Here is a 230,686-nt window from a genome sequence, read left to right as displayed (position 1 = left end):
TTCTGGCTTTGATTTAGTGGATGCAATGTGCTCCGTTTCTATGACAATAAATGGACCTGCGCCGATGCTTCTATCTTTTTTTATGAATGCGGCTATTGATCAAAATTGTGAAAAATATATTTCTGAAAACGGTTTAGAAAAACTAGTTGAAGCAAGATTAAAAGAAAAATACGACGATAAAAATTTAAAAAGACCCGTTTATACAGGTGAATTACCACCAAATAATAATGGTTTAGGTTTAAAACTTTTAGGTTTAACTGGTGATGAAATTTTATCGCCAGAAATTTATGCAGAAATTAAAAATAAAACAATCGCAACTGTTCGTGGAACCGTGCAAGCAGATATTTTAAAAGAAGATCAAGCGCAAAACACCTGTATTTTTTCCACAGAATTTGCATTGAGATTAATGGGCGATGTGCAGCAGTATTTTATTGATGAAAAAGTAAGAAACTTTTATTCCGTTTCCATTTCAGGTTATCACATTGCGGAAGCTGGCGCAAATCCAATTTCACAATTGGCTTTTACGCTTTCAAATGGTTTTACTTATGTAGAATATTATTTAAGTCGCGGAATGAATATTAACGATTTTGCGCCAAATTTATCTTTCTTTTTCAGCAACGGAATTGATCCAGAATATGCTGTAATTGGAAGGGTTGCAAGAAGAATTTGGGCAAAAGCGATGAAAATAAAATATGGTGCAGATGAAAGAAGTCAAATGTTAAAATATCATATTCAAACTTCTGGACGTTCTTTGCACGCGCAAGAAATTGATTTTAATGATATCAGAACAACGCTTCAAGCGCTTTATGCAATTTACGATAATTGTAATTCTCTCCATACAAACGCATATGATGAAGCGATTACAACTCCAACTGAGGCATCTGTTCGTAGAGCAATGGCGATTCAATTAATTATAAACAAAGAATTAGGTTTGGCTAAAAATGAAAATCCGTTGCAAGGTTCGTTTATTATTGAAGAATTAACGGATTTAGTGGAAGAAGCAGTTTATGCAGAATTTGATAAAATTACAGAACGCGGTGGCGTTTTGGGAGCGATGGAAACGATGTATCAACGTTCAAAAATTCAAGAAGAATCAATGCATTATGAGTGGATGAAACATACGGGAGAATTTCCGATTATTGGCGTGAATACATTTTTAGGAAAAGATGGTTCGCCAACAGTTTTACCGAAAGAAGTCATTCGTTCCACAGACGAAGAGAAAAAAATCCAGATTGCTAATGTGAAAAATTATCAAAAAGCACACGCTGAAAAATCCAGAGAAATTTTAAAAGAACTCCAACTGGCGGCAGTCAACCAAGAAAATTTATTTGAAATAATGATGGAAGCCGGAAAATATTGTTCTTTGGGTGAAATTACCAATGCGCTATTTGAAGTGGGCGGAAGATATAGACGGAATATGTAGGATAGAACTCCTACATCAGATTCAAGATTCATGTAATATAAAAAATCTCTCAAAAGTTTGAGAGATTTTTTATATTTGTGCATGAAATCTTTTAAAATATTACTACTGGCTATTTTCTCTTTGACTACAGCCACGGCGTTTGCACAGCAATCAGCGAAAAAGATCGGCATCATATTCAATATCGACGGGCCCTATAAAATTTACAAACAAGCTATGTATGGTACTGGCGGAACTGATAGAGATGTAAGTAAGGATGATAAATTCTACGATTTAATACAATTTTTAGGGACAGAAAAAGCTAATCCGTTGCCAAGACTGGAGGAATTCTATATTAACACGTTAAAAGAAAAAGGATACGAGGTGGTTGTACTTCATGATACGATAGATGCGAAAAATTTTTCTGTATTTACGGCGACAAAAAAGAAAATAGATTTCCGCCAGTTTAAAGAAAAGTATGATGTGGATGAACTAATGGTTGTAAAAGGACAGTACGGATTGGAGCTGGAAAAAGTTGGTGCTTTTAATGGTGACAAGAGAACAAATATCACTTTCACTAATTTTTGGATGGATACAAATACCAATGTTTTGAAAAAAGAATTCTATGTTTCTAAATACCAAAATATAACAAAGAAAGATATGCTGAATCCCCCGGATTATCCGAATGTAACGGAAAGTATGGATATTTTGCTCAACAAAAAAGTTTTTCGAAGTCTGAAATCGCAACTTGAAGATTATTAGTACAATTTTAAAAATTTGAGGAAAGTTCGACTGAAATTCGATTTTATTTTTATCGAGGATGATCAATCTTGACTTCGGAAGAAAAAACAAACCTCAACATAGCCCCGATAGAAATGGAAAGCCCGGAAGGTGCCGTAGGCGACTGAGGACTTGAAATGGATAGCGGGTAAAGTGGTGAACAAAGCGAAAATTGTGTTGCTCCTAATTTCAAAAAAAAATCCGCAGACAAACATGCCTGCGGATTTGCTTTGTAGCGAAGACGGGAATTGAACCCGTGACCTCAGGGTTATGAATCCTGCGCTCTAACCGACTGAGCTACCTCGCCTTTTTTAAGGTGGTGCAAATATAAAAAATTATTGCGAGTTACAAAAAGGTTTATTTTAGTTTTAGGAAATTAATTACATCGCCCACGTGATCGGGTTTTGCGATGATCTTATTGTTACTATCTAAAATAAAATAAGTCGGCGTGGCGTGCACATTATACTTTTCTGCGTAAGAACTATTCCAACCTCTAATTTCTGCATCATTAATCCAAGGTAAATCTTTCACTCGATTTTCATATGCTTCTTTGTCATTATCTAATGAGAGACCAATAATTTGAATATTCTGAGCTTTTAAGGTTGCATATTTTTCAATTAATTTTGGTAATTCTGCTTCACAGTGAGAACAAGTAGATGACCAAAACATAATGATTTTCTTTGATGCTTTTACATCATAAATTGATTTTGCAGAAGTATTTTTAGGATTTGTAAAAGTATAATTTTGGAATGTGGCTCCTAATTCAACGTTTTTATTTGTGGCAATTGTTCCGGCAAGTCGATCATTAATTGTACATTTTAAACTAGTCGCTTCGGCAAGATATTTCTTTTTGAGATCTTCCATTTCGTAAGTATCAAAGATTTCAATAAGTTCTGATAATACGGTTTGACCGCGTGGAGATTCAACATTTACGGCTTTTAAAAGTTTATCTATTGAAGTTGTAACTGATGCTTTTGGAGCATTATTTAAATATGAAAGTAAAATTGGCTTTAAAAGAGAAGAGCTTTCTAACATTTCATTAGAGTTTGTAATAAAATCTATAATGTTTTGTTCAGAGATTATTGGTGAAGTTGCATCTGGAGCTAAAAATTTTTTATAATTATCGTTATAAAAAGCAATAAAAGGATGAGAAGATTTATCATAAACAACATTTTGAGATAATCTTTCAATTTCTTGATTAAGAGCGCTTTTAAAAGGTGAATCTACTCTATAATAGCTAATCATTTGATAAAGAGCGGGAAGAATTATTTCCTTTTTCTGCATTATATCTTGAACTTCATTCATTATACGATTAGAATTATCAATGTATTTTATGGTTGAAATTTTGTCACCAGATAAATTGAAACTGATATTCACATTTTTATTCTCAGAAATGAGATTGATTGCATTATTTCCTTTTGGTAGATAAATTTTCATCATTCCTTCATAAGAATTTGGAACAGAAAATGACCATCCTTTATTGTCTTTTATAGACTTTGAAGATAATACATCTTTGGATCCATTTAAAGTATAAAGATAGGCTTCATCACCTAGCTTTGCATCTGGAGAATCTATGCTAACTGTAAATTGCGCATTCAAAAAAGATCCACAAAAAACAATAATAAATATTACAAACTTTTTCATGATGTAAATATAAAAAAATCTCACAGAAAACTCTGCGAGACAATAGGTTAAATATACATTAAAATTATATTTTACTCAACTTATTTTTTTTATAAAAATAGAAAATTAAAACAATTGCGATTACGAAAAGAATTATCTCATACATATCTATTGGACTTGTAGGTGGCGCTCCTGGACCGATAACTCCACCGCCACCCGGTCTTGGTGGACCTGCGTAAAGACAGTTTATACCAATAGTAAAAAATAATACAAGAGTTCCTAATATTTTAATAATAAATTTACTTTTCATTTCATTTTGTGGATTCGCAAGCCTAATTATCTGATAATTTTTACTGAGGACTTTTCTCCTTTTTCAGAAATTGTATTTACAATATAAGCTCGGGTTTCTTTTTCTAGTTCTAAAACAAAATCATTACCCGTCGAAACATTTTTCTTAGATAGAATTAGTTTTCCGCTCATATCATAAACTTGAACGTCAGCTTTTTTCCAATTAGGGTCAAATCTTATAATATAATTATCTATTTGTGGATTATAAACCACTTGTGTTCTATTTTGTTTTTTAACTGTGGATCCCGTTGCTAAATAAGAATCTGGTTTGCCATAATATAATCCATATTCTGCGTAGTTATCTAAAACTGTTGTAGGAATTGACATTCCTTGTGATATTTTTTTCACATCACCATTTTCTTCTTTATAATAAAAACCAATTCCCGTAGAAAGATTTGAAGCATCCTCTGCTAAAAGATTTTCATTTTCTCTAATTTCAAATTTTAATGTCTTGATATTATCACTATAAAGCGACAATGGCACTGATTTTCCTTTAAAATCTTGTTCGTTCACTTCATTAATGTATAACCAATATAAACCTGCATAATAATCGTCAAAACCTCCTTCTACTGGTTTTTCTTCATAAGTTCCAATTATATTTGTATTGTCATTTAGAACCTGTGTGCTGGTTTGTGGATTATACCCGGTAACACCATTATTATAAACGACAAAATAAGTTCTTCCCATTTCTTCACCAGCTGCATTGTAAGCGATAACACCTAATTGTTTTACAGTTGAAGTTGCTCTATCGGAGTTTTTTGCTGCCGTTACAGAATAATTTGAACCTGCTCTAACAACATTCTTGAATCTTCTTAATTTATCAAAATTTAAAGTTGCAGATGTACTATTTGTCAATTTAATTACAAAAGTCTGCAAAGGTTTAATAATTAATCCGGACAAATCTCCTGTGGCTACACCGGAAGCAAAAGTAACATATTGTGCATTGGTACTATATGACCCAACTGTTGTGCTTCCGTAAGTTACTCCTGGTGAAAATCTTATCCCTTGAATATTATTTATATAATTTCCATCATTATCTGGTGTATCTTTATAAATCCAAGATAAATCTAAGTTTGTGAGATAAGGGTTAGAATACTGATAAATATTTTTACCATAATTACCCGTCCATGGAGTTGCTCCATCCCAATCATCCTGCAAATATGTGTTAAACTTTTCATTATAGATGTTTCGTGCAGTTCCGTTAACTCCAAAAGTAGCAACTTTTGATGCTGCTCCTGTAAGAGTTTTAGAAATTCCTTCTGCAAATGGCTTACCCATTAAAGTGTAAACACCTGTTGCTCCACCTGGAGGATTGGCTGTATCTAAATTTAAAGTTCCAAGCATATAATACGCTGCAGGATCTGTTATATCGGTATTAATATTTGTATTTCTTGCAACTACATATTCCTGATCGTATTTTAAAATTTCATTTTGAGAATATCTTGTATTAGAAAACGTTTTTCCTAATTCTGAGTTTAATGTATTTAATGTTTTATTGTAAAAAGGTAAGCCAATTTGTTGATAAGTCCCTTGCTTTGTATCTCTATATTCTTTATATACATTACCTGTGATATCACTTTGTGTTAATCCAGAAATATATAATTGACCATAACTACTTGTAGTAAAATTTGCTGGATCTGTAAGCTTAAGAACAAAATTATTAGTACCGGCGGTTTCAAATTTATCTGTACTTGGTGTCCCTACAATCATTACGTTGCCGTAATTATTAAATTTTCCTGTAGCGTCCACTTTTAAACCGCCTCCATTATAAACCAAGGTATTTGCAGAGACCGTAATTAAGCCAGAATTTCCGACATAGGTTAATTGGCCACTCAAAAAGAGGCCAAGTAAAACTAGGCTAAAAACGTATAAATTCTTTCTCATTTGTGTTGATATTGTAAGAATTTAAAACAAGACTACTGTCAGTCTACGCGACAAAGGTAATATTAAATTTTAAATAATTATAACATATTTTTTTCTCGTGCGAAATTAAAAAAAATTTTTCAAATGGTAATTTTTTTATCTACTACATCTATGTTATACATATAATCTTCTAATATCTTTTCTGTAGTACCTCTCAATCCTCTTGCTCCTAAACCTTTTTCTAAAGTTTCTTCTACTATATTCAATATACTATTTTTTGAGAATTTTAGATTTATTCCATCCATTTTAAATAATTCTACATATTGATTTACGATAGAATTTTTTGGTTCTGTCATAATACGCATCATGGTTTCTTTAGTTAATTTATCCAAATAAGTGATAATTGGAAATCTACCTAAAAGCTCTGGAATTAAACCAAATGTTTTTAAATCAACCGCATTTAATTGGCTTAAAATATAATCTTCTTCTTCAACTTTATTTAATTTCTCCGCACTGAAACCGATTGCTTGTTTATTCAATCTTCTTTCGATAATTTCTTTAATACCATCAAACGCACCGCCTGCAATAAATAAAATATTTTGTGTATTAACTTGAATGTATTTTTGATCTGGATGTTTTCTTCCTCCTTGTGGCGGAACATTTACAATACTTCCTTCTAATAATTTCAACAAACCTTGTTGTACACCTTCTCCAGAAACATCTCGCGTCAAACTTGGATTATCAGATTTTCTTGCAATTTTATCAATTTCATCAATGAAAACAATTCCTTTTTCAGCTTTTTCTACATCAAAATCTGCAACCATTAATAAACGTGACAAAATACTTTCCACATCTTCACCAACATAACCTGCTTCTGTTAAAATTGTGGCATCAACAATACAAAAAGGAACATTTAATTCTCTCGCAATAGTTTTTGCTAAAAGTGTTTTTCCCGTTCCTGTTTCTCCAATCATTATAATATTGGATTTCTCAATTTCTACTTCTCGGTTTTCATCTTTTGCATGAAGCAAGCGTTTGTAATGATTGTAAACTGCGATTGACATTTGCTTTTTCGCTTGTTCTTGTCCAATTACATATTGATCTAAAAAAGTCGTAATTTCTCGAGGTTTTTTTAATTCTTCTAATTTTTCTGCGGGTGAAAATTTTGATTGTTCGTCTCCTTCTTTTACTATTAAATGTGCTTGTTCTATACAATTTTCACAAATAAAACCTTCTTGCCCAGAAATAAGCATTTTCACTTCATTTCTTTTTCTTCCGCAAAAGGAACATTGGTTTGAGTTCATATTTTATATTTATTAATCAAAAAAAGGCATTATCTGCCTTTTTAATTTTTATGAATTTTTTATTAAATTTTGAATGTTTTTATATTCTTCATCGGATAATTTTAATCTGACATTTTTGAAATTCATATCTTCCATTTTATTTATCGGTATTAAATGAATATGTGCATGCGGAACTTCTAAGCCTACAACAGCCAATCCTACGCGTTTACATTCAATTGCTTTTTTTATTTTTTTTGCTACTTTTTGAGCAAATCCAAACAATTCCTTAAATTCTTCAGATTCTATATCAAAAATTAAATCCGTTTGTTTTTTTGGAATTACCAAAGTATGACCCGCTACCAAAGGTGAAGCATCTAAAAATGCCAAAAAATTTTCATCTTCTGCAATTTTATAAGAAGGAATCTCACTTTTAATAATTTTTGTAAAAACAGTTTCCATTATATTCTATTTAATCAATTTAGAATTACAATTTTTATTCCTAAAATTAAATACTAATATTTAAAATTTTAAAAGATAATTTATTACCATTTGGTAAAGTGATTTCTGCTGTATCACCGATTAATTTTCCAATTAAGCCTTTTGCAATCGGCGTACTAATTGAAATTTTTCCGTTTTTAATGTCGCTTTCTGTATCTGGAACTAAAGTGAATTTTTGTTCCTTATTTGTGTCTTTATTCAGCAAAGTTACAGTAGTTAAAATTGAAACTTTGGAAGTATCTAAGTTATTTTCATCAATAATTTTTGCTTCTGCTAAAATATTTTTAATCTTAGAAATCCGCATTTCCAACATTCCTTGTGCTTCTTTGGCGGCATCATATTCTGCGTTTTCAGATAAATCTCCTTTATCACGCGCTTCTGCAATTTGTTGCGTTATTCTTGGTCTCTCAATGGTTTCCAACTGTTCCAATTCAGTTTTCATTTTATCAAAACCTTCTTGTGTTACATAATTTGCCATTTCATAATTGTTTAGAGTGGATATAAAAAAATAATCCGACATTTGCCGGACAATATCTTTTCTTGATTTGTAGTTACAAAGATATAAATTTATTTTTATCAAATCGTGATATCAGTTTTGAGTAGCAAATGAAATTAAAATGCGATTGAAATAAAAAGAAAAATAAATAGCTTTTATGAATACTAAGACTTACAGCTTTAAAAATATAATAATATTGATTTTCAGCGCATTATTAATAACCAATTCTTGTGGTAATAGAGAAGAAACGGTAAGTTGTTTTCCCAATTCTCCCATTAATGTTATTTTAAATCTAAGTCTTCCTGCTTATCAAAATCTCCAAAATGTAGGCGGTTACATTTATGTAAACCAACAAAGCAGCGGAACTCGAGGTTTAATTGTGGTAAGAGCAACCAATTCTTTTAAGGTTTATGACCGAAATGCGCCACACATTTGCCCCGGAAATAATACCACTTTAGAAGTAAAAGATAATATAAAAATATTTTGTCCAAGTGATGGTGCAGAATGGATTTTAATTACGGGAGAACCAGTCAAAATCTCAAAAGTCCCGCCTAAAACATATCCCGCAAATTATGATTCTTCCACAGGTATTTTGACTATTTATAATTAATTTAGAATGAAAATTGTCATCCAAAGAGTTTCTGAAGCCAAAGTAGAAGTTGAAAACAAAACCGTCGGCGAAATTTCCAATGGTTTACTTTTGCTAATCGGTTTAGATGAAGAAGATACAAAAGGAGATGCAGAATGGCTCGTGAAAAAAATTTTAGATTTAAGAATTTTCAGCGATGAAGCTGGGAAAATGAATCTTTCCATTCAAGATATTTCGGGTGAAATTCTTTGCATTAGTCAGTTTACATTAATTTCAGATTATAAAAAAGGCAACCGTCCTTCCTTTATAAAAGCAGCAAAACCAGAATTAGCCTTAGATTTATTTAATTATTTTAAAACCGAAATCGCAAAATCCGATTTAAAAATAGAAAGCGGCATTTTCGCCGCAGATATGAAAGTAAGTTTAATAAATGACGGACCTGTAACTTTGGTTTTTGATAGTAAAACGAAAAATTAATTTAAATAATTCCATAAAGAAGTTTAAGAAGGAATCAAAAGCCAGATTTTTAGAAAATGATAAAGTTCTTTAACAAAAAAAATTCCAACTCATTTTTGCGTTGGAATTAAATTATTTAGAAAAAATTATTTTTTTGCGTCCGTATCTGGATATCTTTGCTGTGTAAATTCTCTAGAAATTGCAGCTTTTTCAAATTTTATTTTTCCAGCCATTGTCTCAATTACTACGCCGTCGTCCATTACTTGTGCAACTCTCCCCTGAATTCCAGAGGTCATCACGACACGAGAACCAATTTTAATATTTTCTTGAAAGTTTTTTTCATTTTTTTGTTTCTTCATTTGTGGACGAATCATAAGGAAATAAAATCCTACGAACATCACGCCCATCATTAGCAAAGTGGGTGTCATAGAACTTTCACCACCAACTGCTTGTAAAAATATTGTTGAAATCATTTTTTTTATTTTTTATTTAATATTTGCTGTAAAATTAATCATAATGGGTGCTTTTGCAACATTAGCAAACACTTGTGCGGTTTTATAAACACTTCCATCAAAAGCTTCGCTTTCAAACTTTAATGTAATTTTTCCTTTTTGTCCTGGTAAAATTGGTTCCTTTGTAAATTCTGAAATTGTACAACCACAAGTAGGTTTCACTTCAGAGATAATTAATGGGTTTTTTCCAGTATTGGTCACTTCATAAGTGTGGTGTTTTACATCTCCTTTTTTGATTGTTCCAAAATCAAAAGTATCTTCGGATAATGCAATGTTTGTTAACGGTTTTGATTGCGCTTCTTTAATTAAAGCCTCATTCGGATTTACTGGTCCTGCAACCATTGTGTCAATATGCAATTGATCTGCAGGTTGACTTTTTTTCTCGCAAGATTGAAATGCAGAAATTGCTAAAACGCTAATTGCTAATAATTTAAAGCTAACTTTCATAACTAAACTCTATTTTTATCTTTAATATATTTATCTAAAATACCATTTACAAATATATTAGATTTTTCTGTAGAAAACACTTTAGAAATCTCAATATATTCATTCATTATAACTGCAGAAGGAGTGAAAGGGAAGTAATCCATTTCGGTAATTGCGGTAATGATGATGATTTTATCAATTAATGAAATGCGCTCCAAATCCCAATTTTGAAGACGTTCTTTCACTTTTTCTTCACTTTCCTCTAAATGACTCACTGCATATTTCAATAAATTTTTTGCAAAATCTATATCGTCATCATTTTTAAACATTTTAATTAATGTATGACTGCTTTGATTAGGCTTTAAAAATCCTACAGTTTTTTGAATCATTGAATTTGCAATGTGAAAATCATCTGTCCAACTCAATTCTTTTTCTTCTAAATGCTCATGGAAATCTGTATTTTCTGCTATGTACCGAAGAAATAATTTGCCAATAAATTTTTGATCATCTTCGAAAGAATAAGTGTGTTCTTCCTGCATAAAATCTTGGTATCTTTTTCCCGCTTTTATACGCTGAAAGGTTTTTACCAAAAGATCGTCATATAAATCCCATTTTAATTCTAAATGTTTAGAAGTGAAATTTAAACGCTCTGTATTTTCTTCTAATTGAAGTAAAACTTTGTTATTAATAAATTTTTGATTTGGATTAATCGAAGATTCTGACTTAATATATTTGTGTTTGCCAATTTCTATTTGCTGTTCTGCAACATTCTTTAAAGCAACTAAAAAATTAAGTTCATAAATGTACAAATGATAAATTTTATCTATTTGTGATATCATGTTTTTTTCCAAAATATCCGCTCCTATCGGATTTTGATAATAAGAATAGAGTGTTTCCACAACTTTTTCACGAATTTGTCTTCTTCCTAACATTCAAAGAACTTTTTTGTGCCGCAAAGATAATATAAAAATTTGTAATTTTGCCTCTCGTATGAATGCTTTAAAAACCCTTAATCCTTATTTTCTTAAACATAAACTCCTGCTTTTTTACGGGTTTATATTCATTATTCTTAGTAATTTCTTTAATATTTATAAAGTACATTTTATTGGAGATTCTGTTAATGAAATCGCCAATTTTAAAACAAGCGGTTTTAATGCGAAAGTTTTAATAAATGTGGGGATTATTATTGGTTCTTCACTTTTAACGGGATTTTTTACTTTCATGATGAGACAAACCATAATTGTAGCATCTAGAAGAATAGAATACGAACTAAAAAATAAAATTTACCGCCATTATCAAGAAATTTCAATTACAGATTATAAAAAAACAACCATTGGTGATTTATTAAACCGCCTAAGCGAAGATGTTGTTGCAATTAGAATGTATCTCGGTCCGGGTGTAATGTATATTGCAAATCTTTTAGTTTTAGTTTCCATCACCACCATTTATATGGTAAGAACGGATGTTTCTATGACTTTATGGACCTTAATTCCCTTACCGATTTTATCTTTTTTGATTTATAAAGTAAGTTCTATAATCAATAAAAAATCTAAAATAAAACAAAAAAGTCAGTCTGCAATTTCCACTTTTGTAACAGATAGTTTTTCAGGAATTCGTGTAATTAAATTTTTTGCAAAAGAAAAATATATAGAACAAAACTACAGTGATAAAGTTCGTGATTATCAAGATAAATCTTTAGATCTTGCAAAAACCGAAGCCTATTTTTTTACTATTATTTTATTTGTAATTGGTTTGCTTAATGTTGCGATTCTCTTTATTGGCGGACAAAAATATATTTCTGGTGAAATGAACGTCGGAACGATTGCAGAATTTTTTATGTATATAAATATTCTTATTTTTCCATTTTCAATGCTTGGTTGGGTAACTTCCATTAATCAAAGAGCAGCGGCTTCCATGCAGCGCGTGAATGAGTTTTTAGATATGCAATCAGACATTATTAATAAAAACACCAACCAATACGAAATAAACGGCGACATAGAATTTCGAAATGTTTCTTACACTTATCCAAATACAGGAATAAAAGCATTAGATAATTTATCTTTTAAAATTAAAGCGGGAAAATCACTTGCAATAATGGGAAAAACTGGAAGCGGTAAATCTACAATTGCTATGCTTTTAAGCAGATTAATTGAACCCGATGAAGGTGAAATTTTAATTGACGGAAAAAATTTAAAAGACCACAATTTAAAAGTGTATCGTGCAAACTTGGGCTTTGTTCCACAAGAAAGTTATTTATTTTCTGATACAATTGAAAATAATATCGGTTTTGCATTAGACAAACCTTCTCACAAATTAGTAGAAGAAATGGCGAAAACTGCAGACGTTCACAATAATATCATTGGTTTTAAAAATAAATATGAAACCATGGTCGGAGAAAGAGGAGTAATGCTTTCTGGTGGACAAAAACAGAGAATTTGCATTGCAAGAGCTCTAATAAAACAACCCAAAATATTAATTTTTGATGACTCCCTTTCCGCTTTAGATACCGAAACGGAAGAAAATATTCTGAAAAATATTGACGAAAAAATTAATAACAGCACCAATATTATTATAACTCACCGAGAATCCAGCGCGAAGAGAGCCGATAAAATTCTTCATTTAATACCAATTGACACCTTCGAACTTGCGTAAATTATTGATTGTTATTGATTTAAACAAAAAGATAAAATAATTTTGAAATTAAAAGAATTCTTTTATATTTGTTATAACAAGATTTACAAAATAGCGTAAAATGAGCGATTACAAGGAAAGAAACGAAAATGAAATTTTCACAAAAGTTTTAAAGGCAGGGAGAAGAACCTATTTTTTTGATGTTCGAGAAACCAAAGCAGGCGATTATTATCTTACCATTACAGAAAGCAAAAAGAGTTTTGGCGAAAACGGAGCCGCATCTTTTGAAAAGCATAAAATCTATCTTTACAAAGAGGATTTCGCCCAATTTGGTGAGATGTTTACAGAAGCTTCAAATTTCATCATAGAAAACAAAGGCGAAGATGTAATTTCAGAAAGGCACGACAAAGATTTCAAATCAAAATCTTTCACTATAGATTCGGAGGACGAAATTTAAAAAACTTTAAAGCATTTAATTTATTAGATGCTTTTTTTGGCGCACATTTCGTGCTTCTCCGCTGTATCTTTTTATGCCAGAGAATTCATATTAATATATCCTTAATCACAAGCATAAAAAGGATGTCGCTTCTATTACGGCCGCAATTCGGAAATAAAATAATTTAAATATTCCTGAATTTTATTCAAATTAATAAAAAAAGTGTTCCGAAATTTCGGAACACTTTTTATTTTGGGTGGATGATGGGTCTCGAACCCACGACCTTCGGTACCACAAACCGACGTTCTAACCAACTGAACTACAACCACCGTTTTCAGAAGTGCAAATATAATATTTTATCTACTATTAACAAACAATTCCGTCAAAATTTTTGAATGCTATTAACTTTTCTGTTGTAAAACCTTCTGCAAAATTAACACCCGATAATCTGCCTAAATCTTGCGCGCGGTAAGTTAAACTTTCTAAGAAATCTTTGGTTGCAATTGGGGTAATTGGTTCTTTACTTTCTGGATTATAAAATTGCGTTTTGTAAGCTAAACATGCTTCAATTTTTTTATTCATAAAATCTGAAATATCATATACAAAATCAGGTGTAATGTTTTTCCATTGGATATAATGAAAAATCTGTTTTGGTCTCCAAACTTCTTGGTTTTCTCCATTTAATTCTGTTTCAATTTTTTTTAAACCCGCTAAAAAACATGCGTCAGAAATAAGTTTTGCAGCTTTTGCATGATCTGGATGTCGATCATCTATGGCGTTGCAAAATAAAATTTCCGGTTTGTATTTTCTTATTATTTTTACAATTTGCATTTGGTATTCGTCAGAATTTTTTAAAAATCCATCTTTCATGCCTAAATTTTCTCTGTGTGCAATTCCTAAAATCTCACATGCCGTTTTTGCTTCTTGCGCTCTGGTTTGGTCTGTCCCACGAGTCCCAAGTTCTCCTCGTGTTAAATCTACAATTGCAACTGTTTTCCCTTCGGAAATTAATTTTGCAAGTGTTCCTCCGCAACCAAGTTCTACATCATCTGGATGCGCTCCCATTGCTAAAAAATCTACTTTCATTATGTAAAGATAAATATTTATAAAGAAAAATCCACTCAAAAAATTGAGCGGATTTAATATATAAGGTTTCGCTTGTGGCAATTCTTGCTTAGCGAAGAATTGCTTTGCTTAATGTGCAGCGTGAGATTCGTGCAAATAAGGACCGCGACCTTTTGGCTCATTATAAATAATTTCTACACCTTCTTGTTCGTAAATTTTTTTAAATCTTACTTCTTCCGGATCAAATGCTTTTGATTTCCCAAAATACTCCCAAAGTCCTTCTGTAAGCCACAATGGAATTACAAAACTAAAAAACATAAAAATTGCCCAAAAGCCAATTAAGAACATGATTACAAAATAAACCGTCCATAAAAATTGGTAAAACGGCCAAAAAGCAGATAACATTGTCATTGTAATAGAATTTAGGCAAAAATACTTCAAAAATTCTTTAAGACAAAAGTTTTAATAGCAAATTTTCATATTTCATGAAGTTTTTATTCCACTATAACTTTTAAATCCTAAAAAATAATTTCAAATGAAAAAGATGATTATGATATTTTTTTTTCTAATTAAAAAAAATTTTATTCAAGTTTTTAAAACTATAGTTAGAACAAACATTTTTAAACTTGGGAATAAAGAAATGGAATTAATTTTGCATCACCATTCCGTAAGATTTTCTTCAATCCTTCTTAAATCTTATATATCCTTTTTTGAAAAAAATCCGAAATTTAATTTCAAAAAATCACTTTAAAGAAGAAAATTAGATAATTTTATACAATGGAAAACGAAAATTTAATTCAAAAAAATATTGATACTGTTAGAGTTTTAGCAGCAGATGCCGTTCAAAATGCAGATTCAGGACATCCGGGAACACCGATGGGTTTAGCTCCAATTGGTTACGCTTTATGGACAAAAGAAATGAATTATAATCCAAAAAATCCAGAATGGGCAAATCGGGATCGCTTCATTCTTTCTTGCGGTCATGCCTGTATGTTGCAATACAGTTTTTTGTATTTGACGGGATATAAAGTTACTTTAGATGATATTAAAAAATTTCGCCAATTACACAGCATTACTGCGGGACATCCAGAATATGGTTTAATGCCTGGAATTGAAGTTACAACTGGTCCTCTTGGTCAAGGTTTTGCAAACGGAGTTGGTTTTGCAATTGCGCAAAAATATATGGCGGCGAGATATAACCAACCAGATTTTGATATTTTCGATTATAAAATTTACGCAATTTGTAGCGACGGTGATTTGATGGAAGGCGTTTCTGCAGAAGCGGCTTCTCTCGCAGGTCATTTAAAATTGGGAAATCTAATTTATTTGTACGATGATAATCATATAACAATTGAAGGAGAAACGGATTTAACCTTTAATGAAGATGTCGGAAAAAGATTTGAAGCTTACGGATGGCAAGTTCAGAATGTCTCCGACGGAACCGATTTAAAAGAAATTTCAGAAGCAATTAAAAATGCAAGAAATGAAACAGAACGTCCCTCTTTAATAAAAGTTCAAACCGTAATCGGCTATGGAAGTCCAAACAAACATGGAACTTCCGCAGCGCATGGTTCTCCACTTGGTGAAGAAGAAGTACGATTGGTAAAAGAAAATTTTGGATTTGATCCCGATAAAAGTTTTCAAGTTCCAGATGAGGTTTTAGAATTTTATAGAAAAATAGGCGGAGAAGGTGCGAAAAAAGAAACCCATTGGAACGAACTTTACAAAAGATACAAAGAAAGACATCCTAAACTTGCTGAAGAATATGAAAATATTCGTGATGGAAAACTTCCAAAAGATTGGGAGAAAAAACTACCCGTTTTTGAAGCAAGTGAAAAAATTGCCACTCGAAAAGCTTCTGGAAAAACTTTAAATGCAATCGCAGAATTTTTACCACAATTAATTGGTGGTTCTGCGGATTTAGCGCCTTCTACAGATACGAATCTTGATAATTATAAATCCTTTTCACCTAAAAACTGGGATGGAAGAAATTTTCATTTTGGAATTCGAGAACACGCAATGGGAGCGGTTTTAAATGGAATGGCTTTAAGTAAATTCATAATTCCTTATGGTGCAACTTTTCTCATTTTTTCTGATTATATGCGACCACCACTTCGATTGGCGGCAATTATGAAAATCCGTCCCATTATGGTTTATACACATGACAGTATCGGACTTGGTGAAGATGGAACGACGCATCAACCGGTTGAACAATTAATTGGATTGCGTTCGGTTCCAAATATGACGGTAATTCGTCCTGCAGATGCAAATGAAACCGCACAAGCGTGGAGAGTTGCCATTGAAATTACGGATAATCCAGTTTGCATTGTTTTGACGAGACAAGGAACTCCCGTAATCGATCAAAAAAAATATACTAAAGCCAAAGAATTAGAGAAAGGCGCCTACATTTTATCCGATTCAGAAAAAACTCCAGATATAATTTTAATGGCAACTGGTTCTGAAGTTCAGTTAATTTTAGAAGCCCAAGAAATTTTGAAAAAAGAAGGAATTCAAGCGAGAGTGGTCAGTTTTCCATCTTGGAACTTATTCGAAAAACAAAGTGACGCTTATAAAGAAAAAGTATTTCCAAAGTCAATCAGAAAAAGATTATCTGTTGAGGCTGGTTCTTCTATTGGTTGGTTAAAATATACAACTGATGATGGAGATTCTATTGGAATTGACAAATTTGGAGAATCGGCTCCCGGAAACGAAGTGATGAAAGAATATGGATTTTCAGTAGAAAATGTTTTGCAAAAAGCCAAATCTTTACTTCAAAAAAAATAAAATGCAAATAAAATCAAGTAAAAAGATTGGAATCTGTGCAGATCACGGTGGTTTTGAATTGAAGCAAAAACTCATTCCATTTTTAGTTAAAAATAATTTTGATATCGTGGATTTTGGCGCAGTTATTTTAGATAATTCAGACGATTTCCCAGACTTTGTAATTCCTTTAGCGAAAGCTGTTTCAAACGCGGAAGTTTTTCGTGGAATTGCAATATGTGGAAGCGGAGTTGGTGCTTGTATTGCCGCCAATAAAATCTCAGGAGTTCGCGCCGCTTTGATTACCGATTATTTTTCTGCGCATCAAGGCGTAGAAGATGATGATATGAATTTGATTTGCCTCGGAGGAAGAATTACAGGTTTTGCAAGTGCAGAAGAATTTGTTTTGGCATTTTTAAATGCAAAATTCATCGGTGCAGAAAGGCATTTGCGGCGCTTAAAAAAAATTCAGGAAATTGAAAAATAGTGAATAATTTTCTTAAAATTTTCACATCTTAACATTAAAAATAATATACAAATGAACCCCTTAAATAAAATTCAACAACACGGACAAAGCATTTGGTTAGATCTTTTGGATCGTGATATTATGAACTCTGGAAAACTGAAAAATCTTATTGACAATGACGATTTGCGAGGTTTAACTTCAAATCCTTCCATTTTCGAAAAAGCAATCACTGGAAGTTCGGATTACGATAAAGACATCGCCGAATATTCTAAAAAAGAAAATGATAACTCTGCGATTTTCTTCGATTTAGCAATTACAGATATTCAACAAGCAGCTGATATTTTCAAACCAGTTTTCGAGAAAACCAATGGTGGAGATGGTTTTGTGAGTTTAGAAGTTTCTCCGCTTTTAGCGCGAGATACAGAAGGAACGATTAAACAAGCAAGAAATCTTTGGAAAAGAGTGAATCGTAAAAATGTAATGATTAAAATTCCAGGAACCAAAGAAGGTTTACCTGCCATTCGGAAATGTTTGAGCGAAGGAATTAATATTAATGTTACGCTTCTTTTTGGACTTCCACGCTATCGCGAAATTACCGAAGCATTTATGAGCGGTTTAGAAGACCGTTTGAAAGCTGGAGAATCTATAGAAAATGTAGCTTCTGTTGCGAGTTTTTTCTTAAGTAGAATTGATGTGATGGTCGATCCAATCTTGAAAGAAAAAAACGCAAATACACTTTTAGGAAAAGTGGCGATTGCTTCAGCGAAAAAAGCCTATCAAATTTATCTTGAAATGATATCGAGTGATAGATTTAAAAAATTACAAGAACAAGGAGCACAATTGCAACGTGTTTTATGGGCAAGTACAAGTGCGAAAGATCCTAATTTTAGCGACGTGATTTATGTAGAAAATTTAATTGGAAAAGATACAATTAATACACTTCCATTAGAAACAATCGATGCATTTCGTGATCATGGAAAAGTGACAGATTCTCTCACAGAAGGAATTGATGAAGCAAATAAAGTGATGGACGATTTAAAAAATTTAGGAATTAATATAGATGAAATCACGCAAAAATTAGAAGATGAAGGAATCGAAAAATTTAATCAAGCTTATGATAAATTGCTCAAAAGCATCGATAATCAAAAACAAAAATAAACTATAAACTATGGAATTAGACTTTTCGAAAATTAAAGTAGTGTTTATGGACATCGGCGGAGTCACGCTTTCAAACGGATGGGATCATGATTCTAGACAAAAAGCAGCGCAAGTTTTTGGTTTTGATTATGAAGAAATGAATACGCTTCATAATTTTATATACAATGTTTTTGAAATTGGAAGCATTTCGCTAGATGCATATTTAGATACCGTTTTATTTTACAAAGCACAAAATTTTACAAAAGATAATTTTAAAAAATTCATGTATGAACAATCTACAGCGTTACCTTACATGTTATCTTGGTTAAAATATTGGAAAACAAAAACCAATTTACCAGTTTTCGCAATTAATAATGAAAGCAGAGAATTAAATGATTACCGAATAAAAACCTTTGAATTACACCAAATTTTTGATGGATTTCTATCTTCATGTTATGTTGGAATTCGAAAACCAGATCCACGAATATTTCAAAAAGCTTTAGAAATTGTGCAGGTTTTACCCGAAGAATGTCTTTATTTTGACGATCGACCGATGTTAGTTCATGCCGCTAAACAAGTGGGAATTAATGCAATTCTACATGAAAACTTTGATGCTACAAAAGCAATTCTAGATAATTTAATAACAGAATAAAAAAAATGGAAAAAAATAAAAATTACGATTTCGGAATGATTGGTCTTGGAACGATGGGTTCTAATCTCCTTCAAAATATTGCCGATCACGGATATCGTTCTGCAGGATATGATTTAGACGAAAATAAAGTGGAAAGTTTAAATAATTTAAACCAAGAAAATATTCATGGATTTTCAGATTTAAAAGATTTTACAAATAATTTAAAATCACCAAAAACTGTTATGTTGCTTGTTCCTGCAGGGAAAATTGTAGATAATGTAATTAATGAATTACTTGAAGTTTTAGAAAAAGGCGATATCATCATTGATGGTGGAAATTCGCACTTTACAGATACGGAAAGACGCTTTATAGATTTAGAAAAAAAAGGATTTCATTTTATTGGAATGGGCGTTTCCGGCGGTGAAGAAGGCGCAAGAAGAGGTCCAAGTATGATGCCCGGTGGAGATGAAAAAGCTTACGAATTAATTGCTCCAATTCTTAAAAAAATTGCTGCTCACGTAAATGGAGAACCTACTGTTGCTTTCATGGGAAGAGGTTCTGCGGGACACTTTGTGAAAATGGTTCACAACGGAATCGAATATGCAATCATGGAACTTTTAGCAGAAACTTATGAAATTTTAAAAAAAGGTTTAAAACTTTCCGATGCAGAAATTTACGATGTTTTTAAAAAATGGAATGAAGGAAGATTGCAATCTTATTTAATGGAAATCACGCGAGATATTTTTAAATTTAAGGAAAAAGGAGAAACCAATTTACTCCTCAATAATATTAAAGACGAAGCCAAAGCAAAAGGAACTGGGAAATGGACATCACAAGCCGCGATGGATTTAACGCTTCCGATTCCAATTATTGATATTGCGGTTTCTATGCGTGATCTCTCCAAATATAAAGATTTACGAACAAAAGCTTCAAAAATTTATCCAGATTCAAAAGAAAAAAACAATTCTGAAAAAACAGGAAATTATATTGCATATTTAGAAAACGCCTTTTATTTTGCAATGGTTTCGGCTTATGCTCAAGGAATGCATTTGCTTTATCGCGCAAATGAAGAATATAAATATGGTTTAAATTTAGAAACAATTGCGAAAATTTGGCGAGGCGGATGTATTATTCGTTCTGTGTTTTTGGAAGATATTTATTTTGCTTATGAGAAAAATCCAGAGTTAAAACATTTATTTTTAGATGAATCCATTCAAGGAAATATCTCAAAAAGTGTTGCTGGAATAAGAACGGTGGTTTCAGATGCATCGCGAAATGGAATTGCAATTCCTGCTTTTGCCGTATCTCTAAGTTATTTCGATAATTTTAGAAATGAAAATATGCCGTCAAATTTAACTCAAGCACAACGAGATTTTTTCGGTTCGCACACTTATGAATTGATTGGAAAAGAAGGCGTTTTCCATACAGAATGGGAATAATTTAAATCAAACTATTTCTCAAATAATTTTCATTAAAATTTTTAAAATTTATGTTAACAATAAATAAAAATCCAAATCCTACAATTTTCATTATTTTCGGTGGAACGGGAGATTTAGCAAAACGAAAAATATTTCCTGCGCTTTATAATCTTTTTCTCGAAAAATGGTTACCCGAAAACTTCGCAATTATTGGGACTTCTTCCACGGAATTAAGTGAAAAACAATATAAGGAAGATTTATTAAATGCCATTAATAATTTTTCAAGAACAGGTAAAGCAAAAAAAGAAGATTGGGCAGATTTTTCTTCACATATAGGATTTCAAATTGCAGATCTTAATGAAGCTTCTACGTTTAAACCTTTTGCTAATTTAATTGAAAAATATAAAAATGAATGGAAACTAAATCCTTCCATTATCTATTATTGTGCGGTTGCTCCTCATTTTTTCTGTACCATTGCGGAAAATATTTCTAAAAGTAATCTTGAAAATAATCCAGAAACAACAAGAATTATTATTGAAAAACCTTTTGGGCGAGATTTAGAATCGGCAAAAGATTTAAACCAAAAATTGCTTACCATTTTCAATGAAAAACAGATTTACAGAATCGATCATTATCTCGGGAAAGAAGTCGTACAAAATATAATGGCATTTCGTTTTGCAAATTCTATAATGGAACCGCTTTGGAACAGAAATCATATTGAACATGTACAAATTTCAGTAAGCGAACAATTAGGTGTAGAATTACGCGGAAATTATTTTGATAATGCAGGAATTCTTCGAGATATGATTCAAAATCACTTGTTGCAATTGCTTTGTATTATTGCAATGGAACCGCCCATTAATTTTGAAGCAGACGAAGTGCGTGATAAAAAAGTGGATGTTTTAAAAGCAATGCGAAAAATTCTTCCTTCAAAAGTTGAAGAAATTGCAGTTCGCGGACAATACAGTTCTGGTTGGATCGAAGGGAAAAAAGTTCCAGGTTACAGAGAAGAGAAAAATGTAGATCCAAAATCAAATACTGAAACTTACGCTGCATTAAAATTATATGTTGATAATTGGCGATGGCAAGGTGTTCCTTTTTATTTGAGAACCGGGAAAAGACTTTTTAAATCCGCTTCCAGTATTTCCATACAATTTCGGGAAGTTCCGCATAATATGTTTAATAACGACCAAGGAAATATTTTAAAAAAGAACAGATTAACCATTAATATTCAACCCGATATGGGAATTAGTTTTCAGTTGCAAAGCAAAATTCCTGGACTTGAAATGAATTTAAATACTGTAGATATGGTTTTTGATTATGCAGGAAAAACAAAGTCTGATTCGCCAGAAGCTTATGAAACGCTTTTGTTAGATGCAATTACGGGAGATCAAACCTTATTTATGAGAGCTGATCAAGTGGAAGAAGCATGGGAATTAATTATGCCAATTCTTAATTATTGGCAAAAAAATACAGTTCCCGATTTTCCAAATTATTCCGCAGATTCTTGGGGACCCGAAAATGCAGAAGCATTGATTGCGAAAGATGGTTTTCATTGGTTTAATGCGCCAAAAGATTCAAAATAATTATTTAATGGAAATTAAAATTTACAAAGAAATTAATGAACTTATTTCTGCAGTTGCAGATTTAATTGTAAAAATTTCTGCCGAATCAATTGCTGAAAAAGACCGCTTTGATTTTGTACTTTCCGGCGGAAGTTCTCCAAGGAAATTGTATGAATTATTGGCATCTGAAAAATATAAAAACAAGATTGATTGGAGTAAAACTTATTTTTTCTTTGGTGATGAAAGATTCGTTCCAAAAGGAGATTCTCAACGGAATTCTTTGATGGCGAAAGAAACTTTATTTAATCCGTTGGAAATTAATGCGTCAAATATTTTTTTAGTTGATACTTCAAAATCTCCTGAAGAATCTGCAAAAATGTACGCCAAAACTATTGAAAAGTACTTTAATGGAAAAAAAATAATCTTTGATTTTAATCTTTTAGGTTTAGGCGATAATTCTCACACAGCATCACTTTTTCCTTTTACTTCTGTACTTTCTGAAACTGAAGCGACTATAAAATCAGTTTTTGTGAAGGAATTGGATGCTTATAGAATTACGATGACTGCACCCTTAATTAATCAATCAAAAAATATCGCATTTTTAGTTTTTGGAGAAAATAAAGCTAAAGCTGTTTTTAATGTTTTAAAATCAAAAGGTTCGTCTGCAGAATTTCCTGCAAAGTTGATTTCTTCTGAAAATCTAACTTGGTTTTTAGATGCAAAAGCAAGCGATTTGTTGAAAATTGGAAAATAATTTTTAAACTTTTTATTTAATTATTGTTGAATAATTTGTTTCAGATAAACCATTAATTAAGATTTGCATATCCTTACTTTTTAAAATAATATCCATTTCATACTTTGAATTATAATTGGTGGTTATTTTATTTTAATATCAAATTGTACTTTTCAACTAATATAAAAAGTCTATGTGTATTTTATCATTTTGTCGAGATTTTAGAAATGCGTAAATTCGTACTTTAATTATTTATAGGTTTTTATACATAAAACCAATTTATCTACTAAATAAAAAAAGACAATGAATTTTAGAACAGAACATGATACAATGGGCGATGTGCAAGTTCCCGCAGATAAATTTTGGGGCGCACAAACAGAGCGTTCACGAAATAATTTTAAAATTGGTGCAGAAGCTTCTATGCCAAAAGAAATTATTGAAGCATTTGCTTATCTTAAAAAAGCAGCCGCATTTACGAATGCAGAGTTAGGCGTTTTATCATATGAAAAAAGAGATGCGATTGCAAAAGTTTGTGAAGAAATTTTAGATGGAAAATTAGAAGATCAGTTTCCACTTGTAATTTGGCAAACTGGTTCTGGAACACAATCTAATATGAATGTGAACGAAGTAATTTCTAATAAATCTCACGTTAATTCTGGCGGAAAATTAGGTGAGAAAGCGGAAGTTCATCCGAATGATGATGTAAATAAATCCCAATCTTCTAACGATACTTTTCCCACGGCGATGCATATTGCAGCTTATAAAAAAGTCGTGGAAACAACAATTCCCGCAGTTGAAAAATTGAGAAATACACTGAATGAAAAGGCCAAAGAATTTAAAACAATTGTGAAAATTGGAAGAACGCATTTAATGGATGCGACACCTTTAACTTTAGGACAAGAATTTTCAGGTTATGTCGCTCAATTAGATTACGCATTAAAAGCGATAAAAAATACTTTGGAACACTTGCAAGAACTCGCTTTGGGCGGAACTGCGGTTGGAACTGGTTTGAACACACCAAAAGGTTACGATGTTTTGGTTGCAAAATATATTGCAGAATTTACGAATTTACCTTTTGTAACTGCACCCAATAAATTTGAAGCTTTAGCTGCGCATGATGGAATTGTGGAAACTCACGGCGCACTTAAACAATTAGCTGTTTCTTTGTATAAGATTGCGCAAGATATTCGTTTACTCGCTTCTGGACCACGTTCTGGAATCGGCGAAATTCATATTCCCGAAAATGAACCAGGTTCATCCATTATGCCCGGTAAAGTAAATCCGACGCAAAACGAAGCTTTAACAATGGTTTGTGCGCAAGTCTTGGGAAATGATGTTACAATTTCTTTTACTGGAACTCAAGGAAATTACGAACTGAATGTTTTTAAACCTGTAATGGCGTATAATTTTCTTCAATCTGCTCAACTTTTAGGCGATGCGTGTATTTCTTTTAACGATCATTGTGCTGTTGGAATTGAACCAAATTTACCGAGAATAAAAGAATTGGTTGATAAATCTTTAATGCTTGTAACTGCTTTAAATACACATATTGGTTATGAAAATGCCGCAAAGATTGCAAAAACTGCGCATAAAAACGGCACAACTTTAAAAGAAGAAGCCGTAAATCTGGGACTTTTAACTGCGGAACAATTTGATGAATGGGTAAAACCGGAAGATATGGTGGGAAGTTTGAAATAACTTTAGACTTTAGAAACAATAAAAAAGCGTTGATAAATTTCAACGCTTTTTTTGATCATTTCAATTATCAATTACTCATTATTAAATCACAACCGATTCAGCGAAAAACGCTTCCAATTCTTTTAAAGTTTCAGGGTTTGTTTTAATGTCTTTTACAATTTCGCCTTTATTTAAAACCACAATCCTATTGCTCACTTCCGTTGTATGCGCCAAATCGTGACTGGAAATTAGAAATGTAACTTGTGAATCTTGCGACCATTTTCGGATGAGATTTTTTAATTTTATTTGAGTTGAAGGATCGAGATTGGCGAAAGGTTCATCTAAAATAATAATTTCTGGTTTGCCGATTAGAGCACCAACAACGCCCACTTTTTTCTGATTTCCTTTGGATAAATCACGCACATATTTTCCCGAATTAATAATTTCTCCATTAAAAAAATCTGAAAATTGTTTTAAAAATTCATCAACTGAAGCTTTATTTTCACCACGAAGTTCACCTAAAAAGTAGAAATATTCTTCTGGCGTGAGATAACCAATTAAAAAAGATTCATCTACAAAAGCAGAAACTTTGGTTTTCCAATTTTCAGATTGGGCTACATTTTCACCGTCAATTAAAATTTCACCAGAACTGGCTTGAATTAAATCTAAAAGCAAGGAAAAAAGCGTTGTTTTTCCTGCGCCGTTATTTCCGACCAAACCAAAACTTTCGCCTTTCGGAATTTCAAGGTTTTGAATATTTAAGACCTTTTTATCGCCGTAAACTTTTGAAATATTTTGTATAGAAATCATCATTTAAGTTTTTTAATTATCAATTTTTTTGAAAGCAGATAGAGTTGAATATTTTTCAGATTTATAAGTTTTGACAATAATATCAAAAATTTTATCACGCAGAAGAAAGCCAATTAATCCTAAAAACGCAATAGCGAAAACCGCTGCGGTAAGTCCAAAGAAATATTTTACACCAAGAAAAACACCAATAGGAACAATAAACTGAGGAATTAATAAAATAAAATTTTTAATATTAAAATTATTCTGTCCGTTAGAAAATCCTTTTGCAGCTGAATTTAAATCTACTGGTCTTTTGTTAAATGCACCAGCAAATAAAGTCACATAAGCGTTAACTCCTAAATTATACAAACCGGCTGCGAAAAGAGCAAAATAATATTCCCATCCTTGGTAAAATCCATAAACTAAAGCTAAAATCATTGAGATAAGCGTGGCAATTACAACCAACCACCATTTTGCTTTGAGATATTCTTTGTAAGGCACATTTTGCGTCATCATTAAAGAATAATATGAACTGTCCCAAGCGGGAACTTTTTGACCAAAAACAATCATAAAACCTCCTGTAATAAAAATTCCTTGAAAAATTGGTGGTAAGCTTTTATTAGAAATAAAAAAAAGACCATAAAATAGAAAGAAAACACCCGCTAATGCCGCACCGCGCGCAGCTTTACTTCGCTTTATCAGTTTTAAATCATTATTTAAAAATGTTCCAACGGCACCAAATTGATTTAAAAATGCAATGTTTTCAGTCTTTCCGACGGATTTTTTTATTTCTAAACCTTTGTCTAAATAAAGATTATTTTTTATGAATTTAAAAACCAAAATACTTAAGACTAATGCTAAAATTAATGGAATTAAAAATAGAAAATGATGGACATAAAAAAGTTTAAAAAATTCTTCTGAAAAGGCAAAAACATTTATCAAATTAAAATAATGTAGAGCTGCAACACTTATCAACACAGTAAAAACTGCGTACATAAAATAATCATTTTTATTAATAATAATATTTATAAAAGTATTAATCACAATTAATGAAACGGTTGCTAAAACCAGACTTAATATTGAAATCACAGGAAAAGCTCCGTTGTGAATTAGTAACGTTAAAAAGGGAATAAAAAAAAGTAAAAATGCCCAACTAAAAAAGGAACTCAATATTTTTACAACGGTATAACTTGTAATAATATTTTTGCTAATATTTTGTGTGAGAAGCGGTTTCACATTATTTGTAGGCATTTGTTGCCATACATATTTCAAAATTAAATCTATAGTAAAATATGCAATGAAGTATTTACAAAATAAATCAATGGGACTTTCTCCAATTTCAAATGCACCATAATAAAGTCCAAAAGCAGCTCCAATAATAATCGCCGCAAAATAAATCGTCAAAAATATGGTTGCTATTTTTAAAGCAATTCCCGAAGCAAAACGTGGACTGCGAAAAAAACTTTTTATTTCGAGATTAAGAAATTTTTTGAACATAGAAATTGTTTAAATAATTGGTAATGAAATGTTAAAGAATGTTACAATTTAACCAATTAATTCTTTGGCTTGAGAAACTGCAGCTTCTGTAATCTTGCTTCCAGAAAGTAATTGTGCTATTTCTTGTAATTTTTCTTCTTCGTTCAACGGGATAATTTTCGATTGGGTTTTGCCAGAAATATCTTCTTTCACTACTTTGTAATTATTATTTCCTTTTGCCGCAACTTGCGCTAAATGGGTAATGACAATTAATTGTAAATCTTTCGCCATTTCTTGCATTACATTTCCCATTTCTTCAGCAATTTTTCCTGAAACTCCAGTATCAATTTCATCTAAAATCAAACTTGGCAAGTCAGAATTTTCTGCCATTATTTTTTTAATGGAAAGCATTACACGGCTTCTTTCTCCGCCAGAAATGGCATTTTGAATCGGCATTAATGGAAAACCAGAATTCGCCTGAAATAAAATCTGAATTGTTTCTTTTCCAAAAGGTGATAATTTTTCCGTCGGTGATAATTCTACTTCAATTTTGGCTTTTTCTAATCCCAATTGTTTAATTATTTTCTCAATTTTTTTCGTGAAAATCGGGATTATTTTATTCCGATTTTCACTTAAAGATTTAGCAGTTTTTTCTAAATTTTTATAAGAATCTTCAAGTGTCTTTGCAACTTTTGATATTTCATTTTCTAAATCTAAAAACTGAGATTGATTTTCTGAAATTTCATTTCTAATGTCAATCAATTCTTCCACAGAATTGACGTTGTGTTTTAGAAATAATGAATTTATTTTATTTAATTTTAAATTTAATTCCTGAAGCAATTCGCCATTTATTTCAATATTCTCGGCTTCATCTTCTAGTTCCAGAAGTAAATCTTTCAGTTCCAACCAAACTTCCTCCAAACGATTTTGGGAATCTGAAAATTGATTTGAAAGCGTTGAAATTTTATTTAATTTAATTCTGGCTTCTGAAAGTTGAGTGAAAATTCCTGCATCTTCTTGTGCAAAAACTTGAATAATTTGCGCTAAATTATCCGAAATTAGTTCTGCATTTTCCTGCGTATTCAATTGATTTTGAAGTTCAGAAAAATCAAATTGATCCAAATCTGCTTCGAGCAGTTCATTTAGTAGAAAATCTTTATAATCCGCTTCTTTATTTCTTTCAGAAAGTTGAGTTTTTAATTTTTCTAAATGCCGCTTTAATTTTAAATATTCAGAAAATTCATTTTGATAAATGGGAAGTAAATTTTTATTTTCAGAAAGTCCGTCAATTATTTTAAACTGATAATCTTCATTAAAAATATGAGAGGTTTCAAACTGAGAATGAATGTCAATCAATCTTTGAGATAATTGTTTTAAAATATCTAAAGTAACTGGAACGTCATTTATGAAAGCACGAGATTTTCCAGTGGACAAAATTTCACGACGAATAATGGTGTGAGAATCGTAATCTAAATCTTGGTTTTCAAAATAATTTTTAAAATTTTCGTTTAATTTAAATTCTGCTTCTACAACACTTTTTGAATCTGAATTTGAAATAGATTTTACATCTGCTCTTTCACCTAAAATCAAACGAAGCGCACCCAAAATAATCGATTTTCCAGCACCAGTTTCACCTGTAATTACTTGCAAACCTTCTTGTAAATTAATTTCAAGACGGTCTATTAAAGCAAAATTTTGGATGAAGATTCTTGTAAGCATTTATTTAGGTCGTAGGTTTTAGTTTTTTGGAAATCGTTTTAAATTTATTTCCACTTATTCCATTTGCTCTCAATATCTTTCGGGTCAAAAGTGGACATCAAAGTTTTCAGTTCGTTCATATTTACAGAACCATTATTTGGAGCATTGAAAATATTAAAAATTTCATTTTTTTTAGTGTCAATAAAAAGATTAAATGCATAATTTAATTGAAAACTATTTTCATAAGTTTTTAATTGCATTAGAGCATTTGCAATGTTTTGCTTCGCCGGATTTTGATCTTGTTTACTTAGATTATCCAAACCAGAACGGTGATAAACATAATAACTATTTCGTAAAACATTGCTGTTTTCATTTAAAATACCATCAATTAATCCAGCTCTGGTTTTTGGACCTTCTACAACCGACCAACCGCTAAAATTTTGATTCTGTGAGTTTTGCGAAATTTTTTGAGCTTTCATGAAATAATCTTGTCCCCCACGAATTTTAAAACTATCGCCGTCGTAACCCAAGATGGTGTAAATATAAAAACTGATAACGTCAATTAAGTTTTTCCCAGAAAACTGTCTTTCATTAAAAATTAAATTCTCGTTTTCCGTATACGAAAATGCAAAATTAGTATCATTTAAATTTAAAAGTGGACTCTCATAAGTTGAGCCAAAAGTTGGTCTAACCGCTTGTACAACGATGCTTCCTTTGAAAGAATTATTCGCTGGACGCTCAGAAATAATGATTGAAAAATTACATTTTATTTTTTCAAAATTTTGTAGTTTTTTTCCTGTCCAACTCGTATTATTAATAAAATCTCGTAAACTTTTTTCTAAAGTCTTAAAAACCTGTGTATTACTTCCACCAATTTGGCTGTAATTGACCTGCACATTTGCTAATAATTCTTGCGCAGAAAAGGAAGTAGAAAGGATTATTAAAAGGAAAAATGTGAGAAGTTTCTTCATTTAATTTTTTTAATTTTAAAACGGAAATATAAAGAAATTATTTCAAAATCTGCGTTTCTATAAAGTCTAAGATATCTTTTGCGACGGCTATTTTAGATTTTAAAGAAAACTTTAAAGTTTCATTTTTTGTAAGGATTTTTATTTTGTTAGTGTCCTTTTTAAAACCAGCGCCTTCATCTTGCAATGAATTGAGAACAATCATATCTAAATTTTTCTTAAATAATTTTTGTTTGGCATTTTCTTCTTCATTATGGGTTTCCAACGCAAAACCCACTAAAAATTGATGTGTTTTTTTCTCACCCATCGTTTTTAAAATATCTGGATTTTTAACCAATTCTAGAGTCAAAGAATTTTCAGATTTTTTAATTTTTTCAGAAGAGATTTCTTTCGGTGCATAATCGGCAACAGCGGCACTTGCAATGGCAATATCTGCATTTTCATAAAATTCAAAGACTTTTGAAAACATTTCTTTAGCAGAAGTCACACGAAATAATTCTATATTTCTATTTTCAACATTTAAAGAAGTGGGGCCGGAAATTAAAATCACTTTTGCGCCACGTTTTGCTGCTTCTTCAGCTAATGAAAAACCCATTTTTCCAGAAGAATGATTACCGATAAATCTTACAGGATCAATTGCTTCATAAGTTGGCCCAGCTGTAATTAAAACTATTTTTCCTGATAAAGTTTCTTTAACATCGAAAAAAGAATTAATAGTTTCTAAAATAGTTTCATTTTCAGCTAATCTTCCTTCTCCAAAAAGTCCACTTGCTAATTCTCCACTTTCCGCGGGAATTATAAAATGTCCGAAATCTTCTGCTTTTTCTAAATTTTGTTGAGTTGATGGATGTTTGTACATATCCAAATCCATTGCAGGTGCAATGAAAACAGGCGATTTTGCAGACATATAAATTGCGAGAAGTAAATTGTCACACGTTCCATTTACCATTTTAAATAGCGTGTTTGCAGTGCAAGGTGCAATTAAAATTAAATCCGCCCAAAGTGCAAGTTCCACGTGATTATTCCACACACCGTTTTCTCCGTAAAAATCTGAATAAACTGGTTTTTTTGAAAGTGTAGAAAGTGTTAATTTTGAGATGAAATTTTCAGCAGAAGGTGATAAAATCACTTGTACTTCTGCGCCTAATTTAATGAAATCTCGCACGAGATAATTCATCTTATATGCAGCGATTCCGCCAGAAATTCCTAATAATATTTTCTTGCCTTGAAGTGAAGTCATATCTTAAAACTATTCTACGAAATTACTTAAATTAAATAAGAAAATTAAAATATATGCAAAAACAAAAAATCACAAAAGCAGAACTTTTGTGATTTAATATTTTAAGAATAACAAACTTATTGCTTTTCTTCCGTTTTTCTGAAATAGATTTCATCATCTAACCATTCTTTAATAGCAATAGAAGTTGGTTTTGCTAATTTTTCGTAATGTTTAGAAATTTCAATTTGTTCTCTATTTTCAAAAACTTCTTCCAAAGTTGCATTATGAACTGCAAATTCATCTAACTTTCCGTGAAGTTCAGAGCGAATTTCTGCATTTATTTGCTCTGCTCTTTTTCCCATTATTACAATGGCTTCATAGATAGAATCTACTTTCTTCTCGATTTTATCTTTGTCGTAAGTTACGGTACTTAGTTCTGCTTTAGAATCTTTTATGCTCATTTTGAGATGTTTATTTTATTTGAAGTGTGCAAAGATACAACTTATCTTCTTATTTTAAAAGTAGCTGCAGGTTCTGGAGTGACCAATTTCGCACTATCTCTTTTAATTTGGTTGGCTTTTTTCTCGTTTTTAAGTTGTTCTTTAGCCTGCGATTTCTGTGTGTCATCTGCATTTAATTTATCTAATGCAATTTTTTGTTTTTTAGCAAGTTCTGCTTTTTTTGCTTCAACCTCCACTTTCAATTTTGCGAATTTTTCTTTCTCAGCTTTTAAATTTTCGCGATATTTTAAAGCTGTTTTAGCATATTCAGTTCCTGGAAATTCTTTTTCAACAGTAGTAGTGTAAGCCAAAGCATTTTCAATTCTATCGGCTTTTAAATCATATACAGAATTAATTGCTAATTCATATCTGGATTTCATAATGTAATCTGTAATCTTCGGACGCAATTTTGTAGCAGGAAAATCATTTAAAACATTTTCAAAAGTAACATTTGAAGCTTTGTAATCTGCCATTTTAAAATATTGACGCGCATTTTCATATGCTTTGAATTCAAGTTTATAAGACAATTCATCAATTAATTGATTGATGTTTTTTGAACGTTCTGAATTTGGATAAGAATTTAAGAAATCTTGCAATTCATTAATCGCCAATTCTGTACTTGTTTGGTCTAAATTATAATCCATAGATCCTTCGTAATAACACAAAGCAGACATGTAAGCTGCTTCTTCTTTTCGAGGATCATCTGTAAAATTTACTGAGAAATTCTTAAATTGATGACCTGCCAATTTGTAGTTTTTATCGTAATAATTGGCATAGGCTGAATTAAAAACCACATTTGGCGCATCATCTGTTCCAGCAACTAAATTCGGTAAACGATCATACAAAGCAAGCGCATCTTTCCATTTCTTTTTGGCGAAATTTTCATTCGCTACCTTTAAAATAAAAGCTTTGTCTGCACTTTTCATGGCTTGATCTTGAACTTTATTACAAGCTACAACCACAAAAAAAGCGAGAATTATAATGATGTATTTTTTCATAAGATTTTTATCAGAACTTATTTTTCTTATTCTGAACTTTCAATCTGCAAAAATAGAATTTTTTTATCAATCCTTTTATATTTAAGATATTTTAACTTTTTTTTATTGCGGTGTATAACCTAAAAGCGCAAAAATACTGGTTAAAAGATTTTCCTGAACCTTTCTTTCTGCTTCTGCGAAGTAAGTTTCCGGATTTGCTTTTAAATATAATTCATAAAAATTTTTATTTCTAATCACAAATAAAGTTGAGCCTAAAATTAATGTTAAAACATCTTCAGATTTCGGGATGTTTGTAAAAGCGCCACTTACCAAACCTTTTTTAACCACATCATCAATTTTCATGGCACAGATTTGATAAAAAGCCAAAAGATCATCTTTTAAATGTTCTGTATGACGAAGTTCCTGCGTTACAAAACCGTGGAAATAATTATATTTAAATAATTGATGAATTAAAAACTTGACAATTTCTTTCATTTGCATTTCCGGACGACCTTCTTTTATGGTTTCAGAAAATTCTGAAAATCCTTCTTTTGTCCGTTGCACGCGGTATTGATAAAGATAAGACATCATTTTTTCTTTGGAACCAAAATAGTAAGAAATCATGGCGACATTAATTTGCGCTTTAGAAGAAATGTCTCTCACAGAAGTTCCTTCGAAACCTTTTTTTGCAATGAGTTCTTCGGCAACGTCTAGAATATGAATTTGTTTATCAGTAAATTTTTTTTTCATTTATACGCTTTGGGTAAAGTTAAAAAAAATATAAAAATAAACATACGTTTAAATTGAAATTAGTTTTTTTTATCTTTGGTTTATGACGTATTTCAATTTTCATCATCATTTCCCTGAAAAATTTGGAATTTATAATCTATATTTTGAAGAAAAAATTCCTAATACTTTATTTTCGGCAGGAGTTCATCCAAAAGATATTTTGAAAGATTTTGAATCCCAACTTTCCTGGTTAACAAAAATTGCCACACATAAAAACTGCTTTGCAATTGGAGAATGCGGATTAGATAGTTTGGTTGAAACAGATTTAGAACTTCAAAAGGAAGTGTTTTTAAAACAAATTAATTTGGCCAATAAATTAAAAAAACCTTTAATAATCCATTGCGTGAGACAATTTCAAGAACTATCAAACTTTAAGAAAAACGCAACAGTTCCCATGATTATTCATGGTTTTAATAAACGTGAAAGTATTGGAACTGAACTTTTAGAAAAAGGTTTTTATTTTAGTTTTGGGAAATCTCTTCTTCAAAACGTAGATTTGCAATTATTTTTTAAAAGTCTTCCTTTAGATAAAATCTTTTTAGAAACAGATACGGCAGAAATTGATATTGCAGAAATCTATCAGAAAGCAGCAGAAATTAAAAATATTTCGATTAAAAAATTAGATGAAATTATTAAGGGAAATTTAGAAAAAATAGGGTTAAATATTTAAAATTTATGGATAAAAATTGGCTTGAAAGAACAGAACTTTTAATTACGAAAAACGGAATTAATACACTAAAAAAAGCAAATATTTTAGTTGTTGGTTTAGGCGGAGTTGGTTCTTTTGCGGCAGAATTTTTAGTAAGAGCTGGAATCGGAAATATCACAATTGTTGATGGAGATACTGTGGATTTAACTAATATTAATCGGCAACTTCCGGCGCTTCATTCAACATTGGGAAAAGAAAAAGCTGATGTAATGGAAAATCGTTTGAAAGATATTAATCCAGAAATAAAAATTTCTAAAATAAACCAATTTCTTAACCCACCAGAAATGGTAGAATTAATAGAAAATCAGAGTTTTGATTACATTGTAGATTGTATCGATAGTTTAAGTCCAAAAGTGGAATTATTGAAAATTGCAAAGCGTAAAAAAATAAAAATTGTGAGTTGTATGGGCGCAGGTGGAAAATTGGATTCAAGTAAAATAATTGTGCGTGACATAAGCAAAACCAACCATTGTCTTCTTGCAAAACAAGTAAGAAAACGCTTGAAAAAAGAAAAAATAAATAAAGGAATTCGTTGTGTTTTTTCCACAGAAATACAAAATGAAGATAGTTTACTTTTAACCGATGGAAGTAATTATAAACGTTCTTTTTATGGTACAATTAGTTATATTCCTGCCCTTTTCGGTTTGTTCGCCGCGGCAGAAGTTATCCAGTTTTTAATTAAAAAAGCTAAATAATTTTGAAGAATTTCGGTTATCCAAAAGTAGAAAAACTAAAACAAAAAAAAGAAATTTCGCTTTTATTTGAAAAGGGAAAATGGCAAACGTGTGGAAATTTAAGAATTATTTTTTTAAAAGAAAATTTAACCGAAAATCTCCAATTTGGTGTTTCTGTTTCTAAACGATTTTACAAAAAAGCTGTAGATAGAAATCGCATAAAAAGACTTCTGAGAGAAGCTTTTCGTTTAAATAAGAACAATTTCACAGAGGCTTTCGGAACAAATTCTTCTGCGATGTTATTTTATATTTCACCAACAAAACCGAAACATTATTCTGAAATTGAAGCTAATTTTTTGAAACTTTGTGAACAGAAAAAGTAAACCCAATTTAATTTTTTTGGTTTTTTAATTCCTTTATTTGCTTCAATTTTTCCTCAAATTTTTCTTTTTTCTCAGGTTCTTTCTCTATTAAAAGTTCAAAAGCTTTTTGCGCTTTTGCATATAGTTTTTGATCCAAATATAAATTCGCTAAAGTTTCTGTCATAAGATGCGAAATATTGTCGCCTTTATCTTTTACTGTAAAATTGGATTCTTCTTTTAATCGAGAAATTTTCGGTTCTTTTTCAATGAATTTCTCTATGGCTTTTTGCTTAATGTTTTCTTTTGGAACAGAAGTTTCTGGTTTTAATTTCAACCAACTTTGCCAAGTATTTATAAAAATAGGAACGTTACTTTTGTCATCATCTGAAGTATTTTCTGTGCTATCCGATTTTTTTTCTTCATTAATTTCCTCCACTTTTGAACCAAAAAAAGACATTTTAATTTCAGGAAATTCTTCTGGTTTTTCTGCAATTTCTTCTTCGGAAATCTCTGCTGATTCTTCAAATTCGGGTTTTTCAACTTTTAAAGGATTTGAATTATGATTCACAAAACTCATAGGTTTCCAAGTGGGATTTTCTGTAATTTCTTCTTTTTGTTCTACTAAATTTTCCTTTGGCTTTTCTTGTTCTACAATATTTTCCGGTGTTTCTTCGTGAGAAATTCCTGTAAAATCTAAAGAATAATTATTTTCAAAATCTTCATCTTTCTCACTTTTTTTCGCAGAAGATTTTTTCATTTTTGCTTCCACTTCTGCAATTAATTTTTGCATTTCCAATTCGTGCTTGCTTATTTTATTTTCTGCAATAAAATATGGAACACTTTCTTTTTTTACTTCAATTTTTACTTCTGAAAGAAATTCTTGAGAGCCATGAAAACTTAATTGTGACGGATTTTCTATAATGTTTTCTTCCGTTTTAATTTCATCTTCATCAATCACGGTTTCTGTGGTAAACTTTCGTGTTCCTTCAAAATAATCACCAGAATTATTTTCTTTCCCTACAAAATTTGGGACGTTTTCTTTTTCAGCAATCACTATATTTCCAGATTCTTTCGTCGCTTCTAAATCAATCGCTAATGTTTCTTCATTTAGAAAATCTTCTTCTCCTTCAAATAAAATTCTATTGAGTTCACCGTTAACAAAAACTTCTTTTGGAGATTCCTTTGGAGAAATTTTTATTTCTTGAAACTTAGTTTCTGGAGTCGCAATTAGTTTTTCTACTTTAGAAATGGGTTCATTTTCTTTAATAATTTCTTCTTTTTCATTTTTTGGGAATGAGAAATCTTCTGAAAATGCATTTTCGTTATTTTCTTTAGAAGCAAAATTATCTTGAACCTTTTTTTGATGAATTAAATGATATAAAATCTTTTTATCTGTTGTGAAAGCAGCAGTTTCAGACAATTTTGCATTGTATAAATCTTCTTTAAAACGATGTGTTGCAAGAAGTTGAACTGCACGAAAACTTTGTGCAAAAGGATTTTTTGAAATTTCTTTTTCTAAAATCTCAATATCCGTTAAAACTAATAATTCTGGGTTTTTTAATATTTCTAAAAGTCTATTATTCATTACCAATTGGCTACAATATCGTTAAAAATTTTATTAATAATTCTCTCATTTACCAATTTCACTTGTGAAGTTTCTATTTGATTAATGTCTAAATCACTACTAAAAACGGCTTCATCAGAATAAGTGCGGTCAAAACTTTTTGATTCTTCTCCTTTTACATGATTTTCATAATGCACTTGAACTGTGATAGTTAATTTATTTTGTGCCGCTTGTAAATTTCCTCCAGTTGCTTCTACAGGCGAAGAAATTGTGGTTGGTGAAATAGTATAATCTGTAATTTGACCTTGAATTAAAATATCTGGATTCGTTTTGGTACCTTTTAAAGTTGTTCTTTGTAAAAATCTGTTTTGAATGTCTGTAGAAAATTGTTGTGATAAATTTGGATTTTGCAAAGCTGAATTATTTGGAAATTCATCAATCTGAACCGTTTTAGTTTCAGGGCTTAAAGAAGAACCCGTGAAACTGTAACAATTTTGAAGGAAAAAGGAAAAAGTTAAAAGGAAAAAGATTTGCGCAAAATTATGCGTAAAAAAGGGTTTCATTGAATCTTTAAGTCTATTATATCTCATCTAATATCTTTTGTATGTTTAGAATTATTCTTCTAAATTGTATTGTTTTATTTTTCTGTACAAAGTTCTTTGCGAAATACCCAATTCATTTGCGGCTTTATTTCTTCGTCCTTTGTGCTTTTCAAGTGCTTTTACAATTAGTTCTCTTTCATTATTTTGCAAAGAAAGTGAGTCTGTTTTTGGTTCTTCAATTTCAATATCTTCTACTTCTTCGTAATTATCGGTTTCTTTTGAAAGATTATTTTGATTATTAAAATTATTAGATTGGTTTGAATTTTCAAAATACAACAAAGAATTTGCATTTTGATGCGAAGCTTCTCCTGTATAAATTCTGTTTATCAGATTTTTTTCTTGATGGCTAAAATCTTCATTTGTTCGGTTTTTAATGAGTTCCGAAGTTAAAGATTTTAAATCATTTAAATCGTTACGCATATCAAACAAAATTTTGTACATAATCTCTCTTTCCGAATTAAATTCTGAAGAAGAATTTGAAGAAGAATTTTTATTAATAACTGCAGGAAGTTGATTTTGAATTGGGATATATTCTGCTAATTTCACTGCATTTATTTCTCTATTCTTTTCTACAACGGTCATTTGTTCAACTAAATTTCGCAATTGTCTGATGTTTCCAGGAAAATTATAATTTTCTAAATATTGAACTGCATCGTCTGTCAATTTCAATTCTGGCATTCTATATTTTTCAGCAAAATCAATAGCAAATTTTCTAAACAAAAGATGAATATCGCCTTTTCTTTCTCTCAAAGCAGGCATATCAATTTGTACAGTATTTAAACGGTAATATAAATCTTCACGAAATCTTCCGTCATTTATTGCTTTCAACATATTTACATTAGTTGCAGCAACAATTCTCACATTTGTTTTTTGAATTTGTGAAGAACCAACTTTCATAAATTCACCACTTTCTAAAACTCTCAAAAGACGGACTTGTGTTTGCAAAGGCAATTCCCCTACCTCATCAAGAAAAATTGTTCCGCCATCTGCAACTTCAAAATAGCCTTTTCTGGTGGAAGTTGCACCGGTAAAAGCACCTTTTTCATGACCAAATAATTCAGAATCTATTGTTCCTTCTGGAATTGCACCGCAATTTACAACAATGTAAGGTTGATGTTTTCTGCGAGATTCCCCATGAATAATTTTCGGGATAAATTCTTTCCCAACTCCAGATTCTCCCATTACTAAAACGGAAATATCAGTTGGCGCAACTTGCACGGCTTTTTCTAAGGCACGGTTTAAAACGGGATAATTCCCAATAATTCCGAAACGTGTTTTTATAGATTGTAAGTCTGTCATATTTAATAGAATTCAGATACGTTTTAGTCTAATGATTTTTTAAAAAACTTCTTAGTTTTAACAACTTTGCAGCCCGGCTTGAACGGAAATCCTTTTGCCTCTTATTAATCTTCAATAAAAAAAAATTTCGAAGGCAAAAGATTGGGAGTGGAAGACGGAAAAGCTGCCCAAATAATTTTACAAAACCGTTTCTCCCAAAAGCGTGCCTTGAGTATTTCCGTGGACAAAAACTGAAACTTTGTCGCCTAATTTTTGACCATCCAATTTATCAAAAACACAAACCGCATTTTGGGAATTTCTTCCTTTCCATTGGTTTTTATTCTTTTTGGAAATGCCTTCAATTAAAATTTCGTGAATTTTCCCAACATAACCTTCCATTCTTTTTCGGGACAATTCGCCTTGCAAAGCAATGACCTCTGCTAATCTTCTTTGTTTGATATCTGCAGGAATATTGTCTTCCATTTTTTTGTGAGCCGGTGTTCCGGGACGTTCGGAGTAAGAAAACATATATCCATAATCATATTCTACTTCGCGCATTAAACTCAAAGTTTGTTGATGATCTTCTTCGGTTTCGCCACAAAAACCAACCATCATATCTTGTGAAAAAGAAATATCTGGAACAATTTCTTTGGCTTTTTTTATCAATTCTAAATACTCTTCGCGCGTGTGTTGTCGGTTCATTTTTCGCAAAATTTCATTGCTTCCACTTTGTACCGGAAGATGAACGTATTTACAGATATTGTTGTGTTTGGCAATCATTCTAAAGACATCTAAATCCATATCTTGCGGATTTGACGTGGAAAATCTTATGCGCATTTCTGGAACAGCGAGTGCTACTAAATCCAATAATTTCGCAAAATTTACTGCAGTTAATTGTTGCATTTCTGTCGCTTTGTTAAAATCTTTTTTCGGACCGCCGCCAAACCATAAATAAGAATCTACATTTTGACCTAAAAGCGTAATTTCTTTATAGCCATTTTCTGCTAAATTTATACATTCTTTAATAATAGAATGCGGATCTCTACTTCTCTCACGACCTCTGGTAAAAGGAACGACGCAAAAAGTACACATATTATCACAACCGCGCGTTATCGTCACAAAAGCAGTGACGCCGTTTCCACCGAGACGAACTGGATTAATATCTCCGTAAGTTTCTTCTTTAGAAAGAATCACATTTATAGCGTCTCTTCCATCATCTGTTTCTTTTAAAAGATTTGGTAAATCTCTGTAAGCATCTGGTCCGACAACTAAATCTACCAATTGTTCCTCTTCTAAAAATTTGGTTTTTAAGCGTTCTGCCATACAACCCAAAACACCAACTGTGATGCTTGGTTTTTGTTTCTTTAAATTTTTGAATTGCGACAAACGCATTCTCACGGTTTGCTCCGCTTTTTCCCGAATGGAACACGTATTTAATAAGATTAAATCTGCTTCTTCTAAATTATTTGTGGTGTTATAACCGTTATCATTTAAAATTGAAGCGACAATCTCTGAATCGGAGAAATTCATTTGACAGCCGTAACTTTCCAAAAATAATTTTTTGGTGTTTTCTGGTTTTTCTGCGATGGCGATTGCTTCTCCTTGTTTGGTTTCGTCTATGTATTTTTCTTGCACTTTTTCTTAGATATTAGATATTAGAGGTTAGATTTTAGACTAAGCTCTAAAAAAATTATTCTGCAAAGATAGAAAAATTAGGACAGAATGGCAGAAAAAATTAATTATTCTTCGTTAAAATTGTGAGTTATAAGAAGTTTAGTTTTTATAGGAATACCTTGAAAAGACGCAGTATTCCATTTTTGATTAAGACTTTCAATAATTTGTAAAAATTCCCTTCTAAAGAAGATCAGTATTGAGATTGAAAAGCTAATGGCAATCTAAAATTTGATGCAATTGGGACATCAAAAGATTTCGCCGGAGTCCATTTATTTCGAATTCCTTTTATACCAGAAATTACCATTTTATCAAATTCTGGCAAACCAGAAGATTCTGCAAGTTCTACGTTGCTCATTTTTCCATCTGCTTCAATTGTAAAAGTAACAACAAGTCTGAAAGTACCATCGAAAGTAAATCTACTAAGATTTATATTTTGAAAAACCTTTTTTCTAAACTGGTTCATTCCGCCATCGTATGAAGCATTTTCGAAATTTTTAAACGGGTAATATCCATCATTATAATTGGCGAAAAGTTGAGAAGGAATCATATAATATCCAGTTTGAGCAATTACTTTTTTATTATCTACAGTCGCAGGAATCCAACCATGAAGATATTTTGCAACTTCTCTCGATAAATCAAAAGCACATTTATTTTTAATTGCGTTTTCTGGATTTAGATCTTTTACATATTTTATAGAATTATCGGGATATACTAAAATATGCAAATTATAATATTCATTTTTATTGTCACAAGGTTTAAGATTTTTATCAATTATAATTTGATGAATATCTCTAAATAACTGAATTTCGCCTCCTTCATAAGGTTTTTGCTCTTCTGGATATTTTTCTAAAACATCTTGTGAGAAGCTTAGAATTGAAATTAAAATAAAGAAAAGTGCAACAATTTTTTTCATATTAAATCACTTCAATTTGATTTCTCAATAAATCTTCAAACTCATCTCTTTTTCTAATTAAATGTGCTTTTCCGTCGAGAAATAAAACTTCCGCAGGTTTCAATCGAGAGTTAAAATTAGAACTCATTTCAAATCCATAAGCTCCTGCATTTCTAAAAACTAAAATATCGTGTTCCCGAACTTCATTTAATTTTCTGTCCCACGCAAAAGTATCGGTTTCACAGATGTTTCCGACAACTGTGTAAATTCTTTCCGCACCTTTTGGATTAGAAAGATTTTCTATTTTATGGTAAGAATCGTAAAACATTGGGCGAATTAAATGGTTAAAACCAGAATTTATGCCCACAAAAGTTGTCGCAGTTGTTGGTTTTATCACATTAGAATTAACTAAAAAATGTCCACTTTCACTCACTAAAAATTTTCCTGGTTCAAACCAAAGTTGCAATTTTTTGCCTTGCTCTTTATTAAAATCAGCTAAAGCTTTTTCTACTTTTTTTCCTAAAGATTTCACATCTGTTTCTTCTTCAGAATCTTGATATGGAACTTTGAATCCACTTCCCATATCCAAATATTTTAAATCTGGAAAATGTTCTGCTATTTCAAATAAAATTTCTAAACCTTGTACAAAAACATCCACATCTTTTATTTCACTTCCCGTGTGCATGTGAAGTCCATTCACACAAAGATTTGTAGATTTCATTACGCGTTCAATATGACGCAGTTGATGAATAGAAATTCCAAATTTAGAATCAATATGTCCCGTTGAAATTTTATAATTTCCCCCTGCAAAAATGTGTGGATTTATTCTTACGAAAATGGGATAAGAATTTCCGAATTTATTTCCAAATTGTTCTAAAATAGAAATATTATCAATATTTACGTGAACTTTCAATGCAACTGCCTCTTCAATTTCACTAAAATCAACACAGTTTGGTGTAAATAAAATTCGATCTGCATCAAACCCCGCCTTCAAACCTAGCTTCACTTCATTAATGGAAACACAATCCAAAGACGCGCCTAAACTTTCAATATATTTTAGAATATTAATATTTGTTAAAGCCTTTGCAGCATAGAAAAAACGAGTACTCTTGGTAAAAGATCCCGTTAATTTTTGGTATTGTGTTTTGATGGATTCCGCATCATAAACGTAAGTTGGCGTGCCAAATTCTGTGGCGATTTTTAGTAAATCTTTGTTGGTCATTTTAATTTTATGGGATTTTAACTGCGCAAATTTAATTTAAATTTTAAAATTAATTTGCATTTGGTAAAGCTTCAATTTTAAAGTAATTTTTGAGAAGAGCTAATTTTAAATAATTTTCTAACAATTTAGGTTCAAATGAAATGTCAATTTTTAGTTTATCAATTTTATCTCTTGATTTTATTTGATGATACAATTCATAAAAACCATAACTTTTTAACGCGCCGTTTTCAATAATTAAAAAAGATTTTTCGCCTAAAGTTCTACCTTCAGAAAGCCAAAGTTCGTTTCTATTTTCTAAATTTATTTCGTTTGTAAAATTTTCAAAATCTTGAAATTCTGTTTTTTCTTCTATATATTTTAAGACTTTTGAAGCCTGAGAAAAAGTCTTTAATTTTAATAAAGGTTTTATTTTTTTTATAGAACTTAATCTTTTAATCACATATTTTTCATTGATAAAAAATAATCCAAAAAGTGCGTGTTCATCTTTGGTGATTTTTTTATTGAGCATCATTATTCTTGCAAGAACTTCATTCCCAACTAATTCATAATGAATTTGTGAAGTTAATTGCTGGATGTGATTCCATTTCTTTGCTTTTGAATTTAGAAAACTTTTTGAAGTTCTGTATAAATCTGTCACGAAATCGACATACAATAATTTACCGTTTTCATCTTGAAAATAAACCAATCCTTTTTTGGAAGGTAGATTTTCAATTAATTTTTTAATCTTATTTAATTCAGATTTTGAGCGTGCTTCTTCTTGTTGTTTTTGTATAATTTCTGCGGATTGATCTTTTAACATTAATAATTTAAACAAATCTAAAGTTGCTCTTGCATCGCCTCCTGCTCTATGTTTTTCAGTTAAAGGAATACCAATTGATTTACAAAGTTTACTTAAAGAATAACTTTTTTCATCGGGAATTAATTTTCTGGCGAGAGGAATTGTATCAATCGTTTCACGCTCAAAATCAAAACCTAAAGCAGCAAAAGATTGTCGCAACATTCTGTAATCAAACTCCACATTATGACCAACTATGGTTGAATTTTCTGTGATTTCTACAATTCTTTTTGCAATTTCGTGGAATTTTGGCGCTGTTCGCACCATATTTTGAGTAATTCCTGTTAATTTTTGAACGTAAGGCGTAATCTCACTTTGCGGATTTACTATTGAAATAAATTGATCTAAAATTTGATGTCCATCAAATTTATAAATTGCAATTTCCGTAATCTGTTCTTCTCGAAAAGCACCGCCATTGCTTTCTATGTCTATAATTGAGTACATTTTCTTATTTAAAAACGCTGCAAATTTATAAATAATTTGCAGCGTAATTTTTAAATTATTTAATTTAGATTTTTATCTTCTCTTTCCAGTTAACATTCCCAAAACAAATTTTGCGCCTTCTCGCGCCAAAGTTGACATAAAGTTTTGTCCAGCGCGGCTTCCAATCACTTCTTGCAAAACACTCGGTTGTGCTTTCGTAACGGTTGCTTTTACAGAAGGAGCAGCTTCTTGTACCGCTTGTTCCATTCTATTTGTAAGCATTTCGTACGCAGAATCTTTATTAACTGTTTGTTCATATTTTTGAACTAAAGCAGAATTACTCGTTAAAGTTGAAACTTCTGCGTCAGATAAAACGTCCATTCTACTTTCGGGAGAAATTAAAAAAGTATGAACCAACGGCGTCGGAATTCCTTTTTCATCCAATGCCGTGATAAATGCTTCACCAATTCCCAGATTTTGAATCAATTGACCTGCGTTATAATATTCTGTTATTGGATAATTTTCTACCGCTTTACTTATTTCTTTTCTGTCGTTTGCTGTAAAACCTCGCAAAGCATGCTGAATTTTCATACCCAGTTGGCTTAAAACGTTTTCAGGAACGTCGCCTGGAACTTGCGTAATAAAATAAATTCCGACACCTTTTGAGCGAATGAGTTTTACCATCGTTTCAATTTGCGCTAATAAAGTTTTTGAAGCTTCATTAAAAATTAGATGAGCTTCATCAATAAACATTACAAATTTTGGTTTTCCAGTATCGCCTTCTTCAGGAAAAGTCATATAAATTTCCGCAAAAAGAGAAAGCATAAAGGTAGAAAACAGTTGTGGTTGACTTTGAATATTTCCCACTCTCAAAATATTGACAACGCCTTTTCCGTCGCGAGTTTTCAACAAATCATTGACATCAAAACTGGGTTCTCCGAAAAATTCTGTTGCGCCTTGTTGTTCTAAAGCGACAATTGAGCGTAAAATCGCACCCAAAGAAGCGGGCGAAATAGAACCGTAATTTTGTTTTAAATCTGCTTTTCCTTGGTCATTATCAGTTAAAAATTGTAAAAGTTTTTTTAAATCTTCTAAATCAATTAACGGCAAACCTTTATCATCTGAATATTTAAAAACAATAGACATAATGCTACTTTGTGTATCATTTAAATTTAAAATTTTACTTAAAAGCAAAGGTCCAAATTCCGTTACAGTGGCGCGAAGTTTTACTCCTTTTTCTCCCGAAATTGTCATTAATTCTACTGGGAAACTTTGTGCTTTATAAGGCAATCCAGTTTTAGCATATCTGTCTTTTATAATTGGAATGTCGGAACCGGGTTCTGCAATTCCAGAAAAATCACCTTTTACGTCCAAAACTAAACTTGGAATTCCTTTATGTGACAATTGTTCTGCGAAAACTTGCAAGGTTTTGGTTTTTCCTGTTCCGGTCGCACCTGCAATTAGGCCATGTCTGTTAATAGTTTTTAAAGGAATATTTATATCGACTTCTTTCACAACTTCTCCATCGAGCATTGCTTTTCCTAAAGTTATAAATTCACCTTTTGAAGTGTATCTCGTTGTTAATTCCTGAATAAATTTTTCTTTGTTCGCCATGTGGATTGTTTTGAAAGTTTAAATTTATGTAAAATTAAAATAAACTTTAAATTTTTTATTTTTAAACACAAACTGATTTACGTTAAACTTTGATAATATTAATTTTGCGCATTAAAAATTTTCTTGTTTTAAATTTTTAGGAGAAATTAAAATTAAATTATTAAATGTGATTTAGATTATATAAATTTTAATTTTTAAATCGCAATTTTGTATTAATATTAAATACTTCGTAAATTACAAAACCAACTGAGAAATATTTAAATTAAAAAAAATGGAAACACATCAAATTTTTTTTGTGATAATCATCGGAATTGTTGCAGGCGTTTTAAGCGGACTTTTAGGAATTGGAGGAGCCGTTTTAATTATTCCTGCTTTGGTTTTATTATTGGGATTTTCACAACAAACCGCACAAGGAACGACTTTATTAATGATGGTTCCACCAATTGGCGCACTTGCAGCATGGCAATATTATAAAGAAGGAACTGTAGATTTTAAAGTTGCAGGAATTTTAGCCGTCGGTTTTTTAGTGGGTGGTTATTTTGGCGGGAAATTTGCGAACCAAATTCCACAAGCGACTTTAAAAAAAATATTCGCGATTTTGCTTTTGGCCATTTCTTTAAAAATGTTGTTTTTAGATAAAGCTTTAAAATAATTTTAAAAAATTTTTATGAAAATAGAACAAATATATACCGGTTGTCTCGCACAAGGCGCATATTACATTGTCTCAGAAAATGAAGCTGCAATTGTGGATCCATTGCGCGAAATTCAACCCTATTTAGATCGATTAGAAAAAGACGGCGTAACTTTAAAATATATTTTTGAAACCCATTTCCATGCAGATTTTGTTTCGGGTCACGTAGATTTAGCAAAATCAACGGGCGCTTCAATTGTTTATGGACCAACTTCAGAAACTAATTTTGAAGTTATTGTAGCGAAAGATGAACAAATTTTCAATATTGGAAAAATTAAAATAAAAGTACTTCATACTCCAGGTCATACTTTAGAAAGTTGCACTTATTTAGTAATAGATGAAAACGGAAAAAACACTGCCATTTTTTCTGGTGACACTTTATTTTTAGGCGATGTTGGAAGACCAGATTTAGCACAAAAAATTGGAAGTATTACAAGGGAAGATTTAGCTGGAATGCTTTATGAAAGTTTAGAAACAAAAATAAAACCTTTAGCGGACGAAGTTGTTGTTTATCCAGCTCATGGAGCAGGTTCTGCTTGCGGAAAAAATATGCAAAAAGAAACAGTGGATACTTTGGGAAATCAAAAGAAAACAAATTATGCTTTAAATCAACCCAATAAAGAAAGTTTTATAAAAGAAGTTTTGGATGGTTTAACTGCGCCACCAAAATATTTCGGTATGAATGTGGCGATGAATAAAGGCGGTTACGAAAGTTTCGAAACGGTTTTAAATAAAGGAAAAAATCCAATTTCAGTAGAAGATTTTGAAATGGTTGCACAAGAAACTAACGCTGTAATTTTAGACACCAGAAGTGCAGCAGATTTTTACAAAGGATTTGTTCCAAACGCGATTAACATTGGTTTAAAAGGAGATTTCGCACCATGGGTTGGTTCTATGTTAGTTGATGTAAAACATCCGATTTTATTAATTTCAGATGAAAACACAGAAGAAGAAGTAATTACACGACTTTCTAGAGTTGGTTTTGATAATGTAATCGGTTATTTAAAAGGAAGTTTTGAAGCTTGGAAAAATTCTGGAAAAGAAGTAGATAAAGTTAACCGAATTTCGGCAGAAGATTTTGAAAATCAATATAAAGATAATTCAATAGTAATCGATGTTCGAAAAGAATCTGAGTATGAAGCAGCGCACGTAAATGAAGCTTTTAGCAAACCTCTTTCTAATATCTCTGAATGGATTTACACAATAAATTCTGAAGATAAATTTTTCATTCATTGTGCGGGAGGTTACAGAAGTATGATTGCAGCAAGTATCTTGCAAAGTCGCGGCATTAGAAATTTCGCGGAAATTGAAGGTGGTTTTAATAAAATAAAAGAAACTTCCATCCCTAAAAGTAATTTTGTTTGCCAATCGAAAACACTATAATGATTTAACTTAAAGTCTCTGAAATTCTAAAATAAAAGTAAAAACTTTTATAAGTAATTTTTTAAATTTTCAAGTCTCAAATCTAAAATCTAAAATCTCAAGTCTAAAATCTAATTAAAATGAACATTATAGAAAATAAAAACTGGACGAATAAACCAGAAGTTACAATCATTAAAAAAACGGAGAAAGTAAAACAATTTGCAGTTGCATTAGGGAAAAATGGCATTTTAAGTAAACACAAAGCAGCATTTCCAACGATGCTTATTGTACTCAAAGGTGAGATTAATTTTAATATTGAGAATCAAAATCACCATTTTAAAACATTTGACACTTATGAAATTCCAGTAAATGTGGAGCACGAAGTAACAGGTTTAATGGATGAAAATCTTTTTCTATTAACTCAAGAATTGTAAATTGAAAAATATAGTAAGTTGCGGAACCGTAAAAGAAGGTGAACTTTTAGACCAAAATTATTGGAATGAAAAATGGCTAAATCAAAAAATTGGATGGGATATTGGCTTTGTTTCGCCTGCAATTGCTTCATATTTTAAAAAAATTGCAGATAAAAATATAAGAATTTTAATTCCAGGTTGTGGAAATGCTTATGAAGCAGAGTTTCTCTTAGAAGAAGGTTTTACAGATATTTCTATTATTGATATTTCTCCAAAAGCATGTGATATTTTGAATAAAAAATTTAAAAATAATAAAGAAATAAAGATTTTCAGCGAAGACTTTTTTCAACATGAAGGAAATTATGATTTTATAATTGAACAAACTTTTTTCTGCGCCATTCCCACAATCAACAGAAATCAATACGCCAAGAAAACTGCAGAATTATTAGCGGAAAATGGTAAAATAATTGGTCTTTTGTTTAATCGAAACTTTGAACAAAAAGGTCCGCCTTTTGGCGGAAGTTCTGCGGAATATCAATTTATTTTTAAAAAATATTTTGAAATTATAAAAATGGAAGAATCTGTGAAAAGCATTTCGGAAAGACAAGGAATGGAATTGTTTATCAACCTTCAAAAATTAACTTAAAATGATAGAATTTTTTAAAAATCTTTTTGGTGGAAACACGGTAAGTTTCCCAGAATTAATGAAAAACGGTGCGCAAATTGTAGATGTACGTACAGAAACAGAATTCAATGGTGGTCATATTAGAAATTCTAAAAATATTCCATTGCAAAATTTATCTCAAAATTTGAATCAATTAAATAAAAATAAACCTATAATCACTTGTTGTGCAAGCGGAATGCGAAGTGCTTCTGCAAAATCTATTTTAGAAAAAAATGGGTTTATTGAAGTTCATAATGGAGGAGGTTGGAAAAGTTTGGAACAAAAAATATTAAAATAAGAAAATGAAAAAGCATTTATTTAGTTGGGATTTACGCCGAATTATTTATTTAATTGGTGGTTTATTCTTTATCGGTTTAGCCATAAAAGACCAGGTTTGGTGGATGGGTTTAATCGGAATTTATTACGCAGGAATGGCAATTTTTAAACTTGGTTGTGCTTCAGGAAATTGTGCAGTTCCTTTTACTGAAAAGAAATAAAATTAAATATAAAAATTGCTTTTCAGTCTCTCTTCTCAAATCTTTAATCTCATATCTCCAAAAAATGTCAACAAAATTTCAAGAATTGATACAATCTGAACGTCCCGTTCTAATTGATTTTTTCGCAACTTGGTGCGGTCCATGCAAAGTGCAATCTTCCGTTTTAAATACGGTAAAAGAAAATGTAGGCGAAAAAGCCAGAATTATAAAAATTGACATCGATCAATATCCAGCGATTGCCGCGCAATACGGCGTTCGCGGTGTTCCGACTTTAGCGGTTTTTAAAAATGGAGAATTGCTTTATAAAGAAAGCGGCGTTCATGATGTGAATCGCTTGACGGGTTTATTGAACTCTTATGTTTAAAATAATTTAAATAGAAGAAAATTAAAGCAATTCACTAAAAGGAAAAAATTACAGAAAATTTGTCACTCTTGAGAATTTCAACGCCAAAAGAAAGCAGCATTTAGTTTCCTATGGAATGACAAAAACACTTATAAAAAGGGAAAATAAGGTTTAAAAATAATCTATTTCTCCACTTCCAATTCCACCACAAAACCTTCATGACCTCGGATATTTATAAAATTTCCCCCTTCAAAATAAAGATATTGCCCTTTTATTCCTTTTAAAATTCCTTCAAATTCCGGGTTTTTATCTAATGTAAAAGAAGTGATTTTTTCCGGCGCTTCATAAGGAAAATCCAAACGCTCAACGTGGCCTTCATCAAAGTAGAAATTTTTAAATTCTTCGGGAAAATATTCTTTAACCTTATTTCTAAAATCTTTTAAATCCAAATCATCTTCAAAATCATCCTGCAGCATTTTCCGCCAATTGGTTTTATCCGCTAAATGTTCTTTCATTGCAACTTCTATCATTCCGGCTTCATAACGGTTTTTGGTTCTGGCAATTTCTAAAGCGAAAGTCGCACCTTGATCAATCCAACGTGTGGGAATTTGAGATTCCCGCGTAACGCCAACTTTGACGTCTCCAGTGTAAGCCAAATAAACAACGTGCGGTTTTAGCTGAATGCTTTCTTCCACGGCAAGATCGCGCTCACCAATTCCCAAATGTGCGGTTGAAAGTTCTGGTCTTATGATTGTTTCACTCGCATAAGGTGATTCAAAAAAGCAGTTTTTGCAAAATCCCATTCGGTAGACTTTCTGGTTTTTCCCGCAATTCACACATTCATAACCGATATGTTTTAGTCTTATTTTTTTATCAAATAATTTGTTGACGTGAACTAAATCGCCGGAAAGGTTGAGATAATATTGAATCGGTTTCCCATTTTCAGTAATCATTTTTAAAAGTTGCCCGGAGAATTTCATTTGATTTAATTTTGGTAAAAATAAGAATTTTGAAACGCACAACGCATATTTTTACCGCAAAAAAGGCAAAAGCGCAAAAAAAAATTAAGCAAATCAAAAGGTAGCAAAAGCAAAAAAATTTAAGTGACTTTTTGCAAACTTTTGAAATATTTTAAAAACGTAAAATCTTTTGTTTCTTTTGCGGTGAAATTTTTATAACTGTGGTAAAAGCGTACTTTTTACGTTTTGTTTTTCTTAATTTTGTGTTCTCAATTTCAATTATGAATTATCTCGTAACGGGCGGAAGTGGTTTTATCGGTTCACATTTAATAGAACAACTTTTAAAAAAAGGACATTCTGTCATTAACATTGACAATTTTGATGATTTCTATGATTATAAAATCAAAATAAAAAATACACTCGAATCTATTGGAAATACCGATAATTTCACTTTTAAAAATAAGAATTCTGATATTGAAAAATTAAAAAATTTAATTAATATTAACTATTATCTTTACTATCAAGACATCAGAGATTATGAAGGTTTAGAGGAGATTTTTAAATTTCATAAAATTGATTTAATTATCATCTCGCGGCTTTGGCCGGAGTCCGCCCCTCTATAGAAAGACCTTTAGAATATCAAGAAGTGAATATAAAAGGTACTCAAAATCTTTACGAACTTTGCGAAAAATTTAATATTAAGAGATTTGTTTGTGCGTCTTCTTCTAGTGTTTATGGAAATAGTACAAAAAATTCCTTCTCAGAATCTGATTGTGTAGATTTCCCTATTTCGCCTTATGCTGCAACTAAGAAATGTATTGAAATTTTGGGTCACGTTTACCATAATTTATATCAAATTAATATGATTCAGCTCCGTTTTTTTACGGTTTATGGACCGAGACAAAGACCAGATTTAGCTATTCATAAATTTTCTAAATTAATATCAAACGGCGAAGAAATTCCATTTTTTGGAGACGGTTCAACTGCAAGAGATTATACTTTTATTGATGATATTATTGATGGTGTTTTAAAATCCATCGTTTATTTAGAAGAAAATGAAAATGTATTTGAAATCATTAATCTAGGTGAAAGTGAAGTGATTACATTAAAGGAAATGATTTCCACTTTAGAAAATGCACTAAATCTAAAGGCTGAAATAAAACAACTTCCCATGCAGCAAGGAGATGTGAAAAGAACAAATGCCGATATTTCTAAAGCCAAAAAACTCTTAAAATTTGCGCCGCAAACAAACTTCCAAAATGGCATAAAAATCTTCGTGGAATGGTTTTTGAGAAATCGATTGTGATTTTTAAAATAAATAAAAATTAAAGTTTGTTGAAAATCAGACACAAAAAACTTTTTTATGTCGTCTAATTTTCTATTTTTGCAAAAAATTTAATATTATGTATTGGACATTAGAATTGGCCTCTTATCTTAGTGACGCACCTTGGCCGATGACCAAAGCAGAGCTTATTGATTATGCAATCAGAACCGGCGCTCCTATGGAAGTTGTAGAAAATCTACAAGCCATCGAAGACGAAGGTGAAGTGTATGAAAGTATAGAAGAAGTTTGGGCAGATTATCCCACAGATGACGATTTTCTCTGGAACGAAGACGAATACTAAAAAAGCAGTCCGCATTGTGCAGTCTGCTTTCTGCTCTTGCGATTCACTAAAAAAGCAATAATGACTGTGGAAATTATTTTATACAGTCTCAAGATTTAAAAAATATGGATGTTCTAAGTAAGGTTCTGAAAGGTTTTTTGGGCGATAAAAACGCGAAAGACTTAAAAGAAGTAAAAAAAGTTTTAAAAAAAATAAAGGCAATTGAGCCAGAAATAAATGCTCTTTCTGATGACGGAATTAGACAAAAAACTGCAGAATTTAAAGAAAAAATTAAATCTGCAACAGCCAATTTTACTTCCCAAATTGATGACGCTAAAGAAGCCATAAAAAATTCTACCAACGTAGATGAAAAAGAAGGTTTTTTTAGCAAAATAGAAAATTTAAAAAAAGAATCTTACGAAGTAGAAGAAAAAGTTTTAGGAGAAATTTTACCAGAAGCTTTTGCGGTGATAAAAGAAACTGCGAGAAGATTAGCCGAAAATGGAGAAATCCGCGTAACTGCAAATGAACGAGATAAAGAGTTAGCTACAACTAAAGATTTTGTAAAAATTGAAGGTGAACAAGCCGTTTATCAAAATGAATGGGATGCTGCAGGAACAGCCATTAAATGGGATATGGTGCATTACGATGTTCAATTCATTGGTGGGATTATTTTACATTCCGGGAAAATTGCTGAAATGGCAACAGGTGAAGGAAAAACTTTAGTAGGAACTTTACCAATTTATTTAAACGCTTTGACTGGGCGTGGCGTTCACGTTGTAACAGTAAATGATTATTTGGCAAGACGTGATAGCGCTTGGATGGGTCCCATTTATGAATTCCACGGATTGTCGATTGATTGTATTGATAACCATCAACCAAACTCAGATTCTCGTAGAAAAGCATATCAATCCAGTATTACTTATGGTACCAATAACGAATTTGGTTTCGATTATTTGAGAGATAACATGGTAACTTCTCCAGAAGAATTGGTGCAAGGAGAATTAAATTTTGCTATTGTAGATGAGGTGGATTCAGTTTTAGTAGATGATGCAAGAACGCCATTAATTATTTCTGGACCCGTTCCGCAAGGCGATAGACAAGAATATGATTTACTTAAACCAAGTGTTGATCGTGTTGCTTCAATTCAAAAGAAAACAGTTTCTGCATTATTTAATGAAGCAAAAAAATTAATTGCTGCAGGAAATACCAAAGAAGGTGGATTTAAATTATTACAAGCTTACAGAGGTTTACCAAAATCCCGACCATTAATAAAATTCCTTTCGGAAAGCGGTCATAGAGCACTTTTGCAAAAAACAGAAGCGCATTACATGCAAGATAATAATCGCGATATGCCGATTGTAGATCAAGATTTATATTTTGTGATTGACGAAAAAAATAATCAAATTGATCTTACAGACAAAGGTGTAGAATATATGTCTGCAGGAAATGAAGATCAAAATTTCTTTGTTTTAAATGATATTGCAACAGAATTAGCAGATTTAGAAAATAAAAATCTTTCAAAAGAAGAAGAGTTTGAAGCCAAAGAAGAATTGTTTCGTGAATTTGGTGTAAAATCTGAAAGAATTCACACATTAAATCAATTATTAAAAGCTTACACATTATTTGAAAAAGATGATGAGTACGTGGTAATTGACGGAGAAGTGAAAATTGTAGATGAATCTACAGGTCGTATTATGGAAGGAAGACGTTATTCTGACGGACTTCACCAAGCGATTGAAGCCAAAGAAAATGTAAAAATTGAAGCAGCAACTCAAACTTTTGCAACCATTACTTTACAGAATTATTTCCGTATGTATAATAAATTGGCGGGAATGACTGGAACTGCAGAAACTGAAGCAGGAGAACTTTGGGAAATTTACAAATTAGATGTAGTTGTAATTCCAACAAATAAACCTATTGTAAGAGATGACAGACAAGATTTAGTTTATAAAACAAATCGTGAAAAATACGCTGCTGTAATTGAGGAAATTGAAAGATTAACTGCTGCAGGAAGACCAGTTTTAGTCGGTACAACTTCTGTGGAAATTTCACAATTGTTATCTAAAGCATTAAGTTTAAGACAAATAAAACACAACGTTCTAAACGCAAAACTTCACAAAAAAGAAGCAGAAATAGTTGCAGAAGCAGGTGGAGAAGGTGTTGTAACAATTGCTACAAATATGGCAGGTCGTGGAACAGATATTAAACTTCTAGGTAAAGTAAAAGAAAATGGAGGTTTAGCAATTGTGGGAACTGAACGTCACGATTCTCGTCGTGTAGATAGACAACTTCGTGGTAGAGCTGGAAGACAAGGAGATCCGGGAAGCTCGCAATTTTATGTTTCTTTAGAAGATAATTTGATGCGTCTTTTTGGTTCTGAGAGAATTGCAAAAATGATGGACAGAATGGGTCATAAAGAAGGTGAAGTAATTCAACATTCGATGATTTCAAAATCCATTGAAAGAGCGCAGAAAAAAGTAGAAGAAAATAATTTTGGTATCAGAAAAAGATTATTGGAATATGATGATGTAATGAACAAACAGCGTGATGTAATCTACAAACGTAGAAAAAATGCATTGTTTGGTGATCACTTGAAATACGATATTTCTAATATGATTTTTGATGTTTCGCAATCTATTGCAAACCGCGCAAAACTAGAAGGAAGCTACAAAGAATTTGAATTTGAAATCATAAAATACTTCACAATGGAATCTCCCGTTTCTGAAGCAGAGTTCAAAACAATGCAAATTCCTGCATTAACCAAAATTTTATTTGAAAAAGCACAAGAAGATTATAATCAAAGATTAGAACTATTAAAAGAAAAATCTTTTCCAATAATAGAAAACGTTTACAACACACAAGGCTCTACTTTTAAATTAATTCAAGTTCCCTTTACAGATGGAATTAAAACAATGACGATTGTTACAGATTTAAAAGAAGCTTTTGAAACCAAATGTGAAAGTTTAATAAATGATTTCGAAAAAAACATTTCTCTTTCTATCATTGATGAAAACTGGAAATTGCATTTAAGAGAAATGGATGATTTACGTCGTTCTTCTCAAGGCGCGGTTTATGAGCAAAAAGATCCGTTGGTAATTTATAAACAAGAATCTTTTTATCTTTTCAGCGAAATGGTAGAAAATGTAAATAAAGAAATTATTTCTTTCTTGTACAAAGGAGAAATTCCAGCGTAAAAAACCAAATTTTTATTAAATTGATAAAAGCCGACTATTTCTAGTCGGCTTTTTTTATTAAATATTTTATGATTTCAGTCATATTCTTATTTAGAATAATTAAAAATAATTTACATTTGTGAAAAAATTATTCAACAATGAAGAAGACAACTCTTTCTATCACTCTTTTAGCCGGTTTTTTAACCTTCGCACAAAAAACAGATTCCACAAACACAAAAAATATTGATGAAATTATTATCAATACATACATCAAAAAAGAAAGTAGTTCTACTAACAAAATGCCTTTAAAAGCTATTGAAGACCCGCAGGTTTATTCAAGCATAGACAAAGACGTACTGCAAAATCAATTAATTTTAAACGTAGATGATGCATTCCGAAATGTAACGGGAGTGCAAAGAATGTGGAGTGCTACAAGCAGATCTGGTGACGGCGGAACTTTTATAAATATGCGTGGTTTTGTTTCTGGAAGCTCAATGAGAAACGGTTTGGTTGCACCTGTTTCAACTTCTATGGACGCAATTAACATTGAAAAAGTGGAGGTTCTAAAAGGTCCTTCTGCAACTTTATTCGGAAGTAACGCAACTTCTTACGGCGGCGTTGTGAATAGAGTTACAAAAAAACCATTTGATACTTTTGGCGGAAACATTGCATTAATTGGCGGAAGTAATAATTATTACAGAGTTCAAGCAGATGTAAATGCACCTTTAACACAAGATAAAAAATTATTATTCCGTTTAAATTCTGCGTACACAAACACAGGAACTTTTCAAATAAAAGATGCAAAAAATGAATATTATGCTTTCACTCCCGCAATTACTTACAAACCAAATGATAAATTAGAAATTAATGCAGAGTTTGAAATGTTTAGAACAAATGCATCTCCAGAAACTGGAATCTTTTTCTATTTTCCAGCCTCCACTTTGGGTTTTGATAATTTTAAAGAAGCTGCAAATTTCGGTTATGATTACAAACAATCTTATATCGGGAAAGGTTTAAAAACAGTTGCAAAAGTTAGAAATTTATTTGGTCAAGTTAATTATAAAATTAATGATCATATTACTTCTTCTTCCAATATAAATACATCATATTCTTATTCAAATGGTTTTAATCCGTATTTTTATTTAGCTCCAACTTCCGCTACAGATCCTACAATTAGTTTAGTACGAGCAGATCAATCTACTGAAAATAGCACAAGTAAATATTTTCAAATACAGCAAAATTTTAATTTCGATTATAAATTTGGAAATATGAGAAACAGAACTGTTGCAGGTTTTGACTATTTACAAAAAAATGACAATCAACTATTTATTTTCTCCAATTTTGATCAAGTTCCACTTCAAGGAGGAAATTATTCTAATTTCAACGCCACTTCAATGGCTACAGTTTATAATAATTTAAGAAATACACCGGGTTATGATTTTGCTGCAAATAATACTTATCCAATAACTGGAAAAACAAATTTTTATAGCGGTTATATTTCAAATGTTTTTACACCTATTTCTGGATTAAATATTTTGGTTGCAATTCGTTATGAAAATGTAGATGCTTTAGGCGGTAAAGTTGGACAAGCAATTGCAGATAGTTATTCACAATCTGCGTGGTCTCCAAAATTTGGTGTTGTTTATCAAATTGTTCCAAATAAATTTTCTGTTTTTGGAAATTATCAAAACAGTTTTAAAAGCAACGGCTATTATACTTCAAATACAGCAGGAAATATTTTACTTTCAGATCCAGAAAGAGCAAACCAGTTTGAAGGCGGTTTTAAAACCAATCTTTTTATGGGAAAAGTAAACGCCACTTTAAGTTATTATGATATTAAAGTTAGCAACACTTTACTCGGAACAGGCCAATTTACAAGCGGCGGACAAGCGGTACAAAACCAAGCCGGATCTTTAGTAAGCAAAGGTGCAGAATTAGAAATAAACGCTTATTTATTAAAAGGATTTTCAATGATTGGAGGCGTAAGTTATAATAATATGAAATATACAGAAGCCGATGCAGATGTAATTGGAAGAAGACCGACAACCGCTTCTTCACCTTGGTTGGTAAATTTAAATGCGAGTTACCAATTTCTTGACGGAAACTTAAAAGGTTTAGGTTTTGGCTTTGGTGGAAATTATGCAAGTGATAACAAAATAATGAATTCAGTTTCTATGGGAACTTTCATTCTACCCAAATATTTAGTTTTAAATGCAAATGCTTTTTATGATACTAAAAAATTTAGAATTGGTGTAAAAGTAGATAATTTAACAAATGAATATTACTGGAACGGTTACACCACGGCAAACGCTCAAGATTTAAGAAATATTTTAGGCAGTTTTACCGTAAAATTTTAGTATTAAATTAATTAATTTTTCATTGAAAGTTGGCGGATTAAAAACCGTCAACTTTTTACAATTTTTATAGAGAATGAAAAACATAAAGAAAAATAACAAAAAATCAGGATTTAAAAAATGGATTGGTAAACTACATCTTTGGTTTGGTCTTGGGATTGGTTTTCTAATTTTCATAATTTCAATAACTGGTTCACTTTATGTTTTTAAAGATGAGATTGAGAGTTATACTTTAAAAGAATATATATTTCACCACGAGCAAAATATTGATCAAAAAAGTGTACTTCCACTTAGCGTTTTAGAGAAAAAAATCAACGCGCAAACACATGAAAATTATCCAATTCATTGGGTTCAAATTCCTTTAGACAAAACCAGATCTTATCAATTTTTTTGGTATGAGCACAATGAAAGTGCTTGGAATTATTTTGATGAATATCCTATTTACAAATCAGCTTACGTTAATCCTTACACGGGAAAAGTTTTAGGAACTTACGATATTAAAAATGGCTTTTTTAATATTGTTAAAATGATACATTGGAGTTATCTTTTAAAAGAAAGCTGGGGAAAATATCTAACAGGAATTCCAGTTATTATTTTTATTTTCATGTCTATTACAGGAATAATTTTGTGGTGGCCGAAAAATAAAGCTGGAAGAAAACAAAGATTTAAATTTGACTGGAAAAATGTAAAAAGCTGGAAAAGAAAAAATTATGATTTACACAATGTCCTTGGGTTTTATGCTTCTGTTTTTGGCTTAATAATGAGTATTACCGGATTATTTTATGCGTTTTTTGTAGTTCAAGCATTTATTTATTTTACATTTTCTGGTGGTTCTACAGTTTACCCAGATTTCTCTAAAATTACAACAACTGCGCCTATAGAAGAACGAACGCCTTTTACGATTGATAAAATTTCCAAAACTGTGCAAAAACTTTATCCCAATTCTTACGCTTTTAGTTTAGATTTAGGACATCCGCATTTAGATGATCATTCTCACCCAAATTATGAGGTTTTTGTACAGCACCTTTCTTACTCTTATCACAAAAGCAGCAGTTTGATTTTTGACGAAAATTCCGGCAAACTCTTACATCGTCATGATGACAAAGACAAAAATTTTGGAGAGAAAACGGTAGCTGCAAATTATGATATTCACGTGGGAGAAATTTTAGGATTACCCACAAAAATTATTGCTTTTATTGGAAGTTTGATGATAGCTTCTTTACCAATTACTGGATTTTTGATTTGGTGGGGAAGAAGAAAAAAATCTAAAAAAAATAATCTTCATAAGCACAGAAAAGCAATTGCAAAATAGATTGTAACAAAAAAGAGAAAAATTCGTCAAAGTAAAAAACAAATTACTATGATTCAGAAAGTTTACTCAATTATAAAATCACATAAAATTTTTATTTTATTTACTTGGTTTACAAGATTTCTCCTTGTTTTGGCGTTTCTACCTTCCGGTTAAAAAAAGCTTTTGGGACTAAGATTTACAACTATGGGAATAGAAAATCCGATAGGTTTCTTTTTTGAAGCACTATATAGATCTGGATTTTACTGGAATTTTCTTAGTTTTGTTCAAGTTTTAGCAGCTGTTTTATTATTAATTCCTCGTACCTCTTTTTTAGGCGCCGTTCTTTATTTACCGATTGTAATTAATATTTTAATTATTGTTGTAGGAATGAATTTCATTGGAACTCCGATAATCGTAAGTCTAATGTTACTTGCCAATATTTATTTATTAATTTGGGATTTCCCCAAGACTAAAATACTACTGAAAACATTAATTGAAGTTTAATATTTAAATATTAAAAGCTATCTATTTTTAAACTCTTCCTTTTTGGAGGAGTTTTTTCAAAGAAGTTTTTTCTTTTAACTTTTGAAATCGATTTTTTTAGTAACTTTCATTTTCGAAAAATTAAAAATTTTATGTCATTATTAAATCTCTCAAAACAAGTTGCGCTTGGAATTGATATCGGCGGAACAAATACCAAATTCGGTTTAGTAAACCACCGCGGAGAAATTTTAGAACGTGGTCGTTTGAAAACCGAAGACTTTGAAAAAGTAGAAGATTTTATTAATGAATTATATAAAGAAATTAAACCTCTCATAGATAAATGTTGCAAAGACCGTGAGTTTGAAGGCATCGGAATTGGTGCACCAAATGCTAATTATTATAAAGGTACGATAGAAGATGCGCCCAATTTACGATGGAAAGGCGTAATTCCATTTGCAGAAATGATGTCAAAAAAATTTGGTGCAAATTGTAAAATTACAAACGATGCAAATGCAGCAGCTTTAGGCGAAATGCTTTACGGCGCAGCGCGTGGAATGAAAGATTTTATAATGATGACTTTAGGAACTGGCGTCGGAAGTGGGATTGTTTGTGGCGGAAATTTAATTTATGGACACGACGGTTTTGCCGGTGAACTCGGTCACACTATTGTAAAACCGGGCGGAAGAAAACATTGGAGTACAGGTTCTGAAGGCTCTTTAGAAGCGTATGCATCTGCAACAGGGATTGCAATTACTGCAAAAAAAATGCGAGTAGAATTTCCTAATTCCTTACTAAATAATTATCCCGAAGACGAAATAAATTCCAAAATTGTTTTTGAATGTGCAAAAAAAGGCGATGCAATTGCCATTGAAGTTTTTCGATATACAGGACAAAAATTAGGTGAAGCTTTAGCCAATTTTGTAATGTTTTCTTCACCTGAAGCTATTTTGCTTTTCGGTGGCGTTATAAAAGCCGGCGATTTTATTTTAAAACCTACCAAACTACACATGGAAAGAAATCTTTTACCAATTTTTAGAAATAAAGTAAAACTAGTTTTCAGTGAGTTAGATGAGGCAGATGCGGCTATTTTAGGAGCAAGTGCGTTGGTTTGGGAAAATAATTACACACAACCGCCGCAAATAAATTCTTAGTAAATTTAATTTTAGCATTTATTTATAGCACTAAATTTGCAATTGCTTTTGCAATCTCTTTTAACACTAAAATCGTATCTAATTTTAGTAATTATTTAAATATTAAAATGAAAAATTTTCTCACACTTATATTGGCTTTTTTTCTTGTTTCTTGTAATGGACAAGGAAAAGAAAGCAGCACATCACAAATGGCAAATGAGCCAGCTGACAAACCAAATTTAGAATATGTAACTCTTGGTGGCGGCTGTTTTTGGTGCGTTGAAGCGCCTTTAGAATCTGTAAAAGGAATAGAATCTGTAATTTCGGGTTATTCTGGCGGTTTTGTAGCAAACCCAACTTATGAACAAGTTTCTACAGGAGAAACTGGTCACGCCGAAGTAGTAAGAATTGGCTTTGATCCAAAGGTTATTTCTTATCAACAAATAATGGATATTTTTTTCTTTCTTCATGATCCTACAACGCTTAACAGACAAGGTGCAGATGTAGGAACACAATACAGATCTGTGGTTTTCTACAGCAATGAAAAACAGAAAAAAGAAACGGAAGAAGCGATGAAAATTTCTGAAAAATCTGGAAAATATAGCGGTAAATATTTTACTCAAATCGTCCCATTTGTGAAATTTTATCCTGCAGAAAAATACCATCAAAATTATTATGATAAAAATCCGCAGCAACCCTATTGTAGCGTTGTTATTGGACCAAAAATTGCAAAATTCAAAAAACATTATGGTGAATTGGGTTGGTTAAAACCAAATTCATAAACACAAAAAAGGCTCCAAAACGAAGCCTTTTTTATTTTTTTTTTTAGAAATTCTATTCTTGAAAATTATATTCATCACTTTCATTTACTGGAATATCTCGTAAAAATTTATCAAATCTATCTCCTGGATAGTTGCTTTCTGCTCCATAAGAATCTATAATCATTCCTTTGTTTCCTTCTTTATCTTCTGCAACATAAAGTACAGCTTCATCCGCTGGATTAGAATCTCCTTCAAAACGGAAAGATTTTAAAATTTTTAAATCTGAAGGTTGGTAATTTTTTTCAAAATCAGTCAGACAAACTTCACCTTTATTATTCATGCTAAACTCTTTTACAATACCTTTTTGTGCAAGTTTATTCATCACTTGGCTCATCGTTAACATTGGTTTTGGCTTTTCCATAATATTTTTTTTAGATGAGTTACAAAATTTATTCCAACCAAGATTAAAATGATTTAAATTTTTATCTTCATTCACTTTCATATTCTTTCAAAAAACTTTAATTTTGCACAGAAAGTAAAGATGTCCATACACACAAAAATCGTAGAGACAGCCATCACTTTTGATGACGTGCTTCTAATTCCATCATTTTCCGAGGTTTTACCTTCACAAGTTTCTTTAAAATCTCGTCTTTCTGATAAAATCACTCTAAATGTTCCTATAGTTTCTGCGGCAATGGATACAGTTACGGAAGCAGAAATGGCAATTGCTTTAGCAAGAGTTGGTGGTTTAGGTTTTATTCATAAAAATATGTCTATTGAAGAACAAGCTGCACAAGTAAATCGTGTGAAACGTTCAGAAAATGGAATGATTTCCGACCCCGTCACTTTAACGAAAAACCACACATTAAAAGATGCCAAACTCTTAATGGAAAATTTTAAAATTTCTGGTTTACCGGTTGTAGATTCTGATCATAAATTAATTGGAATTATTACAAACAGAGATGTAAAATACCAAGAAAACTTGGAAATGAAAGTGGAAGAATTAATGACGAAAGAAAACATTATAACTTCCGATAAGAGTGCCACTTTAGAAACCGCCAAACAAATTTTATTAAAAAATCGTGTAGAAAAACTTCCAATTGTAGATTCTGAGAACAGATTGGTAGGTTTAATTACTATAAAAGATATTGATAATCAATTAGAATATCCAGACGCGAACAAAGATGAAAAAGGAAGATTAATTGTCGGTGCAGGCGTCGGAATTGGTGAAGACACAATGGATCGTGTTCAGGCTTTGGTAAATGTTGGAGTTGATATTATTGCAGTTGATTCTGCACACGGACATTCTGCAGGTGTTTTAAATAAAGTAAAAGAAATTAGAAAGAATTTTCCCGATTTAGATATTGTTGGTGGAAATATTGTAACCGCAGAAGCTGCTGAAGATTTAATAAAAGCAGGTGCAAATATTTTAAAAGTTGGCGTGGGTCCTGGTTCTATTTGTACAACCAGAGTTGTTGCGGGAGTTGGCGTTCCACAACTTTCTGCTATTTATAATGTATTTGAGAAAGCTAAGAAATATAATGTCGCAGTAATTGCAGACGGCGGAATAAAATTATCTGGCGATATTGTAAAAGCGATTGCAAGTGGCGCAAATGCTGTAATGCTTGGTTCACTTTTAGCAGGAACTGATGAAGCGCCAGGTGAAGAAATTTTATTACAAGGCAGAAAATACAAATCTTATCAAGGAATGGGAAGTTTGGCGGCGATGAAACGCGGCGGAAAAGAACGTTATTTTCAAAGTGAAGCCAAAAAATTTGTACCAGAAGGAATTGAAGGACGAGTTTCTCACAAAGGAAAATTACAAGAAGTGATATTTCAATTAACAGGTGGATTACGCGCAGGAATGGGTTATTGTGGAACAAAAAATATAGAAAGTTTACAACGAGATTCTAAAATGGTTCAGATTACAGGAAATGGTTTGAAAGAATCACATCCACACGATGTGATTATTACACAAGAAGCTCCGAATTATTCGGTATAGATTTTCATTTTCACGCCAAGTCACTAAGATTTTTCGCAATTAGAGCAAAGGTTTTTACACTTTTTTAAAACTGAAGTGTTCTTTTTTGAACTTTAAAACAAAATAATTTAAGCTTTAGCAATCACAAAACTTTTGTTCCTTTTGTGGTTTAAAAAATTGTTGGTTTTAAAGAATTTTAAAATCATCGCCATCTTTTAAAAACGGAAACTTTTGTCTAAAATTTTCGAGTTCATTTAAATTTAATTCAGCAGAAACTATTTGTTTGGAAACACTAGAAATTACATTTCCTTCCGCATCAAAACAATAAGAACTTTCGGGATAAATAAGATTATTTCCGTCTGTACCCATTCTATTTAAACCAAAAACAAAAGATTGGTTTTCAATAGCTCGGGCTTTTAATAAAGTTTCCCATGCAGAAATTCTAGAATTAGGCCAGTTTGCGAGGTATAAAATTAAATCAAAATCATTTTTATTTCTGGAGAAAACAGGAAATCTTAAATCATAACAAACTTGTAATAAAATTTTAAAATTTTTATAGATGAAAATTTCTCTTTTCTCTCCTTTTGTATATATTTTATCTTCACCAGAATAGGAAAACAAATGTCTTTTATCGTAAAATTTATAAGAAGCATCAGGAAAAACAAAATAGCAGCGGTTGTAAAACTTTCCGTTTTCTTTTATTGAAGCACTTCCGCAAATAGCTGCATTTTTATTTTTTGCTATTTTTTGCATCCATTTTAAATTTAAACTTTCAGAATCTGCAATTTCTTTGGCTTCCATACAAAAACCTGTGGAAAACATTTCTGGAAGAAGGAATAAATCGGCACTTTCATTAATTAAAATATCTTCCAAAGTCAAAAAATTTTTTTGTTGGCTCTTCCATTGAATATCAAAATTAATTGCTTTTATTTTTAAAGAATCCATTTGTAAATATAACTAAAGATAAATAAAATTTTTTATTTTTTTTCAATGTTTATAAGAGTTGGAATCATTTTTGATTAACAGTAAATTAACAATAAAAAAAAATATTATGAAAAAGTTAGCTTTAATCTGTGCTCTGTTTTTGGCAGGTACAATGACTTATGCTCAAGCATGGGGAGGAAGAGGAGATCAAAAAATTCAAGTAGGATTTAATGGTTATGGTTATGGAACCGGTATTACAGGAACTTACGATTATGGTTTATCCAATATTATATCTGTAGGAGCTGGTGCAAATATTTATTTTGATGACTATAAAGATAATAATAAAAACAATAATTTTTTTGTATTTGGTAGATTAAATGCACATTTACAAAAACCTTTAAATTTACCTTCAAAATGGGACATTTATCCAGGAGTTGATGTCGGTGTTTTAGGAAAAGATTTCAGAATTGGCGCTCACATCGGTGTAAGATATTACTTTAATCAAAACGTAGGTATATATTTGGAAGCTGGTAACAACGGAAGTATCGGTGTTTCATTTAACTTATAAAAATTCTAATATTTTAAAATAGAAAGGCTCTCATTTTGAGAGTCTTTTTTATTGATAGGCTTTTTAGAATGCTTATATTTGCAAATTAATTTAAAAAATTCCATGACTTTAATCCAATTATTTCAATTTATATTAAGTATTTCAATACTTGTAATTCTCCACGAACTTGGGCATTTTATCCCCGCAAAATTATTTAAAACCAAAGTTGAAAAATTCTATCTTTTTTTTGATCCCGGATTTTCTATTTTTAGAAAAAAAATTGGCGAAACTGAATATGGAATTGGTTGGTTGCCTTTCGGCGGTTACGTGAAAATTGCAGGAATGATAGATGAAAGTATGGATACTGAACAATTAAAAAAACCTGCACAACCGTGGGAATTCAGAAGTAAACCAGCGTGGCAAAGATTGATAATTATGCTTGGAGGAGTTACTGTAAACTTCTTTTTAGCTTGGTTTATTTACTCTGCTTTATCTTATACCAACGGAGAATCTTTTCACGATTTAAATAAATTTCAAAATGGAATTTCAGTTTCAGAAGCAGGACAAAAAATGGGTTTAAGAAATGGCGATATTATTCTAAAAATTGATGGAAAACCTGCGGAAAGAATGGAAACCTCAACAATTAATATGTTGTTTGCAGACCAAGTTACGGTTTTAAGAAACGGAAAAGAAGTTACTTTCCCTATTAATGAGCATGGTGTCGCAGATGTTCTAAACCAAGAAGATCCAAGAGGTTATTTCGCCACACGTTCTCCTGCAATAATTGACAGTTTTACTGCAAACAGTAACGCTAAAATTGCAGGCTTAATGTTGGGTGATAAAATCGTGGGGATTAATAATAAAAAAATTAATTATTCTGATGAATTGGCGCCGGAATTAAATCAGAATAAAAACAAAACTGTTTCGGTTGAAATTCTACGAAATAATATTCCGCAAAAAATTGATGTACAAGTAAACAATAATGGAAAACTGAATGTAGTTTTAGGTGGAAAATTAGCACAAGAAAATTACGCTAAAACTTTTACCACGAAACATTACACCTTTGGAGAATCTATTCCACGCGGACTGAGAAGAACAATTGATGTTTTAACAATGCAGATAAAACAATTCAAGATTGTTTTTAATACCACTACAAAAGGTTATAAAAAAGTTTCTGGACCAATTGGAATTATCAAACAAATGCCTACAACTTTAAATTGGAGCGCGCTTTGGAGTTTCACCGCCATGTTTTCGGTTTGGTTAGCTTTTCTTAATCTAATCCCGATTCCAGGTTTAGACGGCGGTCATGTAGTTTTCACTTTATGGGAAATGATTACAGGAAAACCAGTTACGCAGAAAGTTTTGGAAAATGCACAAATGGTTGGAATCCTTTTTTTAGTAGCTTTAATGGCGCTAATTTTTGGAAGTGATATTGTAAAATGGATAACGGGAAAATTTTAATAAAATTTCTTAAAAATATTTGGTGTATATTATAAAACTTTTTATATTTGCACCACGTTAAAAACGACGTAACCTTCCTCTTTAGCTCAGTTGGTTAGAGCATCTGACTGTTAATCAGAGGGTCCTTGGTTCGAGCCCAAGAAGAGGAGCGAAGGTAATCAACCACTTACAGAAATGTAGGTGGTTTTTTTGTGGAGTAAATTTAAAATTTCCAATCTTCTAATTTAAAAATTCTTTTTGGTTTAGTTTTTAAAGTTATTTTTCTCTAAGAGAACAGACATTTGAGCAATTAAGAAAACAATAATTTCAAGAATAGGTTTTTATAAATTTAAAATAATAAAAATAAAAACCAGCGAAAAAATAGTGGTTTTATTGTTTTTAAACAAATTTATATTTAAGAAGGAATTTGTTTAATGTAACTCTTCTTTATTTATTTTTTTAAAGAAATATTTTTTTATAAAAAATACGATCAGAATCACGCCATGCAACAATCACGTTTTGATTATCAATTGCTTCTATCATTGGATAATTTGCATTTCCTTTCGGATTTCCCACTTTAATTGGAGTTGCGTTTTTTTCGCTCGTTTTTAAAATCATAATTTGACTAAAAGTTTTACCACTTTTTTCAAACTCTACGTTATACGCTACAATACTTTGTTCATTTGGTAATTGTGTAATTTGAGCAAACCTGCCTTTTTTAGTTAATATTTTTTTATTCAAAACTTTACCATCTCTGTCTAATTCAGCAAAGTGCATTGCTCCGTCATCTGCGCCAGAATACCATGTTGCGAAATTTTTGGAACCATGATTAGAAATCGAAGGTCCGTTATGAGGACATCCATTAATTATCCATCCATCTTTACTAAAATCTATTGGTTCTTGAAAGGTTTTACCATTATCATTTGAGATTGAAGAAGAAATATCTCGAACATTTCCATCCAACAAATCCCGAAAAGCCACAATAATTTGTCCATTTTTATTTCCACTAACTGCAACTCTACAACATTCACAAGTGCGCGTTGTAATTTGCACGGGTGTATCAAAAGTGTTTTGTGCATTTGTTTTTGCAAACATTACAACTCTTGTGTGTAAATTTGGGTTTGCATTAGAGTCCAACCAAACTGCAGCAATTTCACCATCGCCAATCCGAGCTAATCCAGAAAAAGATTGAGAAGCAATTTTTGCGGAACTAATTGCAACATTTGCAGGTTTACTCCACGTTTTTCCGTCATCTTTTGATGTTATAAATTTTAACAATGTTCTTCCCCATTTTGTGCCTGCAACGGGAACTGAACTTTCATAAGAAACGAAAATTGTTCCATCATTTTTAAATGCAATTTTCGGCATTCCTTCTTCATGAGTACTTACAGTATTAGGAATTGGAATTTTTTTAGCCACACTAAACTTATTTTCTTTAACATCCCATCTTGCAAAATAAAAACTTTTTATATCGTTGTTATCAGTTTCAATCCAGCTTATTACTAGTTGTTTTTTTGAATCTGTTGTCATAAAAACACTGGATGCATTTCTATTTTCATTTGAAATCAATTGCGGTTCGTCTTTGTTTTTGGGCGAATTACAAGAGTGAAAAATGGTGATTAAAGATATTATTGCTATGAATCTGTGAATTGTATTTTTCATTATTTTAATTTTTAGTAAGTAAATATTTAATTTTTATTCCGGCATAAAAACTTCTTGCAGGCGATGGATTAAAGTAAGCGGGTTCCTTTCCGTAACCAACTGCATTTATTGCATTATTTGAACTGTATTTTTTGTTAAAAATATTATCTAACCCCGCAGAAAGATCAACAACAAATTGTTTTCCTAAAGATTTACGATAACCAATGTCAAAATTTGAAACCGACCAAGCTGCGTTGTAAACCGTATTTTCATCATTTAACGGTAATCGATCACTATAATAAAAATTAAAATCGCTATAGAATCCATTCCGTATTTCTAAACTTATATTTCCGCTGAAAGTCCACGGTGCAATTCCAGTTAGTTGATTACCTTCAAAATTGGATAAAATTTGATTGTTTTTATCTTTTATTTTATAATCTTCAAATCTAAAATGGGAATAAGTTGCAGCAAAATTGGTTCTCAATATTTTGATTTTTCTATCATCATTTTGACGAATAATATATCCTGCTAAAGAAAGTTCGATTCCGGAATGATTCGTTTTCCCAGAATTATTATAAACCGTTATTCCTGGACGAATTTCTTGCGGGATTAATTCACCATTGATTTTCATTTTAAAAAAAGACAAATCATAAGCTAAGCGAGAATGAAATAAATTTCCTTTCGCATTAATCTCATAATTTACCGCTTTTTGTGCTTGTAAATTTTTATTAATGTACCCATTTTCATCATTTATTTCTGTAGAAGTAGGCGGTGAAAATCCCCAACTTACACTTCCATGAAGTGAAAGTAATTCTCCAAAATTATAACTCAAAGCAATCCGAGGTGAAATTTGACCATTAAAATTTTTAATTCCAGTTGATGTAGGGTTTAGAAAATCTGTAATGTCATACTTTAAACCACTATAATTTGCACCAATTGTGAAAATGGTTTTCCCAGACAGTTTCGTTTGTGACTGAATAAACAAGGAGTAAGATGTATTTTCTAATTGATTGTTACTTTTTACATTTCCTTCTTCGCCATGATTATTTACAAATTGAGTTCCTTTTACATTTGCACGAGCAAATTCGGCTCCTAAAATAAAATTTGTTGTTAATCCAAAAAGTTTTGATTTGTAATCAAATTTAGTTCTACCGCCATAACTTTGGTAAAAATTTCGAATATAAGCGTATGGAAGTGGGTGATTTAAATCGTAAAAATAAGTGTAAATACTTGTTGAGTTAGAAAATTGAGTATTGAAATCGTATTGTTGTCCAACACCAACTCTTGTCCAAGTTTGATATCTTCCCGCTTTTTTATCTAAATTAATTACACTCGCTTGTCGTCTATTTTCATTCATTTCCGTCTGAGTTAAAGCGCCTGCAATCTGAGTTTCTTGTCTGGTGCGAGTTAACAAAACCGTTATTTTGCGTTTTTCAGAAGGAAAAAACTGAAAGTTTGCAGTGAAAAATTGTCGTTTATCTTCGTTATGATCTCGATAACCTTTTAAAAATTGATTTCCCAAAGAAACGTAACTATTCATTTTATTAGAACCATTTCGATAAATTAAACCTTCTCGAAATAATCCAAAAGAACCAACAGTTCCGGAAGCTTCCAAACTTTCCTCTTGGTAGGTTGCTCTGTCCAATTTAAAATTAATTACTCCAGCTGTTCCACCTCCATAAATACTTGACGCGGGACCTCTAATTATTTCTGCTTGTCCTAAATCGTGTATATCCAAACCTTCAATTCTTGAAGTTCCATCAACTTCAGTAAGCGGGATTTCATTCACATAGATTTTAATATCTCTTATTCCGTATTGCGCTCGAACTCCATCACCACGAATAGAAATTTTAGCATCCGACAAAGAGCTCTGATCCATCCGAACTCCCGGAATACTATTCATCGCATTTTGCATAGAAATTCCACTTCCTTTTTGTATTTCTTTTCCACTGAGAACTGCAATTGCTCCAGCTGTTTCTTTAACTTTTTGATGGGTTCCATATCCTGAAATTCTAACTTCATTAATTAAAGTGGCATCTGGTTTCATTTGAATTTCAAGATCTTTTCCTCCTTCAAATTTAATTTCAAGATTGGTAAATCCAGAAGCGGAAATTTTTAAAATACCAGATGATTTGGGAACTTGTAAAACAAAAAAACCTATTTGATTTGTATTTACAGAAATACTATCTTTTAAAGTGATTATGCTTGCATTTTCCAAAGGTTTGTGACTTTCCAAATCATAAACATGTCCTTTAATTGTGTATAATTGTGCCGATAAATTACTTATTCCAAGTAAAAGTATCGGAAATAAAATTTTCTTAAATCCTTTCATTCTTAATTTTTCTAAATTTTCTTATTTAAAAACACAGCATCCTTTATCTTTAATCAAAAACAAAACTGATTAAGATATAGATGAATAAAACAGTAGTATTGATACAATTTTTTTCAAATCATTTTTACAATTTGAGAAAAAACTTAAAAATACATTTGAAAGTTTAGGAAATGGGAGGCTTTAAAAAGAGTCTTTGAAAAAAGTTATTCTTAAAATAATTTTGTTCAAAAAAATTATTACGCTCTTGAGAAAATTTTAGAACTTCGAAGTGAAAAGGTTCTTTGCAAAATAAATTTACATCAATAACTTTTACATTTACAAGTAAAGGTTGATTTTTATCGACATCATTCAATTTTTTGGACAATTGACATTTACCGTTACAATGCAATTCTGGTTTATTTGTATTAATACATTGAGCTGCAAATGAAGAACTATTTAAAACATAATCCGCTAATATTAAACTCTTTTGAAAAGTTTGAGAAAGTAGCAGAAAAGCCAAGCTAACTACTGCGAAAATATAATATGGATTTGCTTTTTTCAATTCAATACAAAATTACTCATTAATTGTTTTTTTAAATAAAATCAGTTGATTAAATATCCATTTTCAGATAAATATCATTGTTTTATGTTTTTATGAAGTCTTAAACTTTAATTTAAACATTATCTAAATAAAACTTATGTTAATATTTGCTAATTAATGTTTTTAAATTACAATTTCTTATAAATTTGCATATCATAAATGGATAATGCCGCAGAATTTCAACGCTAAGTTTTTTTTTACTTTTTTATTTCTCTTTTTTATTTCTCTTTTTCACAGCCAAATTCTGGTGAGTGGTGAGATTTTAGATTCTTTAAAACAAAAACCGGCAACCGAAGTTTCTATTTTTATTAATGAGAATTCTAAACCGTTAATTGTAACTTCTGGAAATTTTAAAATTTCTTCTGATTCTTTAATTTATAAATTGAGATTTCAGAAAAAAGGATTTCAACTAAAAACAGTTAATTTTTCTTCAAAAAACACACAAAATTTAAAAATAGTTTTGCGGCCAGAAAGTGTGGAAAACATTCAGGAAGTTATTATACAAGGAAAAGCCATAAAATATAAAAACAAAAAGGAAAATCCAGCTTACGCCATTATGCAAAAAGTTTGGGCACACAAAAAGAAAAATGGTTTAGATAATTACAAAACCTATCAATATCAAGAGTATGAAAAAATTCAATTTGATTTAAATAATATTGATAGTATTTTTATGAAGCGTAAAATTTTTAATAAAGTAGATTTTATTTTTAAATATGCAGATTCCGCCTCGAACGGAAAATTATCTTTACCGATGTTTCTCAATGAGTCCATTTATAAAATTTATGGTGAAAACCAACCTCATAAAAAGGTGAAGAAAGAATTGGTTGCTCAGAAAACTTCAGGTTTTCAAGACAATCAAATTATGGCGACGACGGTGAAAAATCTTTACAAAGAAATCAATATTTATGACAATACATTAAATTATTTTAATATTGGTTTTCAAAGTCCAGTTTCTACAGACGGTTTTAGCACGTACGATTATAACTTAATAGACAGTCTTTCCATTCGCGGAGAAGATTGTTATCACATCAAATATTTTCCGAAAAGAAAAGATATTTTGGCTTTTACGGGTGATTTATTTATATCAAAAAATAATTTTGCAGTGGTAAAAGTTTCGCTAAAATCTACTAAAAAAATGAACGTGAATTTTGTGAATGCCATTTTCACTGAATTAGAATTTGATAATCCCGATGATAATACTTTTTTACCTTTCAAAAACACCACTCAATTTGATATTTCTTTGGTAAGTAAAAATAAAAATGCACGGGGAATGCTCGCAAAAAGAACAATTAATTATTCTGATTATCAATTTAATAAAGTAATTCCAGAACAAATTTTTGAAAATAAAGAACCAAAAACAAATGAAGAATTAACAAGATCAGATGTTTTCTGGGAAGAAAACCGCACAGATTCCTTAAATGTCGCCGAAAATAATGTTTATAAAATGCTTTCGCAATTGCAAGAAGTCCCGAAATTTAAACGCTTTGTAAAAATATATGAAACGCTTTCTTCGGGTTATTATAACGTCGGACATTCCATAGATATTGGAAATTTGTACTCCATTTTTGGAAATAATGCAATCGAAGGAAATCGTTTGAGATTGGGCGCAAGAACTTATTTTTCTGCAAATGATGATTGGCGAATTCAAGGTTATGGCGCTTATGGTTTTAAAGATCATCAATTTAAATACGGCGTAGAAGCGAAGTATATGTTTAATAAAATTAATCGCTTCCAAATTGGCGTAGGAACTCGCCGAGATATTTTGCAATTAGGCGTTGGATTAACCGACGATGACGGAATTATGAGTCGATCTTTTGCATCTTCTTCCCTATTTTCTCGTGGAGATAATGTGTCTTTGAGCAATGTAAATCAAACCAGTTTTTACACTTCCATCGAACCTTGGAAAAATTTTCAAGTTAGAATAGACGGAACTTTGGAAAGTATAAAATCTGCAGACAATCAAGCTTTTAATTTAAAATATTTGGATAATGAAAATCAAGTGCGAAAAACTGTGAATGATTCTCATTTAACGTTAAGTTTAATCGCAAATCCAGGTGCAAAATTTTCTGAAACTGGGATAGACAGATATTCTCACACCACACTTTCACCCACTTTTGTTTTAAAATATACGCGCGGTTTGAAAGGTTTATTTAATGCGGATTTTAATTATAATAAACTGCAATTTCTTTACACACAACCTATTTTACTCGGAACTTGGGGGAAATCTAAAGTTAATATGGAATTGGGAAAAAACTTTGATACTGTTCCTTTGGCTTTGCAAAATATAATTCCTGGAAATCAATCTTATAATTTAATTCCAAATACTTTTTCTCAATTAAATTACTATGAATTTGTAGCCGATTCTTATGCAACAATCAATATTGAACACCATTTTAATGGAAAAATTTTATCTTATATTCCTTTAATTAAAAAATTAAAATTGCGTGAAATCGGTTTGTTTCGTGCCGCTTATGGAACTTTGAGCAATGCTTCGAAAGTAATTAATTTAAGTTCAATACAATATTCTGCTCCGTCAGAACATGTTTATTATGAATATGGATTTGGAATAGAAAATATCGGTTTTGGAAATCTGCGTATTCTTCGAGTTGATTTTAATTGGCGCGGAAATTATTTAGATCGACCTGGAATTACACGTTTCGGAATTAAAGCTGGTTTTCAAGTCAATTTTTAGCAGAAATAAAAACCGCTTCAGAGATTGAAGCGGTTTTATAATTTTAAATTACCTTGTAAATAATAATTCTCTGTATTTTGTAAGTGGCCAAAGTTCATCATCTACCATCATTTCTAAATCATCTACAGGAATTCTAATTTTTTCAAATAAAATTTTGACATTATTACAGAAATAAAACGCTCTTTCTTGTCCATTTGAAATTTTATGCGCTTCTGTTCTGGCTCTTAATAATTCTTCTACGGCTAATTTAATTGTAGAAACATTTGCAGAAATATTTTCAATCAAACTCATTTGTTCCTTTGCAAGTTTTTTAAAATCTTTATCACCAAAAATTTCTTTTAAACCTTTTACATTTTCTATCAAACGATTTTGATAATTTAAAGCACTTGGAATAATATGATTTCTGGCAATATCTGCTAAAACCCTTGCTTCAATATCAATTACGGTAGAATATTTTTCTAATTTTATTTCATTTCTGGCTTCAACTTCACGATGTGTAAAAACTTCAAGCTCTTCATATAAATCTACAAATTTCTTATCCATTTCTCTGCTCAAAGCTTCGGGTGTCGTTTTAAGATTACTCAATCCACGTTTTTTTGCTTCTATTTCCCAATCTCCAGAATAACCGTCACCTTCAAACATAATATTTTTAGATTGTTTAATATATTCTCTTAAAACATTAAAAATTGCTTCGTCTTTTTTAAGTCCTGTTTCTACTAATGCATCAACTTCTTTTTTAAAATCTATCAATTGTTTTGCAGCAATGGAATTCATAATTGTCATGGTTTCTGCGCAGTTTGCAGAAGAACCGACTGCTCTAATTTCAAATTTATTTCCAGTAAATGCGAACGGCGAAGTTCTGTTTCTATCGGTATTATCTTGTAAAATTTCGGGGATTTTCCCTACAACATTTAGTTTTAAATCTGTTTTTTCATCTGGAGATAATTTTCCTTCCGTTACTTTTTCCAATTCAGACAAAACAGAATACAATTGTGAACCTATAAAAACAGAAATAATTGCAGGTGGCGCTTCATTTGCGCCCAATCTGTGGTCATTATTTGCAGAAGCAATTCCAGCTCTTAATAAATCTGCATATTCATTTACGGCTTTTATTGTATTAATAAAAAACGTCAAAAATTGTAAGTTTTTCTTTGGATTTTTTCCTGGACTTAAAAGATTTTCGCCTGTGTCTGTACTCAAAGACCAATTGTTATGTTTCCCACTTCCGTTCACTCCCGCAAATGGTTTTTCGTGTAACAAAACATGGAAATGATGTTTGTGCGCAATTCTCGCCATTACATCCATCAAAAGAGAATTGTGATCTACCGCAACATTGACTTCTTCAAACATCGGAGCCATTTCAAATTGATTTGGTGCAACTTCGTTATGACGCGTCGTTACAGGAATTCCCAATTTCATACATTCAATTTCCAATTCTTTCATAAAGTTCATTACTCTTGTCGGAATTGAACCAAAATAATGATCATCTAATTGTTGTCCTTTTGCGGGAGAATGTCCGAGCAAAGTTTTCCCTGTTAAAACCAAATCCGGTCTTGATTGAAACAAAGCAGAATCAACCAAAAAATATTCTTGTTCCCAACCTAAAGTAGGAATTACTTTTGTTACATTTTTATCAAAATACTGCATCACGTCGGTTGCAGCTTTGTCAACTGCTTGAAGTGAACGCAATAATGGCGCCTTGTAATCTAAAGTTTCGCCGGTGTAAGAAATAAATATTGAAGGAATACAAAGTGTAGTTCCCATTATAAAAGCTGGCGAAGTTGGATCCCATGCTGTGTAACCTCTTGCTTCAAAAGTATTTCTAATTCCACCATTCGGAAAAGAAGACGCATCTGGTTCTTGCTGAATTAATAAATTTCCTGCAAATCTTTCAATTGCTTTTCCGCCTTCTATTGGTGTGAAAAATGAATCGTGTTTTTCTGCAGTTGCTCCTGTTAATGGTTGAAACCAATGCGTATAATGCGTTACACCTTTTGCCATCGCCCAATCTTTCATTGCTACTGCAACTTGATCTGCAATTGGGCGCGGCATTTTAGTGCCCTTTTTTATTGCATCCATTATCGATTGGAATGCATCTTTTGTTAAATATTCACGCATTGTATCTTCAGAAAATACATTTTTACAAAATAATTCTGAAAGTTTACATGGGATATCTACTGCGTTTTCACTTCTATAGCTTTTGAACGGAAGTGTTTCTAATGCTTTAAATCTTAATATTGACATTTTAAAGATATTTTTCTGCAAATTTATATTATTTTTTAATACAAAATTTAATTTACCCCCATTTTTTTAATAGCTATTATTGTGAAAATACATTTAATTGGAAAAATTGTACATATTTACAGGGGTTAAATTATTTTCAGTATATATTTAAAAGAATTACTAAAAATTAATTATCATTACAAAAGATGAAAATTCTTTATCTATTTCTTATCTTTGTGTGAAATTTTATTTATGGCAAAATCCAGAGCAAGAGAAACGACCGAATCTATCGAACGTTTATATGTAACATTAAGACATCTTTTTTATCGCGGTTTCTACAAACCAAGCGGTGTTTCAGGCGAAAGTTTAAGAAGTTTATTACTAAACATCAACCCAGAAATCTACGGAACAATGGGAGTTTCTAATAAAATAGAACTTGATGGTTTAATGTATGTTTTAGACAGACTTCCAGAGGGAATTGAGGAAACCGCATTTGTTCATTTAACCTCAGATGAAGGTTTTGACAAAGGAAGTTTTGAACCCATAATTCCGAAAAAAAGACGTCGACTTTGTTATAGAATTGACGAACATCAAATGAATATTGAAGTTCTTCTCGGTCGTTCTGAGATTTATGATATTCTCACGCATCTTACTTTCTTATATATTGAAGCAGATAAAATTAGAAATCTTGGATTTTTAATGCACGATGGAGGAAGACCAATTAGAACTTGGAGAATTATTGAAGAAGTTGCTTTGGGCGAAAAGAAATTTAGTAGAAAAGAAAAAGAAGTTGCAATAATTCATCTGTCTTCTTTATTGGGAAGAACTTTTGATGAAACTCTAAATGCCTATAACGCTTTTGGAGACGACAACAATCCTGATCGATTATTTAAAATTATTTACTATCTCGGAAAAGGAAGCATTGAAGATATCCAAGAAAAAAGAGAACGCGAAATACATTTCAGTGCAATTTTACGGGAAAGAGTTGGTCATCATTACTTCGGTGAAAAATGGGCAAATAATGTAAAAGAGATTTTAGCACGAAATAATTTGCATAATCGACCACTTCATATTATTTCTGCAAACATGCATTCTGTAAAAAATATGCTTTTTGCAAACGATGCGCTTAGTAAAAAACACAAAGGTGAAGTTGATTATAAACTTTATGAAGAAATTAGCAACAAAAAAACTTTACAAGATAAAATTCTTGATTATTCTTTGCAACAAGGTTTAATTTATATTGATGACCAAAGTGGAAGTAATATAGATGTTCAGATTATTGATCTCAGCAAAATTGATTTAAAAAACTCTCCTTTCGCACACACCAAATTTACGGGCGATGATGTAGTTTTAGTTTTTGATTATGCTTTTGGTGAACAAGCTTTTGAAGTAATGGACGAACTTTTACGCCCATTTGAATTCAATAAAGAAGAATTCAAAATGAATGTAAAATCTATTCACATTATGGGCAAAGCTGGAATTTTAACCGGTGCAAAAGGCGACATAATGATTCCAAACGCACATATTTTTGAAGGAACCGCGGACAATTATATTTTTGATAATGTCTTAAAACTTGAAGATTTCAAAGACGACGATTTAAAAGCTTTCGAAGGTCCGATGATTACGGTTTTGGGAACTTCTCTTCAAAACAAAGATATTTTGACTTATTTTATGAATACCTCTTGGAAAGCAATTGGTCTGGAAATGGAAGGAGCACATTATCAAAAAGCAATACAAGTTGCGAGTAAAATTAGAAAACATATTTCAGAAGATTTATCTGTTTCTTATGCGTATTACGCTTCAGATAATCCTTTAGAAACGGGTTCTACATTATCTTCTGGCGGTTTGGGCTTGACTGGTGTGAAACCTACTTATCTTATAACATTAAGAATTTTAGAACATATTTTTAAAACGAAAACTAAAAAGACAGTTTAAAATTATTAAGTTTTATTCTTAAAATATTTAAAAAGCCATTTATTCTTATAAGACTAAGTGGCTTTTTCTTTTGCATAGTTTTATCTAAAATTCTTATCTTTCCATTTCAAAAAATTAAATATGAACAAATCCTTTCTTGTAATTCTCACATTTATTTGCGGACTATTTTCTGCGCAGCAAAACGCTTATTATCAACAACACGCCAAATATAAAATGGATATTGATGTAGATGCACAAAACTACACTTACCAAGGAAAACAAACTATAGAATACACCAATAATTCTCCTGACGAATTAAATGTGGTTTATTTTCATTTATATTGGAATGCGTTTAAACCAGGTTCAATGATGGATCAACGTGTGCAATTTCGGGGTAAAACTGGAGATTCAAGATTAAATGTAAATGGCATTTCTCGTTTGGCTTCAATCCCGAAAAATCAAGAAGGTGCCCAAAATATTCATTGGATAAAGCAAAATGGAAAAAATTTGAAATTTGAAATTCAAGAAACCATTATGAAAGTTTATTTGGATGAAAATATAAAACCCAATTCTTCAACAAAATTCACCATGGAATGGGACGCAAATATTCCAATGCAAATCCGTAGAAGTGGCAGAAATAACCGCGAAGGAATTGATATGACTGTTACGCAATGGTATCCAAAAATTTCAGAATATGATTATGACGGATGGGCAACTTTTGACTATGTCGGTCGCGAATTTCATGCACCATTTGCGGATTTTGATGTAAATATTAAAATTGATAAAAACTATGTGATTGGTGCAGGTGGAACTTTAGAAAATCCGTCTGATGTAAAAGGATATTCTGCGTCACCAACTATTAATGCAGATAAAAATAATAAAGTCAATTGGCATTGGACTGCAAAAAATATTTTAGATTTTGCTTGGGCTGCAGATCCAGATTATACGGTGGATTCCTTTGCCGTTTTAAATGGTCCAAAAGTATATTTAGTTTATCAAAAATCGGATAAAACAAAAGCGTGGGAAGAATCAATTCCTTACATAAAAAAATATTATCAATTGATGAATGCTGCTTTTGGTGATTACGTTTATCCTTCTTATTCTTTTATACAAGGCGGCGACGGCGGAATGGAATATGGAATGTGCACTATGATTTTAGGTGAAGCAAGATCTGTAGAAAGTTTGTGTGGCTTAATGTTCCACGAAGGTTCTCATTCTTGGTTTCAGCAAATGCTCGCAACTAATGAAGCGATGCGACCTTGGATGGACGAAGGTTTTACAAGTTACGCCGAATCTTACGTGATGTATCAATTATTTCCACCTGCAACTCCACAACCAAATCCTTTTATAAATTCGTTGAAAGCTTACGCTAATTTTACAAAATCTGGATTAGAAGAACCGGCAGTTTGGCTCGGAGATCATCACGATAATGGAACAGCTTATACTTATGCAACTTACGTGAAAGGTGAAACTTTTTTAGTGGAACTCGGTTACATTATGGGCGAAGAAAATTTACAAAAAACAATGAAAGAATATTACAATCAGTGGCATTTGAAACATCCAACTGACCGCGATTTTATTCATATAGCACAAAATATTTCGGGAATGGATTTAAAATGGTTTCATCATTATTGGATTAATACCACGAAAACAATCGATTATGGAATTAAAAATGTTCAATACGACGCAACTTCTACAACGATAACTTTAGCAAATAATGGACAAGTTCCGATGCCGATTGATTTTGGTGTGATGCTAAAAGATAAATCTGTTGTAAATTATCAAATTCCATTAAATTTAACTAGAACTTTTAAGACAAAAGATATTAATGGTGATTTTAAAAGTTTGGCTTATTGGCCGTGGACGCAAAGAGAATACACTTTTACAATTCCTTACACAAAAAGCCAATTGGCGGTTTTAGGAATTGATTTTTCTCAAAGAATGGCAGATGTAAATCCGGCAGATAATTTTGTGGAAGTGAAATAATTTTTTGTGGAAAATAAAATGAATTCTATCGTAATAAATATCGGAAATACAAACATCAGATTTGGACTTTTTGATAGTGAAAATTGTGATGTAAGTTGGGTAATTAATACCAAACCTTATCATTCACAAGATGAACTTTATATTCAATTTCTGAATATTTACCAAACCTATAAAGTTGAGATTGAAAGCATTGAAAAAATAATTATCGGTTCTGTTGTTCCACAATTGACTTATGATATTTCCCGTGCTATTTATAGAATTCACGGTAAAAAACCAATAATTGTGGATAGAAATACGCCTTCAGAAGTGGAGGCGAAATCCAAACAAATGGGAACGGATATTTACGCCAATTTAGTTGCGGCGCATCATCTTTATCCGAAAAAAAAGAAAATTATTTTTGATTTTGGAACTGCTCTTACCGCAAGTTGTGTAGATGAAAATGGCGAAACTTTGGGTGTTATTATTGCACCAGGAATTATTACAGCGCTTAATTCTTTAATAAAAGATACCGCACAATTACCAGAAATTGAATTAATAAAACCAAAATCTGTTTTAGGTTTCGATACCGTTTCTTGCATGCAAAGCGGAATGGTTTACGGTTTTCTCGGAATGGTGGAAGGTTTTGTGGATAGAATAAATAAAGAAGTAAAAGACGATTGTTTTGTGATTGCAACCGGCGGAGTTTCTCATGTTTATAAGCCTTTAACGGATAAAATTCAAGTCGCAGACAGATTGCACACTTTGAAAGGATTGTATTTTTTGGGGAAGGATTTGTAGAAGATTATCTCTTATTTTTAAAAAATTCCCTCACAATCTGTGAACATTCATTTTCTAAAATACCTTCAACAATTTCTGTTTTTGGATGAAGTGTTATATTTTTACTCATAAAACCACGTTGCTCATCTTTTGCGCCGATCACAACTTTTGAAATTTGTGCCCAATTCAACGCGCCGCAACACATGACGCAAGGTTCTAAAGTAACGTAAAGTGTACAATTTATTAAATATTTTCCGCCAAGAAAACTTGCCGCAGAAGTAATTGCTTGCATTTCTGCGTGCGCCGTTACATCATTTAAAGTTTCTGTAAGATTATGAGATTTAGCAATAATTCTGTTATTCGCTACAATGACGCAACCTACAGGAATTTCTTCTTGTTCAAAAGCAATTTGTGCTTCTTGCAAAGCAATTTTCATAAAATATTCGTCTGTGAAAAATTCCAAAGTGTAAAAATTTAAGACAAAAATAGAGCTTTATATTTTGATAAAATAAATTGTGATAAAGTAATTTTTTGTTCTGATAAGATAACAATCTGTTCTAAAATGATTTAAAAAAAATTAGAAATTTTTGTGGAAAAGTAATTTAATTTTAAAGCAAAATTCTTTCTAATTTTGATAAAAATCTTAAAATGTTTGCGCTCATAGATTGCAATAATTTCTTCGTTTCTTGTGAAAGAACTTTAGACAAAAGTCTTGAAGGACAAGCAGTTGTGGTTTTATCAAACAATGACGGTTGTGTAGTTTCCAGAAGTAATGAAGCCAAAGCATTGGGAATTCCGATGGGAGCGCCAGTTTTTAAATACAAAGAATTATTTGCAAAATATAAGGTAAAAAGCTTCTCTGCAAAATTTGAATTGTACAATTTCCGCAGCCAACAAGTAATGAAAATTGCCTCGTCTTACGCTCTGGATTTTGAAATTTATAGCATCGATGAATTGTTTTTAGATTTCCATGGTTTTAAATATTTCGATTTAAATTCTTACGCCGAAGAAATTCGTGATAAAATTTTAAAAGAATCTCTAATTCCCACAAGTATTGGAATTGCTCCCACAAAAACGCTTTGTAAAGTTGCCAATAGAATTGTGAAAAAATTCCCTGATCGTTTTAATGGTGTTTATATTTTAGACACACCAGAAAAAATCGAAAAAGCTTTGAAATGGCTCGATATAGAAGATGTTTGGGGAATTGGGAGAAGATTAAGTGTTAAAATGAAAGATTTTGGTGTTTATAAAGCTTACGACTTATTGCAGAAACCTGAAACTTGGGTAAGAAAAATAATGGGAATTCACGGCGTGAGAATGATAAATGAATTAAAGGGAATTCGCCAATTAGAATTAGATTCTCCGTCTAAGAAAAAATCGATTTGTGTGAGCCGAAGTTTTATGCAAATGCTTACAAACAAAGAAGATGTGAGAGAACGGATAGAAACTTTTTCTATGTATTGTGCAGAAAAATTGAGAAAACAAGAAACTTGTTGCAAAACAATTTGTGTTTTTGTACAAACCAATCGTTTCAGAAAAGATTTACCGGAATATAGAAATGCAATTTCTGTGGTTTTACCAAATCCAAGTAATTCATCGATTACCATTGCAAAAATTGCAAATGAAATTTTTGAAAAATTATTTCTTGAAGGTTTTCATTATAAAAAAGCAGGCATCATTGTTTCGGATTTTGTGCCGGAGAATGAAAGATTGATCAATTTATTTGAAAAAGATGTGCAAAACAAACATCTTCCGGTGATGAAAGCTTTGGATAGACTGAACCGAAAATACGGAAAAGACAAAATAAGATTGGGAAGTATGAACGGGAAAAACACTTTTGGTAGAGCTCAACTTTCTGAGGAATACCAACAATTTTTAAAAAATAATATTTTACCAGAAGCGAGTTATCGGTTTCATTGATGTTTTAATTTAAAAAAATTGCCAAAGAAATAAGTTTTAAACTTTTTTCTTTGGCAAAATGCTTTTTCAGAAAAGTGTAATTCTTTAGAATCTATAACCAATTCCGAGCATTCCTTTGCCCGTAATTTTATCAAAATTTCCGCTGCCAAATCTGCGTGCGATTCCGCTACTTAGTTCAAAAATGATGTTTTTACGAGCTACCCATTTCCCACCGAAACCGATCCCCGCGCCAACGGTCGTATTTGTCTCTGGATTTTTTTGTGTATATCCACCGCCGTTGTAATAGTTATAACCTCCGTCTTTTGTGCTTGTAATCGGCACAAAACCTTCTACAAAAAATCCACCGCCATATTTTTTCCCAAAATACATTCTGTAATATGGAGAAATTTGTGAAAAAGCATTATTGTCATTGTCTTTAAAGCCAAAAAGACCGTTTATTCCTACTCCAGAATCTTTGTTGAGAAGTCTTTCATAAGAAAAATTTAGTGCGGCTCCTCCGATAAGTTCTATCGGACTAATCATAATGTCATTTTGCCTCTCGGAGGATTGGCTCTCCGTCTCTTGTGCGGAAATTGCTACGGTTGAAAGTAGTAATGCAGAAAATAATAATTTTTTCATTGTTTTTTAAATTTTGTCAAATATAAATTTTAATTCTGGATAAATTCTTGATTTAAATCAAGTGCACAAAATTTTATGAAGAAGTTGATTTTGCCACGAACCTGTCTACCGACAGGTAGATGCACGAATTTTATTTTTTATTTACTTCCCTTCAAAATTTGCGATACCCGTCGATTTAGCCCCGATTGAAATGGAAATCCTTTTGTTTTTTTACTAAAAACAAAAGATTGCAATGGAAAGCGGGAAGTAAGTTCTAAGATGCAAACTCATCTTGCTCCTAAAAAAAATTCCCGTCCAAATAAATGGGCGGGAATCTGTAAATTCTGATAAATTTTTATGCTTCTGCGCTTTCTGTAGCAGTTTCTCCACCTTCTGGCGTTGTGTTTTCTGCTCCTTCTTCCGCTGTTTCTTCTTCATCATCTGCATCTGCTCCTTTGATAGCTGTTCTTGCCATTCTTACCGCAACAACAACTGCATTATCTGGATGCATAAATGTGAATTTTTCAGTTTTGATATCTCCAACGTAAAGTTTCATACCAATTCTTAAAGCCGTAATATCTACTACAACTTCATCTGGAAGATTTCCTGGAAGTGCTTTTACTTTTAGTTTACGGAATGGGTTTCTAAGAACACCACCTGCAACAACACCTCTTGCACGACCTGTAAGTCTTACTGGAACTTCCATCATTACTGGTTTATCATCACTTAATTGATAAAAATCTGCATGAAGAATTTTGTCAGTTAAAGGGTGAAATTGAATGTCTTGCAATACTGCAGGAATTTTTTTTCCTTCTAATTCCAAATTAACCGTGTGTGCTTCCGGAGTGTAAACTAAATCTTTGAAAGATTTCTCTTCCGTAGAAAAATTTAGTGTTTCTTTTCCTCCATAAACAACACAAGGAACTAATTCAGCATCACGTAAAGCTTTTGTCGACTTTTTGCCTACGTTTTCTCTTTTTGTACCTTGAATTGTAATTGATTTCATATAAAATATTTATTATTTTTTATCGGTTAAATGTTATCGCCAAACTTCAGATTTGTTTGTTTACCAAGTTTTTTAGTGGCGATTTCATTATATAAATTTAAAAATTTTTCTTGTTAAAATATTATTTAATACATTGAAAATGAATTAAATAATAAACTTATTACTAATAGATTTGTGCTCATGAACCATGCGCATTACATCCGCAAATAACGGAGCGCAAGATAACACTTTTATTTTGCTTGACAAATTGTTTTTTATTGGAATTGAATCTGTTACGATAACTTCCAATAACTTGGATTTTTCTATGTTTTCATAAGCATTTCCAGAAAGCACAGGATGAGTTGCCATTGCTCTTACAGATATTGCTCCATTTTCCATAATAATTTCGGCTGCTTTACAAAGTGTTCCTGCTGTATCAATCATGTCATCTATTAAAATGACGTTTCTGTCTTTCACTTCACCAATGAGAAACATATCTTCAATAACATTTGCTTTTTTTCTTTCTTTGTAAGCAATTACAACATCTGCGCCGAGATGTCCCGCATAATTTTTCGCTCTTTTTGCACCACCCATATCGGGAGAAGCAATCGTCAAATCTTGGATATTATTAGACAAAATATAGTCTATAAAAATAGTGGAAGCATAAAGATGATCAACAGGAATTTCAAAAAACCCTTGAATTTGATCAGCGTGCAAATCCATTGTCATAACTCTGGTTGCTCCGGCTGCAGTTAAAAGATTAGCAACTAATTTTGCTCCAATTGGTGCTCTTGGTTGATCTTTTCTGTCTTGTCTAGCCAAACCAAAATATGGCAAAACTACTGTAATACTTTTAGCAGAAGCTCTTTTTGCGGCATCAATCATTAGTAATAATTCTAATAAATTATCTGCGGGTGGAAAAGTAGATCCTATTAAGAAAACTCTGCCGCCTCGAACGGATTGGTCGAGAACCGGCTCAAATTCTCCATCTGAGAAAGTTTGAAAATTAATTTTCCCTAAACTTTGTCCATAATACTCTGCAATTTTATTGGAAAGAACTACGCTGGTTCTTGTAGAAAATAAATAACTAGCTTGGTGATTTTCGCTCATCTTGGGTTTATTGATTTTTTACTTGTGCAAATTTAAAAAAATAAAACCACCTGAAATCATTTCAAGTGGTTTTAAATTAATTAATTTTTAAATTCTTATTATGGAAATTTTACTCCGGAATATTTATTAATATTAACCATTGGTAAGGTGGAACCATACTTCGCATTAATTTGCTTCATAAATTCATTAGCAATTAGACCATATCCTCTTCCGGTAAGGTGAACTCCATCTAAAGAAAAAGTTCCTCCAGTTACAAACTTTGTGGTGTATTTTACTCCATCAAAACTTATTCCTGAAGCTCCCGCTAACTCTATCATTTTTGCGTTTGCATCTACATACGCTAAATTATTTGCATCAGCCGCAGATTTAATTATTCCATTAAATGCTGTTGTAGCAGTCAAAACATTATCAACTTCACTATCTGTTCCTGTTCCAAATTTACCTCTTAAAACATGTTTATCCTCTAAAGGAAAAGTAACGCCGTATTTATTAAATGGTGAAACCGCATATGGTGAACTTGGTGCGGTACCAATTACAGAACTTGTTGTTAAAGGAATTAAATCCGCTGCAGTTGCATGTCTTGCTTGTCCAAAAACAACACCCATTAAGCCGGCTTGTTGTGGTGAAACACCTGCTTGAATTAATGCTCCTGTAATTTGTGCAGAAAGATTGGTTAAACTTTCATCTTTCAGAAGTAATGGATTATTTGCTAAACTTAATAATTGCAATCTATTTCCTTGCCCATAAGCTGTAAGAATTTGTTTTAAAGGTCCAAAGACTTGTGCATTTAAAGCTGAAACACTTGCTTGATCTAATGGAACAGGATTATAAGGAACTGTTGTAAAAAATGGTAAAGATGTTACATTTGGTATATTTGCAACGACTCCTTTAGCTCCTTGTGATATTAAAGTAGAAACTAATATTCCATAAGCTTGGCTAAATGTATTTGTTGGTGTAATTGGATTTGAATCATCTCCTCCAGATGTTGCATATCCTAAAACATCATTATTACCAATCCATAGTGAGAAAAATGTCGGTTTTTGTGACATTACATCGCCTAAAACTGTAGCATTTGCAGAAGAAGAAAATCTCACAAAATAAGGATTCGCAGTTCCTGTTGCTAAACCAGCTGCACTTCCATAACCGGGAGCCAACAAATGAAAAGATTTTGCTCCTGGAACCCCCATATTTTGATATGGTCCAGAAGAAAAAATATTGGCTAAAGTCGTAGTTCCAACTCCAGACGCTGGAACTGGCGCTAAAGCTCCATTTACAACAGCTAAAATCAATTTATTTCCTACTCCTACCGAAGGGATTCCTCCTAAATTGTCTGACATTAAAGGTTGTTTAAATTCTCCTCCACCTGCAAGTTTCATTTGGTTTGCCATCATTGATGGAAAAGATTCATTTTGCCCATCAACATAAAGTGCACCATTACTATAACCTGAAGTAAGAGAATTTCCAACCGCCACATATTTACTAAAATCGGCACTTCCTTTTGTAACTACAATGCTATTTACATCTTGGTCAAAATCCGTTTTACAACTTATCGTGAACAAAAGAGCAGAAGTTGCTATACTTGATATTAATATTTTTTTCATAATTATTTAAAAATTAAAATGCGTTATAAGAAAGACCTAAACCGAAGTAATATGCTTTAGCTTTAGCTTGTCCGATAAAATTATTGTAAGTGTTATTTACTTTTCTACTTTCTGGGAAGGCAATTCCACCAGCAACATCTACACCGAAACCTTTGAAAACTTTAAAGCCAAGCCCCGCCGTAATTACACTTGAATCAAAAGATGGTGTTTCTGCTTGAAAGTTTTTATCTGTATAGGGTGATTCATCATAGTAATATCCCGCTCTTAAAGCAATCATATCCGAAACTTGATATTGTGTTCCAATTCTAAAAGTTTTGGTATTATGAAAATTTTTCGGACTCACTAAAATTGTTGGATCATTTGGTTGATTACCAATCGGTGCATTTGCAAAATCTAAAGTCAGCTTATTATATCTTTCCCAACCAGAATAATTGAAATCTCCAGAAACTAACCATTTAGGTGTGATTTTATAAGTCGCTCCAATTGTAAATTCATCCACTAAAGGTAAAGTAGCTGTAAAAGTATCTTTTCCAGATGCATCTAATCCTAAAGAAGAATATAAAGCTGGAGAAATATTAAAACTTACTAAGCCTTCTTTTGCTTTCATATCTACTGGTGAACGGTAAGCCACACTTATATCCCATTTTGCGTTTGGTTGAAAATAAAAGCCTAAACCAAAACCACTTCCCGTTGCTTTGTCATCTTTTAAATTTAATGTTCCTCCAATTTGCGTAGCAGCTTTATCCCAATCTACACTTCCTTTTGCATAAATATAACTTCCACCCACGGAAACCCATGGAGCTAATTTTACGGAAATCATAGGTTGAAAGTAAAATGCTTTTAATTCTAACCTTTGAACAATTTCTCTTCCCGCCCAATTATTTGGCCACTCAATGGTACTTCCGAAAGGTGTAGAAAAACTAAAACCTAGTGAAACATTATCTAATACTTTATATGCAACCGCTGCATAAATAGGTGTTCCAATAGGACTACTTGTATCGTAAGACTCCAATGTGGATAAATCTTGGAAAGTTACGCTTGATTTTGCACCAAAACCGCCCGCTACAATACTTAATTTAGCAGGTATAAATGACATTCCAGCCGGATTAAAAAACGCAACACTTGCGTCTTCTGCATGTGCACTAGTGTGCGCCATCGCCAATTGTCTCACTCCTTGAAGAGAAACTCTAAAGCCTCCTGCATAAGCCATAAAACTTGACAATAATACTGTTGAAATTAAGATTTTTTTCATAAAAATGATTATTAATGATTCAAATATAAAATTTATTTAAATACTAATGTTAACTAATCTTAAATATTTTTAAACGAAAGTTAATTTTAAATCACTGTTTGAATTATTATTTTCTATAAAATATTAATTATGAATCAATTGGCTGAAAAATAAATTATAAATTTAAATTTGTTTAATATTAAACAAAAGAATGCATACCATAATAAAAAGATATTTTTTAACAATGATTACAACGAAAAGACAATTTAATAACCAAAAGAATTTTGTTAATTTTTAATCTTATTTTTTTAATTTAAAATTATACTAAATTTGCAATTAATATAAAACAAAAAATATGAGTTGTGGATGCAAAACATCCGGCGATTCTTCCCGTTCTTGCGGTACCAAAAGCGAAAATGGGTGTGAAAGTGTAGATACTTGCGGTAATAGTTATAAATTAAGTGTTTTTGATTGGCTTTCAGACATTCAATCTCCTTCTAAAACCAACAATGATTGGGTAGAAGTAAGGTTTAAAAATGAAAGAAAGTGTTTTTTTAAAAATGTTAATCAGTTACCATTGCATATAGGAAGCATTGTTGCAGTAGAATCTAGTCCGGGTCATGATATAGGTGTAGTAAGTCTTACAGGAGAATTGGTAAATATTCAGATGAATAAAAAACACCAGCCTGAAAATGAAATTTTAAAAGTTTATCGTTTAGCTACGCAAAAAGACATAGAAGTTTGGCAGGGTTTACGAGAAAAAGAAGAAAGTATAAAAATACAAGGCAGAAAAATAGCCTATGCTTTACAATTGGAAATGAAAATTTCTGATGTGGAATATCAAGGAGATGGTGCAAAACTCACTTTTTATTATACTGCAGATAATCGCGTAGATTTTCGACAATTAATAAAAGAGTTTGCTGGAACTTTCCGTTCAAAAATTGATATGAAGCAAATTGGCTATCGTCAAGAAGCAGCAAAAGTGGGTGGAATTGGTTCTTGTGGAAGAGAATTGTGCTGTTCAACTTGGCTCACAGATTTTCGTTCAGTAAATACAAATGCTGCTCGTTATCAGCAATTAAGTATTAATCCACAAAAGTTAGCTGGACAATGTGGAAAATTAAAATGTTGTTTAAATTATGAACTAGATTCTTATTTAGACACACTTAGTCATTTCCCCTCTTCAAATACTACTTTAGACACAGAAAACGGAAAAGCATTTTGTATAAAAATTGACGTTTTTAAGAAAAAAATGTGGTTTGCTTATGCGGATAAAGCAATGGCGTGGTATGATTTGCATATTGATGATGTGAAGGAATTAATGGAAATGAACAAAAAAGGACTTAAAGCCACACCTTTAGAAGAAGTTCGCGTCACAGAAATTAAAGAAAAAGCGGTCGATATTATTCAAGAAAATAACATGGATCGGTTTGAGAAGAAGAAAAACGCCTCAAAGAATAAAAAAAATTGGAATAAAAAACCAAAACCACAAAATAATACGCTCCTAAAAAATACTACAGAAAATAAACCAATTTCTGCTGAAGCAAATACTAATAATCCAAAAAAGAAGTTTAAGAAAAAATACCCGCCAAAACCTAACAACAATGCTTAAAATTGGATCAGTATTTTTATTAATTGTAATACTTTTTTCCTGTAATAGAAAAGATGAGCAAGTTTATGTGAATGACTTAGACGGCACATGGAACAAGAAACAAAAGCAAGAATTTGAATTTAAAATTAATGATGTTCAAAATCCGAAAAATATTATATTTGTAGTAAGAAATAATAATAATTATCCATATAGCAATCTTCGTTTAATTGTGAATTTTGAATCCCCAAATAAGAAAATTACAACAGACACATTGAATTATATATTAGCAAAACCCAATGGAGAATGGCTTGGAACTGGTTTTGGAGAAACAAAAGAAATTTTATTTCAATATAAATTAAATTATAAATTCCCGAAAATTGGTTCCTATAAAATAAATGTCACCCAAGCTATGAGAAGAGATATTCTTCCGGGAATAGAAGATTTAGGTATAAAAGTAGAATCGGCAAAGCCATAAAAAATAATGGAAAAAAATACAGGCACAGGTAAAAAGTCAAGCGCAACCTTTCCTTTACCTCCGAAAAAAAATAAAAACTCCGGCTACAAAAAGTGGATTAAAATAATTTGGATTTCACTTATCGCCGTAGTTTTAGGTATTTCTGCTTTATTCTTTGCAGTTTCACAAGGATTTTTGGGAGAAATGCCCGATGTGCAAGATCTTGAAAATCCAGATATTTACGTTGCTTCTGAAATTTGGTCTTCAGACGGCGTTTTATTGGGGAAATTTGAAAAAGAAAAAACCCAACCGGTTACCTATAAAGAATTACCGCCATTTTTGGTTTATGCTTTACAAGCAAAAGAAGATGAGCGATTTAAAGAACATTCTGGGATTGATTTAAAATCTATTGCGCGTGCAATTTATTTTGGGGGCGAACGAGGCGGTGGTTCTACTATCACACAACAGTTAGCAAAATTATTAATTACAAAAAAAGCCTCTCAAAATAAAATAGAAAGAGCGTTTCAAAAACTAAAAGAATGGTCTATAGCAGTTAGTTTAGAAAGAATTTATACGAAGGAAGAAATCATCACTTTATACTTTAATAAATTTGATTTTCTATTTAATGCAAATGGAATCGAAATGGCTTCAAGAGTTTATTTTAATAAAAAGACCAGCGAATTGACACTTCCTGAAGCCGCAGTTTTTGTAGCGATGTTAGAAAATCCCGTAAAAAATAATCCTTATAGACATCCTGAAGCAGCAAAAGTGCGACGTGACGTAGTTTTAAAACAAATGTTAGATACAGGATATTTAGACCAAGAAACTTATCAAAAAGCAATATCTGAACCGATTAAAGTAGATTTCCATCCCATAAAATCAGTAGACCAAGGTTATTCAGCTTACTATAAATTTTATCTTCGTAAAGAAATAGATGGTTATTTAAAAGATTACGAAAAGAAAACGGGTAAAGAATTAAATCTTTATAAAGATGGATTAAAAATATTTGTAACCTTAGATTCTAAAATGCAACTTTATGCAGAAGAAGCAATAAAAGAGCACCTTACAGATTTGCAGAAAAGATTTGACAATGAACAAAAAGGTAGAAAATTAGCACCTTTTTATTATTTAGATCAAAAGGAAATTGATGCTTTAATGCTTCAAGCAATGAAAAGAACTGGACGTTACAAGCAATTAAAAGCTGCAAATGTTCCAGAAGATTCCATTATGCTTGATTTTAAAACGCCCACAAAAATGTCCAGATTTACTTGGAATGGTGATGAAGAAGTAGAAATGACGCCATACGATTCTATCAGATACAGTAAAGCAATTGCTCAAGCTGGATTAATGGCAATGGAACCCGCAACTGGAGATATAAAAGCGTGGGTCGGTGGAATTAATTGGCAACATTATCAATATGACCATGTAAAACAAGGGAAAAGACAAGTTGGTTCAACTTTTAAGCCTTTTGTTTATGCCGCCGCAATTATTAATTTAGGAAAAACACCTTGTTCTATAGTTTCAAACGAACCTTTTACAAAAGGAAAGTGGACTGTTTCTGAAGGACACGGTTCCATGACTTTAAAGCAAGCTTTAGCAAGATCTATGAATCCACCTGCAGTTAGAACTATGGACGAAGTTGGTGTTGATAATGTTATAAAATTAGCTCGAGATATGGGAGTTACGAGTGATATGCAGAGAAATTTAACCACAGCTTTAGGTTCTTCAGATATTACAATTTACGAAATGCTCGGTGCTTATAACACTTTTGCTAACTATGGTAATTATATAAAACCCGAAATGATTTGGCGAATAGAAGACGCAAACAATCGGGTAATAAAAGAAATAAAACCTGTTGTAAAAGAAGTGATGAATGAATTGTATGCTTATACAATGATTGACATGATGAAAGGTGTTACACAACCAGGCGGAACCGCAGCTGGCGAACTGGGAAGAAGAGGCGTTTCCCAAGCGATTGAAATTGCCGCAAAAACAGGAACAACTCAAAATAATTCCGATGGTTGGTTTATTGGAATGACACCAAAATTAGCAACTGGCGTTTGGGTGGGTTGGGAAGATAGAGCCACTCACTTTTATGGAACCGGCGAAGGACAAGGAGCAAAAATGGCGCTTCCAATTTGGGCGATTTTTATGAAAAAGGTTTGGGCCGATAAAACATTGAATGTTTCACCCGATGATAAATTTGCAAAACCTTCCACATGGACTGGGAATTGTGATGATTTACGTGGTTTAGGCGGCGGTTACGGTGATGAGGGTGGACTTCAAACGATGGAAGAAATTAAAAATCCAAATCCAACTGAACAAAAGAAATCTCCTGCAAAAAAAGAAGACAATGTGAATGAAAAAATTAATTCAACAGACGACGTTGATTTTAATAAATAAAAGTAAATCATATTTTCATTAAAGTCTTTCAGAAATGGAAGACTTTTTGTTCTTAAATACCGAAATTTGTTTAAATTGAAATTATGAATTTATCTAAAATTTCTTCACCATTTATAAAAAAATTTCCTGGAGATTTTTCCGGTAATACACAGCAAAGACAAACGCCCGGAGTTTTATTTTGTACGGTAAAACCTGTGGAATTTGAACATCCAAAATTGATTGCATTTAATGAAAAACTTTCAGAAGAAATCGGTTTAGGAAATTTTGAAGAAACAGATTTAGGTTTTTTAGCTGGAAAAAATTTACCAGAAAATATCGAAACTTACGCTACAGCTTATGCGGGACATCAATTCGGAAATTGGGCAGGACAATTAGGTGATGGAAGAGCAATTTATCTCGGAGAAATTTCAAATGTATTAAATAAAAAAACAGAACTACAATACAAAGGAGCAGGTGCAACTCCTTATTCCAGAACCGCCGATGGAAGAGCGGTTTTGCGTTCTTCTGTTCGAGAATATTTGATGAGTGAAGCCATTCATTATTTAGGAATAAAAACCACGCGTGCTTTAAGTTTGGTGAAAACTGGCGAAAATGTTGTTCGAGATGAAATGTACGATGGAAATCCACAATATGAAAAGGGCGCGGTAATCATAAGAACTGCAGAATCTTTTTTACGTTTCGGTCATTTCGAATTGATTTCTGCACGGAAGGAATTGGATACTTTAAAAGAATTAGCAGATTTTACAATAGAAAATTATTTTCCAGAAATTGACAAAAATAAACCAGAAAAATATGCAGAATGGTTTCAAAATATTTCTGAAAAAACTGCTGATTTAATTGTTGATTGGTTTCGAGTTGGTTTTGTTCACGGCGTGATGAATACTGATAATATGTCAATTTTAGGTTTAACAATTGATTACGGACCATTTTCTTTTTTAGATGAATACGATTTAAATTTCACTCCAAATACAACCGATTTACCTGGAAGAAGATACGCTTTCGGAAACCAAGGAAAAATGGCACAATGGAATTTATGGCAATTGGCAAATGCACTTTTTCCTTTAATAAATGACGAAAAAATTCTACAAGAAATTCTTAATAATTTCAGTGAATATTTTTGGAAAAAACACGACAAAATGCTTGCTAACAAATTTGGCTTGGATGAAATTTTAGATTCAGATCTAGAATTTTTCACGCAATGGCAAAGTATAATGCAAGATTTGAAAATAGATTACACTTTGTTTTTTAATAAGTTAGAATTAATTACAGAATCTTCTGATGCAAAATTTTTTGAAGCTACGTTTTATGAAGAATTAAGTAAAAACTCAAGAGATAATTTTAATCAATTTTTAAAAGTTTACCGAGAAAGATTAACAAAAAATAAAATTTCTCGTGAAGAATCTCAACAATTAATGGCAAAAAACAATCCGAAATTTATTTTACGAAATTATCTACTTTATGAGTGTATTTCAGAATTAAATCAAGATAAAACTGAACTTTTTAAAAAATTAAGAAAAGCCTTAGAACAGCCTTACGAAGAAATTTATCCTGAGTTTTCTATAAAAAGACCAGCGAAATATGAAGGTATTGTTGGTTGCTCAAGTTTGTCTTGTAGTTCGTAAAAAAATGTAATTTTGCGGAAATTAATTTCATTTGAATTTCAAACAAAAATCCACAGATATTTTAAAAACAATATTTCCAAGCGAATGGAATGAGTTTTTTTTATTCATTTTCTTTCTTACTATTTACGGTATTTTAGGAAGTTTTATTGCGCTGAATTACAGAATTATTTTTGATAATAGAATTCCGTGGGACGCTTATTTTAGTTTTGATAACCGCGCAATTATTATGACAGGCGGAGGTTTTGAGCGGCATCCACTTTCTAATTATTTTTTTGATGGCATCAGAAACTTTGCTTTTTGGATTTCTAATGGTAAAATGGATTCTACTTTCAGATTGGTTTTAGCGTTGTGCAGCAATTTTGCAGTAAGTTTAAGTTTGGTGCAAATTTTTAAATATTTAAAAAATATCATTAAACTTCCTCTAAAAATTTCACTTTTAATAATCGCGTTTTTCGCACTTTTTTCTACCAATATTTTATTGTCTTTTACGCCAGAAACTTATACTTATACTTTGTTTTTATTGGTTTTATTTAATTATTTTTCCGCTTTAAAGTTAAGAAAAGACGAAAAAATTTCAGGTGTTGCAATGGTTTTATCAACCGTTTTTTTAGGCGGTTTAACGATTACAAATGCAGTGAAAGTTTACATTCCAGTTTTATTTGAAAAGAAATTATTTTGGAATTGGAAGAAAATTTTAAATGCAAAATTACGCGTAATAATTTCTATCCTTATTTTTGCGTTGCTTTACTTAAACCGTTTAAATTTCAATTACCACCTCATCTTTCAAAAAACCGAAACACAATATGAGAAATTTTCTAACCCGAAAATAACGCCACTTTGGGATATGATTTCTTCTTGGTTTTTTGGCGGAAATATTTTGTTTTCAAATTTTGCCATTCGAGATTATCACAGTTTAAAAGGATTTAAATACAAAGCTTTGTTTATGGACGTTTACAGCAGTTGGATTCCTTATGTTTTTGTAGTAATTGTTTTAATTTTAATCCTTTGGAGTTACGGAAAAAATTTCAAAAATAAACTCGTTCAAATTCTGATGATTTCGTTTTTAGTAGATGTCATCATACATTGTGTTTTAAAATTCGGTTTGCACACATCTTATATTTACGGCGGTCATTTTGTGTTTGTTTATCCGCTTTTATTGGGTTGGTTATTTTTTGCTTATAAAAATTCACCGAAAGTTCAGTCGATTTTATACGCCATAACTTGTGTTTTAGTGGTTTATTTGGGAATCAATAATTTTATAAGAATGGAAGAGTTTTTTGATTTTCTGAATGCTTATTATAAATAAATTCTTAAAACTTTTATAGCGTGCATTTGTCATTCCTTAGGAATTTAAACGGTTTAGATTAACTAGAAAGCTCGATTTGTTTTAAATTAATTTATTTTATTGAAAAGTCGCAGCCCGACTTGAGCGGAGCTCTTTTTGCCAAAAAAAATTAAATTTCAGCAAAACTTCTTTGGCAAAAAAGCGGGAGCGGAAGGCGGAAAAGCTGCCCAAAAAATTATAAAAATTACTTCTTTTTAGTCCGAACTCTTTTCACTTGATCTTTAATGAAAGGATATTTTAGTTGCATATCTTCCGCTAAATCTGCGTCTAATTCGATTGCAATTTTTAAACTTTCTCTACCTTTTTTATCTTCATTTAAATGAAAATAACAATTGCTTTTTTGGTAAAATAATTCGGCACGATTGTGAATTTTTAAAGCCTTTTCTACCGCTTCTAAAGCTTGAGAGAATTCTCCTAAAAGCATTAAAACTTCTGTAAAAGCGTACCAATTGTAAAATCTCGTCGGTTCATGGTCTAATAAAATTTTGATACAAGCTAAACTTTCTTCAAAATTTCCTGCATCAATATATAAAAACGCCAATCTTTTTTGATAATCTAAATTAATTTCATTAAATGAAACCGCTTCTTTAGCAAAATGCAATGCTTCTTTCATGGATCCCATTTCCTCATAAATGTAGGATTGCTCCATCATTGAAAGGTAAAATTGTGGATCTTCTCTCAAAGATTTTTGAAAATAATTTAGTGCTTGAATTGGCAATTTGCATTCTTTATAACAAAGCCCGATTTTGTATAAAGTGAATGCTTTTGTGTATTCTAAATCAAGCATTTCTTCATAAACTGCAATGGCTTTCTGCCATTCTTTCATGGCTTCAAAACAAGCTGCTTTATTCGCATAAACGCCGATTGATTGGGAATTTATAGCTAAAAGAAAATCAAAACCACGGATGGCTTCTTCGTAATTTTTTTTGTTAAAATAAAATTGTCCATATTCATACCATCCGGTTTCTGAGAAAGGGAATTCATCTAAAAATTTGTTTAAGAAATCAATTGCTTCTTCGCCTCTATTCATTTCATTATAACAAACCATCGCATTTTCCAAAGAATAATCATCCAAAGAATCGACTTGTAGAGCGAGTTTGTAATGTTTCAAAGCGCTAAAAGGATCGCCTAAATTGTGATATTCATCGGCAATGAAATTGTGCAAAAAATTTTCTTCATCTTCTAGTAGCAAAGCTTTTTCGCAAAATTCAATAGATTTTCTAGGATTTCCTAAATTTGAATAATATTTTGCGCAACAAACTAAGAAATCTGTGTTTTCTTGTGCAGATTCTTTTAGTTCATTAAGTAATTCTTTAGCTTTTGTATATTGCTCTAAATCTAGAAAAACTTCTAATTGTTTTATTTTAATTTGTTGAGAATTAGGATGCACTTTTAAAGCAAAATTGGTTGCCAATTCTGCAAAATTAATATCTCCCATCTCTAAATAATAGATAATGATATCCTCATATTCTTCTGTATCGAAGTAGAGCTCCTCATTATTTTCTACCATTTCTTCGAACTTTTTCACAAGTTCATTTTCAAAAAATTCTTCCAATATATTTTTAAATTTTAGACTTCTCTTATTGTCTAATTTTTTTTACTTTTTATTTTAAATAATGACCTTTTAATGATTGAATATAAATAATATTATTAATTACTTCATATACAATTCTGTGTTCAATATTTATTCTTCTACTCCAACTTCCAGACAATTTATATTTTAATGGTTATGGTTTTCCAATTCCCTCGAATGGGTTTTTTGCAATATCGATAATTAATTCAGATATTTTTCTCTGAATAATTTTATTTCCAGATGATTTCCAAAAATCAAGATCTTTTAAAGCTTGTTTAGAATATTCTATTTCCATAGATCTTCTACAGCAATTTTTTTTGTGTCGCCATTCTTAATCTCTTTTCTGGATCTTTCAATTTTTCTCACGAAATCCTCATCATAAATATCTTTGGATTCTTCAAATTCTATCTCAACAGCTTCTAAAATTCTTTTGATTTTAAATAATTCCTTCTTATTCTTCGGTTTAATGGTAATCGTCATTGCTTAATTTTTTACTTAAATAAAATTACGAAATTTTAAATTAAATCAAACTTTTAATCTTTGCAATCATTTTATCTCCCAAATTATCTGCTTCTTCTTGTGAAAATGCTTCCGTGTAGATTCTGATAATTGGTTCTGTATTAGATTTTCTAAGATGTACCCAATTATTTTCAAAATCTATTTTTACACCATCTACAGTGGAAACTTCTTCATTTTGATACTCCTTTTCCATCTTTGTTAAAAGTGAATCCACATCAATTTCTGGCGTTAATTGTATTTTTTTCTTACCCATAAAATAACTTGGATAAGTTGCTCTCAACTCTGAAACCGTTTTATTTTCTTTTGCTAAATGGGTTAAAAACAAAGCCACTCCAACCAAAGAATCTCTACCGAAATGCAAATCTGGATATATAATTCCGCCGTTTCCTTCGCCGCCAATTACGGCGTTTTTCTCTTTCATTAAATTTACGACATTTACTTCTCCAACTGCGCTCGCAAAATAATCTGAATTATGTTTTTTTGCAATATCTCGCAAAGCACGGCTTGAACTCAAATTTGAAATGGCAACACCTTTTTTATTTTTCAATAAATAATCTGCAACCGCAACCAAAGTATATTCTTCACCGAATAATTCGCCATTTTCATCCACCAAAGCCAAACGATCTACATCTGGATCTACCACAATTCCTAAATCTGCTTTTTCCTCTTTTACCAATTTGCAAATATCTCCCAAATGTTCTTTTAAGGGTTCTGGATTGTGCGGAAATTGTCCGTTTGGTTCGCAATAAAGTTTGATAGTTTCGCAACCTAATTTATCTAAAAGCATCGGAATTGCAATTCCTCCAGTGGAATTTACGGCATCTAAAACGACTTTAAATTTTCTAGATTTTATGGCTTCTGCATCAACCATCGGTAAATTTAGAATTTGTTGAATATGAATGTCAAAAGCATTTTCATTGATTTCATAAGTTCCTAAATCATCAACTTTCGCGAAATTGAAATTTCCATCTGCGGCTAATTTTAAAACATCTGCACCGTTTTCAGAATTGATGAATTCGCCTTTTTCATTTAATAATTTTAAAGCATTCCACTCTTTTGGATTATGAGAAGCCGTTAAAATAATTCCACCGTCTGCATTTAATTCTGGAACCATTATTTCCACAGTTGGCGTTGTGGAAAGTCCCAAATCTATCACATTTATTCCCAAACCTTGCAAAGTTGCGCAAACTAACGAATTCACCATTTTACCGGAAATTCTTGCGTCGCGACCAACAACAATGGTTAAGTTTTTTTTATTTTTATTAGTTTGAAGCAAAGTTCCGAAAGCGGCAGAAAATTTTACCACATCTAAAGGCGTTAAATTTTCATCAACTTTTCCACCGATTGTTCCGCGGATTCCGGATATACTTTTTATTAAAGACATAGAATATTTTTATTAAATAAATAATTGGTGCAAAAATACGGAAATTAGAGTTTGAATATTTATTTAGATTATCAAAAATTTTTAAGAACAGCCGCAATTTTTATCACAACCTGTTTTACTATTTTTAAATTTTTTAAGAGATAAATTTTTTCTGACAATTTTAAATAAATAAAAACCCGCAAAAAGAAAAACAAATCCGATGATGATGTATTGAAAAACTAAAGAATTCATAATCTTAGAATTAAATTAAAAAAAAGTTTACTTAAGAAAGTTTTATTTAATGGGAATCAATGTCCGCATTCTCTGTCACAGCCAAATTCGCCTTTCTTTTGCTTTTTAGTAGAAAAATTTTCTGTAATTATTTTAATTAAATAAAATGCCGCAAAAAGAAAAACGATTGCGATAATGATGTATTGTATAATTAAAGAGTTCATAATCATAAATTTACGATTTTAAAAATAATTAAAAGAAAATTTATTTAAAAATCTGATAGACGACGAGCGACGCAAAATATGCCAAACCAGACATTCCCAAAAGTTGAGCCAAAGTCCAGCGCCAAGATTTTGTTTCTTTAAAAACTACTGCAATCGTAGAAACACATTGCATCGCGAAAGCATAGAAAATTAAGATAGAAAGTCCAGTTGCAAAATTGAAAACTTTTTCGCCATTGGATTTTGTGTCATTTCGCATTTTATCAATCATTCGCGTTTGTGGCGCGTCTTCATCCAAAGAATATAAAGTGGACATTGTTCCAACGAAAACTTCTCTCGCAACAAAACTTGTTAAAATTCCAACGCCCATTTTCCAATCATAACCAAGTGGCGCAATTGCAGGTTCGATGGATTTTCCCATTTTAGCCAAGTAAGAATTTTCTAATTTTACATCTGTAGAAACAAATTGTTTGCTTTGTTTTGGCGGTCCAAAATAACTGAAAACCCAAATAATAATACTTACAATGAAAATGATTTTTCCTGCGCCTGTAATAAATTCCCAAACTTTGCCTAAAGTCAATTTAAAATTATAACGCCAAAGCGGCATTTTGTAAGCGGGCAAATCCATCACCAGAAAACTTTTTGAAGTGTCTTTGATTACTTTTTTTAAAATTAACGAAGCCAAAAGTGCCATGAAAAATCCGAGAAAATACATGAACATCAACATTAATGCTTTGTATTGAATTCCTAAAAATGTTTTATCTGAAATGACTAAAGCAATAATAATACTGTAAACCGGAAGTCGCGCAGAACACGTCATAAAAGGCGTTACCAAAATAGTAATCAATCTTTCTTTGACATTTTCAATGTTTCGTGTGGACATAATTGCGGGAATTGCACACGCCGTTCCAGAAACCAGCGGAACGATACTTTTTCCATTTAAACCAAAAGGTTTTAGGAATCTGTCCATTAAGAAAATAACACGCGCCATATAACCGGAATCCTCCAATAAATAAAGGAAATATAATAAAATCCCAATTTGCGGTGCAAAAACCATAATTCCACCAATTCCAGGAATTATTCCATTAGAGATTAAAGAATTAATTGGTCCAGCTGGAAGATGATTAGATGTAAAATCAGAAAAAACCAAGAAAAATTCTTCAATCCATTTCATCGGATATTCTGCCAAAAAGAAAACACTTTGGAAAATCAGTAACAAAACAAGTGCGAAAATTAAATATCCGAAAACTGGATGTACTAAAACTTTATCTAACTTCTCGGTTAGAAGTTCTTTAAATTGCGGTTTTTTAGTTAAAACTTGAGCGACAATCTTATCTATTTTTTGATAACGCCGAACAGTTTCCTGTGCCTGTAAACGTTTCGGAACGAGACATTTTACATCATTCTGCATTAACTGATCATTAACGGTTTCTAGTTTACCGAGATAAGTTTCAGAAGATAAAAGCGTCCAAACTTTATATTGATTGCTTTCGTGAATATTTTCTAAAATTTTAAAGACCAAGCCTTTTTGCTCCATCGGAATTTCAAAAGAAACTTCTTTAGAAACAGAAAATTGTTCTTTAAAAACAGCTTTTCTAATATCTTCAATTCCAATATTTGCTTTTGCATTGGCTTTTATAATTGTTACATTCAGTAACTTGGAAAGTAAATCTAAATCTAAATTAACACCTCGTCTTTCCGCTTGATCTATTTGATTTACAACTAAAAGAGTTGGGATTCCTAAATCTTGAATCTGTTGAAAAAGCAACAATCCTCTTTTAATACTTAAAGCTTCTAAAACATAAACAACACCAGAATAATTTGGCTGTTCATCTATTAAATATTTTGCAAAAATTGCTTCATCTTCTGAACCTGGATAAACGCTGTAAGAACCAGGTAAATCTATCACTTCTACTTCCTGTTCGTTATAAGTATAGCTTCCAGAATGACTTGCAACAGTTACACCTGCGTAATTTCCGGTTTTTTGTTTTTTATTACAAAGCCAATTAAAAATAGTGGATTTCCCTACGTTTGGGTTTCCTACTAAAATTATTTCTTGTTTGTTTTTGGACATTTACTTAGAAATTAGATGTTAGACATTAGATGTTAGACTAAAATCTAAACTTAAATTGATTAGAAATCTTCAGTGATTTATATTTCAAAAATTAAAGAGTTGCTTTTACAAATATATATTGTGCTTCTTCTTCTCTTAATGCAATTCTACTTTTTTCTTCACCAAACTCAATGTAAAGCGGTCCTTTAAAAGGTGCTTGATAAAGTATTTTGAATGTAGTTTCAGGTAAAAGTCCCATTTCAATAATTTTTGTGGGCATTTTTAGATTATCATTATCATAACCTTCAATTCTCCCGATAATATTTTTCGGGAAGCAACATAATTTATTAGAAATATCTCCTTTCAATGGTATAATTTGAAGTGCAAATATAGTTATTTAAATTTAATCTAAATAAGGATTTTTCAATTAAAGATAAAAATCATAGAAAACCCAAAAACATTTCTGTTTCTGGGTTTAGAACTAAAATTATTTTTTATTTATTTCTTGGGTGAAGAAGAAATTTCAATAGGATTATCATTTGAATTAAAAAAATCTTTGGCAATTTTCTCTTGTTCTTTTAAGTATTGTCCGAGAGTTACATCACTTCCCGGCATTTTTCTATTCATAACTTCCGCATTACTCATATATGGTCTCGCTTCGGCAAGTGGATCCGCTTTGAAATTATTATAGGCTTTTTCAAATCTTTCTTTAGATACAATATTCACTTTAGAACTCATTCCATATTTTTCATTTATTTTTTCTGCTTCGGTTTGTTCAGAATAATTTTCAAGTTTTTTATTGCCTTTTAAAAGCCAAGAATAATTATGTCCAGAATCTTCAATTTTAACAATTAAACCTGGCAAACCAGAAAATTTATACGGTCCATCTTGAAAAGGAATATCTGTGGAAAACCAAGCCGTCCATTGTCTTCCTCCAAAATCTGCAGTCGCTTTTTGGGTGTTGTATTCTCCGATTTTTTCTTTTTCGGAAGAAATTTTCCAATTAAATTTTAAATCTTCTTCATATCCGAATAAATTTCGGCTAATTCTGTCTTCATAAGTGGACTTCATTGATGGGTAAGATTTTATTACTTTATAAGTAAACTTTGGTAAAACTAAAGATTTAGAAATATCTTTCCATGTTTTGGTTTTTTCCATTTCATCAACTGCCACTTTAATTAAGGAATCTTGCGCTGGAAGAGTGTAATCTTGGTAAATGGATTTATCTTTACTAATATCTAAAACCGTCATTACTTTTTCCAACTTTGCGGAGTCTTGTTTGGGTTTGAAGGTAAGTTCATAAAAAAAACGATTCGCTGTTGTTTGTGCATTTAAAGCAAAAGCAATCATTAAAAGAACTATAGAAAACTGTCTTTTCATTGTAATGTTATTTAATCTAATTAGTAGTTATTTTAAAAAATTGTTACATAACTTTGAAGAAGTTTTTAAAATTTCTCACACATTTTAATAAATAAAGAAATCAAAATTAATTTTAAATAAAACAGAAATGAACACTTTACAAAATTTAAAAACAGAACTTTTGGAAGAATATGAAACTACAAAAAAGTTTCTTGAAGTTTTCCCCGAAGGTAAAAATGATTATGCACCACACAAAAAAAGCATGAAAATGATGCCTCTTGCAACGCACATTACAGAAATTTTTGCTTGGCCAGAAATTATTTTTAAAACTGAAAAATTAGATTTTGCCACAGGAGATTACAAACCTACTTTTTTAAATAAAAAAGAAGAACTCATCCAAAAATTAGAGCAAGATTATAATAAAGGAAAAAATGCTTTAGAAAACGCAAAAGATGAAGATTTAACTAAAAGATGGACGATGAATAATGGAGAGACCGTTTTAATGGATTTCAGTAAATATGGAGCAATTCGTCACGCTTTAAATCAAATTACGCATCACCGCGCACAACTCGGCGTTTATTATAGATTAAATGATATTGCTTTACCGGGAAGTTACGGACCAAGTGCAGATGAAAACTTTTAAGAATAATAATTTTAAATCAAAAAAAATCCTGCTTTTTATTGAGCAGGATTTTCTATTTAATAAAGGAAAGTTTTATTTAAAATTAAATTTCACCGTAAACATTACCTGAGTTGGTCGAAGTTGCATTCTTGTATAAGATTGATTCAAAGCGTCATTATTAAATCTTTCAAACACTTTTCTGTTAGTAATATTTAACCATTTTAATTCAAAATCTATTTTCTTTTTCGCCCATGTGTATTGATAAGCAATATCGTAAAATGCATTATGATAGCTGGTTAAACCTTGCGCAGAATTTATTTGATCCCAATTAAAAGTAACGGTATTATTTTCTAAAGGATAAAATGCTGCAGTTAAATTGTGATTATATCCCGTACTTTTTGATTGGTTAAACTGGTTGTCTTGTTTGCTCCAAGATTTTGTAAAATTAAAATCTAAACTCATCCAAGAAAAATAAGCGTTATTAAATTTAAAGCCAAAAGATTGTGAAGTAGATTTATTAGTAAACCGAACATTATCTTGCGAAGAGTCTGAAGTACTTTCAGAATTGTTTCCGTTGATTGAAGCATTGGTTTTAAATTTTGGGAAATATTTTCCCACTTCTACACTTTCTCTATTAGAAACACTTGTGTTGTCTGAAACAATATAATTTATAACCGTAAATCCAGAAGCATCAATAGAAGGCGACGCCAAAAGATTATTTTTATTGTTTGAATAATTATAACGAACATTAAAAAATAAATTGTTCAGTGGATTTCTATACTCAATTCTCGGTCCGAATCCTTTTGAAAATGTTTCAGAAATAGGCGTATTTGCAGCAATTGAACCCAAATTGGTTGGACGAGTTAATATATTTCCTGAATAAGCATTATTAATATCTCCAAAATTATAATTTAAACTCCCGAACAAACTGGCTTTCCAAAATGAAGCGAAAGAATATTGTGCGAAAGCATTGGGTTCAAAAGTAACTTTATTAAAAGATTTTGAAACATTTCTTTGTGGATCTTCTGCGTTAATGTTATTTAATTTCACTGGGAAATTAGAGTACAACATCCAAGCGTCATTTTTATAATTAATTCCAACTGCAGCGTAAGGCGTTGTTGTGGTATATTTTAAATCATTAACATATTTATTTGGATTGAAATTTACTACAGAGGTGTTTAATCCAATTAAATTGGATGTCAATTTATTATAAACATAATCTAAACCCACTTCTGGTGTAAAAGTCCAGTTTTTCATACTAAAACCAATATTTGCAGAATGACTTGCTTCAAAAGTTTTTAATCTGAAATTCTGTTGTACAAAATTTTGATTAACATCAAAGATTTTATTTCCCGTATTATTTTCAAAAGTTAAATAATTAACTGGTGAAATTTGTAAAGTTTGAGAATCATCTTGGTAATTAATGTAAGACATTAAATTTACCATTTTTTCTTTCCAAGGAATAATTGTACTTAATGAGTTTTGAAAAGAAGAAGTGGGAGATTGTGTTGCTTCAGAAGCATTTCCATTAATTCCATTTGCAACACGATTTACAAGTGCGCGATCACCGTTCCAAAATTGGGAAAAAGTTGTGGTGTTTTTAAAAAACCCTTTTTTGGCATTTTTAGTAAAAATAACTTCACCTTTAACTTTATCTGTGTAGTAATTATTTTTTAGCGTAGTTTCGGTGGTATTAATTTGTTGGCTTTGTAAGTTATATCTATTAACTAATTGATAGGATTCTCTTGCAACCGCATTATTTGTATAACTTGCATTTACTTTTAGTTCCCACTCTTTTTTAGTGTCTATATTTGTTAAATAATTGGCTGCTAAATAATGTACATTATTAAATAAATAACGTTTTTCTGGCAAATTTGGAACAGAAGCATTTTCTACACCCAGCCAATTATTTTGCGAAACACTACCTCTTCTTCCTTCATAGCGATTTCCAACAGAAAGAAGATTTCCATCATTTTCTACAGATTCACCATTGTTATTGGTTTTATAATTCACAACCCATTGGGATTTTTGTCCAAAAAACATCGGTGTTAATTTCACATTATAAGTCCATGGATCGCCGAAACCAGTTCCTATTTCTCCACGACCGGTCATTGTAACAGATTTTTTTAATTTTACATTAATAGCTGCATTCTGTGAAGGGACTTTATCTTGAAGCATTTTTATCGGTTGGTGATTTTCCATCACTTCCACTTTTTGCACAGCATCTTTTGGTAAAGCATTATTAATACTTCCATAAGCGCCTTCCATTAAATCTTTTCCGTTGACATAAAATTTATTAATGGGTTCACCTTGATAAAGAATTGAACCATCTGTATTCACTTCAATTCCTGGAATTTTCTTTAAAACATCGGCTAAAGAACGGTCGCTTTTATTTTCAAAAGCTTTTAAATCGTAAGAAATCGTATCACCACGTTTGGTGATCATTTTTGTTTTGATTTTTACTTCTTTTATTTCTGTAGCTTGAGATTCAAGTTTGAAATTAGAAGTTTGAGTAGAATTTGAAAGTGATTTTGTAACAGGTTTTTGGTTGAACGCTTTTATTTTTAAATCTACATTCGGTGCAGAGGTTGTAAATGTTACTTTATATTCCCCTTTAGAATTAGTAATAGAATACGCAATAATTGCATCTTTTCCAGCTTCTTCAATGGTGACACTTGCACTTGCGATTGGTTCACCATCAGAATCTGTGATTTTACCAGAAATGGTGTGTTGCGAAAATAAAATTCCCGATACTGAAAGCAGTAATAAAAATAAAAGTTTTTTCATGTAATAAATTTCTTCTCAATAAGTCTTTAAAACACAACTCTTGTTACAAAGTTTTTATTCAAATTATAGACTTATGATTTTTAAATAACCAATTAGTTAAAATATTCTATTAATTTTTTTAATAAATTTGCTCTTTCAAGATAAAATTATGGCGCTTCATTTAAAACCAATTGATATTGTTGAAGATATTTCTAAAGAAGATTTTTACAATAATTATCTAAAACCAAGAAAACCTTTGGTTATAAAAAACATAGCAAAAAAGTGGCCCGCTTACCAAAAGTGGACAATGGACTACATGAAAAAAACTGTCGGAGATGTAGAAGTGCCACTTTATGACAGTTCAAAAGCAGATCCAGCTGCACCAATCAATTCTTCTGCAACGAAAATGAAATTTGCAGATTATATCGATTTAATACAAAAAGAACCAACAGATTTAAGAATTTTTCTTTTTGATCCCATAAAATCTGCGCCAAAATTATTAGAAGATTACATTTCACCTACAGAATTAATGGGTGGTTTTTTAGATAAATATCCTGCCATGTTTTTCGGCGGAGAAGGTTCTGAAACTTTCCTGCATTTTGATATTGATATGCCGCACATTTTCCACACGCATTTTAATGGAAGAAAACATGTGCTTTTGTTCGATTATAAATGGAAAGACAGATTGTATAAAATGCCTTATGCAACTTATGCATTTGAAGATTATGACATCGCAAATCCAGATTTTGAAAAATTTCCTGCATTAGATGGAATAGAAGGAATTGAATGTTTTCTAGAACATGGCGACACACTTTTTATGCCGACCGGTTGGTGGCATTATATGAAATATTTAGACGGAAGTTTTTCAATTTCGCAAAGAGCTTGGGATAAATCTTGGGCGGTGAAAGCACATTCTCTTTATAATTTAATTATTCAGCGAAATATTGATAATATTCTGAAGAAAAAATACAAAACGCGATACATGGATTGGAAAGAGAAAAAAGCCGTAGAAACCGCAAACAAAGCTCTGAAAAAAGGTTTACCGAAATAGGTTTTAAACCACAAAAGGAACAAAGGTTTTGTGTGATTAAAAGATTAAATTTCTCTGATTTAAAGCTTAAATAAAGTTTTTGCTAATTCGCGGGATTTTTAAAAAATTGAACTTCTTTTAGAAGAAAGTAATTTTTAAAAGTTTACCGAAATAAAACTGAAACACCTTCAGAAATTTAAAAATTTTTTTATTTTTTTGATTTTAATAATTTCCACCCATCTGTAGAATAAAGCGCTAAGAAAATTAAAACAGGTTGGAAAAATAATCTTCCTAATCTTTTTTCGTCTGTGTTTAAACCACAGCCATCTAAATGATTTGTGTATTGATGAATATTTCCAGGGAAAATTAAGACATAAAAAATTGCTAAAATTAAACCAACATATTCTTTTTGTTTTACTAAAAAAACCATCGCTAAACCAAAAGAGATTTCTACAATTCCAGAAGAAATGACGGTGAAATCTTTTGAAAACGGAACAAAATCTGGAACCTGCGCTTGAAATATTTCACGTACAAAAGTTAGATGACCAATTCCTGCAAAAATCATTGCAATTCCTAAAGCTATTCTGAGGAAGTTTTTCATACTAAAATTTTAAATTATTTTCTGGAATTTTAATATTTGTGGAATCCTTATTTAATTGATTAATCATTCAACTTCAAAACCGCCATAAACGCAGATTGTGGAACTTCTACACGACCAATTTGCTTCATTTTTTTCTTTCCTTCTTTTTGCTTTTCAAGCAATTTTCTTTTTCTGGAAATATCGCCTCCGTAACATTTTGCAGTTACATCTTTTCTTAAAGCTTTTATAGTTTCACGAGCAATTACTTTTGCTCCTAAAGCGGCTTGAACAGCAATATCAAATTGCTGACGCGGAATTAATTGGCGTAATTTTTCACACATTTTTTTCCCAATATTATATGCGTTGGAATCGTGAATTAATGAAGAAAGCGCATCTACCATATCGCCATTAATTAAAATATCCATTTTTACCAATTTCGAGGCGCGCATTCCAATGGGGTGATAATCAAAAGAAGCGTAACCTTTTGAAATGGATTTTAAGCGGTCATAAAAATCAAAAACCACTTCAGCTAAGGGCATATTAAAAACCAATTCTACACGTTCAGAAGTAAGATAACTTTGGTTTACAATTTCCCCTCGTTTCTCAATACATAAAGTCATAATTGGTCCAACAAAGTCTGATTTTGTTATAATCGATGCTTTTATAAAAGGCTCTTCTACTCTGTCTAAAATAGTTGGATCCATCATTTCTGAAGGATTATTTATGAGAATCGGTGTTTCAGGATTTCTTTTGGAATAACCAAGGTAAGAAACGTTTGGAACCGTTGTAATTACATCCATATTAAATTCCCGATCCAATCTTTCCTGCACAATTTCCATGTGAAGCATTCCCAAAAATCCGCAACGGAAACCAAATCCTAATGCCGCAGAACTTTCTGGTTCGAAAACGAGGGAAGCATCATTTAATCTTAATTTTTCTAATGAAAAACGCAACTCTTCAAAATCTTCAGATTCGATGGGATAAATTCCTGCAAAAACCATCGGTTTTACTTCTTCAAAACCTTCAATTGCTTTTTCCGCGGGATTAAATACACTTGTAATTGTGTCTCCAACTTTTACTTCGCGTGCATCTTTAATTCCAGAAATAATGTAACCCACATCGCCGCAAAGAATTTCTTTTTTTGGCAATTGTTTTAATTTTAAAGTTCCCACCTCATCGGCTTCATACGTTTTTTCTGTAGCAAAAAATTTAATTTTTTCACCTTTCGTAATTTTTCCATTTACTACTTTAAAATAGGCTTCAATTCCACGAAAAGGATTGTAAACCGAATCAAAAATTAAAGCTTGAAGTGGTGCATCCGGATCTCCGACAGGTGCTGGAATTCTAGTTACTATATGTTCTAAAAGGTCTAAAACGCCTTCTCCGGTTTTACCAGAAACGCGCAGAACATCTTCATATTCGCAACCGATAAGATTCATGATTTCGTCCGTTACTTCTTCGGGATTTGCAGAAGGAAGATCAATTTTATTTAGAACAGGTATAATTGTTAAATCATTTTCTAAAGCCAAATATAAGTTGCTTATCGTCTGAGCTTGAATACTTTGTGCAGCATCTACGATAAGAAGCGCACCTTCGCAAGCTGCAATAGAACGTGAAACTTCGTAGGAAAAATCTACGTGTCCGGGAGTATCAATTAAATTAAAAATATATTTTTCGCCTTGGTACTCATAATCCATTTGTATGGCGTGAGATTTTATGGTAATTCCGCGTTCTTTTTCCAAATCCATATCATCCAAAGTTTGAGATTGTAATTCTCTTTGGGTAACTGTATTGGTATATTCTAAAAGACGATCTGCTAAAGTTGATTTGCCGTGATCAATATGTGCAATGATGCAGAAGTTTCTAATGTTTTTCATGAGTTTGTTGTAGTGAACAAATTTACCACTTTTTTTAAGTAATTTTTTAAACTAAAATTCTTGGGTTTAGTTTCATTTTATCTCTTAAAAAAAGAAATATTGAAGAATTTTTAAATTTAATTTTTAATGAAACTATTATTTCTTGATAAATTTAAAACTCTTAACTCCGTTTTGTGTTTTTATTGTTAAATAATATAAACCTTTTTGAAGACTTTTTATATCTATTTTGTTTGAATTAAATTCTTTAGAAAAAACTAATTTTCCCGTACTATCAGAAATAGTCAAATTATAAATATTATTATTCTTAACATTTTTAATATAAATAAAATCTGAACTAGGATTTGGGAAAATTTCTAAATTAATATCAGATTTTGCTAAATCATTTAAGCCTAAACCAGAATCTGTCGCTAACCAAGCTGTCGCATTTAAAAGCAAAGGTCTGTGATTTCCATTCGCATCTCCTGTATAACCATTATAAAGTGAATCTCCAGAATCTCCCGTTCCATCATCTGGAACTGAACTATCTCCTAAAGCACAAACTTTCCCAGTTCCATAAGTTGCTGTTGCAAACATTACATTTACCAAACCAGTTGTAGAAGAACCAGATTTAAAAATTAAACCTTGCACTGTGGGATTGTTTGTGGTATTTAAAGTCATGGTTGTACCATTAAAAAAATCCATCTGAGTGGGAGTTCCAGAAGTGCCATGTAAAATGGTATTTGTGAGGAAATTTGCAAAATTAGTTGTAGCTCCAGAAATATTTGCTAAATCGAATGTAATACCAAAAGGATTGGTTTTCACCGTATTGGTACTAAAAAAATCATTCCAAATATTGGGAGAATCCCATCCATCTTTGTTTCTATCACTTATATTATGATCACTAATAATAAAAAGTCCTCCTCCATTTTTTACAAAATTTACCAGTGCATTTTTTTCTTCAAGTGCAAATTGAAAGTTGGGCTCATCTATTATAAATACTTTGTAATTGGATAAATCCTGAGAATTAGTTTTGTCTCCATAGGTAATTTTTCCATTATATGGCAATGTTTCAACTGTGTAACCTAACTTTACTAAATCTACAGCCCACGCGCTCAAAGCACCTTTCCAATAAGTTTCTGGTGTATTATTAGTAATTCCACTTTGTGCGGGAGTTGGAATTTGTTGCGGATTAGAATCACTTCCACCTGTTGAATAAGTCCCTAAAGAAGTTGCTTTTAAATTATTTGTATCGGCATCAATTACCCAATCTGCATTACTTGCCATTTCTGCTTTTGTAGCATCAAACAAAATTTTAATTTGTGCTTTTGCAGTAAAAGCCAAACAGAAAAGAAATATAAATATTAATTTAATTTTCATTGTTAGAATTTTTTAAATAAATAAAACATCTTTCATTTAAAAAAGATATTTAAATAAAAAAATCCCGATTTATTCGGGATTTTAATTTATAAAACGCGTGGTAAGTTTACGCGTTTGGTTCAATAGATACAAAAGATCTATCGTTTGCTTTCTTTCTAAATACTACAGTTCCATCTACTAATGCATGTAAAGTATGGTCTTTTCCCATTCCCACGTTTAAACCTGGGTGATGAGTTGTACCTCTTTGTCTTACAATAATGTTACCTGCAATTGCAGATTGTCCACCGAAAATCTTCACACCTAATCTTTTAGAATGAGATTCTCTACCGTTTTTGGAACTACCAACTCCTTTTTTGTGTGCCATTTTATTTTAATGTTTTGAGTTAATATTTACTCTGCAGACTCGCTGTCAGATTTCTTAGTTGCTTTTTTTGCCACTGGTTTTTTGTCAGTCGCATTTTCTTTTTTAGCTTTCGGAGTCGCTTTTTTCTCTTCTTTTTTCTTATCATCAAAACCAGTAATTCCAGTAATTTGAATTTGAGTAAGAGATTGTCTGTGTCCGTTTTTCTTTTCGTATCCTTTTCTTCTTTTTTTCTTGAAAACGATTACTTTATCAGCTTTTAAATGCTTAATGATTTCTGCATCTACCGTGATACCTTTTACAGCCGGGGCGCCTACTGTGGTTGCTCCGTTTACAGTAAGAAGAACTTTTTCAAAAGACACTTTCGCACCTACTTCTCCTTTCAAACGGTTTACAAACAACTTTTGGTCTTGCTCAATTTTATATTGAAGCCCTGCTATTTCTACAATTGCAAACATTGTTTATTATTTTGTTAATTAATTCAGGGTGCAAAAATAAGAAATATTTTTGAGTTATCCACAATTCAATATTAAATTTTAATTAAAAAATAATTAAACTTCATTTTTAAAAATATAAATAAACTCAACTCAGCTATTTTCTTATTTCTTTTCTCGTTTTTTTATTTAAATTTGATTTTCAAATAAACTATGAAAAGAGATTTATACATCGATTTTGCGAAGGGACTTGCAACGCTTTCCATAATATTTATTCACACAGCTTATTGGTCTGGACAATATTATATTCCTGCAGAAATCCGTATATTTTCTTTAGTGTTTGATGTTCCTATTTTCTTCGCTTTAAGTGGTTTAACATCTGGAAATAAAATTGAAAAAACATTGTACAGATTGCTGAAATTACAAATCACTTATATGATTTTCGTAACATTTCTTTTCTTTTTAGATTATTTTTTCAAAGTTTTCGGTCTTCATTTTTTTGATATAAATTGGCTAAAAAACTTCTATTCCACTTTTGGTTCTAAATATGTTCCTATTAATATTTCTGATGTTCCACAATGGCAAAATCTCGGGAATTGGTATCTTCATCAATACACAAACGCAGACACTTTTCCCGTTGTAATGGGAAGTTTCTGGTATTTAAAAGTTTATTTTATTTTAACGGTTTTCGGAGTTTTAATCCTAAGATTTTTCTCAAAACATATTTGGTGGTTTATTGCACTTTGTCTTAGTTTAACCGCGATTTTCAATATTTTCCCACATTATTATCCAACTGGACAAGTTGGTTATGTCGCATTTTATCTCGCCGTTTTTTTAGTAGCGCATCAATTAAAAGGAAAAAAAATACCAACCAAATTTATTCCTATTTTGTACGGAAGTTTAGCTATTTTATTAGGAATTCTCTTTTATACTTTCGGCAAAGACGTATTTTATTTAATGAATAAACAGAAATTCCCGCCAAAAACCGCTTATGTTTTATGGTCTTTATTTTCATTAATAACAGTTTTTATCTTATATAATAGACTGAAAATTAATAAAGATAATGTAATTAATTATATTGGAAGAAACGCAATTTTCTTTTATTTCGCACAAGGTATAAGTTCTTCATTGGTTTATTTTGCAGTAGTACCTCTAAAAGCGCATTTTAATTGGATTGTTTTAATGATAATTATTTATTTATTGAATGTTTTACTAGCAGTTGGAATTGCAATTAGTTTAAAAAAACTCGATACCCTTGGCTGGAAAATTTTAGAATATCTACGTAAAAAAACAGCCTCTAAAATAGAAACTGTTTGATATTAGTTTTTAAGATTTTTACTAATCTCTTTTACCACCACCTCTAGAAATTAAGGCAACAATAATAATCAAAACTACTGCGCCAATTACCCAATAAATTGGATTTGTGTACCAATCTGTTGTAGTTGTGCTTTTTGTAGTATTTACATCTACTTTTAAATCAGGTGTTTTCTCTTGCGCAAAAGCGACAACACTAAAAAAAATTGTCATTAAAAAAATTGAAATTTTTTCTGTCAGTTTCAAAAAATTGTTTGTAGTTTGCATAAGTTTATTTTTTAATTAGTATTAAAGATTCAATATTTATGCCAATTAAATTAATTTTATTATTAAAAATTTAAAAATACTATTGCTAACCGCCATTATTATTAATAAAACGCCATGAAAAGTAATTTCAATATTTACGTGAGACTTTTCCTTCGCTCTTTTTTACAAGGCTTGGTAATTATTGGTCCAATTGCTGCGACCATTGGTATTATTTGGTATTTCATTTCGGGAATTGACAACCTTATTCCGTCAATTTCAGCACAATTTCCGGGCTTGGTTTTCCTTATTGTTATTTTTGGAACGGCTTTTATTGGTTTTATTGGTAACAAATTTATAATCGGTAAAATTATTGTGGATAGTTTTGATTATCTATTAGAACATACGCCTGGAATTAAATTTATTTATACCTCTCTTAAAGACGTTATGTCTTCATTTGTAGGTGATAAAAAAAAGTTTAATATTCCCGTTTTAATTCTTACATCCGCAGAACCAGAAGTTTGGCGTGTGGGTTTTCTTACACAAAGTGATTTATCTGGCGTGGGTTTTCCCGGTTATGTTTCCGTTTATTTACCACATTCTTACGCCGTTTCTGGTTGGGTGGTTTTTGTTCAAACAGAAAATGTAAAAATTTTACATAATGTAGATGCCGCAAACGCAATGAAATTTGCTGTAAGTGGCGGTGTTGCAGGTTTTCATTCGGACGCTTCCGTTTTCAAAGCGCCGGAATAATAAGTAATGTGCAATTAGTGGAGCAATAACAAAATTGTTTATTGCTTGTTTTCACATTTTTAAAATACTCATTATTTATTTTAACCATTACTCATGAATTTACCATACTCAGAACCTTACAGAATTAAAATGATTGAAGAAATCCATCAATCAACAAAAGAACAAAGAATAAATTGGATAAAAAATGCACACTTTAATCTATTTAATTTAAAAAGTTCTCAAGTTTTTATAGATCTTCTCACAGACAGCGGAACTGGCGCAATGTCGGACAGACAATGGAGCGCTTTAATGTCGGGTGACGAAAGTTATGCAGGTTCTCGTTCATTCGATGAACTTCATCAAACTGTACAAAATTTAACAGGATTTCCTTTTCTTTTACCAACGCATCAAGGAAGAGCTGCAGAAAATATATTATTTTCGGTTCTGGTAAAAGATGGAGATATCGTTCCAGGAAATTCACATTTTGACACTACAAAAGGACATATTGAAATGAGAAAAGCCCACGCTTTGGATTGTACCATAGATAAAGCTTTTAACGTAGATGATCTTTATCCTTTTAAAGGAAACATTGATTTAAATAAATTAGAAGAAGTTTATAAAAATAACCCAAAAGAAAAGATTCCATTTTGTTTAATTACAATTACTTGTAATTCTTCTGGTGGACAACCTGTTTCATTGGAAAATATAAAAGCGGTAAAAAAATTATCCGATCAATATGGAATTCCTATTTATTTTGATTCTGCAAGATTTGCTGAAAATGCTTATTTCATAAAAACAAGAGAAGCAGGACAAGAAAATAAATCCATCAAAGAAATAGCAAAAGAAGTTTTTTCTTACGGAGATGGAATGACGATGAGTTCCAAAAAAGACGGCTTGGTAAATATCGGTGGATTTATCGCTTTAAATAATGAAAAAGTATTTCAAGAAGCTTCTAATTTCACCATTATTTTTGAAGGATTTATCACTTATGGCGGAATGGCGGGACGCGATATGGCGGCTTTAGCGGTTGGTTTAAACGAAGCCACAGAATTTGAATATTTAGAAAGTCGAATTTCACAAGTGGAATATTTAGGAAAAAGATTAATAGAATTTGGAATTCCAATTCAGAAACCAATTGGAGGTCATGCAATTTTTGTTGATGCACTGAAATTTTTACCTCATCTAAAAAGAGAAGAATTTCCTGCACAAACTTTAGGGATTGAACTTTACAATGAAGCTGGAATTCGTGGTGTTGAAATCGGGACTTTATTAGCAGATAGAGATCCAGACACGCGAGAAAATCGTTATCCAAAATTAGAATTATTGCGTCTTGCAATTCCACGCAGAACTTATACTAATAATCACATGGATTATATTGCAGTGGCTTTAAAAAATGTTTTTGATCGTAGAAATGAAATTAAAACAGGTTATAAAATTATTTGGGAACCAGAAATTTTAAGACATTTTACAGTAAAATTGGGAAAAGTTTAAATTAAGAATTCATTTTTTAAACCGCAATTGAGAATTCTGTTGCGGTTTTTTTTGATCATTATTCAGCACTAAATTTTGTATTTTTGTAATATGAAATTTCAATTAGAATCCGAATATAAACCAACCGGTGATCAACCACAAGCAATTGAAGGATTAGTAAAAGGTTTAGATTTGGGTGAAAAATACCAAACACTTTTGGGAGTAACTGGTTCTGGGAAAACTTTTACCATTGCAAATGTGATTAATGAAGTGCAAAAACCAACTTTGGTTTTGGCGCACAATAAAACTTTGGCTGCGCAATTGTTTATGGAATTCAAAGAATTTTTTCCAAATAATGCGGTGGAATATTTTGTGAGTTATTACGATTATTATCAACCAGAAGCCTTTATTGCGTCCTCCAATACTTACATTGAAAAAGATTTATCCATAAATGAAGAAGTAGAAAAACTGCGACTTGCCGCTTCTGCGAGTTTGCTTTCTGGGAGAAGAGATGTTTTAATTGTGGCTTCAGTTTCCTGTATTTATGGAATTGGAAATCCAACTGAATTTCATAAATCTCTAATTTCTTTAGCAAAAAACGAAAAAATTACGCGTACGAAATTACTTCACAACTTAGTAAGCGCGCTTTATTCCAGAACATTAAATGAATTTCAACGTGGAACTTTCCGTGTGAAAGGTGATGTGGTAGATGTTTATCCAGCTTACGCAGATAATGCAATTCGAATTCAATTTTTTGGGGATGAAATTGATACAATTCAAAGTTTTGATCCCGTTTCCGGAAACGTAATGTCGGATTTTGACGAAATTAAAATTTATCCGGCGAATCTTTTCGTGACTTCAAAGGAAACTATGAACGGTGCAATTCGCGCAATTCAAGATGATTTGGTAAAGCAAGTTGATTTTTTCAGACAAATAGAAAAACCTTTTGAAGCCAAACGTTTAGAAGAACGCACAGAATTCGATTTGGAAATGATCAAAGAATTGGGTTATTGCAGCGGAATTGAAAATTATTCGCGTTATTTAGATGGAAGACTTCCTGGAACTCGACCATTCTGTTTATTGGATTATTTTCCGAAAGATTTTTTAATGGTAATTGATGAAAGTCACGCCACAATTCCGCAAGTCCACGCGATGTACGGCGGTGATAGAAGCCGAAAAGAAGTTTTGGTAGAACACGGTTTCAGACTTCCTGCAGCGATGGACAATCGACCATTAAAATTTAATGAGTTTGAAGAAATGCAGAATCAAGTAATTTATGTTTCCGCGACACCTGCCGATTACGAATTAGAAAAATCCGGCGGAACTTATATTGAACAAATCATTCGTCCCACTGGACTTTTAGATCCGGTGATTGAAATTAAATCTTCTTTAAACCAAATTGATGATTTAATTGAAGAAATTCAAAAAAGAGTTGAAATTGACGAAAGAACTTTGGTTACGACTTTAACTAAAAAAATGGCGGAAGAACTAACGAAATATTTTACAAAATTTGGAATCAGAACGCGTTATATTCACTCGGATGTCGAAACTTTAGAAAGAATTCAAATTATGCAAGATTTGCGTTTGGGCGTTTTTGATGTGTTGGTTGGTGTCAATTTATTGCGTGAAGGTCTGGATTTACCGGAAGTTTCCTTGGTTGCGATTTTAGATGCGGACAAAGAAGGAATGCTTCGTTCGCGCCGTTCTTTGGTTCAAACAATTGGTCGTGCGGCGAGAAATATCAATGGAAAAGCGATTCTTTATGCCGATAAAATCACAGGTTCTATGCAAAATGCAATTGACGAAACCAATTACCGCCGCGCCCGACAGATGGAATACAACGAGAAACACGGCAAAGTTCCAATGGCTTTAAATAAAAAAATCAGCGAAGCTTTGGTGGGAAGAAGTAAAGATTTCCCGGATCCAAAATACACTCAAAAAGAAATTTTGCAAAAAGTGGCAGAAGAAAAAGCATCTTATGGTGAAAACACAGACATTTTAATCGCGGCTAAGAAAAAAGCGATGGAGAAAGCGGCAAAAAATTTAGATTTTATTGAAGCAGCGAGATTGCGGGATGAAATTGCTATGCTGAAAACGGATTAAAATTCTCTAAATTTGTCCTAATGCAAAGCGAAAAAATAATTTTAGGAATTGATCCCGGAACCGCAATTATGGGTTTTGGTTTAATTTCAGTGAAGAATAATAAAATGGAATTGATTTCCATTCACGAACTGATTCTGAAAAAATATCCCAATCACGAAACGAAACTGAAAGTTATTTTTGATAAAACTTTGGCTTTAATTGATGAATTTCATCCAGATGAAGTGGCTTTGGAAGCGCCATTTTTTGGGAAAAACGTTCAGTCGATGCTGAAATTGGGCAGAGCGCAAGGCGTGGCGATGGCGGCAAGTTTACACCGAAATATTCCTATTTGTGAATATTCCCCGAAAAAAGTAAAAATGGCAATTACAGGAAACGGAAATGCAAGTAAAGAGCAAGTCGCAGGTATGCTGAAAAATTTATTTAATTTAAAAGAATTGCCTTTAAAATCTCTTGACGCATCGGATGGATTAGCGGTTGCGGTTTGCCATCATTTTAATTCGGGAAATATTTCTACGGGAAAATCTTACTCAGGATGGGACGCTTTTTTGAAGCAGAATCCGGAGAGAAAGAAATAATATGATCTGAAAATTTCATTTAAAGTCTAAGATCTAGAATCTAACATCTTAATGTCTATTCTTATTTAAAATTTTGCAATTCTACCAATTTAAAATAAGTCGATTTTTTGTCCATTAATTCCTGATGTGTTCCCTGTTCTACAATTTCACCTCGTTCCATTACCACAATCCAATCTGCTTTTTGAATGGTAGAAAGTCGGTGAGCTATAATTAATGAAGTTCGGTTTTCCATCATTTTGTCTAAAGCGTCTTGCACCATTTTTTCAGATTCCGTGTCTAAAGCAGATGTGGCTTCATCCAAAATCATAATTGGCGGATTTTTTAAAACGGCTCTTGCGATAGACAATCTTTGTTTTTGTCCGCCAGATAATTTATTTCCGTCGTCACCAATATTTGTATTATAAGAATCTGGAAGTTCTGTGATGAAAAAATCAGCGTTTGCAATTTTTGCAGCTTCGATTACTTCTTCCTGCGTTGCAGAAGGTTTTCCCATTAAAATATTATTGTAAACAGAGTCATTAAATAAAACCGATTCTTGCGTAACCATTCCTAATAAATGTCGGTATTCTTTTATTTTTAATTCTTTAATATTTGTGCCGTCGATTAAAATTTCACCTTCAGAAACATCGTAAAATCTTGCTAATAAATTGGCGATTGTAGTTTTCCCACTTCCAGATTGCCCGACCAAAGCAACTGTTTTTCCTTTCGGAAGCGTGAGTGAAAAATGTTTTAAAATTACGTTATCTACATCGTAATAAAAACCAATATTTTTAAATTCAATTTTGTCATTAAGATTTGAAATTGGTTTTGGATTTTCTACTTCTTCAATTTTTAAATCATAATCTAAAACTTCAGATACTCTTTCTAAACTCGCTAAACCACCTTGAATAGAAGAAATTGCAGCAGATAATTTTTTTGCTGGATCTAAAATTTGGAAAAACAAACCTATAAAAACCAAGAAACTTTGCGGTTTCATGGTATGCGCTTCTAAAATCTGAGTTCCTGCGTACCAAGTAATTATTAAAATTGTTACAGAACCTAAAAATTCACTCATTGGAGAAGCCATTTCACGTTTTCGGCTCATTCCAATTGCAAACTTTTGCCATAAATTTGTTGTATCATTAAATCTATTTTTTAAGATTTTATCTGCACTAAAAATTTTAATTACTTTAGATGATTTTAAAGTTTCATCAACCAAAGAAAAAAGATTTCCCAGTTCATGTTGTGCAGAATGGGCTTGTCTTTTTAAACTTTTCCCAACAATTGCAATTAATCCACCCATAATTGGGAAAACAATAAGTGAAAATAAAGTAAGATTTGGTGAGATTAAAAAAAGCGCAATTAGTGAAGAAATAATCATAAATGGCGAATTGATAACATCAACTAAAGCGCCCATTATTCCACCTTGAACGGCATCAATGTCATTAGAAATTCGGCTCATCATATCGCCTTTTCTTTGTTCTGTAAAGAATGAAACAGGTAATTTTAAAAATTTATCATACAAAGCAGTGCGTAAATCTTTGGTAATTCCAACTCTATAATTCACTAAAAAATAAGCGCCGAGATATCTAAAAATATTTCTTAAAAGAAATGCAACCGCTGTAATACTACAAAGCACGGCTAAAACTTTTACTGCGCCGTATTTATCCATATCAGTTTGAATGGTATATTGCGTTAAGTTTTTTACATAAGTTGTGAAACTATCCGTCCATACTGGTTTTACTGTTATATCTATTTTATCCACAGTCCCAAAAAGTAAACCTAAAATGGGCAACATTGTGGCAAGTGAAAAAATGTTTAAAACTGAATATAGAATATTAAAAAAAATACTAAGAAAAAGATACTTCTGATGTGGTTTTGCGAAAAATAATATTCTTTTTAAAGGCTTCATTTAATGGTAAATTAGGCGGTAAAATTACTGATTTTAAAATAATTAATTTTTACTGAAACCTTATTTTAATTTAACGAAGAAAGTCTCCTGCGAATTTTGCATAAGAAGCAGATTTTTAATTCTTTTTTCTAAAAAACAACTATTTATTTATCCATTTCAATAATTACGAATATTGCAGCCCGGCTTGAGTGGAGCTCTTTTTTGTGGAGCAACGCGGAACAAAAAAAGCGGGAACGGAAGACGGAAAAAGCTGCCCAAATAAAAAAGCAGCTTCCGAAGAAACTGCTTAACTCAAAAAAAATCGTTGTGAGTTTATCGCAAACGGTCTACAGATTTTACGATCCTTTCATCTCTCCGGATATAAATGTTTGCAATTTGCAAACAGATAATAGATATCACCGGAAAAAGTGGTTCAATACCTTTCTCAGGAAAATTAATTCCTCCAGATAATTTTAGTAGCCAATAAGACAACAAACCAAGCAACAAAACGTTTAAAATTATACTGAGTTTATTCAGTGCAATTTGTCTTTTTCTATTTTTAAAACCAAATAAACTTAAACCTCCTAAAATTACTAATACAGCGCAGGAAATAAGCATAATTGGTGCTTTCATTTCTACATCCAAATCGGTGGAAACGCTGTATAAAAATACGGCTCCAAAAATTGCAATTAGCAACCAAATACTTTGAATTCTTTGTAACATTAAGATATAAGTTTAATTAAAACTTGGTTGCACAAAAGTAAATTAATTTTTGCACAATTCAAAAAATAGTGTAGATTTGCAATACAAATTACAATAAAGACATAAGTCTCCTGACTTAAACTTCTTATTTGCACACACTTATAATTTACATATTTAACATATTTTATGTTTAACCTCGAAAAATTAAGGTCTAAATCTTCTGATGATTTAACCAAAATCTCTGATGACTTAGGCATCAAAACTTCTAAAAACAGTACAGAAAACGACAAAATTTTTGCTATTTTAGATTATCAAGCTTCAAATACCAAAGTTGCAAAAGATTATTACAACTCTACGGAACAAGCCGCGGAAAACAATTCTACAGCTGAAGAAAAAAAACCTTTAAAGAAACCGGCTCCCAAAAAGAAACCTGTGAAAAAATCAGTAGTTGCGACGGAAGAAAAACCACAGGAAATTAAATTAGAATCCAAAGCTGAAGAAAAAACTGAAGAAAAAACTGAAGAAAAATCAAATCCAGCTCCAAAAGCTCGTAAAAGAGTGGAGAAAAAACCAGCAGAAAATTCTTCGGAAGATATAAAATCTGAAAACAAATCTGAAAACAAAAACGAAAATTCGGAAGTTTCGGAACAAAAATCGGATCAAAAAGCACAACATCCGAATCAACAAAATAAAAACAAAGAGCACGCGAACAATAACGCAAAAGCAAATAGCAATAATCCGAATCATCCAAACAATCGGAAACCAAATCCTAATCAAAATAAAAATCATCAAAATCCAAATTCTAAAAATTCTGATCACAGTGAAGAACATGAAAAGAAAAAAGAATTTAATTTTGACGGGATTGTAACAATAGAAGGCGTTCTGGAAATTTTACCAGATAATTATGGCTTTTTAAGATCATCAGATTTTAGCTATATTTCTTCACCAGATGACGTTTATGTTTCTACCAATCAAATTAGAAATTACGGTTTAAAAACGGGAGATACCGTTCGTGGAATTGTAAGATTACCAAAAGAAGGCGAGAAATATTTTTCACTTTTAAAACCAACAGAAGTAAACGGACGAGATTTAGATTTCATAAAAGACCGCGTTGCTTTTGAATATTTAACACCGCTTTTCCCGCAAGAAAAATTTAATTTAGCTGGAAAAGGTTCTACACTTTCAACAAGAATTGTAGACTTATTTGCACCAATTGGAAAAGGACAAAGAGCAATGATTGTGGCACAACCGAAAACGGGTAAAACAATGTTGCTAAAAGATATTGCAAATGCAATTTCTTCTAATCATCCAGAAGCTTATATGATGGTTCTTTTAATTGATGAAAGACCGGAAGAAGTTACGGATATGGAAAGAAGTGTAAATGCAGAAGTAATTGCTTCTACTTTTGATGAAGCCGCAGACAAACACGTGAAAGTTGCCAATTTAGTTCTTGCAAAAGCACAAAGAATGGTAGAATGTGGTCACGATGTGGTGATTTTATTAGATTCTATTACGCGTCTCGCAAGAGCTTACAATACAGTAACTCCAGCTTCAGGAAAAATACTTTCTGGAGGTGTAGATGCAAATGCGCTTCATAAACCAAAACGTTTTTTTGGTGCGGCAAGAAAAATTGAAAATGGAGGTTCTCTCACAATTATTGCAACCGCTTTAATTGATACTGGTTCTAAAATGGACGAAGTCATTTTTGAGGAATTTAAAGGAACAGGAAATATGGAATTACAATTAGATAGAAAAATTTCTAACAAAAGAATTTATCCTGCAGTTGATTTGGTTTCTTCCAGTACGCGTCGCGATGATATTCTTTTAGATGAGGTGACTTTACAGAGAATGTGGATTTTAAGAAAATATTTATCTGATATGAATCCTTTAGAAGCAATGGATTTTGTAAATAAACAAATGAAAAACACTTTAAACAACGAAGAGTTTTTGATGTCTATGAATAAATAAATTTCTTAAATTAAAATATTAAAGCCAATCAGATTTTTATTTGATTGGCTTTTTTAGAAAGAATATTCATAATTTTAGTGCAATTATTTTATTATGAGAGAAAAAATTTTCACTTTATTTGTTCTTTTTACTATTTTAAATGTTTTTGGTCAAAAAGTAAATGCAACTGCCAATATTTTTGTGGTGTACCAAGCTCAACTAAAAGAAAGTAAAGATTACGAGAGTAGATCATATCCAAAAGTTGCCTTACTGATTGGAAAAGATTTTTCTTTTTCTTGTGATGACGGTCTATTGGGAAAGTTCTATGAAGGCTATATTCCAGAAAGTTCAAATCTAAATTCAGCAGTAATTTACAATATCGATAAAATTATTTATTATAAAAACTCAACTTATACTGAATTGCTTTATCCTGTAATGGATTTTAAACTTGGTTATTTGGAGAAATATAATATAAAATGGAAAATATTACCAAAATTTAAAATTATTAATGGAAGCAATTGCCAAATGGCAACAACTGAAAAATATGGTAGAAATTGGACGGCTTATTTTTCATCAGATTATTCTTTTCCTTACGGTCCATATAAATTTTCGGGTTTGCCGGGATTAATTATGGAGATATTTGATGAAAAAGATGATTACCATTTTACTGTTATCTCTATTCAAAATAAGAAAGTAGCAATTAACTTTGATGCTGATAACTATAAAATTTTAACAAAAAAGAAATTTTTAGAGGCAGAATACAATCTAAAATACACCTTAAATTCTTATCCTCCGATGGAGGAAGGAGAGTTTAAAAAAGAAATGGAAGAAATGATAGAAACAATCAAGAAGAAGGGAAACAATCCTATTGAATTAGAACCTTTTGACTAATATTTTAAAGCCAATCAGATTTTTTTTGATTGGTTTTTTTGTTTTTAAAAGATAAGCTTTAATTCCTTGATTAATATTTATTGTTTAAAATTTCTTTTAAAAATCTAAATTTTTATTAAAATTTATTGACTTCATCAATGTTAAAGATTTAATAAATTCAATCTAAGATTGAGACAATAGCATAATTTTTGCTTATTTTTGAATAGAACATTTAAAAATAATAATATTATGTCATTTCAATTACCAGAATTAGGATTCGCGTACGACGCATTAGAACCACACATAGACGCGAAAACGATGGAAATTCACTACACAAAACACCATCAAGGTTATGTGGATAATTTAAATAAAGCGATTGCAGGAACTGACTTAGAAAATAAAAGTATTGAAGAGGTTTGCAAAACTGGAACTGACAAACCTGCAGTAAGAAATAACGGTGGCGGACATTTTAACCACAGTCTTTTCTGGAAAATTTTAAAACCAGGCGGAAGTAAAAATCCAGTTGGAAACGTAAAAGCACAAATAGAAAATTATGGGGGCTTTGATAAATTTAAAGAAGATTTTTCTACTGCTGCAAAAACCAGATTCGGTTCAGGTTGGGCTTGGTTATGTAAAAAAGAGGATGGTTCTTTAGCTGTTTGTTCTACACCAAATCAAGATAATCCATTAATGCCAGTTGCAGATTGTCAAGCAACGCCGTTATTAGGAATTGATGTTTGGGAACACGCATATTATCTTAATTACCAAAATAAAAGACCAGATTATGTGACTAATTTTTTCGATTTAATTAATTGGGACGTTGTAGAAGAAAATTATAACAAATAATTTTTAATCATATATAAAACATAAAAAAGGTTCAGTTTATAACTGAACTTTTTTTATGTTTAAATTTGAGTAAATTAAAAAAATAATTATTGACTAAATCCGTTTAATTTTAAACCATATTTCCACTGAACGTAAGCAAAAACTTGATATAATTTATACTCAAATTTTAACCCGTAATTTTCTTGTGGATTATAATCTATAGAAGATTCTATAACATTTTTATATCTACCAGAAAAATATAATGAATTCCACTCACTTACTAAAGAAGCATTTCTGCTTTTCAAATATGATTCTGTGTAAAAACTCATTGGTTTTGCGATTGCATTAAGGAAATAGTCATATTGTGAATCTATAACTTGAAGATCCCATTCTCCGTCATTATTTTTCTCTGGTTTAATTTCTTTATTTTGTTCTGAAGCCGCTTGGTTTTGAGGAATACAAGAAAAAATTGTAAAAGATATTAAAAGAATTCCAAAAATTTTTTTCATTTTATTTTATTTTGGATTGTATTCTCTTTGTAATACCACAAAGGCTGGAAAGTGATCGCTATAACCGCCGGTGAATTGGTCACCGTTCCAAGATCGGAAAGGATAACCTTTAAAACTCCCGGTCTTATTAATTAAATAAGAAGGTGCAAAAATCTCTGCTTTATAAACAGAATATTCTTTTCCTACTTTATCACTAATTAAATTAGAAGACACAATAATTTGATCAAATAAATTGGGAGAATCTCGATAAGCTAAAGAAGCTACTCCCTTTTTATAAAGTGGATACATTAAATCAACATAAGGTCGATCTGGTGTTACATCTTTAATATCTCCTACTGCTCCCAAATGATCTTTAATACTTGGACTTACAGGATCATCATTAAAATCGCCCATCGCAAATAATTTTGTAGAAGGATCTAATGCTCTCACACTGTCCATTTCTTTTTTTAATACATCTCCTGCTTTATTTCTTTTGGGTAGAGAAACTGCTTCTCCGCCTAATCTTGACGGCCAATGATTCATAAAAAACGCAACTTTTTCATTATCTAAAAAACCGGTTAAAACAATAATATCTCTCGTGTACTGTTGTTTTCCATCTTCATTAAAAATTTTTATTTCTTTTTTTAAAGCATTGGTTGGCGTAAATCTTCTTTTTTGATAAAGCAAAGCAACATCTATCCCACGATAATCATAAGAATTAAAATGAATAATTCCATAATCATATTTTGCTAAAGTTGGATAATGCGCAATATCTTCTACAACTTTTCGGTTTTCTACCTCAATTAATCCAACAACAACAGGTGCTGTTTTTGTGTATTGAGCACCAATTTGAGAAATTACTTTCGCGATATTATGCAACTTTTCTTCATATATTTTTTTTCCATAATTTTTTGGACTACTGGGAGTAAACTCATCAGAAGATCCTTGTAATCTCACAACTTTTTTACCTTTCAGAGCATAGTCATTCCACGGTCCATCATATTCTTCGTGTGCTAAAAACTTTATAGAATCTATAGGAATACTTCGGTGAAAAGCAGGATTACTTATCGCTTTCGTCCCATCTATATAATCTGCAGATTGAATAGTGTCCCACATATTTTCAACATTTAAAAATCCTACTGTTGCGACTTTTCTCAGCTCTCCTTTTTGTGAAAATCCGAAAATAAATAATAACATCAAAACCAATGTATAAAACTTTTTCATTTTAATATAAATTTTAATTTAAACAAATCTACAAAATTAATTTTTGCAGATTTTGTTAAATTCATATAAATTTTAAATTTTTTTTGTTAAATTTACCCACTTAAAGATAAATTTTTTGTTAATCTTTATAACACAATACTTAATAATATGTTTAAAAAACTATCATTAATCGCTTTATTTACGTTAGTTCCCAGCTCTTTTTATTTTGCGCAAACTACAGTATTTGCTTATTTGAAAGATGCAGCAGGAAAACCGATAGAACGTGCAGAAGTAGATTTAAAAGGTCTCTCGAACAAAGTTACAGCTGATAAAATTGGCTACTTTCAGTTTGTTGATTTAAAAGAAGGACACTATCAAATTGAAATTTCAAAACCAGACTTTGAAACCAAAGTAATGGAATTTGATGTTGCCAAAGAAAAAAGAAAAGATTTGGGTGTAATAACTTTATATACAAGTCTTACTGAGGCGGATCAAGGTATTACAATTTTAGATAATAGTGGAGATGAAGAAGACAATAGCCAATCTTCAACTGTTGGTTTACTAACTTCTTCACAGGATGTTTTTAGTAGAATTGCTGCTTTTGATTTAGGTGCATATTGGTTTAGACCAAGAGGTATTGATGGAAGAGCTGGAGAGTTTATGCTAAATGGTGTAACTATGACACGTTCTGATAATGGAAATGTAGATTTTGGAAATTGGGGTGGCTTAAATGAAATCACGCGATATCCAGAAGTTGCAACCAATCATTCTCCTTCAGAATATGCTTTTGGCAGCGCAAGTTCTGTTATTTATAAAAACACAAAACCAAGCGACAATCGCAAAGGATTTCAAGCTACATATTCTCTCACCAATCGTAATTATAGAAATCGTGCTTCTCTAAGATATTCTTCGGGAATGAATAGAAAAGGATGGGCTTATACAATAATGGGCGCAAGAAGATGGGCACAAGAAGGAATACAAGAAGGAACTTTTTATGATGCTTTCGGAACTTATTTAGGTATTGAAAAAAAGATTTCAGATAAACATACTTTGGTTTTTAATTTTTTAGGTTCTCCTTATAGACGTTCTACATCAAGTCCAAGCACACAAGAAGTTTATAATTATGGCGGTGTTCATTATAATTCTTATTGGGGCTTTCAAGATGGTGAAAAAAGAAGCGAGCGTGTAAAAACAAGTTTTGAGCCGCTTTTTCAATTATCTCATTATTGGAAAATCAACAATAAAAATAGTTTGTGGACCAATGTTTCTTACCAATTTGGAAAAGAAAAAGCCTCCAGATTAGATTGGCAAAATGTTCCAAATCCTTCTCCTCAATATTATAGATATTTACCAAGTTACTACGATGATCAAATAAAACAAGCATTAATAAAAGATCCCAATGCAAACGTTGATAATTTGAAAGACGCCTATAATACAGCTTTAAACGGATGGCAAAATGGCGATCCAAATTTCACACAGATTAATTGGACTAAATTATACCAATCAAATCTTTCGCAACCTGTAAATAATCTTTATGGCTCTTCTGGGAGACGCTCTTTATATTTTGTAGTGAATGATGTAAATGATGATAAAATATTTAATGTCGGAACCCATTTCGTTCATAATTTTAATGATACTACAAAATTCTTATTAAATATTTCTTACCAAAATTATCGCTCTGAACTTTATCGAGAAGTTGCTGATTTATTGGGTGGAGATTTTGCTTTAAATAAAGATCCATTTGCAGCTACCAATAATCCTGGAACAAGCGGTTTATACAACCAAGGCGAAAGTGATTATACCAAAAGAAAAGGCGATAAAATAAACTATGATTATAATTTTACAAGAGATGAAGTTAAAGTAAACCCAGGCTTAAGTTTTTCTACTGGTAAATTTGATCTTTTCATTTCTGGTTTAGTAGGTTATTCTGCTTCTACAAGAGAAGGAATTTTTAATCATTATTTATATCCAGATGGATTTGGAAAAAGTCCTAAATATGATTTTTGGAATTTTGGAATTAAAGGACAAGCTATTTATAAAATAAACGGTAGAAATTTTATTGTCTATAATGGAGCTTATTTTTCGCAAGCACCTTACTTAGAAGATGTTTTTATTAATCCAAGAGTTAATTCTTCAGTTGCGCCAAATCTAAAAAGCACAATTACCAATGCGAATGATTTAAGCTACATACTTTCTTCACCATTTATAAAAGTGAGATTAACTGGTTATTTAATAGATACACAAAACGAAACAAACGTTCAAAGATTTTTTGCAGACGGCATTCAACTTGACGCTCAAAACGCAGAAGGTGATGCAACACAAGTACAAAGTGCTTTTGTAACTCAAGTAATGTCTAATGTAGAAAAAAGAAATATGGGTGCAGAATTAGGTTTAGACATAAAAATCACACCTACAATTTCTTTACAAGGTGCCGCAAGTTATGGACAATTTACTTACAGAAATAATCCAGAAACCTATTTTGCTTCGGATGCAGCAGGAACTTTTGCTAACGGACAATCTTATTTAGATTTAGGAAAAGCTTATTTAAAAGATTACAGACAAGGTGGGACACCACAAGAAGGTTACTCTTTGGGAATTCGCTATAACTCTCCAAAATATTATTGGATTGGCGCAAACTGGAGTTATTTAGGCGAAAACTATTTAGATCCTTCTGCTATAATAAGAACAGAAAGATTTATTCAAAATTCCGTATCTGGTACACCTTATCCGGGAATTACGGAAGCTGCACTTAGAGACAGATTACAACCAAATAAATTACCTTCTGCCTATTTCTTTAATGCAAATGCAGGGAAATCTTGGAGATTAGGAAAATATTATGTTTTAATTACTGCTTCAGTTAATAATATTTTTAATAATACAAAATATATTACCGGCGGATTTGAACAAACCAGAAACGTGAGTTTCCCAAAATTTGTACAAGATAATGACAGAGAATATCCATTATTTGGACCAAAATTATTCTATACACAAGGTCGCTCTTATTTTGTAAACTTACAATTCAGATTTTAAAAAAAATTAATTATAAAAAGATAAAGTAATGAATATAAAAAAATACTTAAAACCGGTGTTAAGTTTAGCTATTGCAGCTATAACCATCACATCTTGCGTTCGCAGTAATGACTGGGAAACGCCGCCAATTAATTGTAATAATAGATTTGATGCCTCCACAATTACAATGGCAAATTTTGTGGCAATGGCACCTCCAACTAACACAATTAAAATTCCTGAAAGTGGAGCTCCAGTAATTTTTGACGCTTATATAATTTCATCCGATGAAAATGGTAACTTTTACAAAACCATTTCTTTCCAAGATAAACCAGAAAATCCAACCGTAGGATTACAAATGGAAGTTGATCGCGCAAGTAATTACGCAGATTTCCCTGTTGGAAGTCATGTAAGAATTAAAGCAAATGGTTTAGTTTTAGGAACAGATCGTGGTGTAATAAAATTAGGTTCCGTAGATCCATCTTTTGCAATTGGAAGAATTCCTAATTCTTTATTTTCAAGATATATTGCGGGAGTTTGTAACGGTGGAACAATGGAAATTGCTACAATTAAACCGACAGAATTACCAAATTTAGCTGCTGCACAAGATCCAAAATATATTAATACTTTAGTTACTGTTAAAAATGTACAATTTGCCTCAGGAGATTTAGGTAAAACTTATTTAGATTATGTAGCAGGCGCAGGTGTAGATACAGATAGAAATATAGAAGACAACACAGGAAGTAGTTCTATTATAAGAAACTCTGCGTTTTTTAGTGGTGGTAAAACCATGTTACCAAAAGGAAATGGTGCTGTAACTTTTGTTGTAAGCAGATATAATTCTTCTTGGCAAAATCTTATCAGAAGTTTATCCGACGTAAATATTCCAGAAAGCGGAAATAGATATGACGCAACTCCACCAAAAGGCGGCACTGCAGTAAGTTATAGCGGGTCTTTCTTAGAAGATTTTGAAAGTTATGGCTCAGTGAATTTATTAGAAGTATTTCCAAAATATATTAATGACCCATTTGTAGGAAATAGATATTGGCAACTAAGAAATTTTGGTGGAAATAATTATTTACAACTTAGTGCAAATGCAGGTAACGGTTCTTTCACTACTTACTTTATTGTCCCTGTTGATTTTACAGCGGCAAATTCTGTGAAATTTGACGTGAATGTTGGTTACTATAATGGAGATGCGCTCAAAGTATTTACAACTAAAGATTACACTGTTTTAGGCGATATTAGTTCTGCAACTCTTACTGATATTACTTCTAATTTTACAATTCCAAAAACTCCAACCTCTGGTTATGGAACTTTAAATAATGCAGGTACTTACAATTTCCCTGCATCACTTACAGGAAATGGTTTTGTTGTATTTGAATACAAAGGAGCAAAAGGTGGCGTTACAACAACAATTCAGTTAGATAATATTTCTGTTCAATAAAAAACAATTCATTTAAATTTTTTATCCAAAAGCTGTTTCGAAAGGAACAGCTTTTTTATTTTATTTTAAAAAAACTTGGAAACTTCAAACTGTTATCAAATAAACTTATTAAGAATTTAGTAATTACGTATATTTATAAAATTAAAAAATTAATATGTCAAAGAAATTTCTCAGCACTTTAATTCCTATATTCCTTTTTAGCAATATTTTATTATCTCAAAATAATTTCTCAAAATTTGTAAATCCATTTATAGGAACTGGCGGTCATGGTCATACTTTTCCCGGAGCAATTGTTCCTTTTGGAATGGTTCAGCTTTCTCCAGATACTAGAATTGATGGAAGTTGGGACGGTTGTAGCGGTTATCATTATTCAGATTCTGTGATTTACGGTTTTTCTCATACACATCTCAACGGAACTGGTGTTTCAGATTACGGCGATATCTTACTAATGCCTACAATGGGCGAAGTTTCTTTAGATAATAAAAAATATTCTTCTACTTTTTCTCACAAAAATGAAAAAGCTTCCGCAGGATTTTATGAAGTGTTATTAGATAAAAATAATATTAATGTAAAATTGACTACAACAACAAGAGTTGGTTTCCACGAATATACTTTTAACAAATCTGGAAAAGCGAATATCATTTTAGATTTAAATCATAGAGACGAACTTTTGGAAGGCGAAGTAAAAATAATTGATCATAAAACCATAGAAGTTTTTAGAAGAAGCAAAGCTTGGGCGCAAAACCAATATATCTATGCAAGAATTGAATTTTCTAAACCGATGTTACTTTCAAAAATAAAAAACGACAATAAAAATGCAACAATTAACGACAAAATTTTTGAAGGAAAAGTCTTGGCTCTTGCGTTTTCTAATCAAGTAAAAGCCGGAGAGAAAATTAAAGTTAAAGTTTCTCTTTCACTTACAGGTTATGAAGGTGCAGAAAAAAACATGTTAGCTGAAGGACAATCTTGGGATTTTAATAAAATTAAAAATGATGCAGAAAAATATTGGGACAAAGAATTATCTAAAATTGAAGTTTCTTCTTCCGATAAGGACAAAAAAACCATTTTTTACACTGCACTTTATCACGCTTTTACGCAACCGAATATTGCAAATGATGTCGATGGAAAATACAGAGGAAGAGACAATCAAATTCATAAAGCAGATCAGGATTATTACACGGTTTTTTCACTTTGGGATACATTTCGCGCTTATCATCCTTTGATGACATTAATTGATAAAAAAAGAACTTCAGATTTCATCAATACTTTCATTTTGGAATATGAACAAGGAAAAAGATTACCAATTTGGGAACTCGCAAGTAATGAAACGTATTGCATGATTGGTTATCATTCAGTTGCAGTAATTGCAGAAGCAATGAAAAATGGCGTAAAAGGATTTGATTATGAAAAAGCTTTTGAAGCAGCAAAAAATTCCGCCAATTTATTTGATGATTTTGGTATGAAAACTTATCGCGAAAATGGATTTTTAACCATTGATGACGAACATGAAAGTGTTTCCAAAACGTTAGAATATGCTTATGACGATTGGTGTATTGCACAAATGGCAAAAATATTAAATAAAAAAGAAGATTATGAAAGTTTTATGAAACGTTCACAAGGATGGAAAAATCTATTTGATTTTGAGCAAAAATTTATCCGTCCAAAATTAAATGGAGATTGGCTAAAACCATTTGACCCAAAAGAAATTAGCAACAATTTCACCGAAGGAAATGCGTGGCAATATACTTTTTTCGTTCCACAAAATATTCCAGAAATGATAAAATTTTATGGTGGAAATAATGCTTTTGAGAAAAAATTGGATCAATTATTTTCCGAAACTTCTAAAACAACAGGTAGAACACAAGTAGATGTTACAGGATTAATCGGACAATATGCGCAAGGAAATGAGCCAAGTCATCACGTTGCTTATCTTTATAATTACATCGGAAAACCTGAAAAAACCAAAAAAAAAGTTCATTTTATTTTAAATAATTTCTACAAAAATTCTCCAGATGGATTAATTGGAAATGAAGATTGCGGACAAATGAGCTCTTGGTTTGTCTTAAGTTCTTTGGGAATGTATAAAATAACGCCCGGTTCTACAACCTGGGAAACCGTTGAACCTTTTTTTATTGAAGAAAAAATCCATTTAGAAAATGGTGAAACTTTACACTTTAAAAATAAAAAAGACATAGATAATTGGGATAAAACACAAGACTCTTCAGAAGACAAAATAATAACAAATGAAAAAGAAATTGTGATTGTCCCTCTAATTTCTTTTAAAAATAAAACCTTTGAAACAGAAGAAGTTATTTCTATAAAATCCTTTCAAAATTATCCCATATTTTACTCAATTGATAGTGGCGATTTTCAAAAATACAACGCACCATTTACAATTAATAAATCCTCTATAATTAAAGCTTTTACAGAAAATGACAATCATGAAAAAAGCACTATTATAACTTCAAAAGTTTATAAAAAACCAAATAATTATGAAGTTAAATTTAATTCAAAGCCAGATTTACAATATTTTTCTGGCGGAAAACAAGGACTTATTGATGGAGTTTTTGGCGACAGCAATTGGAAGAAAGGCGATTGGCAAGGTTATCAATCTCAAGATTTTGAAGTTGTAATTGATATGAAAAAATCAAAAGAAATTTCTACTATTTCTGCGGACTTTCTACAAGATACAAGATCGTGGATTTTAATGCCTACAAAAGCAGAATTTTTCATTTCCGATGATGGCAAAAATTTCAAGAAAATGGGAGAAATTAATTCTAAAACCAACCCACAAGATTACAATATTCAAATAGAAAAACTAGCGATTTCTTTTGTAAAAACCAACACAAGATATATTAAAATAATTGCCAAAAATTTCGGGAAATTACCAGAATGGCATCAAGGTTTTCCCTCAAATGGAGACGCTTATATTTTTGTAGATGAAGTGGAAATTAAATAAATTAAAATTTAATTTAAAAATTTAATCATAAAAAAACCGCAACAAAATTGCGGTTTAGATTAAAATTTTTTTAAAACTTGACTTCGTTGGTTTCTTTTCCTCTTTGGAAAGTCATTGTTTTTTGATTCCCTTTGTAAGCAATATTTACAATATTTATTTGCTTTGGATAAGTTTCTAATAAAATGGCGTTAGTAATTTTTAAAGAACTTATTGCCGGAACGCCAGATGATTCAAAATAAACCCAAACAGATTCACCATTTACTTGGCTTCCTGTAAAAGTTAATCTAATTGGAGAGCCATTTACTGAAACTGTAAATCTATTGTTTACATATTTTTTCACTTCTGCTTCATAACCAACCGTGTTTGGATTGATATTTATAGCATTAGAAATGTGTTCTGTATTCATTTTAGTCGTGAATTTTAATGTTTTGCTTCCATCTACATAATCTACTTTCGTCATAGAAGAAAAGAAGTCTGCAACTGTAAAACTCATTAAAAGAACTACGGCAAAAACACCGAATACTTGTAAAATTTTTTTCATTTTAATTATTTGTATTAATATTGGCTCAAATTATATGCCAATTAAAAATTAACGTTAACTGCATATTTTTCATAGAACGCTTTTATGTGTGCAACCGCATCATCCGCAGAATCTACAACACGGAAAAGATTAAAATTTTCTTCAGCAATTGTTCCATTTGCCAGTAACGTATCTCTAAACCAATCTAGAAGTCCGCTCCAAAATTTGGACCCAACTAAAACTATGGGAAAACGCCCAATTTTTTTTGTTTGTATTAAAGTTAAAGCTTCCATTAATTCATCTAAAGTTCCAAAACCGCCCGGAAGAACGATAAATCCTTGCGAATATTTAACAAACATTACTTTTCTCACGAAAAAATAGTCGTAATCTAAAGAATAGCCCTTGTCAATATATGGATTAAAATGTTGTTCAAATGGCAATTCAATATTTAATCCGATGGATTTTCCTCCACCTTCATGCGCTCCTTTATTTCCAGCTTCCATTATTCCTGGTCCACCGCCGGTAATAACTCCAAATCCTAATTCAGTTATTTTTTTAGCAATTTCTGTTGCCATTAAATAATATTTATCATCGTTTTTTAATCTTGCAGATCCGAAAATAGAAACACAAGGTCCTATTTTGGCCATTTTTTCATAGCCATCTACAAATTCTGCCATGACTTTAAAAACCATCCAACTGTCTTTGGTAACGGTTTCGTCCCAAGTTTTTTGCCGAAAACTTTCTTTTAATCTTTTATCTTCTAAGTTATTATCATCTATCATACAAAAAGTTTTTCTGCTTGTTCTACAGCTTCGGGTTTTCCTACATCTACTAAATTTGCGTTGTGGTAAAATCCTTTAATAATGTCCGTTTTCATTAAATCTAAATATTCCTCCATTATTGAGAACTTTCCACGACGTTTTATTTTATTAAAAATTGAACCATTTACACAGTGTATTCCACTAAAAGCCATTGGTTTAAAAGCTTTGTTAAATTCTGCTAATTTTTGTTCGCCAGAATCCACATTCAACCAACCGCGCAAAATTTGTTCTTCATTAAATAAAAGTTTGCGAGAACTTTTACGGTCTGAAACAGCTAATGTAACAAAATTCCTTTGCTTTTTATGTTCCTTAATTAAGACGTCAATTGCTAAATCTGTCAATATATCTGCGTTCATAATTAGAAAATCGTCTTCGTTTTCTAAATATGATTGTGCAAATAATAATCCACCACCGGTTTCTAAAAGTTCATCTTTCTCATTTGAAATGGTAATATTTGCATTAAAATTATTATTTAATTCTAGAAATTCTACAATTTGATTTCCAAAATGATGCACATTAATAACAAAATCTTCGATACCAAAGGTTTGTAAATATTTTATATTTCTTTCCAAAAGTGGAACTCCATTTACTTTAAATAAAGCTTTTGGATGTTTGTCTGTAAAAGGTTTTAAACGCGTTCCTTTTCCTGCCGCAAAAATCAATGCTTTCATTTCAATTTCATACTTTTAATTGTGGTTGCTCATCATGAAATAATTTCACTGTAGTTTCAGGATAATTATTTTTAATAAATTCTGCGATTTTTTCAGCAGAATAAACGGAACGATGTTGTCCGCCGGTGCAACCAAAATTAATTTGCAAATGTTCAAAATTTCTATCTAGATAATCTTCTATTGTGATAGAAATTACATTTTTAATTCCTTCTAAGAATTGTGGCATTTTGGTTTTTTGTTCTAAAAATTCTTGCACTCCAATTTCCTGACCCGTTTGCGGTTTAAATTCTTCAATTCTTCCGGGATTTAAAATTCCCCTGCAATCAAAACAAAATCCGCCGCCGTTTCCTGAATTATCTTTTGGGATTCCGCCTTTTTTGTAGGAAAAACTGTGGATTTCTATTTTTAGACTCATATTACTTTTTATTCTTTTTTTAGTTATTTTTCCATATAGTTGACAATTAATAATCCTTAATGTTTTAAATTTTAATTTTTAAACAATTCAATTTAAAAATTAATTTTTCCAATTCTGGATAATTTTTTATTTCGTCCCAAGAATAAGCGAAATTTTGAATATTTTTTACTCCTTTTTCAATACTTTTTAGAAAATGTTCTTTCTTCTGAACCAATCCCCGAAATCCATAAGCTCCTAAAACTTGCAAAAAACGAATCAGTTGCAGAGGTTTTATTGAATTTTCTAATTGATTTTTAACTTCTTCATTTTCCCATTTCGATAGATAAAATTTAAGCATTTCTTGTTTAAAATCTTCAGAGAAATTAGCTTTTGCTTGAAATAATAATGAAATCACATCATACATTAATGGACCTTCCATCGCCGCTTGATAATCGATGAAAAAAACTTCGTTTTCTTTTACCATGATGTTTCTGGCTTGGAAATCTCGCAACATTAAACCTCTTGGTTGCAGTTTTTCTAATAATTTTGCCAGTTCTAAAAACTCAGAAATTAATTTAGATTTTTGATAAGGCAGTTCCAAAACATCAATAAAAAAACATTTAAAATAAAATAAATCATTTAAAATTGGAAGCTCGTTGTAACTTGTATATTCAAAGGTTTTGGTGTAATCTACTTTTCCTAATGATTTTTTTTGCAGTTCAAAAAGATGTGATAAAACTTGCTTTACTAATAATTTCACTCGTTCTGTTTTACCATCTTTGGCTATAATTTCAGATAAAGTTTCATTGCCCAAGAAACTTTGGATGTAAAGATTTTCTGCCGAATTAATTTTAAAAATTTTTGGTGTATTTAAATTTAATTCTGAAAATAGTTTAGAAAAATAAAAAAAAGATTGATTTTCCGAAATATTAGAATTGAAAGTCATCACAAATTTTTGTTGTGAGTTTTCTACAATGTAATTTTTTCTGGAAGAACCGCTTTGTGGTAACTCCAAAAAACCGAGCGTTTTTTCTTGCGAAAAATCTTCAAAAAACTCTAGAATTTCTTTTTCTTCCATGGAAAAACAAAGATACTAAAAAATGAAGATTTTGTTATCTTTGTTATATGTTCAAAGATTTTTTACCGATTTTAAAAGTGATCTTAAGGTTTATTATAATTTATCTTGTTTTGCTTTTTGCGTACCAATTTTATCTGAATTATTTTGCTAGTTCTGCAATAGATCCTTTTTCAAAATGGGTTGCAGCACAAAGTGGTTTTTGCCAAAATTCTTTAGGATATACGACGGAATTGGTGGATGATGCGAGATATCACACGACTTGGTTTTACGTTAATAATAATTATATTTCTCGAATGGTAGAAGGTTGCAACGCAATCTCTATTATGATTTTATTTTTGGCATTCATTTTTGTTTTTTATAAAGGTGCAAAAACTTTTATTTTTGCGGCGGTTGGTTTAGTTGTAATTCACCTTATGAATGTTTTGAGAATTGTCTGGTTAAATATTATTTTAGTAGAATATCCGAAATATGAAACCATTTCACACCAATATATTTTTCCTGCAATTATCTATGGAACAATTGTTATTCTTTGGCTTATTTGGGTGAAGTTTTTTGTTTTAAAACCGAAAAGAAGAAATTAAAATGAGAAATTTACGATGGTTATTTGTAATTCTTGGAGTTTGTGGATTAATTGGCGTTCGCTTTGTAGAAAACCATTTATTTTATGATCCTTTTTTAGAATTTTTTAAAAGTGCAGATATCAATGCGCTTTTTCCCGATTTTAATTGGTTTCCTTTGATTTTAAATTATTTATTTCGGTTTGGTTTAAATTTAATTTTCTCCTTAATCATTGTACAAGCTTTATTTTTAAATAAAAGATGGACTTTGCAAGCGTGGGTTTTAATGACTTTGGTTTTTGCAATTACCTTTATTATTTATCTATTCTGCATTTATAATAAATTCGAAATTGGCTATTTATTTTCTTTTTATATGCGCAGATTTGTGATTCAACCACTGATTTTATTGTTGATAATTCCGCTATTTTATTACCGAAAAGTTCAGTCTGAGAAAGGTTTGGAAATTTAATTAATTCTTTATAGAATGTTTCTGAACTTGGGAAATATTTTTTTCATCCCAAATAATTTTTTTCTTAAAAGCGTGCAAACGAACGGGGCAATTTTCTACTTGGCAAATTTCACAAGAAAATTCTTTGCAATCGTCCATGTGAATGTTGAATTCAATTTTTCGGTCTGAGTTTTTTGCAATTAATTTCACAACTTCTTCCATTTCATTGTGCGCATCTCGCAGTTCATAATACCACGGTAAAGTTAAATGTGCATCCACATGAAGCCGACTTCCATATTGCTGAATTTTAGTATTGTGCAAATCTATCCACGCAGGTCTTCGGTTGTGATTTAAAAGTGAAGATAATTTACGGAGCATTTTGGGATCTGCTTCATCCATTATTCCGCCCAAAGATTTGCGTACAATTTTGTAACCGACAAAAATAATATAAATTCCAAAGAGCAAAGCAACAACCGAATCTATCCAATAAATTTTAGTAAAATAAACGATTACCAAACTTATAATCACTCCTAAAGTTGTAAAAGTATCGGCCATTAAATGTTTTCCGGAACTTTGTAAAACAATAGAATTTTGTGCTTTTCCTTTTTTAAAACTTAAATAGCCTAGAAAATAATTCACAATTGCGGTAAGTGCAACAATGTAAATACCGTAATCTATTTTATCTAAAATATTACCTTTAAACAATGAAACAACAGCTTGTCCAATTATCATTAAACCAGCAAAAATTACAAGCGCTCCTTCCACTCCAGAAGTAATGAATTCTACTTTTCCGTGTCCGTACGGATGATCTTCATCTCGTGGTTTTGAAGCCAAATAAAGCGAATATAATCCCATAAAAGCGGCAATAATATTCACAATACTTTCCATTGCATCGGAAAAAATTGCGTCGGAATTAGTTAAAAGCCAAGCTAATAATTTTCCAAAAAAAAGTAGCACACCAATTATGGCGACATTTCTTTGAAAAGCGAAACTTTTTTTTGATATTTCTGCGTCTTCTTTCATAAAAAAAACGCCCAATCTAGGCGCTCATTTTTTTTAAACTAAATTATTTTTCACTAAATATTCTGCAATTTGCACCGCATTTGTCGCGGCTCCTTTACGCAGATTATCTGCAACAATCCACATATTTAAAGTTTTATCTTGAGAATTGTCTCGGCGAATTCTACCGACGAAAACCTCATCTTTTCCTTCAGAATATAACGGCATTGGATAAAGATTATTTTTCACATCATCTTGAACTATAATTCCTGGTGTTTTTGAAAGTAATTCTTTAATATCTTCAATTTCAAAATCATTTTCAAATTCTATGTTCACACTTTCAGAATGACCACCTTGAACTGGAACTCGAACTGCAGTTGCCGTTAATTTAAATGAATTGTCATCTAAAATTTTCAAGGGTTCTGTCATTAATTTTATTTCTTCTTTGGTGTAATCATTTTCAGAAAAAACATCGCAATGTGGCAATGCATTTTTAAAAATTTCATAAGGGTAAACCTTTTTAGATTTATCTCCGAGAACTTCAGAATTTAGTTGATCCACTGCGTTTTTACCTGTTCCTGTAACGGATTGATAAGTAGAAACGACCACTCTTTTTAAATTATATTTTTTATTTAAAGGATGTAAAACCATTACCAACTGAATTGTAGAACAGTTTGGGTTTGCAATAATTTTATCTTCTTTTGTTAAAGTTTTTGCGTTAATTTCTGGGACAATCAATTTGTGTGCAAAATTCATTCTAAAAGCTGAAGAATTATCTATAACTGTAGTCCCAACTGCTGCAAATTTTGGAGCAAATTCCAAAGAAATATCACCGCCTGCAGAAAAAAGTGCAATTTCTGGTTTTGCCTCAATTGCATCTTGCATTGAAACTATTTTACATTCTTTACTTTTAAATGTAATAGTTTTTCCAACAGATTTTTCTGAGGCTACAGGAAATAATTCCGTTACGGGGAAGTTTTTTTCTTCCAAGACTTTTAACATGACTTGACCAACCATACCGGTGGCGCCAACCAAGGCTACTTTCATTACTAGTATATTTTAAAATATTGATTAATATTTTTTCAAAGAAATTTGCAAAGCGATGTATATAATATTTATCACTTTAATTATGCGCCAAAAACACGCATCCACGGAAATGCATATGCAAAAAATGCTACTGCAATCACTCCGAAAATTACAATTTTCATGGCGATTGTTTCGTGCGTTTTCGTATATCTATAAACAATTGTTAAGAGAATTGCCGCAACTAGCATTGAAAAAGGATGCTCAACAAAAGTATGTCTTGCGTAGGAATCTTTCATTAAAGTTCCGCTATCTAATGCAGCTTTAAAACCTGGAGAAAATATTAATAATAATGGGATTCCTACTAAAACCTGAATGTGAAATAGTATCATAGTGATCAAAGTTGATTTTTTTAGTAATTTAGAAATTCGGCCAGAATAACCGAACATACAGATCAAAAGTGACATTGTAAAAACCAGCACTAAAAGAAGCACTAGATAACCGATTCCTTTGTGAGCGTTTAGAAAAACATTGTAAAAATCCATAATTTATTTTTTTGATTTTGTGAAATACAAATATAAAAAAATCCCGGCTAAAAGCCGGGATTTAAAGTTATATAAAAACTGTTTTAGAAATTATATGCAATGTTTACAGAAAATGTTCTTCCGAAACCGAAAAACACTTCATTTGCTGTTGCTACACCGTGGTATAATTTACCAGCTTGTTCGTACGTTGGCGCACCTGGAGCATTACTTGTTGCGTCTGAAGCATGAATGTTAGTATAAGAATTTTGGATATAAATTTTGTCTAATAAGTTATAAACATTTGCTCTTACAGTAAAACTTTGTTTTGCATTAGGCAAACGGAATTTGTAACCAATTCCCATATCTACTAAACCATAACTGGGCAATTCTAAAGCTCCTTTTGCTGCTTTAGCTTGATCAGAAAAGTCAAGAACGTTCAAATTAGCATAAAGTTGGTTGATATATCTGTAGTTAGCACTAATTCTAAATTCTTTTATTGGTTCTACTTCGAATCCCAATGCGGCAGTCGTTTGAGCTGCGTTTCCAACTTTAATTTTATCTAAATAAAGCGTTTGGGTTGCTGCGTTTCCACTTGCAACTATATTTCCTTGGTTATCAATCGGATCATTTGACTCATTATATATGGAACCGTTTGCATTTCCTTTGTAATGCCAATCTGCAACAGCAACCATACCTGTAAGTTTTAACCACTTATTAATTCTAGAATTTGCTTCAAACTCAACCCCTTGGTGAACTTCTTCAACTCCTTGAATATTAGCATAAGCATTACTTAAGTAACCACCTCCTGGTAATTTAATACTTACTCTAGCACGCACATATTGGTCTTTCCAGGTAGTTCTATACCCATTTACATTTACATTTAACCAAGATGCTCTGAAACCATAACCTGCTTCTAAACCAAATATTTTTTCATTAGTTAAGTTCGGGTTTAAGTAATTTTTATTATTTTGATAAACTGCTTTAATAAAGGGTTGTTTAGAATAGTAACCTGCGTTAACAAAAACATTATTTCTTTCATCAATATTATAGTTTACACCTACTTTTGCATTATATCCTATAAGATTTTTAAATCCTGTTTTAGCATATAATAGAGGATTCGTAGCAGATGGTTGATTGGTTGGTGAAACTAATTTCCCGTTTAAAGTCGTTTGACCATCTACAATGAAATTATCAATTCTTTGGTAACCTTGCTGTGAAACAGAACCTTGTACAAAAGCAGAAACTTTATCATTAGAATATTCTAACTGACCGAAACCTCCATAATAAAGAACTTCTCCATCATTACTAAAGTTTACTCTATCTTTGAGAGGATCAATTTTTCCACCGAAAGGGTTAAAGCTTGCATTTGCGCTATATGTGTTGGAAACATAATTTGGTGCAGTCAAATTTAAATTTTTCGTGTCTTTGTATGCAGAAGCACCTAAAAGATCAGTAATTATATAGTAGTGATACCCGTAATAATATCTACCATCAAAACCAACTGAAAAATTTAAATTATCATTAATCTTGTGGTTGAAATTTGAAATTAAACCAAACCAGTTATGTGAATTAACAGAAGAAGCTCTAACAAGAGTACCTTTATCTGGTGTGGAAGCAGCATTTGCAGCAACAATCGCATCAAAATTGATTAAGCCATCTGCGTTTTTCCAAGAAGCATCAGCTCCTCTTTTGCCACCATTTACACCACCATAATCTGATGTTCCCCCACCTCTACCAAAAGAAGCGTAAGCAACAGTGCTTAATTTTGAACTTGGAGACATTTTCCAATCCCAGTTTAAAGACATCACCGGTTTGTGATAATAATTTCTTTTAAAAGTATATTCCTGTCCGTTTAAAACACCCTCTTCATTATTGTATCTTCTGTCTGGACTGTCGTAAGAACCTCTATCAATTAGAGTTTGTAATTTAATTTCATACGCTCGTTGGTTGTGCCATTGTGGTGCACCAGTTAAGGTAAACTGAAAATCATGTTTTCCTTTTTGGTAACCCAATGCGAAATAATAATTGTAACCTTCAAACTGGGTCCCGCTTGCATAAGTAGAACCGCCAGTTCTGCTTAATAAAAACGAGGAAGACCAACCTTTGGCGTTTTTTCCGGTATTATAGGCAAAAAGTTGTTTGTTGTAGCCGTCATTACCAAAACCGAAAGAGGCTTTACCGCCTTCCCTTCTGTCTGCTGATCTGGTTAAAATATTTACCGTTCCACCAACAGAAGCAATTGCCAATTTGGATGAACCAAGACCTCTTTGAACTTGCATCGCAGAAGTTACATCAGATAAACCAGCCCAGTTGCTCCAATAAACAGAACCGTTTTCCATGTCGTTTACAGGAACACCATTGATCATTACAGCGATATTTTCTTGAGCAAAACCTCTAATGTTTAATTTGGAATCTCCAAATCCACCACCACCTTTAGTGGCATAAACAGAAGGTGTACTGTTTAAAATTTCAGGAAATTCCTGATTTCCTAATTTTTCAATAATTTGCGATTCTTTAATTGTAGAAACAGCAACAGGCGTTTTTCTATCTTTTGCGATATCAGCAACACCGCTAATTACCACTTCATCGATAGCTTTTTCCTTACTAAGTGTATCTTTCACACTTTGAGCATAATAAACACTTGCCGTAGAAAGCGTAATTAATGCCGTAAACATTGACTTTTGAACTAAATTCATAATTAATTGTTTTTTAGAGTATCTAAGTTTGGTGCAAAAATCGTTTTTTTTTTTGAAACTATCATTAACAAAATGTTAAATTTTAATATTTTGTTAACTTATTTATTATAAAATTGGCTTGCAGACTATTATAAGCGTGGAACTGACATGTGTAACTTTTTTAAAAATGCGAAAAACCTAATTTTTTACCGCCTTTAAACTTAAATCAATATTTTTAGCCGAATGAGTAAGCGCACCTGAAGATATAAAAGTAACGCCAGTTGATGCAATTTCTTTTATATTTTCTCGCAAAATCCCACCGGAAGCTTCAGTTTCACATTTTCCCTTAATTATTTCTACTGCTTTTTTCATCATCGAAACATCCATATTATCAAGCATAATTCTATCTGCGCCTGCAATTAATGCTTCCTGAACTTCTTCTAAATTTCTAGTTTCAACTTCAATTTTCAATTTTAGTTTCTTTTCTTCGACGTAATCTTTTGCCATTTGAACGGCTTTTGTGATGCTTCCGTTGTAATCGATGTGGTTGTCTTTCAACATGATCATGTCATAAAGTCCGTATCTGTGATTGGTTCCACCGCCAATTGCAACGGCCCATTTTTCGCAAATTCTAAAATTTGGTGTGGTTTTCCGAGTATCTAAAAGTTTGGTTTTTGTACCAATTAATCTTGCGTCCCATTCATGCGTTAAAGTAGCGATACCGCTCATTCTTTGCATACAGTTTAAAACTAATCTTTCCGTAGATAAAATTGAACGGGCGCTTCCTTTTATTATAAAAGCAATATCTCCAACTCTTGCTTCTTCTCCATCTTTTATAAAAACTTCTATTTCTAAATTTTTATCAAAAGTTTTAAAAATAATTTTAGCCATTTCAACGCCTGCCAAAATGCAATTCTCTTTTACTAAAAGTTGTGCACTTTGCACCAAATCTTTTGGAATAGTGGATAAAGTAGAATGATCTCCACTTTGGATGTCTTCTTCTAAAGCGCTATTAATAAAAGTTTTTAAAGCTTTTTCGGTAATGTATTTTGGTTTTTTGCTCATCTTTTTTATATATCTTTTTTTGAATTCGCGAATCTTGCAGATTTCATTTATTTTAAATAAAATTATTATAAATTTAATTTTGATTTATCCATTCACTGTAGGAACCCACATATAATTTTGGAATTTCAAATCCTGCATAAGCCATTGCTAAAATCGTGTGACACGCAGTCACTCCTGAACCACAACTAATAGCAGTTTTTTCAGCGAAATAATTTTTAAAAAATTGATTAAACTGTTCTTTTAAAACTTCAGGTTTTTTAAATGTTCCATCCTCGTTAAGATTTTCATTAAAAGGTAAGTTTTTAGCATAAGGAATATGTCCCGCAATTTTATCAATTGGTTCTGTTTCACCGTCATATCTCGCTTTATCCCGAACATCAATTAAAGTAAATTCTGGGTTTTGACTTAAATTTTTAACAAAATCTAAATTAATTTGAGGAAAAGTCCAATCTTGATTTTCATTTAATAATTTAAAATCTGAATTTTCTTGAACCTTATTTTCTACAAAATCCATTGGAAATCCCAATTTCTCTGCCATTTGCAAACCGCCGTCTAAAACCTGAACGTTTTCTATTCCTACAGATTTCAACATCCACCAAAATCTTGACGCTGCATTTGCACCAAATTTATTATCATATATAATAATGTGTGAGTTTTTTGAAATTCCTAATCTTTGCAAAACTTTAAAAAAATCATCCAACTTGGGCAAAGGGTGTCTTCCACCAAATTTTGGATTTTCTGGAACTGCTGCTAAATCTTTGTTTAAATCAACATAAAGTGCATTTTGAAGGTGTTTTTTTAAAAAATTATCATAAGAATTTCCGCCACTTCCGGCATCTACTATGATTAGATTTTCTTTAGATAGAATTTTTTGTAATTCTTTAGCGGAAATTATGGGGGAAAGTTTCATTTTAATTTTATTTAAACCAAATCCTTATTAAAAAAAGCACCTTTATTTTCATTCATCGCAATCGACTGAACGATAATAAGTTCAGCAATATTTACCAAATTTCTTAACTCAGAAAGTTTTGGCGAAAGAATCGAATATTTGTAAAGTTGTTTTACGGCTTCGGAAATTTCTTTTTGTTTGTTTAATGCTATTTTTAAACGTTCATTACTCCGCACAATACTCACCAAATCGCTCATCATTTCTTGCAATTGCTTGCGAAGATAACTTACCAAAACCATTTCATCCATCATTTTCATTCCGGCCTCATTCCATTCTGGAATTGCTTTTAAATCTTCAAAATTAAATTCATTTTTTTCTAAAAGTTCTACCGTTTTCATTGCGGCATTATGACCAAAAACCAAACCTTCCAGCAAAGAATTGGAAGCCAAACGATTTGCGCCATGTAAACCAGAATTTGTACATTCTCCAACTGCAAAAAGATTTTTTATAGAAGATTGTCCGTCTTTGTCAATTTCAATTCCGCCACAAAGATAATGACACGCAGGAACTACAGGAATTAAATCTTTAAATGGATCAATTCCTTCATCTAAACATTTTTTATAAATATTTGGGAAATGTTCTAAAAATTTCTCTTTGTTCATTTTCCGGCAATCCAAACCAACAAATTCATCACCCGTAATTTTCATTTCATTATCAATTGCTCTTGCAACAATATCGCGCGACGCCATTTCTTCCCGTACATCATATTTTGCCATAAAAGCTTCTCCATTTTTCAAGCGCAATTTTGCACCATCACCACGAACGGCTTCAGAAATTAAAAACAACATTCCATCAATTTTGCTGTAAAGCGCCGTCGGATGAAATTGGTAATATTGCATATTGGAAACTTTTCCTTTTGCTCGAGAAACGAAAGCAATTCCGTCGCCAGTTGCAATAATCGGATTGGTCGTATTTTTATAAACGTGACCTGCACCGCCAGTTGCGACCAAAGTTATTTTTGCTGTAATTTTTTTGATTTTTTTTGATTTTTCATCCAAAATATAAGCTCCATAACAACTGATATTTCCTTCATCCAATTCCTTTCCCGGAACGTGGTGTTGCGTAATCAAATCTATCACATAATGATACGGCAACATTTCAATATTTTCAGAATTATTTACGGTTTCTAAAAGTGCACGTTCGATTTCAAATCCTGTAATATCTTTATGATGTACAATTCTGTTTTCTGTGTGACCGCCTTCTCTTCCAAGCATTAATTCGCCATCTTTTTGATCAAATTTAGTTCCCCAATCTACCAATTCTTTAAATCGTTTCGGGCCTTCTTCCACTACCATTTTTACTATAGAAATATCGTTTTCTCCATCTCCAGCGCGCATAGTGTCATCAATATGTTTTTGGAAAGTATCGTGATCAAAATCTGTTACTACAGCTAAACCGCCTTGTGCGTATTTTGTATTGCTTTCGTCTTCATCGGCTTTTGTAACGATGATAATTTTAGCTTCGGGCATTTTCTCCGAAATCTTTATCGCGTAAGAAAGTCCGGAAATACCAGAACCGATTACGAGAACATCTGCTTTTATCATTTAAAGATGTTTTGAAGTGATTTTATTTGATTTAATTGTTTGATAACATATTTATATTTCATCAAATAATTACAAAAATTTAAATAGTTTTTCATCAGGTTTTCTTACCTTTTCTAAAGTTTTAAAAAAATCGTCATCTGCTCTGTAACCTAAAGCCAAAGTGACACAGACTTTTTCTTTTTCAGAATCTATATCTAAAATTTCAGCCATTAATTCTGCGTCAAAACCTTCCATCGGACAAGAATCTACTTTTTCTAAAGCTGCAGCAAACATCAGATTCCCCAAAACAATGTAAGTTTGTTTTTCAGCCCAACTTTCCAATTCTTTTTTTTGAAGATTTACAAGATGATGATCTATAGAATTTCTAAAACCAGCTAAAATTTCTGGTGGTGTTTTTCTTACTTCTGTAATATGTTTGAAATAGCCGTCCAAATAATGTGCTTCAATATTTTTTCGGGAAATTAAAACTATTAAGTGTGAACAAGTAGAAATTTGCGAAGGATTTCCAAAAGCAGGAATTAATTTTTCTTTAATTTCTGAACTTTCTACAACCAAAATTCTGTAAGGTTGTAAACCCAAAGAACTAGCCGCTAATTTTCCAGCTTCTAAAATGGGGGACAAATTTTCCCGAGATACGGGAATTTCTTTATTAAATTTTTTTACTGAGTAACGCTGTTTTAAAGCATCTATGTAATTCATCTAACAAATATAAATATTTTAAAAAAGATATTTACTTTAAAGGTTTACTGATTTTTTGCAATCTTGATTAAAATTATTCCTGGAAAAGGCCTCCATTATTTGCGTTTTCAAAATAATCATCAGTTTCCAGATTTTCACCTTGCGAAGCTTTTACTGCAATTTTATCACAAATTTCATTTTGAATATGTCCGTCATGACCTTTTATCCAATGAAATGTAACCTTGTGTTTCTTTAATAAAGGAATTAAACGTTGCCACAAATCGGGGTTTTTTTTATTTTTAAACCCAATTTTCACCCAGTTTTGCAACCATTTTTTGTTAATCGCTTCAGAAACATATTTGCTATCTGTGAAAACATGAACGTCTTCTTCCCCATTTTTAAGTTGTTCTAACCCAACAATTACCGCCAAAAGTTCCATTCGATTGTTTGTAGTCAAACGAAAACCTTGCGCAAAATTTTTAGAATAATTTTTTTCGGGCATTTCCATTACAATTCCAAAACCACCTTTTCCGGGATTTCCACTGCATGCGCCGTCTGTGTAAATATTAATTGTCAAAATTTTATTCTTTTAATTTGTTCTTGCAGAACTTATTTTCTCGCAGATTTTACAGATAAAGCAGATAAATTGCAAAAAAAATATTCCAAATTTGCTATATCTGTGAGAATTTTCAGTAAATTTTTTTAGACTTTTGCGAGAAAAATTTTTAAAACGGCATTCCGTCGTCTTCATTATTCATTGCGGAACCAGAGACGTTTGGTTTTTTAGGTAAATCAAAAGCTGCTCCCGGATCTATGGTTGTTCTAAGTTTTTCAAAACCTGAAAGTTGATCATTTTTTTCAAAATTAGAAGCTTGGTAATCGTTTGGACCTCCAAATAAATTAAGGTCTGCAAATTTTGCAATATTCTTATAGAAAGATAATCGAACATCAGCTGTTGCGCCATTTCTATGTTTTGCAATAATTAATTCTGCTTGATTTTCTGTGTGAGATTCTTCACCTTCTGGATCATTATCCCAAGTGGCGATTTTATAATATTCTGGGCGGAAAATAAAAGATACAATATCTGCATCTTGTTCGATTGCGCCAGATTCTCGTAAATCTGAAAGTTGTGGTCTTTTCCCAGTTCTTGTCTCTACACTTCTTGAAAGTTGTGAAAGCGCAATTACTGGAACATTTAATTCTTTCGCAATAGCCTTTAATGAACGGGAAATAGTCGCAATCTCTTGTTCTCTATTTCCTGCGCCACCTTTTCCAGAATTAGCGGTCATTAATTGTAAATAATCTACCATTATAATTTTCACGCCGTGTTGCATAACCAATCTTCGACATTTTGCACGAAAATCGAAAACAGAAAGTGACGGTGTTTCATCAATAAATAAAGGAGCATTTTCTAATTCGGAAACATTTCTAAATAAAATTTCCCATTCTTCATCGGTCATTTGACCTTTCCGTAATTTTTCAGAAGAAATGCCGGTTTCTGAAGCAATCATTCTTGTAATTAATTGAACAGAAGCCATTTCTAAAGAAAATAAAGCCAAAGGAATTTTATGTTCTACTGCAATATTTCTTGCCATTGAAAGTAGAAACGCAGTTTTTCCCATTGCAGGTCTTGCTGCAATAATAATTAAATCTGAATTTTGCCAACCGCCGGTTTCTTTATCAATTGCTGTAAAACCAGAAGGTATTCCGGAAATACCTTCTTTGTCTCGTAATAATTTAATTTTTTCTATCGCTTCTTTTACTAAAGAATTTGCGGTGTCAAATCCTTTTTTAATAGTTCCGTTTGTAATTTCAAAAAAAGATTGTTCTGCTTTATCTAATAATTCAAAAACATCGGTAGTTTCTTTATAAGAATTGTCGATTACATTTGCTGAAACATTAATAAGAGAACGCAAAATAAATTTTTCTAGAACAATTCTAATGTGATATTCAATATGCGCAGAAGAACTTACGGCTAAAGTTAAATCTATAATATAATTATCGCCACCTGCGGAACTTAAACGTTCTGTTTTTTTTAAGGCTTGAATTACAGTCATTAAATCAACTGGCGCATTGTCTTCAAATAAAGAAGTTATCACTTTAAAAATTTCTTGATGACGCGGATCATAAAAAACTTCGGAACGTAAAAGATCAATTCCGTAATCCAAACCTTTTCTATCAATCAAGAAAGAACCGAGAACTAATTTCTCAAATTCTACGGCATTCGGCGGCATTTTACCATCAGAAATGGATAATTCTTTTGCAAAATTACCGTGGATGAGTGAAGAAAGTGTTTCTTTTTGTGACATGGTACAAAGATAAAATAATAAAACTTTGATGGAAAATTACTAACTAACAAAATAAAAAAATGTAGCACAAATAATTAATTTTCAATTAATTAAAAAATTATTATTGTTAGTAAGTTGAAAAATACAATCTCAAACTTATAGCCCCGATTGAAATGGAAATCCTTTTTTTCAAAAAAAAGATTGTAATGAAAAGCGGGTGTAAAATGGGAAAAAACAAAAAACGAAATGCTTCAAAAATTTAATATTCCATTTTACGAAGTTTTGGAAATTTTGTTGCCACAAAAGCAGAAATTAAAACCGTCATAACCCCTCCAAAAACTACAGAGCGAACAACGCCCATTAATTTTGCAGCGACCCCGCTTTCAAATTGACCCATTTCGTTACTTGACATTATAAAAATAGAATTCACACTCAAAACGCGACCACGAATATGATCTGGCGTTTTCAACTGAACAATTGTACCACGAATGACTACTGAAATTCCATCTAACATTCCGCTTAACATTAAAAAGAAAAAGGATAAAGCGTACCATTCTGAAAAGCCAAAACCCATGATGCAAAATCCGAAACCCGCAACTGCAGCTAATAAAATTTTACCTTGATTTTTGCGTAAAGGAATTAAAGATAAAAGCAAAATAATACACATGGAACCAATGTCTGAAGCGGCATTTAAAAAACCAAAACCTTCTGCTCCTACTTTTAAAATATCACTTGCGTAAACGGGAATCATTGCAACTGCACCACCAAATAAAACCGCAAACATATCTAAAGAAAGCGCTCCCAAAATTTCTTTTGTTTTATAAATATAATGAATTCCTTCGCGCATACTTTCCCAAACTTTTACTTCTTTTTTATCGTAATCTGATTCTTGTTTGTTTAATTTCCAAAAAAAGAAACTGGCAAAAATAACGAGTCCAATTATTACAACTAAAGTCCATTTTAAAGTAATATAAGCAATAAGCAAACCTCCAATTGCGTGTCCACAAACTGCTGCGATAAGAAATGTCGCTTGATTTAATGTTATTGCATAAGCTAAATTCTCTTGTTTTACTATTTTTGGAATCATTGAAGGCACAATTGGTCCGATAAAAGCACGTGCGATTCCTGTAAAAAATATGACTCCATAAATATAATATGTGGTTTGATGACCAGTAAATCCTAAGTTTATAAAAGCAGGGATTAAAAGTAAAGCAATTAGTATAACATAGGAATAATTACAAATGAGTAATAATTTCTTTTTCTCATTCATATCAATTACATGCCCCGCATAAAGTGCGGTAGAAACAGCCGGAACAACTTCTGACAAACCAATTAAACCAATTGAAAGTGGATCTTTAGTCAACTGATAAACCCACCATCCTAAAAGAGTTGCCAACATTCTGAATGCAAATATTATAAAAAAACGCCCAGAAAGAAGATGGCGGAATTCAATATTTCTGAGAATAAGAAGTGGTTTTAGCGAAATCATTTGGCAAAAATAAATTTTTAAAGAATTAAAAGAGAATTATTTTTAAATTTTAAACGAATAAAGATTTACAAATGCATTAATTAAAAATGAAAAAAACCACACTTAAAAAGTATGGTTTGGAAATGATAATCAACTGATATTAAGCTTTAGAAGCTTCTACAGAGACTTTTCTAAATTCTTTAAATAATTTGCTTAATTCTAAAGCTGCTTTTCTTGCTCTTGTACCTGCTGCTTTATTTCCTTTTTCTACTTGTTGTGTAGATTCGTTTGTAAATGCTTCAAATTCTGCATTAATTTTTCCAATAAGATCTTTCATAGTAAATTTTAATTGTTAAAAGTAAACACAAATATAAGATTTTAGGTGGATTAACCGCAAGTTTTCTGAATTTTTTTAAATAAAAATTAAAATATTTATTAAATCTTGTTTATGTAAAATAAAAAACGCTGAAAATCAAAAGATTAACAGCGTTTAAAGTACCTCGGACGGGACTTGAACCCGTACATCCTTACGGACACAGGATTTTAAGTCCTGCGTGTCTACCAATTCCACCACCAAGGCAAAGTGTGGAGCGAAAAACGGGATTCGAACCCGCGACCCCGACCTTGGCAAGGTCGTGCTCTACCAGCTGAGCTATTTTCGCATTTTATTTTCAAAAATATCTCAAAAATGGTGCGGATGAAGGGACTCGAACCCACACACCTCACGGCACCAGATCCTAAGTCTGGCGTGTCTACCAATTCCACCACATCCGCTTAAAAATGAACTTCTTTTCTTTTTTTGTGACTGCAAAGATATAATGTTTTAATTTTTACAGCAAATTTTTTTGAATAAAAATAAAAAAAATAATTTTTGCTTTACATTTTTCATTTTTAAAATCATTTTTATTACTTTTACCACATATAATATAAGAAAATGGATTTACAAGGAACAATAAAAAAAGTGACTGATTTGCAGACTTTTAACAGTGGTTTTCAGAAAAGAGAACTGATATTAATGACAGAAGAGCAATATCCACAGCCAATAAGTATTGAATTTCTTCAAGATAAAGCAGATTTACCAACAAAATTCAACGAAGGAGATTCTGTGAAAATTGGTATTAACTTAAGAGGTCGGGAATGGACTTCGCCAGATAATGTGGTGAAATACTTTAATTCTATTGTAGGTTGGAGAATTGAAAAATTAGAAGGGAATAGTACAGAACCAACTGCTGCAACGCCGAGTCCTTCAGCAAACAATACCGCATCTTCTACAGATGTTTTTGCTGAAGAAGAGGACGATTTACCTTTCTAAAAATTTAAATTAAATAATTGAAATCAATTAAATCCTGCCCTTTTGGAGCGGGATTTAACTTTTTGAAAATATGTTTTTATTAAACCCCGAAGTAATTTCCTTTCCAAATCCTTCAAAGTTCCAACCAGAATCTGGTTTATTGGCAATTGGAGGAGATTTATCACCGGAACGTTTGAAGTTGGCTTATGAGATTGGAATTTTCCCATGGTTTAATGAAGGTGAAGAAATTCTGTGGTGGTGTCCTGATCCAAGATTTGTTCTATTTCCAGAAGATTTAAAAATTTCAAAATCAATGGAGAAAATTTTAAAAAGAAAAGGATTTAAGTTTAGTGAAAATCAATGCTTCAAAGAGGTTTTAATTAAATGTCAAAAAATTAAGCGAAAAGATCAAGATGGAACTTGGCTTTCAGATGAGTTAATAGAATCTTTAGTAAAACTTAATCAAAAAAACATCGCACATAGTTTTGAAGTGTGGCAAAATGAAAAATTAGTCGGTGGTTTTTATGGTTTAAAAATAGGAAAAGTATTTTGTGGTGAAAGTATGTTTTCTGAAGTTTCAAATGCATCTAAAGCAGGTTTTATTAATTTTATTTTAAAAAATAAAAAAAAATTGGAATTGATAGATTGCCAAATCCATTCCAAACATCTTGAAAGCTTGGGCGCAAAAATGATTTCAAAAAGCGAGTATTTAAAAATATTAAATAATCAAAATGAGGCCTGAAAAAGAAAAATGGATTTTACTAATTTTGCTCTCATTAATTTGGGGCTCTTCTTTTATTTTAATTAAAAAATCTTTAGAACATTACAATCCTTTTGAAGTTGGAGCTTTACGAGTTTTAATTGCGGGGATAATTCTTTTGCCTTACGCAATTTTAAAAATTAAACTATTCCCAAGAAAACTATTAAAATGGTTAATTCTTGCTGCAGTAACAGGTAATTTTATTCCTATGTTTCTTTTCCCAATTGCAGAAACTAAAGTTTCGAGTAGTATTGCAGGAATCATAAATTCAATGATGCCAATTTTTATCATTATTTTAGGATTGCTCATCTGGAAAACGGAAACCTCAAAAAGACAATTAATTGGTGTTTTCATAAGTTTTACAGGTACTTGTATCCTCACTTTTGCGACAGGTGAAACTGGTGGATTCAAACTTTGGCCAATTTTACTTCTTCTTGTCGCCACTTTATGTTATGCTATAAGTATGACGACAGTGAAAGCCAAGTTACAAAGCATTTCGGCTAAAGTTTTATCTGCATTTGTTTTTTCATTTGTTTTATTTTTACCGTCATTAATTGCACTATTTTTCGCTGGATTTTTTGGTGAATTTAGCTTTGATAAAAACCATTTGGAAGGAATTGGATATGTGTCACTACTTTCTGTTTTCGGAACTGGTCTTGCGATGATGCTCAATTACAGATTGATGAATATTTCTACACCTTTATTCGCTTCTACAGTTACATTATTAATGCCAATTGTAGCAGTAATGTGGGGAATTCTAGACGGTGAAAAACTATCCTTTTTTCAATTTATTGGTGGATTAATAATTATTAGTGGATTAATATTTTTAAGAACTAAAAAAGCAAAAATCATTTCTACAGAAATTCAAGATAACTAAAAGCCTTAAAAAAGTGTTTTTCCCACTGAAAATTTATTTCCTAAATTAGCGCAATGTTTATACAAGACTATATTTCTAAAGATTATCCCGATTTTGATATTGCAGATTCTATAGAAGAAGCAGCGGAAATTGCCAGAGAATTTTCTTATTCTCACGTTTTCGTGACCAAAAATAAATTATTTTTAGGCGCAATAAGTTTGGCTTTCTTAGAGGAAAGCCCAGAAGGAATTTTGCAATCTTTAGAAATTCACTTTGAAAGATTTGCAGTTTTAGAAGACGGTCATTTATTAGATTCTATTAAGCTTTTCCATATTTTTAACTCTAATTTGGTTCCTGTAATTGACAAAGAAGAACGTTATTTAGGCTACATTTCTTGTGATGATATATTTAATGAATTTTCAAAATATCCATTGTTTTCAGAAATTGGAGCTGTGATTATTGTACAAAAAAATTACAGAGATTACTCTTTTTCAGAAATTTCAAAAATAATTGAGGAAAATAATTCTAAAATTTTTGGTAGTTTTATCAGTTCCTTGGAAAGAGATGAGGTTCAAATCACTTTAAAAATTAGCAGTGAAAATCTCAGCTCAATAGATGAAACTTTTGAAAGATATGGTTATGAAGTGGTTGAGAAACATTATGATGATGAAAAAGAAGAGCTATTAAAAGCACGTTTTGGTTTTTTTCAAAAATATTTAGAATTTTAGGAAATGAAAGCAGCTATATATTCTCAAAAAAAAGATCTTGATACTTTTTTATATTTAAGTAAATTCATTTCAGAACTTGCCAAGAAAAGCGTAGAAGTGACGCTGCATGAAGTAATGGTGGAAAGTCTTAATTTTTCTAAAGATTTTCAAACCTTTTCTAATAAGCAAAATCTGCGGGAACAAAAGGTAGATTTGTTTTTTAGTTTTGGTGGCGACGGAACAATTTTAAATGCTTTAATTTTTATCGAAGATTTAGAAATTCCCATTGTAGGCGTTAATACTGGGAGACTTGGTTTTCTTTCAAGTTTTACTAAAGAAGAGGTTTTTAAAGAATTGGATACAATTATATCTCAAAATTACCGTCTAAGTCAACGTTCTGTAATTGAAATTGTAGCGCCCAATTCTGGTTTATTTTTTCCGTACGCCATTAATGATATCAGTATTTCTAGAAAAGAAACCACTTCTATGATTACGGTAGAATCTTTCCTAAATAATGAATTTCTGAATGTTTTTTGGGGAGATGGTTTAATAATTTCTACACCAACTGGCTCTACTGCATATAATTTAAGTTGTGGGGGACCAATTATTTCCCCAGATAATAATGTTTTTGTAATTACTCCAATTGCTCCACATAATTTAAATGTAAGACCTCTAATTGTGAAAGATGATGTGGAAATAAAATTAAAAATAGAAAGTCGCGTGCCACAATATACACTTTCAATGGATTCTAGATTGTGTCACATTGATACAAATATAGAGATTATTTTACGCAAAGCACCCTTCGAAATTGCTTTGGTACAACCAAATAATCTGAGTTTTTATGAAACAATTCGTCAGAAATTACTTTGGGGAAAAGATAAAAGAAATTGATGTTCTCATCATAATTGCTTAACTTTATGGCCTCAAAAACATTACAGAAATTTTAAAAAAATATATTATGAGCAGAAAGTTTCCAGCAGGAGTTGCCACAGGAGAACTAGTAAGTGATATTTTCCAATACGCAAAAGAAAATAAATTTGCTTTACCCGCTTGCAACGTCATAGGATCTAGCAATGTAAATGCAGCGATGGAATGTGCAGCAAAAAATAATGCACCATTAATTATTCAGTTTTCTAACGGTGGCGCAGCTTTTAATGCTGGAAAAGGTTTGAGTAATGAAAACCAACAAGCTGCAGTTTTAGGAGCAATTGCAGGCGCAAAACACATTCATACCTTAGCTGAAGCTTATGGCGCAACTATTATTCTACATACAGATCACTGCGCAAAAAAATTATTACCTTGGATTGATGGTTTAATAGATGCGAATGAAACTTATTTCAAACAATACGGAAAATCACTCTATTCTTCTCACATGCTCGATTTATCTGAAGAACCTTTAGAAGAAAACATGGATATTTCTTGTAAATATTTTGAAAGAATGGCGAAAATCGGTATGACTTTAGAAATAGAATTAGGAATTACTGGTGGTGAAGAAGATGGGGTAGATAATTCTGATGTAGATTCGTCTAAACTTTATACGCAACCGGACGAGGTTTCTTATTGCTATGAAAGATTAAAACAAGTTTCTCCAAACTTTACAATTGCTGCTGCTTTTGGGAATGTTCATGGCGTTTACAAACCTGGAAATGTAAAATTAACTCCGAAAATTTTAGATAATTCTCAAAAATATGTTCAAGAAAAATTTGGAACAGAACACAATCCTATTAATTTCGTTTTCCATGGTGGATCTGGTTCATCATTAGAAGAAATCCGAGAAGCAATTGATTACGGTGTGATCAAAATGAATATCGACACGGATTTACAGTTTGCATACACAGAAGGAATCCGTGATTATATGATTGGAAAACAAGATTATTTAAAATCCCAAATCGGAAATCTAGAAGGTCCAGAAATTCCAAATAAAAAATTCTATGATCCACGTGTTTGGGTTAGAAAAGGTGAAGAGACTTTTATTACAAGATTAACAGAAGCATTTCAGGATTTAAATAATATTGATACACTTTAAAAAAATTATGAATTATAAATTTTAAATTGTTTAAAATCTAAAATTCAAAATCTAAAATCTAAAATCTAACAGATGGCATTCGATTGGTTCAAAAGAAAAGCAAAAAATATCACCACTTCTACGGAAGACAAAAAAGATGTTCCACAAGGACTATGGCATCAAACTCCGACGGGAAAAATTATTGAGTACGAAGAATTGAAAAGAAACAATTATGTCTCTCCAGAAGACGGTTTCCATGTAAGAATCGGAAGTAGAGAATATTTTGATATGCTTTTTGACAGCGGAAAATTCACAGAATTAAATGCAGACGTTGAAAGCATCGACATGCTTAATTTTAAAGATACAAAATCATATAATGATCGTTTAAAAGAGGTAAAAGCTAAAACCAAATTAACCGATTCTATTAGAAATGCAGTCGGCGAAGTTAATGGTGTGAAAATGGTTGTTTCTTGTATGGATTTTGCATTTATTGGTGGATCTCTTGGTTCTGTGATGGGCGAGAAAATCCGTCGTGCAGTCGATTATTGCATTGAAAATCGTTTACCATATATGATTATTTCACAATCAGGTGGTGCAAGAATGCAGGAAGCGACTTATTCATTAATGCAATTGGCGAAAGTTCAGTCAAAATTAGCGCAACTTTCTGAAGAAGGTTTGCTTTATATCGCTTATTTGTGCGATCCAACTTTTGGTGGAATTACCGCATCATTTGCAATGACTGCCGATATAATTATGGCAGAACCAGGCGCTTTAATTGGTTTCGCAGGACCGCGCGTTATTCGTGAGACCATTGGTAAAGATTTACCAGAAGGTTTCCAGACTTCGGAGTTTTTGCAGGAAAAAGGTTTCGTAGATTTTATTGTTAAACGCACAAATATTAAAGAAAAAGTGTCGCAAACAGTTAAGCTTTTAACTAATGTTTAACTCTTTTAGTTAATTAAATTATTAAAAAATCTCTCTTTTATCAGAGAGATTTCTTTTATGAGAACTTTTAAAATTCTTTTTAATGCGCTTCGTTCTCTTACCATCGGAAAACTTTGGAAATTATTTTGGCTTTTTCTGCAACATCCTTTATTTACCATAATCTCTTTTTACGCAACTTTAAAAACTTTTAATATTGCGAAAAAAGAATATCCAAAAACCAATTCTAATGATGGCGAAGGAAATGCTTTTCGTCACGCACTTTGGTGTTGTTTGATCATGATGTATTGTTGTAAAATTTCTTCACCAAAAAAGTCTTTGGATTTTACAAAAAAAATGACGGATTTACACGAAGAGCTTTTTCCAAACAAGCCTTTACAGAAAAAAATGGATCTTCACAACAATAAAATCGGAATGAATTTTTTCATGGAACTTTTGCCAGGAATTCACCGTCAATTTTTTGAAACCTCTTTCTTTATTGAAAAATTAAAAGATAAAACAGCAAATGCTAAAGTTTTAAAAAATCTAAATGATAACTTTGAAGGAAGTTTGGTTTATCTAAATTTTAATGAAAAATAATTTTATTTGTGTTAAATATTTTGATAACTTTACGTTAAAATATTACCTTTATATGAAAAACAACTTTGCAAGCAACAAGCAACAAGCAACAAGCAACAAGCAACAAGCAACAAGCAACAAGCAAAGAAGTAAAATCTCAAGTTCGTAGATTTTTGATATTATTTTCGCTTACGATGATATCATTTCTTTCAAACTTCTACGCACAGACTGTATCGCCTAATAGCCTAAATCCCTATAATATAGAAATAGGACAACAAAATTACTATACTTTTTCTGTCTCTGGTTTACTCCCAAATGCTAATGTTATAAAATGGGAGATTTCTTCGGACATTGATGTTTGTGTAAACGGTAGTCCAGTTGGATACATTAAGAATCTTAATAGTTCTACTTATTCTGTTTCAACTAATGCGACATCAATTACAATTCCTGTACAATGGGGAGATTGTTGTCATTTTGAAAAAACTGCAAAATTAAAAGCAACCGTTACTTATAAAGTGGGTTATGATCAAGGTACAGCCTCGGGTACACAAACCGTAAATTTATATAGAATTCCTTGTAGTATACCAATCACGGGGCCAGATGTTGCTCCAAATTGTTGTTCCTCTGTTCTAACTTATTCTATTGGTGATACAGGAGATGCAAATAAGTTTGAATGGTCAGTTAGTAGTAATGCCCAAATTCTCTCTGGTGCAGGCACTAAAACAATTACTGTAAATCCCGGTGTAGGCAATTATACGGTTGGTGTTCAAGTTTCGCGCATTGGTAACCCTATATACTACAAAACTTCTGTTAAAGAAATCACTAGGACAGATTTAGCAGCAACCTTAACAATACCTTTTTACGAAAATAAATTTCAAAATTTTATTTGTAAGAGTTCTGGTCTTACTGCAACACTCGCAATCAATTCTGGAGGTTGTGCAAATCCAAATATAACTTGGAATGCGCCAAATTGCACTGTAACTTATTTAGGAGGTAATAATTACAATATTGTACCTTCCAATTCATTAGCAATTGGCACTATGGTGCATATTTCTGCAACGGTAAACGTAAACGCTTGCACTGTTACCACACAACAATTTGATTTAAGGGTTTTGGATAGTCAATCTCCAACAACGCCTAATGGATATTTGTATTACACTAATGACGGAGATTTTTGTACCGCAGATTTTTTAGAAATGCATTTTAGCGATGTAGCATTTATTAATGGTAATATTAAAATTACTCCGAATTTTATGCCCGGTCCCGCAGACGCAATTCACTATCGCCCTGGAGTTCAAAAGAAATTTAGAGTTTATAATATTAACTTATGTACGGGAGAAAGTAAATGTAAAGATTATTATATATTTCCTCCTGCTCCTTGCGCAGATCCTTTTGCTAAAAATGCGACATTTTCAATATCTCCAAATCCAGCAGAAAATGATGTAATTTTGGAAAACTTGTCTACAGAAGACTCATCTTACCAAATATTTAATATGAATGGCGCTTTGTTAAGTTCTGGGAAAGTTAAAACAAAAGGTAAAGCAAAAATTAATACTTCTAATTTAAAACGTGGCACATACACGGTTGTTCTTTCATCTAAATCTTCCAAAACATCTAAACAACTAATTATTAAATAATGAAAAAGATACTAATACTTATCCTTTTTTCAATTTTTATCTTAAATATTAATGCACAGGGAGGAAACCAAGAAATCCAATTTGGTGCGAATTTTATGCCTTTTTTACATTGGAAAAAGAATAGTTTCTTAGACAATAGTTCCCATATAAAAGTGAAACCAGCAAAAATAAATGGAATTTATGGAGGTGTTTTTATTGAAAAATATATCAATGAAAACGTAGGTTTTAAAATTGCAATTAATTATGGACAGCAAAAAAGTGAAGTGCAATCTAAATTAGTTGCAAAAGAAAACGGCGTATTCGTGATTGATGAGAAAAACATGTATTTTCAGGTACGATCAAAAAATACTTTTGAATATTTTATTATTCCAATTACCGCTCAATATGCAATTCCTTTAGATAGTCAAAATAAAATTTGGGGTTTAATTGGAGCAGGTCCACAAATTTCAATATTTTCAAAATTTGAAGTTATTAAAGATGGGATAAATCGGGATGGAAGTTTTTCAAATACATTAGGCTCATATAATTCTTCAGACTTTGATTCTTACAAAAAACTATTAATTGGCGGCACTTTTTATACGGGAATAAAGTTCAAAATTTCAGATGCTTTTAATGGTTTTACAAATATAAAGTTTGATTATGATTTTAGTAATGCTTCAAAAGCAAACTGGATTAATAATGAGACTAATCCTAATGAATATGGACAGTTAGAACTAACTGACCCAACATTACCATATTCTTCTGTCAATGCTTCAAAATTTCATAATATGCGGCTAGGTTTTGAGTTTGGTATAGAATATGATTTTAATTAAATAAATTTTTATTAACATTAAAGAACCTCAAAACGAGGTTCTTTTTTTGTTTAAATTTATTTTGAAATTTTTTTATTCTATTGCAATCGTTAAAACACTGAGATTCCAACTTTAACTTTTGTTACTTTTGTGGTTTAAAAACTTTTATTTATGAAACTAAAAATCTTTTTCGTGTTTTTCTCAATCAGTTTGTTTGCTCAAAACCAATATCTTACACCGTTCGAAAAAGGTAATGGCAATCAATCGCCAACTTATAAAGAAGTTGTAGATTATTACGATAATCTTGTGAAAAATTTTGATAAAATTAAAGTTATTGAAATGGGTTTAACTGATTCTGGCGAGCCTTTGCGTTTGGTGATTTTTAATCCAGAGAAAAATTTTGATTTAAAAACTTTTAAAAATAAAGCGGTTATTTTAATCAACAACGGCATTCATCCCGGCGAACCCGACGGCATTGACGCGACAATGATGATGATGCGCGATTATGCGATAGGAAAATTAAAAGCGCCAAAAAATACCATTATTGCCGCCATTGAAGTTTACAATATTGGCGGAATGTTGAACCGCGGCAGTTTTTCGCGTGCCAATCAAAATGGCCCGGAAGAATATGGTTTCCGTGGAAATGCCAGAAATTTTGACTTAAATCGGGATTTTATTAAAACAGATTCTAAAAATTCTGATAGTTTTCAGCGGATATTTCAGGCTTTAAATCCTGCTGTTTTTATTGACAATCACGTGAGCGATGGCGCAGATTATCAATATACTCTAACTTATATTTTAACGAATAAAGAACGGCTTGGAACTATTTTAGGAGATTTTTACCACGGCGAAATGAACGATTGGATTGTGGCAGATTTAAAAAAGAAAAATATCGATCCAATTCCTTACGTTGAACTCGAAGGAAAAACCCCGGAAAAAGGTTTCGAACAATTTATGGATTCGCCGAGATATTCCACAGGTTACACCACTTTGTTCAACACCATCGGAACTGTTCCCGAAACGCACATGCTGAAACCTTACAAAGACCGCGTGAAAGTAACTTATGAAAATATGTTGAGTTACATTGCTTATTTGGACAATAATTATTTAAAAATCAAAGAACTAAGACAGAAAAACCTCGAACAATATATGCCGAAAAAATCTTACGCAGTTCAGTTTGCGTTGGATTCAACAAAATTTAAAATGATTGATTTTCGAGGTTTTCAAGATGGGATGAAACCGAGTAAAATTTCAGGTCTTCCAAGATTATTTTATGATCGAACAAAACCTTACACCAAAAAAATCCCTTATTACAACACTTATAAAGCCACAAAAGAAGTCATAATTCCAACTTATTACGTCGTTCCACAATCTGAATGGACGGTTTTAAATAATTTAAAAAGAAATCACATTCAATTTATTGAGTTAAAAAGTGACAGTTTAATTACCGTTCAGTCTTATAAAATCAAGGATTACAAAACAGTTCCAAAACCTTACGAAGGTCATTATTTACATTATAACACTGAACTTTCAAAAACTACTGAAAAAATAAAATTCCGAAAAGGTGATTATTTGATTCCCGTAAAGCAAAATGGGGTGAAATATTTGCTTGAAACTTTAGAGCCAGAAGCTGTTGATTCTTTTTTAATTGGAATTATTTTGATTCTTTTCTCGGTCAAAAAGAATATTTTTCTTCCTATGTTTTTGAAGATACAGCCGAAAATTTATTGAAAGAAAATCCAACTTTAAAGACTAATTTTGAAAAGAAAAAAGCAGAAGATTCAGAATTTTCAAAAAATGGAAGCGCACAACTCGACTGGATCTACCGCAATTCTAAATATTTTGAAAAATCGTTTATGCAATATCCAATCTATAGAATTCCATAGATTTTGAAAGTCTGTAAATTTCATTAATTCCATAATTTTCATTTTTGTCATTCCGTAGGAATCTCGGCTGTAATTGTAAAGTGTTTTAAAAATCCTGAAAATTCTTGATAATATAAAAAAATCGATTTTCAGCTTAGATTCCTAAGAAATGACAAAGATTCTTTTAAAAACTTTGCGTCTTTGCAATAAACTTTACTAAAAAATTTAACTTATTTTTACCTAAAAATTTTTGAATGGCATTAAGTAAAATCTGGAGCGCTTTTATCATAGTTGCAATTACAATTGCAGGTTTGAAATTTATGACTTCCAATAATTACGGAAGTATTTTCAACGATATGGTTGTAGGAAAAGGCGGCGATACCGTTCATATTGCTTCTAAAAATATGGCAGAAATTACGCCATTCATTCAAAATAAATTAACAAAAAATCCTGATTTTGCTGATAATAGAATTCATTACAAAATAAATTCAGATAAATCTCAAGTTAAGGTTTATCGTATTCAAGAAACTGATGGGGTAATTAACACAAGTGAAGTTGCTGTTAATATTTGTCTTGGTTTAATAGGAATTATGACGCTTTTTATGGGTTTTATGGGAATTGCAGAAAAAGCCGGCGGAATAAATCTTTTAAGTAGAATGATTCAACCATTTTTTTCGAAATTATTCCCGGAAATTCCAAAAAACCATCCTTCTTTTGGACACATGTTACTGAATTTTAGCGCCAATCTTTTAGGTTTAGATAATGCAGCGACACCATTTGGTTTGAAAGCGATGGAAAGTTTGCAGACTTTAAATCCCAACAAAGATCGTGCAAGTAATTCGCAAATTATGTTTCTCTGTTTGCATGCGGGCGGAATGACTTTAATTCCGGTTTCAATTATTGCAATTCGTGCTTCAATGGGTTCTGTAACGCCAACTGATATTTTTCTTCCGTGTATGATGGCGACTTTCGCAGCAACATTAGCCGCGATGGTTGTAGTTTCTCTCCATCAAAAAATTAATCTTTTCCAGCCAGTTGTGATTGCTTATGTTGGCGGAATTTCCGCGATTATCGCACTTTTGGTGGTTTATTTAGTGAGATTAAGCAAAGAAGATTTAGACCAATTCAGCAAAGTTTTAAGTAGTGGAATTATTTTACTCATTTTTATCGCTATTGTTTTAGGCGCACTTTATAAAAAAATAAATGTTTTTGAATCTTTTATTGACGGCGCAAAAGAAGGTTTTTATGTTTCAGTAAAAATTATTCCTTATTTAGTTGGAATGTTAATTGCGATTTCACTTTTAAGAACCTCTGGTGTTTTTGATGTAATTATTGATGGAATGAAATATTTAGCAAATCTCGCTAGTTTAGATACAAGATTTGTAGATGGTTTACCGACTGCTTTAATAAAACCTCTTTCTGGTTCTGGCGCAAGAGGAATGATGGTTGATACAATGACCACTTTTGGAGCGGACAGTTTTCAAGGGAAATTAGCTGCGGTTTTACAAGGAAGTTCAGACACTACTTTCTATGTAATTGCAGTTTATTTCGGAGCAGTTGGAATTAAAAATACACGATATGCAGTTACTGCAATGCTTTTAGCAGATTTAGTTGGCGTTATTGTATCTGTGATTTTAGCGTATTTATTTTTTGCTTAAAAATTGTTTCGTAAAATTGTAAAAGCCTTTGCTAAATAAGTTAAATTGGCGGTTTTCAAGTAAAATAAATTTTCAGCTTTTGGGAGATCTAGCTTCTTATTTGTAAAATTTCAAAAGATTTATTCTATTTAATTCCTATTCAAATTTCTACCTTTGTGCTAAATATTAAAAATGATACAAGATAAAGATTACATTATTAGAATTGTAAAACAATTTTCAGAATTTCTTTCTAAACTTTTATTAGGCAAAAATGAAGGCGAACTTACAGAACAACAAAGGGTTTTCGATACCAATATGAATGACACTTTTAAAATGGATTTTGAAACCTTGGCTGCAAAGTCTACCGATGAAATTATTAAATTAATCGAAGCAAAAGACAGCGGACATCAAATCCCATTTTTTGAATTAGCAGGACATTTATTCTATTTCAAAAATAAAGAAAATCCAAATCCCAATTTTACTGAAAAAGCACTTAAATTCTATGAAATTTATCTTCAAAAAAGCGGCATTTTCTCCATGCCAATTATGAGTAGAATTGGTGAACTCAAAAAAGTATAAAATTTAATGGAAGAACTAAATTTATTGCTATCTGAAAAAGAAATTAATTTAAAAGAATTAAAGAAAAAGCACACACTTTTAGGATGGTTTCGCGTAGTAATTTTTTTGGCAATTTCTTATTTCTTACTAAAATTCTTCATTTTTGAAAGCGGTTTAGAAATTCATCTTTATCTAGGGATTTTCTTCATTTTTCTATTTTTTGTGCTTGGTGTTTTTTTGATTAATCTAAAACAAAAAATTAATTTTTTTAAAAATTATCTGCATATTGGAGCTCAAATAAATAAAAAAACTGAATTAGAAACTGGTCTTGATTTTGAAGAAAATATTGATAATCATCCTTTTGCAAAAGATTTAGATATTTTAGGAAAAAATTCGCTTTTCTCAAATTTGAATTATTGTGAAACCGTTTTAGGCAAAAATAAACTCAAAAATTTTCTTTTAAATTTAAGTTTAGAAAAGGAAAAAATAATTACAAAACAGAAATCAATTGATGAACTTTCCAAAAAAACAGAATGGAATATTCATTTTTTAGCTTTAGCAAAATCGCTCAATATTGAAGGAAAAATAAGACATCCAAAAACCACAAATATGGTTTTTGAAAATGCACTTCCTGCTAAAGTTGCGGTTTATTTAGTTCCGCTTTTAACCTTGGTAACTTTAGTTTCTTTAATATTCATTTCGATTTCGAGTTTATATTTAACTATTATTTTTGGTGGGATTTTAATTATTTCTCGCATTATTTTACTAATATATGCTAAAAAAACCAATAGTATTTCTGAGACTTTAGCCTTCAATTCTGAACAATATGAACAATTTTTAGCGGTTTTTTTACACATCGAAAAAGAGAATTTCGAACAAAAACTTAATGTTCAACTTCAAAGTAAATTTATTTCGGGCAAAAGTAAATCTTCTAGAAAAGAAATAGAAAAATTGGCTCGTCTTTTAAGAAATTATGAAAACGGAAATAGCAATATCGGTGTAATTTTAAATAATTTTTTCCTGTGGAAACTTAATTTTGCAATGAAAATTGAAAATCAAATTAAAAATATTGAACAAGATCTACCGCAATGGTTTGAAGCATTTGCAGAATTTGAAGCTTTAATTTCGCTCGGAATTTTTAGATTTAGAAATCCAAAATATATTTTCCCAAAAATTTCAGAATCGGGAGAAAAATTTAAAGCCGATAAAATAATTCACCCGCTTTTACGACAAGAAAATGTGGTTTCGAATAATTTTGAAATTACAGAAACTACAGAAATCTCCATAATTACCGGCGCAAATATGACGGGGAAAAGTACTTTTTTGCGAACTGTGGGAATTAATTTGGTTCTCGCAATGAACGGCTGTGTAGTTGCAGCAAAAGATTTTTCTTTTGTTCCAATGAATTTATTTACTTCAATGCGAACCAGCGATTCTTTAAACGATGGAACTTCATATTTTAATGCAGAAATACTACGTTTGAGAGTTTTAGTAGAAAATTTAGAAAAAGGAACACCTCAATTTATCATTTTAGATGAAATTTTAAAAGGCACAAATTCTCAAGATAAATTAACCGGATCAGAATTATTTCTTGAAAAATTGATGAAAAACAACACACTCTTTTCTTGTTTAATCGCCACGCATGATTTGGATTTAACGAAAATTGAAGAAAAATCTCCAACTAAAATAAAAAATTATTGCTTTGAACTTCAAAACTATAATGGAGAACTAGAAACAGATTATAAACTTCAAAAGGGCGTTACCAAAAGTATGAATGCCATTTATCTGATGAAGAAGTTTGGAATTATTGATTGAATCTTTATTTTTTTTGCAACATCTCTTTTAGTAAAGTGATTTGCTCATCTTTAGCTTTTATTAATTCCTGGTAAACTTCTTTATTTTCTTGGTGCAGGTTTTCTACCTGTTGATGGCCAATTGCATTTTGATTATCATATACGTTATATACGTTCTGTTTGCTTAATTCTAAAAGTTCTGCCACATCTATTTCTAATAATTTAGAAATGGAAAACAACCGGTCTATTGTCATTTTTGTAGTATTATTTTCTATTTTTGCATATGAAGCTTGGTTTAAATCTAATTGATGCGCCATATATTCTTGGCTGAAACCTTTTAGCTCTCGGTGTTTTCTTATGTTTTTACCTAAAATGTTATTCATAATTTGAATCTATTAGTCGCAGATATAATAAATTATTCATAAAACGAATAGCTTAAAATAAATTTTCTTTCCAACTTAGCGAAATGAAAAAACATGTGTACAATTGTTTTTTATAAAAAATTAATATTAACTTTAAAAAATGAAAAAATGAAAAAAATCTATCAATATTTAAGTGTAGTAACTTTATTAATAATTTTAACAACTTACTCTTGTAACAGATCTGAGAATGAAACAGTTCTAAATAAGATTACACCAACCTCAGAAAGTCTATCAGAAAATTCAGATTTTCAAAACCTAGTATTGTTAATTGAAAATCAAGCAAATAAAACGACCAACCTAACAGAACTAAGAATTTTGCATAAAAAAAATAAGTTAGACGAAGCAGAAAAATTAAAATTTTATCATTTTTTAGGTTTTAAAAATGAATTAAGTTTTATACAATATGAAAATGATATAATAGCAATAAATAATAAACTTGCTCTTACTTATGATTTCACAAAGTTTACCGAACCACAGAAAACAGATTTAATAATTGGAGCATTAAATAAAAGTAAAATGACAAGTAGTAAAGCAGGACCTTGCGAAACAATATATTCAGGCTGTAGAAGATCTGCATTAGGAGTTCACATCGCAACAACCGCCGCTTGTATTGCGGGCGGAGTTGGAATTGCTGGATTATCATTTGGAATTGCAGCTCCATTAGGAGGAGCTTTAGCAGGGGCTTGTGCCGCTGGTTCTCAAATTGCATATGAAGGAAATATTGCAGTATGTAATGGTAATTATCAACAATGTCACAATTAAATCAGATGACAACAAAAACACACAACAATCAAATATTTCTAATTATTCTTTCAGGTTTAATTATAGGCTTCAACAAATTTATATTTGAAAATCCTAAATATTTCATTCCATTATTTGTTATAATTTTCGTAATATATATTGCAGAAAACATCATTAAAAAAAGAATTTATAACTTCTATACGATTTTCATTAGTGTTTTTTTAATTTTTATATTAATTATGCAGTTTTATTTTCTAAGTTTGAAAATTTAAGAACACCATTTTTTCACTTTGAATTTGAAATAAAATTCCCAACATAAGTTTATGAAAGGGAATTTTTTGGTAAATACCGAATATTGAGTCGCTTAATAACCGAACGAAAATAAAATTTTATTATTAAAAAAGTGCTAATTCTAATTCTCTTTTAAATATTAAATTATTTTGTAGATTGCATATATACAATACTTACAGGCGGACAAAGACAAAGAATTGCAATTGCAAGAGCTTTATACAAAAATCCAGAAATTCTCATTTTAGATGTAGCCACTACTTCATTAGATGGTGAAACTTTGTATAAAAGTAGGTGGCAAAAACAAAGTCTTTCTTTAGACTCTTTGTAACATTTCTCTAAAAAAAGCAACCAATTCTCTAAAACATTCTATGAAAAAATTCATTTTAGTTTCTCTTTTATTTTCTTCCACTTTTGCGTTTGCTCAGAAGCAATGGACTTTACAAGAGTGCGTGAATTATGCTCTGCAAAATAATTTGCAAGTAAAACAAAGTGATTATTCTAAAAAAAATCAGGATTTAAATTTAAATATGGCAAAACGCCAATATTTACCATCGGTTTCAGGAACAATAAGCAATAATGCGAGTTTCGGTCAAAACCAAGATGTTTTTGGAAATATTCGAAGAAATGATAATTTTAATAACAACCTAAATGTTGGTGCTAATATTTTACTTTTTAATAACGGAAGATTAGAAAAACAAATCAGAAAGTCTCAATTTGATGTAGAAGCAAGTCAATTTGATACAGAAGCCACAAAAAATAATATTTCTTTACAAATAGCACAGCAATATTTAACCGTTTTATTGAATAAAGAAATTACAAAAATTGCAAAAAGCAGTTTAGAAAACGCACAAAAAGTTTATGACCGTGCAAAAATTACCACTGACGTTGGAACAACTCCACAAACGATTTTAGCAGAAGCAGATGCGTCTCTTGCAAGAGAAAAACAAAATGTGAATACCGCAGAAATTAATACTAAAAGAAGTCTATTTTCTTTAGCACAATTATTACAATTATCAGATTATAAAAATTTTGATATTGTAAGTGTCCCAATTGATGGTCAGTTAGATGCGCCACTTTATTCAGCAGAAAATATTGTAGAAAAAGCCACTACAGATCAACCAGAAATTAAAGCTGCTGAAAACAGAATCTTTTCGGCAAAGGCAGAAACCGAAGTTGTAAAAACAGCTTTTTGGCCAACAATTTCAGCGACTGCAGGAATTGGAAGTTTTTACTATAATTCCTTAACAACTAATACAGTGGGTGTAGATTTAGCAGGAAATCCAATCAGAGAGAAGAATCTTTTCAACCAATATTCTAATAATTTCGGACAACAATTAGGCTTGTCTGCAAATATTCCTATTTTTAATAAAGGCATTACAAAACTTCAAGTAGAGCAATCGAAAATTAATGAAGACATTGCAAAAAATAATTTGGAACAGCAAAAACAGACCATTAAAGAAAATGTTCAGAAAGCTCAGTTTGATGCAGAAAGTAATTATGAAAGTTATCTTGCAGCACAAGCAACTGAAAAAAGCAGCAAACTGGCCTTAGATTTCGCGGAAAAAAGTTATGAAGCTGGGAAAACAACTATTTATGATTTAAGCAATGCGAGAAATAATTTTGCTAATGCGCAAGGTTCTGTAGCTCAAGCAAAATATAATTATCTATTTAGTTTAAAACTTCTTAATTTCTACGCTGGAATTCCTTTAAGCTTATAAATGTCGATTCAAATTCTGCAAAAATATTTGCCCGAAACGGCGTTTCCTTTTTTGAAAATTTGGTTTGCAAATCATCAAATTCACATTCATATTTCTCGAAATCGTAATACAAAACTTGGAGACTATCAAAAATTAAAAGACGGTTCTCATAAAATTTCCGTAAATCACAATTTACAACCCGAACTATTTTTTTTTGTTTTGACACACGAATTGGCGCATCTTATTGCATTTGAGAAATACAGAAAAATTTCTCCACACGGTAAAGAATGGAAACTTACTTTCCGTGAAATGTTGCTTGAAAGTTTAAGTGTTTATTCTGCAGAAATAAAACCACACATTTTACAATTTTCGAAATCACCAAAGGCCAATTTTATGGCAAGTGGACCCATTGTAAAATTTTTTCACAAAGATGATTTGTCTGAAAATGAAATGTTTATAGAAGGACTTGAAATGGAAGATTCATTTTTATACCGTAAACAAATTTATAAAATTCGGCAGAAACTTAAAAAGAATTATCTTTGCGAGAATCTAAATAGTGGCAAAAAATACATTTTTAAAGCACTTGCCAAAGTAGAAAAAATTGAAAATAATAATGGAAATTAATAATCAATACTGCGTCATAATGGCGGGTGGAATTGGAAGCCGTTTTTGGCCCATGAGTACGCAAAAAAACCCGAAACAATTTCAAGATATTTTAGGAACGGGCAGAACAATGATTCAGCAAACTTTTGATAGAATTAATAAACTGATTCCTGCAGAAAATATTTTTGTAATTACCAATAAAGAATATATTGAAATTTCACACCATCAATTGCCCGAAATTCCTTTGGAAAATATTGTGGGAGAGCCGGTTATGAAAAATACTGCTGCTTGTAATCTTTATATGCTTAATAAAATAGAGCAAAAAAATCCAAGAGCAAATATTATTATTTTACCTGCGGATCATTTAATTTTAAAAGAAGAAGTTTTCATAAATAAAGTAGAAAAAGCATTTGAAATAACTGAAAATAATGATTATTTGATTACATTAGGAATTAAACCTACTCGTCCAGATACAGGTTATGGTTACATTCAGTTTATGGATAAAAAAAATGAATCTGTTTTTAAAGTTAAAACCTTTACAGAAAAGCCAGATTTAGAAATAGCAAAAACATTTTTAGAATCTGGAGATTTCCTCTGGAATGCAGGGATTTTTATTTGGAATGTAAAAAGCATTAAAAAGGCTTTCGAAAATTTAATGCCCGAAATGACACAACAATTCTCTGAATGTGAATATAATAGTGAGGGAGAAAATGCTTGTATTGAAAGAATTTATCCAAAAGTAAATAAAATTTCTATTGATAATGGAATTTTAGAAAAAGCGAAAAATGTCTATGTAATTCCTGCAGATTTAGGTTGGAGCGATTTAGGAACTTGGACGTCAGTTTATGAAAATGCTACTAAAGATGAAAACCAAAATGCCTTTAAATCTAAACATATTTTAACCTATAATTCAAAAGGAACTATTATTAAATTAAAAAATAATAAAGCGGCCATTATTGACGGACTTGAAAATTATATCGTAATAGACACAGAAAAAGCACTTTTAATTTGTCCAAAAGAGAACGACCAACTTATTAAAGATTACGTTTTAGAGTTGAAAAATTTTAAGAAAGGAGAAAAATTTATGTAAATAAATTTATTTCTACAGAATTTCTCTTTTATCTTGTATACCAATAATTTTACTTAATTTTAATAAATAATTATTAAAAATGCTGGTAAAAATATTCGGTAGTGCAATCCACGGCGTTTCTGCACAAACTATTACTATTGAAGTAAATGTTGATCAAGGAGTTGGTTATCATTTGGTTGGATTACCAGATAATGCAATAAAAGAAAGTAGTTTTAGAATTTCTGCAGCATTAAAAAATGTAGGATATAAACTTCCAGGAAAAAAAATCACCATAAATATGGCGCCCGCAGATTTGCGAAAAGAAGGTTCTGCTTATGATTTAAGTATTGCTATTGGAATTCTTGCAGCATCTGACCAAATAAAAGCAGAAAATCTAGGTGATTATATTATTATGGGGGAACTCTCTTTAGACGGCGGTTTGCAACCATTAAAAGGGATTTTACCAATTGCCATAAAAGCAAGAGAAAAAGGTTTCAAAGGTATAATTTTACCAAAACAAAACACCAAAGAAGCCGCGATTGTAAACAGTTTAGAAGTTTACGGCGTCGATAATATTAAAGAAGTTATTGATTTTTTTAATGAAGGTACTCCAATTGAAAGAACCGTAATTGATACACGAAAAGAATTTCAAGATAAAATAAATTTTTTCCCTTTTGATTTTTCTGAAGTAAAAGGACAAGAAAATGCAAAACGCGCGATGGAAGTTGCAGCTGCAGGAGGACACAATATTATTATAATTGGACCGCCTGGAAGTGGAAAAACAATGCTCGCAAAAAGACTTCCAAGTATTTTGCCTCCATTAACATTGAAAGAAGCTTTAGAAACTACAAAAATTCATTCCGTTGCAGGAAAAATGGGAACGAACACAAGTTTATTAACAGTTCGCCCTTTTCGGGCGCCGCATCATACAATTTCGGATGTTGCATTAGTTGGTGGCGGAAGTTATCCGCAACCTGGAGAAATTTCTTTGGCGCATAATGGTGTTTTGTTTTTAGATGAAATGCCAGAATTTAAAAGAACCGTTTTAGAAGTAATGAGACAACCTTTGGAAGATAGAGAAGTAACAATTTCTCGTGCGAGATTTTCAGTAAATTATCCTGCAAGTTTCATGTTGGTTGCTTCTATGAATCCAAGTCCAAGCGGATATTTTCCGGATGATCCCAATAATACTTCTTCAGTTATGGAAATGCAGCGTTATATGAATAAGCTTTCGGGTCCACTTTTGGACAGAATCGACATTCATATTGAAGTGCAAAAAGTAGAATTTGATCAATTAACGGACAAAAGAAAAGGAGAAAATAGTTTGCAAATTCGGGACCGTGTTTTAATTGCGCGCGAAGCTCAAACTGAGAGATATAAGGATTTAGAAATCAACTATAACGCACAAATGGGACCGAAAGAAATAGAGAAATATTGCGAGTTGGATGAAGTATCTCAAAATTTAATTAAAGTAGCGATGGAAAAATTGGGGCTTTCTGCAAGAGCTTATGATAGAATTTTGAAAGTTTCTAGAACCATTGCAGATTTAGAACAAAGTGAAAAAATAAATTCTTCTCATATCGGCGAAGCAATTCAATACCGAAGTTTAGACAGAGAATTTTGGAATGCTTAAAGGTTAAAATGGAATTATTTCAAGAAGATTTTTCAACTGAAAAAAATTATTTACCATATGACGGAATGGTGAACTATTTTGGAACAATATTCTCAGAAGAAGAATCTAATCATTTTTATTTAAAATTATTAAATGAAATAGAATGGAAAAACGATGAAGCTATCATTTTTGGGAAATTAATTTACACTAAAAGGAAAGTCGCTTGGTACGCCGATGAAAATTTTAACTATACTTATTCTAAAAGAACGAAAAAAGCTCTGAAATTTACTGAAGATTTGCTTTTTCTAAAAAATTTAGTAGAAGAAAAAACAAACGAAACTTACAATTCTTGCTTGCTAAATCTTTATCATTCTGGTGAAGAAGGAATGGCTTATCACAGCGATGGAGAAAGAGATCTTAAAGAAAATGGTGCAATTGCTTCCTTAAGTTTTGGTGCAAAACGAAAATTTTCTTTTAAACATAAAACTACAAAAGAACGCATTGATTTTAATTTAGAACCCGGAAGTTTATTAGTAATGAAAGGTGAAACTCAAAAAAATTGGCTTCATAGATTACCTCCCACAAAATTGGTAAAAACGCCAAGAATAAATTTAACTTTTAGAAGTATTAAGAAATAATTTCAATAAATTATTGACTAATAAAAGGTTTAATAATTTTCTTTTTCAAATTTTTATCATCATCCACAAAACCAAAATTATAAGAAATCCCGACTCCTAAAGTTTGTTTCATCTGTAATTTCTGAATTTGATCGTGATCATAAAGTAAATCCAAAGTAACTAGAGTGCTAATAAATTTATTAAATTTCAAATTCAGAACTCCGCTGTAACCTACATCTACACGCTCCGGATGAAAAAGGTAATTGGTGAAAAAATTAAGATTATTGGTAAAACTTACGTCTTTATATATTTTTAAACGATACTGAAAACTGAGCATCGCCCCCAATTCACTACGTAAATTTTGACCATCTCTTTCCAATCCAAAATTTCCAGCTTTTTGTAATTGAGGATCTGCAACAACTGTAAATTTCCCATTTATCGGGCGAAAAATAATCTGAAAATTTTCTTCTGGATTATATGAAACACCGAGACCAACATTAATATAAGCGGGCGCTAAAAAAGTAGAAGTTCTATCCGCTTTCGTTGGATTTGGAGTTGCGCTATAATTATAACCCGGCATAAATTGAGACAGAAATTGAAAACCCGTGGAGAGATAATAATTATTGGCTAATTCATAACCGTAATTCATACTCAAATTCATATAATCCTCTGTTTTTCGGGTAGATTGCCCCGCAGTGGCTACCAAACCATAACCCATTTTAATACTATAATCCAAAAAGTGTCGGTCTTTTTTGTAATTAATTTGATAACTAATTTTTCCAATCACACCTATATTATTATTCCCTCCTGAATTCCAATTAGAAAAAGAAGATTGGTTAAAAATCAAAGTATTTTGTCCATAATAAAACCAAGTTTTTGGATCTTTTGTTCTAAGAAGATTAAACGGAGTTAATGGAATTTCTTGCGGCGCTTGCGGAATTAAAAACTGCTTTTTAATTGCAATCGTATTAACTGGCGCAAGATAAACTCGGGATAGTTTAACTTCAGAAAGACTGTCCAAATGAGCTGAATTTTTTTTCCATTGCAGTTGATTTAAAGAATCAATTGACTTTAAATAAGAGGTTTGCTGTGATTTTACAAAACCTATAAACATCAAAAATAAAAATATCAATCTCATCTAAATTCTTTAGTATTGACTGCAAAAGTATTGAATATTAAATAATTTGACCAAATTCACTCTCAAGAAAAGTATCATTTTGGCGGAAAAAAAACTTTTTTTAAATAATTTTTGCCAAATTTACTAACTTCTAAAAATGGCTTTAGATTTGAGTCGCAGATTTATTATGTTGAGAAACTCAATTACATTTCGTGCTATATTATTTCCTTTTCTAATGTTAAGCGCAATGTGGTTTGTTTTTATGTTACAAATTCATGGTTTTTTTGAAAATTGTAGCGGTGCCATAATTCCTTTGGTTCCAGAAGGATTAAAAGGAATTTTTTTCGCGCCATTATTACACGGAAGTTTTGAGCATATCATCGGAAATAGCGTTCCAATCGGAGTTCTAATGTTTCTACTTTATAAGTTTTACCCAAAAGTTGCAAATATGGTTTTCTTTCTTGGTTGGGTTTTAACGGGTTTATTAGTTTGGCTTTTACCACCAATTGATATTTTTACGGGAGAATACTCTTACACTTGCATTATCGGTGCAAGCGGTTTGGTTTATCTGATGGCATTTTTTCTTTTTTTTAGCGGAATTTTTAAATGGGACACCAAACTTTTGGCGATTTCTTTGGTTGTTGCTTTTTATTATGGAAGTCTAATTTGGGGAATGCTTCCCGAAGAATTATTTTCTCATCTTGAAGAACCAAGTAAAATTTCTTGGCAAACGCATCTTGCAGGAGCTTTAATAGGAAGTATGATGGCTTTTATGTTTAAAAAGATTGACAATAAAAAGAAACGTTTTATTTGGCAATTTCCGAATTATTATTCTGAGAAAGACGATAAACTTTGGCAAGATTATAAAGAATTACATCCAGACGATTTTAATGAACTTCCTCATAAAAAGAAAGATAATGTTTGGGATAGATTAGATGAAATCAGAAAAAATGAGTAAAATTTTGTAGTTTTGAATGTAACTTTTCATGTATGTTTTCAGAAGAGCATTTATATTCCATTGCATTAAGGCGAACCAATTTAATTGGTGATATTAATTTTCAGAAGTTAGTAGAAGCAGTAGGTTCTGCAAAGGAAGTTTGGGAAATTTCAAAATCTGGACTTCGGGATATTTCAGGAATTGGCTCTAAAATTTCTAAAGAAATTGGCAATTCTGAACATCTGAAATTTGCTGAAAACGAACTAAAATTTTGTGAAAAAAATAACATCCAAATTTGTTTACGCCATAAAAATCAACTTCCCAAACTTTTAAATGAATGTGAAGACGCGCCCGCAGTTCTTTACAAAAAGGGAATCTTTGACGAAAACAAAAGAAAAATTAGCATCGTTGGAACTCGCAATATTACAACTTACGGAAAATTATTTATAGAAGAATTAACTGAAGCACTAAAAACGCAAAATTGCATTACAATTAGCGGACTTGCTTTGGGAGCAGATGCAGAAGTTCACCATTTTTCTATTAAAAATAAAATTGATACAACAGGCGTTTTGGCGCATGGTTTCCACACTTTTTATCCAACAAAAAATAAAAAATTATCAACCGAAATTCTAGAACTCGGCGGTTGTTTATTTACTGAATTCAATTCTTCTCAAAAACCAGATCGGGAAAATTTCATCCAAAGAAATCGCTTGATTGCAGGACTTTCTCCCGCAACAATTGTAGTAGAATCTGCTTTTGGAGGTGGTTCTATGAGCACGGCAACCTTTGCAAATAATTACAACAGAGATGTTTTTGCTTTGCCTGGAAAGATTTCCGATAAATACAGTCAAGGTTGTAATCAATTGATTTTTCAGAATAAAGCACAAATAATTTCTACTATAGATTTACTATTAGAAAATCTTCGTTTTAGCGAACCAAAAGAAAAAACGGCAGATCTTTTTCCTAAATCAGAAATCAGAAAATTAATGACAGAAACGCAAGAAATAATTTACAATGTTATTGCACAAAATCCAAAAATTACATTAGATGATTTAGCTCAAAAATTGGAACAACCTTCATTTAAAATTTCAAATATCATTTTAGAATTAGAACTTTTAGGGCTCTTGAAAACGTTTTCAGGGAAACAATTTTCTACAATTTAATTAATGTCTTTTATTGATACTTTACACAAAATTCTTTTATTCTTAAATATTATTAGTTTAATTAAGTATTTTATGAGATTAATAAAATAATACCATCAAAAAAATAGATTTTAACTAAAACCATAAAAAGTTTTGATAGATTTGAAAAAAAAATTAAATTTGTTACAACAATATCTTAAAATATGGAACATTACACGGTAGAACAAAAAATTGAAGAATTTATTTCTAAAATTGAAGCCAAAAATCCAAACGAACCAGAATTTTTACAAGCTGTAAAAGAAGTTGCAATTACAGTACTTCCTTTCATTGCAACAAGGAAAGAATACAGTGGTATGAAGCTTTTAGAAAGAATGGCAGAGCCAGAAAGAACAATTATATTCCGTGTTCCGTGGATTGATGATAAAGGAGAAATACAAGTAAACCGTGGTTTTAGAATTCAAATGAATTCTGCAATTGGTCCATATAAAGGTGGAATCAGATTTCATCCAACTGTAAATTTATCCGTTTTAAAATTCTTGGCTTTTGAGCAGGTTTTTAAAAACTCTTTAACCACTTTACCAATGGGCGGTGGAAAAGGCGGCGCAGATTTCGATCCGCAAGGAAAATCTGATATGGAAGTAATGCGTTTTTGTCAAGCATTTATGACGGAACTTTGCAAACATATCGGTCCACAAACCGACGTTCCTGCAGGAGATATCGGAGTTGGCGCAAGAGAAATTGGTTATTTATTCGGTCAGTATAAAAAAATTAGAAATGAATTTACCGGCGTTCTTACAGGAAAAGGAATTGCTTATGGCGGTTCTTTAATTCGACCAGAAGCGACAGGATACGGCGTGGTATATTTCTGCGAACAAATGCTAAAAACAATTGGTGAAACTATAAAAGATAAAATCTTTGCAGTTTCTGGGTTTGGAAACGTTGCTTGGGGCGTGATAAAAAAAGTTGATGAATTGGGCGGAAAAGTTGTTACACTTTCTGGTCCAGATGGTTATATTTATGATAAAGACGGAATCAAAGGTGATAAAATTGATTATTTATTAGAATTGAGAGCAAGTGGAAATAACCGCGCAGAAGATTATTTGAAAAAATATCCTGAAGCAGAATTTCATGCTGGAAAACATCCTTGGGAAGTAAAATGTGACGTGGCAATTCCTGCTGCAACACAAAATGAATTAGACATTCATGACGCAAAAATTTTGGTAAAAAATGGCGTGAAATGTATTACAGAAGCTGCAAATATGCCATGTGATTTAGAATCTATCAATTATTTTATAGACAATAAAGTTTTATTTTCTCCGGGAAAAGCCTCAAACGCAGGTGGTGTTGCAACTTCCGGTTTAGAAATGACACAAAACTCTATTCGTTTAAACTGGAGTTCTGAAGAAGTTGATGCGCGTTTAAAAGAAATAATGATCGGAATTCATACCGCTTGTAGAAATTACGGTAAAGAAGAAGACGGTTATGTAAACTACGTGAAAGGTGCAAATATTGCAGGTTTTGTGAAAGTTGCAGAAGCTATGCTTGCGCAAGGCGTTGTTTAAAAATAAAAAAAATAACATTATTTTAAAAGTCCGATTTTCTCGGGCTTTTTTTGTGAATTTAATAAAAGATTTACGTTCTATTTTTTAAAATAAGGAGCAACAACATATCGTTTTTCCCGATTTTCTTTAACATTAGATACCGCTATTTCCTAAAGAATAAGTATCAATTTTTTAAAAATAATTATAGATTTGTAACAATGTTATTTAAAAAACCTCTGCTTATTATTGGTTAAACAATTTTAATTTTTTGCTTAAAATAATTACAAATGAAAATATTTAGAAAAACCCGGTTCGATTTACTGGAAAAAAGTAGATTTGGCAAATACCTTTTATATGCCACCGGAGAAATAGTTTTAGTAGTAATCGGAATTTTAATTGCTATTTCTATAGATAATTGGCGGGAAGAAAGAGCAATGAAGGAAAAAACTATATTTGAACTTAAGATGCTCTCAACAGAATTAGATAGTGATATTGCGGAATATACTACCAGAATAGAAGTCTGTCCGATGATTATAAATTACTTACAAAAACTGTCAACAAATGATTATGAAGATTTAGATTTAAATAATTTTCAAAAATTTGTATCTGCGAATGACAATACCATGCTTTTTGGAGATTCTTATACTATTTTAAAAAACAATGGCGGTCTTGATTTGATAAAAGATGCGGATTTGAGAAAAAAAATGGCATTTTATAATGATGTTAGAAGAGAAATCACTTTGCAAGAAATACAATATGGTAAAAATGCCGCGCTTGCTTACATTGATCCCACGGTTTTGTCTTTTCTGGATTTTGATTCAGAAAATAAATTGGTGACAAAAAAAATATTAAAAGTAATTAAAGAAAAAAAATTAAATAACATCATCAATTTGCAATTAGCAACTTGGAAAAAGTATTTATTTCTCTACCAAGGCGATAAAACCTACGCGCTTAATTTAAAAAAGCAGATTAATAGATATATTGAAAAACAAGAATGAAACAAATAGCATTTGCATAATTTCTGCTACAACTTATAATCGTCCCGAACTTCTTTAGTATTCGCAAAACAAACGGGAGAAGAATTTTCTATATTTTCATTTTTAGAAAACATTTCTTTATTAAAATTTTCAGATTGGTTTTTAGCAACGGAAAGCGTTTTCCAATCTTCATTTTTTAGCATTTTTGCTATGTAAATCAATTGTCCAACGTGATACGGATAATGCGCTAATTGGCGTAAAACCGCATCTATAATACTATGTTTTTCACCTCTTATGAAAATAGTATTATTAATATTTTCATTATTTATTTGGTTTAAAGCATCGAATAAACATTTCCATCCTTTTTCCCAATAATCAAGAATTTCTTGTTTGGTTTTAAAATCATTTACAAATTCTGCGTCTCGGTTTCGCCAGGATTTTTCACCGTCTTCTGTAAGGAAATTAGTCCATCTGGAAAGCATATTTCCTGCGATATGTTTTACAATAATTGCAATAGAATTGCTTTCTTCATTGTATTGCCAAAAGAATTGTTCTTCAGAAAGTTGAACGAAAGTTTTGTCGCCTAAGTCTTTGTAGTATTTAAATCTTTTAATAAATAACTCTTTCATTTTGTAAACTTTTTAAGTTAATTTAAAATATATTATCCAATCTTTTCCCGCATTTTCTCCACCCAAACAAAAGCAGCCGGACAAATTGCGGTATTTTTTAGCATCAAATTATTAATCTGAAAAACTTTTTTTCTATCGGTGTGTGGATATTCTCTGCACGCTTTTGGACGAACTTCATAGATGGAACATTTATTATCTTCTCCTAAAAACCAACAAGGCAAATTTTGCAAAACTTTATCTTGATCTTCGTCAGTTTGAAGAAATTTTGACTCAAAATTTTTCGGTTTCATTTTGAGATGTTTAGAAATTCTTTCAATATCTTTTTCTGTAAAAAGCGGACCGGTTGTTTTGCAACAGTTTGCACAATCTAAGCAATTAATTTCTTTAAAAACCTCTTCGTGCGTTTCCTGAACGATATAATCTAAATTTTTCGGTGCTTTCTTTTTTAAAGAATCTAAAAACTTTTTTTGTTCTTTGGCTTTTTTCTGCGCTTCCGATTTGTAAAATTGTAAATCCATTATGGTAAATTTACTTTTTCAAAATCATTAATTTTATCCAAATCTAAAACCGTTGTCCGACGGTTTTCTGAGGAATGAAACATCGGTAAAAATTTTGCGCCACAAACTATTTCATCATTTGTATAAGAAGTTCTCTGCACAACCGTATTCGCAAAACCTTCATCAAATGCGCGAACTTGTACAAAAACTTCAATATCCGTTGTTGCTAATAAATCTTGAATGTTTTCAAAAAAGGGAGATTTCTCATCAATCTTATGAACAACCGTCCAGTTTAGAGCCAAAGAATTTATTTTTGGAAGTTCTGCAGGAATATTAAAAAAACTGGTTGCAGCTTCTGGATTTTCTCGATTGCTAATTGCAACTGTTAAAATAACTTCTGCATCGGTGAGTAAATTATTTTTATACGGCGCCATTCTTAACATTAAAGCAGAACCTTCTTTATATGGAGAAATTAGAGCGTTTTTACTAAATTTTAGAAACGCACGCGGTCTGGAAAATCGGCCATAAAATAATCCTGTCGCAATTGCAAAAGAAAGTAATCCTAAAAATGCTTCAAATGTAGAAACTAAACTCGCGAGAAATCCAACGGGCGCAATTCTTCCATAACCAACTGTGGTAAAAGTTTGAGAACTGAAAAAGAAAATATCTGTAAATTCATTTTTCCAACTGCTTTTATCAATTCCTGTAAGATGTTCAATGCCGATTAAATAATAAATTATTGCAAACATAATATTGATTGCAATATATCCTAAAATCAAAAATAAAATAAATTCCCAACTTTTTAAACCGAGCATTGTGTGATACCAACTGTATTTTTCAAGCGGATTTAAACCAGAACGTTTTACATTTGGAACGCCATTAGAATTCAAAAATCTACCCGAAGCAGTTGAACTAAATCCTGTATCATCTTCTGATTTTAACCGGGAAAATCTTTTAGTGAATTTTGACATTCTACAAAATTAATTTAAAAAATATATGTGAAAGAAATAATAACACAAAATTCTTAGCGCACTTTTTTGGCGCACAGATTCTCCAGAATCATTTTTAAAATCTTTAAACTTAATCTTTGCGTACTTTGCGTGAATTTTATTTGCGGCTTTGCGAGAAACTGCGCTAAATCATAAAAACCATCTTTAAAATTTCCGTAAATTTACGCTATGAAAAAGTTGGAAACTCGCGAAGATGTAGAATTTTTGGTTAATAAGTTTTATGAAAAAGTAAGAACTGATGAAACCATCGGATTTTTCTTTAATGATGTAGCGAAAGTAAATTGGGATTTACATTTACCGAAAATGTACAGTTTTTGGGAAACTTTACTTTTCGGAAAAGCGTCCTACAAGGGAAATCCAATGATGGCGCATTTCCCTATCAATCAAATTGAACCAATGGAAAAACGCCATTTTGATCAATGGGTAAAACTTTGGACTAAAACTTTAGAAGAAAATTTTGAAGGAGAAAATGCAGAAGCCGCGAAAACAAAAGCCGAAAATATCGCCAGTTTGATGGGTTATAAAATGGAAATGGCGCGGCGATAAATTTAATTTTTGCCCACAGATTTCACAGATTTTCACAGATTATTTATTCTAAAAACAATCTAAAAAAGGATGATAAAATTCCCAATCGTTTTAAAACTTCCCTTTTAATATATTCTGTCGCACATCGTAATCTAATTTTTCAATGGCATATCTTAAAGTTGTTCTCGGCATTTTGTCGTAATTCTTTTCTAAAAAACTGAGTAGTTCTTGTTCATTTTTCTTACCCATTTCTCGCAATAACCAACCATTTGCTTTGTGCATTAAATCGTGAAAATTTTCAAGATTTTTTAAAACAAATTTTTTAGTTAAAGCAAATTCTCCTTTTTTAATGTAAAACATGGTAGAAACAATTGCCATTCTTTTGCTCCATAGATTGTCTTCTTCTGAAAGTGTTTTTAATATTTCATCCTTCTGATAATTAAAACAATAATTTCCTAAAATTTTATAACAAGAAACATCTACCAAATCCCAATTATTAATGAGTTTTTTATTTTTTAAATAAAATTCTACGATTTCTTTTTTTTCATCAATGCTTTTATTTTTTTCATATTTTAAAACAAGCATTAATAATGCACAATGGCGGTGTTCATGAATTTTTGAAGACAACAATTCTTCTAATTCTTCAAAAGAAATTTTTTGAAAATATTCTTTTGCTACTTTTCTTTGTTCAGGAACTGTAACACCAATAAATTCATCACCTTCTCCATATTCTCCTTTTCCAGTTTTGAAAAAATACGGATAAAATGCGGCTTTTTCTGGAATTGAAAGGTCAAAAAGTATAGATTTAATTTCTTGGAATTGTTTCATTTATAATTAAACATAAAAGGAAACTCTGTAGTTAAATATTTTCTTCTTCCTCAAAATACTGGAACAGAAAATCATTATACGGAAAACGAGAAATATGAATTTTTTGCACCTCATCGTAAATCATTTTCTTCATTTCAGGGAAATTTTCCTTTGTTAAAGCAGAAATAAAAACTGTCGGATATTTAGATTTTGCCATCCAAGTTTTCTTCCATTCTTCCAAAGAAATATTTTTATGGGTTTCTGGCGACATATCGTCTTCTGCTTTTTTCTCGTAAGAAAAATCGTCGATTTTGTTAAAAACCATAATCATTGGTTTTGAACTTGCGCTAATTTCTTCTAAAATTTGATTGACAGAATTAAGTTGATCTTCAAACCCTTCGTGTGAAATATCTACAACATGAATCAGCAAATCGGCTTCACGAACTTCATCTAAAGTAGATTTAAAACTTTCAATTAATTGTGTCGGTAATTTTCTAATAAAACCAACCGTGTCAGTCAAAAGAAAGGGTAAATTTCCAATCACGACTTTTCTAACAGTTGTATCTAAAGTTGCAAATAATTTATTTTCAGCAAAAACATCAGATTTTGAAATGGCATTCATCAAAGTAGATTTCCCCACATTTGTGTAACCAACTAAAGCAACTCTAACCATTTTTCCTCGATTATTTCGTTGCGTTGCCATCTGTTTATCAATAACTTTCAGTTTATCTTTTAACAAAGTAATTCGATCGCGGATAATTCTTCTATCGGTTTCGATCTCAGTTTCACCTGGACCACGCATCCCGATTCCACCTTTTTGTTTATCTAAGTGAGACCACATTTTGCTTAATCTTGGTAAAAGATATTGATATTGAGCGAGTTCTACTTGCGTTCTAGCGTAAGAAGTTTGTGCGCGTTGAGCGAAAATATCTAAAATTAAATTGGTCCTATCGAGAATTTTAACTTCAATTTCTTTTTCTAAATTTTTTAACTGTGATGGCGAAAGTTCATCATCAAAAATGATAGTTGTAATTCCGTTTTCGGTAATATATTCTTTTATTTCTTGCGCTTTTCCAGTTCCTACAAAAGTTTTCGGATCCGGTTGTGTAAGTTTTTGAACGAATCTTTTTTCTACTGTCGCACCTGCGGTAAAAGCCAGAAATTCCAGCTCGTCCATATATTCTTTTAATTTTTTTTCATCTTGGTTCTGTGTAATCACGCCTACAAGAACGGCTTTTTCATATTGATGGTCTTTTTTATCTAGCATATAATTTTGTCTCGCTTTTTTACAAATGTAGTGATATTGGAAATTATCTAATTCATCAAAATTTATTTTTAAAAAAATTCTAATCCCAATCCGCAGCAATAAATTTCATTTCATTTCCTTTATCATCAGTTAAAGTAAGATAATGTCCGTCAATTTTATAAGAGTTCATCATTGGTAAAGCTTTCCCAAAAGCACTTTCCAAGTCCATTCTATCTTGGCAAAACATCATTGTACTTCCCACTTGCGAAAATTCAATTTTATTATTTGCTGCGGTTTTTATTGTAAAAAACATATTATTACAACCCATTTTTGCGGAATACTGATTCGTGTTATTCACATTGGGAACTAAGTTCATCTTTGCTTGAAACTCTGTTAATTTTTCTTTACTAAAATGTTGAAAAGAAACCAACATCCATTCTTTTTGAAGGTTTTTTTTCGAAGAATTTGTTGAATTTTGAGACATACAACTCCACATTAAAGCTGATGTTAAAAAACAAATCAAGATTATTTTCAAATTTTTCATACTTTTAAATTTTAATCTACACTTGCTAAATTCATACCAAGAAATAATAATTAAATGGAAAATAATTCACTCGAAACCGAACGATTAATTTTAAAACCAGCCCAAATAACTGATGCAGAATTTTTCTTGAAATTATATACAGAACGTCTTTTCATAAGATTTATAGGCGATAGAAAATTAAAAAACAAAATAGACGCAGAAAACTATATTAAAGAAAAATTTTTACCGCAATTTGAAAAATTAAGTTTTGGTAATTATGTTATTGAACGAAAAAGCGACGAAGAAAAAGTTGGAGCCGTCGGTATTTTTGTTCGTGAAGGTTTAGAAATTCCAGATATTGGATTTTCACTTCTAGAAGAATTTCACAAGCAAGGTTATGCTTTTGAAGCAGCAAATTTTTTAAAAAATCACGTGTTTCAAAATTATAATCTTAAAAAAATATCTGCAATTACATCCGAAGACAACTTCTCTTCCCAAAAATTAATAGAAAAATTAGGTTTAAAATATGTGAGAATGGTAAATTTACCCAATGATGAAGAATGGTTGCGCTATTACGAGAATTAATCACAAAAGAGAAAAAAGTAATTCTGAAAAATGAGAAGCCGCAAAATTGCAAAGCAAAACATTAATTAATATTCATTTTGTAATCTTATGAATTTCTTATCGAATTATTTTTCTTTTAATTCTTTTGCGGTAAATTTTTTATTTTAAAATTTGCGCCGCGTGATTTTTGGTTTCAACTTTAGAAATAACTTCGGTGCAAATTCCCTTTTCATTAAACAAAAAAGTAGTTCTTACAATTCCCATAAACTCTTTTCCCATAAATTTTTTGAGTTGCCAAACGCCGAATTTCTCACAAATTTCTTTGGACTCATCAGACAATAAATCATATTCAAAGCCAAACTTTTCTTGAAATTTCTTTTGATTCTTTACTGGATCTGCGCTAATTCCTAACACTTCAAAACCTTGTTTTTTAAGTAAACTATAGTTTTCGTTTAAATTGCATGCTTCTGCTGTACAACCAGGTGTATTTGCTTTTGGATAAAAGAAAACAACCAACTTTTTACCAGAAAAATCTGTTGATTTTATTATGTTTCCGTCTTGGTTTTGGGCTTCAAAGTTTGGTAACGTTTCTCCTACTTGTAACATATCTTTAGTATTTTTGTGTAAAGTTAAATTTAAAATGACAAAAAAGCAACGCGCGAAAATAATTATCGAAGAATTGGAAAAAATATATCCTGAAGTTCCGATTCCTTTAAACCACGATTCTCCTTTTCAATTATTAGTTGCAGTTGCACTTTCTGCGCAAACGACGGATAAAAAAGTAAATGAAATTGCGCCAAAATTATTTGAAGTTGCGGGAGATGCTTTTAAAATGAATCTTTTAGAAATTGATGAAATTAAATATTTGATTAAACAAATTGGACTTTCAAATAAAAAAGCCAAGAATTTAAAAAAATTGTCAGAACTTTTAATAGAAAGACATAAGGGAGAAGTTCCTCAAACTTTTGAAGAACTGGAAGCGCTTCCAGGAATTGGTCACAAAACGGCCTCTGTTGTGATGAGCCAAAGTTTTGGTGTTCCCGCTTTTCCTGTAGATACACATATTCACAGATTATTAAAGCGGTGGAAAATTTCTGAAGGTAAAAACGTTGTTCAAGTTGAAGAAGATGCAAAGAGAATATTTCCAAAAAAATTATGGAATAAACTTCATTTGCAAATTATATTTTATGGAAGAGAATATTCTCCGGCGAGAGGAAAAGGCGAAAAAGATTTTTTAACTAAAATGCTGTTTGATAAATAACTACAAAGATCTTTTGATGATTGACATTAATTCTTTACCTCCGTTTTTTAATAGTTTTTGAGCCAAAATTTCACCTGCTTTTTCAGAAGAATTATATTGAAATATTTCATCCGTTTCGATACAATCTTTCCCATCAAGTGAACAAATTCTTCCAAGAAATCGAATTTCATTTCTAACATTAATTTCTGCAAAAGCACCAATTGGAGCGGTACAACCGCCTTCTAAAGTCCGAAGAAAATCCCGTTCAATTGTTGTGCAAATTGCAGTTTTAGAATCTTCAATACTTTTTAAAATGTCGTTAATTTCCGTTTTATCTTCGTGACCTGCAATTCCTACAACGCCTTGTGACGGCGCGGAAAGAAGAAATGGTAAAAATTCATAATCTAAATCTAGATTCATTCTTTTAATTCCTGCTAAAGAAAACAAAGTTGCGTCTGCAATTTCTTCTTCTAATTTGCGAAGTCTGGTTTGTACATTTCCTCGAATATCTGTTAATTCTGTACCTGGAAATTCTCGCAACCAAAAAGAACGTCGTCGCAAACTGCTCGTTGCAATTTTTAAATCTTTTAAATCTTTATTTTTTGCTTTAGAATTTCTTACCAAAACATCATGATGAAAATCTCTCGCTAAAACTGAAATCAATTTAACTCCGTAAGGTAGTTCTGTCGGTACATCTTTTAAAGAATGAACGGCAATATCAATTTCGTCATTAAGCAAAGCAATATCCAAATCTTTGGTAAAAATCCCTGTAATTCCTAATGAATAAAGAGGTTGTGTAAGATTTTTATCACCTGAAGAAATAATTGGAACTATATCTGTTTTAATATTTTTGTTCTGAAGTTTCTTAGCTACTTGTCGCGCTTGCCATAAAGCTAAAGGCGAATTTCTGGTTCCAATTCTAATGCTTTTCATTGAATTCATTATTTGGCATTTCCACTAAAATTTCGTGCATTAATTTACTTACTTCTTCAGCTTTCCACGGATTATCAATAATATATTTCGCAAAACGATTGGTAATTTTTTGAATTAATTTTTCCGATAAAACCATATCTTCCACATTTACATATTTATTTTTTCTGTGAATTTGATGCATTTCGTGGTTCTCAATTTTTTTTAGCGAAGCTTTAAATTGATGAATATTTGGTGCTAATTTTCTCTTTTTTTCCCACTCCATAAATTCTTTGGTCATTAGTTTAATAATTTCTTCGGCTTTGGGAATTTCTTTTTTCCGAAGAACCATCGTTTCCTGAATTTGAGAAGCAAGATTGTCCACATTTACCAAACTTACATTCTCATTTTCTGTAATATCTTTCTCAACATTATTAGGTATTGATAAATCTATTACCAAAGTTTGTTTTCCATTTGGGAAATGAGATTTATTAATAATGGGTTTTTGCGCGCCAGTTGCTACAATTAAAATATCTGTTTGATGCAATTCTTCTTCAAAATCTTTAAATGCAATATGTGGGATTTTATACTTTTCCGATATTTTCTCTGCTAATTCTGAAGTTCTATTTGCAATTTTAATGCGTGGTTTATAAACGTGTTTTACCAAATTTTCCACTGTATTTTGCCCTATTTCTCCCACGCCTAAAAGTAAAATATTTTTATCAGAAAGTTGAGTTTGGTTATTTAGAATATAATGAACCGCTGCATAAGACATAGACGCCGCTCCATTAGAAATCGTAGTTTCGTTTTTAATTTTTTTTGAAATCTGAATCGCAGAATTAATTGCTCTTTCTAAGAAAGGATTTGCACTGCTTTTCTCTTTTTTAAAACGATGATATGCGTTTTTTATCTGTCCAATTATTTCAAAATCACCAATAATTTGACTTTCCAAACCTGAAGCTACACGAAATAAATGGGTAAGTGCTTCTTCTCTTTTTAAAATAGTTACAAATTGCATGAATTCTGGTAAACCCACTTGTATTGCTTTGCAGTACAGCTCTGCAACTAATAAATAATTGGGTGTAGTGGTGTAAATTTCAGTTCTGTTGCAAGTAGAAACTACAAAAGCATCGCCAAGATGTTGCTCGTGAATTGCAGCAACAAAATCTTTAATATGGTCATCAAAAAAAGCAAATTTGCTACGGATTTGTGCATCTGCTTTTTCGTAACTCACGCTCAGAACAGCGAAGTTACTCGTTTGATGAATTTGTGATTTTGAGTCCATAGGAAATGCAAATTTAAGATTTTTATTCTGATTTCTATAAGAATCTATTAATGAAAGCAATGATAAAAATCAATCATTATTTAATTTAATTTCCTCATTTTCAGATGTAAACCGATTGGTTCTATCATAAAATAATCTCCCTCCGCTTCAAAACCATTTTTAAGGTAAAACGGTACAACATCTTTTCTTGCATTTAACCAAATTTTCTCTGCTTTAGAATGAATGAGATCGGTTGCAAAATCTAATAATTTGCCGCCAATATTTTTCCCTCGTTGATTTATAGAAACTGCCATTCCCCGGAACTGAAAGGTATTTTCATTATTTTGCATTACAGTTAAAATTCCCACTAAAATTTCATGTTCAAAAAAACCCAAATGAAAAGTATTTTCATCGTTATCGCCATTATAAATAAATTGATAATTGGGAATATTTTCTCCTAAAATATTTTTTCTAAGACCATAAGTATCATGAGATGAAATTTTTTTTATCATTTAAAAATAATAATTTGATTAATAATGAGTTAAAACATCAAAGATACTATGAAATTTAATAAAATTTTAACCAAAATTATTTGAATTCTAATTTTTAGAACGGTTCTAAATTTATATCTTTGTAAACTTAAATATACAGGAAGAAATGGGATTATTTGATTTATTTACGCAAGAAATTGCGATAGATTTAGGGACCGCAAATACATTAATTATTCACAACAATAAAATTGTGATCGATCAACCTTCAATAGTGGCGATAGAACGCTCTACTGGAAAACCCATTGCTGTAGGTGAACAGGCGAAACATATGCAAGGAAAAACGCATGAAGACATTAAAACAATCAGACCTTTAAAAGATGGTGTAATTGCTGATTTCCATGCTTCTGAACATATGATAAAAGAATTTATTAAAAAAATTCCTGGTATAAAAGGTCGATTATTTCAACCGGCATTGAGGATTGTAATTTGTATTCCTTCGGGAATTACGGAAGTTGAGAAACGAGCGGTAAGAGATTCTGCACAAAAAGTAAACGCAAAAGAAGTAAGACTTATTTATGAACCAATGGCAGCTGCAATAGGAGTTGGAATTGACGTTCAAAAACCCGAAGGTAATATGATTATCGATATAGGTGGTGGAACTACTGAAATTGCAGTAATCGCTTTAGGAGGTATTGTTTGTGATAAATCTGTAAAAATTGCAGGTGACGTTTTTACAAATGATATTGCTTATTATCTAAGAACTCATCACAATTTATATATCGGTGAAAGAACGGCGGAACGAGTGAAGATAGAAGTTGGTTCTGCAATTGAAGAATTAGATATGCCAATTGAAGATATTCCAGTGCAAGGTAGAGATTTGATTACGGGGAAACCAAAAGAAATTATGGTAAATTATAAAGAAATTTCCAAGGCTTTAGACAAATCAATACTAAGAATTGAGGATGCAGTAATGGAAACTTTATCTTTAACTCCACCAGAATTAGCAGCAGATATTTACAAAACTGGTATTTATCTTGCAGGCGGTGGTGCGCTTTTGCGCGGTTTAGGAGATAGACTTCATAAAAAAACAGGACTTCCTGTTTTTGTCGCAGAAGATCCTTTGAGAGCTGTAGTTCGTGGAACTGGAATTGCATTGAAAAATATTGATAAGTTTAATTTCCTTCTTAAATAATATTAATTTCCTTAGCTTAAAACGATGGCATTTTTGCTGAGATTATTTTCAAAAAACGCTTTGTTCGTTTTTTTTATATTCTTACAAATTACAGCACTGGTTCTAATGTTTACCAGAAATACTATGCAGCAATCTTATATTGCCGCTCAATCTGCTGCATTTAATTCTTGGGTTTCTGGCTATATAGATGAAGGCGCTTCATACTTAAAACTGAAACAGGTAAATGAAAATTTAGTTCAACAAAATAAAATTTTAATGGAGCAGGTTTATGGAAAAGAAAACAATGAAATACCAAAATTTGTAAAAGTAATAGATACAGCCAAAGGTGGACAAATTTATACTTTCGTTGATGGCGATGTAGTTTACAACAGTATTAACAGACGTGATAATTATTTTACAATTAATAGAGGCAAAAACCAAGGCGTATTTCCTAAAATGGGTGTAATTGCTCCAAATGGGCTTGCCGGAATTGTCATTAACACTACAGATAATTACGCATTGGTGCAATCTGTTTTGAGTGTACATAAAATTAGAATTAGCGCTTCTTTAAAAAACTCTGGTTATTTTGGTACATTAACTTGGCTCGGAGAAGATTCTAGAACGATGCATCTTTCTGATGTTCCGAAATATGTTCCACTTCAAGTAGGAGATACAATTGTTACCGACGGTAAATCTTCAATTTTTCCTGAAGGAATTATGGTTGGAAAAATTGCGGGATTTGAAGTAGATAACAAAACTGGTTTTTGGGATATTTCTGTTGAACTTTCGGAAAAGATTGGGAAATTGAATAAAATTTTTGTCGTTAAAAATTTAAAGAAAATGGAGATGCAGAAAATAAGCGATACCTTAAATGCTGTAATGAAGAAAAATGAACAGTAGAAGTATTTTTACCGATATTATTTTAATAATCTCACTTGCAGCCATTCAAATATTTGTATTGCTAAGAATGCCGTTGTTTGGGAAATATATTCCTGTACTTTATCCCGTGTTCGTTTTATTTTATCCCTTCTTTAGAAACAGATTCGTGTTTTTAAGTTTAAGTTTTTTATTAGGTTTAATCATTGATATTTCTCTCGGAACATGGGGAATCAATGCTTTTGCGACGGTAACTATCGCTTATTTTAGAACTTTAATATTTCGAAGAACTACTGAAACTTCAACCGATTTCTTTTCCTTTTTAACCTTAAACTGGACACAGTTTTCGCTTTTTATTTTTTTAAGTATTTTCATCCATCAATTTTTGGTACAATACTTAGAATTTTTTAAATTAAGCAGATTGCTAGAAGTTTTTATAAATGTATTAATGACGAGTATCATTTCATTCGTATTCATATTTATTTATGCTTTGGTATTTAGAATTAAACAAAAAGTGTGAAATCTCAATATCTAAAAGTTACTTTTGTTATAATAATAATTGCGATAATATTTATCGCAAGACTTGCCTATTTACAATTATTTACGGATAGATATGCACTAAATGCTGCAAATACTTCCATTAAAAAAGAATATGTAATTCCACAAAGAGGTGTAATTTTTGACCGAAACGGAAAAATTTTAGTAGGAAATCAACCTTCGTATGAAATTTCTTTTACAGAAGCTTTAATGAAGCCAGATTTTGACACTATCGGATTTTGCAAATTGGTAAATATTACAAAGCCTACTTTTATACGTGTTGTAAAGGGATTAAAAAAAGAAAAATATTTTTCAAAGTTAACGCCCATTACTTTTATGAAAAATATTAGTCGGGAAGAAATTGCGCGCATTCAAGAAATTATTTTCAGATATCCCGCTTTTAGTATTGTTCGACGTCCTCAAAGACAATATGAAATTTCAACTTCTGGAAATCTTTTAGGTTTTACCAATCAAGTTAATGATTATTACATTAAACGAGATTCTACTTATTATCTTCCCGGAGATATTGCAGGAATGAGCGGAATTGAAAAATCTTACGAAAAAGAATTGCGTGGGAAAAAAGGCATTAATTATATTCAAAAAGATATTCGTCTTAGAAATATAGGACCTTACAAAGCGGGCAAATTAGATATAGATGTGGTTACAGGAAAAGATTTAACACTAACCATCGATTACGATTTGCAGAAATTAGCCGAAGAAATGCTTGTAAATAAACGTGGAGCAGTAGTTGCAATAGATCCAAAAACGGGCGAAATTTTAACTTTAGCAACTGGTCCAGATATAGATCCCAATGTTTTTACAGGACCAAACAAAACCAAAGAACTATACAAATTACAAATGGATAGTTTTAATATGCCCTCTTTTGATCGATCTATACAAGCTGCTTATCCACCCGGTTCTACTTTTAAGTTATTAACGGCTCTTGCGGCATTACAAATGGGTGTTATTACCCCAGAAACAGTTTTTCCTTGCGGTGGCGGATTTAATTATAAAGGCGTTAGAATTAAAGGTCACGGTGGCGCAATTCCATTGATTCCTTCCATACAAGTTTCAAGTAACTGCTATTTCTCTTATGCATATTTAGCAATTTTAAATAAATATCCAGGAAATCCAAGCAAAAGTATTGATGAATGGGCGAAAATTATGCATAGTTTTGGTTTAGGACAATATCTTAATAATGATTTGGCAACGGGTTCTGCAGGACTTATTCCAGACAGTAAATTTTACGAAAAAAGATACGGCAAAAACTGGAAACCCATACAAGCCGTTTTTAATGGAATGGGACAAGGCGATATTTTAATTACTCCAATTCAGATTGCTAATTTTACAGCAGCAATTGCAAATAAAGGTTATTATTATACGCCTCATATTGTAAAATTAATTGATGGTAAACCAAACCCAGATCCTCGTTTTAAAGTAAAACATCAAACTTTAGTTGATAAAAAATATTTTGACTACGTCTTAAAAGGAATGGAGCAGGTGATGGTTGCGGGAACGGGACGTAGTTTAAAATCCGCAGATTTCACACAACTTGCAAAAACAGGAACTGCACAAGTTCCACAAGGAAAAGACAACTCTATTTTTACTTTAATTGCACCTGCAGAAAATCCCAAAATTGTTGTAGCTTCTGTAATGGAGCACGCAGGTTTTGGAGCCACTTGGGCAGGACCTGCTTCTTCAGTAATTGCGGAGAAATATGTAACCGGAACTGTAAAAAGAGACTATCTGATTAAAAAAATGTTTGGAGCGAGTTTTATGGGTGAATACAAACGGCAATGGATAGAATATTTAAAAAAAATAGGAAAATATGTTCCACCAAAACCAGATTCAATTCAGTTAAAAAAGAAACAAGACAGTTTGCGGTTAATATTTAATAAAAATTTAAAATTAGAAGCTCAAAAAAAGGAAGATTCTGCTAAATCTAAAACCAAGAAAAAGTGAAAACAACGGGTATAGATAAATTAGGTTTAGGCTTATATATATTGCTTTGTCTTTTCGCCATTGCAAATATCTATAGCGTAGAGCCTGCGAGTGGTCAGAAACAATTAATGTGGTTTGGTATTTCTATTTTTGTAGGAATTGTAATTTTCGTTCTACGTGCGAAATTCTTTGAAAATTTATCTGCCGTTTTCTTCGTTTTGGGCGTTCTATTGTTAGTTGGTCTTTTTCCTTTTGGTAGCGAAGTCTTGGGTCAAAAAAACTGGTATAAATTTGGGCCAATTAGTTTACAACCAGTAGAATTTGTAAAATTAGCTATAAGTTTAATGTTAGCAAACTACGTTTCTGGATCAGATTTTAATATTAAAAAATCAAAATCATTATGGACCGCTTTAATTATTATAGGAATTCCTGCAGTTTTAGTTTTGGCAATTCCTGATGTGGGTTCTCTTTTAGTTTTCTTGGCTTTTGTAATTGCACTTTACAGAGAAGGTTTAAGCGGTTGGTTTTTCGGAGTAATTGGTATAATTGCACTTATATTTTTACTTTCTTTAGCAATCAATCCGCTTTATTTAATAATCCCAATTTTATTAATTAGCGCTTTTATTTTATTTGTTAATGGTAGAAAAATACATTGGAATATTATAAGTATTTTAGCAATAGTTTTAGTAATCGGAGCAATGTGTGCTCTTGCCTATGGTGCGCCAAAAATTTTAGAAAAAATGCCAACGCACCAAAGAGAACGGATTGAAGTTTTATACAAAGGTGAAAAAGCATTTCGGGACACTTCAGGATATAATTTATTGTATTCCAAAACTGCAATAGGTTCTGGCGGTTTTTTTGGAAAAGGTTATAGAGAAGGTTCTGTTACACAAGGAAAATTTGTTCCGGAACAAAGTACAGATTACATTTTTTGTACTGTTGGTGAAGAATGGGGATTTCTTGGAAGTATGCTTTTAATTTTAACCTACGGGCTTTTCATCGGTAGAATTTATTACTTATCTGAAAAACAAAAATCTGTTTTTAATCGTGTTTTCGGTTATTGTTTTGCTTCTATTTTATTAATGCACTTTTCCATAAATCTTGGAATGGTAATGGGTTTATTTCCAACCGTGGGAATTCCGTTGCCCTTTTTTAGTTATGGTGGAAGCTCACTTTTGGCATTTTCTATCATGACTTTTATTTTCTTTAAATTAAATTATACAGACCGAAATAGTTTGGTTTAAGAAATATTTATTTTAAAAAATTAAAATTAAAGACACTTTTTTTTAATTCTTCCTCTCAGTTTTTTTACATTTGTTCTAAACAACAAGGAAAATGCACCAAAAAAAATTAGGAGAATGGGCGGCAACAGCGATTTGTGGAAATGATATTACCTCTTCTTGTCTTTACGTTTCTGCTCTTACCATAGTTGCAGCAGGACAATACGCTTGGTTAGCTTTGCTTTTTGTAGCTGCTATTTTATTTTTATACAGAAAAATTTACGGCGAAGTTGTAGGAGCACTTCCTTTAAATGGAGGCGCTTATAATGTTTTGCTAAATAGTTCTACCAAAAGCAATGCAGCTCTTGCAGCTTGCCTCACTATCCTTTCATATATGGCAACTGCTGTAATTTCTGCGAGTACTGCAATGCATTATCTTCACGAAATTTTCCCCATTCTAAATGCCAATTATGCAACTTTTTTTCTTTTATTACTTTTTCTTGGTCTAACTATTTTAGGAATCACAGAAAGTTCAATCGTAGCGCTTATCATTTTTGTAATTCACTTAAGCGTCATGCTTTTGCTAATCATTTTCTGTGTTATTTTTATTGCAAATAATGGTTTTGCAATTCTGTATGATAATTTTGCACTTCCAGTTCGTGGAGGAAGTATTGCAACTGCGCTTTTTTTCGGTTTTGCAGCAGCAATGCTTGGAATTTCAGGTTTTGAAAGTTCCGCAAATTTTGTAGAGGAGCAAAAGAATGGTGTTTTTCCTAAAACACTTCGCAATATGTGGATTGCAGTCTCAGTTTTAAATCCATTAATTGCATTTTTTGCAATTTGTATAATGCCAATTAGTGTTGTAGATTCTAAAGTTGATTATTTCTTGAGTTTTATGGGCACTTTAACTGGCGGGAAATGGCTTGCTTTAATCATATCTATTAATGCAGTAACCGTTTTAAGCGGAGCAGTTTTAACTTCTTTTGTGGGCGTAAATGGACTTATTAAAAGAATGACGTTAGATAGAATTTTACCGCAATTTTTTCTCAAAGAAAATAAAAGAGGAAGTACTTATAGAATTTTGATTATGTTTTTTGTACTTTGTGTTTCTATTTTAGTGGTTACAAATGGTAAAATTTTGCCTCTTGCTGCGGTTTATACGCTTTCATTTTTAACAGTAATGGCTTTCTTTGCTTTGGGTAATTTACTTCTAAAAATTCGCAGAGCGCGTTTACCAAGACCAGAAACTGCACCCACTTTCTTCGTGGTTCTAGCTTTGTTTGGGGTTATTGTTGCTCTTTATGGAAATGTAAAAGCCAATCCTGCTTATTTAGTTACTTTTTTACAATATTTTATTCCTGCAATGCTTCTTATTTCTGCAATGTTAGTTCGAAATGATATTATGATGATCATGGTAAAAACAATGCAATCTATTACCAAAAGCTTTAGAAAACTGGCTGTTTTATCAAGAAAAAGTCTACATAAATCTATGCACAACTTAAGAAGCCAAGAATTTGTTTTCTTTTCTAAAGGAGATGATATTGCAACTTTAAATAAAGTGATGATATACATTAGTCAAAATGAAATTACTAACAAGGTGAAAATTGTAACTATTTTAAAAAATCACATGCAACCAAGCGAAAAGTTTCTTTCTGATTTTGATACATTAGATCGCGCTTACCCAGATATGGATATGGAATATATTGTTTTGGAAGGTTGTTTTAATCCAAATATGGTAGAAAAACTGAGCAAAGAATGGAACATTCCGAAAAACTTTATGTTCATTTCTTCTCCTGGAGAAAGATTTAGTTACCGTGTAGAAGAATTGGGTGGAGTCAGATTAATTCTATAAGACTATTTTTCATTAAAATATTTAAACTGCTTTTTCTTAAAAGCAGTTTTTAATATTTTGAAATGATATAATGAGACATCTAAATAATATTATATATTCTTTATTTTAATATAAACCATTTTTAAATTTAAATTCTAAAACGTATAGTGCATAAAAAAAGTTACCATTTAGGCAACTTTAATTATATCAATTATAAATATTATGTTTTAGTTTTGTGCTACATTGCTTTCTTCTCCAAAAGCATTACTAATAATTCTCTTTGCAAATCTAAATTTTGGCGCCCAATAACTATCACTAAATAAAGAAGAAATCATCACTCCTTTTGAAGTTGCAGCATGTATAAATTTCACTTCACCATCTGAAGTTACTTCTTCAACAATTCCTACATGAGAAATTCTTCCTCTTTTTCCATGAGAAAAGAAAACCAAATCTCCTTTTTGCAAATTATCTTTGGAAACTGTTTCTCCTTCTGTTGCTTGCGAAGCAGCTACTCGCGGTAAATTCATTCCTACTGCTGCACCAAAAACGGAGAGTACAAAAGCTGAACAATCAATTCCATTTCTAGTCATTCCACCATATTTATAAGGTGTTCCAAGATAAGATTCTGCTACACTTAGAATCCCATCAATTGTTTTTGAATGTCTTATGGCGTTTGCAATTTCTTGATTTTTTAATGCGGAATTAACATTTGCAACAATTGCAACAGGGTTTTCTTTAAAACTACTAAGTAATTCTTTTTTGTTTTTCTCTAATTTCTGAGAATCTATTGATGCAAGTTTGGCATTTGATTTGTACTCTGTCGGATAGAGAGTTGGAGCAGAAACAACATAATTAGTTACACATGACTGTAAAGATATAGTTGCACACGCGGAAACTAAATAAAACAAAAATCTTTTCTTCATATATATTAATTAACGGTGTTAATGGTAATTTTTTCTTTTTAAAGCAAAACAAAAATAGGAATTACTAAAAAAGGAAGGTATAAAATAGATTTATCTCACCTTTATTTTAACACACTTTAACATAATTTTAATTCATGTTAAAGAAAAAAAGTCTGCATCGTCCTATTTTGGCGCGATGCACTTTTTTTAATTTTAAGAAAAATTAACATTTTTCAGAAATATTTCTTTTTCTATAAATATTTAAATCAAGTTTTTCAAGATAAAATTTAAGTAGAGTATAACGATTTTTCTTCAGAAATTCCTTCAAACATTTTATGTTCTTTTTTAAAAGAACGACCTCTACAATCAAATTGTAGAGGTCGCCCAACATTAAAAAAATAAACTATTATGGAGTTATATAATCTGCAATTGCAAATTATTTCTGTTTTACGGATGTTTGTGGTTCATCATTTTACTTCGCACTAAACCTTCTGTATGAAATAATTTTAAAACTTTCTGTGGTTTTATTACTTGATTAAACTTTGCTGCATATTCTTTTCTTAAATTTAAAAGTTCTTGTCCTACTTCAAAGCTATTATTTAATGCTTCATTTGCTTCATTATCCGTCATATTTTCAAAATCTCTATTTGGATTAAATTTATTTCTAATACTTTTTTGTTTTTTTTGGTAATCATTATATAAATCTACAAACTCATCTTTTTGATTCTCTGGTATTTGTAACTCATTTAACACTAAATCTTCTTTAAATTGTTTTAAAGCCTCAGTTTTTTCTTTAGGTGACATCTTTTTTATTTCTGCTTTTCTCTCTTGAAAACCCATTTTAAGCATCGAGGTATTTTGTGCAAAAGTGGGATTTAAAGCAAAAAGAAATAAAATACTGGCAGTGATTAATTTTAATTTCATATTTTTTTTAATTTCTCTTAATTATACAAATCTAAATAAACATCTTGTTCTGTATTATTCGTAAAAGCAGCAATTTCAGTAGAAGAAAAATTATCTAAAACTTTATCAACCTTATCTTCTATTGGTGAATTTTGCATGTTCTTATTTACTTTTTGTAAAGCTAAATTATTGTTTTGTACTTCCTCTTTTATATTTAGATGCTTAACTCGCGTTGAAGTTAAATCTAAATTTGTTTTAATTGCATTTTCACTATTCTTTTTTTGTGTTGTATCTGCAAAAGAATTTGGAGTGTTTTCTGTAGAAATAATCTCATTATTTACAGCAATCTGATTTTTTTTCGCAGAAATTTCTCTATTGTTTGTGTTTAAAATAAAACCAATTCCCATTAATAAAAGAAAAACTGCAGCTGCTGCATAAACCCAGCTTTTAGAAAATCCTATAGATTTTCTTTTGTTAATTGTTTCTTCCAAAACCCTTTTTTGTACTTGCTCAAAAGTATTAATTGGGATTTCATAAGGCGTTTTTCTTTCTAATTTTTCTATATCAAAATCTTCCATTTCTATATTTCTTCTGAATTCAATTTTATATAATCTTCAATTTTTTGCTTTGCGTAATGATAATTTGTTTTACAAGTTCCAACCGACATATCCAAAATTTTTGAAATTTCTTCATAAGGCAAATCATCATAATAACGCATGGTAAAAACTAATTTTTGTTTTTCAGGCAAAGTGTGAATTGCTTTTTGCAGAATTATTTGTATTTCTTCTCCTGTCGCTACTGCGCTTTCTGCTGTTAAGTTTTGTAAATGATATTCTGCATCTTCATCACTTTTCTGCATTTTTTTCATTTTGTTTAATTGTTGCAAAGCTTCATTAGTCGCTATTCTATAAAGCCAAGTGTACAATTTACTTTCTTTTTTAAACTGATGAAAGTTTTGAAAAGCTTTTATAAAAGTATCTTGCAAAACATCTTGCGCTAAAGAATGATCTACAATTAATCTTCTTATATGCCAATAAAGCCTACTTTGGTAAGCGTCCATCAAAGCCCGAAGTCCTTTTTCTTGGCTTCTAGGTTTTGACATCCATTCGATAATTTCTTGCTCGGTTACCTTCATTTGGCGCGTACATTCTTTTGATATGAGAATAGCTAAAAAGTTAAATCTCTATTATAAAATAAAGACAACTTCTAAAGCTAACAAAGTTTAGACCAAGAAAATTACATTTTTTAAAAGTTCTTGTCTTTAATTTCAAATGTACTAATTCTTTATATTTGTCTAATGAAAATTGTAATTATAGGTTCCGGAAATGTCGCTTTTCATTTAGCAAAAGCATTTACACAGAATGAAATTTCAGTGTCGCAGATTTTTGGGAGAAATGAAACAGATTTAAAAGAAATTAGCGAAGTTTTAGGTATTCCATTTTCAACAGAAAAATTATTAGATGCAGATTTATACGTTATTGCTGTCAAAGATGAATCCATCGAAGAAGTTTCAAAAATTATTAAAGAAAAAAATTGTTTAGTTGCGCATACTTCTGGTTCCGTAGAAATAGAAAAATTAATTGGAAATTATAGAAAAGCGAGTTTTTATCCTTTACAGACTTTTTCAAAAACTAAAAGTTTAGATTATGATAAAATTCCTTTTTTCTTAGAAGCAAAAAATGACCAAGACTTTGATTTACTTAAAAAATTAGCTCAAAAAATATCGCCCAAAGTAATGAAATCTACTTTTGAACAAAGAAAATACATTCATTTGACGGCTGTTTTCGCATGTAATTTTACCAATCATCTTTTTGCAAAAGCTAAAGAAATTTCGGACAGTCAAAATATTCCATTTGATTATTTTCTGCCATTAATTGATGAAACCGTAGAAAAAATCCACCAAATTTCACCGAAAGATGCACAAACTGGACCTGCTATTAGACAAGATGAAAAAATTTTAAATTCGCATAAAAAATTAATTAAAGATAAAGATGCAAAAGACATTTTTGAAGTGATGAATACTTCCATTAAAAACATGTATAAAAATCAAAATAGTGAGTTATAAAAATAAATTAAAAGACATTAAAGCATTTGTATTTGATGTTGATGGAGTTTTCACAGACGGAAGTGTTTATCTTTTACCCGATGGAAATATGTCACGCGTGATGAATGTTTTAGATGGTTTAGCTGTAGTGAAAGCCGTAAAAGCGAATTACGAAATTTGTGTGATAACAGGCGGAAATGATCCAATGGTAAAACACAGAATAGAATATTTAGGAATTAAAGATTATTATCCAAAATCCCCAAATAAAATAATTGATTATCAAAATTTTAAATTAAAATATAATCTAAAAGATAGTGAAATTCTAACAATGGGCGATGATATTCCAGATATAGAAATGATGCAACTTTCTGCTATTTCTACTTGTCCCAAAAACGCAATGCCCGACGTAAAATTAATTTCAGATTACATTTCCCCAATAAAAGGCGGAAAAGGCGCAGTTAGAGATGTAATAGAACAAGTGATGAAAGTGCAAGGAACTTGGCAAGAAGATAATACGCAATCTGTTTAAAATGAAATCGCCAATTTACAAATTTAGCAAATAATCTTTCGTGAAAATTGAGCCATTGCATTTGACTTTTAAAATTATAAACCTCTCCAAATGAAATTATTATTAGCTTCACAATCTCCGAGAAGAAAAGAATTATTAAAAAATTTAGGCTATGATTTTGAATCGGTAAAATTAAATTGCGAAGAAATTTATCCAAAAGATTTACCCGCAAATGAAGTCGCTGCTTTTTTGTCAGAATTAAAATCTAAAAGTTTTCGGGAATTAGAAAAAGATGAAGTTTTAATAACTGCAGATACTATTGTGGTCATAAATAATGAAATTCTTGGAAAACCAAAATCTAAGGAAGAAGCCAAAAAAATGTTAGAAAACTTTCCGGAGAAATGCACGAAGTTTTTACGGCGATTACTTTAAAAACTTTAGAAAGATCTATCACAAAAACAGACGTTTCTAAAGTTTATTTTGATGAATTAAATAATTCCGAAATAGAATATTACATTAATAATTTTCAAGTTTTAGATAAAGCAGGAAGTTACGGTGTGCAAGATTGGCTCGGAATGGCAAAAATTAAAAAAATAGAAGGAAGTTTCTACACAATTATGGGATTACCCACGCATTTGGCTTATGAAATGCTGCAAAATTTTCATTAATTTCAATTAAAAAATTCACTATTTTTACAAAAACACAACCAAGTTATACTAAAAGCGACATTCTGAAGTTATATCTATTTATGAAAAAACTATTATTTTTTCTTTTCTGCTTTCTAATTATTTTCTCTTGCTCCTCACGTAAAAAAAAGAGTGATTCTACCTTTATGAAAGGCTTTTTTACCTATTATAATACTTTATTTAATAGTAAAACTGCGTTAGATACAGAACTTAGTAACAGAGACAAAACACATAAAGATAATTTCTATGCGCCTTACATTCATTTGCTTACTTATGAGGAAGATTCCGCTTTGCTTAATGACTTAAACGGTGAAAATTCACCAGAAAATAGCACGATTTTTTCTAATAATCCAACTGGAATCCCTTCTTCAAATCTGAATAATAATTCTGGAAAAAGTGCAACTATTTTAGAAATTTCTGAAGCAAAAGCGTTGAAAGCAATTGATAAATATTCTGTCATTAAAAATGGTATAGAAAAAAATAAAAAAATGTTTGATGCGCATTTACTTTTAGCACAAGCTCGCATTTACCAAGGAAAACCATTAGAAAGCATAGATGCTTTAAACTATATTTTTGTTCATATGAAGAAAGATAAAAGAATGCCTTTAGCAAAAATATATGAAGCTTTGGCTTACGCTAAAATGGGAAATTATTTCAAATCGAACGAGCTTTTTCTTGCCTTAAAAAATGAAAAATTAAAGAAAAAATATAAAAAATTAGCCAGTCTTTATTATTCTGAAACGCTCTTAAAATATGGCAAAAAACAATTGGCTGTAGATGAATTAGAAAACGCTTATAATCTAAATAAAAACAGAAAATTACGCAGTAGAATTTCTTTTTTGCGTGGACAAATTTTAGCCAGTTTAGGTAAGAATGAAGAAGCAAGAGAAAGTTTTGTTACCGCTTATAAAAATGCAAATGATTTTGAATTTGAAGTAAAATCCCAAGTAGAAATTGCCAAAACCTTTAACGGAAAAGATGATGATTATGAAGGCGCAAAAAAATATCTCGAAAATATTAGCAAAAAAGGAACTTACGCAAGTCGGAAAAATGAATTTTATTATGCTTTTGGTTTAATGGCAAACAAAGCCGGTAAAAAAGAGGAGGCCAAAGAATTTTTTGCAAAATCTTTAAAAGAAAAAATGTCTGATCCACAAATCAGAGGTTTGGATTTTTATGAAATTGGCAAAGCTTATTTTGATAATGACGACTATCTTTCTGCAGGTGCTTATTACGATTCTGCTTTGGCTGTAATGAATTATCAACCCACAAAAATTTTATTAAAAGAGCAATCTGAAAACATTAAAAAGTTAACCGCCAATTATTATTTAATTAAAAAAAATGATAGTATTTTAAATTTAGCAAAAATGTCTGAAGCGGAAAAAGAAACCTATTTTAATAAATATATAGAAAAAATAAAAGCCAAAGAAGCTGCAGAATTAGCCCAACAAAAACGAGATGAACACAGCAAAGGTTTTGATACAGGAGATTATAACGCCAATTCTATTTTTAATAATACGGGCGGAAATGCTTTTCAGGATTTTGGAGCCACTTCTGCTGCAAAAGGTTTTTATTTTGCCAATCAAAACGCCGTTTCAAAAGGAGAATCTGATTTTAAAAGAATTTGGGGCGATCGTTCTTTAATTGATAATTGGAGAACTTCTGCGCATACCAATACTCTTGAAGATTTAAAAAATAAAGCTTTAGGAATAACTTCAACTAAAGATCCACGAAGATTAGAAACCAGTTTTTATATTGAAAAAATACCAACAGACGGTGCAGAAATTTTTGCTTTAAAAAAAGCACGTGATACCGCAAGTTTAGGATTGGGTAGAATGTTTGAAAATTATTTTGGTAACACAAAATTAGCCACTAAAACCTTATATGATTTGGTAGATGCAAAACCAGAAGATGACGTAAAATTACAAGCATTGTATCAAATTTTTGCAATGAATTTTGAGAAAAATCCTACTGCTGCAGAACGCGCAAAACAATTAATTTTAAGTGATTTTCCGTACAGCTCTTACGCAGAATATGTGAAAAATCCAAAGAATAATAACTTTTCTCAATCTTCTCCAGAAGTTGAAAAAACTTACGCAAAAGCTTTCGATTTATATGAACAAGAGAAATTTAATGAATCTAAAGCTTTAATTGATTCTGCTTTGGTAAAATATCCAAAAGATGGTTTAGTTCCGAAATTTACTTTGTTGAATGCCTTTAATGCAGGGAAAACTTCCGGTAAAGAAATTATGATTTTGCAATTAGAGCAAATCGCTTTAAATTATGCAAAAACTCCAGAAGGCGAAAAAGCACGAGAAATGTTGAAATATTTAAAGAGCGACATTTCTGTTGAAATGACTGATGAAAATGGTAAAAAAATAAAAGATAATAGTGTTCCACAAACCATAAAACCAACCGCTCCAACTAATATAAACTCCATGAAAAGTGATGATCCAATTGGCATAAATCCGAACGGAAATCAGAAAATTGGACCTCCTCCATTAAGAAAGAGAAGACCGCCGAATGAAATAAAGGATAATGGAAATTAAAATTTTAATTAATCTTTCTCTTCTTTGCTTTTATTCCTTGAAAATCTTTTAAATAAAAAGGCTCAAAATAAGCGATGTCTTCAAACTCATTTTTAATGAATTTCTCTGCTGCTTTTTTAATTAAATATTGCGCAGAAGGATATACATTTTCATTAAATTCTGCCGATTGAATTTTTAAAATTTCTTTAGCTTTTTTTGCTCCATCTCCAATAAATAAAACTTTATTTTTTGCGTATTTTTCAAATGAATTTTCATCTAAAACCAAAGCTTCAGTTGGTGAAATTACTTCTCCATTCTTGTTATAAACTGAAGTATAAACTTCCATTCTTCTTGCATCAATTAATGGAATAATAAAATCAAAATCTTGATTAACAAAAGGTTCTATCATAGAATCCATTGAGTCTACAGAAATAAGAGGAATATTTAAACCAAAACAAAATCCTTTTGCAGAAGCAGCGCCAATTCTTAATCCTGTGTAAGAACCTGGTCCTTTTCCGAGACAAACTGCATCTAAATCTTGTAATTTAATTTCTGCTCCTTCTAAAGCCCATTCAACGAATTGATGCAAAGATTCAGATTGTTTATAATTTTCTGAAACTTCTTCGCACAAACATAATAATTCTGTTCCGTCTGAAATGGCGACAGAACAATTTTTGGAGGAAGATTCAAGGTGGAGGATTTTCATTTTTTTGATAAAAATTAGATTTGGAAATTGATATGAAGTTTTTTTAAATTAAATTAAAATCAAGACTTGCGGTAAATTGTTCTTGGTTCAGCTTGTGCGGTAGGAAAAATAGCAACTTCTGCAATGGAAACATGTTTCGGAGCATTAATTATATAAGCAATTAAATTTGCAATATCTTCTGCTTTTAAAGCGTCATAACCTTCATATACTTTTGCAGCGCGTACTTTGTCTCCTTTAAATCTTACATTTGAAAAATCTGTCTCAACTGCGCCTGGTTGAACATTCGAGACTTTTATCCCAAACTCAGTAAGTTCTAAACGCATTCCTTCAGAAATAACATCAACTGCTTTTTTAGTTGCGCTATAAACTACCCCATTTGCGTTTGTTTGTCGTCCTGCAACGGAAGAAATATTTACAATATGTCCAGAATTTCTATTTTTCATTTGTGGAATAACTTCTTTAGAAACGTACAAAAGTCCTTTAACATTTCCGTCAAACATGGCGTCCCAATTTTCTACATTTCCCTCAGAAATTGGTTCTAAACCATGTGCATTTCCGGCGTTATTAATTAAAACTTCTATTTCTTTCCATTCTTCTGGAAGCGATTCAAAAGCTTTTTTAACTTCGTCATTTGAACGAACATCAAAGTTTAAACTAAAAACTTTTGTAAAAGCTGAAAGTTCCTTTTTTAATTCTTCTAAAACCTCAGTTCTTCTTCCGCACAAAATCAGTCTATAATTCTGCGTTGCTAATAATATTGCTGTTGCTTTTCCGATTCCGGAAGTTGCACCGGTAATTAATACTGTTTTCACTTTTTAATTTTAAAAATAATTGATTGTAATTTTAAATAATTAATTTAATTTCCATCAATACTCAAAAAAGCATTGATAATATGTGTAATTTGAAGTTTGTTTTTTGAATCTGGGAGAATTGTAATAATATCAAATCTGGTGTTTAAATCTTTTTTATAATTTTCAGAAAAATCATTTGCAGCAGAAATGAGAAGTCGCATTTTCTTTTTATTGATGGCTTCTTGTGGTTCTATAAAAGCATCTGTTCCACGCGCTTTTACTTCTACAATTATTATTTCCTTTTCAAATTCTGCAACAATGTCTATTTCCGCTTTCATAAAACGGTAATTTTTTGCCAAAATTTTATAGTTTAAATCTTCTAAAAACTTGACCGCCATTTCTTCGGCTAATTTTCCAAAATCATTATGTTCTGCCATTATTTAGTAAATTGATACGCCCACCAAATAAGTAAAATTTGCAATGGAAGCCGTAAAACTGTGACCCAAAAATATTTGTGATGAATTAAATAAAAATCTTTTGCCATTTCAATATTTGCAGGAAAAACCGCAATGAATAAAGCGATTGAAAGATAAGCGCCGAAAGTCTGCGTTTGTGGAAAGAGCAAAAGAACACCGCATAAAATTTCTACAATTCCGCATATATAAACCAATTTCAGATGAAACGGAATATATGACGGCATAATTTTTACAAAATAATACGGTTTCAGAAAATGTGTAATTCCCACAAATATTAATAAAAAAGCGAGTACAAATTTTGAATAATACATACTATTTTAGATATTTAACTTCATTAACATTCCCTACTTTTAAACTAATATTTGAACCTATTATTATTGGTTTATTTTCAAAAATATGGCCATTTGGAAAACCAAAAAGAGCAGGAAATTTATATTTAGAAATTCTTTCAGAAATAATTTGATAAGCCATCTCATCGAAACTTTCTTCGTAATTATTGTTGTTTTCTTCTTTTCCCATATTTATCATTCCTCCAACAATTAAACCTTTAATTTTTTTGAAAACGCCCGCCAAATCTAGACTCATCATCATTCTATCTAAAGCGTAAAAATTCTCCCCAATTTCTTCAATAAATAAAATTTTATCTTTAAAATTGAATGAAAATTTTGTTCCTAAAAGTGCATAGATTAAAGCCAAATTTCCACCAACTAATTCGCCTTCGCAATTTCCTGTTTTATTGAATTTATTTTTTGTGATATTATAAGTAGGAAATTTTCCTTTTAAAATTTTAAAAATATCGTCATAACTTTCTGCAGAAACGCCAAATGAAGATGTTTTTAAAGTTTGTCCATTAATTGTTGCGAAACCATTTTTAAGTAAATAGCTGTGAATTACAGTATTATCAGAATATCCAATATACCATTTGGGATTCTTTTTAAATTGATTTAATTTAATTTTTCCTAACAAATGTTGACAACCATAACCGCCACGAGTTGCCCAAACTGCAGAAACTTCTGGCGCATTTAATGCCCAATTTAAATCTGAAAGTCTTTCTTTTTCCGTTCCTGCATAATTGTAGCCATGATCAAAATTATTAAAAATATACTTTCCCAAAACAGGAATATAATTGTGTAATTCAATTAATGTTAAGCTAGATTCTAATTGTTTTTTTTGCACTGCTCCAGCTGGAGAAATGATTGCTATTTTATCGCCCTTTTTTAGAGAATTAGGAAATATAATGTTTTTCATTATCGAGATTGCGTTTGTTCAGTTTTTTCTGCTTCTTCCAATCTTTTATTGAACTGATTGAATTTTTTAAAACTTTGTAGGAAAATTAATAAACTGAATATTATTAAAACAATACCTACTCCTTTACGAATTGAATTGGCTAATTTCTGGGTTAATTTTGTATGAAATTGTTTGGCTAAAAATATTTTAAGTAAATCGATTAAAAGATATGTTGCAATTACAAGTCCGATGTAAAGTACAAAGTCATTGCTTTTAGGGTAAGAATTCCGCACGGAAATGACCGTTACCAACCAAAATAAAACGACACCAATATTTAAAATATTTAATAAAAAACCATTAATAAACGCTTTATAATAATTCTGTCCTATGAGTTTCTCTTCACCTGAAAGATGCATTTTGGTTTTAGAATTCATCATAAAGAGTGCATAAACGAAAATTATCAAAGCTGTAATCCTATAAAATCCTGGATGTTGATCTATTAAAGTAACCAAGTCATCACTTGCAAAATAAGCTGCAACAATACATAAAATATCTGCTGTGACTACGCCGAAATCCAGTGATAATGCATGTTTTGCTCCTCGTGAAAAGCTGGTTTCTATTAATAAAAAAAATATAGGACCTATGAAAACCAAACTTAGCATAAAGCCTAAACCGATCGCTGAAAAAATTAATTCTAACATGCGTTGAAATTTTTAATTGATTTCTTGTGAGAAAACTAATTTTCTACAATTTTAAAATCAAGTTGTTTGGCAATAAGATTAGCTTTTACCACTTTAATCTTCAATTCATCTCCCAACTGATATTTATTTCCCGTTCGTTTTCCATAAACAGCGTGTGTTTTTTGGTCATATTGATAAGAATCATCCATCAAATCTCGTAATTTTATTAATCCTTCTGCTCCATTTTGTGGAATTTGAACCCAAAAACCGAATTCTGCAACGCCGGAAATTACGCCTGTAAATTCTTCATTGAGGTGTGATTGCATAAATTTCACTTGCATAAATTTTATAGAATCTCTTTCTGCATCTGCAGCTAAGCGTTCTTGTGCGCTACAATGTTTGCACTTTTCCTCATATTCTGGTTTGTAAGGAGATCTTCCGCCATCAAGATAATGTTGTAATAAGCGGTGCGCAATTAAATCTGGATATCTTCTAATTGGTGAAGTAAAATGCGAATAATAATCAAAACCCAATCCGTAATGACCAATTGGATCAGTGGAATAAATCGCTTTACTCATACTTCGCATCGCCAAAGTTTCAATCATGTTTTCTTCGCCTTTTCCTTGCACATCTTTCAGTAATTTATTTAAAGATTCCGCAACTTTTTTAGTATTTGCCAAATCCATTTTATAACCAAAAGTCCCCACAAATTCTCGCAAAGCTTCTAGTTTTACTGGATCTGGATCTTCATGAACTCTATAAATAAAAGTATTTTGCGTGGGAGTTCCATTCTTTTTTAAAGAAACAAATTCTGAAACTTTTTTATTCGCTAAAAGCATAAATTCTTCAATTAAATGATTAGAATCTTTGCTAATTTTAAAATATACACCTATTGGATTGTGGTTTTCATCAAGATTAAAACGGACTTCACTTCTATCAAAAGTAATCGCACCATTTTCAATTCTTTCTTTTCTTAAAATTTTTGCGAGACGGTCTAAAGTCAAAATTTCTTCTGTTAAGTCTCCCTCTTTTTTCTCAATTCTTTCTTGTGCATCTTCGTAAGAAAAACGGCGATCAGAATAAGTGATTGTTCTTCCAAACCATTCTTTTATTACTTCTGCTTTATCATTTAATTCAAAAACAGCAGAAAAAGTATATTTTTCTTCATTCGGACGAAGTGAACAAACTTCATTACTTAAAACTTCGGGAAGCATTGGTACAACGCGATCTACCAAATAAACTGAAGTTGCTCTTTTGTAAGCTTCATCATCCAAAATTGTTCCTGGTTGCACATAATGGGAAACATCTGCAATATGAACACCGATTTCCCAGTTTCCATTTTCTAATTTTTGTATGGAAAGTGCATCATCAAAATCTTTTGCATCTTTCGGATCTATGGTGAAAGTGCAAATATTACGCATATCGCGACGCTTTTCTAATTCTTTTCCGCCAATTGATTTGTCTATATTCTGTGCTTCTCTTTCAACTTCTTCAGGAAATTCATAAGGCAATCCATATTCTGCAAGAATTGAATGGATTTCTGTTTCATGATTTCCTGGAGTTCCTAAAACTTGAATTATTTCCCCCGATGGGTTTTTGTTTCCTGGTTCCCAATTAAGCATTTTCACAACGACTTTTTCGCCATCTTTTGCACCATTAAAATGATTTTTAGAAATAAAAATATCGGTGTTTAGCACTTTTTTATCACAAATAACAAAGCCAAAATCTTTATGTTCTATCAATTGGAAAGTTCCAACAAATTCGGTTCTATTTCTCTCGATAACTTCTACCACAGAACCTTCTAATTTTTTTCCTTTAAAATTATAAGTGATTATTAAAACTTTATCGCCTTGCAAAGCATCTTTCACATTTTTCTGATGTATAAAAACATCATCTTCTAATTCTTCAACTTTTACATAAGCGTTTCCACTTTGGTTAAAATCAATTTTCCCAGTTAAAGTTCCTTTAATTTTAAGATTAATGATATACTTTCCTTTTTCTACTTCTTTTATTTTTTCACTTGCTAAAAGTTTGTGCAAAGCTTGAATAACTTGTTCTCTTTGTCGCGGGTTTTTATAATCTATTCCGTCAGAAATCTGTTTATAATTATAGATTTTAGTGGAATTTCCATTCATAAATCTTACAATTAATCTTCCTATTTCTTGAAGTTTATTGGTGTTTTTTTCGCTATGATATTTCTTTTTACTCATATATTTTTATTAATTCAAGAAAGAAAAATTTTAAATCCTAATTTCTAACAAGAAATTTTATCCACTCTATTTTGATGTCTTCCGCCTTCAAACTCTGTTTCTAAAAAAGCATCTATCATTTCTAAAGTTAATTTTTCTGAGACAAATCTTGCAGGAATTGCAATCATATTTGCATTATTATGTTGTCTCGCTAGTTTTGCAACTTCAGTTTCCCAACAAAGAGCACATCTTATATTTTGGTGCTTGTTCGCGGTAATAGAAACGCCTTCTCCGCTTCCACAAATTAAAATACCAAATACATTTTCTTCTTTTTCTATAGAAATTGCTGCAGGATGTACAAAATCAGGATAATCAACGGAATCTTTAGAAAAAGTTCCGAAATCCTCTACTTTAAAACGTTCTTTTAAATGCTCCTTAATGAGTTCTTTGTATTCAAAACCGGCATGATCTGCAGCGATTGCAATTTTTTTCATTTTCCTTTTTTACAAATTTAAGGTATAATTGTTTAATTGCATATTTTTTGAGGAGAAATAGAAGTTTTAGAAGTTTAAAATCTTCGTAATTACTTAACTTTAAAACGTTTGATTATTTTATTAATACTGAATATTAAAGAAATCTAAAAATATGTTAATAAATATCAAAATAACTGTTGATAAGTTTTTATTTTTTTCTCTTTTCTAATTAAAAATTTATTTCTATTGGAAATTAAAATTGGAATTTTTTGAAATTAGTTTTTTAAAGTTTTAATCGTTTTTATGATTTTTTTCCATAACTAATTCATTAACAAAATATTTGACAATATTTTATCCACAAATGTCTATAAAACTATTAAATAATTAATATTCAACTAATTAAGTTGTTGATAAAATATTTAAAAATTAGTATATAAATGAAGATAAATAAAATAAAATATTTTTCCACAATTCTAACAACACCAACAACAATACTCATATTCTTTTTTAATAATTAATGAAATATAATGATGAATGAATGACTTTTGTGAGTTGGGAAACTTTTCAATTTTAATTTTTTTAAACCCATTTAGAAATCCTAAATTTGCTCAAGTCAAAACTCTAAAAAATTATGAAAAGCATTTCCGATTTCAATTTTGAAAATAAAAAAGTTCTAGTTCGTGTTGATTTTAACGTTCCACAAGATGAAAATTTAAATGTTACTGATAATACAAGAATAGTTGCAGTAAAACCTACTTTAGATTTAATTTTAAATGAAGGTGGTTCTGTTATTTTAATGACACATCTCGGAAGACCAAAAGGAGAGAAAAATGAGAAATATTCTTTAAGAAATATTCTTCCAGAAATTGAAAAAGTTTTGGGAAAAAAAGTAAAATTTGCAGAAGATGCTTTAGGAGAAAAAACCCAGCAAATGGTAAATCAATTAAAACCTGGAGAAATTTTACTTTTGGAGAATCTCCGTTTTTATAAGGAAGAAGAAAAGGGAGATAAAGATTTTGCAGAAAAATTATCAAAATATGGAGATGTTTATGTGAATGATGCGTTTGGAACAGCGCACAGAGAACACGCTTCAACTGCAGTAATAGCACAATTTTTTCCTTCAACTAAATTTTTCGGTTTATTGATGGAAAAAGAATTAAAAGCAATTGATAAAGTCTTAAATTCTGGTGAGAAACCAATTACAGCTATTCTAGGAGGTTCAAAAGTTTCAACAAAAATTACAATTATAGAAAATATTTTACCGGCTATTGATAATTTAATTATTGGTGGAGGAATGGCTTTTACTTTTATAAAAGCACAAGGCGGTAAAATTGGAAAATCATTAATTGAAAACGATAAAATGCAATTGGCTTTAGAAATTTTAGAAAAAGCAAAAGCAAATAATGTTAAAGTTTACTTACCTGTAGATACCTTTATTGCAAAAGAATTTAATAATGAAGCTGAACAAAGAGAAGTCAATATTTATAAAATTCCAGAAGAATGGATGGGTTTAGATGCAGGAAGTAAAACACAATTATTATTTAATGATGCTATAATAAATTCTAAAACAATTTTATGGAATGGACCAATTGGTGTTTTTGAAATGGAAAATTTTTCTAAAGGAACGGTTGCATTAGGAGAAAGTATTGCAAAAGCGACGAAATTAGGAGCATTTTCTTTAGTTGGCGGCGGCGATAGTATTGCTTTTGTGAAACAATTTGGTTATGAAGATAAGGTTAGTTATGTTTCCACCGGAGGTGGAGCAATGCTTGAAAGTTTAGAAGGATTAGAACTTCCAGGAGTTGCAGCGATAACCAAATAAAAAATATTATTCACAATTTCAAAAATAATTTAAAAAAGATTAATTTCAATCTTTTAAATTATTTAAATTAAAAAATCTACTTACAAATTTGAAGTAGATTTTTATTTTTAAAATATTAAAGCCGAATTTTGCTTTCAGAAATACATCAAATTTTAATTATCTACTTTTTTTCGATAATATATATCAAACTAGAAAATTCGTAGTTTTTTGAGGCTTTAAAATTAGAAATTGCTCCGAAAAGAGATCCTTTTAACCAAAATAGAGGTGTTTTTTTATATTTTTCACTCAACATTGAAATATAAAATGAATCAAGTAGAAGAGGGCGGATTTTTTTGAGTTGCCAATTTTCGCTTTTACTTTTTATTAAATTTTCCATTCCTGTTTTGGTAAAATGAAAAATATGACGCGGTACATCATAAGCTGCCCAAAATTTCCCATAATGTTTTGCGTCAAAAGAATCCGGATTTGGAACAGCGATAAATAAAATACCACCTTTTTTTAATTTTTGAAGAAACAAATTTAAAATTTCATCTTGATTTTCTATATGTTCAAAAACATGCCATAAAGTTATAGCGTCTATACTTCCATTTTTTATATCATCAAAATCTGAAATAAGTTTAGTTTTGTTTAATTTTTTTAGAGCAGATTTTCTTGCTGTTTCATTTGGTTCAAAACCAAAAGTTTGAAAATCATTTTCAACAAATTTCAAAAATTCTCCTGCTCCACAACCATAATCTAAAATTTTTGGTCCCGTTTGTATAAATTTTAAAACGATATTCCGTTTATAGTTTAAATTAAATCTTTGTAAATATTTGTAAAATTTTTCTTTCAAACTTCCAGAATCTTGATGATGAGAAATATAATTTTCACTATCGTAATATGGAGCCAAATCAGAAGGAATTGGAGTAGTTTTAAAAACTCCTGAAATTTCTGTTTCTGTTATTTCAAATTCTTCTTGCGTGAGGAAATGATCTATAATTTTCATTTATTTTTGGATCTTCTAAGATTAATTCAAAACTTTAATTTTTTTAATTTTATAAGATTTTGAAAGTCCATTTGGATTGCAACCTAATTTACCTTCTGGAACTTCAAGACCTAAATTTTTATAAAATTTCAACCAAAATTCATCTATTTTTCCAGTTTTAGGATTAATAAAAGTCATAGGTTTTAATTCAAAAATATGAGCGTCTCGGAAACTTCTTTCAATAAAATCTGAACAATAATAAGAATTTTCATTTAAAACATAAGCTGTATTGTAAGGTTTCCCAAGCATTGAATTTGCTTTTAATAAAGCATCTGAAATTGAATATTGATATTGAGATTTTAAACGATAGAGTACAACTTTGGTATCATTATGATTATTTAAAAACGCCTTTAAAGAAGATTTGCTTGAACCATTTTTTACAGAAGCGTCTAAAACATTTATTTTATTATTTTTTCTCTCAGCAATTGCAATGTGATCAAATGAAATTGAGTTATCATTTTCAGTTACTCTGCTGATTGCGCCAGATAAATTTTCCTTTTTTGCTTCTACAAAAAGTAAATCCCCATTTTGAATTTCATCATATTTTAAAGCTGTGCAGTTTTGTATTAAAACTAAAATAAAAATAAGGTAAATTTGTTTCATAATTTAAATGTTTCACGTGAAACATTAGAATTTATTTTCCGATATAAACCATTAAAACATTAATATCAGAAGGAGAAACACCACTTATTCTTCCAGCTTGAGCTAAAGTTTTTGGACGAATTTTTGTTAATTTTTGTCGTGCCTCAGTTGATAAAGAAGCAATTTTTAAATAATCAAAAGCTTCAGAAATTTTAATATTTTCTAAACGATTAAGTTTATCTACATTTGCTTTTTCTTTCTCAATATAACCTTTGTATTTAATATTTATTTCCGCTTGTTCACGTACTTCTGTGGAATATTTTTCTATATTTTCTTTTAAATCGGGGATTGCTTCTAAAGTTCGTAACGTAACATTTGGTCGGGTTAAAATTTGCGTTGCGCGATAAGCTTGATCTACAACAGCAGATTCTACACTTTCTAAAACAGGATTGATTATTTTAGGTTTTAAAGAAGTTTTCCCTAAATATTCTTCTAATTCGCGACTTTTAAATATCTTTTCTTCCACTTTTTTTAATCGATCAACTTTAGCTAAACCCATTTGATAAGATTTTTCGGTTAATCTAATGTCTGCATTATCTTGTCTTAAAAGTAAGCGATATTCTGCTCTTGAAGTGAACATTCTATAAGGTTCTTCTGTTCCTTTTGTAATTAAATCATCTATTAAAACACCGATATAAGCTTCGTCACGGTTTAAAATAAATTCAGGTTTTTCATGAACTTTATTATGTGCATTAATTCCTGAAATTAAACCTTGTCCTGCTGCTTCTTCATAGCCAGTTGTTCCATTGATTTGTCCTGCAAAATAAAGATTTTCAACTAATTTTGTTTCTAAAGTGTGGTTGAGTTGAGTAGGAGGAAAATAATCATATTCTATTGCATAACCAGGACGGAAAACTTTAGCATTTTCAAAACCTGGAATTGCGTGCATTGCTTTTATTTGAATATCTTCTGGTAAAGATGAGCTAAAACCATTTAAATAAACTTCAACTGTTCTCCAACCTTCTGGTTCTGCGAAGAGTTGGTGACGATTTCTTTCAGCAAATCTATTTATTTTATCTTCTATACTTGGACAATAACGAGGTCCGATACTTTGTATTGTTCCGTTAAACATTGGAGATTTTTCAAAACCCGTGCGTAAAATATCATGGACTTTCTCGTTGGTGTAAGTAATATGACAACTTAATTGTTTCGTTATTTTTGGTGTATTTGTATAGCTAAATTTTTGAGGATTTTCATCACCTTTTTGTTCCTCCATTTTGCCGTAATCAAGGGTTCTACCGTCTATTCTTGGTGGAGTTCCCGTTTTCATTCTTCCAGCATCAAAACCTAAACTTACTAATTGTTCAGTAATTCCAAAAGATTTTGGTTCGCCCATTCTTCCTCCACCTAATTGCTTTTCACCAACATGAATAAGTCCGTTTAAAAATGTTCCGTTTGTAAGAACAACAGATTTTGATTTTATTGAAATCCCTAATGAAGTTTTTACACCACATACTTTATTGTTTTCAATAATTAATTCTTTCACCATATCTTGGAAAAAATCAAGATTTGGTGTTTGTTCTAAAGCAATTCGCCATTCTTCAGCAAATAACATTCTATCGTTTTGTGTTCTTGGAGACCACATTGCAGGACCTTTTGAGAGATTAAGCATTTTAAATTGTATCGCAGATTTGTCCGCAACAATACCAGAATAACCACCCATTGCATCTATTTCTCTCACAATTTGCCCTTTTGCAATTCCGCCCATTGCAGGATTACAACTCATTTGTCCGATGGTTTGCATATTCATTGTTACTAAAAGAGTTTTAGAACCTAAATTTGCAGCAGCTGCAGCGGCTTCACAACCTGCGTGACCACCTCCTACAACTATAACATCATATATTTCGTTTATCATAAACTTTATTGTTTCACGTGAAACATTACTAAAACTATCTTAAAAAACCAAAACGCAACTAGCCCGATTGAAACGGAAATCCTTTTATCATTTTACAAAATATAAAAAAGATTGAACTGGAAAGCGGGAAATAGCTCCTAAAAAAGATTTAAATAATAATCTTCTTTGTTACGCATTACTGAAATTTCTTCTTCAGATTTGTCTTTATAGCCACAAAGATGAAGAATGCCGTGAGCTAAAACGCGAAGAAATTCTGTTTCAAAGTTTTTATTTAGCAGTTTGGCGTTATCAGAAATGCGCGGCAAAGATACGAAAATATCCCCGCTTATAGTTTTCCCTTTCACATAATCAAAAGTAATGACATCTGTGTAAAAATCGTGTTTTAAATAGTTTTGATTGACTTTCAAAATATAGTCATCATCAGCAAAAATATAAGAAATTTCTCCTTCTTTTTTATTTTCTGACTTTATTAAATTAATTAACCAAGGTGAAATTTTTTCAGAGATTTCAATTGAATCTATATTTTCAAAAAAGAATTGTATCATAACTTTAAAACCAATGACCGAGAATAACGTTAAAAGTTCCGCTATTATTATTCAACGGATGACTATAATTTGCTTTAATTTGTCCAAAAGGAGATTTATATCCTATAGTTATACCTGCAGATTTGTAACGAATATTCAAAAATTCTTTCACTTTAATCTCGTCAAATAAATTTGCAATACTAAACGTTCCTATCAAAAAGAAATTTTTAGAAATACTATATTGAATATTATTAGAGGCTAAAAGAATATTATCGTTTGAAATTTGTCCCAATTGATAACCTTGAAACGAGACAAAATTTCCTAAATTTTGATCAAAAATACCTCCAATATGAAATTTATAATTATTATAATCTTCACTTCCCACAGTAAATCCTGAGAATAAATGAAGAGAATAAGTGAATTTATTACTGATGGGGAAATGGATTTTGATATCTGCTTTTGCTTGATAAGATTTACTTAAAATGTCCTTATTAGATAAATCTAAAATTTTCCCTTCTGCATGTAAATAAAAACCCCGTGTTGGAAATTCTTTATCGTCTTGTGTATCACTTTTTACAAAAACATACGCATTATAAAATGTTTGAGAAGGAAGTCCGGCAATTTTAAAAATATCATTACTAATTCCGCCTCCAAGAGCATATCTATCTCGCCAAATAGATTGAATATAGGCTTCATTACGAAACCAATTTACAGTTTGTACAACATCTCCATTACTGTCTTTAGTGTTAAAACTCATACCAGAAGCGTAAACTCCAAAACCTGGAATATATCCATTATCAATAAAATAATTAAAATAATAACGCGGTTTATCACCAATTATGCCGTCTAAAGAAATGGTAGAATTTCTGAAGAAAAGCCGCTTCACAGTTGCATTAATAAGCAATCCTGTTTTAAAGATTTCATCATAATGTAAACCAAATTTAAGAAAAAAGCGTGTATCATCTTCTTGTACATCTACTCGCAGAATATTGTGATTATCGGTTTGTAATATATCGTAATTGATTAATTTATAATTATTTGTGGCGTAAAGTTTATCAATCATTTTATTGATATTTCCATAAGTTAAAAGAGCGGGCGTTCTAAGATTCATTTTTCCACGAACATAGGCTTTGTTAAATATATTATTATTTACGAGTTGTAAGCTGTCAATTTTATAAACATTGGAGTAAATGCCCGTCATTGGAGCCCGTAGAATTGTATCCGATTTTTTAGGAAGTAGTTTAAGAATGGAAATATACTTTTTGGCTTCAACATAACCAGAATCTAAAATTTGTTTTTTTGCATCATAACTTGTGGCAGAAAGATCACCTAAATTAGGATGAATATTAATATCGGTATATTTGTATTGAACTTTCGTTTCTTTTTGAATTCCAAAATCTATTACTTGATTTAAAATTGAAATGGCACTATTTAAATTGCCTTTTTTTGCTAAACCTTGACTTAAATCTACACCAATTACAACATCAATTCCTTTATCCTTCAGTGGTTTAGAAGGATAATTAATCGTCATTGCTCCATCAATATATAAGCTGTCACCAATTTTCACAGGATCCATTAAACCAGGAAAAGCAGAGCTTGCCATAATTGCTTGTGATAAATCGCCTTTTTCAAAAATATTTAAAGAACCAGTTTCCAAATTAGTTGCAACGCACATAAAAGGAATGGGGAGTTTTGAAAAATCTGTTATATTAGAAACATTTCTAAATAATTCTTTTAAGAGATAAATATTTTTTTGACCCGTTGAAATTGCCTTTGGTAAAACATTAAATTTCCCATTTACAACAGGAATTGTAAACAAATATTTATCTATAGATTTATTTAAAAAAGAAGTTTCTTGTCGTGTTTTTTCGTTTGCAATAATGGTGTAAAAATCAGTGTCTAAAACAATTTTTTCAATTTCTTTTCCTGTATAACCAGAAGCGTAAAGTCCGCCCACAATAGCGCCCATCGAAGTTCCAGAAATATAATCTACTTTAATTCCTAAAGAATCTAAAACCTTCAAAACGCCGATATGTGCAAAACCTTTTGCTCCTCCTCCGCTTAAAGAAAGCCCAATTTTTGGGTGCAGTGGAACTACAAAATCTTTCTTCACTTGTCCTTGCAAAGAAAATATAATGAAAAATGCTACAAAATATAATAGTTTCTTCATTGGTTAATCTTTAATATAAATTCTTTTTACACGTCTAGAAATTGATGTTAAAACTTCGTATGGAATAGTTTTACAATAATTTGCAAAGTCCTCTAAACTTGGGTTTTCATTAAAAATAATTACTTCATCACCTTCGTTTGCAGGTAAATCGTCTAAATTTATCATCATCATATCCATACAAATATTTCCTACAATTGGTTTCAAAATTTTATTAATTCCTACTTTTCCCACGCCATTTCCAATTAAACGTGGAATTCCATCGGCGTAACCTACTGGAATTGTTGCAATTCTGGTTTTATTTTTTGGAATAAATTTACGATTATAACCGACACTTTTACCTGGTAAAATTTCAGAAATTTGTGATATTAGAGTTTTTAAACTAACAACTGATTTTAATTGTTTTTGAATTTTTTTATTTGAAGAAATTCCCACCATTCCAATTCCAATTCTTACCATATCAAATTGGTAATCAGTATAATTAACGATACCTGAAGAATTTAAAATATGTCTTAAAATAGAATAATTAAATGCTGAAACAATTTTCTCTGAATTATCACTAAATATTTTCAATTGTTTCCTTGTATAGTCGTTTTCATTTTCATCATCGGCGGAAGATAAATGGCTGAAAATACTTTTAAGTTGTAAATTATGATACTTCAACTGATAGATTAATTCATCTAATTCATCAGTCTTAAAACCAAGACGATGCATTCCTGATTCTAATTTAATATGAATTGGATATTTTGTTTCAATTCCTTTTTGCTTTAATTTTTCTACAAACTGATTTAAGACTCGAAAACTATAAATTTCTGGTTCTAAATTATAATCAATAATCCCATTATAACTGTGTTGTTCAGGATTCATTACCATAATAGGAACTGTAATTCCTTTTTTTCTTAAATCTATTCCTTCATCAACATACGCAACCCCCAGATAATCAATAAGATGATGCTGCAGAAATTCTGCAATTTCATAGCCGCCTAAACCATAAGAATAAGCTTTTACCATCGCCATCATTTTTGTTTGAGGCTTTAGCAAAGATTTATGTATATTAATATTGTGAAGTAAATTATTTAAATTAACCTCTAAAACAGTATCGTGTTTTTGAAGTTCTAAAGTTAATTTTAAACGATCAATTTCAAATTTTCTTGCTCCCTTTAATAAAATAATGGAATTTTCAATTTTGTTTATTTCATGATTATCAATAAGTTCTTCGGCTGTTTTAAAACTATAAACATTATTTAAAAATAATTCTGAATATTTTGTAATTTCATTTCCAACTAAAAATATTTGATTGAAATTTTGCTCATTTGTGAGTTTGGCAACATATGGATATAGAATTTCTGGTTTTTCTTTTACATCAATAATGTCAGTAAGAATTAAAACTTTATTTTCTTTTTGATATTCTTTTATAAATTGATAAGCAATTTGAAGAGAATCTACATCTAAATTAAAAGAATCATTGATAATTAAATTATTTCTCGTTCCCTCTACACTTTCTAAGCGCATTTCCACAGACTTTATCGCCTCTAATTTCGTTAGAATTTCTGAAATTTTAAATCCCAAATGTTTTAATGTTGCGATGATACAAAGCGCATTTATAACTGTTGCTTCAGTCCGAACTTTTACCGGGAAAGAAAATTTTCCATTTTTTTCTTCAACTTCAATTTCTTTATTTACGTTTTTCCAATCCGTTGTTAAATGATAATAATTTCTGCTTTTTGTGCCATAAGAAATTAATTCTTTACTTGAATATATTTCATTTATCTTTCTGTATAATAAATCATTATCTCCATTAAAAATAATTGTTGTTGATTCTTTAAAAAGTTTTAATTTTTCATTAATAATTTCTTCTTCAGAATTAAAATTAATTGAATGCGCAGTTCCAATATGGGTTAAAATTCCTATTTCGGGAGAAAAGATATTTTCTAAAATTTCCATTTCGCCCGGTTTTGAAATCCCGACTTCAAAAATCCCAAGTTGGTGTTTTTTTTCAATTTGTAAAAGAGAAAGCGGCAAGCCAATTTGTGAATTAAAACTTTTAGGACTTTTTACGGTTGGATATTCATCCCATAAACATTGATAAAGCCATTCTTTTACGATAGTTTTGCCATTACTTCCGGTTATTCCGATACTTTTTATTTGGCTATTTTCAAAATGATATTTTGCTAATTTCTGTAAAAAAAGTGTCGTATTTTCAGTAATTATCCACGAAATATTTGGATGTTCAAAGACTTGATGCGCAGAAATAATGATAGAAACTCCTTTTTCTATGGCTTCACTAATATATTTTTCACCCGAATTTTTAGAACTATTTAATGCAATAAACGCAGTATCAATGGTAGAAAAAATAATTCTACTATCAAAAGCAATAGACTGCACATGCAGATTTTCATTTCCAATTAATTGGGAATTTGTAATTTTTGCTAATTCTGCAGTGGTGTAATTCATTTTTTATCTAAAGACATTTTTTCAAAGAAAATTTTCCGACTTACGGCTTCGTAATTTTCCGTTTCGCCTAATTCTACTAAATCTTTCCCTTTTGAAGTTCGCATAGAATAGTTTGCTAAATTACCTGTATCACGACAAATTGCATGAACTTTCGTCACATATTCTGCGGTTGCCATCAAATTGGGAATCGGTCCAAAAGGTCTTCCAAGAAAATCCATATCTAAACCTGCAATTACAACACGAACTCCGTTATTAGCTAATTGATTTGCAATTTCTACAATACTTTCGTCAAAAAATTGAGCTTCATCAATTCCAACTACATCACAACCAGAACCTAGAAGTAATATCTCGGAAGTGCTTTGTACTGCAGTACTTCTAATTTTATTTTGATTATGAGAAACAACATCTTCTTCAGAATATCTTGTATCTAAAGCGGGTTTAAAAATCTCCACACTTTGTCCTGCCATTTCCGCTCGTCTCAATCGGCGAATTAATTCTTCCGTTTTTCCCGAAAACATTGAGCCGCAGATGACTTCCATCCAACCACTTTGTTTAGCGTGATTTATTGTGTTTTCTAAAAACATTTGTTAAATTAGCAATTATTAAAATTACTTCAAAAGTAAGCAAAAATTAACAAGATAAAATAATGCAAAACACAGAAAATTTAAAAGAAAATATTTTTTTTGAGTGTAAAAATTTGTTAGAAAAACTTCATCAAATTGAAAACGCAGAATCTTTAGTGGCGGAGCAAAACAATATTTATCTTCTTTTAGAAAAAGTTTCATTATTAAAAAATATAAATTTCATTAGTGGGAAAATTTCTGAAAAATTAAATGAAGATTTAGATAAAAATATCTTAGAAAAAAAAGAGGCGGAAAATCATATTCAACAACTAAAAGAAGAATATTGGAAAACTTTAGAGGAAAAGGAGAATGAAATTGCAGAATTAATATCTAAGCTAAGATCTATTTCAGAAAATAAATTGGAAGATACAAAATTGAAACTTCCAATGGAAGATTTATATATTTCTACCGATAATATTAAAAAGGAAACTGAAGTTACGGAATTGGAAGAATCAATAGTGAACGAAGAAATCACACCATTAATTGAAATAAAAGAAGAGAAAAAAATAACTCAACTAGAAAAAGAAGAAAATCGACGAAAAATAATTGAATTTAATAGAAAAGATGAAAAAGTAGCTGAAAATGCGCCAGTCTTCGAAGATTTTAAAACAGAGACACATGCTGAAAAGAAATTTAGATTAGGGAAAATAAAGGGTTTAAGCATTGTAAAATCTTTATTTGATGATGATTTTCTAGATGAAGAAAAATCGGAAACTTTATCAAAAAGCACATTGCAAAATAGCAATATGGCAACAGATTTTATGGAAGCAGAAAAACCAAAGCAAGACTTCAGAATTGATTTAAATGATAAAGTTGCATTTACAAAACTTTTATTTAAGGGAGATGAAGACGATTTAAAATCCACTCTAAAAAAACTAAATTCATACAAAACTTTAGATGAAGCTAAAGAATATTTGAGTGAACTTTATTATGAAAATGGATGGCAAAAAGTAGATGACTACGCGCAAAGATTGTGGATTTTGGTAGAAAATAAATTTATTTAAATGAGTGGAATTCTATATTTTGTTCCTACGCCAGTTGGAAATTTAGAAGATATGACCTTTCGCGCAGTGCGGATTTTAAAGGAAGTAGATTATATTTTGTGTGAAGACACGCGAACTTCAGGCGTTCTTTTAAAACATTTTGAAATATCTAAACCATTGAAATCCTATCATTTACATAACGAACATTTTATTACAGAAAAAATAATTTTAGATTTAATAGAGGGACAAAATATAGCATTAATTACGGATGCAGGAACTCCAGGAATTTCCGATCCTGGTTATCTTTTAGCAAAAGCAATTTCAGATGAAAAGTTAGAAATGCAATGTTTACCAGGCGCAACAGCTTTTGTTCCCGCTTTGGTAATTTCTGGACTTCCAAATAATGAATTCTTTTTTGCAGGATTTTTACCGCCAAAAAAGGGACGACAAACAAAATTAAAACAATTAGCTTCGGAGAAAAAAACCATCGTTTTATATGAAAGTCCGCATAAAATTAATACTTGTTTAGAGCAAATAAAAGAATTTTTCGGAGAAGAAACCAAAGTAAGTTTAAGCCGTGAAATTTCTAAGAAATTTGAAGAAACAAAACGCGGAACTATTCAGGAAGTGATTGATTTTTCTAAAAGCAAAACTTTAAAAGGAGAGATAGTTTTGGTAGTAAATAATGTTTAAAAAAATTAAATTTTCTACTGCTTAAATAAAAATAAAAACAATAATATATGAAATTATTAGAAGGAAAAGTGGCCTTAATAACGGGCGCAACTCGAGGAATTGGAAAAGGGATTGCTGAAATTTTTGCAGAACATGGCGCTCAAGTTGCTTTTACTTACGCAGGTTCTGTAGATAAAGCAAATCAATTAGAAAAAGAATTAAAAGAAAAAACGAAAGCAAAAGCTTATCAATCTGATGCTTCAGATTATGATGCGGCACAAAAATTAATTGCTGATGTTTTAGAAGAATTCGGAAAGATAGATATTTTAATAAATAATGCAGGAATAACAAAAGATAATTTGATGCTTAGAATGTCAAAAGAAGATTGGGACACAATTATTAAAGTAAATTTAGATTCTGTTTTTAATCTTACAAAAGCGGTTATTAAACCAATGATGAAAGCAAAAAACGGATCTATAATAAATATGACTTCTGTAGTTGGAATTAAAGGAAACGCAGGACAAGCAAATTATGCCGCCTCAAAAGCAGGTGTAATTGGATTTACCAAATCGATTGCGTTAGAATTGGGCTCTAGAAATATTCGTTGTAATGCAATTGCTCCAGGTTTTATAGAAACTGAAATGACAGCTGCTTTAGACGAAAAAACCGTTCAAGGATGGCGAGAAGGAATTCCATTAAAACGCGGCGGACAACCAGAAGATGTGGCAAATGCGTGTGTTTTTTTCGCAAGTGAATTATCTTCTTATGTAACAGGTCAAGTTTTAAATGTTGATGGCGGAATGTTGACTTAAAAAATTAAATTAATAAGAAATTTTACCGAAATCACCAAAATAGTTGGTGATTTTTTATTTACGGAATATTATTTGTATTGAAATTTCACTTAAAAAACTTATTTTAGTTTCATGAATTCAATTTTACAATTATTTCAAAAAACAAGAAGGCATTCCGTTTCTTTATGTGAACCGCTGGAAATTGAGGATTATATTCCACAGCCTGTAGATTTTGCAAGTCCCCCAAAATGGCATTTAAGTCATACAACATGGTTTTTCGAAGAAATGATTTTAAAGAAATTTTTTGAAAATTACGAAATATTCAATCCTCATTTTTCTTTTTTATTTAATAGTTATTATCACACAATCGGAGAAAGAGCGATCCGAACAGAACGTGGGACCATTACAAGACCAACCGTAAAAGAAGTTTATGAATATAGAAAATATGTTGAAAAATATATAGAGGAATTACTACAAAAAGAGGTGGATTTAAAATTAGAAGAATTGATTATTTTAGGAATTAATCATGAACAACAACATCAAGAATTATTAATTACAGATTTAAAACACACTTTTTCCTACAATCCAATTCATCCTGTTTATAAAGAAAATTTTAATTTAACCGCACAAGAAAATGAAGAAGAAGGTTGGTTAAAAGTTCCAGAAGGAATTTATGAAATTGGTTTTAAAGGCAAAGGTTTTCATTTTGACAATGAAGAAGGATGTCATAAAATTTTTCTTCAAGAGTTTGAAATTTCTAAAAGCTTAGTTACAAATAAAGAATTTCTTGAATTTATGGAAAATGGAGCTTATGAAAATTTTAAATTTTGGCTGGATGAAGGTTGGAATTGGGTCACAGAAAACAATATAAAATCGCCACTTTATTGGAAAAAAATTAATGAAAAATGGTTTTCTTACACGCTGGAAGGTCTGAAACCAATTGAACCAAATCATATTTTAACACACATTTCTTTTTACGAAGCGCAAGCTTTTGCCACTTGGAAAGGTTTGAGATTGCCTACTGAATTTGAATGGGAAGTTGCTTCAAACCATTTAAAATGGGGAAAAAGATGGGAATGGACATATTCCGCTTATCTTCCTTATCCGAATTTTAAAATTGCAAAAGGAGCAGTTGGGGAATACAATGGAAAATTTATGATAAATCAAATGGTTTTGCGCGGTTCTTCAACCGCAACTCCAAAAGGACATGAAAGAAAAACATACAGAAATTTTTTTCATCCAAAATACAGATGGCAAATAACCGGGATAAGATTAGCAAAATGATAGAAAACGAAACTTTTTTAAAAGATGTTAATGAAGGTTTTAGCCAAAATCCCAAACATATTTCTTCTAAATATTTTTACGACAAAATAGGCGATAAATTATTTCAACAAATAATGGATTTGCCAGAATATTATTTGACCAATTGTGAAATGGAAATTTTTCGTGAACAAAGTGACGCAATAATTTCTTCTTTCGAAATTAATAAAAATCAAGAATTTGAACTCATTGAACTTGGCGCAGGAGATGGAAAAAAGACTCAATATCTATTGGAAGCTCTTTTAAAAATAGATTTTAAATTTAAATATATTCCAGTTGATATTTCACAAAATAGTCTAAATATTATTTCTGATCGTTTATTAAAGTTATTTCCAAACCTTTGTATTGAAGCCAAACAAGGAGAATATTTTAATGTTTTAGAAGAATTATTTAACTCAAAAAAACCGAAAATTATTTTGTTTATCGGTTCCAATCTTGGGAATTTGAATGATCAAGTTGCGCACAATTTTTTGCATCAATTGGCAGAAAATTTAAAAGAAGGTGAAAAATTATTATTGGGCTTAGATTTAATAAAATCTAAAGAAATAGTTCTTCTCGCATATAATGATTCACAAGGAGTCACAAGAGATTTTAATCTTAATCTTTTGGCGAGAATTAATAAAGAAATGGACGCGGATTTTGATTTAGAAAATTTTGAACATTTGCCATTATATACCGAAGAAGAAGGTGTTGCAAAAAGTTTTTTGAAAAGTAAAATTAGGCAAAGTGTTTTCATTAAACCTTTAAATAAAACTTTTGATTTTGAAGAAGGTGAATTAATAAGCACTGAAGTTTCTAGAAAATATAATGATGAAATTCTAGAAAAAATTCTACAAGATTCTTCGTTGAAAATTCAAGATAAATTTATGGATTCAAAAAACTATTTTGCGGATTATATTTTAACTAAAAAATGAAAATTGAAAATCACACAAAAGGAGTTTTAGGTTTAGGAAAAGAATCAACGCTTTATTATTTAGATAGAATTCATCAGAAATTTAGTGAAATTAAGGGAGGGTTTTCTACGTGTCCAATGCTTTTGTACCAAATTGATTTCCAGGAAATAAACACATTTTTACCCAATCAATTTTCTTTTTTAAAACCCAAAGTTGAATTCTATTTAAATAAAATTTCAGAATTAGGAATTTCAAAATTAATTATTCCAAATATCACGCTTCACGAAACTTTAGAATTAATTAAAATTCCGTTTGAAATTTGTCATCCAGTCGATTTAACCATTAAATATTTAAAGAAAAAAAACATTTCTGAAATCGTTATTTTTGGAACAATTTATACAATGAATTCCGACTATTTGAAGGAGAAATTTAATTCTGAAAATATTAAAATAATTCAACCTTCATTGAAAGATCAAGAAAATATTGATAATTTTAGAAAATCAGTTTATGATAAAAAAACTTCTAAATCACAAGTAGATAATTTTCAATTTTTAATTAAAAAATACTCTGATAAATATTCAGTTGTAATTGCTTGTACAGAACTTTCAATATTTGCTCCGAAAGAAAATAAAAATATTTTAGATATGGCTGAATTACAAATGGAAGAGTTTTTAAAATAATTTAGTTAAAAACCTGATTTTCTTGCTCTTGCACACGAATGAAAGTGGTTCGCTTAGACAATTCTCGCAACGCAGAAGCGCCTACATAAGTACAAGTTGATCTTATTCCTCCTAACAAATCTTTTATGGTGTCCGCAACAGCGCCTTTGTAAGTTACTTTTACAGTTTTTCCTTCGGAAGCTCTATAATTTGCAACACCTCCAGAATGTTTATCCATCGCAGTTTTAGAACTCATGCCGTAAAAAGAACGGAATTTTTTGCCATTTTCTTCAATCATTTCACCGCCACTTTCGTCGTGACCAGCTAACATTCCACCGAGCATTACGAAATCTGCGCCGCCACCAAAAGCTTTTGCAACATCGCCTGGAATTCTACAACCGCCATCAGAAATTATATGTCCACCGAGTCCGTGCGCTGCATCTGCGCATTCTATAATTGCGGAAAGTTGCGGATAACCAACTCCCGTTTTTATTCTTGTGGTACAAACTGAACCTGGTCCAATTCCAACTTTTATAATATCTGCGCCGGCTAATAAAAGTTCTTCCACCATTTCACCTGTTACAACATTTCCTGCAATAATTGTTTTTTTAGGAAAATTAGCGCGTGTTTTTTTTACAAAATCTACAAAATGTTCGGAGTAGCCATTGGCAACATCCACACAAATAAATTCAATTTGCTGAAATCTTTCAATTATACTTTTTATTTTTTCGCCGTCATCTTTGCCAGTTCCTGTGCTTAATGCAAAAAAATTATAGAAATCTTCCGATTTATTTTGTAAAAAATTAGTCCATTCTTCTATGGAGTAATGTTTATGAATTGCTGTGAAGATTTTTTGTTGAAATAAAGCATTTGCCATTTCAAAAGTTCCAACAGTATCCATATTTGCAGCCATAATTGGAACACCTTGCCAAGATTTTTGGGAATGTAGGAATTTAAAATTTCTTTCTACAGAGACCAAAGATCTTGATTTTAAAGTGGATCTTTTGGGGCGAATCATTACATCTTTGAAGCCTAATTTTATATCGTTTTCTATGCGCATTTTTTTGTTTTAAATAAAATTAAATATATAAAAAATTATGAAGCGGAAACCGATTTCAAACCGATAATTGAACCAATAAGTGTAATTAAAAAAAATATTCTCCAAAAGTGAGCGGGTTCTTTAAAAATAAATATTCCCATTAAAACCGTTCCAACTGCGCCAATTCCCGTCCAAACGGCATAAGCCGTTCCGATTGGTAAAGTTTGTGTGGCTTTTAATAAAAGCAACATACTGATTGTTAGTGAAATTACAAATCCTGCGTACCAAAAATACATTGTATTTCCGGAACTTTCTTTTGCTTTTCCTAAACAAGAAGCAAAAGCGACTTCAAATAATCCAGCAATAATTAAAATAATCCAGTTCATAATTTAGAAAAGTTTTTAAAAATCTCAGTCATTTAAAATTTCAGAAAGTTCTGCAATATATTCGTGCGCCGTTAAATCAAATTTTACGGGAACAATAGAGACAAAACCGTCAGTAAGAGCAGTTTCATCTGCATCTTTGCCGGAATCCATATTATTAAAATAGCCGGTTAACCAAAAATATTTTTTTCCGTGTGGGTTAATTCTTTCATCAAAATTTTCTTCCCATTTTGCGTCGGCTTGTCGGCAAACTTTAATTCCTTTTATTTCATTTTCTTTAAGATTAGGAATATTAACATTTAAAACAATGCCTTTCGGTAATGGATTTTCTAAAATATTTCTGACGATTTTTTGAATGAATTTTTTTCCTTGCGTGAAATCTGCCTCCCAAGAAAAATCTAAAAGAGAAAATCCAATGGCTTGCAAACCTTCCATTCCAGCTTCAACTGCAGCACTCATTGTACCAGAATAAATAACGTTTATTGAAGAATTTGAACCGTGATTAATTCCCGAAACTACTAAATCTGGTCTCCTTGGTAAAATTTTGTCTAATGCAAATTTTACACAATCTACTGGAGTTCCGGAAAGAGCGTAATCTTTTTGCGAACCTTCGAGTTGTATTTCTTCGTAAGTTAGAGTAGAATTAATAGTTATGGCGTGTCCTTTTCCAGATTGGGGAGAATTTGGAGCAACAACAATTACGTCGCCAATTTCACTCATAAAGTTGACGAGATTTCTAATTCCTGGAGCTGTAATTCCGTCATCATTGGTTACTAAAATCAAAGGTTTTTGCATAGAAAATATTGTTTTTGCAAAATTAATTAAAAACTTACGGCTTCTTCGCAAATTAGGTATTAAATTTGTTAACTCAATTTTCTTTTGAGTAACAAAAAATCATTATTAAAGACTTATTTAAATATATATAATTACAAATGTTCAAAAACTTTAAATTCAATAAAATTTTACTTTTTATTCCGCTTACAACTTTAGCTTTTTGTTTTAATTCTCCCAAGGATGATGATCAAAAAATGTCAACTATAATGATTAGCGTTAAAAATACACTTTCTTATCTTCATTACAGTCCGAAACCAATTAATGATGCTTATTCACAAGATGTTTACAAGCAATTTTTTGATATGGTAGATCCATCGAAACGTTATTTTTTAGAATCTGATATGAAAGATTTTTCTCAATACAAAACTAAATTAGATGATTATTTAATTAGTGGGGATCTTACTTTTTATAAAGCTACAACAGATAGGCTTTATCAAAGAGTAGATGAAATTGATAGTATGACGCAAGATATTTTTAAAAAACCAATTGATTTAAATGAAAATGACAGTTTAATTATTGAGCCAAAAGACAAAGTAAATCCTGCGACTAAAGAAGAACAATATAAAGAATGGAAAAGATATATTAAATATAATATTCTTCAGGAAATGGCGACTTTAAATAATAAAGAAGAAACACAGAAAGCAAAAAAAGATTCTGTGCAAAAATTTAAACTTAAGGACACAATAAAACTAGTAAATCTAACGCCTCAAGAAAAAAAAATAAGAGCAACCAATGAAGTAAAAGATCTGGTAACGGATACTTTTAGAAGGTTTAAGAAAAGAAAAAAAATGAATTGGTTTACGGTTTATATGAATGCTTATACTCAGGTTTTTGATCCACACAGTAATTATTTTTCACCAAGAGATAAAGAAGATTTTGATAGTAGTTTTAGTGGTAAAATAATTGGAATTGGTGCTATTATTCAAGAGAAAAGAGGGTTTTTATATTTGGGAACTTTAGTAACAGGAGCTCCCGCCTGGAAATCTAAACAATTATCTGAAGGAGATAAAATTTTGAAAGTTAAATCTAAACCAAATGAAGATCCTGTAAATGTTGTAGGAATGCTTGTGGAAGAAGCCGTACAACTTATTAGAGGAGAAAAAGGAACGCCTATAACTTTAACGGTTGAGAAAAAAGATAAATCCATAAAAGATGTCACACTTATTCGCGAAGAAGTTGAGATTGAAGATACTTTTGCAAGAAGTATTTCAATACAATATAAAAATGGAAAAAAATATGGCTATATAAATTTACCTGGTTTTAACGCAGATTTTAATGATCCAAAAGGTAGAAATGCTTCCGATGATATTAAAGCGGAACTCATAAAGTTAAAAGCCCAAAAAGTTGATGGAATTATTTTAGATTTAAGAAACAATGGAGGTGGATCTTTAACTGAAGTTGGAGATATTATGGGACTTTTTATGGATGGAGGAGCTTATGTACAAGTAAGAAATGGAGACGGAAAAATTCAAACTTTAAGAGACAAATCTTCTTCTCCAATTTGGACGGGACCACTGGTAATTATGCAAAATGAATTATCTGCTTCAGCTTCAGAAATTTTAACCGGCGCAATGCAAGATTATGGAAGAGCTGTAATTGTTGGTTCGCCACAATCGTACGGAAAAGGAACGGTTCAAACCTTTGTAGATTTAAATCGTTTTTTAAATACCAATGATGATTTTGGTTCTTTAAAATTAACCATTCAAAAATTCTATAGAATTACGGGAGAATCTACACAAATAAAAGGCGTAAATTCTGATATTTCTTTAAAAGATTTTTTTACAAACTCTGAAATTGGAGAACGTTTTGGGGATTACGCTTTACCGTGGGACAAAATTGCAGCTACTAATTTTCAAAAAATGAATATTTTTAATATTACAGCTTTAGAGAAAGAAAGTAAAGCCAGAATTGAGAATAATGTTAATTATCAATTGCTTCAAAAATCTGCAGAATGGAAAGACAATTTAGATAAAGAAA

Annotated in this window: 210 protein-coding genes, 6 tRNA genes and 5 pseudogenes (2 of these 221 running past the window's edge); 107 read left to right on the top strand and 114 right to left on the bottom strand. The window is 31.0% G+C overall.

The genetic code is table 11. The features are described 5' to 3' along the window. Window positions 1-1,423, top strand: the 3' end of a protein-coding gene (locus tag ACN0WB_RS02365) for a methylmalonyl-CoA mutase family protein (protein ID WP_417428440.1). 1,952 nt of this gene lie to the left of the window's left edge; only the last 1,423 of its 3,375 coding nucleotides appear in the window; its start codon lies off the left edge, out of view; it ends in the stop codon at window positions 1,421-1,423. Between the two features lie 120 nt (window positions 1,424-1,543). Then, on the top strand, window positions 1,544-2,161 hold the full coding sequence (locus ACN0WB_RS02360) for a hypothetical protein (protein WP_417428438.1): 618 nt from the start codon (window positions 1,544-1,546) through the stop codon (window positions 2,159-2,161). Window positions 2,162-2,412: 251 nt separating this feature from the next. On the opposite strand, the gene ACN0WB_RS02355 is transcribed toward ACN0WB_RS02360, so the two are convergent. From ACN0WB_RS02355 to greA, 7 genes are all read right to left on the bottom strand, one after another. After that, a tRNA-Met gene (locus ACN0WB_RS02355) sits at window positions 2,413-2,486 on the bottom strand. Between the two features lie 50 nt (window positions 2,487-2,536). After that, window positions 2,537-3,823, bottom strand: coding sequence for a thioredoxin-like domain-containing protein (locus tag ACN0WB_RS02350; protein ID WP_417428437.1), 1,287 nt, complete (start codon window positions 3,821-3,823; stop codon window positions 2,537-2,539). A 64-nt stretch (window positions 3,824-3,887) separates the two neighbouring features. Next, window positions 3,888-4,112, bottom strand: coding sequence for a signal peptidase (locus tag ACN0WB_RS02345; protein ID WP_417428435.1), 225 nt, complete (start codon window positions 4,110-4,112; stop codon window positions 3,888-3,890). A gap of 26 nt (window positions 4,113-4,138) precedes the next feature. Further along, the gene (locus ACN0WB_RS02340) at window positions 4,139-6,034 is read right to left on the bottom strand and encodes a T9SS type A sorting domain-containing protein (RefSeq protein ID WP_417428433.1); all 1,896 of its coding nucleotides are present in this window, start codon (window positions 6,032-6,034) and stop codon (window positions 4,139-4,141) included. 119 nt (window positions 6,035-6,153) lie between these two features. Beyond that, window positions 6,154-7,317, bottom strand: a complete 1,164-nt coding sequence (gene clpX / locus ACN0WB_RS02335) for an ATP-dependent Clp protease ATP-binding subunit ClpX (protein ID WP_417428431.1) — start codon at window positions 7,315-7,317, stop codon at window positions 6,154-6,156. 48 nt (window positions 7,318-7,365) lie between these two features. Continuing rightward, the gene (locus ACN0WB_RS02330) at window positions 7,366-7,755 is read right to left on the bottom strand and encodes an HIT family protein (protein ID WP_417428429.1); all 390 of its coding nucleotides are present in this window, start codon (window positions 7,753-7,755) and stop codon (window positions 7,366-7,368) included. Window positions 7,756-7,801: 46 nt separating this feature from the next. Continuing rightward, window positions 7,802-8,272, bottom strand: coding sequence for a transcription elongation factor GreA (gene greA, locus ACN0WB_RS02325; RefSeq protein WP_417428427.1), 471 nt, complete (start codon window positions 8,270-8,272; stop codon window positions 7,802-7,804). 175 nt (window positions 8,273-8,447) lie between these two features. Between greA and ACN0WB_RS02320 the strand changes: the two genes are divergently transcribed. Then, window positions 8,448-8,900 (top strand): hypothetical protein, encoded by a 453-nt coding sequence (locus ACN0WB_RS02320; RefSeq protein WP_417428425.1) that lies wholly within the window; start codon window positions 8,448-8,450, stop codon window positions 8,898-8,900. Window positions 8,901-8,906: 6 nt separating this feature from the next. Next, the gene (dtd, locus tag ACN0WB_RS02315; RefSeq protein ID WP_417428423.1) at window positions 8,907-9,356 is read left to right on the top strand and encodes a D-aminoacyl-tRNA deacylase; all 450 of its coding nucleotides are present in this window, start codon (window positions 8,907-8,909) and stop codon (window positions 9,354-9,356) included. A gap of 125 nt (window positions 9,357-9,481) precedes the next feature. Here the strand turns inward: dtd and yajC are convergent, their stop codons facing one another. The 3 genes from yajC to ACN0WB_RS02300 are packed head-to-tail and all read right to left on the bottom strand — an operon-like array spanning window position 9,482 to window position 11,205. Beyond that, a complete protein-coding gene (gene yajC, locus ACN0WB_RS02310; RefSeq protein ID WP_417428421.1) occupies window positions 9,482-9,808 on the bottom strand; it encodes a preprotein translocase subunit YajC in 327 nt (108 codons plus the stop codon). Window positions 9,809-9,820: 12 nt separating this feature from the next. Continuing rightward, window positions 9,821-10,294 (bottom strand): DUF1573 domain-containing protein, encoded by a 474-nt coding sequence (locus ACN0WB_RS02305; RefSeq protein ID WP_417428419.1) that lies wholly within the window; start codon window positions 10,292-10,294, stop codon window positions 9,821-9,823. 2 nt (window positions 10,295-10,296) lie between these two features. Beyond that, window positions 10,297-11,205 (bottom strand): transcription antitermination factor NusB, encoded by a 909-nt coding sequence (locus tag ACN0WB_RS02300; protein WP_417428417.1) that lies wholly within the window; start codon window positions 11,203-11,205, stop codon window positions 10,297-10,299. 58 nt (window positions 11,206-11,263) lie between these two features. Between ACN0WB_RS02300 and ACN0WB_RS02295 the strand changes: the two genes are divergently transcribed. Next, window positions 11,264-12,925, top strand: a complete 1,662-nt coding sequence (locus ACN0WB_RS02295; protein WP_417428415.1) for an ABC transporter ATP-binding protein — start codon at window positions 11,264-11,266, stop codon at window positions 12,923-12,925. Between the two features lie 100 nt (window positions 12,926-13,025). Next, window positions 13,026-13,361 carry a DUF3276 family protein gene (locus ACN0WB_RS02290; RefSeq protein WP_417428413.1) on the top strand — a complete coding sequence of 112 codons (336 nt, stop codon included), beginning with the start codon at window positions 13,026-13,028 and terminating at the stop codon, window positions 13,359-13,361. Between the two features lie 234 nt (window positions 13,362-13,595). Here ACN0WB_RS02290 and ACN0WB_RS02285 read toward each other — a convergent pair. The 3 genes from ACN0WB_RS02285 to ACN0WB_RS02275 all read right to left on the bottom strand — a co-directional run bounded on the left by ACN0WB_RS02285 (window position 13,596) and on the right by ACN0WB_RS02275 (window position 14,816). Further along, window positions 13,596-13,669, bottom strand: a tRNA-His gene (locus ACN0WB_RS02285). Window positions 13,670-13,706: 37 nt separating this feature from the next. After that, window positions 13,707-14,426: a bacillithiol biosynthesis deacetylase BshB1 gene (bshB1, locus tag ACN0WB_RS02280; protein ID WP_417428411.1), complete on the bottom strand. Its 720-nt coding sequence runs from the start codon at window positions 14,424-14,426 to the stop codon at window positions 13,707-13,709. Window positions 14,427-14,534: 108 nt separating this feature from the next. Further along, window positions 14,535-14,816 carry a hypothetical protein gene (locus ACN0WB_RS02275; RefSeq protein ID WP_417428409.1) on the bottom strand — a complete coding sequence of 94 codons (282 nt, stop codon included), beginning with the start codon at window positions 14,814-14,816 and terminating at the stop codon, window positions 14,535-14,537. Window positions 14,817-15,182: 366 nt separating this feature from the next. On the opposite strand from ACN0WB_RS02275, the gene tkt reads away from it, so the two are divergent. The 8 genes from tkt to fumC all read left to right on the top strand — a co-directional run bounded on the left by tkt (window position 15,183) and on the right by fumC (window position 24,813). Beyond that, the gene (tkt, locus tag ACN0WB_RS02270) at window positions 15,183-17,189 is read left to right on the top strand and encodes a transketolase (protein WP_417428407.1); all 2,007 of its coding nucleotides are present in this window, start codon (window positions 15,183-15,185) and stop codon (window positions 17,187-17,189) included. A 1-nt stretch (window position 17,190) separates the two neighbouring features. Next, a complete protein-coding gene (locus ACN0WB_RS02265; RefSeq protein WP_417428405.1) occupies window positions 17,191-17,652 on the top strand; it encodes an RpiB/LacA/LacB family sugar-phosphate isomerase in 462 nt (153 codons plus the stop codon). 51 nt (window positions 17,653-17,703) lie between these two features. Further along, a complete protein-coding gene (tal, locus tag ACN0WB_RS02260; protein WP_417428403.1) occupies window positions 17,704-18,789 on the top strand; it encodes a transaldolase in 1,086 nt (361 codons plus the stop codon). Window positions 18,790-18,799: 10 nt separating this feature from the next. After that, window positions 18,800-19,420: an HAD family hydrolase gene (locus ACN0WB_RS02255; protein WP_417428401.1), complete on the top strand. Its 621-nt coding sequence runs from the start codon at window positions 18,800-18,802 to the stop codon at window positions 19,418-19,420. Window positions 19,421-19,425: 5 nt separating this feature from the next. Continuing rightward, window positions 19,426-20,838, top strand: a complete 1,413-nt coding sequence (gene gndA / locus ACN0WB_RS02250; RefSeq protein ID WP_417428399.1) for an NADP-dependent phosphogluconate dehydrogenase — start codon at window positions 19,426-19,428, stop codon at window positions 20,836-20,838. Between the two features lie 50 nt (window positions 20,839-20,888). After that, window positions 20,889-22,403, top strand: coding sequence for a glucose-6-phosphate dehydrogenase (gene zwf / locus ACN0WB_RS02245; RefSeq protein WP_417428397.1), 1,515 nt, complete (start codon window positions 20,889-20,891; stop codon window positions 22,401-22,403). A 7-nt stretch (window positions 22,404-22,410) separates the two neighbouring features. Further along, window positions 22,411-23,136: a 6-phosphogluconolactonase gene (gene pgl / locus ACN0WB_RS02240; protein WP_417428396.1), complete on the top strand. Its 726-nt coding sequence runs from the start codon at window positions 22,411-22,413 to the stop codon at window positions 23,134-23,136. Between the two features lie 282 nt (window positions 23,137-23,418). Then, window positions 23,419-24,813 carry a class II fumarate hydratase gene (fumC, locus tag ACN0WB_RS02235; RefSeq protein WP_417428394.1) on the top strand — a complete coding sequence of 465 codons (1,395 nt, stop codon included), beginning with the start codon at window positions 23,419-23,421 and terminating at the stop codon, window positions 24,811-24,813. Between the two features lie 81 nt (window positions 24,814-24,894). Here fumC and ACN0WB_RS02230 read toward each other — a convergent pair whose 3' ends face one another. From ACN0WB_RS02230 to ACN0WB_RS02195, 8 genes are all read right to left on the bottom strand, one after another. Then, window positions 24,895-25,602 (bottom strand): ABC transporter ATP-binding protein, encoded by a 708-nt coding sequence (locus tag ACN0WB_RS02230; protein WP_417428753.1) that lies wholly within the window; start codon window positions 25,600-25,602, stop codon window positions 24,895-24,897. Between the two features lie 12 nt (window positions 25,603-25,614). After that, window positions 25,615-27,078 carry a DUF5687 family protein gene (locus ACN0WB_RS02225; protein WP_417428392.1) on the bottom strand — a complete coding sequence of 488 codons (1,464 nt, stop codon included), beginning with the start codon at window positions 27,076-27,078 and terminating at the stop codon, window positions 25,615-25,617. Between the two features lie 48 nt (window positions 27,079-27,126). Beyond that, the gene (locus tag ACN0WB_RS02220) at window positions 27,127-28,776 is read right to left on the bottom strand and encodes a DNA repair protein RecN (protein WP_417428390.1); all 1,650 of its coding nucleotides are present in this window, start codon (window positions 28,774-28,776) and stop codon (window positions 27,127-27,129) included. Window positions 28,777-28,820: 44 nt separating this feature from the next. Further along, window positions 28,821-29,726 carry a DUF4835 family protein gene (locus tag ACN0WB_RS02215; protein WP_417428388.1) on the bottom strand — a complete coding sequence of 302 codons (906 nt, stop codon included), beginning with the start codon at window positions 29,724-29,726 and terminating at the stop codon, window positions 28,821-28,823. A 37-nt stretch (window positions 29,727-29,763) separates the two neighbouring features. Then, window positions 29,764-30,963, bottom strand: a complete 1,200-nt coding sequence (gene coaBC / locus ACN0WB_RS02210) for a bifunctional phosphopantothenoylcysteine decarboxylase/phosphopantothenate--cysteine ligase CoaBC (protein ID WP_417428386.1) — start codon at window positions 30,961-30,963, stop codon at window positions 29,764-29,766. 116 nt (window positions 30,964-31,079) lie between these two features. Then, window positions 31,080-31,403, bottom strand: a complete 324-nt coding sequence (locus ACN0WB_RS02205; RefSeq protein ID WP_417428384.1) for a DNA-directed RNA polymerase subunit omega — start codon at window positions 31,401-31,403, stop codon at window positions 31,080-31,082. 41 nt (window positions 31,404-31,444) lie between these two features. Then, on the bottom strand, window positions 31,445-32,440 hold the full coding sequence (bamD, locus tag ACN0WB_RS02200; protein WP_417428382.1) for an outer membrane protein assembly factor BamD: 996 nt from the start codon (window positions 32,438-32,440) through the stop codon (window positions 31,445-31,447). A gap of 102 nt (window positions 32,441-32,542) precedes the next feature. After that, window positions 32,543-33,169, bottom strand: coding sequence for a TetR/AcrR family transcriptional regulator (locus ACN0WB_RS02195; protein WP_417428380.1), 627 nt, complete (start codon window positions 33,167-33,169; stop codon window positions 32,543-32,545). A gap of 82 nt (window positions 33,170-33,251) precedes the next feature. On the opposite strand from ACN0WB_RS02195, the gene ACN0WB_RS02190 reads away from it, so the two are divergent. From ACN0WB_RS02190 to rnpA, 3 genes are read left to right on the top strand one after another with little or no spacing between them, the layout of a single operon-like run. Beyond that, window positions 33,252-33,878 carry a TatD family hydrolase gene (locus ACN0WB_RS02190; protein WP_417428378.1) on the top strand — a complete coding sequence of 209 codons (627 nt, stop codon included), beginning with the start codon at window positions 33,252-33,254 and terminating at the stop codon, window positions 33,876-33,878. A gap of 5 nt (window positions 33,879-33,883) precedes the next feature. Further along, window positions 33,884-34,612 carry a ThiF family adenylyltransferase gene (locus ACN0WB_RS02185; protein WP_417428376.1) on the top strand — a complete coding sequence of 243 codons (729 nt, stop codon included), beginning with the start codon at window positions 33,884-33,886 and terminating at the stop codon, window positions 34,610-34,612. Between the two features lie 2 nt (window positions 34,613-34,614). Next, window positions 34,615-34,974, top strand: a complete 360-nt coding sequence (rnpA, locus tag ACN0WB_RS02180; protein ID WP_417428374.1) for a ribonuclease P protein component — start codon at window positions 34,615-34,617, stop codon at window positions 34,972-34,974. A gap of 7 nt (window positions 34,975-34,981) precedes the next feature. Here the strand turns inward: rnpA and ACN0WB_RS02175 are convergent, their stop codons facing one another. The 8 genes from ACN0WB_RS02175 to ACN0WB_RS02140 form a co-directional block, all read right to left on the bottom strand. Further along, window positions 34,982-36,538, bottom strand: a complete 1,557-nt coding sequence (locus ACN0WB_RS02175) for a hypothetical protein (protein ID WP_417428372.1) — start codon at window positions 36,536-36,538, stop codon at window positions 34,982-34,984. Continuing rightward, window positions 36,538-37,080 carry an LptE family protein gene (locus ACN0WB_RS02170; RefSeq protein WP_417428751.1) on the bottom strand — a complete coding sequence of 181 codons (543 nt, stop codon included), beginning with the start codon at window positions 37,078-37,080 and terminating at the stop codon, window positions 36,538-36,540. Before ACN0WB_RS02170 ends, ACN0WB_RS02175 begins: the two co-directional genes overlap by 1 nt. A 51-nt stretch (window positions 37,081-37,131) precedes the next feature. Then, on the bottom strand, window positions 37,132-38,418 hold the full coding sequence (locus ACN0WB_RS02165; RefSeq protein ID WP_417428370.1) for a sigma-54 interaction domain-containing protein: 1,287 nt from the start codon (window positions 38,416-38,418) through the stop codon (window positions 37,132-37,134). A gap of 177 nt (window positions 38,419-38,595) precedes the next feature. Continuing rightward, window positions 38,596-40,032: a tRNA (N6-isopentenyl adenosine(37)-C2)-methylthiotransferase MiaB gene (gene miaB, locus ACN0WB_RS02160; protein WP_417428368.1), complete on the bottom strand. Its 1,437-nt coding sequence runs from the start codon at window positions 40,030-40,032 to the stop codon at window positions 38,596-38,598. Between the two features lie 229 nt (window positions 40,033-40,261). Beyond that, entirely contained in the window at window positions 40,262-40,984 is a 723-nt protein-coding gene (locus ACN0WB_RS02155) for an energy transducer TonB (protein ID WP_417428366.1), read from the bottom strand. 1 nt (window position 40,985) lies between these two features. Further along, on the bottom strand, window positions 40,986-42,221 hold the full coding sequence (gene lysA, locus ACN0WB_RS02150; protein ID WP_417428749.1) for a diaminopimelate decarboxylase: 1,236 nt from the start codon (window positions 42,219-42,221) through the stop codon (window positions 40,986-40,988). Window positions 42,222-42,234: 13 nt separating this feature from the next. Further along, window positions 42,235-43,464, bottom strand: a complete 1,230-nt coding sequence (locus ACN0WB_RS02145) for a PolC-type DNA polymerase III (RefSeq protein WP_417428364.1) — start codon at window positions 43,462-43,464, stop codon at window positions 42,235-42,237. 72 nt (window positions 43,465-43,536) lie between these two features. Continuing rightward, window positions 43,537-45,057: a helicase HerA-like domain-containing protein gene (locus tag ACN0WB_RS02140; protein ID WP_417428362.1), complete on the bottom strand. Its 1,521-nt coding sequence runs from the start codon at window positions 45,055-45,057 to the stop codon at window positions 43,537-43,539. Window positions 45,058-45,328: 271 nt separating this feature from the next. Between ACN0WB_RS02140 and ACN0WB_RS02135 the strand changes: the two genes are divergently transcribed. The 7 genes from ACN0WB_RS02135 to trxA all read left to right on the top strand — a co-directional run bounded on the left by ACN0WB_RS02135 (window position 45,329) and on the right by trxA (window position 49,048). Continuing rightward, entirely contained in the window at window positions 45,329-45,709 is a 381-nt protein-coding gene (locus ACN0WB_RS02135) for a sulfite exporter TauE/SafE family protein (RefSeq protein ID WP_417428360.1), read from the top strand. Between the two features lie 15 nt (window positions 45,710-45,724). Beyond that, entirely contained in the window at window positions 45,725-47,131 is a 1,407-nt protein-coding gene (locus ACN0WB_RS02130; RefSeq protein WP_417428358.1) for an MBL fold metallo-hydrolase, read from the top strand. A gap of 119 nt (window positions 47,132-47,250) precedes the next feature. After that, window positions 47,251-47,544 carry a cupin domain-containing protein gene (locus tag ACN0WB_RS02125; RefSeq protein ID WP_417428356.1) on the top strand — a complete coding sequence of 98 codons (294 nt, stop codon included), beginning with the start codon at window positions 47,251-47,253 and terminating at the stop codon, window positions 47,542-47,544. A 1-nt stretch (window position 47,545) separates the two neighbouring features. Next, the gene (locus ACN0WB_RS02120; protein ID WP_417428354.1) at window positions 47,546-48,169 is read left to right on the top strand and encodes a methyltransferase domain-containing protein; all 624 of its coding nucleotides are present in this window, start codon (window positions 47,546-47,548) and stop codon (window positions 48,167-48,169) included. 1 nt (window position 48,170) lies between these two features. Further along, window positions 48,171-48,485, top strand: coding sequence for a rhodanese-like domain-containing protein (locus ACN0WB_RS02115; RefSeq protein WP_417428352.1), 315 nt, complete (start codon window positions 48,171-48,173; stop codon window positions 48,483-48,485). Window positions 48,486-48,489: 4 nt separating this feature from the next. Beyond that, the gene (locus ACN0WB_RS02110) at window positions 48,490-48,684 is read left to right on the top strand and encodes a hypothetical protein (protein WP_417428350.1); all 195 of its coding nucleotides are present in this window, start codon (window positions 48,490-48,492) and stop codon (window positions 48,682-48,684) included. A gap of 64 nt (window positions 48,685-48,748) precedes the next feature. Next, window positions 48,749-49,048, top strand: a complete 300-nt coding sequence (trxA, locus tag ACN0WB_RS02105) for a thioredoxin (protein ID WP_417428348.1) — start codon at window positions 48,749-48,751, stop codon at window positions 49,046-49,048. A 161-nt stretch (window positions 49,049-49,209) separates the two neighbouring features. Here trxA and ACN0WB_RS02100 read toward each other — a convergent pair whose 3' ends face one another. Continuing rightward, window positions 49,210-50,007, bottom strand: coding sequence for a DUF2797 domain-containing protein (locus tag ACN0WB_RS02100; protein WP_417428346.1), 798 nt, complete (start codon window positions 50,005-50,007; stop codon window positions 49,210-49,212). A 260-nt stretch (window positions 50,008-50,267) separates the two neighbouring features. On the opposite strand from ACN0WB_RS02100, the pseudogene ACN0WB_RS02095 reads away from it, so the two are divergent. From ACN0WB_RS02095 to msrA, 8 genes and pseudogenes are all read left to right on the top strand, one after another. Continuing rightward, window positions 50,268-51,292: pseudogene (locus ACN0WB_RS02095) on the top strand (GDP-mannose 4,6-dehydratase). 97 nt (window positions 51,293-51,389) lie between these two features. Next, window positions 51,390-51,611 (top strand): DUF2795 domain-containing protein, encoded by a 222-nt coding sequence (locus ACN0WB_RS02090; RefSeq protein WP_103913280.1) that lies wholly within the window; start codon window positions 51,390-51,392, stop codon window positions 51,609-51,611. Window positions 51,612-51,715: 104 nt separating this feature from the next. Continuing rightward, window positions 51,716-54,787: a preprotein translocase subunit SecA gene (gene secA, locus ACN0WB_RS02085; RefSeq protein WP_417428343.1), complete on the top strand. Its 3,072-nt coding sequence runs from the start codon at window positions 51,716-51,718 to the stop codon at window positions 54,785-54,787. Window positions 54,788-54,924: 137 nt separating this feature from the next. Continuing rightward, window positions 54,925-57,123: a TonB-dependent siderophore receptor gene (locus ACN0WB_RS02080; protein ID WP_417428341.1), complete on the top strand. Its 2,199-nt coding sequence runs from the start codon at window positions 54,925-54,927 to the stop codon at window positions 57,121-57,123. Window positions 57,124-57,196: 73 nt separating this feature from the next. Beyond that, entirely contained in the window at window positions 57,197-58,432 is a 1,236-nt protein-coding gene (locus tag ACN0WB_RS02075) for a PepSY-associated TM helix domain-containing protein (protein WP_417428340.1), read from the top strand. Between the two features lie 162 nt (window positions 58,433-58,594). Next, a complete protein-coding gene (locus ACN0WB_RS02070; protein ID WP_417428338.1) occupies window positions 58,595-58,915 on the top strand; it encodes a hypothetical protein in 321 nt (106 codons plus the stop codon). Window positions 58,916-59,046: 131 nt separating this feature from the next. Next, window positions 59,047-60,045 (top strand): ROK family protein, encoded by a 999-nt coding sequence (locus tag ACN0WB_RS02065; protein WP_417428336.1) that lies wholly within the window; start codon window positions 59,047-59,049, stop codon window positions 60,043-60,045. Window positions 60,046-60,152: 107 nt separating this feature from the next. Beyond that, a complete protein-coding gene (gene msrA, locus ACN0WB_RS02060; RefSeq protein ID WP_417428334.1) occupies window positions 60,153-60,806 on the top strand; it encodes a peptide-methionine (S)-S-oxide reductase MsrA in 654 nt (217 codons plus the stop codon). A gap of 52 nt (window positions 60,807-60,858) precedes the next feature. On the opposite strand, the gene ACN0WB_RS02055 is transcribed toward msrA, so the two are convergent. After that, entirely contained in the window at window positions 60,859-61,206 is a 348-nt protein-coding gene (locus ACN0WB_RS02055) for a hypothetical protein (RefSeq protein WP_417428332.1), read from the bottom strand. Window positions 61,207-61,326: 120 nt separating this feature from the next. On the opposite strand from ACN0WB_RS02055, the gene guaB reads away from it, so the two are divergent. Continuing rightward, the gene (guaB, locus tag ACN0WB_RS02050) at window positions 61,327-62,787 is read left to right on the top strand and encodes an IMP dehydrogenase (protein ID WP_417428330.1); all 1,461 of its coding nucleotides are present in this window, start codon (window positions 61,327-61,329) and stop codon (window positions 62,785-62,787) included. A 165-nt stretch (window positions 62,788-62,952) separates the two neighbouring features. On the opposite strand, the gene ACN0WB_RS02045 is transcribed toward guaB, so the two are convergent. Beyond that, window positions 62,953-63,711: a nitrilase-related carbon-nitrogen hydrolase gene (locus ACN0WB_RS02045; RefSeq protein WP_417428328.1), complete on the bottom strand. Its 759-nt coding sequence runs from the start codon at window positions 63,709-63,711 to the stop codon at window positions 62,953-62,955. 106 nt (window positions 63,712-63,817) lie between these two features. Between ACN0WB_RS02045 and ACN0WB_RS02040 the strand changes: the two genes are divergently transcribed. The 3 genes from ACN0WB_RS02040 to ACN0WB_RS02030 all read left to right on the top strand — a co-directional run bounded on the left by ACN0WB_RS02040 (window position 63,818) and on the right by ACN0WB_RS02030 (window position 65,847). Next, window positions 63,818-64,258 carry a DUF6646 family protein gene (locus tag ACN0WB_RS02040; protein ID WP_417428326.1) on the top strand — a complete coding sequence of 147 codons (441 nt, stop codon included), beginning with the start codon at window positions 63,818-63,820 and terminating at the stop codon, window positions 64,256-64,258. Window positions 64,259-64,360: 102 nt separating this feature from the next. Beyond that, window positions 64,361-65,698, top strand: a complete 1,338-nt coding sequence (gene rseP, locus ACN0WB_RS02035) for an RIP metalloprotease RseP (RefSeq protein ID WP_417428324.1) — start codon at window positions 64,361-64,363, stop codon at window positions 65,696-65,698. 75 nt (window positions 65,699-65,773) lie between these two features. Further along, window positions 65,774-65,847: transfer RNA gene (locus ACN0WB_RS02030), tRNA-Asn, on the top strand. A 289-nt stretch (window positions 65,848-66,136) separates the two neighbouring features. On the opposite strand, the gene ACN0WB_RS02025 is transcribed toward ACN0WB_RS02030, so the two are convergent. Next, window positions 66,137-67,339: a sialidase family protein gene (locus ACN0WB_RS02025; RefSeq protein ID WP_417428322.1), complete on the bottom strand. Its 1,203-nt coding sequence runs from the start codon at window positions 67,337-67,339 to the stop codon at window positions 66,137-66,139. A 4-nt stretch (window positions 67,340-67,343) separates the two neighbouring features. After that, window positions 67,344-69,650 carry a TonB-dependent receptor gene (locus ACN0WB_RS02020; protein WP_417428320.1) on the bottom strand — a complete coding sequence of 769 codons (2,307 nt, stop codon included), beginning with the start codon at window positions 69,648-69,650 and terminating at the stop codon, window positions 67,344-67,346. Window positions 69,651-70,396: 746 nt separating this feature from the next. Here ACN0WB_RS02020 and ACN0WB_RS02015 point away from each other — a divergent pair. After that, window positions 70,397-72,922 carry a DUF5686 family protein gene (locus ACN0WB_RS02015; protein ID WP_417428318.1) on the top strand — a complete coding sequence of 842 codons (2,526 nt, stop codon included), beginning with the start codon at window positions 70,397-70,399 and terminating at the stop codon, window positions 72,920-72,922. Window positions 72,923-72,970: 48 nt separating this feature from the next. On the opposite strand, the gene ACN0WB_RS02010 is transcribed toward ACN0WB_RS02015, so the two are convergent. Next, window positions 72,971-75,166, bottom strand: coding sequence for a glutamine synthetase III (locus tag ACN0WB_RS02010; RefSeq protein ID WP_417428316.1), 2,196 nt, complete (start codon window positions 75,164-75,166; stop codon window positions 72,971-72,973). A gap of 231 nt (window positions 75,167-75,397) precedes the next feature. Here ACN0WB_RS02010 and ACN0WB_RS02005 point away from each other — a divergent pair, with 231 nt between their 5' ends. The 3 genes from ACN0WB_RS02005 to ACN0WB_RS01995 all read left to right on the top strand — a co-directional run bounded on the left by ACN0WB_RS02005 (window position 75,398) and on the right by ACN0WB_RS01995 (window position 79,822). Continuing rightward, window positions 75,398-77,080, top strand: coding sequence for a DUF6909 family protein (locus ACN0WB_RS02005; RefSeq protein ID WP_417428314.1), 1,683 nt, complete (start codon window positions 75,398-75,400; stop codon window positions 77,078-77,080). A 120-nt stretch (window positions 77,081-77,200) separates the two neighbouring features. After that, window positions 77,201-79,045: a M1 family metallopeptidase gene (locus ACN0WB_RS02000; protein ID WP_417428312.1), complete on the top strand. Its 1,845-nt coding sequence runs from the start codon at window positions 77,201-77,203 to the stop codon at window positions 79,043-79,045. A gap of 18 nt (window positions 79,046-79,063) precedes the next feature. After that, window positions 79,064-79,822 carry a type III pantothenate kinase gene (locus ACN0WB_RS01995; protein ID WP_417428310.1) on the top strand — a complete coding sequence of 253 codons (759 nt, stop codon included), beginning with the start codon at window positions 79,064-79,066 and terminating at the stop codon, window positions 79,820-79,822. Window positions 79,823-79,826: 4 nt separating this feature from the next. On the opposite strand, the gene ACN0WB_RS01990 is transcribed toward ACN0WB_RS01995, so the two are convergent. Then, on the bottom strand, window positions 79,827-80,264 hold the full coding sequence (locus ACN0WB_RS01990) for a nucleoside deaminase (protein ID WP_417428308.1): 438 nt from the start codon (window positions 80,262-80,264) through the stop codon (window positions 79,827-79,829). A gap of 185 nt (window positions 80,265-80,449) precedes the next feature. Here ACN0WB_RS01990 and ACN0WB_RS01985 point away from each other — a divergent pair, with 185 nt between their 5' ends. Next, on the top strand, window positions 80,450-81,721 hold the full coding sequence (locus ACN0WB_RS01985; RefSeq protein ID WP_417428306.1) for an SOS mutagenesis and repair protein UmuC: 1,272 nt from the start codon (window positions 80,450-80,452) through the stop codon (window positions 81,719-81,721). A gap of 84 nt (window positions 81,722-81,805) precedes the next feature. Here the strand turns inward: ACN0WB_RS01985 and ACN0WB_RS01980 are convergent, their stop codons facing one another. From ACN0WB_RS01980 to ACN0WB_RS01960, 5 genes are all read right to left on the bottom strand, one after another. Next, window positions 81,806-82,339 carry a DUF3575 domain-containing protein gene (locus ACN0WB_RS01980; protein WP_417428304.1) on the bottom strand — a complete coding sequence of 178 codons (534 nt, stop codon included), beginning with the start codon at window positions 82,337-82,339 and terminating at the stop codon, window positions 81,806-81,808. Between the two features lie 334 nt (window positions 82,340-82,673). Continuing rightward, the gene (locus tag ACN0WB_RS01975) at window positions 82,674-83,324 is read right to left on the bottom strand and encodes a 50S ribosomal protein L25/general stress protein Ctc (protein ID WP_417428302.1); all 651 of its coding nucleotides are present in this window, start codon (window positions 83,322-83,324) and stop codon (window positions 82,674-82,676) included. Between the two features lie 144 nt (window positions 83,325-83,468). Further along, window positions 83,469-84,413, bottom strand: a complete 945-nt coding sequence (locus ACN0WB_RS01970; protein ID WP_417428300.1) for a ribose-phosphate pyrophosphokinase — start codon at window positions 84,411-84,413, stop codon at window positions 83,469-83,471. 98 nt (window positions 84,414-84,511) lie between these two features. Next, on the bottom strand, window positions 84,512-86,014 hold the full coding sequence (locus ACN0WB_RS01965) for a G-D-S-L family lipolytic protein (RefSeq protein ID WP_417428299.1): 1,503 nt from the start codon (window positions 86,012-86,014) through the stop codon (window positions 84,512-84,514). A 13-nt stretch (window positions 86,015-86,027) separates the two neighbouring features. Continuing rightward, complete coding sequence (locus ACN0WB_RS01960) at window positions 86,028-87,266, bottom strand: OmpP1/FadL family transporter (protein ID WP_417428297.1); 1,239 nt, start codon at window positions 87,264-87,266, stop codon at window positions 86,028-86,030. 334 nt (window positions 87,267-87,600) lie between these two features. On the opposite strand from ACN0WB_RS01960, the gene ACN0WB_RS01955 reads away from it, so the two are divergent. The 5 genes from ACN0WB_RS01955 (at window position 87,601) to ACN0WB_RS01935 (ending at window position 94,621) form a co-directional block, all read left to right on the top strand. Then, window positions 87,601-88,857: a PSP1 domain-containing protein gene (locus ACN0WB_RS01955; protein ID WP_417428295.1), complete on the top strand. Its 1,257-nt coding sequence runs from the start codon at window positions 87,601-87,603 to the stop codon at window positions 88,855-88,857. After that, window positions 88,850-89,311, top strand: coding sequence for a gliding motility lipoprotein GldH (locus ACN0WB_RS01950; protein ID WP_417428293.1), 462 nt, complete (start codon window positions 88,850-88,852; stop codon window positions 89,309-89,311). The genes ACN0WB_RS01955 and ACN0WB_RS01950 overlap by 8 nt, the downstream gene beginning before the upstream one ends. A 6-nt stretch (window positions 89,312-89,317) precedes the next feature. Beyond that, the gene (locus tag ACN0WB_RS01945; protein ID WP_417428291.1) at window positions 89,318-91,693 is read left to right on the top strand and encodes a penicillin-binding protein 1A; all 2,376 of its coding nucleotides are present in this window, start codon (window positions 89,318-89,320) and stop codon (window positions 91,691-91,693) included. 83 nt (window positions 91,694-91,776) lie between these two features. Then, window positions 91,777-93,315 carry a protein adenylyltransferase SelO gene (locus tag ACN0WB_RS01940; protein WP_417428289.1) on the top strand — a complete coding sequence of 513 codons (1,539 nt, stop codon included), beginning with the start codon at window positions 91,777-91,779 and terminating at the stop codon, window positions 93,313-93,315. A gap of 31 nt (window positions 93,316-93,346) precedes the next feature. Further along, window positions 93,347-94,621 (top strand): DUF6080 domain-containing protein, encoded by a 1,275-nt coding sequence (locus ACN0WB_RS01935; protein WP_417428287.1) that lies wholly within the window; start codon window positions 93,347-93,349, stop codon window positions 94,619-94,621. Window positions 94,622-94,844: 223 nt separating this feature from the next. Here the strand turns inward: ACN0WB_RS01935 and ACN0WB_RS01930 are convergent, their stop codons facing one another. The 8 genes and pseudogenes from ACN0WB_RS01930 to ACN0WB_RS01895 form a co-directional block, all read right to left on the bottom strand. Continuing rightward, window positions 94,845-96,215 (bottom strand): tetratricopeptide repeat protein, encoded by a 1,371-nt coding sequence (locus tag ACN0WB_RS01930; RefSeq protein WP_417428285.1) that lies wholly within the window; start codon window positions 96,213-96,215, stop codon window positions 94,845-94,847. Window positions 96,216-96,264: 49 nt separating this feature from the next. Further along, a pseudogene (locus tag ACN0WB_RS01925) lies at window positions 96,265-96,528 on the bottom strand (Txe/YoeB family addiction module toxin). Continuing rightward, the gene (locus tag ACN0WB_RS01920) at window positions 96,519-96,713 is read right to left on the bottom strand and encodes a DUF2683 family protein (protein ID WP_417428283.1); all 195 of its coding nucleotides are present in this window, start codon (window positions 96,711-96,713) and stop codon (window positions 96,519-96,521) included. Before ACN0WB_RS01920 ends, ACN0WB_RS01925 begins: the two are co-directional and overlap by 10 nt. Before the next feature lie 40 nt (window positions 96,714-96,753). Continuing rightward, window positions 96,754-98,136: a phosphoglucosamine mutase gene (gene glmM / locus ACN0WB_RS01915; protein ID WP_417428281.1), complete on the bottom strand. Its 1,383-nt coding sequence runs from the start codon at window positions 98,134-98,136 to the stop codon at window positions 96,754-96,756. A gap of 287 nt (window positions 98,137-98,423) precedes the next feature. After that, on the bottom strand, window positions 98,424-98,570 hold the full coding sequence (locus ACN0WB_RS01910; protein WP_417428280.1) for a hypothetical protein: 147 nt from the start codon (window positions 98,568-98,570) through the stop codon (window positions 98,424-98,426). Window positions 98,571-98,610: 40 nt separating this feature from the next. After that, on the bottom strand, window positions 98,611-100,641 hold the full coding sequence (feoB, locus tag ACN0WB_RS01905) for a ferrous iron transport protein B (protein ID WP_417428278.1): 2,031 nt from the start codon (window positions 100,639-100,641) through the stop codon (window positions 98,611-98,613). A gap of 91 nt (window positions 100,642-100,732) precedes the next feature. Next, window positions 100,733-100,987 (bottom strand): FeoA family protein, encoded by a 255-nt coding sequence (locus ACN0WB_RS01900; RefSeq protein WP_417428276.1) that lies wholly within the window; start codon window positions 100,985-100,987, stop codon window positions 100,733-100,735. A gap of 131 nt (window positions 100,988-101,118) precedes the next feature. Then, window positions 101,119-102,000: a GLPGLI family protein gene (locus ACN0WB_RS01895; RefSeq protein ID WP_417428274.1), complete on the bottom strand. Its 882-nt coding sequence runs from the start codon at window positions 101,998-102,000 to the stop codon at window positions 101,119-101,121. A gap of 127 nt (window positions 102,001-102,127) precedes the next feature. Here ACN0WB_RS01895 and ACN0WB_RS01890 point away from each other — a divergent pair, with 127 nt between their 5' ends. Continuing rightward, window positions 102,128-102,622, top strand: a complete 495-nt coding sequence (locus ACN0WB_RS01890) for a DinB family protein (RefSeq protein ID WP_417428272.1) — start codon at window positions 102,128-102,130, stop codon at window positions 102,620-102,622. Window positions 102,623-102,694: 72 nt separating this feature from the next. Here ACN0WB_RS01890 and ACN0WB_RS01885 read toward each other — a convergent pair whose 3' ends face one another. After that, entirely contained in the window at window positions 102,695-105,388 is a 2,694-nt protein-coding gene (locus ACN0WB_RS01885) for a carboxypeptidase regulatory-like domain-containing protein (protein WP_417428270.1), read from the bottom strand. Between the two features lie 148 nt (window positions 105,389-105,536). On the opposite strand from ACN0WB_RS01885, the gene ACN0WB_RS01880 reads away from it, so the two are divergent. Beyond that, window positions 105,537-106,418 carry a cupin-like domain-containing protein gene (locus tag ACN0WB_RS01880; RefSeq protein ID WP_417428268.1) on the top strand — a complete coding sequence of 294 codons (882 nt, stop codon included), beginning with the start codon at window positions 105,537-105,539 and terminating at the stop codon, window positions 106,416-106,418. A 187-nt stretch (window positions 106,419-106,605) separates the two neighbouring features. On the opposite strand, the gene ACN0WB_RS01875 is transcribed toward ACN0WB_RS01880, so the two are convergent. The 5 genes from ACN0WB_RS01875 to rplU form a co-directional block, all read right to left on the bottom strand. Next, the gene (locus ACN0WB_RS01875) at window positions 106,606-106,998 is read right to left on the bottom strand and encodes a hypothetical protein (protein WP_417428266.1); all 393 of its coding nucleotides are present in this window, start codon (window positions 106,996-106,998) and stop codon (window positions 106,606-106,608) included. 59 nt (window positions 106,999-107,057) lie between these two features. Then, window positions 107,058-108,854 (bottom strand): translation elongation factor 4, encoded by a 1,797-nt coding sequence (gene lepA, locus ACN0WB_RS01870; RefSeq protein WP_417428264.1) that lies wholly within the window; start codon window positions 108,852-108,854, stop codon window positions 107,058-107,060. Window positions 108,855-108,989: 135 nt separating this feature from the next. After that, a complete protein-coding gene (locus tag ACN0WB_RS01865) occupies window positions 108,990-110,210 on the bottom strand; it encodes a T9SS type A sorting domain-containing protein (RefSeq protein ID WP_417428262.1) in 1,221 nt (406 codons plus the stop codon). A gap of 106 nt (window positions 110,211-110,316) precedes the next feature. Further along, window positions 110,317-110,574: a 50S ribosomal protein L27 gene (gene rpmA / locus ACN0WB_RS01860; RefSeq protein ID WP_417428260.1), complete on the bottom strand. Its 258-nt coding sequence runs from the start codon at window positions 110,572-110,574 to the stop codon at window positions 110,317-110,319. Window positions 110,575-110,600: 26 nt separating this feature from the next. Beyond that, on the bottom strand, window positions 110,601-111,029 hold the full coding sequence (gene rplU / locus ACN0WB_RS01855; RefSeq protein WP_417428258.1) for a 50S ribosomal protein L21: 429 nt from the start codon (window positions 111,027-111,029) through the stop codon (window positions 110,601-110,603). Between the two features lie 189 nt (window positions 111,030-111,218). Between rplU and ACN0WB_RS01850 the strand changes: the two genes are divergently transcribed. Beyond that, window positions 111,219-112,322 (top strand): acyltransferase family protein, encoded by a 1,104-nt coding sequence (locus tag ACN0WB_RS01850; protein WP_417428256.1) that lies wholly within the window; start codon window positions 111,219-111,221, stop codon window positions 112,320-112,322. A 21-nt stretch (window positions 112,323-112,343) separates the two neighbouring features. Here ACN0WB_RS01850 and ACN0WB_RS01845 read toward each other — a convergent pair whose 3' ends face one another. After that, the gene (locus tag ACN0WB_RS01845; RefSeq protein WP_417428254.1) at window positions 112,344-112,532 is read right to left on the bottom strand and encodes a hypothetical protein; all 189 of its coding nucleotides are present in this window, start codon (window positions 112,530-112,532) and stop codon (window positions 112,344-112,346) included. 168 nt (window positions 112,533-112,700) lie between these two features. Here ACN0WB_RS01845 and ACN0WB_RS01840 point away from each other — a divergent pair, with 168 nt between their 5' ends. The 4 genes from ACN0WB_RS01840 (at window position 112,701) to ruvC (ending at window position 117,442) form a co-directional block, all read left to right on the top strand. Further along, entirely contained in the window at window positions 112,701-113,315 is a 615-nt protein-coding gene (locus tag ACN0WB_RS01840; protein ID WP_417428252.1) for a DUF502 domain-containing protein, read from the top strand. A 93-nt stretch (window positions 113,316-113,408) separates the two neighbouring features. Beyond that, entirely contained in the window at window positions 113,409-114,785 is a 1,377-nt protein-coding gene (locus ACN0WB_RS01835) for a tryptophanase (RefSeq protein WP_417428250.1), read from the top strand. A gap of 90 nt (window positions 114,786-114,875) precedes the next feature. Continuing rightward, window positions 114,876-116,867 (top strand): excinuclease ABC subunit UvrB, encoded by a 1,992-nt coding sequence (uvrB, locus tag ACN0WB_RS01830; protein WP_417428248.1) that lies wholly within the window; start codon window positions 114,876-114,878, stop codon window positions 116,865-116,867. Window positions 116,868-116,887: 20 nt separating this feature from the next. After that, window positions 116,888-117,442: a crossover junction endodeoxyribonuclease RuvC gene (ruvC, locus tag ACN0WB_RS01825; protein ID WP_417428246.1), complete on the top strand. Its 555-nt coding sequence runs from the start codon at window positions 116,888-116,890 to the stop codon at window positions 117,440-117,442. A 61-nt stretch (window positions 117,443-117,503) separates the two neighbouring features. Here ruvC and ACN0WB_RS01820 read toward each other — a convergent pair whose 3' ends face one another. Next, window positions 117,504-119,333, bottom strand: coding sequence for an ABC transporter ATP-binding protein (locus ACN0WB_RS01820; RefSeq protein WP_417428244.1), 1,830 nt, complete (start codon window positions 119,331-119,333; stop codon window positions 117,504-117,506). Window positions 119,334-119,645: 312 nt separating this feature from the next. Beyond that, a complete protein-coding gene (locus ACN0WB_RS01815; protein ID WP_417428242.1) occupies window positions 119,646-120,035 on the bottom strand; it encodes a DUF4293 family protein in 390 nt (129 codons plus the stop codon). A gap of 165 nt (window positions 120,036-120,200) precedes the next feature. Here ACN0WB_RS01815 and rho point away from each other — a divergent pair, with 165 nt between their 5' ends. The 3 genes from rho (at window position 120,201) to ACN0WB_RS01800 (ending at window position 123,677) form a co-directional block, all read left to right on the top strand. Then, window positions 120,201-121,982 (top strand): transcription termination factor Rho, encoded by a 1,782-nt coding sequence (gene rho / locus ACN0WB_RS01810; RefSeq protein ID WP_417428240.1) that lies wholly within the window; start codon window positions 120,201-120,203, stop codon window positions 121,980-121,982. A 93-nt stretch (window positions 121,983-122,075) separates the two neighbouring features. After that, window positions 122,076-122,852 (top strand): GLPGLI family protein, encoded by a 777-nt coding sequence (locus ACN0WB_RS01805; RefSeq protein ID WP_417428238.1) that lies wholly within the window; start codon window positions 122,076-122,078, stop codon window positions 122,850-122,852. A 228-nt stretch (window positions 122,853-123,080) separates the two neighbouring features. Beyond that, window positions 123,081-123,677 (top strand): superoxide dismutase, encoded by a 597-nt coding sequence (locus ACN0WB_RS01800; RefSeq protein ID WP_417428236.1) that lies wholly within the window; start codon window positions 123,081-123,083, stop codon window positions 123,675-123,677. 86 nt (window positions 123,678-123,763) lie between these two features. Here ACN0WB_RS01800 and ACN0WB_RS01795 read toward each other — a convergent pair whose 3' ends face one another. Both ACN0WB_RS01795 and ACN0WB_RS01790 read right to left on the bottom strand, forming a co-directional pair. Then, window positions 123,764-124,165, bottom strand: a complete 402-nt coding sequence (locus tag ACN0WB_RS01795) for a DUF6146 family protein (protein ID WP_417428234.1) — start codon at window positions 124,163-124,165, stop codon at window positions 123,764-123,766. Window positions 124,166-124,171: 6 nt separating this feature from the next. After that, the gene (locus ACN0WB_RS01790; RefSeq protein ID WP_417428232.1) at window positions 124,172-125,368 is read right to left on the bottom strand and encodes an endonuclease; all 1,197 of its coding nucleotides are present in this window, start codon (window positions 125,366-125,368) and stop codon (window positions 124,172-124,174) included. 147 nt (window positions 125,369-125,515) lie between these two features. Here ACN0WB_RS01790 and ACN0WB_RS01785 point away from each other — a divergent pair, with 147 nt between their 5' ends. From ACN0WB_RS01785 to ACN0WB_RS01775, 3 genes are all read left to right on the top strand, one after another. Then, entirely contained in the window at window positions 125,516-128,377 is a 2,862-nt protein-coding gene (locus tag ACN0WB_RS01785; RefSeq protein ID WP_417428230.1) for a carboxypeptidase regulatory-like domain-containing protein, read from the top strand. A 28-nt stretch (window positions 128,378-128,405) separates the two neighbouring features. Continuing rightward, a complete protein-coding gene (locus tag ACN0WB_RS01780) occupies window positions 128,406-129,800 on the top strand; it encodes a DUF5689 domain-containing protein (RefSeq protein WP_417428228.1) in 1,395 nt (464 codons plus the stop codon). A 154-nt stretch (window positions 129,801-129,954) separates the two neighbouring features. Continuing rightward, window positions 129,955-132,762, top strand: coding sequence for a GH92 family glycosyl hydrolase (locus tag ACN0WB_RS01775; protein ID WP_417428226.1), 2,808 nt, complete (start codon window positions 129,955-129,957; stop codon window positions 132,760-132,762). A gap of 70 nt (window positions 132,763-132,832) precedes the next feature. On the opposite strand, the gene ACN0WB_RS01770 is transcribed toward ACN0WB_RS01775, so the two are convergent. The 5 genes from ACN0WB_RS01770 to ACN0WB_RS01750 form a co-directional block, all read right to left on the bottom strand. Beyond that, window positions 132,833-133,303, bottom strand: a complete 471-nt coding sequence (locus ACN0WB_RS01770; RefSeq protein WP_417428224.1) for a DUF6702 family protein — start codon at window positions 133,301-133,303, stop codon at window positions 132,833-132,835. Between the two features lie 41 nt (window positions 133,304-133,344). Next, on the bottom strand, window positions 133,345-134,064 hold the full coding sequence (locus ACN0WB_RS01765; protein ID WP_417428222.1) for a TIGR00730 family Rossman fold protein: 720 nt from the start codon (window positions 134,062-134,064) through the stop codon (window positions 133,345-133,347). Further along, window positions 134,061-134,774, bottom strand: coding sequence for a nucleotidyltransferase family protein (locus ACN0WB_RS01760; RefSeq protein ID WP_417428220.1), 714 nt, complete (start codon window positions 134,772-134,774; stop codon window positions 134,061-134,063). Before ACN0WB_RS01760 ends, ACN0WB_RS01765 begins: the two co-directional genes overlap by 4 nt. Before the next feature lie 7 nt (window positions 134,775-134,781). Next, window positions 134,782-135,189 (bottom strand): ATP-binding protein, encoded by a 408-nt coding sequence (locus ACN0WB_RS01755; RefSeq protein ID WP_417428219.1) that lies wholly within the window; start codon window positions 135,187-135,189, stop codon window positions 134,782-134,784. A gap of 64 nt (window positions 135,190-135,253) precedes the next feature. Further along, complete coding sequence (locus ACN0WB_RS01750; RefSeq protein ID WP_417428218.1) at window positions 135,254-136,246, bottom strand: phosphotransferase; 993 nt, start codon at window positions 136,244-136,246, stop codon at window positions 135,254-135,256. A 47-nt stretch (window positions 136,247-136,293) separates the two neighbouring features. On the opposite strand from ACN0WB_RS01750, the gene xrtF reads away from it, so the two are divergent. Together xrtF and ACN0WB_RS01740 are read left to right on the top strand one after the other, a co-directional pair. Further along, complete coding sequence (xrtF, locus tag ACN0WB_RS01745) at window positions 136,294-136,827, top strand: exosortase family protein XrtF (protein WP_417428216.1); 534 nt, start codon at window positions 136,294-136,296, stop codon at window positions 136,825-136,827. Between the two features lies 1 nt (window position 136,828). Then, window positions 136,829-137,272, top strand: a complete 444-nt coding sequence (locus ACN0WB_RS01740) for an exosortase F system-associated membrane protein (protein WP_417428214.1) — start codon at window positions 136,829-136,831, stop codon at window positions 137,270-137,272. Here ACN0WB_RS01740 and ACN0WB_RS01735 read toward each other — a convergent pair whose 3' ends face one another. From ACN0WB_RS01735 to ACN0WB_RS01665, 15 genes are all read right to left on the bottom strand, one after another. Then, the gene (locus tag ACN0WB_RS01735; RefSeq protein ID WP_417428212.1) at window positions 137,273-138,274 is read right to left on the bottom strand and encodes a cation diffusion facilitator family transporter; all 1,002 of its coding nucleotides are present in this window, start codon (window positions 138,272-138,274) and stop codon (window positions 137,273-137,275) included. Between the two features lie 33 nt (window positions 138,275-138,307). Next, complete coding sequence (locus tag ACN0WB_RS01730; protein ID WP_417428210.1) at window positions 138,308-139,297, bottom strand: aspartate-semialdehyde dehydrogenase; 990 nt, start codon at window positions 139,295-139,297, stop codon at window positions 138,308-138,310. Window positions 139,298-139,377: 80 nt separating this feature from the next. Beyond that, window positions 139,378-139,818, bottom strand: coding sequence for a hypothetical protein (locus ACN0WB_RS01725; protein ID WP_417428208.1), 441 nt, complete (start codon window positions 139,816-139,818; stop codon window positions 139,378-139,380). A gap of 83 nt (window positions 139,819-139,901) precedes the next feature. Next, window positions 139,902-142,493, bottom strand: coding sequence for a TonB-dependent receptor (locus ACN0WB_RS01720; protein WP_417428206.1), 2,592 nt, complete (start codon window positions 142,491-142,493; stop codon window positions 139,902-139,904). Window positions 142,494-142,670: 177 nt separating this feature from the next. Beyond that, a complete protein-coding gene (nadC, locus tag ACN0WB_RS01715) occupies window positions 142,671-143,537 on the bottom strand; it encodes a carboxylating nicotinate-nucleotide diphosphorylase (protein ID WP_417428204.1) in 867 nt (288 codons plus the stop codon). Window positions 143,538-143,610: 73 nt separating this feature from the next. Then, on the bottom strand, window positions 143,611-144,447 hold the full coding sequence (locus ACN0WB_RS01710) for a sulfurtransferase (protein WP_417428202.1): 837 nt from the start codon (window positions 144,445-144,447) through the stop codon (window positions 143,611-143,613). Window positions 144,448-144,458: 11 nt separating this feature from the next. Continuing rightward, on the bottom strand, window positions 144,459-146,030 hold the full coding sequence (nadB, locus tag ACN0WB_RS01705; RefSeq protein ID WP_417428201.1) for an L-aspartate oxidase: 1,572 nt from the start codon (window positions 146,028-146,030) through the stop codon (window positions 144,459-144,461). 69 nt (window positions 146,031-146,099) lie between these two features. Then, on the bottom strand, window positions 146,100-146,729 hold the full coding sequence (locus ACN0WB_RS01700) for an NAD(P)H-dependent oxidoreductase (RefSeq protein ID WP_417428199.1): 630 nt from the start codon (window positions 146,727-146,729) through the stop codon (window positions 146,100-146,102). 73 nt (window positions 146,730-146,802) lie between these two features. Next, window positions 146,803-147,285 carry a ribonuclease HI gene (gene rnhA, locus ACN0WB_RS01695; protein ID WP_417428197.1) on the bottom strand — a complete coding sequence of 161 codons (483 nt, stop codon included), beginning with the start codon at window positions 147,283-147,285 and terminating at the stop codon, window positions 146,803-146,805. A 148-nt stretch (window positions 147,286-147,433) separates the two neighbouring features. Beyond that, complete coding sequence (dnaB, locus tag ACN0WB_RS01690; RefSeq protein WP_417428195.1) at window positions 147,434-149,017, bottom strand: replicative DNA helicase; 1,584 nt, start codon at window positions 149,015-149,017, stop codon at window positions 147,434-147,436. A 238-nt stretch (window positions 149,018-149,255) separates the two neighbouring features. Continuing rightward, window positions 149,256-150,485, bottom strand: coding sequence for an MFS transporter (locus ACN0WB_RS01685; RefSeq protein ID WP_417428193.1), 1,230 nt, complete (start codon window positions 150,483-150,485; stop codon window positions 149,256-149,258). A gap of 139 nt (window positions 150,486-150,624) precedes the next feature. After that, the gene (locus ACN0WB_RS01680) at window positions 150,625-150,801 is read right to left on the bottom strand and encodes a histone H1 (protein WP_417428190.1); all 177 of its coding nucleotides are present in this window, start codon (window positions 150,799-150,801) and stop codon (window positions 150,625-150,627) included. Window positions 150,802-150,960: 159 nt separating this feature from the next. Beyond that, window positions 150,961-151,044 (bottom strand) — tRNA-Leu (locus ACN0WB_RS01675). Between the two features lie 6 nt (window positions 151,045-151,050). Further along, window positions 151,051-151,126: transfer RNA gene (locus ACN0WB_RS01670), tRNA-Gly, on the bottom strand. 27 nt (window positions 151,127-151,153) lie between these two features. Continuing rightward, window positions 151,154-151,238: transfer RNA gene (locus tag ACN0WB_RS01665), tRNA-Leu, on the bottom strand. A gap of 160 nt (window positions 151,239-151,398) precedes the next feature. Between ACN0WB_RS01665 and ACN0WB_RS01660 the strand changes: the two genes are divergently transcribed. From ACN0WB_RS01660 to ACN0WB_RS01595, 14 genes and pseudogenes are all read left to right on the top strand, one after another. After that, window positions 151,399-151,776, top strand: coding sequence for a DUF3127 domain-containing protein (locus ACN0WB_RS01660; RefSeq protein WP_417428188.1), 378 nt, complete (start codon window positions 151,399-151,401; stop codon window positions 151,774-151,776). A 70-nt stretch (window positions 151,777-151,846) separates the two neighbouring features. After that, window positions 151,847-152,497 carry a leucyl/phenylalanyl-tRNA--protein transferase gene (gene aat, locus ACN0WB_RS01655; RefSeq protein ID WP_417428186.1) on the top strand — a complete coding sequence of 217 codons (651 nt, stop codon included), beginning with the start codon at window positions 151,847-151,849 and terminating at the stop codon, window positions 152,495-152,497. Continuing rightward, window positions 152,487-153,392: a DMT family transporter gene (locus ACN0WB_RS01650; RefSeq protein ID WP_417428184.1), complete on the top strand. Its 906-nt coding sequence runs from the start codon at window positions 152,487-152,489 to the stop codon at window positions 153,390-153,392. The genes aat and ACN0WB_RS01650 overlap by 11 nt, the downstream gene beginning before the upstream one ends. Before the next feature lie 53 nt (window positions 153,393-153,445). Beyond that, window positions 153,446-154,099: a CBS domain-containing protein gene (locus ACN0WB_RS01645; RefSeq protein ID WP_417428182.1), complete on the top strand. Its 654-nt coding sequence runs from the start codon at window positions 153,446-153,448 to the stop codon at window positions 154,097-154,099. 3 nt (window positions 154,100-154,102) lie between these two features. Then, complete coding sequence (locus ACN0WB_RS01640) at window positions 154,103-154,969, top strand: NAD kinase (protein ID WP_417428180.1); 867 nt, start codon at window positions 154,103-154,105, stop codon at window positions 154,967-154,969. 67 nt (window positions 154,970-155,036) lie between these two features. Continuing rightward, window positions 155,037-156,104, top strand: coding sequence for a class II fructose-bisphosphate aldolase (gene fbaA, locus ACN0WB_RS01635; RefSeq protein ID WP_417428178.1), 1,068 nt, complete (start codon window positions 155,037-155,039; stop codon window positions 156,102-156,104). A gap of 72 nt (window positions 156,105-156,176) precedes the next feature. Beyond that, a complete protein-coding gene (accD, locus tag ACN0WB_RS01630; RefSeq protein WP_417428176.1) occupies window positions 156,177-157,028 on the top strand; it encodes an acetyl-CoA carboxylase, carboxyltransferase subunit beta in 852 nt (283 codons plus the stop codon). Between the two features lie 57 nt (window positions 157,029-157,085). Further along, the gene (locus ACN0WB_RS01625; protein ID WP_417428175.1) at window positions 157,086-157,604 is read left to right on the top strand and encodes a DUF6973 domain-containing protein; all 519 of its coding nucleotides are present in this window, start codon (window positions 157,086-157,088) and stop codon (window positions 157,602-157,604) included. Between the two features lie 65 nt (window positions 157,605-157,669). Further along, complete coding sequence (locus ACN0WB_RS01620; protein WP_417428173.1) at window positions 157,670-159,220, top strand: T9SS type A sorting domain-containing protein; 1,551 nt, start codon at window positions 157,670-157,672, stop codon at window positions 159,218-159,220. Then, window positions 159,220-160,032, top strand: a complete 813-nt coding sequence (locus ACN0WB_RS01615; protein ID WP_417428171.1) for an outer membrane beta-barrel protein — start codon at window positions 159,220-159,222, stop codon at window positions 160,030-160,032. The genes ACN0WB_RS01620 and ACN0WB_RS01615 overlap by 1 nt, the downstream gene beginning before the upstream one ends. A 150-nt stretch (window positions 160,033-160,182) precedes the next feature. Then, window positions 160,183-161,897 (top strand): annotated as a pseudogene (locus ACN0WB_RS01610) (hypothetical protein). A gap of 233 nt (window positions 161,898-162,130) precedes the next feature. Further along, complete coding sequence (locus ACN0WB_RS01605; protein WP_417428169.1) at window positions 162,131-163,534, top strand: nucleoside recognition domain-containing protein; 1,404 nt, start codon at window positions 162,131-162,133, stop codon at window positions 163,532-163,534. A gap of 171 nt (window positions 163,535-163,705) precedes the next feature. Continuing rightward, complete coding sequence (locus ACN0WB_RS01600) at window positions 163,706-164,092, top strand: hypothetical protein (protein WP_417428167.1); 387 nt, start codon at window positions 163,706-163,708, stop codon at window positions 164,090-164,092. A 6-nt stretch (window positions 164,093-164,098) separates the two neighbouring features. Further along, a complete protein-coding gene (locus ACN0WB_RS01595) occupies window positions 164,099-165,886 on the top strand; it encodes a MutS-related protein (protein ID WP_417428165.1) in 1,788 nt (595 codons plus the stop codon). 4 nt (window positions 165,887-165,890) lie between these two features. On the opposite strand, the gene ACN0WB_RS01590 is transcribed toward ACN0WB_RS01595, so the two are convergent. Then, window positions 165,891-166,247 carry a helix-turn-helix domain-containing protein gene (locus ACN0WB_RS01590; RefSeq protein WP_417428163.1) on the bottom strand — a complete coding sequence of 119 codons (357 nt, stop codon included), beginning with the start codon at window positions 166,245-166,247 and terminating at the stop codon, window positions 165,891-165,893. A 147-nt stretch (window positions 166,248-166,394) separates the two neighbouring features. Between ACN0WB_RS01590 and ACN0WB_RS01585 the strand changes: the two genes are divergently transcribed. The 7 genes and pseudogenes from ACN0WB_RS01585 (at window position 166,395) to ACN0WB_RS01555 (ending at window position 172,937) form a co-directional block, all read left to right on the top strand. Further along, a complete protein-coding gene (locus tag ACN0WB_RS01585; RefSeq protein ID WP_417428161.1) occupies window positions 166,395-167,048 on the top strand; it encodes a hypothetical protein in 654 nt (217 codons plus the stop codon). 442 nt (window positions 167,049-167,490) lie between these two features. Further along, window positions 167,491-167,595: pseudogene (locus tag ACN0WB_RS01580) on the top strand (ATP-binding cassette domain-containing protein); the annotation flags it as partial. Between the two features lie 91 nt (window positions 167,596-167,686). Further along, window positions 167,687-169,036, top strand: coding sequence for a TolC family protein (locus ACN0WB_RS01575; RefSeq protein WP_417428159.1), 1,350 nt, complete (start codon window positions 167,687-167,689; stop codon window positions 169,034-169,036). Continuing rightward, a complete protein-coding gene (locus ACN0WB_RS01570) occupies window positions 169,037-169,639 on the top strand; it encodes a SprT-like domain-containing protein (protein WP_417428157.1) in 603 nt (200 codons plus the stop codon). Continuing rightward, entirely contained in the window at window positions 169,629-170,708 is a 1,080-nt protein-coding gene (locus ACN0WB_RS01565; protein ID WP_417428155.1) for a mannose-1-phosphate guanylyltransferase, read from the top strand. Before ACN0WB_RS01570 ends, ACN0WB_RS01565 begins: the two co-directional genes overlap by 11 nt. 79 nt (window positions 170,709-170,787) lie before the next feature. Continuing rightward, window positions 170,788-172,320, top strand: coding sequence for a YifB family Mg chelatase-like AAA ATPase (locus tag ACN0WB_RS01560; RefSeq protein WP_417428153.1), 1,533 nt, complete (start codon window positions 170,788-170,790; stop codon window positions 172,318-172,320). An 8-nt stretch (window positions 172,321-172,328) separates the two neighbouring features. Next, window positions 172,329-172,937, top strand: a complete 609-nt coding sequence (locus ACN0WB_RS01555; protein WP_417428151.1) for an alpha-ketoglutarate-dependent dioxygenase AlkB family protein — start codon at window positions 172,329-172,331, stop codon at window positions 172,935-172,937. Window positions 172,938-172,947: 10 nt separating this feature from the next. Here ACN0WB_RS01555 and ACN0WB_RS01550 read toward each other — a convergent pair whose 3' ends face one another. Beyond that, a complete protein-coding gene (locus ACN0WB_RS01550; RefSeq protein WP_417428149.1) occupies window positions 172,948-174,054 on the bottom strand; it encodes a DUF3078 domain-containing protein in 1,107 nt (368 codons plus the stop codon). A gap of 166 nt (window positions 174,055-174,220) precedes the next feature. Here ACN0WB_RS01550 and ACN0WB_RS01545 point away from each other — a divergent pair, with 166 nt between their 5' ends. The 4 genes from ACN0WB_RS01545 to ACN0WB_RS01530 all read left to right on the top strand — a co-directional run bounded on the left by ACN0WB_RS01545 (window position 174,221) and on the right by ACN0WB_RS01530 (window position 178,651). After that, a complete protein-coding gene (locus ACN0WB_RS01545) occupies window positions 174,221-174,991 on the top strand; it encodes a rhomboid family intramembrane serine protease (RefSeq protein ID WP_417428747.1) in 771 nt (256 codons plus the stop codon). A gap of 32 nt (window positions 174,992-175,023) precedes the next feature. Further along, complete coding sequence (dprA, locus tag ACN0WB_RS01540) at window positions 175,024-176,133, top strand: DNA-processing protein DprA (protein WP_417428147.1); 1,110 nt, start codon at window positions 175,024-175,026, stop codon at window positions 176,131-176,133. Window positions 176,134-176,315: 182 nt separating this feature from the next. After that, window positions 176,316-177,674, top strand: a complete 1,359-nt coding sequence (gene gdhA, locus ACN0WB_RS01535; protein ID WP_417428145.1) for an NADP-specific glutamate dehydrogenase — start codon at window positions 176,316-176,318, stop codon at window positions 177,672-177,674. Window positions 177,675-177,940: 266 nt separating this feature from the next. Continuing rightward, window positions 177,941-178,651 (top strand): DUF6090 family protein, encoded by a 711-nt coding sequence (locus tag ACN0WB_RS01530; protein ID WP_417428144.1) that lies wholly within the window; start codon window positions 177,941-177,943, stop codon window positions 178,649-178,651. Between the two features lie 26 nt (window positions 178,652-178,677). Here ACN0WB_RS01530 and ACN0WB_RS01525 read toward each other — a convergent pair whose 3' ends face one another. The 3 genes from ACN0WB_RS01525 to ACN0WB_RS01515 are packed head-to-tail and all read right to left on the bottom strand — an operon-like array spanning window position 178,678 to window position 180,727. After that, complete coding sequence (locus ACN0WB_RS01525; RefSeq protein WP_417428142.1) at window positions 178,678-179,259, bottom strand: DUF1572 family protein; 582 nt, start codon at window positions 179,257-179,259, stop codon at window positions 178,678-178,680. 32 nt (window positions 179,260-179,291) lie between these two features. Beyond that, window positions 179,292-179,777, bottom strand: a complete 486-nt coding sequence (locus ACN0WB_RS01520) for a YkgJ family cysteine cluster protein (RefSeq protein WP_417428140.1) — start codon at window positions 179,775-179,777, stop codon at window positions 179,292-179,294. After that, the gene (locus ACN0WB_RS01515; RefSeq protein WP_417428138.1) at window positions 179,777-180,727 is read right to left on the bottom strand and encodes an ion channel; all 951 of its coding nucleotides are present in this window, start codon (window positions 180,725-180,727) and stop codon (window positions 179,777-179,779) included. The genes ACN0WB_RS01520 and ACN0WB_RS01515 overlap by 1 nt, the downstream gene beginning before the upstream one ends. A 207-nt stretch (window positions 180,728-180,934) precedes the next feature. Between ACN0WB_RS01515 and ACN0WB_RS01510 the strand changes: the two genes are divergently transcribed. Continuing rightward, the gene (locus ACN0WB_RS01510) at window positions 180,935-181,312 is read left to right on the top strand and encodes a group III truncated hemoglobin (RefSeq protein ID WP_417428136.1); all 378 of its coding nucleotides are present in this window, start codon (window positions 180,935-180,937) and stop codon (window positions 181,310-181,312) included. 90 nt (window positions 181,313-181,402) lie between these two features. On the opposite strand, the gene ACN0WB_RS01505 is transcribed toward ACN0WB_RS01510, so the two are convergent. The 3 genes from ACN0WB_RS01505 to ACN0WB_RS01495 form a co-directional block, all read right to left on the bottom strand. After that, entirely contained in the window at window positions 181,403-182,119 is a 717-nt protein-coding gene (locus ACN0WB_RS01505; protein ID WP_417428134.1) for a DNA alkylation repair protein, read from the bottom strand. A gap of 31 nt (window positions 182,120-182,150) precedes the next feature. Next, window positions 182,151-183,365 carry a GTPase HflX gene (hflX, locus tag ACN0WB_RS01500; protein WP_417428132.1) on the bottom strand — a complete coding sequence of 405 codons (1,215 nt, stop codon included), beginning with the start codon at window positions 183,363-183,365 and terminating at the stop codon, window positions 182,151-182,153. A gap of 79 nt (window positions 183,366-183,444) precedes the next feature. Next, on the bottom strand, window positions 183,445-183,888 hold the full coding sequence (locus ACN0WB_RS01495) for an META domain-containing protein (protein ID WP_417428130.1): 444 nt from the start codon (window positions 183,886-183,888) through the stop codon (window positions 183,445-183,447). A gap of 54 nt (window positions 183,889-183,942) precedes the next feature. Between ACN0WB_RS01495 and ACN0WB_RS01490 the strand changes: the two genes are divergently transcribed. Further along, window positions 183,943-184,452 carry a GNAT family N-acetyltransferase gene (locus ACN0WB_RS01490; protein WP_417428128.1) on the top strand — a complete coding sequence of 170 codons (510 nt, stop codon included), beginning with the start codon at window positions 183,943-183,945 and terminating at the stop codon, window positions 184,450-184,452. Between the two features lie 138 nt (window positions 184,453-184,590). On the opposite strand, the gene bcp is transcribed toward ACN0WB_RS01490, so the two are convergent. Then, window positions 184,591-185,037, bottom strand: a complete 447-nt coding sequence (bcp, locus tag ACN0WB_RS01485) for a thioredoxin-dependent thiol peroxidase (RefSeq protein WP_417428126.1) — start codon at window positions 185,035-185,037, stop codon at window positions 184,591-184,593. 34 nt (window positions 185,038-185,071) lie between these two features. Between bcp and nth the strand changes: the two genes are divergently transcribed. Continuing rightward, the gene (nth, locus tag ACN0WB_RS01480) at window positions 185,072-185,692 is read left to right on the top strand and encodes an endonuclease III (RefSeq protein WP_417428124.1); all 621 of its coding nucleotides are present in this window, start codon (window positions 185,072-185,074) and stop codon (window positions 185,690-185,692) included. On the opposite strand, the gene hemC is transcribed toward nth, so the two are convergent. From hemC to ACN0WB_RS01465, 3 genes are all read right to left on the bottom strand, one after another. Continuing rightward, window positions 185,693-186,613: a hydroxymethylbilane synthase gene (hemC, locus tag ACN0WB_RS01475; RefSeq protein WP_417428123.1), complete on the bottom strand. Its 921-nt coding sequence runs from the start codon at window positions 186,611-186,613 to the stop codon at window positions 185,693-185,695. Then, complete coding sequence (gene hemA / locus ACN0WB_RS01470) at window positions 186,591-187,865, bottom strand: glutamyl-tRNA reductase (protein WP_417428121.1); 1,275 nt, start codon at window positions 187,863-187,865, stop codon at window positions 186,591-186,593. The genes hemC and hemA overlap by 23 nt, the downstream gene beginning before the upstream one ends. Window positions 187,866-187,945: 80 nt before the next feature. After that, window positions 187,946-188,356 carry a GNAT family N-acetyltransferase gene (locus ACN0WB_RS01465; RefSeq protein ID WP_417428119.1) on the bottom strand — a complete coding sequence of 137 codons (411 nt, stop codon included), beginning with the start codon at window positions 188,354-188,356 and terminating at the stop codon, window positions 187,946-187,948. A gap of 145 nt (window positions 188,357-188,501) precedes the next feature. Here ACN0WB_RS01465 and ACN0WB_RS01460 point away from each other — a divergent pair, with 145 nt between their 5' ends. The 6 genes from ACN0WB_RS01460 to ACN0WB_RS01435 all read left to right on the top strand — a co-directional run bounded on the left by ACN0WB_RS01460 (window position 188,502) and on the right by ACN0WB_RS01435 (window position 195,932). Then, entirely contained in the window at window positions 188,502-189,527 is a 1,026-nt protein-coding gene (locus ACN0WB_RS01460; protein WP_417428117.1) for a rod shape-determining protein, read from the top strand. 24 nt (window positions 189,528-189,551) lie between these two features. Continuing rightward, window positions 189,552-190,406, top strand: coding sequence for a rod shape-determining protein MreC (gene mreC / locus ACN0WB_RS01455; RefSeq protein WP_417428115.1), 855 nt, complete (start codon window positions 189,552-189,554; stop codon window positions 190,404-190,406). Further along, window positions 190,396-190,902 carry a rod shape-determining protein MreD gene (locus ACN0WB_RS01450; RefSeq protein ID WP_417428113.1) on the top strand — a complete coding sequence of 169 codons (507 nt, stop codon included), beginning with the start codon at window positions 190,396-190,398 and terminating at the stop codon, window positions 190,900-190,902. The genes mreC and ACN0WB_RS01450 overlap by 11 nt, the downstream gene beginning before the upstream one ends. Further along, window positions 190,899-192,881 carry a penicillin-binding transpeptidase domain-containing protein gene (locus ACN0WB_RS01445; RefSeq protein WP_417428110.1) on the top strand — a complete coding sequence of 661 codons (1,983 nt, stop codon included), beginning with the start codon at window positions 190,899-190,901 and terminating at the stop codon, window positions 192,879-192,881. The genes ACN0WB_RS01450 and ACN0WB_RS01445 overlap by 4 nt, the downstream gene beginning before the upstream one ends. Beyond that, window positions 192,878-194,104 carry a rod shape-determining protein RodA gene (gene rodA, locus ACN0WB_RS01440; RefSeq protein ID WP_417428108.1) on the top strand — a complete coding sequence of 409 codons (1,227 nt, stop codon included), beginning with the start codon at window positions 192,878-192,880 and terminating at the stop codon, window positions 194,102-194,104. Before ACN0WB_RS01445 ends, rodA begins: the two co-directional genes overlap by 4 nt. 91 nt (window positions 194,105-194,195) lie before the next feature. Further along, complete coding sequence (locus ACN0WB_RS01435) at window positions 194,196-195,932, top strand: APC family permease (protein ID WP_417428106.1); 1,737 nt, start codon at window positions 194,196-194,198, stop codon at window positions 195,930-195,932. Between the two features lie 206 nt (window positions 195,933-196,138). On the opposite strand, the gene ACN0WB_RS01430 is transcribed toward ACN0WB_RS01435, so the two are convergent. The 4 genes from ACN0WB_RS01430 to ACN0WB_RS01415 all read right to left on the bottom strand — a co-directional run bounded on the left by ACN0WB_RS01430 (window position 196,139) and on the right by ACN0WB_RS01415 (window position 198,851). Then, window positions 196,139-196,834 carry a C40 family peptidase gene (locus ACN0WB_RS01430; protein ID WP_417428105.1) on the bottom strand — a complete coding sequence of 232 codons (696 nt, stop codon included), beginning with the start codon at window positions 196,832-196,834 and terminating at the stop codon, window positions 196,139-196,141. A 426-nt stretch (window positions 196,835-197,260) separates the two neighbouring features. Then, window positions 197,261-197,737: a hypothetical protein gene (locus tag ACN0WB_RS01425; protein ID WP_417428103.1), complete on the bottom strand. Its 477-nt coding sequence runs from the start codon at window positions 197,735-197,737 to the stop codon at window positions 197,261-197,263. A gap of 17 nt (window positions 197,738-197,754) precedes the next feature. After that, window positions 197,755-198,294, bottom strand: a complete 540-nt coding sequence (locus ACN0WB_RS01420) for a hypothetical protein (RefSeq protein ID WP_417428101.1) — start codon at window positions 198,292-198,294, stop codon at window positions 197,755-197,757. 2 nt (window positions 198,295-198,296) lie between these two features. After that, window positions 198,297-198,851 carry an RNA polymerase sigma factor gene (locus ACN0WB_RS01415; RefSeq protein WP_417428099.1) on the bottom strand — a complete coding sequence of 185 codons (555 nt, stop codon included), beginning with the start codon at window positions 198,849-198,851 and terminating at the stop codon, window positions 198,297-198,299. Window positions 198,852-199,013: 162 nt separating this feature from the next. On the opposite strand from ACN0WB_RS01415, the gene ACN0WB_RS01410 reads away from it, so the two are divergent. The 4 genes and pseudogenes from ACN0WB_RS01410 (at window position 199,014) to ACN0WB_RS01395 (ending at window position 203,503) form a co-directional block, all read left to right on the top strand. Next, a complete protein-coding gene (locus ACN0WB_RS01410) occupies window positions 199,014-199,781 on the top strand; it encodes a Rossmann-like and DUF2520 domain-containing protein (RefSeq protein ID WP_417428097.1) in 768 nt (255 codons plus the stop codon). Continuing rightward, on the top strand, window positions 199,771-200,289 hold the full coding sequence (locus ACN0WB_RS01405; protein ID WP_417428095.1) for a KdsC family phosphatase: 519 nt from the start codon (window positions 199,771-199,773) through the stop codon (window positions 200,287-200,289). The genes ACN0WB_RS01410 and ACN0WB_RS01405 overlap by 11 nt, the downstream gene beginning before the upstream one ends. A 90-nt stretch (window positions 200,290-200,379) precedes the next feature. Next, a pseudogene (locus ACN0WB_RS01400) lies at window positions 200,380-200,870 on the top strand (Maf family protein); the annotation flags it as partial. Between the two features lie 230 nt (window positions 200,871-201,100). Beyond that, the gene (locus ACN0WB_RS01395; protein WP_417428093.1) at window positions 201,101-203,503 is read left to right on the top strand and encodes a tetratricopeptide repeat protein; all 2,403 of its coding nucleotides are present in this window, start codon (window positions 201,101-201,103) and stop codon (window positions 203,501-203,503) included. Window positions 203,504-203,507: 4 nt separating this feature from the next. On the opposite strand, the gene tsaB is transcribed toward ACN0WB_RS01395, so the two are convergent. Genes tsaB through rpiB form a run of 8 tightly spaced genes read right to left on the bottom strand, consistent with a single transcriptional unit; the run spans window position 203,508 to window position 210,045 of the window. Next, a complete protein-coding gene (gene tsaB / locus ACN0WB_RS01390) occupies window positions 203,508-204,188 on the bottom strand; it encodes a tRNA (adenosine(37)-N6)-threonylcarbamoyltransferase complex dimerization subunit type 1 TsaB (protein ID WP_417428091.1) in 681 nt (226 codons plus the stop codon). 59 nt (window positions 204,189-204,247) lie between these two features. Next, a complete protein-coding gene (locus tag ACN0WB_RS01385) occupies window positions 204,248-205,000 on the bottom strand; it encodes an SDR family NAD(P)-dependent oxidoreductase (protein WP_417428089.1) in 753 nt (250 codons plus the stop codon). Between the two features lie 44 nt (window positions 205,001-205,044). After that, entirely contained in the window at window positions 205,045-205,416 is a 372-nt protein-coding gene (locus tag ACN0WB_RS01380) for a YraN family protein (protein WP_417428087.1), read from the bottom strand. Further along, entirely contained in the window at window positions 205,416-205,766 is a 351-nt protein-coding gene (locus ACN0WB_RS01375; RefSeq protein WP_417428085.1) for a MauE/DoxX family redox-associated membrane protein, read from the bottom strand. Before ACN0WB_RS01375 ends, ACN0WB_RS01380 begins: the two co-directional genes overlap by 1 nt. A 1-nt stretch (window position 205,767) precedes the next feature. Next, window positions 205,768-206,703 (bottom strand): S66 peptidase family protein, encoded by a 936-nt coding sequence (locus tag ACN0WB_RS01370; protein ID WP_417428083.1) that lies wholly within the window; start codon window positions 206,701-206,703, stop codon window positions 205,768-205,770. Then, window positions 206,703-207,383, bottom strand: coding sequence for a LysE family translocator (locus ACN0WB_RS01365; protein ID WP_417428081.1), 681 nt, complete (start codon window positions 207,381-207,383; stop codon window positions 206,703-206,705). The genes ACN0WB_RS01370 and ACN0WB_RS01365 overlap by 1 nt, the downstream gene beginning before the upstream one ends. Window positions 207,384-207,418: 35 nt before the next feature. After that, a complete protein-coding gene (rnr, locus tag ACN0WB_RS01360) occupies window positions 207,419-209,572 on the bottom strand; it encodes a ribonuclease R (protein ID WP_417428080.1) in 2,154 nt (717 codons plus the stop codon). Window positions 209,573-209,616: 44 nt separating this feature from the next. After that, window positions 209,617-210,045, bottom strand: coding sequence for a ribose 5-phosphate isomerase B (gene rpiB, locus ACN0WB_RS01355; protein ID WP_417428078.1), 429 nt, complete (start codon window positions 210,043-210,045; stop codon window positions 209,617-209,619). Window positions 210,046-210,655: 610 nt separating this feature from the next. Between rpiB and ACN0WB_RS01350 the strand changes: the two genes are divergently transcribed. Further along, the gene (locus tag ACN0WB_RS01350; protein ID WP_417428076.1) at window positions 210,656-211,846 is read left to right on the top strand and encodes a phosphoglycerate kinase; all 1,191 of its coding nucleotides are present in this window, start codon (window positions 210,656-210,658) and stop codon (window positions 211,844-211,846) included. Window positions 211,847-212,006: 160 nt separating this feature from the next. Here the strand turns inward: ACN0WB_RS01350 and ACN0WB_RS01345 are convergent, their stop codons facing one another. From ACN0WB_RS01345 to ACN0WB_RS01315, 7 genes are all read right to left on the bottom strand, one after another. Continuing rightward, on the bottom strand, window positions 212,007-212,831 hold the full coding sequence (locus tag ACN0WB_RS01345) for a class I SAM-dependent methyltransferase (protein ID WP_417428074.1): 825 nt from the start codon (window positions 212,829-212,831) through the stop codon (window positions 212,007-212,009). Window positions 212,832-212,852: 21 nt separating this feature from the next. Next, window positions 212,853-213,473, bottom strand: a complete 621-nt coding sequence (locus ACN0WB_RS01340; RefSeq protein WP_417428072.1) for a YiiX/YebB-like N1pC/P60 family cysteine hydrolase — start codon at window positions 213,471-213,473, stop codon at window positions 212,853-212,855. A gap of 31 nt (window positions 213,474-213,504) precedes the next feature. Next, on the bottom strand, window positions 213,505-215,367 hold the full coding sequence (mnmG, locus tag ACN0WB_RS01335) for a tRNA uridine-5-carboxymethylaminomethyl(34) synthesis enzyme MnmG (RefSeq protein ID WP_417428070.1): 1,863 nt from the start codon (window positions 215,365-215,367) through the stop codon (window positions 213,505-213,507). 137 nt (window positions 215,368-215,504) lie between these two features. Next, window positions 215,505-215,912, bottom strand: a complete 408-nt coding sequence (gene ybeY, locus ACN0WB_RS01330; protein WP_417428068.1) for an rRNA maturation RNase YbeY — start codon at window positions 215,910-215,912, stop codon at window positions 215,505-215,507. Window positions 215,913-215,916: 4 nt separating this feature from the next. Next, the gene (locus ACN0WB_RS01325) at window positions 215,917-218,061 is read right to left on the bottom strand and encodes a patatin-like phospholipase family protein (protein WP_417428066.1); all 2,145 of its coding nucleotides are present in this window, start codon (window positions 218,059-218,061) and stop codon (window positions 215,917-215,919) included. A 3-nt stretch (window positions 218,062-218,064) separates the two neighbouring features. Next, window positions 218,065-220,512, bottom strand: coding sequence for a bifunctional UDP-N-acetylmuramoyl-tripeptide:D-alanyl-D-alanine ligase/alanine racemase (locus ACN0WB_RS01320; RefSeq protein WP_417428064.1), 2,448 nt, complete (start codon window positions 220,510-220,512; stop codon window positions 218,065-218,067). Continuing rightward, on the bottom strand, window positions 220,509-221,096 hold the full coding sequence (locus tag ACN0WB_RS01315) for a thymidine kinase (protein ID WP_417428062.1): 588 nt from the start codon (window positions 221,094-221,096) through the stop codon (window positions 220,509-220,511). The genes ACN0WB_RS01320 and ACN0WB_RS01315 overlap by 4 nt, the downstream gene beginning before the upstream one ends. A 62-nt stretch (window positions 221,097-221,158) precedes the next feature. Between ACN0WB_RS01315 and ACN0WB_RS01310 the strand changes: the two genes are divergently transcribed. The 6 genes from ACN0WB_RS01310 to ACN0WB_RS01285 all read left to right on the top strand — a co-directional run bounded on the left by ACN0WB_RS01310 (window position 221,159) and on the right by ACN0WB_RS01285 (window position 226,474). After that, window positions 221,159-222,139 (top strand): hypothetical protein, encoded by a 981-nt coding sequence (locus ACN0WB_RS01310; protein WP_417428060.1) that lies wholly within the window; start codon window positions 221,159-221,161, stop codon window positions 222,137-222,139. Further along, window positions 222,140-222,811 (top strand): 16S rRNA (cytidine(1402)-2'-O)-methyltransferase, encoded by a 672-nt coding sequence (gene rsmI / locus ACN0WB_RS01305; RefSeq protein ID WP_417428058.1) that lies wholly within the window; start codon window positions 222,140-222,142, stop codon window positions 222,809-222,811. A 47-nt stretch (window positions 222,812-222,858) separates the two neighbouring features. Next, the gene (fabG, locus tag ACN0WB_RS01300) at window positions 222,859-223,602 is read left to right on the top strand and encodes a 3-oxoacyl-[acyl-carrier-protein] reductase (protein WP_417428056.1); all 744 of its coding nucleotides are present in this window, start codon (window positions 222,859-222,861) and stop codon (window positions 223,600-223,602) included. A gap of 111 nt (window positions 223,603-223,713) precedes the next feature. Next, on the top strand, window positions 223,714-224,865 hold the full coding sequence (gene egtB, locus ACN0WB_RS01295) for an ergothioneine biosynthesis protein EgtB (protein WP_417428054.1): 1,152 nt from the start codon (window positions 223,714-223,716) through the stop codon (window positions 224,863-224,865). Next, window positions 224,862-225,815: an L-histidine N(alpha)-methyltransferase gene (locus ACN0WB_RS01290; protein ID WP_417428052.1), complete on the top strand. Its 954-nt coding sequence runs from the start codon at window positions 224,862-224,864 to the stop codon at window positions 225,813-225,815. The genes egtB and ACN0WB_RS01290 overlap by 4 nt, the downstream gene beginning before the upstream one ends. Beyond that, entirely contained in the window at window positions 225,812-226,474 is a 663-nt protein-coding gene (locus ACN0WB_RS01285) for an aspartate/glutamate racemase family protein (protein ID WP_417428050.1), read from the top strand. The genes ACN0WB_RS01290 and ACN0WB_RS01285 overlap by 4 nt, the downstream gene beginning before the upstream one ends. A 1-nt stretch (window position 226,475) precedes the next feature. Here ACN0WB_RS01285 and ACN0WB_RS01280 read toward each other — a convergent pair whose 3' ends face one another. From ACN0WB_RS01280 to surE, 3 genes are read right to left on the bottom strand one after another with little or no spacing between them, the layout of a single operon-like run. Next, window positions 226,476-227,513, bottom strand: a complete 1,038-nt coding sequence (locus tag ACN0WB_RS01280) for a GMP reductase (RefSeq protein ID WP_417428048.1) — start codon at window positions 227,511-227,513, stop codon at window positions 226,476-226,478. 35 nt (window positions 227,514-227,548) lie between these two features. After that, window positions 227,549-227,878 carry a DMT family transporter gene (locus ACN0WB_RS01275; RefSeq protein WP_417428046.1) on the bottom strand — a complete coding sequence of 110 codons (330 nt, stop codon included), beginning with the start codon at window positions 227,876-227,878 and terminating at the stop codon, window positions 227,549-227,551. A gap of 24 nt (window positions 227,879-227,902) precedes the next feature. Next, entirely contained in the window at window positions 227,903-228,670 is a 768-nt protein-coding gene (surE, locus tag ACN0WB_RS01270; protein WP_417428044.1) for a 5'/3'-nucleotidase SurE, read from the bottom strand. A 137-nt stretch (window positions 228,671-228,807) separates the two neighbouring features. Here surE and ACN0WB_RS01265 point away from each other — a divergent pair, with 137 nt between their 5' ends. Continuing rightward, window positions 228,808-230,686: the 5' portion of a carboxy terminal-processing peptidase gene (locus ACN0WB_RS01265; RefSeq protein ID WP_417428043.1), read on the top strand. Its footprint extends 242 nt past the window's final position; only the first 1,879 of its 2,121 coding nucleotides appear in the window; the start codon lies at window positions 228,808-228,810; its stop codon lies beyond the right edge, outside the window.

Origin of the sequence: Halpernia sp. (genome assembly GCF_048269545.1) — a bacterium.
Lineage (GTDB): Bacteria > Bacteroidota > Bacteroidia > Flavobacteriales > Weeksellaceae > Halpernia.
This window is presented reverse-complemented; position numbering and strand designations above follow the sequence as displayed.

Excerpts from the sequence above, each read along its gene's own strand:
- dprA (WP_417428147.1), top strand. The coding sequence starts at position 175,024 with ATGTTTTCAGAAGAGCATTTATATTCCATTGCATTAAGGCGAACCAAT.
- ACN0WB_RS02340 (WP_417428433.1), bottom strand. The coding sequence starts at position 6,034 with ATGAGAAAGAATTTATACGTTTTTAGCCTAGTTTTACTTGGCCTCTTT.
- ACN0WB_RS01775 (WP_417428226.1), top strand. The coding sequence starts at position 129,955 with ATGTCAAAGAAATTTCTCAGCACTTTAATTCCTATATTCCTTTTTAGC.
- ACN0WB_RS01735 (WP_417428212.1), bottom strand. The coding sequence starts at position 138,274 with ATGAAAGAAGACGCAGAAATATCAAAAAAAAGTTTCGCTTTTCAAAGA.
- ACN0WB_RS02190 (WP_417428378.1), top strand. The coding sequence starts at position 33,252 with ATGACGTATTTCAATTTTCATCATCATTTCCCTGAAAAATTTGGAATT.
- aat (WP_417428186.1), top strand. The coding sequence starts at position 151,847 with ATGTTTTTATTAAACCCCGAAGTAATTTCCTTTCCAAATCCTTCAAAG.
- feoB (WP_417428278.1), bottom strand. The coding sequence starts at position 100,641 with ATGTCCAAAAACAAACAAGAAATAATTTTAGTAGGAAACCCAAACGTA.
- ACN0WB_RS02080 (WP_417428341.1), top strand. The coding sequence starts at position 54,925 with ATGAAGAAGACAACTCTTTCTATCACTCTTTTAGCCGGTTTTTTAACC.
- nadC (WP_417428204.1), bottom strand. The coding sequence starts at position 143,537 with ATGAGCAAAAAACCAAAATACATTACCGAAAAAGCTTTAAAAACTTTT.
- mreC (WP_417428115.1), top strand. The coding sequence starts at position 189,552 with ATGGCATTTTTGCTGAGATTATTTTCAAAAAACGCTTTGTTCGTTTTT.
- ACN0WB_RS02170 (WP_417428751.1), bottom strand. The coding sequence starts at position 37,080 with ATGAAACCCTTTTTTACGCATAATTTTGCGCAAATCTTTTTCCTTTTA.
- ACN0WB_RS02330 (WP_417428429.1), bottom strand. The coding sequence starts at position 7,755 with ATGGAAACTGTTTTTACAAAAATTATTAAAAGTGAGATTCCTTCTTAT.
- rpiB (WP_417428078.1), bottom strand. The coding sequence starts at position 210,045 with ATGAAAAAAATTGCAATCGCTGCAGATCATGCCGGTTTTGAATACAAA.
- ACN0WB_RS01820 (WP_417428244.1), bottom strand. The coding sequence starts at position 119,333 with ATGAAGCCTTTAAAAAGAATATTATTTTTCGCAAAACCACATCAGAAG.
- ACN0WB_RS01890 (WP_417428272.1), top strand. The coding sequence starts at position 102,128 with ATGAACACTTTACAAAATTTAAAAACAGAACTTTTGGAAGAATATGAA.
- rpmA (WP_417428260.1), bottom strand. The coding sequence starts at position 110,574 with ATGGCACACAAAAAAGGAGTTGGTAGTTCCAAAAACGGTAGAGAATCT.
- ACN0WB_RS01380 (WP_417428087.1), bottom strand. The coding sequence starts at position 205,416 with ATGGCAGAACATAATGATTTTGGAAAATTAGCCGAAGAAATGGCGGTC.
- ACN0WB_RS01375 (WP_417428085.1), bottom strand. The coding sequence starts at position 205,766 with ATGTATTATTCAAAATTTGTACTCGCTTTTTTATTAATATTTGTGGGA.
- ACN0WB_RS02045 (WP_417428328.1), bottom strand. The coding sequence starts at position 63,711 with ATGGATTCTTTAAAAATAAAAGCAATTAATTTTGATATTCAATGGAAG.
- ACN0WB_RS01555 (WP_417428151.1), top strand. The coding sequence starts at position 172,329 with ATGGAATTATTTCAAGAAGATTTTTCAACTGAAAAAAATTATTTACCA.
- ACN0WB_RS02040 (WP_417428326.1), top strand. The coding sequence starts at position 63,818 with ATGAAAAAGTTAGCTTTAATCTGTGCTCTGTTTTTGGCAGGTACAATG.
- ACN0WB_RS01615 (WP_417428171.1), top strand. The coding sequence starts at position 159,220 with ATGAAAAAGATACTAATACTTATCCTTTTTTCAATTTTTATCTTAAAT.
- ACN0WB_RS01880 (WP_417428268.1), top strand. The coding sequence starts at position 105,537 with ATGGCGCTTCATTTAAAACCAATTGATATTGTTGAAGATATTTCTAAA.
- ACN0WB_RS01565 (WP_417428155.1), top strand. The coding sequence starts at position 169,629 with ATGGAAATTAATAATCAATACTGCGTCATAATGGCGGGTGGAATTGGA.
- ACN0WB_RS01605 (WP_417428169.1), top strand. The coding sequence starts at position 162,131 with ATGGCATTAAGTAAAATCTGGAGCGCTTTTATCATAGTTGCAATTACA.
- ACN0WB_RS01760 (WP_417428220.1), bottom strand. The coding sequence starts at position 134,774 with ATGAAAGCATTGATTTTTGCGGCAGGAAAAGGAACGCGTTTAAAACCT.
- ACN0WB_RS01325 (WP_417428066.1), bottom strand. The coding sequence starts at position 218,061 with ATGAAGAAACTATTATATTTTGTAGCATTTTTCATTATATTTTCTTTG.
- ACN0WB_RS01750 (WP_417428218.1), bottom strand. The coding sequence starts at position 136,246 with ATGGAAGAAAAAGAAATTCTAGAGTTTTTTGAAGATTTTTCGCAAGAA.
- nth (WP_417428124.1), top strand. The coding sequence starts at position 185,072 with ATGACAAAAAAGCAACGCGCGAAAATAATTATCGAAGAATTGGAAAAA.
- ACN0WB_RS01600 (WP_417428167.1), top strand. The coding sequence starts at position 163,706 with ATGATACAAGATAAAGATTACATTATTAGAATTGTAAAACAATTTTCA.
- ACN0WB_RS01280 (WP_417428048.1), bottom strand. The coding sequence starts at position 227,513 with ATGCGCATAGAAAACGATATAAAATTAGGCTTCAAAGATGTAATGATT.
- ACN0WB_RS01585 (WP_417428161.1), top strand. The coding sequence starts at position 166,395 with ATGAAAAAAATCTATCAATATTTAAGTGTAGTAACTTTATTAATAATT.
- ACN0WB_RS01345 (WP_417428074.1), bottom strand. The coding sequence starts at position 212,831 with ATGAAAATTATAGATCATTTCCTCACGCAAGAAGAATTTGAAATAACA.
- ACN0WB_RS01945 (WP_417428291.1), top strand. The coding sequence starts at position 89,318 with ATGGAAAAAAATACAGGCACAGGTAAAAAGTCAAGCGCAACCTTTCCT.
- ACN0WB_RS02065 (WP_417428336.1), top strand. The coding sequence starts at position 59,047 with ATGTCATTATTAAATCTCTCAAAACAAGTTGCGCTTGGAATTGATATC.
- ACN0WB_RS01850 (WP_417428256.1), top strand. The coding sequence starts at position 111,219 with ATGAAAAGAGATTTATACATCGATTTTGCGAAGGGACTTGCAACGCTT.
- ACN0WB_RS02320 (WP_417428425.1), top strand. The coding sequence starts at position 8,448 with ATGAATACTAAGACTTACAGCTTTAAAAATATAATAATATTGATTTTC.
- ACN0WB_RS01740 (WP_417428214.1), top strand. The coding sequence starts at position 136,829 with ATGAGAAATTTACGATGGTTATTTGTAATTCTTGGAGTTTGTGGATTA.
- ACN0WB_RS01980 (WP_417428304.1), bottom strand. The coding sequence starts at position 82,339 with ATGAAAAAATTATTATTTTCTGCATTACTACTTTCAACCGTAGCAATT.
- ACN0WB_RS02215 (WP_417428388.1), bottom strand. The coding sequence starts at position 29,726 with ATGAAGAAACTTCTCACATTTTTCCTTTTAATAATCCTTTCTACTTCC.
- ACN0WB_RS01465 (WP_417428119.1), bottom strand. The coding sequence starts at position 188,356 with ATGATAAAAAAAATTTCATCTCATGATACTTATGGTCTTAGAAAAAAT.
- ACN0WB_RS01960 (WP_417428297.1), bottom strand. The coding sequence starts at position 87,266 with ATGAAAAAAATCTTAATTTCAACAGTATTATTGTCAAGTTTTATGGCT.
- ACN0WB_RS02145 (WP_417428364.1), bottom strand. The coding sequence starts at position 43,464 with ATGTACTCAATTATAGACATAGAAAGCAATGGCGGTGCTTTTCGAGAA.
- ACN0WB_RS02055 (WP_417428332.1), bottom strand. The coding sequence starts at position 61,206 with ATGGAAAAGCCAAAACCAATGTTAACGATGAGCCAAGTGATGAATAAA.
- yajC (WP_417428421.1), bottom strand. The coding sequence starts at position 9,808 with ATGATTTCAACAATATTTTTACAAGCAGTTGGTGGTGAAAGTTCTATG.
- ACN0WB_RS01275 (WP_417428046.1), bottom strand. The coding sequence starts at position 227,878 with ATGAACTGGATTATTTTAATTATTGCTGGATTATTTGAAGTCGCTTTT.
- ACN0WB_RS01340 (WP_417428072.1), bottom strand. The coding sequence starts at position 213,473 with ATGAAACAAATTTACCTTATTTTTATTTTAGTTTTAATACAAAACTGC.
- rseP (WP_417428324.1), top strand. The coding sequence starts at position 64,361 with ATGACTTTAATCCAATTATTTCAATTTATATTAAGTATTTCAATACTT.
- rplU (WP_417428258.1), bottom strand. The coding sequence starts at position 111,029 with ATGTTTGCAATTGTAGAAATAGCAGGGCTTCAATATAAAATTGAGCAA.
- ACN0WB_RS01770 (WP_417428224.1), bottom strand. The coding sequence starts at position 133,303 with ATGAAAAAAATTTTACAAGTATTCGGTGTTTTTGCCGTAGTTCTTTTA.
- gndA (WP_417428399.1), top strand. The coding sequence starts at position 19,426 with ATGGAAAAAAATAAAAATTACGATTTCGGAATGATTGGTCTTGGAACG.
- ACN0WB_RS01835 (WP_417428250.1), top strand. The coding sequence starts at position 113,409 with ATGAATTTACCATACTCAGAACCTTACAGAATTAAAATGATTGAAGAA.
- ACN0WB_RS01965 (WP_417428299.1), bottom strand. The coding sequence starts at position 86,014 with ATGAAAAAAATATTAATATCAAGTATAGCAACTTCTGCTCTTTTGTTC.
- ACN0WB_RS02100 (WP_417428346.1), bottom strand. The coding sequence starts at position 50,007 with ATGAAATTCTCCGGGCAACTTTTAAAAATGATTACTGAAAATGGGAAA.
- clpX (WP_417428431.1), bottom strand. The coding sequence starts at position 7,317 with ATGAACTCAAACCAATGTTCCTTTTGCGGAAGAAAAAGAAATGAAGTG.
- ACN0WB_RS01515 (WP_417428138.1), bottom strand. The coding sequence starts at position 180,727 with ATGTCAAAATTCACTAAAAGATTTTCCCGGTTAAAATCAGAAGATGAT.
- ACN0WB_RS02265 (WP_417428405.1), top strand. The coding sequence starts at position 17,191 with ATGCAAATAAAATCAAGTAAAAAGATTGGAATCTGTGCAGATCACGGT.
- xrtF (WP_417428216.1), top strand. The coding sequence starts at position 136,294 with ATGTTCAAAGATTTTTTACCGATTTTAAAAGTGATCTTAAGGTTTATT.
- ACN0WB_RS01350 (WP_417428076.1), top strand. The coding sequence starts at position 210,656 with ATGAAAAGCATTTCCGATTTCAATTTTGAAAATAAAAAAGTTCTAGTT.
- rho (WP_417428240.1), top strand. The coding sequence starts at position 120,201 with ATGTTTAACCTCGAAAAATTAAGGTCTAAATCTTCTGATGATTTAACC.
- ACN0WB_RS01495 (WP_417428130.1), bottom strand. The coding sequence starts at position 183,888 with ATGAAAAATTTGAAAATAATCTTGATTTGTTTTTTAACATCAGCTTTA.
- ACN0WB_RS01510 (WP_417428136.1), top strand. The coding sequence starts at position 180,935 with ATGAAAAAGTTGGAAACTCGCGAAGATGTAGAATTTTTGGTTAATAAG.
- fbaA (WP_417428178.1), top strand. The coding sequence starts at position 155,037 with ATGAGCAGAAAGTTTCCAGCAGGAGTTGCCACAGGAGAACTAGTAAGT.
- ACN0WB_RS02165 (WP_417428370.1), bottom strand. The coding sequence starts at position 38,418 with ATGACAGACTTACAATCTATAAAAACACGTTTCGGAATTATTGGGAAT.
- ACN0WB_RS02345 (WP_417428435.1), bottom strand. The coding sequence starts at position 4,112 with ATGAAAAGTAAATTTATTATTAAAATATTAGGAACTCTTGTATTATTT.
- ACN0WB_RS01645 (WP_417428182.1), top strand. The coding sequence starts at position 153,446 with ATGTTTATACAAGACTATATTTCTAAAGATTATCCCGATTTTGATATT.
- dtd (WP_417428423.1), top strand. The coding sequence starts at position 8,907 with ATGAAAATTGTCATCCAAAGAGTTTCTGAAGCCAAAGTAGAAGTTGAA.
- pgl (WP_417428396.1), top strand. The coding sequence starts at position 22,411 with ATGGAAATTAAAATTTACAAAGAAATTAATGAACTTATTTCTGCAGTT.
- ACN0WB_RS02135 (WP_417428360.1), top strand. The coding sequence starts at position 45,329 with ATGGAAACACATCAAATTTTTTTTGTGATAATCATCGGAATTGTTGCA.
- ACN0WB_RS02290 (WP_417428413.1), top strand. The coding sequence starts at position 13,026 with ATGAGCGATTACAAGGAAAGAAACGAAAATGAAATTTTCACAAAAGTT.
- ACN0WB_RS01995 (WP_417428310.1), top strand. The coding sequence starts at position 79,064 with ATGAATTCTATCGTAATAAATATCGGAAATACAAACATCAGATTTGGA.
- fabG (WP_417428056.1), top strand. The coding sequence starts at position 222,859 with ATGAAATTATTAGAAGGAAAAGTGGCCTTAATAACGGGCGCAACTCGA.
- ACN0WB_RS02300 (WP_417428417.1), bottom strand. The coding sequence starts at position 11,205 with ATGTTAGGAAGAAGACAAATTCGTGAAAAAGTTGTGGAAACACTCTAT.
- ACN0WB_RS01955 (WP_417428295.1), top strand. The coding sequence starts at position 87,601 with ATGAGTTGTGGATGCAAAACATCCGGCGATTCTTCCCGTTCTTGCGGT.
- ACN0WB_RS02295 (WP_417428415.1), top strand. The coding sequence starts at position 11,264 with ATGAATGCTTTAAAAACCCTTAATCCTTATTTTCTTAAACATAAACTC.
- ACN0WB_RS02015 (WP_417428318.1), top strand. The coding sequence starts at position 70,397 with ATGCCGCAGAATTTCAACGCTAAGTTTTTTTTTACTTTTTTATTTCTC.
- egtB (WP_417428054.1), top strand. The coding sequence starts at position 223,714 with ATGAATTCAATTTTACAATTATTTCAAAAAACAAGAAGGCATTCCGTT.
- tal (WP_417428403.1), top strand. The coding sequence starts at position 17,704 with ATGAACCCCTTAAATAAAATTCAACAACACGGACAAAGCATTTGGTTA.
- ACN0WB_RS01285 (WP_417428050.1), top strand. The coding sequence starts at position 225,812 with ATGAAAATTGAAAATCACACAAAAGGAGTTTTAGGTTTAGGAAAAGAA.
- ACN0WB_RS01720 (WP_417428206.1), bottom strand. The coding sequence starts at position 142,493 with ATGAATTTAGTTCAAAAGTCAATGTTTACGGCATTAATTACGCTTTCT.
- ACN0WB_RS01845 (WP_417428254.1), bottom strand. The coding sequence starts at position 112,532 with ATGACAATTTTTTTTAGTGTTGTCGCTTTTGCGCAAGAGAAAACACCT.
- ACN0WB_RS01975 (WP_417428302.1), bottom strand. The coding sequence starts at position 83,324 with ATGAAATCAATTACAATTCAAGGTACAAAAAGAGAAAACGTAGGCAAA.
- ACN0WB_RS02130 (WP_417428358.1), top strand. The coding sequence starts at position 45,725 with ATGAAAATAGAACAAATATATACCGGTTGTCTCGCACAAGGCGCATAT.
- ACN0WB_RS01650 (WP_417428184.1), top strand. The coding sequence starts at position 152,487 with ATGAGGCCTGAAAAAGAAAAATGGATTTTACTAATTTTGCTCTCATTA.
- ACN0WB_RS01450 (WP_417428113.1), top strand. The coding sequence starts at position 190,396 with ATGAACAGTAGAAGTATTTTTACCGATATTATTTTAATAATCTCACTT.
- ACN0WB_RS01920 (WP_417428283.1), bottom strand. The coding sequence starts at position 96,713 with ATGACGATTACCATTAAACCGAAGAATAAGAAGGAATTATTTAAAATC.
- ACN0WB_RS02010 (WP_417428316.1), bottom strand. The coding sequence starts at position 75,166 with ATGTCAATATTAAGATTTAAAGCATTAGAAACACTTCCGTTCAAAAGC.
- ACN0WB_RS01660 (WP_417428188.1), top strand. The coding sequence starts at position 151,399 with ATGGATTTACAAGGAACAATAAAAAAAGTGACTGATTTGCAGACTTTT.
- ACN0WB_RS01940 (WP_417428289.1), top strand. The coding sequence starts at position 91,777 with ATGAATTTATCTAAAATTTCTTCACCATTTATAAAAAAATTTCCTGGA.
- ACN0WB_RS01680 (WP_417428190.1), bottom strand. The coding sequence starts at position 150,801 with ATGAAAGATCTTATTGGAAAAATTAATGCAGAATTTGAAGCATTTACA.
- ruvC (WP_417428246.1), top strand. The coding sequence starts at position 116,888 with ATGCAAAGCGAAAAAATAATTTTAGGAATTGATCCCGGAACCGCAATT.
- ACN0WB_RS01590 (WP_417428163.1), bottom strand. The coding sequence starts at position 166,247 with ATGAATAACATTTTAGGTAAAAACATAAGAAAACACCGAGAGCTAAAA.
- ACN0WB_RS01875 (WP_417428266.1), bottom strand. The coding sequence starts at position 106,998 with ATGAAAAACTTCCTCAGAATAGCTTTAGGAATTGCAATGATTTTTGCA.
- ACN0WB_RS02195 (WP_417428380.1), bottom strand. The coding sequence starts at position 33,169 with ATGAAAAAAAAATTTACTGATAAACAAATTCATATTCTAGACGTTGCC.
- ACN0WB_RS01985 (WP_417428306.1), top strand. The coding sequence starts at position 80,450 with ATGTTTGCGCTCATAGATTGCAATAATTTCTTCGTTTCTTGTGAAAGA.
- ACN0WB_RS02000 (WP_417428312.1), top strand. The coding sequence starts at position 77,201 with ATGAACAAATCCTTTCTTGTAATTCTCACATTTATTTGCGGACTATTT.
- ACN0WB_RS02350 (WP_417428437.1), bottom strand. The coding sequence starts at position 3,823 with ATGAAAAAGTTTGTAATATTTATTATTGTTTTTTGTGGATCTTTTTTG.
- ACN0WB_RS02110 (WP_417428350.1), top strand. The coding sequence starts at position 48,490 with ATGAAAAAGCATTTATTTAGTTGGGATTTACGCCGAATTATTTATTTA.
- ACN0WB_RS01575 (WP_417428159.1), top strand. The coding sequence starts at position 167,687 with ATGAAAAAATTCATTTTAGTTTCTCTTTTATTTTCTTCCACTTTTGCG.
- ACN0WB_RS02185 (WP_417428376.1), top strand. The coding sequence starts at position 33,884 with ATGGATAAAAATTGGCTTGAAAGAACAGAACTTTTAATTACGAAAAAC.
- ACN0WB_RS02305 (WP_417428419.1), bottom strand. The coding sequence starts at position 10,294 with ATGAAAGTTAGCTTTAAATTATTAGCAATTAGCGTTTTAGCAATTTCT.
- ACN0WB_RS02090 (WP_103913280.1), top strand. The coding sequence starts at position 51,390 with ATGTATTGGACATTAGAATTGGCCTCTTATCTTAGTGACGCACCTTGG.
- ACN0WB_RS01570 (WP_417428157.1), top strand. The coding sequence starts at position 169,037 with ATGTCGATTCAAATTCTGCAAAAATATTTGCCCGAAACGGCGTTTCCT.
- coaBC (WP_417428386.1), bottom strand. The coding sequence starts at position 30,963 with ATGACTTCACTTCAAGGCAAGAAAATATTATTAGGAATTTCTGGCGGA.
- hemC (WP_417428123.1), bottom strand. The coding sequence starts at position 186,613 with ATGAATTCAATGAAAAGCATTAGAATTGGAACCAGAAATTCGCCTTTA.
- tkt (WP_417428407.1), top strand. The coding sequence starts at position 15,183 with ATGGAAAACGAAAATTTAATTCAAAAAAATATTGATACTGTTAGAGTT.
- ACN0WB_RS02205 (WP_417428384.1), bottom strand. The coding sequence starts at position 31,403 with ATGAGCATAAAAGATTCTAAAGCAGAACTAAGTACCGTAACTTACGAC.
- ACN0WB_RS01885 (WP_417428270.1), bottom strand. The coding sequence starts at position 105,388 with ATGAAAAAACTTTTATTTTTATTACTGCTTTCAGTATCGGGAATTTTA.
- ACN0WB_RS01755 (WP_417428219.1), bottom strand. The coding sequence starts at position 135,189 with ATGAGTCTAAAAATAGAAATCCACAGTTTTTCCTACAAAAAAGGCGGA.
- uvrB (WP_417428248.1), top strand. The coding sequence starts at position 114,876 with ATGAAATTTCAATTAGAATCCGAATATAAACCAACCGGTGATCAACCA.
- ACN0WB_RS01310 (WP_417428060.1), top strand. The coding sequence starts at position 221,159 with ATGCAAAACACAGAAAATTTAAAAGAAAATATTTTTTTTGAGTGTAAA.
- nadB (WP_417428201.1), bottom strand. The coding sequence starts at position 146,030 with ATGATAAAAGCAGATGTTCTCGTAATCGGTTCTGGTATTTCCGGACTT.
- ACN0WB_RS01530 (WP_417428144.1), top strand. The coding sequence starts at position 177,941 with ATGAAAATATTTAGAAAAACCCGGTTCGATTTACTGGAAAAAAGTAGA.
- ACN0WB_RS01865 (WP_417428262.1), bottom strand. The coding sequence starts at position 110,210 with ATGAAAATTAAATTAATATTTATATTTCTTTTCTGTTTGGCTTTTACT.
- ACN0WB_RS01790 (WP_417428232.1), bottom strand. The coding sequence starts at position 125,368 with ATGAAAAAGTTTTATACATTGGTTTTGATGTTATTATTTATTTTCGGA.
- ACN0WB_RS02230 (WP_417428753.1), bottom strand. The coding sequence starts at position 25,602 with ATGATTTCTATACAAAATATTTCAAAAGTTTACGGCGATAAAAAGGTC.
- ACN0WB_RS02175 (WP_417428372.1), bottom strand. The coding sequence starts at position 36,538 with ATGAATAATAGACTTTTAGAAATATTAAAAAACCCAGAATTATTAGTT.
- ACN0WB_RS01370 (WP_417428083.1), bottom strand. The coding sequence starts at position 206,703 with ATGAAAAACATTATATTTCCTAATTCTCTAAAAAAGGGCGATAAAATA.
- msrA (WP_417428334.1), top strand. The coding sequence starts at position 60,153 with ATGAAAAATTTTCTCACACTTATATTGGCTTTTTTTCTTGTTTCTTGT.
- fumC (WP_417428394.1), top strand. The coding sequence starts at position 23,419 with ATGAATTTTAGAACAGAACATGATACAATGGGCGATGTGCAAGTTCCC.
- rnr (WP_417428080.1), bottom strand. The coding sequence starts at position 209,572 with ATGAGTAAAAAGAAATATCATAGCGAAAAAAACACCAATAAACTTCAA.
- ACN0WB_RS01525 (WP_417428142.1), bottom strand. The coding sequence starts at position 179,259 with ATGAAAGAGTTATTTATTAAAAGATTTAAATACTACAAAGACTTAGGC.
- ACN0WB_RS01595 (WP_417428165.1), top strand. The coding sequence starts at position 164,099 with ATGGAAGAACTAAATTTATTGCTATCTGAAAAAGAAATTAATTTAAAA.
- ACN0WB_RS02275 (WP_417428409.1), bottom strand. The coding sequence starts at position 14,816 with ATGACAATGTTATCTGCTTTTTGGCCGTTTTACCAATTTTTATGGACG.
- lepA (WP_417428264.1), bottom strand. The coding sequence starts at position 108,854 with ATGAAAAACATTAGAAACTTCTGCATCATTGCACATATTGATCACGGC.
- ACN0WB_RS02125 (WP_417428356.1), top strand. The coding sequence starts at position 47,251 with ATGAACATTATAGAAAATAAAAACTGGACGAATAAACCAGAAGTTACA.
- bamD (WP_417428382.1), bottom strand. The coding sequence starts at position 32,440 with ATGAAAAAATACATCATTATAATTCTCGCTTTTTTTGTGGTTGTAGCT.
- ACN0WB_RS01315 (WP_417428062.1), bottom strand. The coding sequence starts at position 221,096 with ATGTTTTTAGAAAACACAATAAATCACGCTAAACAAAGTGGTTGGATG.
- ACN0WB_RS02075 (WP_417428340.1), top strand. The coding sequence starts at position 57,197 with ATGAAAAACATAAAGAAAAATAACAAAAAATCAGGATTTAAAAAATGG.
- ACN0WB_RS02025 (WP_417428322.1), bottom strand. The coding sequence starts at position 67,339 with ATGAAAAATACAATTCACAGATTCATAGCAATAATATCTTTAATCACC.
- ACN0WB_RS01490 (WP_417428128.1), top strand. The coding sequence starts at position 183,943 with ATGGAAAATAATTCACTCGAAACCGAACGATTAATTTTAAAACCAGCC.
- ACN0WB_RS01780 (WP_417428228.1), top strand. The coding sequence starts at position 128,406 with ATGAATATAAAAAAATACTTAAAACCGGTGTTAAGTTTAGCTATTGCA.
- hemA (WP_417428121.1), bottom strand. The coding sequence starts at position 187,865 with ATGGACTCAAAATCACAAATTCATCAAACGAGTAACTTCGCTGTTCTG.
- trxA (WP_417428348.1), top strand. The coding sequence starts at position 48,749 with ATGTCAACAAAATTTCAAGAATTGATACAATCTGAACGTCCCGTTCTA.
- ACN0WB_RS01685 (WP_417428193.1), bottom strand. The coding sequence starts at position 150,485 with ATGATTTCGCTAAAACCACTTCTTATTCTCAGAAATATTGAATTCCGC.
- ACN0WB_RS01560 (WP_417428153.1), top strand. The coding sequence starts at position 170,788 with ATGCTGGTAAAAATATTCGGTAGTGCAATCCACGGCGTTTCTGCACAA.
- ybeY (WP_417428068.1), bottom strand. The coding sequence starts at position 215,912 with ATGATACAATTCTTTTTTGAAAATATAGATTCAATTGAAATCTCTGAA.
- ACN0WB_RS01415 (WP_417428099.1), bottom strand. The coding sequence starts at position 198,851 with ATGAAGGTAACCGAGCAAGAAATTATCGAATGGATGTCAAAACCTAGA.
- gdhA (WP_417428145.1), top strand. The coding sequence starts at position 176,316 with ATGGAACATTACACGGTAGAACAAAAAATTGAAGAATTTATTTCTAAA.
- ACN0WB_RS02225 (WP_417428392.1), bottom strand. The coding sequence starts at position 27,078 with ATGTTCAAAAAATTTCTTAATCTCGAAATAAAAAGTTTTTTTCGCAGT.
- bcp (WP_417428126.1), bottom strand. The coding sequence starts at position 185,037 with ATGTTACAAGTAGGAGAAACGTTACCAAACTTTGAAGCCCAAAACCAA.
- ACN0WB_RS01765 (WP_417428222.1), bottom strand. The coding sequence starts at position 134,064 with ATGATAGATGATAATAACTTAGAAGATAAAAGATTAAAAGAAAGTTTT.
- ACN0WB_RS01550 (WP_417428149.1), bottom strand. The coding sequence starts at position 174,054 with ATGAGATTGATATTTTTATTTTTGATGTTTATAGGTTTTGTAAAATCA.
- bshB1 (WP_417428411.1), bottom strand. The coding sequence starts at position 14,426 with ATGAAAGTAGATTTTTTAGCAATGGGAGCGCATCCAGATGATGTAGAA.
- ACN0WB_RS01320 (WP_417428064.1), bottom strand. The coding sequence starts at position 220,512 with ATGAATTACACCACTGCAGAATTAGCAAAAATTACAAATTCCCAATTA.
- accD (WP_417428176.1), top strand. The coding sequence starts at position 156,177 with ATGGCATTCGATTGGTTCAAAAGAAAAGCAAAAAATATCACCACTTCT.
- ACN0WB_RS01785 (WP_417428230.1), top strand. The coding sequence starts at position 125,516 with ATGTTTAAAAAACTATCATTAATCGCTTTATTTACGTTAGTTCCCAGC.
- ACN0WB_RS01625 (WP_417428175.1), top strand. The coding sequence starts at position 157,086 with ATGAGAACTTTTAAAATTCTTTTTAATGCGCTTCGTTCTCTTACCATC.
- ACN0WB_RS01420 (WP_417428101.1), bottom strand. The coding sequence starts at position 198,294 with ATGGAAGATTTTGATATAGAAAAATTAGAAAGAAAAACGCCTTATGAA.
- ACN0WB_RS01410 (WP_417428097.1), top strand. The coding sequence starts at position 199,014 with ATGAAAATTGTAATTATAGGTTCCGGAAATGTCGCTTTTCATTTAGCA.
- ACN0WB_RS01730 (WP_417428210.1), bottom strand. The coding sequence starts at position 139,297 with ATGAAAGTAGCCTTGGTTGGCGCCACCGGTATGGTTGGTCAAGTCATG.
- ACN0WB_RS02140 (WP_417428362.1), bottom strand. The coding sequence starts at position 45,057 with ATGGCGAACAAAGAAAAATTTATTCAGGAATTAACAACGAGATACACT.
- ACN0WB_RS02020 (WP_417428320.1), bottom strand. The coding sequence starts at position 69,650 with ATGAAAGGATTTAAGAAAATTTTATTTCCGATACTTTTACTTGGAATA.
- hflX (WP_417428132.1), bottom strand. The coding sequence starts at position 183,365 with ATGCTAGATAAAAAAGACCATCAATATGAAAAAGCCGTTCTTGTAGGC.
- ACN0WB_RS01700 (WP_417428199.1), bottom strand. The coding sequence starts at position 146,729 with ATGAATTACATAGATGCTTTAAAACAGCGTTACTCAGTAAAAAAATTT.
- surE (WP_417428044.1), bottom strand. The coding sequence starts at position 228,670 with ATGCAAAAACCTTTGATTTTAGTAACCAATGATGACGGAATTACAGCT.
- ACN0WB_RS01505 (WP_417428134.1), bottom strand. The coding sequence starts at position 182,119 with ATGAAACAATTCCAAGAAATTAAATCTATACTTTTTGACCTTTCAATT.
- ACN0WB_RS01460 (WP_417428117.1), top strand. The coding sequence starts at position 188,502 with ATGGGATTATTTGATTTATTTACGCAAGAAATTGCGATAGATTTAGGG.
- mnmG (WP_417428070.1), bottom strand. The coding sequence starts at position 215,367 with ATGATAAACGAAATATATGATGTTATAGTTGTAGGAGGTGGTCACGCA.
- secA (WP_417428343.1), top strand. The coding sequence starts at position 51,716 with ATGGATGTTCTAAGTAAGGTTCTGAAAGGTTTTTTGGGCGATAAAAAC.
- ACN0WB_RS01805 (WP_417428238.1), top strand. The coding sequence starts at position 122,076 with ATGAGAGAAAAAATTTTCACTTTATTTGTTCTTTTTACTATTTTAAAT.
- ACN0WB_RS01435 (WP_417428106.1), top strand. The coding sequence starts at position 194,196 with ATGCACCAAAAAAAATTAGGAGAATGGGCGGCAACAGCGATTTGTGGA.
- ACN0WB_RS01395 (WP_417428093.1), top strand. The coding sequence starts at position 201,101 with ATGAAAGGCTTTTTTACCTATTATAATACTTTATTTAATAGTAAAACT.
- ACN0WB_RS02005 (WP_417428314.1), top strand. The coding sequence starts at position 75,398 with ATGGCAAAATCCAGAGCAAGAGAAACGACCGAATCTATCGAACGTTTA.
- ACN0WB_RS01725 (WP_417428208.1), bottom strand. The coding sequence starts at position 139,818 with ATGGATTTTTACAATGTTTTTCTAAACGCTCACAAAGGAATCGGTTAT.
- zwf (WP_417428397.1), top strand. The coding sequence starts at position 20,889 with ATGTTAACAATAAATAAAAATCCAAATCCTACAATTTTCATTATTTTC.
- ACN0WB_RS01710 (WP_417428202.1), bottom strand. The coding sequence starts at position 144,447 with ATGAAACTTTCCCCCATAATTTCCGCTAAAGAATTACAAAAAATTCTA.
- rsmI (WP_417428058.1), top strand. The coding sequence starts at position 222,140 with ATGAGTGGAATTCTATATTTTGTTCCTACGCCAGTTGGAAATTTAGAA.
- ACN0WB_RS01430 (WP_417428105.1), bottom strand. The coding sequence starts at position 196,834 with ATGAAGAAAAGATTTTTGTTTTATTTAGTTTCCGCGTGTGCAACTATA.
- tsaB (WP_417428091.1), bottom strand. The coding sequence starts at position 204,188 with ATGAAAATCCTCCACCTTGAATCTTCCTCCAAAAATTGTTCTGTCGCC.
- ACN0WB_RS01815 (WP_417428242.1), bottom strand. The coding sequence starts at position 120,035 with ATGTTACAAAGAATTCAAAGTATTTGGTTGCTAATTGCAATTTTTGGA.
- ACN0WB_RS02115 (WP_417428352.1), top strand. The coding sequence starts at position 48,171 with ATGATAGAATTTTTTAAAAATCTTTTTGGTGGAAACACGGTAAGTTTC.
- ACN0WB_RS01800 (WP_417428236.1), top strand. The coding sequence starts at position 123,081 with ATGTCATTTCAATTACCAGAATTAGGATTCGCGTACGACGCATTAGAA.
- ACN0WB_RS01290 (WP_417428052.1), top strand. The coding sequence starts at position 224,862 with ATGATAGAAAACGAAACTTTTTTAAAAGATGTTAATGAAGGTTTTAGC.
- ACN0WB_RS02255 (WP_417428401.1), top strand. The coding sequence starts at position 18,800 with ATGGAATTAGACTTTTCGAAAATTAAAGTAGTGTTTATGGACATCGGC.
- ACN0WB_RS01545 (WP_417428747.1), top strand. The coding sequence starts at position 174,221 with ATGTTGAGAAACTCAATTACATTTCGTGCTATATTATTTCCTTTTCTA.
- guaB (WP_417428330.1), top strand. The coding sequence starts at position 61,327 with ATGTCCATACACACAAAAATCGTAGAGACAGCCATCACTTTTGATGAC.
- ACN0WB_RS01425 (WP_417428103.1), bottom strand. The coding sequence starts at position 197,737 with ATGAAATTAAAATTAATCACTGCCAGTATTTTATTTCTTTTTGCTTTA.
- ACN0WB_RS01950 (WP_417428293.1), top strand. The coding sequence starts at position 88,850 with ATGCTTAAAATTGGATCAGTATTTTTATTAATTGTAATACTTTTTTCC.
- dnaB (WP_417428195.1), bottom strand. The coding sequence starts at position 149,017 with ATGTCACAAAAAGAAACACTTTCTTCACTCATCCACGGTAATTTTGCA.
- ACN0WB_RS02155 (WP_417428366.1), bottom strand. The coding sequence starts at position 40,984 with ATGAAAAAAATTGTTGCACTTTTCTTTATTTTAATTTCAATTCTAAGC.
- ACN0WB_RS01640 (WP_417428180.1), top strand. The coding sequence starts at position 154,103 with ATGAAAGCAGCTATATATTCTCAAAAAAAAGATCTTGATACTTTTTTA.
- ACN0WB_RS01520 (WP_417428140.1), bottom strand. The coding sequence starts at position 179,777 with ATGGATTTACAATTTTACAAATCGGAAGCGCAGAAAAAAGCCAAAGAA.
- ACN0WB_RS01895 (WP_417428274.1), bottom strand. The coding sequence starts at position 102,000 with ATGAAAAGACAGTTTTCTATAGTTCTTTTAATGATTGCTTTTGCTTTA.
- ACN0WB_RS02220 (WP_417428390.1), bottom strand. The coding sequence starts at position 28,776 with ATGCTTACAAGAATCTTCATCCAAAATTTTGCTTTAATAGACCGTCTT.
- ACN0WB_RS01910 (WP_417428280.1), bottom strand. The coding sequence starts at position 98,570 with ATGAACTCTTTAATTATACAATACATCATTATCGCAATCGTTTTTCTT.
- ACN0WB_RS01840 (WP_417428252.1), top strand. The coding sequence starts at position 112,701 with ATGAAAAGTAATTTCAATATTTACGTGAGACTTTTCCTTCGCTCTTTT.
- ACN0WB_RS01795 (WP_417428234.1), bottom strand. The coding sequence starts at position 124,165 with ATGAAAAAAATTTTTGGAATTCTTTTAATATCTTTTACAATTTTTTCT.
- ACN0WB_RS01365 (WP_417428081.1), bottom strand. The coding sequence starts at position 207,383 with ATGTTAGAATTAATTTTTTCAGCGATCGGTTTAGGCTTTATGCTAAGT.
- glmM (WP_417428281.1), bottom strand. The coding sequence starts at position 98,136 with ATGTCTTTAATAAAAAGTATATCCGGAATCCGCGGAACAATCGGTGGA.
- greA (WP_417428427.1), bottom strand. The coding sequence starts at position 8,272 with ATGGCAAATTATGTAACACAAGAAGGTTTTGATAAAATGAAAACTGAA.
- ACN0WB_RS01970 (WP_417428300.1), bottom strand. The coding sequence starts at position 84,413 with ATGAGCGAAAATCACCAAGCTAGTTATTTATTTTCTACAAGAACCAGC.